The sequence below is a fragment of the Saccharopolyspora sp. NPDC002376 genome, from assembly GCF_053593195.1.
Map to the genome: position 1 here is coordinate 1 of NZ_JBSFBZ010000002.1, position 230686 is coordinate 230686.

Genomic DNA, 230686 nt, shown 5'->3' on the forward strand with positions numbered 1-230686 from the left:
GCCGCCGCCGCGGTGCACCCCGACAATGGAAATCAGACGTCTGATTTCCATTGAAATCGCGGAAGTAGTCCCCAACCCCGGCCAGTTGTCCACACCCGTCGGCATGTCGGGTCCCAACGCCCGTCGGCATGTCGGGTCCCGACACGCCGGTGGTCCACAGTTTCAATTGAAACTGTAAATCCCAGGCACGACGGATCACAGTTTCAATTGAAACTGTGGTTTCCCGCGCGCCAGGAGCCCGGTGGGCGGGAGCCGCGGGTCAGGGGCGTTTGGTTCGGCGGGTTGGGGTTGCTGCGGTGGGGTCTTCGGGCCAGGGGTGCTTGGGGTAGCGGCCTCGGAGTTCTGAGCGGACCTGGTGGTATCCGTTGGCCCAGAAGGACTTCAGGTCCGAGGTGACCGCTGTGGGCCGGCCCGCCGGGGACAGCAGATGCAGGACCAGCGGGATCCGGCCGTCGGCGATGCTGGGGGCCTCGGACCAGCCGAAGACCTCCTGCAACTTCACCGGGAGGGCCGGCTGATCGGTGTAGTCGACCTTGATCCGGGAGCCGGAGGGCACCTCGATGCGGTCCGGCGCCAGCTCGTCCAGCCGCCCGGCCACCGACCAGGGCACCAGGCGACGCAACGCCGTGCCCGCCGAGATCCGCAGATCCGCGCGGCGACGGGCATTGCTGAGCTCCGGTTCCAGCCAACTGTCCACTGCGGACAGGAGAGACTCATCGTCGGTCGCCGGCCAGGGATCGCCGAGCGCGGCGTGCAGGAAGCCGAGGCGCTGCCGCAGCCGCCGCGCGTCGTCGCTCCAGTCCAGCAGTTCCAGACCGTCCGCGTGAAGACCGTCCACCAGCGCACGGCGGACCTCGGCCCGGTCGGGGTCGCGGATTTGCCGCTGCCCCAACGTGATCGCACCGAGCCGCTCGACGCGGACCGCCCGCACGTCGCCGTCCACCCAACCGATCTCGTCAGCCGTGCTGACCAGCGCGGGCGCGGCTGTGCGGGCCAACTTCTCGTCCGCCGGAGCGGCCAACCGGATCATGCCGTGGGCGCTGCCAGGCGCCCGGTCCGCGACGGCGATGGCGAGCCATTCCGAACCGCGCACGCTCGAATTGGCCGGCAACTGCACCGCAGTCCCGGAAGCCATCAAGTACACGTTCGACTCGGCGCCGCGGCGCCGGGCCAAGCGTTCCGGCTGCGCGAGCGCGACGACCAGCGCCGCATCGCCGTCCCCGCTGCGCCCCTTCACCAACGACCGGAGTCTGCGGACCTCGCTGCGCCACCGATCGCTTCCCGGCCCGCCGCGCCGCAACGCGGCAAGGGCGGAGTTCACGTCGATCTCGTTGGTCAGCGCATCGTTGTCGAGCAGCGCGACCACTTCCGCCGTGATGTCGGCGCCCACCTGCTCAGACCCGTCGAGCAGCGCGCGGGCCAACCGGGGGTGCAGGCCTAGCTCTGCCATGCGGCGCCCGCGGTCGGTCACCGTGCCGGAGGCGTCCAGGGCTCCGAGACCTCGCAGGACTTCCCGGCCAGCGGCGAGCGCACCGGTCGGCGGCTCGTCCCACCAGGCCAGCGCCGATCCGTCCGGCGTGCCCCAGCAAGCCAGCTCCAGCGCCAGCCGGGTCAACTCCGCGGTGCGGATCTCCGGCTCCGGATAGGCCGGGAGCGTGCTGTGCTCGTGCTCCGGCCAGCAGCGGTAGACCACGCCCGGCCCCTGCCGCCCGGCACGACCGGCGCGCTGGTCGGCAACCGCCGCCGAAACCCGCACCGTGGCGAGGCCGGACAGACCGCGGCGGTTGTCCACGCGCGATACGCGGGCCAGCCCGGAGTCGACCACCGCGCGCACGCCCGGCACCGTCAAGCTCGACTCGGCGACCGCCGTCGCCAGCACCGCCCTGCGCCGCTTCCCCACCTTCAGCGCCGAATCCTGTTGCGCGCGCGGCAATCTGCCGTGCAGCGGCAGAACGTCCACATCGGACCCAGCCAGATGTCCGGCGACGCGGCGGATCTCGGCGGCACCGGGCAGGAAGGCCAGCACGTCGCCATCCTGCTCCGCGAACGCCGTGTGCACCGCCCGCGCCACGCAGGCCTCGATCCGCTCGCCGCGGTTCGGCGGCAGGTACGAGGTGCGCACCGGGTGCGTCCGCGCGTGCGCCTCCAGCACCGGAGCGTCCCCGAGCAGTTCGGCGATCCGCCCAGCGGCGACCGTCGCCGAAGTCGCCAGCAGTCGCAGGTCCGGGCGCAGGCCTTCACGGGCGTCGAGAAGCAGCGACAGCAGCAGATCGGCGTCCAGGTGGCGTTCGTGGCACTCGTCGAGCATCACCACGTCCACCCCGGGCAGCTCGGGATCGCCCTGCAACCGCCGCACCAGCAGACCCGAGGTCACCACCTCGACAACAGTGCGCGCACTCCGGCGTCGATCACCGCGCACGGAATAACCCACACGCTGCCCCACGTCATCACCGAGCAGAGCCGCCATGCGCTCCGCCGCAGCACGAGCAGCCAATCGGCGCGGTTCGGCGACAACGACCCTCAACCCCTGCTCGGCCAGCGCGAGCGGAACCAGCGTGGTCTTACCGGTACCCGGCGGAGCCACCAGCACCGCGGTGCCGCGCTCGGCCAACGCCCCGGCGACGTCATCGAGCACCGCCCGAACAGGGAGGTCAGGAAGTCCCCGGTCCATCAAAACCTGCCTCCGAACTCCTCCAAAACGCCTGCGCACGGCACCTGGGTCTGAATGACAGCGGCGCGAAGCGCCACCTTGGGGGTGGTGGTCGGGCGAAGGGCTGGCCCAATTTCACGAGAAATTGACCACCCTCCGCGCCAGCGCCTGGCCCGGGAGGGGACGCTCAGACGATTTCGTCGTCTTCGTGGACGCGGGTGTAGATCGTTTCGCCGCGGAGGACGGTGCGCAGGCAGCGCGGCATCGGGGCCTGCGGCGAGAGGTCCGGCAGGGCGGGCACCCCGGCGCGCGGGTCGGTCGACCAGCGCTGCACCCGCGAGTCCGGCGCGGCCACGACGAGCTCGCCAGCGTCCCACACCGCGTAAGTCGCAGGCGCGCCGGGCACGAGGGTGCCGGTCACGCCGTCGTCCACACCCGCCGCTCGCCAACCGCCACGCGTGTGCGCGGTGAACGCCGCACGCGGCGAGACGCCGAAGCCGTCGGTGCGGTGGTGCACAGCGGCCTTCACGGCCCGCCACGGGTCCATGGGCGTCACTGGGGCGTCCGAGCCGAACGCCAGCAGCGCGCCGCTGGCAGCCAGCTTCGAGAACGGGTTGAGCCGCGTGCCGCGCGGCACGCCGAGACGGCGCGCGTACATCGCAGCCGAGCCACCCCACGCTGCGTCGAACGCGGGCTGCACCGACGCCACCACGCCGTAGCGGCCGAGTTCGGCGGCCTGCTGCTCGTCCACCATCTCCAGGTGCTCGAGCCGGTGGCGCATGCTGGCCAGCGTCGGCACGCCGACGATCTCCGCCGCCTTGCGGAAGCCCGCGCAGACCTCGGCGACCCCGGCGTCACCGATGACGTGGAACCCGGCCTGCAGGCCAGCCCGGGTGCACTCCACCAGGTGCTCGGCCACCGCTCTCGCGTCGAGGTAGAGCACACCGGAGGTGTTCGGGTCGTCGACGTAGGGCTCGCGCAGCGCCGCAGTGCGCGAACCGACCGCACCGTCGACGAAGAGGTCACCGGCCAGGCCGCGAACGCCCAGCTCCGCCGCGCGATCGACAGCTCCGAGCTCACCCCAGTAGCCGATGACCTCCGGAACCCCGCCCTGCGCCGAGAGCGCGAGCAGGTCGACGAGGTCTTGCGCACCGGAGATGTCCGGCCCGCCGCACTCGTGCACGCAGGCCACGCCCTTCGAGGCGGCATGCCGCAGGAACGCCAGCTGGGCTTCCTTGCGCTGCCCGGAACCGAGGCACTCCCGCGCGGCCCGGCGCACGTGGTGGTGCGCGACGCGCGTCAGCGGGCCCGAGTCGCTCCAGCCCTCCGCACCCCGTGCCAGCGGCGCGCGGTCGACCAACGTGGTGGACACCAGCGCGGAGTGCACGTCGATCCGCGACAGGTACACCGGCGCACCTGCAGCAGCGGTGTCGATCTCCTCGCGCGTCGGCGGGCGGCGCTCCGGCCACCAGGTCTCATCCCAGCCGTGGCCCCACACCAGCGCGCCCGGGTATTCGGCCACGTGGTCGCGCAGCGCATGCAGGAACTCCGTCAGTGAGGCGCAGCCGGTCAGGTCCAGTCCGTTGAGCAGCAGGCCGGTGGAGGTCGCGTGCACGTGCGCGTCGACGAACGCGGGCGCGACGAACGCGCCTTCCAGGTCCACGATCTCGGCGTCGGGGTGCAGCACGCGGCCGACGTCGTCGGATCCGAGCCAGGAGATGGTGCCATCGGTCACGGCCATCGCCGTGGCGGCGGCATCGACGGGCGAGTGGATTCGTCCGCCGAGCAGCAACGTGGTCTCGGACATGTCCTTCGTGCTTCCCCGTCTCGGGTTTTCGCTGCGATCGCGACCGGCGCGCGACGCCGGTATGGGCTGGTTCGGGGGAGCTTACCCGCCTCCGCACGAGCCCCGACGGACCGTCGACCCGATCAGCTGCGCGGTTGCTCGTCCGACCGTTCTGCCTGCGCAGATCCCTGCGGCGGCAACAACTTCGGCCCGGCGTCCGCGGTGGGCTCGTCGTCCTCGGTGACCGAGATCACCTCTCCGTCGATCACATCGCTGCCCGCCGCGCCCCGCTCCCGACGCACCCGCTGGGTGTGCAACCACACCCGGTCCTGCATCTGCTTCGACCGCCGCTCGGCCGCGCGCAGCATCCGCTTGCGCAGCACCGCGCGGATCGGCGGGAAGAGCAGCAGCAAACCCGCGATGTCGCTGAGCAGGCCCGGAAGGAAGATCAGGAGACCGGAGGCGGCGATGAGCACGCCGTCGGAGATCTCCCGGTCCGGGGAGCGCCGCAGCCGCGCGGCCTCCCGGAACTCCGCCACCGTGCGGCGCCCCTCCCGGCGCAGCAGCCAGGTGCCCAGCACCGCCCCGGCCACCAGCAGCCCGAGGGTGGGCAGCACCCCGATCGCCTGGCCGAGCACCACCAGCACGGCGATCTCGGCCACCACTGCGACCAGGAGCACAACGAAGATCGGCACGGCAGGGCCCTCCTGTCGACTTGCAGTCACCGAGTACAACGAACCAGACCCGGCAAATGCTCCCGCACCGGCCAGAGGTGATGGAGATCCTCCCCCGCTGCCCCCATAGAATTCCTGCGATGCGGGCGCACAGAACGAAAACACTCCTCTTCGCGGCCGTCAGCGGGGTGCTGACGCTCGCGCTGCTGATCAGCGACCAATACCTGCCGGGACTTCCGCTGCAGCCCAAGCAGCTCCCGTCCGCCGTGGTCACCATGGGCGACAGCACGCTGTCCGGCGAGGGTGGCGGTGATTACGTCGCCGGCACCAACGGCGAGCGCGGGAACTGGTGCCACCGCTCGGCCGCCGCGCCGATCAACCAGCTGCAGCTGCCGGAGGACGTGACCCGCATCAACCTGGCCTGCTCGGGCGCGGGCGCGGAGATCGTCGGCGCCGACCCGGAGCCCGGCCACGCGGAGGGCTCGCAGTCCGCGCAACTGGCCGAGCTGGCCAAGCGCTACCGCATCACCGACATCGTGGTGCAGGTCGGCGCGAACGACGACGTGGGATTCACCGACGTGGTCAACCAGTGCGTCGAGGCCTGGATGCGCCGTGACGACGCGGGCTGCTCCGGGCCGTTGCGCACCGAGTTGCCGCAGCGCGTCGAGCGGATGAAGCCGAAGGTGCGCAGCGCGCTGGACGACGTCCGGGCCGCGATGGACAGCGCCGGGTACACGCCGAGCAGCTACTCGCTGATCGTGCAGTCCTACGCCTCTCCGGTCGGCCCCGGTGTCCGGCCTGAGCTGCAGAACCTGTCCGGCTGCCCGTTCCTGACCAGCGACCTGCAGTGGATCCGCGACACCGGCGTACCGCAGCTGTCGAGCGGGCTGCACGACGTCGCTCAGCAGGTCGGCGCCCGGTTCCTGGACCTCTCCCGCGCGAGCTCAGGCCACGAGGCTTGCACCGGGAATCCGAAGACGGGCGCTGGCGAGTGGTTCACGCGCCTGTCTGTGGACTGGGCGAGCCTCCAGGACGAGTCGCGCGCCGCGCACGCTATGCAGGAGTCCTACCACGCCAACGCCGCAGGCCACCGCCAGCTGGGCCGCTGCCTGAGCGAGTTCCTCACCAGCGAAGAGCCGGCAGCGGTCTGTCTACCGGACGACCACGGCAACCTCCACCCGGTCCCCGCCCACAACGCCGCCCTCCACCCCTGACGGACTTTTCGTCCAGGCTGTGGAGAACTTCCGCAACTTCAATGGAAATCAGACGTCTGGAAGTTGCGTCACTTCGGCGTGCCGGGGACGACATGCCGGTGCGTGTCGGGGGTGTTCCGCGATTTCCATTGAAATCGAAGACCTGATTTCAATGGAAATCGCGGAAGCCCGGGTCAGATCGCCGGAGGGCGGTTCTCGAACGGGGTGGACAGGACCACCGTCGTGCGGGTGGAGACCTTCGCCGCTTCGCGGATCTGGCGGAGCAGTTCCTCCAGACCCAGCGGGGAAGCCACCCGCACCTGCAGGATGTAGGACTCGTCGCCGGCCACCGAGTAGCACGACTCGATCTGCGGCAGGTGCTCCAGCCGCTGCGGGTAGTCGTCCGGTGCCGCCGGGTCGATCGGGGTCAGTGAGATGAACGCGGTCAGCGGCAACCCGATCTGGTCACCGTCCACTTTGGCCGTGTACCCCTGCAGCGCGCCGCGCTGCTCCAGCCGCCGAACTCGTTGGTGCACAGCGGAAACGCTCAACCCGACGCGCTCGGCCAGGTCGGTGAAACTGCACCGGCCGTCGCGGGCCAGCTCGCGGAGGATGGCCCGGTCGGTGGCTTCCAGCGCGGCCGGAGTTGCGGTTCGCTCGCTCACGCCGGCAGCACCACCAACTCGTGCGGCTGGTTGTTCACGCTCTCGACGCCGTCTTCGGTGACGATGACGATGTCCTCGATGCGCGCGCCCCAGCGGCCCGGCTGGTAGATGCCCGGCTCGATGCTGAAGGCCATACCCGCCTCCAGCTCGATGGCGTTTCCGCCCACGACGTAGGGCTCCTCGTGCACGTCGAGCCCGATGCCGTGTCCGGTGCGGTGCACGAAGAACTCGCCGAACCCGGCCGCGGCGATCGGCTCGCGGGCGGCGGCGTCGATGGACTCCGCGGTCGCGCCGGGGCGGACCGCTTCCACCGAGGCGCGCTGCGCGGCTTCCAGCACGGCGTAGGTCTCGCGGACGTCGGCCTGCGCCGGTTCGCCGATCGCGTAGGTGCGGGTGCAGTCGGAGTTGTAGCCCTCCGGGATCGGGCCGCCGATGTCGATCACGACCACGTCGCCACGCTCGATCACGCGGTCGGACAGGGCATGGTGCGGGCTGGCGCCGTTGGGACCGGAGCCCACGATGACGAAAGCGGCCTCGGTGTGGCCCTCTTCGATGATCGCGGCGGTGAGGTCGGCCCCGACCTCGGCCTCGGTGCGGCCGACCCTGAGGAACTCGGCCATCCGGTTGTGCACCCGGTCGATGGCCGCTCCAGCCTTGCGCAACGCCTCGATCTCGGCGGCGTCCTTGCGCATCCGCAGCTCGCGCAGCACACCACCGGCGAGCACCTGCTCGGCGTCGGGCAGCGCGGCACGCAGCGGCAGGACGTGCAGCGCGGGCATCACGTCGGCGACGGCCAGTCGGCTCGGCTTCCCGCCGCGGCGGGCCACGTCGGCCACCATGGCGTGCGGGTCCTGTCCGTCGACCCAGGTGACGACCTCGATGCCGAGTTCGGCCAGCGGGATGTCGGCGAAGCCGAGCTCCTCCAGCTTCGGCACCACCAGCGCGGGCGTGCCGTCGACGGGCAGCACCAGGCAGGTCAGCCGCTCGTGCGACTCCCCACCGGCGCCCAGGAGGTACCGCAGGTCGGAACCGGGCGAGATCAGCAGCGCGTCGAGGTCAGCCGCGGCTGCGGTTTCGACCGCCCGGTTCAGCCGGGCGGCGAGCACGGAATGATCCTGCTTGAACGAGTCGGTGGCCATAGCTCCCAAGCCTAATCCCGCGGTGAAGTCCCGACGTGCGGGCGGTCCGGGGGTCAAGCGCAACGGCTACGGCACCGGATCCGCCGCGCGGTCCAGGTCCCGCCACACCGGCAGCACCACCATCGCGAGCGTGACCAGCACGTAAACCGCACCGGCCGACCACAGCGCGGTGGGCAGACCAACGCCGTCCACCAGCGCTCCTCCGACGAGCGCGCCCAGCGGAGCGCCGCCCATCGCGACGGCACTCGTCAGGCCGAGGACTCGGCCGCGCATGTTCGGATCGACCCGCTCGTAGGCGATCACCGACAGCGTCGGGTTGATCGCGCCCGAGGTCAGGCCCGCGATGGCGATGGCGATCAGCACTGCTGGCGGCCCGGGTTCCAGGGCCATGACCGCGTATCGCGGAGCACCGGAGATCGCGATGGCCGTGACCAGCAAGAACCGTCTCGGTAGCCGTGGACCGAGCCAGCTGTAGGCGAGGTTGCCCAGCAGTGCCGTGGCGGCCAGGACTCCGCTCATCGTGCCGAGCGCGATGGGGCTGTGCAGCACTTCGGCCGCGTAGATCGGGTGGAAGACCCCGATCGCAGCCATGTCCAGCGTGTTCATCACCAGCAGGACCAGCACCATCACCACCAGCAGGCGGTCGCCGAGCAGGGCGTGGGCGCCAGCACGGAGGTCCGCCAGGTAGCCGTCGATCGAGCGCTCGGCGCGGATTCGCGGAATGCCGAGCGCGGTCAGTCCTGCAGCCAGTGCGAAGAGGGCTCCTACGCCGGCCAGCACGGTGGTTTCGGCGACCACAGCCAGTGCCGCGCCGCCCAGCGGAGCGCCGAGCATCCGCGCGGATCGGTTGGCCGCCTCGAGCCCTCCGGTGCCGCGCTCCAAGGGAATCCCGGCCTGCTCGACGAGGTCCGGGGCCACCGCCCGCCGCGCGGTCTGCCCAGGCGCTCGGCTCGCACCGAACAGCGCGGCGAGCACGAAAACCTGCCACATCGCCAGGCCGAACGTGTTGTGCAGCAACGGAATCGCGATGAGCACCGCGGCAGCCGCGAGGTCCGATCCGATGGCGCTGCGGCGCGCGCCGAGCCGGTCCACCAGCGGACCGCCCACCCCGGCCAACGCCACCAGCCCGGCCATCTCGACCGCGGCGACGGCTCCCACCAACGTCGCACTGCCGGTCAGCGACAGCACGAACCACGGGACCACCAGCAGCGCGACCGCCGTGGCGAACGCCGACACTCCGGTCGACGCCCACAGCAGGACGACCGGAGCCCTGCGGTTCATTGCTTCGAGCGCGATCCAGCGTCGATACCCCTGCCTGCGACGTCGCGCCCGCCGGACACTGCCCGCCCAAATTTAGGGAAATCCGGAAACCTGAAACCCAGCTTCCGACAGGCGGAATGATCAGCCCAACCGGACGAACACCAAGAATTCTGTCGCCACGCTGCGGCGCAGGCGCCGATCCACGAGGCCGACATCGCCGCAGTGGCCACGGCGAGCGCGGTCCACAACGCCGAAGAGCGCCTGGCGCACTCCGCTGCGGATCCCGTCGGCTCCGATCACCACGTCGTGGTCGGCGCGCAACGACATCGACACCGAAGCTCGCAGTCCCCGCGGGCAGGGCTTCAGCGAGCGTTCCGAGCAGGTTTGACGTGGACAGCTCCCGTGCTCCGCGGCGTCAGCTGATCGACCCGCCGTCCACACGACGAGGACGCCGGGCAGCCGATTGTCACCGGGGCGTGACAAGCTGGGGCGGTGACTGGTCCTCTGATGCTCGTCGACTCGGCCGGGTTGTGGTTCCGCTCGTTCTACGCCCTGCCCGACTCGCTGACCGCACCGGACGGCACTCCGGTGAACTCCGTGCGCGGCTTCTGCGACATGCTCGCCAAGCTGATCACCGACCGGCGCCCGGCCAGGTTGGTCGCCTGCCTGGACAACGACTGGCGGCCGCAGTTCCGGGTGGATGCGCTGCCGTCCTACAAGGCGCACCGCGTGGCCGAGGAGGACCCGGACGCCGAAGAGGTCCCGGACACCCTGTCCCCGCAGGTCCCGGTGATCCTCGAGGTGCTCGACGCGGCGGGGATCGCCACGGCCGAGGCCGAGGGTTACGAGGCCGACGACGTCATCGGCGCGCTGGCCGATCGCGAGGACCGTGATCCGGTGGAGGTCATCACCGGCGACCGGGACCTGTTCCAACTGGTGCGCACCGACCCCACCTCGGTGCGGGTGATCTACATCGGCGCCGGGTTGGCCAAGGCGCAGGACTTCGGGCCCGCCGAGCTCGCCGAGAAGTACGCGCTGTCCTCCGACCGGGCCGGTGACGACTACGCCGAGATGGCGGTGCTGCGCGGCGACCCGTCGGACGGCCTGCCCGGCGTGGCGGGCATCGGCGAGAAGACGGCCGCGAAGCTGATCACCCAGTTCGGCTCCCTGGATGCCCTGCTGGCCGCGGCCGAGAGCGGTGCCGCCAGCCTGACACCGCGCGTGCGCGGCAAGCTCGCCGACGCGGCCGACTACCTAGCCGCGGCACCGTCGGTGGTCCGCGTGGCGCGCGACGCACCGGTGGTCATCGACCGCCCGGACCCGATGCCGAAGTCCGAAGTGGACATCGACCGAATGCGCGAGCTGCAGAAGACCTGGGGCCTGGGCGCCAGCATCGACCGCCTCATCGCCGCGCTCGAACTCTGACGCCTCCAGCTCAGGAGCTGTAGCGATCCAGGTCAACCGGATCGTGCGCGCAGAACACCTCCACCTGGTCGCGGTGCGCGGTGGCCAGGTCCCGCAACCGGGCCTGGTTGCGCACCCGCAACGGGCCATCGACCTGCACCCGGTTCTGGAAGAAGCGCAGCGCGGGGGTGCAGTGCGGGCGGTCGGCCATCTCTCCGTGGTGGAAGAACGCATCGCCGGCGTGCAGCAGCCACTTGCCGTCGGACCGCCGCACCGCGACCGCGGTGTGGCCGCGGGTGTGACCGGGCAACGGCAGGAGCAGGATCTCCGGCGGTAACCCCGGTAGGTCGCGCACCGCCTCGAAGCCGAACCAGCGCTCCCCGTCGACACTTCCGTGAACAGTCCACTTAGGACCATGCTGGAACTGGTGCTGGAGATAGCGATCCCCGTCCAGCCCCCGCACCAGCGCTTGGTGTTCGACGTCGTGGACGTGCACCTGGGCGTGCGGGAAGTCCGGCAGCCCGCCCGCGTGGTCGAGGTCGAGGTGGGTCACCACGATGTGCCGCACGTCCTCAGCCCTGAAGCCGAGGCGCTCCACTTGGGACACAGCCGTTTCCGCGACGTCGAGCACCGGCCGAGCCATCCGCAGCCGCTGCTTCATCAGCTTCGCGTGCGTGGTGACGTCCGGAACGCCCATGCCGGTGTCGACGAGCACCAGCCCCTGCTCGGTCTCGATGAGCAGGCAGTGGCAGATCATGCGCGCCGCGCCGAACCGGCTTCCGCCCTCGTTGACCAGCCGACCGCCGAAGGGCCTCATGGTCCCGCAGTTGAGGTGGTGGATCCGCATCAGTTCCTCCCCGCCCGCGCGCTTTCCAGCAGCACGATCAGTTGCTCGCCCACCGTCCGTAGCGATGCGACGTCCCGTTGCACCTTGCTCAGCAGCAGCGCGCCCTCGAGCATCGACAACGCGACCACGGCGAGATTTCCGGCCTGTTCAGCGGGAATTCCCCAAGCACCGAACCCCTCGGCCAGTTGCTGCCGCCATCCCTCGTAGGCGCCGCCGCACGCGTTCCGCACGTCCGCGCTTTCCGCGCAGGCCTCCAGAGCGACCGTGGCCACCGGACATCCGCTGCGGTAGTCCGACCCGACCAGCACCCGTTCGAAGTGGTCCATGATCGCCGCGACCGCTTCGCGCGGCTCCGCCACTTCCGTCAGCACCAGCGCCAGCAGCTCGCCCACGTGCTGCCCGGAGGCAGCGACCGCCTCGGCGGCGAGTTGCTGCTTGCCCCCGGGGAAGTGGAAGTACAGCGATCCCCTCGGCGCCGAGGACTCCGCGAGCACCTGGTTGACCCCGGTGCCGTGGTATCCCTGCTGGTTGAACAGCTCCATCGCGGTCTCGAGCATCTGCTGCCGCGTCTGCGCACCCTTCTTCACGCACAAAAATATGACAGTCGGTCTACATATTTTCAACCCCTGCCCCAGCCGAACCACAAGGGTGGTGAGTGCGCAACAGTGTTCGAACACTGTTACGCACTCAACACCCGAGGTCAGCGCCGGATCAGAAGTTGGCGACGTTCAGGAGTGGTTCCTGGATGCCGTCCGGGTCTTGGGCCGGCCAGATCCAGTCCTTGGCGCCCGACTGCTGGAGCGCCTTCTTGACCTGGTCGGGACTGGCACCCGGGTTGGTCGCCTTGTACAGCGCCGCCGCGCCTGCCACGTGCGGGCTGGCCATCGACGTGCCCGAAATCGTGTTGTAGCCGCCGTCCTTCCAAGTCGACAGGATGCACACGCCCGGTGCGATCACGTCGACGTCCGGGCCGAAGTTGGAGAAGTCGGCGATCGTGTCGTCCTGGTCCGCCCGGCAGGTCGACTGCCCGAGACCACCTGGTTTGCCGTCGAAGTCGGCCAACGCGCTGGCGGTGATCACCTCGTCGTAGGCAGCGGGCGTCGATTTCGCCGCATCGGCGGCGTCGTTGCCCGCGGCCACCACGAAGGTCACGCCGGCCGCGACCGCGCGGCAGATCGCCTGGTGCTGGACGTCGCCGTCGGTCTTGCCGCAGTTGCCGTCGTCCGAACCGGCACCGCCGAGGCTCATGTTGGCGACGTCGATCTCGTTGGCGTGCGCGGCCACGTAGTCGATCCCGCAGACCACGTCCGACGTGCTGCCCATGCCGGCGTCGTTGAGCACCTTCACCGGCCAGATCCGGGCGCCCGGTGCCATGCCGACCACGCCCAGGTCGTTGTCCAGCGCGCCGATGGTTCCCGCGACGTGGCTTCCGTGGCCGTTGCGGTCGTCGGGGTTCAGCCCGAGCAGCGCGCAGTTCTTCGCGCCCGCCCGGTTGACGTTGAGGTCCGGGTGGTCGAGGTCGACTCCGGTGTCGATCACCGCCACGTCGACGTCGACGCGATCGTCCTTGCCGTCGATGGCCGCCGTCTTGCTGAGGTCGGCGTCGGCGCGGTCCACCCCGGTCGGCGTGGTCTGCTCGGTGGCTCGGACCTCCCGGTCCGGCTGGATCCAGGCCACCGACGGATCCCGCTCGAGCCGGTTCTTGGCGGACTCGGTCATGGTGGCCGAGTAGCCCGACACCGCCCAGCGGTAGACGTGGTCGACCGACACGCCGAGTTGGTCGGTGTGCAGCTGGGAGAGCAGGTTCGAATCCGTGCCGCCCTTGAGGACGACGATGTAGCGGCCCGTCGCGCCGCTGTCGAATTCCGCTTGCGCTGGGATGGCGGTCGCCCCGATCAGGGCGAACGCCGCGATCGCCGTACCCATGCTCCGTCTCATCGGACCTCCTGGCGAGCCGTCGCTCGACGACTCCGACCGGCGCGGCGGCCCCGCGCCGTGGTGCGGAGCAGTAAAACCAGGAGAACCGGGAAAAGGGAAAGCGCGAAGCGGAAGAACACTCGAATGTTCGTACCGGGAAAGGAATTCCTGCTCCGTCTGGAGCATCGCGGAACCAACCCGGAAGTCCACTGTGGATCACAGTGCGGACGATCAACCGATTGTCCAGCAATGATTTTCGGGCAGTCACTGCCACATCAAGCGCCGCAGCAGGGGTTTCTCCACGCGGCGACGCTCCACCTCGGGCAAAACGCCCACCGGCGGAACGTCGCCGTCAGGTCAGAATCCGGTTCCGCACCAGGGAGTTCCGAGCGTGGCGAACAACCGGTCGGCCGCGGCGACCGCCGCCGGGTCGCGCACCTCGATGCGTCCGCCCGCCGCGAGGGTCGACGGCAGTTGATCGCCCAGGTACAGTGCGCCGAGCGTCGCGACGTCGAGGCCGAGTTGCGGCGCCGCGGTGGACCGCTCGACCTCGTCCGGGCCAATGCGGTAACAACCCGCGTTGTCCGGCAAGAACTCGTCCCGCACCTCGACCACGACCGGCTCCGCAGCGCCGAAGGTCCGGGCCCGCAACGCTGCGAGCACGTCCACCAGGCGAACCCACAGGTCGTCCTCGACCTCGGTCACCGCGCACCGGCGGCGATCGGTCAACCACCACACCAACGGCTCGTCCAACGGCCGGACGTGGCCCACCACGCGATCGACCAAGTCCACGCCGAGCAGGAACCGCCACAGCTGCGCCGCCGCCGTCGCATCCGCGGTCTTCATGTCGTGGACGTCCAGCACGGATCCCTCGCCGCGCTTCGGCTCGTACACCGCGAACCCGTCGTCCACGCCGTCCTCACCGGTGTGCACCGCGATCAGGCAACCAGCACCGAGGTACTGCCGAATACCCGACCACCACGCCTTGTCCCGACCGATCTGCCCCGGCCGGTCGATCCCGCACCGCTGGTAGATCTCCGGCAGCAGCGGTTCGGCCGCCTCCCAGTCCAGGATCCGCACCTCGCCGCCCTGCGGCGCGTCATCGCGGAACACGACCCGCGCGCGCTCGAGTTCCACCTTCAGGTGCCGACTCGCCACGCCGTAGCCGAACCGCTCGTAGATCGTGGCCTCCGAGGCGTGCAGCATCGCCACCGGCTCACCGCGCTGGCGCACGTCCTCCAGCTGGGCCCGCATCAGTCCGCGCAACACGCCGCGCCGGGTCCGGTCCGCGCGCACACCGACTCCGGTCACCGCGCCCGCCGGCACCCGTCCGCCGGGCACCGCGAGCTCGTTGGTCGTGGCCATCGCCGTGCCGACTAGCTCGCCGCCGTCGAACGCCCCGTGAACCCGTCCGAGCTCGTAGCGGTCTCGGGCGCGCGGCCAGTCCTCGTCCTTCACCGGTCGGTGCAGCAACGCCCGCCGGAACAGGTCTTGGGCCGCCCGGAATTCCGACTCCGCGAGTGCGCGTACTTCGATCACACCGCGATTGTCGGCGATCACCCGCTTCCGGGGCGACCGATTTTTCACTTCGGGTGGCCGACCTCGTAAACGCCCTTGTCGGTCTTGACGGTGATGGTGACCGTCTTCGGCTCCGAGTCGATCTGCACCTGGCAGTCGAACCGGTTGCCCGCCTTCACCACCTGCCCGCCCGGGCAGGACACCGAACCGACCCCGGGCAGCCCGTAGGAGCTCTTCAGCGTCTGCTCGACACCCTTCTCGACGCTCGAAGCGTCGAACACCGACCGCACGAACCAACCCGGCGCGACGAAGCCCAGCACCAGCACCACGACGACCACGAGCAGCCCTGAGCCGCCGAGCACCCACGGCAGCGCGGAGCGCTTCTTGCGCTGCGGCGGAGCGCCGAAACCACCCTGCTGCGGGAACTGACCCTGCGGGAACTGACCTGGTTGCTGGTACGGCGGCGGGAACTGCTGCCCGTAGCCGTACTGCGGCGGCGGAGGCTGCTGCGGCGCCGGAGGCTGCGGGGCGAAGCCCGGCTGCGGGTAGCCCGCCCCACCCTGCGGCATCCCGGTGTTCGGGGGCTGCTGACCCCAGTGGGGGTAGCCCCCTGGCGGGCCGTAGGGGGACGACATCTGCACCTCCGGACGAAGTTCCTCGCGACGATCACGCCGTCGCGAGGAAATCCAACCACAACCACCCGACCGCCCGAATCGGCCGGGCAGGGCCAACGGGATCGATCAGACCGCGCCGGCCGCGACCACGCCCCGGCGGATCGCGCTGACCGCCTTCGCCGCGGCCGCGCCCACCGGCTCGGACACCCCGACCACCTCGCGGATCTGGTCCAGCAGGTCGATGACCTGGCGGCACCACCGCACGAAGTCGCCCGCCGACAGCTCGTGCCCGCTGGACTCGGCCGCCGTGAGCACCTTCTCCAGCGATTCACCGCGCGCCCAGCGGAACACCGGCCAGGCGAAGCCCGCGTCCGGCTCGCGCGTGCGGTTGAGCTTGTGCCGCCGCTCGTCGTCCTCCAGCTCCGCCCACAGCTGCCAGGTGGCCTCCAGTGCGTCAGTGACCGACCCGTGCGGCACCTGCGGGGTGAGCCCCTCGCGCCGCGACTCGTACACCAGCGACGACACCACCGCGGCCAGCTCGGCCGGGCCGAGCCCGCGCCAGGTGCCGACCCGCAAGCACTCCGCGGCCAGCAGGTCGGACTCGCTGTAGAGCCGGGACAACCGCCGCCCGTGCTGGGTGACCTGGCTGTCCTCCCCCGCCTCCGCGGGCAGGTAGTCGCGTTCGGTCAGCAGCGCGACGATCCGGTCGAAGGCGCGGGCCAGCGAGTGCGTGGTCGCGGAGACCTTGCGGCGCAGGTTCTCGTTCTCCCCGCGCAGCCGCTCGTAGCGCTCCGCCCAGCGCGCGTGGCTCTCCCGCTCGTCGCAGCCGTGGCAGGGGTGCGCCTTCATCGCGCGCCGCAGCGTCGCCAGCTCCGCATCGTCGGTGGCGTCCGAACGCCGCCTGCCGCGACCGCCGGAGGGCGACAGCCCCGTGTTACGCAGCGTCGAGGCCAGGTCGCGGCGGGACTTCGGGGACCGGGTGTCGACGTGCTTGGGCAGCTTGAGCTTGCCCAGCGGCTCCACCGGCGAGGTGAAGTCGGCGACCGACAACCGCCCCGACCAGCGGTCCTCGGTGACCACCAGCGGTCGCGGCTCGCCCATCGGCTCCAGGCCCGGATCGATGACCACCGCCAGCCCCTCCCGGCGACCGGCCGGAATCGCGATCACATCGCCCTTGCGCAGCTTCTCCAGCGACTTGGCCGCCTCCGCGCGCCGCGACTGCCGGTTCTGCCGGGCCAGGTGCTTCTCCCGCTCCGAGATCTGGCGGCGCAGCTGGAAGTACTCGTCGAAGTCGCCGAGGTGGCAGTGCATCGACTCGGAATAGCCGGCCAGCGCCTCGTTGTTGCGCTCCACCCGCCGCGACAGCCCCACCACCGACCGGTCGGCCTGGAACTGCGCGAAGGACTGCTCCAGCAGGTCCCGCGCCGCGTCCTGCCCGACGCGCTGCACCAGGTTGACGGCCATGTTGTAGCCGGGCCGGAACGAGGAGCGCAGCGGGTAGGTGCGGGTGGAGGCCAGACCGGCGACCTGCTTGGGGTCGACCCCGGGCTGCCAGACGACCACCGCGTGGCCCTCGATGTCGATGCCGCGCCGCCCCGCCCGGCCGGTGAGCTGCGTGTACTCGCCGGGGCTGAGGTCCACGTGCGACTCGCCGTTGAACTTCACCAGCCGCTCGAGCACCACCGTGCGGGCGGGCATGTTGATGCCCAGCGCCAGCGTCTCGGTGGCGAACACGGCCTTGACCAGGCCGCGCACGAACAGCTCCTCGACGGTCTCCTTGAACGCCGGGAGCAGGCCGGCGTGGTGCGCCGCGAGCCCGCGCTCCAGCGCCTCCCGCCACTCCCAGAAGCCCAGGACCGCCAGGTCGCTCTCCGGCAGGTTCGCGGTGTGCTGGTCGATCACCTCGCGGATCTCGTTGACCTCGGCGTCGCTGGTCAACCGCAGCCCGGCACGAACGCACTGGGAAACGGCCTGGTCGCAGCCGTTGCGGCTGAAGATGAACACGATCGCCGGCAGCAGCCCGGCGGCGTCCAGCCCGGTCAGCACCTCCACCCGCGACGGCGGGAAGAACCGGGGCGGGCGCGGGCCCTTGCGCTTGCCGTTGTTGGGGCCGCTGCGGCGACCGCCGTAGGGCAGGTGCACGCGGGCCAGCTGCTGGGTGTGGCGCAGCAGGTTCGGGTTTATCTGCAGCTCGCGGTCGGCGGTCTCCCCGCCGAACAGGTCGAACATCCGCGGCCCGACCAGCATGTGCTGCCACAGCGGCACCGGCCGGTGCTCGTCGACCACGATGGTGGTGTCGCCGCGCACCTCCTGCAGCCACTCGCCGAACTCCTCGGCGTTGCTCACAGTCGCCGACAGGCTCGCCACCTGCACGTGGTCCGGCAGGTGCAGGATCACTTCCTCCCACACCGCGCCGCGGAACCGGTCGGCGAGGTAATGCACCTCGTCCATCACCACGTAGCCCAGCTGCTCCAGGCTGCTGGAACCCGCGTAGAGCATGTTGCGCAGCACCTCGGTGGTCATCACGACCACCTGGGCGTCGCCGTTGATCGAGGTGTCGCCGGTCAGCAACCCGACCGCGTCGCTACCGTGCACCTCGCACAGGTCGGCGTACTTCTGGTTGGACAGCGCCTTGATCGGCGTGGTGTAGAAGCACTTGCGCCCCTCCTGCAACGCCAGGTGCACGGCGAACTCGCCGACGATGGTCTTGCCCGCCCCGGTCGGCGCGCACACCAGCACGCCGCGGCCGGCCTCCAACGCCTGGCACGCGGTGCGCTGGAAGGGATCGAGCTCGAAGGACTGCTGCCCGGCGAAGTCGGTCAACTTCGGGTGCACGCCCCGGTGAGAAGACCTGGCGAACGCCTCGGCCGGGGACAGCTCGGTTGGGTTGGAACGGCTTACGGCCACGACCCAAGGTTTTCACATCCCACCGACCACCGTCTCGACCGAGCCCGCACACCCGGTGCGCACCTCGTCACATCGGGCTTCCCGGCGCGGTCAGCGCTCCGCGAAGACGCGGTCGAGCTGCCGGTCCACCAGGTCCACGGCCTGCCAGACCAGGACTAACCCACGACCTTCAGCGCCCCGGGTACTGAGCGGATGGTCAACGGCAGGCGGGCTTGGGGTTCGCCGTCGGCGTAGGCCAGCCAGCCGTTCTCACCGCTGAGCCGGATCCGGCGGGCACGCAGCGTGGTGACCGCTGGGTGGTCCACGTGCCGCCCGGTGCGCAGGCTCGGCAGGATCCCCACGAAGTCGCGGCGGGACACCTCGCCGACCAGGGTCACGTCGAGCAGGCCGTCGGTCGAATCGGCGTCCGGGCAGACCGGGATGCCGCCGCCGTAGCAGGCGGTGTTGCCCACTGCGACCAGCGTCGCGTCCAGCTCGGTGACACCGGACTCGGTCTCCACCCGCAGCGGCATCGCGTGCAGCCCGATCAGCTCCCGCACCACCGCCAGGTCGTAGCGGCGCTGTCCGCGCGGCCAGCGCATCCGGTTGGCCCGCGCGTTGACGCGCGAGTCGAAGCCCGCGCACAGCACGGTCGCGAACCAGCCCGCGCCCGCAATCTTGCCGAGGTCGATGCTCCGCTTCTCGCCCGCCTTCAGCGCCCGCGCGACGGACCTGGCGGCGGCGACGGGATCGAGCGGAACCTCCAGCCCGCGCGCCAGGTCGTTGCCCGTGCCGGCCGGGATCAGGGCGAGCGCGGTGTCGGACTCGGCGCACGCCTGCACCGCCAAGTGCGCGATGCCGTCACCACCGACCACCGCGAGCACGTCGGCACCATCGGCCACCGCACGCTTGGCCGCGTCAGCGGCACCACCCGCGTCGGTGGCGATCACCGTCCGGACATCGCACACAGCGCGGAGATGACCGACGATTTCGCCGACGACCGACGCGGAGAGCCGACCACCGGCCGCAGGATTGATCAACAGCACACAGCGCACGAGGCAAGATCCTCACCCACCCGACCCCGCCTTGGCCAGTGACTGGGCAAAAAAGACGTGAGCGGCGATGGTCGCCCTTACGACCATCGCCGCTCACGGCATGGCAAACGTCAGGTGACGTCGTCAGTGTGCTTCGGCGCCTGCGACGGCTGCACGTCCAGGTCCGAGGCTCGGAAGTCGATCTGGGACGCCTCGTCCAGCCCGGCCTCGGTCAAGCCCTGGGCCGCGAGCTTCTTGGCCTTGCGCTTGTCGTTGGCCCGGCAGATCACCATCGCGAGGCCGAACAGCACGCACAGCGCCGCGGACAGCGCGAGCATCGAGAACGGGTCCTGGCCCGGCGTCGCGATCGCGGCGAACACGAACAGCGCGAACACGATGCCCCGCCACCAGCTCTTGAGCTTCTCGTAGCTGACGATCCCGGCGAGGTTGAGCATCACCATCACCAGCGGCAGCTCGAAGCTGACGCCGAAGATCACCAGCAGGATCAGCATGAAGCTGATGTACTTGCCGCCGCTGAGCGCGGTGAAGAACGCGTCCCCGCCGAAGCCGGACATGAACGACAGCGCCACCGGGAGGATGTAGTACGCCAGCACCGCACCGGCGACGAACAGCACCGTCGCGCAGCCGACGAACAGCCGGGCGAACTTGCGCTCCTTGGCGTACAGACCGGGCGTGATGAACGCCCACAGCTGGTACAGCCACACCGGGCTGAACAGCACCGCACCGACCGCGATGCCGACCTTCAGGGTCAGCATGAAGATCTCGAACGGCTCGGTCTGCAGCAGCTGGCACGTCCCGTTCGGGCTCAGCCGCTGAGTCACGGGGAGCTGGCAGTACGGCTCCAGCAGGAAATCGCTGAGCGTGGGCAACCCGAAGGCCGAGTTGGAGAACCACCAGATCCCGAAGATCGCGCCGACGACCACCGCCGCGATGGCAACGCCCAACCGGTACCGCAGCTCGTAGAGGTGATCGACGAGCGTCATGGTGCCGTCCGGGTTGTGCCTGCGGCCCCACCGACGGCGCCCCTTGCGGAACGGGTTCATGCGACGCAGTGGACTACCCACCGTGTGTTTCCGTCCTCAGTCAGTTCTTGTCGTTGCGCTGCTTCTCGTCGGCCGGGGACGGCGACGCAACCGGGGGCGTGCTGGATTCACCGGAGGTCAGCTCCGGCTTGGCCTTGTCCTCTTCGGACTTCTTCGCGGCCTCCTCGTCGGCCTTCATGCCGCGGGCCTCCGCCTTGAAAACACGCGCGGACTGGCCGAGCGAGCGGGCCATCTGCGGGAGCTTGGTCGCGCCGAAGAGCAGCACCACGACCAAGACGATGAGGATCAGCTCCCAGCCACCTGGCAAACCCATCCGAACACAACCTTTCTTGATGTCCCTGCTGGGCGAATCGTACGCGCGGCAGGGCAGGACGAATAGGGCCGTTGAGGTCAGCTCCGGCGACGTTCGGCGAACGCCACCTTGAGTCCGGCGACGCGTGCCTTCACCAGGCCGCTGCGGTCCGCGAGGTCGTGAGCGACCTGCCGCTGCACGGACTTGAACCGGTTCACTTCCCGGAGCGCCCGGACCAGCAGCACCACGAGCAGGATCAGACCTGCCCCCAGCAGCACAAAACTCCACACGTACGGCACCCGGTCACCGTATCGGGCTCAGGTGGACGGGAGGTGACGTGCCCGTGCCAACGCGTCTTCCGCACGTTGACGCACGTCACAGGCGAGATCGTCAGGGCTGAGCACCCGCACCTGACCGCCCAGCCCGAGCAGCAACCGGCTCATCCAACTGCGGTCGGAGTAGCGCATCCGCACCCGCGCCCGCCCGTGCGGCAGTTCGACGAGCTCGTCCACCTGGTAGTACTCGGCGACCCAGCGCGCGTCGGGCTCCAGCTCCAGCTCCGCCACCGACTGGTCGGGGGCAGGCCGGAACAGCCCGGCGGAGACGTCGGTGGGCTCGGCCTCCGAGGGCGGCTGCGCCGGTTCGTCGAGCACCTCGACCTCGTCGATCCGGTCCAGCCGGAACATCCGCACGCCCAGCGCGCTGCGGCACCAGGCCTCCAGGTAGCTGCGCCCGTCGATGAGCAGCAGCCGCATCGGGTCCACGGTCCGCTCGCTGATCTCGTCGCGGGAGGCCGTGTAGTAGCGGATCCGCAGCGCTCGGCGCCGCGTCGTCGCGTCCTGCACCGCACCGCGCACGCCCCGCCGGACCGCGCCCTCGCGGCCTTCCAAACCGACGACGACGCCAGATGGGCGGGCCTGCCCGACCGCGTTCTCCACCTTCGCCAGGGTCCGCTGGACCGCGTCGGTGTCGGTGATCCCCGGCGTCTCGGCGAGCGCCCGCAGCGCCACCAGCAGCGCGGTGGCTTCGGACGCGGTCAGCCGCAGCGGCCGCCGCATGCCCGCGTCGTAGGTGACGGTGATCGAGTCGCTCTCGAAGGACAGGTCGATCAGGTCACCAGGTCCGTAACCCGGCAGCCCGCACATCCACAGCAGCTCCAGGTCCTTGCGCAGCTGCTGCTGGGTGACGCCGAAATCGGCCGCGGCGTCGGCGATCGGGATGCCCGGCCGGCTCAGCAGGTAGGGCACCAGCGCCAGCAGGCGCGGCAGGCGTTCGGTCGCACTGGTCACGACTGCTCCCCCGCCTTGCCCTGGTCCACCACGTCCAAGTGGATCTCGTGGATCGTCTTGCGCAACGTGTCCGGCTCCAGCACCACCACGTCCGCCCCGTACCCGGCGAGCCAGCCAGCCGCCGACTCCGGATAGTGCAGGTCGAGCTCGAGCACGTCGCCCCAGTCGCCGTCGAGCTCCATGCGGTCGACGACCTTCGCCCGGCGCCGAGCACCCTGCGCGCGCCCGTCCGCGACCCACACGCGGGCCAGCGTGGTGGGCGGCGCTTCGCGCTGCTCGCCGGCGACGAAGCGCAGCAGGTCGAGGTCCGGTGGGCGCTGGACCTGCCCGGCCCGACCAACGGCCTTGGCCTTGCCCTGGATTCGGGACAATCGGAAGCACCGCGGCGCCTGCCGGTCGCGGTCGTGCCCGACGACGTACCACCGACCGCGCCAGGACACCACGCCCCACGGCTCGATGGTCCTCCGGTGCACGTCGGGACTGCTCGGACGCCGGTAGTCGAACTCCACGACCCGGCCGCTCTCCACCGCCGCCAGCAGCGGCGCGAACGCCGGCTCGGTCGTGCGCACCTTTGGCTCGACCGCGGCCGAGACGTGTTCGTCGACGTCCACCCCGGCCGCGCGCAGCTTCAGCAACGCGCCGCGGGCAGCCGCGGTGAGCTCCGGGGCGTCCCACAGCCGGACCGCCAGCGCCACGGCAGCGGCCTCGTCGGGTTCGAGTTCGATGTCGCCGAGCTCGTAGTCGCGACGCGCGATGCGGTAACCGTCAGTGGCGTCGAAGGCCGAGTTGCGACCGGTCTCCAGCGGGATGCCCAGATCCCTCAGTTCCGCCTTGTCCCGCTCGAAGGTGCGGAAGAAGGCCTCGTCAGTGGGCGCGCCGGCATAGCCCGGCACGATCGCCCGGATCCGCTCCGCGGTGAGGTACTGGCGCGTCGAGAGCAGACACAGCACCAGGTTCACCAAGCGTTCAGCACGCACAGTGGCCACCGGAAAACTCTATCCCGCCAGTATTCGATCATGTGTTTGGGTCGGTGCGCCAGATCACTCGCGGGGCAGATGTGCCGGATGGGGCGCCAATTTCGATCGACGCTGAAGCCGCAGGGAACGTGAAAAAGGTTTGCGATGATCATCGCCCGCCTACCCTGGGAACATGACCGATCGCGTCTTGATGATCACCGGGGCATCGCGGGGCATCGGTGCCGCGACCGCGCGAGCCGCCGCTGAAGCCGGATTCCGCCTCGTCCTGACCGCCCGCTCCACCGATGCACTGTCCGCGCTGGTCGACGAGCTGGGCGCGGACACCGCGCTGGCCCTCCCCTGCGACGTCACCGACTACGCGAACCTCACCGAGGCCGTCCAGCGCGCCGAAGACCACTTCGGCCGCCTCGACGCGGTCTTCGCCAACGCCGGCGTCAGCCTGCAGACCTCGTTCCTGGGCAACGACGGCGCCGACCCCGAGCAGTGGCGCGACATGGTCCTGACCAACGTCTACGGCGCCGCCATCACCGCCCGCGCCGCCCTACCAGCGCTCACCCGCGCCAAGGGCCACTTGCTCATGACCGGCTCCAACGCGGGCCGCAACCTCCGCCCCGGAGACCTCTACTCCGCAACGAAGTGGGCGGTCACCGGCATGGCCCAGAACATCCGCGCGGAGTGCGTGGGCACCGGAGTCCGCGTCACCCTCATCCAACCGGGCATGGTCGAAACCGAAATGACCGCGGGCACCCCGAACGTCCCCAAACTGCGCGCCGAAGACATCGCCAACGCAGCCCTCTACGCCCTCCAGCAACCCCCCACGGTCGACGTGAACGAGCTGATCATCCGCCCCACCGGCCAAGAACGCTGATCCTCACGGCGAAGGGCACCTCCAAGCGAGTCGGAGGTGCCCGTCACTCAGAACAGGCGGGTCACAAGGAGTTGATGAGGCGTTCCACGCGGTCGTCCACTGCGCGGAACGGGTCTTTGCACAGGACCGTGCGCTGGGCTTGGTCGTTGAGCTTGAGGTGCACCCAGTCGACCGTGAAGTCTCGGCCTGCGGCCTGCGCAGCAGCGATGAAGTCACCGCGCAGCTTCGCCCGGGTGCTCTGCGGCGGGGTGTCCTTGGCCGCTTCGATCTCGCCGTCCTCGGTGGCCCGGTCCACCAGATCTTTGCGCTGCAGCATGTCGAACAGCCCGCGCCCGCGGCGGATGTCGTGGTAGGCCAGGTCCAGCTGGGCGATCCGCGGACTGGACAGCTCCAGGCCGTGCTTGCCGCGGTAGCGCTCCAGCAGCCGGTGCTTGATCGCCCAGTCGATCTCCCGGTCGATCAGCGAGAAGTCCTGCTTCTCGATGGCTTCCAGCGCCCGGCCCCACAGTTCCAGGATCCGCTCGGTCATCGGGTCCGAACCGCGCCGCGCCACGTGGTCGACCGCTCGGCCGTAGTACTCCCGCTGGATGTCCAGCGCGGAGGCCTCCCGGCCGCCGGCCAACCGGACCGTGCGCCGCCCGGTCAGGTCGTGGCTGATCTCGCGGATCGCGCGGATCGGGTTGTCCAGGCTGAAGTCCCGGAACTGCACGCCCTGCTCGATCATCTCCAGCACCAGGTTCGCGGCACCGACCTTGAGCAGCGTGGTCACCTCGGACATGTTGGAGTCGCCGACGATGACGTGCAGCCGGCGGTAGCGCTCGGCGTCGGCGTGCGGCTCGTCGCGGGTGTTGATGATCGGCCGCGAGCGGGTCGTCGCGCTGGAGACGCCCTCCCAAATGTGCTCGGCGCGCTGCGACAGGCAGTACACCGCGCCGCGCGGGGTCTGCAGCACCTTGCCCGCACCGCAGATGAGCTGGCGGGTCACCAGGAACGGCAGCAGCACGTCGGCGATCCGGGAGAACTCCCCGGAACGGCCGACCAGGTAGTTCTCGTGGCAGCCGTAGGAGTTGCCCGCCGAGTCGGTGTTGTTCTTGAACAGGAAGATGTCGCCACCGATGCCCTCGTCGGCCAGCCGCCGCTCGGCGTCGATGAGCAGGTCCTCCAGGATCCGCTCGCCCGCCTTGTCGTGCGTGACGAGCTGGACGAGGTCGTCGCATTCGGCCGTGGCGTACTCCGGGTGGGAGCCCACGTCCAGGTAGAGCCTGGCCCCGTTGCGGAGGAAGACGTTGGACGACCGCCCCCACGACACGACCCGTCGGAACAGGTATCTGGCCACCTCGTCCGGGGACAGTCGACGCTGCCCGTGGAAGGTGCAGGTGACCCCGAACTCGGTTTCGATGCCGAAGATCCGCCGCTGCATGACTCCACACTAGGCGCAAACACGGCTTCGCGGCGGTCCGCCGTTCGGGCACCGGTGACGTGTTTTGGTCGCGAAAACGGTTGCACCGCGTCATCGACAGTTCCGGCCGGACCGCTGAGCAGCGCACACGGCGCGCAGGGACCGTGGCACCGGAGGGACCAGAACTCTCCGACGACCACAGCATGTTGTGACTTCTGGGGAAGTTGCGACCGAACAACGCTTGGCGGGCAGCCGTTCGGGGAAACCTGCGCGAGATGCACGAGTGCGGGGCACCGGCAATCGGTACCCCGCACTCGTGGAGCTCTACAGGAACGGCGGTTTCGCGCGAAACCGCCGAAGGTCCCTACTTTCCGGAGGACTCGCCGTCCTCGGTATCGGAGTCCTCCGACTCGTCCGAAGTCGACTCCTGCTCCGGGAGCAACGACTGCAACGCGGCGCCCTTGATGCGGCGGAAGGTCCGGTTCGGGCGGGCGCGGTCGAGGACCGCGACCTCCAGCTGGCCGACGCCCAGTTCCCGGCTGCTGTCGCCACCGGAGGACAGCGCCTCGATCGCCACCTTCGCCGCGTCGGCCAGTTCCAGCCCGTCGCTGAAGGAGTCCTTGAGCGCGCTGGTGATCGCGTCGGCCTGACCGCCCATCACCACGTACTGCGGTTCGTCCACGATGGACCCGTCGTAGGTCAACCGGTACAACTGGTCGGTTTCAGCGGTGAAACCGACCTCCGCCACGCAGATCTCCACCTCGAACGGCTTGATCTGCTCGGTGAAGATGGCACCCAGGTGCTGGGCGTAGGTGTTGGCCAACGAACGACCGGTGACGTCGCGGCGGTCGTAGGAGTACCCGCGCACATCAGCGATGCGCACCCCCGCCACCCGCAGCGCCTCGAACTCGCTGTAGCGGCCCACGGCCGCGAATCCGATGCGGTCGTAGATCTCGGCGACCTTGTGCAACGTCGGAGACGGGTTCTCGGCGACGAACAGCACGCCACCGGCGTACTTGAGCACCACCACGCTGCGCCCCCGAGCGATGCCCTTGCGGGCCAGTTCGGAACGCTCCCGCATCAACTGCTCAGGGGAGGTGTAGAACGGCATCGTCACGGCTGTGCACTCCTGGTTCGAATCTGCTCGCGAGTCGGATCGGGGCGGGCTCAGCCGCCGGGGTTCTCCAACCGGCCGTTGACGACCTCGGTGGCGACCGCGGAGGTCTGCTCCTCCGACAGCCGAACGGCACCGTCGGCGGCGGTGATGGTGATGACCGACGGGAAGATGCGCCGCGACAGGTCCGGGCCACCGGTGGCCGAGTCGTCGTCGGCGGCGTCGTAGAGCGCTTCGACCGCGGTGCGCACTGCGGTGTCCTGGTCGGCGTCCGGGTCGAAGCGCTTCTTCAGCGCGGACTTCGCGAACAGCGAACCCGAACCGACCGCGTGGAAACCGGCTGCCTCGTCGTAGCGACCGCCGACCACGTCGTAGGACACGATCCGCCCGGCGCGGTCCGGGTCCTCGGCTTCGGTGTCGTAACCGGCGAACAGCGGCACCACCGCGAGCCCCTGCATGGCGGCCTGGAGGTTGCCGCGCAGCATGTTGGCCAGCCGGTTCGCCTTGCCGTCCAAGGAAAGCGAAATGCCTTCGAGCTTCTCGTAGTGCTCCAGCTCGACCGCGTACAGCTTGACGAGCTCCTGCGCCACACCCGCGGTACCGGCGATGCCGACCGCCGAGTACGCGTCGGTGACGAACAGCTTCTCCATGTCCCGCTGGGCGATCAGGTTGCCCATGGTGGCGCGGCGGTCACCGGCCAGCAGCACGCCACCGCGGAAGGTCACCGCGACGATCGTGGTGCCGTGCGGGGCTTCCACCACGCCCTCGGCCAGCTTCCGACCGCCGGGCAGCAGTTCGGGCGTGGTCGTCCGGAGAAAGTCGGTGAACGACGACGACCCCGGGGTGAGGTAGGCGGCGGGCAATGCCTGACCCGGAAACTGGGTCGAGCTCGATTCCATCAGCGACATCGTCTCCCGATCGAAGGGCCTGCGACTGGTACGCACTCTAGTCAAGATCCGGCGCGCAGCGGACAGCGCCGGGCCGCGCGGGGCGACCCGGAGCCGAGTCCGGCTACTGCCCGCCCTTCTGGACGTAAGCGCGGACGAAGTCCTCGGCGTTCTCCTCCAGGACGTCGTCGATCTCATCCAGGATGGCGTCCACGTCCTCGCCGAGCTTTTCGCGGCGTTCCTGGCCGGCGGCCTCCGGACCCTGCTCTTCGTCGCCTTCGCCGCCGCCGTGCCGCTGAACCTTTTCCTGGGACATCTGCCCTCCCGGTGGTCGACCTCTCGGACCTCCCCCGCAGTGGGGACGTCCTGCTGTGAACACTACCCATCCGAACACCCGTTGGCCCACAGCCAGCCGGGGGTCTTTGCGATCTTCGCCCCCGCCTGACGTGCACGTAACGTGGTCGTCAGGCGGTCCGGTCAGCCCCTGGTCAGCGAGTCGACCAGTTCCTCGGCGCTCGCAGCGGCCTCCAGCAGGGCGCCGACGTGGGCCTTGGTGCCGCGCAGCGGTTCCAACGTCGGGATGCGCACGAGCGATTCCCGGCCGAGGTCGAAGATGACCGAGTCCCAGGACGCCGCGGCCACCTCCGCCGGGTAGCGCTCCAGGCAGCGGCCGCGGAAGTAGGCGCGGGTGTCCTCCGGCGGCGTGGTCACCGCGTCGCGGACCTCGTCCTCGCTGACCAGGCGCTTCATCGAGCCGCGCGCGACCAGCCGGTTGTAGAGGCCCTTGTCCAGGCGCACGTCGGAGTACTGCAGGTCGATCATGTGCAGCCGCGGCGAGGCCCAGCCCAGGTTGTCGCGGTTGCGGTAGCTCTCCATCAACCGCAGCTTGGCGGGCCAGTCCAGCCGGTCCGAGCAGCTCATCGGGTCGGTGCTGAGCATGTCCAGCACCTCGCCCCAGGTGGCCAGCACGTCGCGCGCGGCGCGCTCGCCGTCGTGCTCGTCGAGGAAGCGCGCGGCGCGCTCGTGGTAGGCGCGCTGCAGGTCCAATCCGGTGAACCGGCGGCCGTCGGCGAGCTCCACGGTCTGCTTCAGCGTCGGGTCGTGGCTGATCAGGTGCACGGCATGCACCGGGTCGGCCAGCTTCAGGTCGTCGAAGCGCAGACCGTTCTCGATCATGTCCAGCACCAGCGCCGCGGTGCCGAGCTTGAGGTAGGTGGAGGTCTCCGCGAGGTTGGCGTCACCGATGATGACGTGCAGGCGCCGGTACTTGTCGGCGTCTGCGTGCGGTTCGTCGCGGGTGTTGATGATGCCGCGCTTGAGGGTGGTCTCCAGGCCGACCTCGACCTCGATGTAGTCCGAGCGCTGGGAGAGCTGGAACCCGGCCTTCTCCCCCGCTTGCCCGACACCGACGCGACCCGATCCGCAGATCACCTGGCGGGACGCGAAGAACGGCGTCAGACCGCCGATCACCGCGGTGAACGGGGTGGCGCGCGACATCAGGTAGTTCTCGTGGGTGCCGTAGCTGGCGCCCTTGCCGTCGACGTTGTTCTTGTAGAGCTGGATGGGCGCGGTGCCGGGCACGCTGGCCGCCCGGATGGCCGCCTCCTCCATGACCCGCTCACCGGCCTTGTCCCAGATGACCGCGTCGCGCGGGTTGGTCACCTCCGGCGCGGAGTACTCCGGGTGCGCGTGGTCGACGTAGAGCCGCGCACCGTTGGTGAGGATGACGTTGGCCGCCCCGAGGTCGTCGCCGTCCGAACCGTTGGGCTGCTGCGCCGCCGCGCTCAGGTCGAAGCCGCGGGCGTCGCGAAGTGGCGATTCGACCTCGTAGTCCCAGCGCGCGCGCCTGGCCCGCGGGATGTCGGCCGCCGCCGCGTAGGCGAGCACGATGTGCGTGGAGGTCAGCACCGGGTTGGCGCTGGAATCGCCCGGCACGACAATGCCGTACTCCACCTCGGTTCCCATGATCCGCCGCATACCTCGCAGCGTACGGGGTATCACCGACCGTGCGGAGTGCTGCACGCCACAGGATGTCGAATCGTGGGAATCGCCGACACCACCGGTGTGTCGGATGTGCTGCGCCGGGCAGCTGCGACGATCGGGGCATGAAAGCTGGCGAGGAACAGGTAGCCGTGTACGACGCGGCCGGGCGTGTCGTGGGCAGCGCGACCCGGCAGCGGATGCGCGCGGAAGGGCTCTGGCACGCCACATCGGCAGTGTTCGTGCTCTCCCCCGACGGCGAGAACATCTACGTCCACCGCCGCACCGACACCAAGGACGTCTTTCCTGGACTGCACGACTGCACCGCAGGTGGCGTCATCGCAGCCGGCGAGGACCCGGACACCGCTGCGGAGCGAGAACTGGCCGAGGAGCTGGGCGTTCGCGGTGCACCGGTGCAATTCCTGTTCCGCTCCACCTTCGAGCAGGGCTCGGTGCGCTACCACGCTTTCGTCTACGAAGTCCGCTGGGACGGCCCGGTAGTCCATCAACCAGAAGAAGTAGCCGACGGCTGGTGGATGCCCGTCGCAGAACTCCGCGAACGCCTGAACGACGACCAGTTCCCGTTCGTCCCCGACGGCCGCCAGTTCACCCTCGAGTGGCTCGCCCGTCCGTGAACTCCCACCACACCGAGCAAACCCCGGCCAGTCGAGCCCCGGCCACTCCCCCAGCCAGTTGAACCACAGTTTCAATTGAAACTGTGATCACCACCCACGGGGTTTCACAGTTTCAATTGAAACTGCAGAACTCCTGCCCGGGACGGCTCAGCGCCAGGGCAGTTCGGCCCTTTCACCCCAGTAGGTCGCTGCGTCTCGGACGAGGGTTTCCAGGGCGTGGGTGTCGCGGTCGGTGAGTTCCACGCGGCAGGCCGCCAGATTCGTCTCCAGCTGTTCGACGCTGGCCGGGCCGAGCAGCACCACGTCCGCCCACGGCTGGCGCAGGACGTGCGCGATGGCCACCGCATCCGACGACACCCCGTGGCGGTCGGCGACTTCGGCCAGTTCACGGGGCGGATCGACCGCGAGACGGCCGTTGGCCAGGGTTTCCTTGACCAGCACCCGCCAACCGCCGGTGTGCACTTCGGCCAGCGCCCGCCCGGCGGAGGGCTCCATCGAGTTCCAGGTGGACTGCACGGCCGAGAACAGCTGCCGCCCGCCCACCTCGATCTCCCAGGCGCGCTCGATGGTCACGGCCTGCGCCGCGCCGCTGGTGGAAAAGCCCAGGTGCACGCCGGAGTCGCGGATGCGGGCGAGTTCGTGCTGCAGCGCCAGGTCGTCGAACAGCGGACTGTTCGCGGTCAGCGAATGCACCTGGTAGAGGTCGATCCGGTCGCCCAGCAGGGTGCGGGTCTCCGCCCACTGCGTGCGCAGGCGCTCCAGCGAGTGCTCCTTGACCTCGTGCACCTCGGTCTCGATCCGCCACTGCGCGACGTAGGCGTATCCCCACTTGCTGGACACCGCCACGTCGCCGTGACCCCGTTCGCGCAACCACTCGGCGAGGAACTGCTCAGCGCTGCCGTAGGAACGCGCGGTGTCCACCCACCGGATGCCGTTGGCGTAAGCGGCGTCGAGCACCCCGCGGGTGCGTTCCCGCATCGCCTGCGCGGTGCGCTGCTGAGGCAGCACGTCGGAACGGCCGACGTTGATGTAGGCGGGGCGCCCGAGCGCGGCCAGTCCGAGTCCGAGGCGCTCCACCGGTGTCTGCGCGGGGATCATGCCTGGAAACGTAACCGCTCCCGACGCCCGGCACAGCTCGGGGCCGCCACCCGAAGGATGGCGACCCCGAGTCCGGCACTTACAGGTACTGACCTGTGTTGGTTGCCGTGTCAATCGCCCTGCCGGATTCCTGGTTCTTCCCGCTGACCAGGGTGCGGATGTAGACGATCCGCTCGCCCTTCTTGCCGGAGATGCGGGCCCAGTCGTCCGGGTTGGTGGTGTTGGGCAGGTCCTCGTTCTCGGCGAACTCGTCGATGATGGCGTCCTGCAGGTGCTGCACCCGCAGGCCCGGCTGCTTGGTCTCCAGCACGGACTTGATCGCCGCCTTCTTCGCCCGGTCCACGATGTTCTGGATCATCGCGCCCGAGTTGAAGTCCTTGAAGTACAGGACCTCCTTGTCCCCGTTAGCGTAGGTGACCTCCAGGAACCGGTTCTCGTCAGTTTCGGCGTACATCCGCTCGACCGTGGTCTGGATCATCGCCTCCACGCACGCCGACTTGTCCCCGCCGAACTCCTTGAGGTCTTCCTCGTGGATCGGCAGTTGCCCGGTCAGGTACTTGGAGAAGATGTCCCTCGCGGACTCGGCGTCCGGACGCTCGATCTTGATCTTCACGTCCAACCGGCCCGGCCGCAGGATCGCCGGGTCGATCATGTCCTCGCGGTTGGAGGCGCCGATGACGATGACGTTCTCCAAGCCCTCGACACCGTCGATCTCGCTGAGCAGCTGCGGGACGATCGTGGTCTCCACGTCGGAGGACACACCGCTGCCGCGGGTCCGGAAGATCGAGTCCATCTCGTCGAAGAACACGATCACCGGGGTGCCCTCGGAGGCCTTCTCCCGCGCCCGCTGGAAGATCAGCCGGATGTGCCGCTCGGTCTCGCCGACGAACTTGTTGAGCAGCTCGGGGCCCTTGATGTTCAGGAAGTAGGACTTGGCCTGGCCATCGTCGTCCCCGCGCGCAGCGGCGACCTGCTTGGCCAGCGAGTTGGCCACGGCCTTGGCGATCAGCGTCTTGCCGCAGCCCGGCGGGCCGTAGAGCAGCACGCCCTTGGGGGGCCGGAGCTGGTACTCGATGTAGAGGTCGGAGTGCAGGAACGGCAGTTCCACGGCATCGCGGATCTGCTCGATCTGCCCGGACAGGCCACCGATGTCCTGGTAGCCGACGTCGGGCACCTCCTCGAGCACGAGGTCCTCGACCTCAGCCTTGGGCACCACGTCGTAGGCGTACCCGGCTTTGCTGTCGACCAGCACCGAGTCGCCCGCCTTGAGCCCGGAGGCCGCCAGCGGCTCGGTCACCCACACCACGCGTTCCTCGTCGGTGTGACCCAGCACCAGCGCGCGGGGGCTCTCCCCGGCACGGCTGGACAGGAGCTCCCGGAAGGTGCAGACCTCACCGGTTTGCTCGAACGCACCAGCCTCCACCACGGTCAGTGCCTCGTTGAGGCGCACTGACTGGCCCAGTCTCAGTTCCTCCGTCTCGACGTTGGGTGACACCGCCACCCGCATCTTGCGACCAGACGTGAACACGTCGACCGTTCCGTCCTCGAAGCAGTTGAGGAACACCCCGTACCCGCTGGGGGGTTGGGCGAGTCGGTCGACTTCTTCGCGCAGCGCCATCAACTGGCCCCGCGCTTCCTTCAGGGTCTCGGTGAGCTTGCCGTTCCGTTCGGTGAGCTGACTCACTCTCTCGGATGCCTCGGCCAGCCGCTTTTCCAGCAATCGGACCTGTTGGGGCGACTCGTTGAGCCTGCGGCGCAGCAGTGCAACCTCGTCCTCCAGGAGACGGATCTGGCTGCGGAGTTCTGCAGAGCCACCGCTGTACTGCTCGCCGCCCTCCCCTGGCCGGCTGCCGGGACGGTCGTGCTGCATGTCGGCACCCTCCTCCCGTGCTCGTACCACCACGGTACCGGCGATCACCGACGACGGCGGCGTCGTGAATGTCCGCCGGATCGCCCAGCGTGCCACAAAAATCCGCGAATACCCACGGAGTGCGCCAGGTTGGTACCAGTGGGTCGGTGGGGAGCCGATCGGGGCGGACACGGTGCGTTGACGATCATGGTCCGATCGATACGTTGCGCAGCGGGGCGCGCGGCACCCGAGGTCGCCGACCAGCACCGGATTTCCGTTACGCCGCACGGATCGCGGCCGCCGACCGGCATCCGGGTTAACGACTCCGGCAACCGGGTGGCGTTGCGCCGGGGCCGATCGGAACACCGTGAACTTCTCCCATCATTTAGAACAACCGGCATCTCCGGTCACCCGCGCACCGGTGCGGCGCCGTGACGATTCGGCGCCGAAAGTCCACTCCGTTCATCTCACGCCGCGCGCTCTGATCTACTTACTGCCGCCGCTCAGACGGCCAGCAGCACGACGCACACCTCCGGGGAGGAGCTCATGACCTATCCGCCGCAGCAGCCTGGACAGGGCGGGTGGGGCCAGCAGCAACCCGCGGGCAACGGGTTCCCGCCACCGGGACCCTCGGAAGCCCCGCAGCAGCAGCCCGCCTTCTACGGCAACCAGCACACCAGTTGGGGCCAGCAGGGGCCGGATCAGCAGCAGGCGCCCATGCCCCCGCAGTGGGGCAGCGAGTTCGGCCCCGGTTCCTGGCTCCAGGAGCCGAACGGTTTCGCCGCCGTCGAACCACCGCAGAAGAAGAAGTCGAAGCTGCCGCTGATCCTCGGCCTGGTCGGGGTGCTCGTCGTCCTCGCCGGCGCCGGTGTCGGCGCGTACTTCTGGCTGGCCAGCGGACCGGGCGAGGCCAAGCCGGTCGCCCAGGAGCTCGTGACCAAGGTCAACGCGCACGACTTCAAGAGCGTTCGCGGTCTGGTGTGCGAGTCCAACAAGGCCAAGCTCAACAAGGACCTGGACCAGCTCGAGCAGTGGAAGTTCAAGGTCGAGCTCGGCCAGGTCACGGAGCGTGGCGACTCGGCCACCGCGAAGCTCACCGGCACCTTCACCGCCGACGGGAAGGCCCACCCGGTCGACCAGACCATGAGCCTGGTGGTCGAAGACGGCGAGTGGAAGATCTGCCAGCTCGACCAGTGACCGAACAATTCCGACGAGGGGGAGAAACAGTGACGTACCCACCGCAGCAGCCCGGCCAGGGCGGCTGGGGCCAGCAGCCGGGCGGCCAGTACCCGCAGCAGCCGGGCTTCGGTGGCCAGCCGCAGCCCGGCGGTCAGTACCCGCCGAGCGGCCCGCAGCAGGGCTTCGGCCAGCAGCCGGGCGGCCAGTTCCCACCCAGCGGCCCCCAGCAGCAGGCGGGCTTCGGCGGCCAGCCGCCGTACCCGCCGACCTCGCCGTACGGCCAGCCGGGTTTCGGTGGCCCTCCGAAGAAGAAGTCCCCCCTCCCCTGGATCCTCGGCGGCGTGGGCGGCGTCCTGGTGATCGGCCTGATCATCGTCCTGGTCGTCGTCTTCACCGGTGGCCCCGGCGACCCGCGCAACACGGCACAGGCAGGTATCGACGCGATCAACGCGAAGGACTTCGCGACGCTCCAGACGATGGCTTGCCAGAAGGACAAGGAGCAGTTCCAGGAGATCATCGACACCATGGAGGGCAAGGGCGGCCAGCTCGGTGACCTCAAGGAGCTGGGCATGACCGACGCCGACGTCAAGAAGATGATCGACGGCCTGAAGTTCGAGATGACCCTGGGCGAGGTCAAGGAGAACGGCGACGACACCGCGACCGCCAAGGTCAACGGCAAGATGACCTTCAACATGGAGTTCATGGGCCGGCAGGTCAACGAGTCCCAGCCGATCGACGAAGAGTTCAAGATGGTCGTCGAGAACGGCGAGTGGAAGCTCTGCTGACCGTCACCCAACCAACCAAAAGGCCTGCCCGGAATTCCGGGCAGGCCTTTTGGTTGTTCACATGACACGATCAAGGAGATCCACTTAAGTCGCCCTACAACAACATCCTCGACTTCCGCAGGAAATTAAACAAAAAGGGCAGTGAATCCCCTCTCACCCGAAGAGCCGTTGACGTCCACCAGTAGAGCCGAAAGGATATTGGCGACCAAAAGGTCATTTCATCGCAAGAGGGGAAATATGCGAAAACTGGGGAAGCGAATCACCACCGTGGTCGCTACGGCGGCTGCGACTGCAGGTTTCGCCGTCGTCCTGGCCGCACCGGCCCAGGCACGGGCATCGCACTGCCAGGATTTTCTGTCGTCCAAGGGTTACGTGGTCGGCCCAGGCGCCATTAACGCCTGCGCTGAAGGCGAGCACGGCGGCCTTCCTGGGCAATTGTCCTGTCACGATCAGCTCAGGCGCATGGGCGTCGAATCGGGCGACGCTGGCGAAGCATGTCAGCGAGCCGCCAACTGGGATTGATCCCCAAAAGATCAGGAAAAACTTCCGATAGTCTGGGGTTCCCAAAAACGGCCCGCCCGGAATTCCGGACGGGCCGTTTTCGGTTTTTCAGCCCTTGCTGGGGCGGCGTTGGACTCGGGGTGGGGTCACGTCGTCCGCGAGGCGGCGGGTGACGAGGAGGAATGCCGTGTGGGCGACCATTCGGTGTTCCGGGCGGACCGCCATGCCGACCACGTGCCAGGGGCGCAGGAGGGTTTCCCAGGACTGCGGTTCGGTCCAGTTCTGCTGTTCGCGGATCGCTTCGGTGACGCGGGAGAGCTGGGTCGTGGTCGCCACGTACACCACCAGGACACCGCCCGGGACCAGCTTCTCGTGGACCTTGTCCAGGACCTCCCACGGCGCGAGCATGTCCAGCACCACGCGGTCGACCTGCTCGCCGTCGTAGTCCTTGAGGTCGCCCAGGGTCAGCGTCCAGTTGTCCGGCTTCTCGCCGAAGAAGCGCTTCACGTTGCGCTCGGCGTGCTCGAGGTGGTCCTCGCGGACCTCGTAGGAGGTCACGCTGCCCTCGGAGCCCACCGCGCGCAGCAGCGAGCAGCTCAGCGCGCCCGAGCCCGCTCCGGCCTCCAGCACCCGCGCGCCCGGGCGGATGTCGCCCCACATCAGGATCTGGGCGGCGTCCTTGGGGTAGATGACCTGGGCGCCGCGCGGCATGGACAGCACGTAGTCGGCCAGCAGCGGGCGCAGGGCCAGGAACGAGGTGCCGCCGGCCGAGGTCACCACCGAGCCCTCGGGCTTGCCGATCAGGTCGTCGTGCGCCAACGCGCCGCGGTGCGTGTGGTACTCCCCTCCCGGCTCCAGCACGACCGTGTACTTCCGCCCCTTGGGGTCGGTCAACTGCACCCGGTCTCCGGGCCGGAACTCACCGCTGACGGTGCTGCTCAAGTGCTGCCTACCTTCTCGACGCTGGTACAGCGCACCATCGTCGCAGAGGGCCGGACGAACCCGGGGATCGGCTTCCGGCGCCCCATTTCCGCTGGCCAGAGACCGTGAGTGTTTTGGGTTGCCATAGCGGCTCAAAGCGCTCACGGGCCGCTACCTGCGGAGATGCAGTGGCGCGCACCTCAGTTGCGGCGGGCGCGCAGCGCGGCGCGGAGGTCTTCGCGACGCAGGACGCCGCTGGGCCGGCCTTCCTCGTCGATCACCAGGAACTGCCAGGCCAGCACTGTCTGCACTCGCTCCAGGATCGCCTCCGGCGACTCGCTGTCGAGCAGGATCGTGTCCGGGTCGACCGGTTCCGCGGCGCGCTCGGCGGGCTCGTTCGGCGCGTGGGTGGCCAGCCGTTCAGCCGCGGTCTGGTCCAGCAGACCCACCGCGATGCCGTCCGCGCGCACCAGCACCACTCCCCGACCAGCTGCGGCCATCAGCGCATCGCCCACCGGGCTCTCCGCCGGGAGCTGCAGGACCGGGCGCACGAGGTCGTTCAGCATCAGCCCGGACGGCCAGCTCGTGCGCTGCTCCGCGGTGCGTTCGGCGTTGGCTCCCGCCACCACGAACCACGCCATCAGCACGCACACACCCAGCCGCAGCCACTCCTCCTGGGCATCCTGGATCAGCCCCATAAGCGCCCAGATGATCAGCGCCGCCGCCACCACGCCCGCGCCGATCACGCCGGCCTTGGTGCCGATGCTGCGCCTGCCGGTGATCCGCCAGGTCAGCGCGCGCAGCATCCGGCCGCCGTCCAGCGGCAGGCCGGGCAGCAGGTTGAACCCCGCGACCGCGAGGTTCGCCACGCAGGTCTGCACCACCAGCAGCCAGATCGCCCCGCCCGGCACCATCGCGAACCAGCCGATGCCGGTGGCCACCGCCAGCACCAGCGACACCGCTGGTCCAGCGGCCGCGATCAGTCCTTCCTGGGTGGGCTTGGGCGGTGTGCGGGAGATCTCGGTCAGGCCGCCGAGCAGGAACAACCGGACTCTGCGCACCGGCAGGCCGAGCTGCAGGGCCACCAGGCAGTGCCCCAGTTCGTGCAGCAGCACCGAGATCGCGAGGAACACCGTGAACACCGCGGCGAGCACCGCGCTCTCCCAGACGCCAGCGCCCGGCAGGATCCTGCCCACCAGCGGCGTGTAGAGCAGCACGATCAGCGCCGCGCCCAGCCACCAGGACGGGGACAGCAGCACGGGCACCCCGGCGACCCGGCACAGCAGCAGCCCACCGTCGTTGAGCTTGGGCCGGGCAGGCGGGGATGCGGTCGGTGGCATGCGCGCAGGGTAGTACCCCCGCTGTGAGGCGGTTGTCATCCGCACTTGCCTGATCGCGTGTCGGACGGCTCGATTAGGGTTCCTGCCCATGGCGGAACCGGTGGGAACAGCAGCAAGCGGCGCGGTCCAGGAGCGCGGGACCAGACGTCCGGCGCTGTCACCGTCGCGCGCCAGCGACTTCAAGCAGTGCCCGCTGCTGTACCGCTTCCGCGCGGTCGACCGGCTGCCGGAGACCCCGACCCGGGCGCAGGTGCGCGGCACCGTGGTGCACTCGGTTCTGGAGCGGCTGTTCGAGCTGCCGACCGACCAGCGCGATCCGGAGCAGGCGCACGCGCTGCTCGACCCGGCCTGGGCGGAGCTGCAGGAGCAACAGCCCGAACTGGCCGAGCTGTTCGACGGACCGGACGACCCCGAGCTGGTGCGCTGGCTCAAGTCGGCGACCTCGCTGCTGGACGCCTACTTCGAGCTGGAGGACCCGCAGCGGCTGGAGCCGGAGGCCTGCGAGCTGCGGGTGGAGACCGAGCTGGACTCCGGGGTGCTGCTGCGCGGGTTCATCGACCGGGTCGACGTCGCACCGACCGGTGAAATCCGGCTGGTCGACTACAAGACCGGCGCCGCGCCGCGGGAGATCGGCGAGGCCAAGGCGATGTTCCAGATGAAGTTCTACGCCTTGGTGCTGTGGCGCACCCGCGGTGAGATCCCGCGCCAGCTGCTGCTGATGTACCTGGCCAGCAAGCAACGCCTGGCCTACACGCCGGACGAGACCGAGCTGCGTCGCTTCGAGCGGACGCTGGAAGCGATCTGGCAAGCGATCCTGCGCGCGGGCAAGACCGGCGACTTCCGCCCGAACCCGAGCCGTCTGTGCGACTACTGCGACCACAAGCCGCTGTGCCCGGCCTTCGGCGGCACTCCCCCGCCCTACCCCGGCTGGCCGGAACCGAACCCGGGCGACGAATCCGTCCTCGACCGCACCGACTGATGTCGTCGTCCCGCAATTTCCATTGAAATCGCACGTCCGCACGTCCGATTTCAATGGAAATTGCGGAGCGTCGGTCAGTCCTCGTAGGGGTCGTAGTTGGACGCGGTGCCGTAGTCGCCGGCCTGGGTCTGGTCGATGACCGCGAAGCGGGCTCCCACTGCGGCGGAGTCTTGCCCGGTACCACGACGGCCATTCGACGCACCCCCACCGTCTCGTCCAAGATCGTTCGCCCGGGTTCATTATCCGCGTTCGACGTGCGGACTTGATCAGCGCCCGGATCGGAGAGGATTACGATCCGGCGGCACCATCGGGCGATCAGGACAAAACGTGCGGGCGCGGACTCCCGCCCGCGCCCGCACGTCCGGTGTCAGAGGCGGCAGGCTCGGATGTCGGAGGACAGGATCGCCTTGGCACCGACCGAGACCAGCCGGTCCATGATCGCCGGGGCCTCCTTGCGGGGGACCATGGCGCGCACCGCCACCCAGTTCTCGTCGGCCAGCGGCGCCATCGTGGGCGAGCCCAAGCCCGGCGTCATCTTGGTGACCTCGTCGAGCAGGTCGCGCGGGCAGTTGTAGTCCAGCATCACGTACTGCTGGGCGAACACCACGCCCTGCAGCCGCGCGATCAGCTGTTCCTTGACCGGATCGGCGTCCGAACCGCGGCGCTCGATCACCACGGCCTCGGACTTGCAGATCGGGTCACCGAAGGCCACCAGCCCGTGCTGACGCAGGGTGCGACCGGAGCCGACCACATCGGCGATGGCGTCGGCGACGCCGAGCTGGATGGAGATCTCCACCGCTCCGTCGAGCCGGATGACGTCGGCGGTCACGCCGTGCCGGGCCAGGTCGTCGGTGACCAGCTTCGGGTAGGAGGTGGCGATCCGCTTGTCCTGCAGGTCCGTCGCGGCCCACTCGTGCGGACCGGCCGGGGCGGCGTAGCGGAAGGTCGAGCCGCCGAAGCCCAGCGCCAGCCGCTCCTCAACGGCCGCACCGGAGTCCAGCGCCAGGTCGCGACCGGTCAGCCCCAGGTCCAGCTCGCCGGAGCCGACGTAGATGGCGATGTCCTTGGGGCGCAGGAAGAAGAACTCGACGTCGTTGGCGGCGTCGAGCACCGTCAGGTCCCGCTGCTCATGGCGCTGCCGGTACCCGGCTTCCGCGAGCATCTCGGATGCGGGACCGGCCAGCGTGCCCTTGTTGGGCACTGCAACGCGCAGCATGGGAGCAGTCTCCTTCTTTCTTGCGTTCTCAGGTGGAACCTGTGCGTTCACAGGTAGCGGTAGACGTCCTCGGGGGACAGGCCGCGCCCCAGCATGATGACCTGGAGGCGGTACAGCAGCTGCGAGATCTCCTCGGCCAGCTGCTCGTCGGACTCGTGCTCGGCGGCCAGCCACACCTCACCGGCCTCTTCGAGCACCTTCTTGCCCTGCGCGTGCACCCCGGCGTCGAGGGCGGCAACCGTCGACGAGCCCTCGGGGCGAGTGCTGGCGCGTTCCTGCAGTTCGGCGAACAATTCGTCGAAGGTCTTCACGGTTCACGATCCTCGCATCTCAGGTCAGCGGCCCGAACGGCGGACCCGCTGGTTCCACACTCTGGTACTGCGCTTTCACCGCAGGCCCGTGGTGGCTTCCAGCGCTGCGCCGATGGTGTCCTTGATCATCGCTCGCGCGGCGCCCCGCGGACTGGACCGCCCGCCGGAAACGGTGACCGATCCGGCGTCGCCGCAGTCGTAGCGCACCGCCTTCTCCGGACCGACCAGCGCGCCGAGCGGACTGCCGAAAGGTTCGGCTCGCACGGCCACGCGGACCAGACCGGGCTCGTCGCGATGGGCGCTGGCGACCTGCCGGAGCCGATGCCCGGCTTCGACGGCATGCGGTGCATCGATCGGCTCCGCGTCGACCCGCACGCCCGTCACGTCCCAGCCCCACAGCAGGCCGGCGATCAGGCGCATCTTGGTGGCGGCGTCGGCACCGGAGAGATCAGCCGTCGGATCGGCCTCAGCGATGCCGCGGCGCTGCGCCTCGGCAACGGCGGCATCCAGCGTCTTCCCTTCCGCGAGCTGATCGAGGACGAAGGTCGCGGTGCCGTTGAGGCAGCCGTGCACGGCGTCCACGTCGAACCCGCGCAGAACCGATCGCGCCATGTCACCAGCGGGCATCGCGGCCCCGGTGGCCCCGGAGATCCGGACCGAGCGCCCAGCCCCGCGGGCCGCCTCGTCGAGCCGGCTCCAGTGCGTGAGCAGGTGCGACTTGGTGGCGGTGACGACGTGCGTGCCCTGTCCGAGCGCCTGCAGCGCGTCCATGCCCGGTTGATCGCTGCCGTCGGAAGGAACGGCCTGCGCCAGCACCCGAGCTCCGGTGCGGGCGAGGAGTTCCGCGAGCGGCTCCGCCTCGGTCCACTGCTCGCGCGGCGGCACGACACCGTCGACCTCGGTCTGAGTGCTGCGGCCGCGGACGGCGACGACCCGCAGGTCGGCCCCGTGCTGGTCGCGCCACGGCGCGCGGTTCTGGTGGACGAGTTCGGCGTACTCCCGGCCGACCGGGCCGAATCCGGCCAGCACGATCGGGACGTCGATCATCACGCAGCTCGTGCGAACAACTCGCCGAGCGCGCCGAAGTCGACGTCCACCAAGGACTCGTGCAGCACCCGGTGCGGGCCGGGCTGCAGCGGCACCTCGCACGGGATGGCGATCACCAGGCAGCCAGCGGCTTCCGCGCTGGCCACACCGGTCGGCGAGTCCTCGATGGCGACACAGTCCGCCGCGTCCACGCCCAGCAGGCGAGCGGCCTTCAGGTACGGCTCGGGCTCGGGCTTGTTGTGCCCGTCGACCTCGTCGCCGCAGACGGTGAGGTCGAAGGTGTCGCGGCCCAGGGTCTCCAGCGCCATCTCGGTCAGCGAGCGGATCGTGGAGGTCACCAGCGCGACCGGCACGCCGAGCGCGCGGGCCTCGAGCAGGGCTTCCTGCGCGCCCGGCCGCCACGGCAGGCCCTGCTTGAACAGCTCCGCCATCCGGTCGACCACCCAGCTGGCGGCCGCGGCGATCTCGTCCTCGGTGGCCGGGACGCCGACGTCGGTGAGCAGCATCTTCATGCTGCGGGTCATGTTCGAGCCGACCATGGCTTCCCGGGTGACGTCGGTGAGCTCACCCCCGCGATGCGCGGCGTAGTCGTCCAGCGCGATCGTCCACAGCTTCTCGGAGTCGACGAGCGTCCCGTCCATGTCGAACAGGACGGCGGCGGGCGAGTTCGGACCGGCGTCGCGGGTCACGCGGAGATCTCCTCCTGGGATGGTTCGGACCAAGGTCAGCATCCAGTACAGCACCGCGGACCCCACCCACCCCAGCGAACGTGTCCAATCCCTCGTCCACACGGCCGGTGGGTTTCACGAGGTGAAGCGCAACTCAACCGATCAAGTCGCCGGATCAGATGATGGCCTTGCGTTGGAGGTAGCGGAACATGGCGATTCCGGGGAGGACCGGGAGCCAGTAGGTCAGGAGGCGGGAGAGCAGGACCGCCGTCACCGCCGCCGTTGCTGGGATGCCCAGCACGCCGAGCCCGGCGAGCAGGACCGCCTCCACCGCGCCCAGTCCGCCGGGCGAAGGCACCAGGTGGCCGAGGGTGTTGCCGATGATGAACACGACCGTCACCGCCACCCAGGAGAAATCCGGGTGCAGCGCTGCCAGCGACGCCGCCAGGCCCAGGCCCGACACCACGAGGTAGCCCAGCGCGCCGCCGAACAGCTGGAGCGCGCGGATCGGGTCGCGCAGGGTCTCCAGCAGCTCCCGGCCGACCTCCAGCGAGGGCGCTGCGATCCGCCGCCGCCCGAACGGCGAAGCGATCACGACGACGGCGACCACCAGCACCGCAGCCGCGCCCACCAGCACCGGCCAGCCGGTCGGGATGGACAAGTGGGTGAACGTCCGGGCCAGGCCGACGGCGAACACCCCGACCACGGCCACCACGAACGCCACCGCCCCGGTCCCGGCCTGGTTCAGCAGCGTCACCCCGACCGCGAGCGGTCGCCGCAGACCCAGCCGTTCCATGTAGACGACGTTGATCCCGAAGAACCCTGCGCCGCCGGGCGTCGTGCGACCGGTGAAGGCGGCGGCGACCTGCACCGCGAGGGTGCGCCAGAACGGCAGCGGGATCGAGCTGGAGCCCTGCACCGAGATCGAGGACAGCACGATCGCCAGGAAACCGGTCAGCACCGCCACCGCCAGCCAGCCCCAGTTGGCGTGGCGCGCGGCCCCGAGCACCTCGTTCATGCTCGACAGCTCCGGCAGCAGCAGGTACACCGCAGCACCGATGAGCAGCAGCCCGACCACGGTGGTGGGCCGGACCGGCGACCGGAACCCCGGGATCGGCTGCCCGAGTCCATCGGCCAGCGCCTCCCGAACCTCGGCCATCAGGAACCGTCCGTGCGGGGCCTGCGCGCGGATCCGCCTCGGCAGCGCCATCGGCAGCAGGTTGCGCAGCGCTCCTTCCAGCTGTTCAGCGGGCAGGGCACGGATCGCAGTGCGCACGGCACGCTCGACGCCCACCACCGACGCGATCGACACCAACGCTTCGGCCAGGTCCCGCTCGCAGCGCGCCGGGCCGGCACCGGCGAGGCTGAAGGTGAAGCTGAGCAGCCACGGCTGGTTCTGCGCGTCGACCAGGAAGTTCTTCGCCCGCAGGTCGTGGTGGGCGATGCGGGCCTCGGCCAACACGGCGAGCTGCGCCCAGATCTCCGCCAGCAGCTCGTCGTCGACCTCCTCCGCGCGCATCTGCGAGAGCCGCCGGCCCTCCACCTGACGCACCACCAGCAGCGCAGGCGCGTGCTCGACGTCGCACGCCAGCACGACCGGCGGGGTGCGCACGCCCGCGCGCTCGGCCAGCAGCGTCACGTAGGCCTCGTGCTCGACCTCGTGGTGCGGGGTCGACAACCGCGGCTCGCCCTGGACGTCCAGCAGCGCGAGCAGTCGCTTGATCTTGTACCAGGCACCGGCGCGGCGACTCATCCGCCGCACCACCTTGACCCGCAGCGTCGCCCCGTCCTCGGTCCGCACGGCGAACTCGCGCGGCTCCAGGAACCGGTGCCGCAGCGCGATGATCGACAGCGGCGCCAGCCCGGCCTGCTCCAGCTCGTCCCGGACGATCGCGTCGGAGACCCGCCGCCCCGGAGCGCCCCACACCACGTGGAACAGCGTCCCGACGCCCCAACCCAGCAGCGCCCCGCCCACCGCCGCCAGCGGCAGGTGCCCACCCAGGTGCACCACGGCGACGCCGACGAGCACCGCCAGCACCCACCCGGCGTAGCGGGCGGAGCCGCCCACGTAAGGCGCGACGATCACGGCCAACACCGTCACGATCGCCACTTCCTCGGCGGGGAACGGCAGACCGCCCGACGGCCCGGCCGGTGACAGCTGGCGCAACCCGAGCACCTCGTGCATGAACAGCGCCAACGCCCAGGTCACCGCACCCGACGCCGCGCACAGCAACGCCACCCGGATCCAGCCGGAATAAGCCGCCACCACGGTCACCGCGGCGATACCCGCCCACGAGCCGAGCCAGCTCAACACCACCCACAGCGGATCGGACACCGCCGGGATCCGGCCCAGCTGGTCGTAGATCGCCAGCTCCACCGGGTTCACCGGCACCAGCACGAGCAGCACGCTCAGCGCCAGCAAACCGCCGACCAGGCCGAGCTGCGCGAGATCCCGCGGCCGCCGTCCGATGGACAGCCGCAACCTGGATCGCGGGGAGATCCCCTGCTCGTTGTGGTCCACTTGCGCATCCGCTCCGCAGGCGCTCGAGCTCAAGGGTCTGGCCCTCCGCTGCGGCCGTCAAACCGACCTCGGATCACGATCCAGGCGCGCCCGGTACGTCCGGCGCTGGCGTCGGCCCGGCGTCGTAGGCTGGGTCAGTGACCGATCGCGACGCACACACCAACGAACACACGCGCGCCGAACCACCCGAGTTGACCGATCCGATCGTGATCTGCGGTTTCGAGGGTTGGAACGACGCCGGGGATGCCGCCAGTTCCGCGATCGAGCACCTGCAGCTCATCTGGGACGCCGAACCGCTGGGCGAGCTCGACCCGGACCCGTACTACGACTTCCAGGTCACCCGCCCCACGGTCAAGCTGGTCGACGGCATCACCCGCCAGGTGACCTGGCCGACCACGCGGCTGTCGGTCTGCCGCCCGCCGGGCTGCGCGCACGACGTGGTGCTGGTGCACGGCATCGAACCGAACATGCGGTGGCGCGCCTTCAGCGCCGAACTGGTCGAGCAGATCGAGCGGATCGGCGCCCGCACCGTGGTGACGCTGGGTGCGCTGCTCGCCGACGCCCCGCACACCCGCCCGGTGCCGGTCACCGGCGCCGCCTACGACGCCGAGTCGGCGGCCCGGTACGGCCTGGAGCGCTCACGCTACGAGGGCCCGACGGGCATCGTCGGGATTTTCCAGGACGCCTGCGTGCAGGCCGGGATCCCGGCGATCTCGTTCTGGGCAGCGGTCCCGCACTACATCTCGCAGCCGCCGTCGCCGAAGGCGACGCTGGCGCTGCTGCACCGGGTGGAGGACGCCCTCGACGTCGAGGTGCCGCTGGGCAACCTGCCGGAGCAGGCCGAGGAGTGGGAGCAGACGGTCAGCGAGATGGCCGAGGAGGACGAGGACGTCCGCAACTACGTCCGCGCGCTGGAGGAGCGCGGGGACGCCGAGGTCAAGCTGACCGAGACCAGCGGCGACGCCATCGCCGCGGAGTTCGAGCGCTACCTCCGCCGCCGCGGCCCGGGTGGCAAGGGCCCGCTCGGCCCCGGCCCAGGCTGACCACCTCCAATCTCCCAGGCGGGCCACAGTTTCAATTGAAACTGTGATCCGCCATGCCTGGGTTTTACAGTTTCAATTGAAACTGTGGCCTCCCGGCGTGTCCGGCGCCCGACATGCCGGAGGATGTGGACAGACCCCGGGCCAATGGAAATTGGACGTCCAATTTCCATTGAAATCGCGTCCTGAGCGGCGGCTGGGGACATGAGGGCCTGGCGAGTAATGGACTGGACCTTGACCTCGGCCAGTGGTCTAGTCCATTTTTGTGCTTCGACCCCGACGGATCGGAGCAGTCATGTCACGGATCCGCACCGCGCTCGTCGCCCTGGCCGGGCTCGTCCTCGCAGCCGCACCGGCCTCCGCCTCCCCCGAACCCGCCGACGTCCCCGAGCACGCCCTGGTCGGCTACCTGCACGCCAGCTTCGCCAACGGCTCCGGCTACGTGCGGATAGCCGACGTGCCCGCTGAGTGGGACGTCATCGACCTGGCCTTCGCCGAGCCGACCTCCCCGGCCTCCGGCCAGCTGGAGTTCAACCGCTGCCAGGCCGCCGAGTGCCCGAACGTGGAGAGCGACGAGGAGTTCATCGCCGGGATTCGCGCCAAGCAGGCCGAAGGCAAGAAAGTGCTGCTGTCGGTCGGCGGCGCCAACGGCCAAGTGCGACTGGAGACGACCGCCGCGCGCGACGCGTTCGTGGAGTCGGCGGCGGCGATCATCGACCGCTACGGCCTGGACGGCCTCGACGTCGATTTCGAGGGCCACTCCCTGGAACTCGCCCCGGGCGACACCGATCTGAAGCACCCGACCACCCCGGTGGTGGTCAACCTGATCGATGCGCTGCGCGCCCTGAACGACCGCTACGGCGCGGACTTCGTGCTGACCATGGCGCCGGAGACGTTCTTCGTGCAGGTCGGCTACCAGCACTACGGCGGCGGCACCGGCGCCGATCCGCGGGCGGGCTCGTACCTGCCGGTGATCGACGCGCTGCGCGACCAGCTGGACCTGCTGCACGTGCAGAACTACAACTCCGGCCCGGTCATGGGCCTGGACGACCAGTACCACACGATGGGCACTGCGGACTTCCACATCGCGATGATCGACATGCTGCTGACCGGCTTCCCGCTGGCGGGCAACCCGGACAACACCTTCGCCCCGCTGGCCCCCGAGCAGGTCGCGATCGGTCTGCCGGCGGCCAACCCGGCGGGCAACGGCTTCACCCCGGTCCCGGAGGTCCACAAGGCGCTCGACTGCCTGCGCGCCGGAACGAACTGCGGCTCCTACCAGCCGCACGGCACCCACCCGAACCTGCGCGGCCTGATGGCCTGGTCGATCAACTGGGACGTCTACCACGACAACGAGTTCGTCAAAGCCCACGACGCCTACTGACGTGCGAAGGGCGCCGCTGACCGGGTAGCTCGGCCAGCGGCGCGCCCTTCACGTTCGGATCGTCCACCAGGTTTGACCGCCGCGCCGGCGAGGAATCATCGCGGTCGGTTCACCCGAAGCTGCGGAGGTAGGCGTCCGCTCCTTCGGGGTCGAGGAACCAGGTCTGGAAGTCCGCTGGGTCGTCGAAGCCGTCAGCGAAGCGGTTGCGGATCTCCGGGTGCTTCGCCGCCGCGGCCATGATCCGCTGCACGTGCGGCTGGGCGGGGCGCAGCGAGGTGTTCGACCACGTCACCACGTGCTGCGCGTAATGCCAGAACTGGTCGAAGCTCTGCTGCATCCAGGAGCGGTCGAACGGCTGCTCGCCGCGCGCCACGATGCTGTCCAAATAGGACTCCGCGCACCGGTTCGCGACGTTGGCGCCCTGTCCGGTGATCGGATCGTTGGCCACCACCGCATCCCCCATTCCCAAAACCGCTGCACCGGAAGGGAGTTCGGCCACCGGCTTGCGCACGATCGGGGTCACCCCACCGGCCAGGGTCGCGCGCTCGTCGGTCAGCTCCGCGCTGGTGAACCGCGCGTGCTCCGACGGCAGGTGGTCGCGCATCAGGTCCAGCATCCGCGCCCACTGCTCGTCCGTGCCGGGACGATCCGACCAGCAGTCCATCGGACCGCCCGGAATGCCCTCGTACAGCAGGACATCGCACGCCCCGCCGAAGGTGCAGCCGGGGATGACGTAGATGTCGCCGATGCCGGCGATCGAGTTCGCCCGGAGCAGACCGTCGTCCGGTGCATCCGGAGACGGAGCGGCCCCGCGCACGTAGGCCACCGCCAACGCCCGCTGCGGTGAGGTGAAAGGCGAGTGCTGCGAATCGCGTTCGAAGATCCGGCCGAGCTCGCCCGCGCCTGTCGCGACGACCACCAGCTCGTAGCCCGGAGCCAGACCGTCCAATTCGGACGCGGTGATGTTGCGGTACTCGACATCACCGCCGCGCTCGGCGAAAAGGTCCAGCCAGCGCGCCATCTTCACCCGCTGGTCCACCGACTGCCCGGGCCTCGAGAACTCACCCCGCCAGTCCAGCAGACACCCCTCCCCCGGCTTCGCGACCGTCTTCCGCAACCCGGTGATCTGTGGTGCTTCGTCGTCCCAGAAGTTCAGGCCGCGGGCGCGTTCGTTGGCCAGTGCGGTACCAAACATGGCCTGCGTGGACATCACCCGTCCGCCGCGGATCTGCTCGGGCGTCCTCCCGGAGATCAAGGTCACCTCGTACTGCCGGGCCTGCAGCCCGAGCGACAGTTGCAGCCCGGCCTGCCCCGCCCCGACGATCAGGACCTTCCGCATCCCCGCGACCACCTTCCCCGTCCTATCAGTGTCACCAGCATTCTCGACACACCCCGGTGCGTCGTGCTGGGTGTCAGTTCTGCCCAAAACTGACCTCGTCACCCCGGACGCAGCAGGGGGCGTCAGTTTTAGGCAGAACTGACACCCCCTGCGACCGGGAGACTTCAGAGCTCGACGCCTAACAGGGCGTCGACGGCCGTGCGGATGAGCTGCGGCGCCTCCACGTCGGAGCCACCGATGGTCAGCGCCTCCTCCGCCCAGGCGTCGATGGCCCGCAGTGCCTGCTGGGTGTCGAGGTCGTCGGACAGCCGCTCGCGCAGCTCGGAGACCGCCGACTCCGCCGACGGCGCGGACTCCAGCTCGACCGCCTGACGCCAGCGCGCCAGGCGTGCCATGCCCGCGGTCAGCGCGTCAGCCGTCCAGGACCGGTCGGTGCGGTAGTGGCCGTCCAGCAGCGCCAGTCGGATGGCCATCGGGTCCACCCGGTCGCCGCGCAGCCGGGACACGAACACCAGGTTGCCCTTGGACTTGGACATCTTCTCGCCGTCCAGCCCGATCATCCCGGCGTGCACGTAGTGCTTGGCGAACGGGAACTCGCCGGTCAGCGACTCGGCGTGCGCCGCGCTGAACTCGTGGTGCGGGAAGATCAGGTCCGAGCCGCCGCCCTGCACGTCGAAGCCCAGGCCCAGCCGGTTCAGCGCGATGACCGAGCACTCCAGGTGCCAGCCCGGACGGCCCGGCCCCAGCTCGGACTCCCAGGACGGCTCGCCGTCGCGGGCGGCCTGCCACAGCAGCGCGTCCAGCGGGTGCTCCTTGCCCGCCCGGTCCGGGTCGCCGCCGCGCTCGGCGAAGAAGGCGATCATGGTCTCGTCGTCGTAGTTCGACTCGTAGCCGAAGTGCCCGCTGGACTGGTGGCGGAAGTAGACGTCCGGGTGCTCGTCGTCGATCCGGTAGGCCGCGCCGGAGGCCAGCAGCTTGCCGACCGCCTCGACGATCTCCGGGATGGACTCCACCGCGCCGACGAAGTCCGCTGGCGGCACGACCCGCAGCGCCTCCATGTCCTCGCGGAACAGCGCGGTCTCGCGCATCGCGAGCACCACCCAGTCCTCGTTGTCGCGCTCAGCGCGCTCCAGCAGCGGGTCGTCGATGTCGGTGACGTTCTGGACGTAGTGCACCTGGTGACCGTTGTCCAGCCACACCCGGTGGACCAGGTCGAACGCCAGGTAGGTGGCGGCGTGGCCGAGGTGGGTGGCGTCGTACGGCGTGATGCCGCACACGTACATCCGCGCGACGGAGCCGGGCTCGGTGGGCGTGATCTCACCCGCCGAGGTGTCGAACAGGCACAGCGGACGTGGCGTGCCGGGCACTCGAGGCACGGAAACCGATGACCAGGGTTGCATGCACTCGACCTTAAACGTCCCGCTCCGACCGACGCCGCCATCCGGGGGATAGCCCGTATCACATCGTGGGAGGCGGCGGCTCCGACGAACGTCGCAACTCATCGGAGATTATTTCTGGACCAATCGGATTTAGATCATTTAACCGCACCGGATTTGATCTTGTCGAAAAATGGCCGAAAACAGTCATAAGGACGCGATCAGCGTCGGATGATCCTTTTTCCCGATCGCTTCGCCACACTTCCACTGAAGTGGGATCCTTAGCTCTAAAAACAGCATATTCGCACGTCAGAGCTGGATATCAGCCCTGGCCAGACGTCCCGGTAGGCGCATCCAGAACATCTCGATCGAAATAAGATCTTCACCCGATCGGCTGGACACGACCTTTCCGAGACGTATGATCTTCGAACTACATCGAAAGGACTAGAACACGAATTCGGGCATCGTTATCGTCGGCTGGTCCGATGAATTCGCGCTGCCCCCGGTACGGGTGCGGACCACCGGTGCCGGCGATGCGGGTGGAGGCGATCGGTGACATCGGTACGAGTGGAACGGCTCTACAAGATCTTCGGGCCGCAGCCGACGGACCTGGTACGCCGCCTGGAGGCCGGAGCCGACCAGAACGAGATCAAAGCCGCCGGCGCCACTGCCGCGGTGGTGGACGCGTCGTTCGAGGTGGCCGAGGGCGAGACGTTCGTCGTCATGGGCCTGTCCGGCTCCGGCAAGTCGACCCTGATCCGAATGCTCAACGGGCTGCTCACGCCCACCTCCGGCCAGGTGCTCGTCGACGGTGAGGACATCACCGCGATGTCGAGCAAGGCCCTGCGCACCATGCGCCAGGAGAAGATGAGCATGGTCTTCCAGCACTTCGCGCTGTTCCCGCACCGAACGGTGCTGGACAACGCCGCGTACGGGCTGATGATCCGCGGCGCGAGCAAGAGCGACCTGGTGGAACGGGCCACCGAGGCGCTGAACCTGGTGGGCCTGGAGGGCTGGGGCGACCGGTACCCGCAGCAGCTCTCCGGCGGGATGCAGCAGCGCGTCGGCCTGGCACGCGCCCTGGCCGCGCAGACCGACGTCCTGCTGATGGACGAGGCGTTCAGCGCGCTGGACCCGCTGATCAAGCGGGAGATGCAGGACCAGCTGCTCAACCTCAACGCCAAGCTGGGCAAGACGATCATCTTCATCACCCACGACCTCAACGAGGCGATGCGCCTGGGCGACCGCATCGCGATGATGCGCGCCGGACGGATCGTCCAGATCGGCACCGCCGAGCAGATCCTGCGCGAACCGGCCGACGAGTACGTGGCCAAGTTCGTCCAGGACGTCGACCGCAGCCGGGTGCTCACCGCGGCAGCACTGGCGGATCCGCAGGTCACCGCGCCGGACGGCGCGGAACCGGTGCCCGCCGACACTCCGATGAAGGAGCTGTTCCTGCGGTTGGGCGATCATCCGGGCCCGGTACCGGTGGTCGACGACGAGCGGCGCGTGCTCGGCGCGGTGACGCCTGCTGCGGTCTTCGAGGCGTTGAGCCGCGAGGCCGAGGTGCCCGCGGCGGTCAAGGAGGCCTCCGATGCGTGAAGCACTCCCCTTCCCGACCCAGTACGAACTTCCGCGCATCCCGGTCGGCGCCTGGTTCGAGGCGATCGTCAACTGGCTGAACAACAACATCGGCCCGGTGTTCGACTTCATCAACCTGGTGCTGAGCTCAGCCGTCTCCGGACTGACCTTCGCGCTGAACTGGCTTCCCGTGCTGGCCATGGTGCTGATATTCGCCGCCCTCGGCTGGTGGCTGCGCAGCTGGAAATTCGGCCTGTTCAGCCTGATCGGCTTCGGCCTGATCGCCAGCATGCAGGAGTTCGGCCCGGCGATGCAGAGCCTGTCGCTGGTGCTGGTGGCCACCGTCATCGCGATCGCGATCGGCATCCCGCTGGGCGTCCTGATGGCGCGCAACAGCAAGGCGAGCACGATCCTGCGGCCGGTGCTGGATCTGATGCAGACCATGCCGGCGTTCGTCTACCTGGTCCCGGTCATCGTGTTCTTCAACATCGGTGAGGTACCGGGCGTGGTAGCTACCGTGATCTTCGCGCTGCCGCCGGGCGTGCGGCTCACCGAGCTGGGCATCCGGCAGGTGGACCGCGAGGTGGTCGAGGCGGGCGAGGCGTTCGGCTCGCCGAGCCGCAAGATCCTCACCGGCATCCAGCTGCCGCTGGCCATGCCGTCGATCATGGCCGGCGTCAACCAGGTGATCATGCTGGCCCTGTCGATGGTGGTCATCGCAGGCATGGTCGGCGCCCCCGGACTGGGTTCGAACATCTACGAAGCCGTCACCCGGGTCCGGCTCGCCCAAGGTTTCGAAGCCGGACTCGCGGTGGTGATCCTGGCGGTCTACCTGGACCGGATCACCGCCGTGCTCTCGGACCGCTCGCCAGTGGCGCGGGCGGAGCGCAAAGCGGCCAAGACCGGATGAGCCCCGGATCAGCAGCCGTCGCAGAAAGGCAGGTACGAATGTTGTCCAGCAGAAGATCACGGAGACTCTGCGCGCTCATCGCCGCGCTGGCCGCACTGGTCGTGGTCGCCGCCGGGTGCGGTGGTCGCAGCGCCCAGACCGGGCAAGAAGCCAAGACGATCAACATCGGCTACATCGCCTGGGACGAGGACATCGCGGTCACCTACCTCTACAAGGAGCTGCTGGAACGCAAGGGCTACACGGTCAACACCACCGAGCTGGAGGTCGGCCCGATCTACGCCGGGCTCGCCCAGGGCAACCCGGACCTCTTCCTGGACGGCTGGCTGCCGCAGACCCACGCCGACTACTGGAAGCAGTACGGCCCCAAGCTCGAGGACCTCGGCATCTGGTACGACCAGGGCACGCTGAACATCGCGGTGCCGAAGTACATGACCGACGTCAACTCGATCGAGGACCTCAAGGGCAAGAGCGCCGAGTTCGGCGGCGCGATCACCGGCATCGACCCGGGCGCCGGGCTGACCCGCACCACGAAGGACAGCATGATGCCGGCCTACGGTCTGGGCGGTGAGTACCAGCTGCAGACCTCCTCGACCACGGCGATGCTGGCGTCGCTGGACAAGGCGGTCCAGGATCAGAAGCCGATCGTGGTGACCCTGTGGCACCCGCACTGGGCCTACGCCCGCTACCCCCTGAAGGACCTGACGGACCCGAAGGGCGCGATGGGCAAGGCCGAAGAGCTGCACGCGATCGGCCGCGCCGGCTTCAGCAAGGACTTCCCCGAGGTCACCGACATGGTCAAGAAGTTCAAGCTGACCGACGAGCAGCTGTCCTCGCTTGAGAACGAAATCAACAACGCCGAGAAGGGCCAGGAGCAGCAGGCCGCCAAGAAGTGGGCCGACGCCCACCCCGAGGTGATCAGCACCTTCAACGGCTAGTGAGCACCGCATGAGAAGGGCCGGTGGGTGCGCCCCACCGGCCCTTTTCGCTACCTCCTCAAGCAGGCAGGTCGAACCGCCCGGCCTTCACCGCGGCGACGAACCCACCCCACCGAACCCCGCGGAACCAGAGCTCCGGCCCACCGGGATCCTTCGAATCCCGAGCCCCGACAACGCTCTCCGCCAAGGCAACCTCGACGCACTCACCGTTCCTGGCACTGCGGCTGGACTTCCGCCACTCGGTCTCGTTGGCGACCGCGTGCGCAACCTCAACGCACATCCCGTTGTTGGCGCTGTAACTCGACTTCTTCCAAATCAGGGCTGACATGGTGGCCCTCCGGCTACGTCTCCGACATCAGCGCTTTCACAAACGTCACCGATTCGGTTGGATCCAGCGCTACATGTTGCAAGTTTTCCGCAACCAGCGTATATGTCCGCACGTCATCTGGGTCCTGAACGTAGACAGCTCCATCGAGAAGCTCGGTGTACGCGATCGGCCGCGCCTCCTCGAAGTGGAGAACGAAGAACTGCCCAGCTCCAAGTGCATCGTGCGGACCGAGGTCCGGCCGCAGGACCTGGAGCGTGAAGTTGGGCAACGCGGCAAGCTCAAGGATGTGCCCGAACTGCGCTATGCGCGTCTCCGAATCCCCGACTGCCAGGCGAAGTGCATCCTCTCCGACCACGGCATGTACATGCAGCGGGTTCTCATCCCGCAAGCGCTGAGCCCGAGCCAACCGGAACGAGACGAAACGCTCGTTGTGGTTCTGTCGAACGAAGCCCGTCGAAGTGGTCAACGCCGCCGCGTAGTCCTCGGTCTGCATCAACCCAGGCAGAACTGACGGCTGATACACGAACTCGGACTCTGCAAGGCCTTCCAGCCCGACGAAGGTCTTCAGCCAATCCGGCACGACGTGCGCCCAAGGTGCCCACCACGACTTCGAGTCCGCCCGGCCGCTCAAGGACGCGAGCCGGTCAACTGCCCGCTCACCCGCACCGCAGGCCCGCAACACTGCCGCGATGTCGTCCTGATGTTGCTGGTAGCGGCCGCTTTCCATGTGCCCGAGCTTCGGCTTGGTGATGCCGGTTTCCGCAGCGAGCTCGGCCAGCGTCAGCCCGGCCTGCTTGCGGTACGCGGACAACTCGACGCCGATCAACCACCGCAGCGCAGATGGGTCGTTTCGTCCTGACACCAGCACACCTCCGAAAGCCGCCAACGGTCACACATGGTCCCAGTCGCGAACACAGACTGTCACACCAGCCGATCTAGCGATACCAACTGCGATACGTATCGCAGTACGTTCAACTGGTCATTGATCAGCCACCCAGGGAGGCGCTATGGCCGCGACCGATGCCGGCATCTGGACCCCGGAGCCCGAGGAGTACGCCTTGGTTCGGGACGAAATCCACTGCGCACCACAGCTTTTCGCGCTTTGCGAGCTGGACCGCGATGAAACCGAGTGGGAACTCACCGAAGGCAGGGTGATCGCCTGGGGGCTCGCCTTCGCCGACCGGGCGGAAGTCGTCAGCACCGATGGCCGGGGCAGCGGAACCTTCCGCTCCCCCGCCAACGCAGCGGAGCTCTTCGCCCACGCAGCCGAAGTCCGCCTCATCTATCCCTAGCGCAGGCCTGGTTGCGGGGCTGGGGTCGTGAGTGTTCCGGGGCCTCAGAGCACCCTCAAACACTCACGACCGCAGTATGGCGGCCGCGGCGGGTACTCTCGTCGAAGATCTCTACGAGCTGTGGAGTTGAAGCCTCTCCCGATGGCGAAGTCCAAGCGCGGAGGCGATCCGGACGGACCGCCACGCCCCCAGGTGAAGCCCGTCGTCTGGGCCACGGCCGTGCTTGGTGTTCTCGCGTTGTCGCTGACGGCCGTGGCCATCCCGGTCAACGCCGCGGTGCTCGGGATGCCGGTGGTGCTGGCGTTCCTGCTCAGCATCGCCCACACCGGATCGATCGGCATCGCGTTCTTCCGCCCTCGGACCGCGATCGCCCTCTCCAGCGCAGCCGTGTTCCTGCTTGCGTTGGCAGCCGGCAGCGACGATCCCGCGGCCATCTGGCCGGTCTCGGTGACGACGCTGGTCGGCCAAAGTCTGCTGATCAGCGCGCTAGGCGTGCGCTGGGGATGGCAGACCGGCCTGCGGTGCTGGTTCGGTGGCGCCGTGGCAGCAAACGGAGCTGCCGTGCTCGTACCGCATGCCGTGGCGGCGACCTCCGTGGCGGGAAACCTCTTCCTGTTCGGCACGGTCACCGGTGGTGCGCTCGGCGGCGCGCTGGTGGTGCGGCAGTGGCGCCAGATCTCCGCGCAGCTCGTGCAGGAGCGCAGGCTCACCTCCGACGAGCACGCCAAGCGCGTGATCGCCGAGGAGAAGACGCGGATCGCCCGCGAGCTGCACGACGTGGTCGCGCACAGCATGTCGCTCATCAGCGTGCAGGCGACCACCGCGCAGTACCGGCACCCGCACCTCGATCCAGCTCTCGTCGCGGAGTTCGACGAGATGGCGGCGGCGTCCCGGCAGGCGTTGCGCGAGATGCGCAGCGTGCTGGGGGTTCTGCGGGACGGCCAGAGCGGCGGCGAACTCCTCCCGCAACCGGGCTGGGCTCGCGTTCCGGAGCTGATCGACAGCTCTCGCCGCGCGGGGATGGACGTCTCCGCGCACGGCACGGAGTTGCTGGAAGACCGGACGGGCAGCGAAATCGCCGGCATCGCGGCGTTTCGCATCGTGCAGGAGGCGTTGAGCAACGTGACCAGACACGCCCCCGGCGCGCGCACCGAAGTGCATTTCACCCGCTCCGGCGGTGAGCTGACGATCATCGTGCGCAACGGTGCTCCGGAACGGGCGGTGTCGCCGGTGCCGGGCGGCGGGCACGGCCTCGTCGGCATGCAGGAGCGGGCCGCGGTCGTCGGCGGAAGTGTCCACTTCGGACATTTCGATGACGGCGGTTACGAAGTACGAGCGGTTCTCCCACTGCGCGTGGGCGACGATTCGCAGGAGCGGGAAGTCCATTGACCATCAAGGTTCTCGTCGTCGACGACCAAGCGATGGTGCGAGCCGGGTTCGCCGCCCTGCTCGGCGCCCAGCCCGACATGGAAGTGGTGGGCGAGGCGGACAACGGCGCGCGGGCGATCGAGATCTCCCACGCCCACCGCCCGGACGTCGTCGTGATGGACGTGCGGATGCCGGTGCTCAACGGGATCGACACGACGCGGCAGCTGATGAACCCGCCCGCAGCCGTCGAGCACGTGCCCCGCGTGCTGATGCTGACGACCTTCGACATCGACGACTACGTCTACGAAGCGATCCGGGCCGGGGCCAGCGGATTCCTGCTCAAGGACGCGCTGCCCGCCGATCTGGTCTCGGCCGTGCGCGTGGTCGCCGCCGGTGACGGGCTGCTGGCGCCGACGGTGACGCGCCGGATGATCGAGCACTTCGCCCGGTCCGCCCCGCCGCGCCCGGCCACCGCACCCCGGCTGGCCGCGCTCACCGAACGGGAGCGCGAGGTGCTGGTGCTCGTCGCGCAGGGGTTCACGAACAGCGAGATCGCCGACGCGCTGTTCATCGCCGAGCAGACCGTGAAGAGCCACGTCAGTCGCATCATCGGCAAGCTGGGGATCCGCGACCGGGTGCAGGCCGTCATCCTCGCCTACGAATGCGGTCTGGTCTCGGCCAACGGCTCCTGACGGCCCGTACCCGGGGTGGGTCATCCCCTACCGCGGTAGGGGTCTTGAATGCGCTCCCCAGACGGACGCGGTGAAGGCCGCTGAATTCATACGCTTTTCCAGTCCGGAATTCGTCCGGACTTCTTCACGGGGAGAAGCGAAAGTGGCCAATACGCGCACGTCTTCTGCACCGGCGCCGACCGCCGCTCCAGGAGCATCCCGCGACCGAGTTCTCGACCTGGTCAGAGCCGGTTGCCTGGTCGTCGTCATCGTCCTGCACGCCACGATGGCGGGCATCGAGATCGGCCCGTCGGGAACTCAGATCACGAATGCGCTGGAGAACCAGCGGTGGTTCACGCCGGTCTCCTGGGTCATCCAGGTAATGCCGTTGTTCTTCGTCGTCGGCGGATTCGCGGGCATCACGCAGTGGCGCCGGATGCGCAGTTCCGGTGCGACGCCGGCCGACTTCGTCCGGGTCCGCCTCACCCGGCTCGCCCGTCCCGCTCTCGTCGCCTTCGCGGTGATCGCCGGTGTGCTGGCGGTGGCGAGCGCGGCCGGTGTTTCGCCGGACCTGTTGGCACAGCTCGGTTTCCGGCTGAGCCAACCGATGTGGTTCATCGGCGTCTACCTGGGAACTTCCGCTCTGGTGCCGCTGTTGTCCCGGCAGCACGAGCGCGCGCCGCGGGCGACGCTGGCGCTGCTCGTCTCGGCCGCGATCGGTGTCGACCTGCTGTCGATCGCCACCGGTTCGCCGGGAATCGGGTTCGGCAACCTCGCCTTCGTCTGGCTGGCCGTCCAGCAGATCGGGTTCTGGTACGCCGACGGCTGGTTCCGGTTCCGGTCGAACGGCCAGTTGCTGGGTCTGGCGCTCGGCGCGTTCGCGCTGCTGCTGACCAGCACGACCGTCGGCCCCTACCCTGCCGACATGCTGGCCAACCTCAACCCGCCGACCATCAACCTGGTGCTGCTCGGCATCGTCCAGGTGTGCCTGTTGTCGCTGGTCAGCGCGCGTCTCTCGGTCCTCATGAGCCAGCCGCGGCTGCGCACCGCCGTCGACTTGATCGGCAAGCACTCGCTGACCGCCTACCTCTGGCACATGCCCGCCCTGGCACTGCTCGCCGCCGTACTGCTGGTGCTGCGATTCCCGTGGCCGGAGCCGCTCGGCACCGCGTGGTGGCTGACCCGACCCGTGTGGCTGGCCGGGATCGCGCTGTTCCTCATCCCGCTGGCCGCCTGGGTGGGCCGGTTCGAGCGCGGCCCCATCGGACCGCCGCCTCGCACGCCCGGACTCGCCGCAGCAGGTGTGGTCATCGCCATCGCGGCCGTCGTCGCGGTGCTCGCCGCCGGATTCACCACCGGCTCCGCGACGTGCGGTGCGCTCCTCCTGCTGGTAGCGCTGCGCCTGCAACGATCCGCGACGCCGGCGCTGCGTTCGAGCTGATCCCGTGGAGGGTGGCAGCGCTCGATCTGCTTGTCGTCGTGGGGCTGACGGTTGATGATGCGAGTGGGAGCAGGTCGATGTATTCCGCTGGGCCCGAGGATCTCGTTCGCGCGGCTCGACGCGCGGGTGTGAGCGACGAGCGCGTGCTCACCGCGTTGCGCGCAACACCGCGCGGGGCGTTCGCGCCGCTGGAAGACCGCCGCGCTGTCTATGCCGATGTGCCCCTGTTGATCGGTCATGACCAGGTCACCACGCAACCTTCGCTGTCGGCGCTGATGCTGGAAGGTCTCGCCCTCGCTGGCGATGAGCACGTTCTGGAGGTCGGCACCGGCGCGGGGTTCCAGACCGCGCTGCTCGCGGGGCTGGCCGGTGACGTGGTCAGCATCGAGTGGTGGGCGGATCTGTCCGAGCAGGCTGGGCGGGTTCTGGACGCTGAAGGCGTGGACAACGTCGATCTGGTCGTCGGCGACGGCTGCCGAGGAGTTCCGGAACGGGCTCCTTTCGACGCGGTCCTGGTCTCGGCCGCTGCGCTGGAGGTGCCCGCGGCGCTGATCGAGCAGCTGCGACCGGGCGGGCGTCTGGTGCAGCCCATCGGTTCGGGCGGCGATGAGCAGGTGATGCTGTTCGAGCGTGCGGGATCGGGACTTCGGCGCATCGCCGTGCTCGCGCTGGCGCGATTCGTGCCGATGCGGAGTCGCGGCAGGCGCGGGTTGCGAGGTGGGCCGTGAGTACTTTGGGTTGTTAGCGACCCAAAGCGCTCACGGCCCTGGTGCTCAGCTGGGGTTCCGGATGCCGTCGATCAGGCGGGTCCAGTTGTCACCGCCCTTGCCCGCGGCGATCGCGCGGTCGTAGTGGGCCTTGATCGCGCGGGGCAGTTCGAGGTCGATGCCCGCCGCTGCGCTGGCCGCCAGGATGTGGTCGGTCGTGGCGCCCATCATCTTGGCCGTGCTCAGGTGACCGGGGTGGTCGTCGTTGTCGATCTGCTCGGCGGCGGCTGGCAGGAAGTCGGCCGCCAGGTGGAGGACCTGCACCGCCCACGGCGCGAAGTCCTTCGCCGGGACCCCAGCCGAACCGAGCAGCGCCGAGCCGTGCACGAAGGCCGACAGGGCGGTCAGGAAGACGTCCAGGTTGGCCTGGTAGAACAGCTGCGCCAGGCCGGGATCGGTGCCCATGTGGTGCGGCTTTCCGATGACCTGCAACGTCTTCTCGTGCGCGTTGAACACGTCCTGCGGGCCGCTGTAGTACACGTAGGACACTTCGGTGCCGACCGCCGGGGCGGGCACCATCACGCCGCCGGTGATGAACCGGCCGCCGCGCTGCTCGGTCCACTCCGCGGCGCGGCGGGACTCCTCCGGGCTGTCCGAGCTGAGGTTGACGATCACCTTGCCGCTGAGGTCCTCGACCTGGCCGAGGATGTCGTACATCGCCGCGTAATCGGTCAGGCTCAGCAGCACCAGCTCGCTGGCCTGCACGGCCTCGGCCGGCGTCTCGGCGCGAACGGCACCGCGAGCGACCACGTCATCGGCGCGGCTCGCGGTCCGGTTCCACACCGTCACCGGGTGCCCGGCGTCGAGCAGGGAGTTGACCATCGCCTGCCCCATCGGGCCGAGACCGATCACGGTTACTGGCTGATTCATGTTGTGCTCCATGGCTTTTCGTTTGAAAACGGGTTTCATCGCTTGAGCAGTTCGATGACGCCGGTGAGGTCTTCGTCGCCGTGGCCGTCGGCGACGCGGCGCTGCATCAGCGCGTGCAGCGGCATGAGCAGTTCGGCGCTGATGCCCTGCTCCTCCGCCGCGATGAAGTGGTTGACGAACCCGGCTGCCTGCATGCCGAGGTTGGAGACCACGTCCTTGCCGTAGTCGCCGGTGTCGATCTGCTCGGCCGCCGACGCGGGCCAGACGCTCATGCCCCGCAGCCACCGGGTCAGCAGCGGGGCGAACTCCTGCGCCGAGCCTCCTGTCGAGCGGATCAGGGCGAAGGCGTGCAGGACGCCCATGATCATCCCGTACATGCCGGAGAGCAGCGCTAGATCCTGCAGCGCCGCCGAACCCGCGTCGTCGCCGACGTAGATGCTGTCGCCGAAGGCCTCCAGCACCGGCTGCCAGGCTTCGAACGCCCCGCTCGGACCGCTGTAGAGCACGAACGCCGCAGGCGTGGCGATCATCGGCGGGACCGCCATGATGCCGCCGTCCAGGTAGTCGGCGCCGTGGTCGGCCGCCCAGGCGGCCATCTCGCGGGCCTGGCCGGGCGTGCCGTTGGTCAGGTTGACCAGGGTGCGCCCGGCGAGCACGTCGGTGTGCGGGGCCAGCGTCTGGCTCACCGAGTCGTAGTCGAGCAGGCAGACCACCACGAGCCGGGAGGCCAAGATCGCCTCAGCGGCCGTGTCCGCGCTGGTCGCACCCTTGGCCACCAGCGGCTCAGCCTTGGCAGCCGTGCGGTTCCAGACCGTGACCTGATGGCCCGCCGCGAGCAGCGCGCTCGCCAGCGCTGATCCCATGTCGCCGAGCCCGAGAACGGACACCGTCTTCTGATTCATTGCAACTCCTTCCATCGGCCTCCACCCTGCTGGGGACCGCTCACGGCCCACGCACGATCGGCTGGGGTGTCAGGCGCGCTGGCTAGGGTGGGAGCGTGCGTTTCGGAGTGCTCGGCCCGTTGGGGGTGTGGACCGCCGGAGGCGAACCGGTCGTCGTGCCCGAGGTCAAGGTCCGCGTGCTGCTCGCCGCGCTGCTCGCGCACGACGGGCCGGTGTCGGTGGATCGCCTCGTCGACGACCTGTGGGGCGCCGAACCGCCCGGCAAACCGACGAACACGCTGCAAACGAAGGTCTCCCAGCTGCGCAAGGCCATCGGCCGTGAGCTGGTTACCTACCGCTCCGCCGGTTACGCGCTGGCCGTCGACCAGGACGCCGTCGACGCGCACCGCTTCCGCAGTCTCGTCTCGCACGCCCGCACGACGGCGTCCCCCGATGCGCGCCGGGCGCTGCTGGCCGATGCCCTGACGTTGTGGCGGGGACCTGCGTTCGCTGACTTCGCCGACGAGCCGTTCGTGCAGGCTGCCCGCCACCGCCTGACCGAAGAGCACCTCAACGCGCTGGAGGAGTTCGCCGAAACCCGCCTGGAGCTGGGCGAACACGCCGCGCTTATCGGTGAGCTCGGCGAGCTGGTGGCCGCGAACCCGCTGCGCGAACGGCTGCGGGCGCTGCAGGTGCGGGCGCTCTACCGCGCTGGGCGGCAGAGCGAGGCGCTGGCCAGCCTCGCGGACCTGCGGGAACGGCTGGCCGATGAGCTGGGCATCGACCCGAGCCCGGAGCTGGTCGAACTCCAGCAGGCCGTGCTGGCCCAGGACACCTCGCTCGCTCCCCCGTCGGCTGCCGCGCACAACTTGCCGACCCCACTGACCGATCTGGTCGGCCGGGACGGCGAGAGCGCCCGGGTGCTGGCGCTGCTGGGGTCGTCTCGGCTGGTCACGCTGACCGGGCCGGGAGGTGTGGGCAAGACGCGACTGGCGATCGAATCGGCTCGCAGCGCGGCGTTCCGGGACGGCGTGTGGCTGGTCGAGCTGGCCGGGATCCAGCCCGAGGCCGACGTCTGTCCTCTGGAGCACGCCGTGCTCGCCGCGCTGGACGTACAGGAGGCCGCGCTGTCGACGGCGGATCCACTGGTGGATGCGTTGCGCGCGAAGGAAATCCTGTTGGTGCTCGACAACTGCGAGCACGTGATCACCTCCGTCGCGACGATGGCCGCGCGGCTGCTGCGGAAGGTGCCGGGGCTGCGGATCCTCGCCACCAGCCGGGAGGCACTAGGCATCGCGGGCGAGACCCTGCTGCCGGTGTCTCCGCTGGCCGTGCCCGATCCGGGCGCCGACGTCAACTCCGTCCGCACCTCGGCTGCGGTGCAGCTGTTCACCGCCCGAGCTGCTGCCACCTCACCGGGTTTTGACGTCGATACCTCCAATTCCGCTTCGGTGGCAGCGATTTGCCGCCGTCTCGACGGGATTCCGCTGGCGCTGGAACTGGCCGCCACCCGAATCCGGGTTCTCGGCGCGAGAACGCTGGAGTCCAGATTGGACGATCGGTTCGCGCTGCTGAACTCCGGCCACCGCGACGCGCCGGAGCGCCAGCGGACGCTGCACGCGATGATCGACTGGAGCTGGCAGCTGCTGCCGGCAGCGGAGCGAATCGTGTTGCGCCGCTTGGCGATCCACCGCGATGGTTGCACGCTGGCCACCGCCGAATCCGTGTGTTCCGGCGACGGTGTCCGCCCGGCCGAGGTGCTGGACTTGCTGGCTCGACTGGTGGACCGCTCGCTGGTGGTCGCGACGGAGACCGCTACCGGCGAGTTCCGCTACCGACTGCTGGACAGCGTCGCCGCCTACTGCCTGCAGCAGCTGCGCGAAGCCGAGGAGCACGACATCGTGCGGCAGCGGCGCAACGAGCACTACGCGGCCCTCGCCGAGCAGGCCGAAGCTCAGCTGCGCGGCCCTGACCAGCGTCGATGGCTCGAACTGCTGGACGCCGAGGCGGCCAATCTGCGCGCTGCGCTCGACGACGCCTCGCCGGAACTGGCGTTGCAGCTGGTCACCTCGCTGTCCTGGTACTGGTTCCTGCGCGGCAGGCTCAGCGAGGCCCGGCAGTCGCTCGCGGCAGCGCTGACCGGCTCGGGTTCGGCTCGGACCGACGCAGCCGCGTGGTACACGGGGATCGCGTTGCTGACCGGTGAGCCGGTGGAACACATCGAGGCGTGGCGGGACATCGACGACCGTGCGCAGCGCGCCCGAGCCCGCTGGTTCCTCGCGCACGCGCAGTACACGATCGCGGACCTGGTGGCGTCCGAGGCGGCGATCGACGAACTGGTCGAGGAGTTCACCGCGCTGGAGGACCGCTGGGGCCTGGCGGCAGCGCTGGGTGACCGCTCATCGCACCTGATGGCCCGCGGTAACCTCGCCGCGGCTTCGCGCGATGCCGAGCGGAGCGCCGAGCTGTTCCGCGCCACCGGTGATCGCTGGGGCCTGGCCCAAGCGTCATACGCGCTGGGCACGATCGCCGGGATCACCGGCGATTACGCCAGCGCCGAGCGCCACCACACCGAAGCCCTGCGCGGCGCGGAGAGCATCGGCCTGTGGGCGGAGGTGGCCTACCAGACGTCCTGGCTCGGCCGGGTCGCGCTGCTCAGGCACGACTACCCGCGGGCGCACGAGCTGCATGGGCGGGCGATGCGCCTGGCGGCCGAGCGCGGGTTCACTCCCGCCGAGATGTACGCCGAAACCGGCCTGGCGTTGGGAGCGCGCCGCGAAGGTCGCTTCACCGAAGCCGAAAAGCACCTGCGCCGCGTGCTCGAATGGCACCGCCAGGTGGAGTTCGAACCGGGCAACACCTTGATCCTCGCCGAACTCGGCTTCCTCGCCGAACAACGCGGTGACGTCGACGAAGCCCGCGAACATCACCTCGCCGCCTACCGGATCGCGCACCGAGTCGCCGACCCCCGCGCAATCGCCCTCACCCTCGAAGGCCTGGCAGGCGCCTCAACCACTCCGGAACAAGCCGCCCGCCTGCTCGGCGCAGCGGCAGCAGCCCGCGCCTCGGCTGGCGCACCCCTTCCCCCGGCCGAATGCGACGACGTCGACCGAATCACCACCGAAGTACGGAAGCAGTTGTCCACCAATGACTTCGACGCTGCCTTCAACCAAGGATCCACCCATTTCCCGAACGGACTGGACACCCTGATCCCGCAATCTCCCTGACTCCCGCGCAGGACCAACCCTCAGTATTCCCAACACCTCTACACCTCCCGCAATCGCCCGAGGGTTCACTCACAACAGTCGGCAGAGGCCGAAACAGGCTATTATAGTCATGTTCTGTGTCAAGCGTCCACCTACTGCCCATCAAGACAGCAGCGCTCATCTTCCCGTTGCTCGCCCTCGTCCTGTTCCTGCCCGCCGCGGTGGTCACCTACCGACGACACGGCATCATGTCGAGCTGGCGCACGCTTTCGTTCTACAGCTTCCTGTTCTACGCGCTCACCACGTTCTTCATGACCCTGATCCCGCTGCCCTCGCAGGCGGTGGACGCGTGCGTGAAGTACCGGAAGATGGCGGAGCCGCAGCTGGTTCCCGGAAACACCTTCGGCGACATCTGGAAGGAAGCCGGCGGCGAGGTCAGCTTCAGCGCCCTCGTCCTGCACAACGCGGGTGTGTGGCAGGCGTTGCTGAACGTGGCGATGCTGGTACCGCTGGGCATGTACCTGCGCTACCACTTCAAGCGCGGTTTCGCGACCACCGCCGCGATCGGCCTGGCGGCGTCGCTGTTCTTCGAGTTCACCCAGTACACCGGCGTGTGGGGCCTCTACCCGTGCCCGTACCGCCTGACCGACATCGACGACCTGATCACCAACACCGGCGGCGCGATGCTGGGTTGGTGGATGGCCGGTCCGGTGACCCGCTGGCTGCCCGCTTTGGACTCCATCGATGACGAAGCCCTGGCCCGGCGCCCAGTTCCGCTGGGCCGACGCATGGTCGCCTTCCTGGTCGACCTGTCGATCCTGCCGTTCGCGATGCTGTTCTGCACCCTGGCGTCCGCGCTCCTCCTCGTGCCCAGCCTGTTCCCCAGCCTGCTGCTGACCCTGGTGGTGTACTACGTCCTGCTGCCCTGGGCCCTCGGAGGCACACCGGGCAAGAGGTTGCTGCTGCTGAAGCTCGTCGGCCCCGAAGACGAACGCCCCGCCCCGTGGCGCCTGCTGCTCCGCGCACTGCTGCTCGCCCTGCCGATGCTGCCGCTCGCGACGCTGATGCCAGCAGCCATGATGGCGGCCCTCAGCCTCCCGGGCGAGATTCTGCTCGGCGGCGCCCACGCCCTGATAGACGAGCCGAAGGAACTACTGAAGGCGATCGCCGGCGCATCGCAAACCCTGCTGATCGGTTTCCTGATCCTCGCAGCGATCGGCGTGCTGTTCGTGGTGTTCTGCGTGGCCCTCTACCGCCACCCGAAGCACTACGGCATCCACGAACTCCTCTCCGGCGTCCACAACAAGGCCCTCCCCCACAAACGAGCCCGCCACGCTCCGGAACCGGAACCGGAACCGACCATCGCCATCCCGACCGAGTGATCTAGGCGCGGTGAAGAGCACCTTCGAGCTTGAAGCCGCCCTTCACCACGACTCGTGGACCATCAGCTGAGGTTCTGGCCACCTTGGTCATCGGTCCCCCCGCATCACCGGTATTCATCTTTCCCGCCGGTTCGAACAGCAGGATCGCAGTCTCCTCGTCCGCCACGGGGCAGTGCTCGACCCCGCGGGGAACCACGAACAACTCGCCAGGTTCCAGCACCACGTCGGTGTCCCTGAGCTGGATGGTGAGCCACCCGCTGATGACCAGGAACAGTTCGTCGGTGTGCCAGACGAATTCCCCTCCAGCTTGGCCAACTTGACCTCGTAGTCGTTGATCGCAGCCACTTTCTTCTGCGACCACAACTCGCTGAACTGCGCCAGCTTGTCGGCGAGGTTCACAGGAACAGCAGACGTGGACATCCAGGGGTCCTTTCTCGAATCCGGTCACCCGGAGCGGCGCGACAGCCCCTCCGACCGGTTCACCAGCCTGCTGCACCGGGACGGCTCCGGTCTTGCACGTTCCTAGCGTGAGCGCAGACCGACCCCGCACGTCCGTCAGGGCTTGGAGGCCGTCGGTCCCCGGAATCGCCGATACGTCGCGGGTGGACCAAGACGGTACCGATTTCCCGAGATCGAGGGGCTAGCGGCGGCGCTTGGCGTGGAGGTAGTCGCCGACGACTGCGGCGCCCAGGCCGTCGGCGGAAGGGGCGAGGACTCGGCCGCCGCCGCGGCGGGCTAGCAGGTTGAGCCGTCAGGTCGACCAGCTTGCAGTGTCTGCGGCTAGCCAGCTCTCATCAATAACCACGTTCCGCGCGGGCTGCCAGCTTGGCCGCGTCCCGGTCGGAGTTGACCAGCACCAGCGCCGCCAGCCCGCCGATCAGCAAGGCGACGCCCAGGATCAGGAAGCCCTGCCCGTAGCCGTCGGCGGACTTCTCGCTGGCCCCGACCAGCTTGCCGATAACGACCGGGGCGATGATTCCGCCGAGACTGTAGAAGGCGGTGACGATGCCGAACACGGCGCCCCGCTGCCTGGCCGGTGCCACATCGGCCAGGCCAGCGAACGCGATGCCGTAGCCCGCCGGAGTCAGGCAGGAGGTGAGCACGATCAGGACCATCTGCAGGACGCCAGCCTCCAGCATGGAGAAGGCGATCGTGGTCAGGCCGCCCGTCAGCACCAGGGCGCCGGGCAGCACGCCGCGGGTGACCCGGTTTGAGAAGCCGCGCTTGGTCATCATGCGGGAGACGACGCCGGCCGCGACGATGGCGATGGCCGCGGCCAGGTACACCAGCGCGACCAGCTTGCCGGTCGCCTCGGCACCATAGCCCAGGCCCTGGCGCAGGTAGAGCGGCAGCCAAGTGGCCTTTACCGCGGTGGTGGCGTACGCGGAGAAGACCAGCAGCATCAGGCCGATGACCGTACCGGTGCCGAGCAGCCGGTACATCGGGACGCGGTCGGGCAGGACCGCCACGGGCATCGCCTCGCCGTGCCCGTGGCCGCCAGCGTCGGCTGTCAGGGGGCCCTCGCGGCCGATCAGCAACCACAGCGCCGCCACCAGCACGCCGACCACGACCAGCACGCCGAACGCCGCGTGCCAGGAGTGGGTTGCGATGACCCAGGTCAGCACCGGGGCGGCGATCACCGGGCCGAGGCCGGCGGCGGCAAAGAGCAGGGAGGTCGGGACCGCCCGCTTGTTGGCCGGGAACCAGGAGTGCGTCACGTACATGGCCAAGGCGGTGGTGGGCCCTTCGGCGAAGCCGAGCATCACGCGGCAGGCCACGATGAGGGTGAAGCTAACCTGTCCGATCATGGGGGCGAGGCTGATCGCCCACAGCACGGCGATGCCGCCGAGCAGCCAGCGGACCTTCAACTTGCCGACGAGCCAGCCGCCGACGATGCTGCCGATCGCGAAGAGCCAGAAGAAGCTGCTTTGGATGATGCCGAACTGCTCAGGGCTTAACGGCACCTCCTTCATCATGTCCACGCCGACGAGGCCCACGACGATCTTGTCGGCGTAGTTGACAAGCGTCAGGAGGAAGAGCACCGCAAGGATGCCCCAGCCCTTGCGTCTGAGGGCGGAACCGTCCACGACGTCGAGCTGATCAATGGTCATAGGGATCTCCAAAGTGCCGCGGCGCACAGGGCGGAGAAGTCGGCGACCGGGAACCACGGCGTGTGGGGCATGTGCAGAACTACCGAGTCGCCCTGCTGCGGCGTGGGCGACACCGGCGAGCACCGCGTCTTACCCGACCAGTGGGTAGTCCAGTGAGCGCGGCATGCCGGTCAGCCGGTCATCGGAGCGAATCCTCTTCGTGGAGTCGCGAGCATGGTGTTGGAGCCTCTGTGGAGGTGGGACTTCAACAGGCGGCGGATTCCCTGTCATGGGGTACCAGTTCTGGAAGGTGCCAGGTGCTGTCGAGAACCGAGGACGGGGCGCCGTAGACCCGCAGGCTGGTGTGGAACGGACCGTCGGGCGCGGGCAGCCAGTTGGCCGGCCCGGTCGGGGCCGGTGGGCTTCTCACTCTGGATGGTGGAGAGTCAGACCCCGTCGGGGTTGTCGACGAGCCGCCGTTCGGGAAGCCGGTAGAGGGTGACCGGCCAAAGAACCGCGCAGGGGCAGCTGTCTCGGTCCGAAGTGGATGGTGTAGTCGCGGTTGGCCGCGTGGGCCGAGTGCTACGGAGTGGCGATCGCGAAGGAACCTGGTGGGGTCTCCAGCAGGTCGTACAGCGTCGTCAGCGCGGTGATGTCTCCTTCCAGCTCCATGGTGGAGTCCCCGAAGGTGGTGTGTCGGGCCAGGACGCGGTTGAGCTCGGTGCGGGTGAGCCGGAGCGTCAGATGGGGGGCTTCCCCGCCCGGGGCGTCACCAAGCATGGGGGTGAGGACGCCGTTGGCCATGAGGAGTGTCCAGACCTCGCCGCTGTCGGTGAACTCCCAGCGCAGAAGCAGCCGGTGTGCCGCGGCGCGGGGGCCGTTGAGGCGGACAGCCATCGCCTGGAAGATCTGCTGGTTGGACAGGCCCACAAGCTGGTGGAGGTTCTCGCTCAGTCCCCATTTCTGCATGACGCTCTCACGAGCCATGGTGCGCAGTTCCTGGGCCCCGGTGAGGTAGAAGTTGCGCCAGGTGCCGTTTTCGGCGCCGTAGGCGAGCTTCTCGAAGGTGCGGGCCTGGAGTCTGCGGGCCTCGGCATGGTCGGGGTACGCGAAAACGACGTGGTTGAGGACCTCGGCGACCCAGCGGTAATCGCCGACGTCGAAGCAGGCATGGGCCTTCTCGACGGTGGTGTCCGCACCGCCCATGAACTCCACGTACCGCCTGCCCGCCTCCACAGGTGGGTGCGGCCACAGGTGAGCCGGGTTGCCGTCGAACCAGCCCATGTAGCGCTGGTACACGGCCTTGGTGTTGTGGCTGAGCGAGCCATAGTAGCCGCGCAGATGCCAGGCCCGGCCGAGGTCGCCGGGCAGCTCGGACAGCTCCTCGGCGATCTCGGCGGCCGTCAGGCCCTGATTCATCAACCGCACCGACTGATCATGGATATACGAGTACGCGTCGCGTTGCTCGGACAGCAGCCGCAACAGCTCCGCACGGCCCCAGGTGGGCCAGTTGTGAGAGCCGATCAGGGCTTCGGCGTTCTCGCCGAATAGCCGGATGGTCTCGGTGAGGTAGTTGGCCCAGGCGTGGGCGTCGCGCACCAGAGCGCCGCGCAGGGTGCCCAGGTTGTGCTGGGTGCGCACGACGTTGTCGGCGACCAGGAGAGCCCTGTGATCGGGGAAGTAGAAGTTCATCTCCGAGGGGGCTTCGGCGTCCGGCGTGAGCTGGAAGACGAACCGGACCCCATCAAAGACCATCTCCTGGCCGGTCTCCGTGACCGTGACAGTCGGCGGGATCAGCCCGACGGTACCGGTGGAGATGCCCTGGGCGACGCCGAAGCCGACCATGCCCTCCTGGCCCGCGGGAAGCGAACTCCCGTACATATACACGGCGCGGCACCTCATCGCAGGGCCGACGAAGGCGTTCTCCCCGACGTTCTCCATGAAACCGGAGGGGGCGATCACCGGCACCCGACCTGCGGCGACGTCCTCAGCGGTGGTCACCCCGGGGGCCCCGCCGAAGTGGTCGGCGTGGCTGTGGGTGTAGACCACGGCGGTGACCGGACGGTCGCCGCGGTTGCGGCGGTACAGAGCGAGCCCCGCTGCCGCGCACTCCATGCTGGTCAGCGGATCGATGACGATGACGCCGCGTTCGCCTTCCACGAGCGTCATGTTGGAGATGTCCAACCCGCGCACCTGGTAGATCCCCGGTACCACCTCGAACAGGCCTTGGAGAGCATTGAGGCGGCTCTGCCGCCACAGGCTGCGGTTAACGACCTCCGGGCAATCCTGCTCCAGGAAGCCCCATCGGTCGTTGTCCCAGACGACGCGGTCGGCCGCGTCGCGGATCACGCAGGGATCCAGCTTGTCGATGAGACCGCGGGTGGCGTTGGCGTGGTCGGAGGCGTCGGCCCAGTTCAGTTCCGGATGATCGGTCATTCGGTCCTCTTTCCCATGAGGCGGTTGGAAGGGGAGGGGCAGACCGTGGGGCGGCCGATGGACAAGGGCTGGCCGGAATCCCTGGCGGTGTGGTGCGGGAGGGCGTGGTCCCGTCCGTGCGAGCCCACATCCATGTGATCGGTGGTCTCCAGCAGTTGGGTCAGCAGCTGGTTGTGGGTGAGTGCCACGTGGAGCTGGATCAGGTGCGATAGAACAGAATCAGCGACTTAAGTCACATGTATGAGAGATTAAGACGTTAGCTTTAAACTGGCAAGGCATAAGGTTCAGAAAGAATGGGGCCGGCGACCGTACCGTCCCCGAGCGCAGGAGGGCGGAATCTCATGGGTGCGACGGCGGAGGACACCCGCGGGAGGCTTCTCCTCGCCGCCGAGCGGCTCTTCGCGGAGCGCGGGATTGGCGTGGTCTCCCTCCGCGAGATCGCCACTTCCGCCGGCGAGCGCAACAACTCCGCCGTCCTGTATCACTTCGGCAGCAAGAAGGGGCTGGTGATGGCGCTATTGGAGGACCGGATGGGCGGCATCAACGAGCGCCGGCTCCGCATGATCGCCGAGATGCAGACCCAGGGCCGTCCTGCGGACCTGCGCTGCCTTCTCGAGGAACTCGTCTTCCCGCTGGCCGTCGGCGTCTCCACCGGTATGACCCACTACGGGCGCTTCCTCGCCCAACTGGTCGCCGACCCCCAGTACAGCTCGTACGACTGGGAGTCCGCCGCCAGTTTCCGGCTGGTCCGGCAGGGCATCCGCCGCTGCCTCGCCGAGCTGCCCGAGCCGGTGCTGGAGCAGCGGCTCCGCATGCTCGGCCTGGTCCTGGTGCACACCGCGGCCGACCACGAGCGAAGCGGCGACACCTCCCCCGGCGAGGACCTCCCGTCCTGGGCGGTGCCCTTCGTCGACGCCGCCGAAGGGATGCTCACCGCACCCGTCTCCGCCGCTGGCGCCGCCGGCAGCCGCTAGTAACACCTCCGGGGCAAGACGTGACCGAGTGGTCAGCGGCGGCGCTTGGCGTGGAGGTAGTCGCCGACGACTGCGGCGCCCAGGCCGTCGGCGGAAGGGGCGAGGACTCGGCCGCCGCCGCGGCGGGCTAGCAGGTCCACGAAGGCTGCCAGGCGCGGGTCTTCGCCCAGCATGAACACGCTCAGCGTGGTGCCCAAGCGAGTTAGGGAGTCCACTTCGGACAGCGTGACCGCAAGGGTGTGCGGGTCCGGCGGGTATTGGAAAACCGCTTCGCCGTCGGGTTCCAGGTGGGCGGTGGGCTCGCCGTCGGTGACGACCAGGACCACTGGTTTGGCGTCCGGATTTCGGCGCAGGTGGCGACCCGCCAGCAGCAGTGCGTGGTGCAGGTTCGTGCCCTGCTCCCAAACGCCTTCCAGCGCGGCCAGCTCAGCGACGTCCACAGTGGATGCATAGCGGCCGAAGGTGACCAGCTGCAGCGCGTCGGAGCGGTATCTGGTGGACACCAGGTGGTGCAGCGCCAGGGCGGTGCGCTTCATCGGCACCCAGCGGCCGTCCTGCACCATCGACCACGACGTGTCCACGCACAGCACCACGGCCGCCCGCGAGCGCTGCTCGGTTTCGGCGACCTCCAGGTCCTCGATGGCCAGCCTCGGCGACTCCGGTCCTTCGGCCGCGCGGCGCAGCACCGCGTTGCGCACCGTCCGCGAGGCGTCCCACGGCTCGGAGTCGCCGTAGCTCCACGGCCGCGTGGTGCCGGTGAGCTCCCCCGCCGCACCCGCGCGGTCGGTGTCGCGCTCGCCGCGCCGCGAACGCAGCTGCGAGACCACCGAGCGCAGCGCGGTTTCGCCGAGCCGCCGCATCGCGCGCGGGCTCAGCCGCAGGCTGCCATCGGGTGCGCGCTGCAACATGCCCTGCTCGCGCAACTGCCGCTCGATCTCCGACAACCGCTGGGCATCCACCACGGCTTGCGGTCCGAGCTGCCGCTCCAGCGCCTCCAGGTCGATGTCGGCCAGGCTCGCGCCCGGGTACGACTGCCCCAGCTGCTCGGCCAGCCGGTCCATCTCGCCGAGCTCGGCCATTGCCGCCGTCGCCTCCGCCAGCCCCATCGGCTGATCGCCGCGGAACCGCGCCCGACCGCTCCAGTCCTCGCCCGGCCGCAGCTGCTGCAACTGCTGGTCCAGTCGCTGCAACGCCTGCGCGATGCGCGGATCGCCGAAAGCCTGCTGGGACAACGCCATCAGCTCGTCGCGCTGCTGCGCGTTCATCGAGTTCAGCAGGCGCTGGGCCGCGGCCGACCGCGCCGCGAGCGCGTCGATCAGCTCGTCGACGTTGCGCGGGTTCTCCGGGAAGAACTCGCCGTGCCGCGCCATGAACTCGTCGAACTTCTGCGGCACGTCGTCATCGCCGCGGGCGTGCGCGGCCAGCAGCGCCGACAGGTCGTCGAGCATCTCCCGCACCCGCTCGACGTCCTCGGGCGTGACCTGCTCCATCGCCTGCTTGACGCCCTGGAAGCGCTGTTCGAGGAACTCGGTGCCCAGCATCTGCTGGATCTCCTCGAAGGTCTCCCGCGCGTCCGAGGAGCGCCAGTCGTAGTTGGTCAGCTCCGCGACCTGACCGGCCACGTCCGGCGGCAACGCGTCGAGCTGGAGCTCGCGGAACCGCGCGTCCTCGCTGGTATCGGCCGCCAGCGCGAGCCGCTCCTGCTCCAGCGCCCGGTCCAGCAGCCGCCGCACCTCGGCCATCGTGCCGTCCAGGCGGTGACGTCGTTGCAGCTCGCTGCGCCGCTGCCACAGCCTCCGGGTCAGATCGTCGAGTCCGGAGGCGTCACGGGTGCCCGTGCGCAGCAGCTCCTCGAGCGCGGAGCGCGGCGAGGCGCCTTCCATGACGTCGCGGCCGATCTGGTCCAGCGCGGCGCGCAGGTCCACCGGCGGTTCCAGAGGATCGGCCCCGCCGTGCCAGGCGTTGTACCGGAACCGCCGGGACATCAGCTGTACACCGACCTGTCGTCCTCGGCGTCCTTGCCGAGTTTCTTGGCCAGGAACAGCGATTCCAGCGCCATTTCCACGGCGCTGGCGATGCGTCCGGGCGGATCACCGGCCCGCACCTCGAGCCGTTCGGCGACCTGGTGCAGCACCGGCAGCTCCGGCAGCGCGGTCAGCACGTCGTGCCCGGACACGCGCTCCCCGGTGGCCACCGGGTGGCCGTCGGCCACGGCCTGGGCCAGCGACTGGAGGTCCAGCCCGGCGAACAGACCGCGCGCGGTGTCGGCCACCGAACGGCGCAGCAGGTAGCCGAGCAGCTCGTCCTCGCGGCCCTCCTCACCGGCCTCGAACTCGATCTTGCCGCGCAGCACCGCGGGCACCGCGTCCAGATCGACCGGGCGCGCCACCGCCGGGTGCTCACCGGTGACCGCGGCGCGGTGCAGCGCGGCGGCGGAGACGGTCTCGGCGGCGGCGATGGCGAACCGGGCCGACACCCCGGAACGCTGGTCCACCGCGGTGGATTCGCGCAGGTGACCGACGAACCGGGCCAGCACCTCCAGCAGGTGATCGCCAACCTCGGCGGGCAGGTCCGCCTCCTGGCGCACCAGCGCCACCTCGTCGTCGACGTCCAGCGGGTAGTGGGTGCGGATCTCCGCGCCGAAGCGGTCCTTGAGCGGCGTGATGATCCGGCCCCGGTTGGTGTAGTCCTCCGGGTTGGCGGTGGCGACCAGCAGCACGTCCAGCGGCAGCCGCAGGCTGTAGCCGCGGACCTGGATGTCGCGCTCCTCCATCACGTTCAGCAGCGCGACCTGGATGCGCTCGGCCAGGTCCGGCAGCTCGTTGACGGTCACGATGCCGCGGTGCGCGCGGGGCACGAGTCCGAAGTGGATGGTCTCCGGGTCGCCCAGCGACCGGCCCTCGGCGACCTTGACCGGGTCGACGTCGCCGACCAGGTCGCCGACCGAGGTGTCCGGAGTGGCCAGTTTCTCCGCGTAGCGCTCGCTGCGGTGCCGCCAGGCCACCGGCAGCTCGTCACCGAGTTCGGCGGCCCGCCGCCGGGAGGCCGGGGTGATCGGCTGCAGCGGGTGCTCGCCGAGCTCCGAACCTTCGATGACCGGCGTCCACTCGTCCAGCAGTTCGGCGAGGCTGCGCAACAGTCGCGTCTTGCCCTGCCCGCGCTCGCCGAGCAGCACCACGTCGTGCCCGGCGATCAGGGCGCGCTCCAGCTGCGGCAGCACGGTCTGGTCGAAGCCGACGATGCCGGGCCACAGCGCGCGGCCGGAGCGCAGCGAGGTCAGCAGGTTCGCGCGCACCTCGGCCTTCACGCTGCGCGGAACGTGGCCGCTGGCCCGCAACTCCCCCGCCGTGCGGGGCAAACCAGGGGGTGGGGTCGGATTCGTCACCCTTCCGACGCTACCTGGCGGGGCCGACGCACGCGGGGATAGCGAAAATTTTTCGCATGCCGGACGACTCGAGGTCGTTCGCAACGTGTAGAAACACAACATAGGCCCGATGACCGTCGCAAGGAGGTCGCAGTGAGCGTGGAAATCGAGGTTGACCCCGGTGAAGTCGGCTTCGACGCGGCCCGGCTGCAGCGCATCGACCGGCACTTCGCGCAGTACGTCGACACCGGCAAGCTGCCCGGCTGGCTGGTCCTGGTCGCCCGTCACGGCAAGATCGCGCACCTGGGCACGCACGGCATGCGCGACGTCGAGACCAGCGCACCCGTGCTGCCGGACACCCTGTTCCGGATCTACTCGATGACCAAGCCGATCACCTCGACGGCGATCATGATGCTGCTCGAGGAAGGCGCCCTCCAGCTCACCGACCCGGTCAGCGACTTCATCCCGTCCTTCGCCGACCTGCGGGTCTACACCGGCGGCAGCGCCCGCGCGCCGCAGACCCGACCGGCCGGCGAGGAGATGCGGATCTGGCATCTGCTGACCCACACCTCCGGGCTCACCTACGCCTTCCACTACCTGCACCCGGTCGACGAGCTCTACCGGCGCTCCGGATTCGAGTACGGCATGGCCGACGACCTGGACCTGGCCGGCTGCTGCGACGAGTGGGCGTCGCTGCCGCTGCTGTTCGACCCCGGCACGGCCTGGAACTACTCGGTGGCCACCGACGTGCTCGGCCGGATCGTCGAGGTCGCCTCCGGGCTGACCCTCGACGAGTTCTTCCGCACCCGCATCTTCGAACCGCTGGGCATGACCGACACCGGGTTCGCGGTGGACCGCGCCGAGGCCGACCGGCTGGCGACCCTGTACGTGGCCGACCCGCAGGGCCGGGCCCGCCGCCACCCGCACCACGACGAGGCCCACGCGGCCGCCTTCGAGCCACCCAAGGCGCTCTCCGGAGGCGGCGGGCTGTTCTCCTCGGCGCGCGACTACCACCGGTTCACCCAGATGCTGCTGCGCAGGGGCGAGCTGGACGGCGCCCGCCTGCTGGGCAGCCGCACCGTGGACTACATGACCCGCAACCACCTTCCCCGCGGAGCGGACCTGGAGACGATGGCGCTCGGCTCGTTCTCCGAGTCGGCCAACGCGGGCAAGGGCTTCGGCCTGGGCTTCTCCGTGGTGGACGACCCGGTGGCGAGCAAGGTGCCCAGCTCAGCGGGCGAATTCGCCTGGGGCGGCCTGGCCAGCACGGCGTTCTGGGTGGACCCGGCGGAAGACCTCACGGTCCTCTTCCTCACCCAGCTGATGCCCTCCAGCACCCACCCGATCCGCCCCCAACTCCACCAACTCGTCTACCAAGCCCTCGTCGACTGAGCAGGGCCCACCGGGACGCAACGAACTTCGCCCCATGACCATCCTCGAACAGCGACACAGCAACCACACGCCGCTGCTTGGACAACGAACTACCGATACGCGAACTGCTCCCCCACGAGCTGGGGCTGGATTTCCAGTCCAACTACCGGGGAGCAGTTCACCACGCCCACGGGGATCATTCTTGAATGAGTCGACCGTTCTTGGTCAGAATGCCGCGATCACGGCGGGAGCCCGTTCCCTCCTGGACAGCGCGCGCAACACCGATGCGGTGCCGTGACGTCCAGTAGCGATGCTGGCCAACGAGCTGATCACTATCTCTGCGACATCGTCGGGAACGGCAGGCGTGGCCAAATCCAAACTCACTGCGAGGTCATCGAGATGGACGGCGAGCTCGATCAACCTGGTGAGCAAACACTGGTCGAGTGGCAGAACCCACCGATCAAAGACGAGCACCGGTTGTTCCGCCGGTAGAGCGGCAAGTCGTGGTGCCAATCGTGCACGGGCTGCGTCGAAGCGCTCAGCAAGGTCTGTTGGGCCAAGACCAGCTGCTTGCTCGCCACGGGCACGAATGCGCCGCTGTCCCGCATGGTCGACGTCGAACTCTGGCTCGCCTGCGACTGGCGGAGTCCCGTATTCAACTGTCGCGAATTCTCTGGCCGATAAGCGTGCTGCCGACACTGCGGCAGGACGTGCGGCGCTGGGAGTCATGGCAGCGCTCTCAGCTTGGTGCTTTCAACTGAAGTTTTGATCCCGCAGTCTCGACGATCTGCGGCCCACGGCACGGACCCGAGGTTTGGGACCAGACGTGCGGGTGACAAGGGGCTTGAGGAACATCGGAACTGTGATTCTTTGACCGGTGATCCGGCTGGGTCGGTGCCCTCGTCTTGTGCACCGGCAGGTGCGGGCCCTCGATACTTCACGCTCGGGGCGTGTGCCGGGGTGGGGTGTCGAGGGCGGCCAGGGGCTGCCGGGTGGTGGTGAGGTCGCGTTCGAGTTGGGCGATGCGGCAGGCGGCGGTGAGGATGGTCAGGTCGCTGTCGAGGAGTTCGCGCACGCGGGCGGCGAGGGTGAGTTCGGTGCGGCTGTAGCGGCGGTGCCCGCCGGTGGAGCGGTCGGGGGTCAGCAGCCCGGCGGCGTCCAGGCTGCGCAGGAAGTCGGGGGTGACGCCGAGCATGTCGGCGGCCCGGCCCATGGTGTAGGCGGGGTAGTCGGCGTCGTCGAACGCGGTGCGCGCACGCTCCGGTGAGCGGGAGTCGACCATGATCCGTGGGTGCCTTTCGTCGTGGGAAAACGCCGGGCCCGGACACACGCCTGGCGTGTGTCCGGGCCCGGGCCGGAAGATGTGGCGCCCGCTGGTCGTCATTCGGCCGGGGCGCCTTCGATGACCTTGCGGCCCCCGCCGTGGCCGACCTCGATACGGCGGGGCTTGGCCTGCTCGGCCACGGGCAGGGTCACGGTGAGCACCCCGTCGGTGTAGTCGGCGGTGATGTGGTCCAGATCCAGGCCATCGCCCAGCGACAGCTGCCGGGAGAAGGCGCCCCGCGGGCGTTCGGCCGCCAGGTAGCGGACCTCGGCGTCACCCTCGCCGCCAGTGCGGCCGGGGCGCTGGGCGCGCACGGTCAAGGTGTTGTTTTCCGCGTGGACCTCCAGCGACTGCGGGTCGATGCCCGGCAGGTCGAACTCGACGACGTAGTTCTCCCCGGACCGGTAGGCATCCATGGCCATGGTCTGCGGCATCCGGCTGCTGCCGAACACCTCGGTGGCCAACCGGTTGAGATCCCGGAAGAACGGATCCAACGACATCGTCATAACTGCCCACACTCCTTCGTTGTCGGTTCCCGCCCGACCGCACAAGTGGGCCGGGTCTTGTGGAAGGGCGGCGGCCCCGCCGCCACACCGGAGCCAGGAGGGAGAACTGACGATGCGCGGTCACCTCCTTTTCGCAGGTCAAGAGCTTCACAACCAACCACTGCACGTCCTATTCTGGAACCACCGAACCAACTTTTCAAGGCCAGTCATCATCACCTATCTGGGTTAACAGACCCGGTTACGAGAGTTTTACGGAAGGTGGTGAACGGTGATGGCGGTGTTGCACGCGGTCTACCGCAGCGACTGGGAGCCCCGGTGCCGGTGGCGGGGCTGGCTGCCCTCCCAGGGCATCGCTTTGGGAGCCGACACCTTGGGGCAGGCCCAGCGGCTGATGAGCGCTGCCGTCGCGCGCAACGGGCAACGCGAGCAGTGGGTCGAGCACACCGAGCACCCGGCCGGGGATGGCCTGTGGGTGCGCCAGGCCCTCGACGAGCGGGTGCTGGAACGGGAACACGCCACCCGGGTGCTCATGGAGGCATTGGACGATCGACGGCTGCGTGCCCGCCTGGCCTGCCTCCCGGACTGCCTGTTGGGCGGGGTGGTGGTGTGCGTCTGCGTGCCCGGCGACGCCCTAGGGTGGATCCTCGGCCAGTACGACGGCGAGGGCGCGCTGGTGGTGGCCGCCGCGGTGACCAACCACCAGGTGTGGTGGAACGCCCTGGTCAGCGCCACCGACACCGGCCGCGTCGACATTCCGGTCGCGGGCAGTCTCGCCGACCTGGACCTGGCCGATCCCGACATCACCGTGGACGAGTGGATGAGCGCTACCGAGTGCGGGCGCGTGGTCACCCTCACCCCGCGCCACGAACCCGCGGCACGAGGCCCTGCGCGTGGTCCGAGGTCGTGACGCAGGTTCTCCGACCCGCCGGTGCACTAATTGCCTGGTCAGGGGCATCGTGGTGCCGCCCGAATCCACTTGAATGCGGGCGGCACCACAGGCCGCTCCTAGTCGTTCTCGTCCTCGTCCGGGGTCACCGGGTTACGGGGCCAGGAACGAAATGGCGGTCGTGCACGTGACCTGGACGAAACCGGGGGCGATCCCCCTTGGCCGCGGCTCGCGATGCGGCGACCGAGTGATCGCGTAGATGCCTTCAGCGATGCCTTCAGCTCAGCTGTTCCCGAGGCGGTCGTGGTCCCCGGAGGCGTAGCTCTTCCAAGTGGATCCGGCCTCGGCGGCCAGAAGTTCGGTGGTGTTGGGGTGGTAGCCGAGCATTCCGGCGACGACGGGGGCGGGTGCTTGGAGGACAAGCTGGCGGATCGTGGTGGTGCGGCCGTCGCGGCTGGGGAGGCCTAGGTTGCGCAGCCGGAGGCGTAGCGAGGTGGTGTGCAGGGGTTGGCCGGGGCGGCGGCCGGGGAACAGGAACGGGTTGGTCGCGCCGCCGGCGGTGGTGAGGTTCAGCCGGTTGTCGAGGTAGCGGGTCAGCACCTCGGCGAACGGCGGCGGAACCGGCATGGGCGGGTCGCCGAGCCGCAGCAGCACTTGGTCGTCGTCGCGGATGATGTCATCGGTGGTCAGCTGCGCGATCCGGATCAGTGGTTGGGCGTAGAGCAGGATCAGCAGGGCGAGTACGCGATCGGCGTCAGGGATGGTCTCGTCGGTGAGCACCCGGCGGACCTGATCAAGACGGTGGCGCTGGCTCAATCGCGTGGCGGTCGAGCGCGGCGACATGGGCAGATGTAGGCGGGGAAGTTCGTGTCGCTGGAGCGCCCACCGTAGGAACTCGCGGGAGCACTTGGAATCCCGGTTTTCCGCGGTGAACCAGCAGTCGATGTCGGTTTGGGTGCATTCATCAAGTCGTCGTCCGTGTGCAGCGAGGTCGTCAAGGAACAGCGCGGCGACCCGGAGTAGACGACGGGCGTTGTTGGCTCGGTAGGAGTTGATGGGCTGCTCGCGGGCGGTTTGGCGTAGTCGGCGCAGCACGTGCCAGGTGGCGAACCGCTCCAGCAGCTTGCGGTGCGCAGGGTCGTTGATCGTCGCCAGCCAGTCGGGAAGCCATTGCTCGAACAGCAGCAGGAATCGGTCGACGGGTGGGAGAACACCGCAGTCGATGAGCAGGTCGCGCACGTAGATGACCGATCTCCGGGGGCGCAGTCTGCTCAGGCCCTCGTGGGTGAGCGGGACCTCGCTGCGGGCCAGAGCGGACAACACCGAGACTGGGGCTTCGCGGCGCAGCCAGGTCAGTCGACTGGCGGGCCAGCTCATGGCGTGAATCAGGTGAAACAGCGGTTCCAGCTCGGGGCGCACTGCGCCGCTGCCGTCGTCGAGCAGTTCGGTCAGCCGGTCCGCGAGCACGCATCGGGCGCAGGCGTCGGCGCGGTAGCCAGGTCCTTCCTGGCCGCAGCGACGGCAGGTGAAGTCACCAAGACCGCCGGCGCAGTCGGTGCAGATCGGGCTGCCGTCCGAGGTACGGCGGCCGGGAAGTAGCCGGTCGGTGGCGCAGTCCCCGCAGCGACCGTAGGTGTTGATCGCCTGTTCGTAGCAGGCGACGCAGACGGGTCCTTCCGGCCAGCCCCACCGGGCACGAAGCCGGTTATCGCCCTTGATTTTGGCGTAGTCACTGCACACGGGGCGCCCGCACCGCGCACAGACTCCGCTGGTGGGCAGGTGGTCCTGGTTCATTCAGCTGGGGTGATCCGGGCGCGTTTGGGACGTAGCTCAGCGACGTTCGGTGGCGCCGGGGCGTCGTCGGTGGCGGTCTTGCGGATGCCGATGTTGGCCGCATCGGTGCTGATCAGCTCGCCGGGTTCGGTGGCGAAGATGTCGCACAGCGCTGACAGCACCTTCAACGACAGACGCTCGGGCGTTCCGGTCACTAGCCGGTGCACCTGTGAGACCGACAGGTGGATACCGCGCTCGCGCAGCGGTTCCACGAGGTCGGTTGTGGCGTACATGCCATGCTCGGCCATGGTCTCCCGCAGCCGCCACGTGTAGCTGACCTCGCGCTTCTGCATCCTCATGCTCCTTTTCCTCCTGGCCCCAGTGCCTCGTCGATCGTCGCGTCCAGCGCCCGCCGCAGTGTGCGGGTGCGGTAGTCCGAGGACACGCAGGTGTAGATCGAGGTCGTGCTGGCGTGTTCGTGGCCGACCTGTTCCTGCACGAACCGCGCGTCGAATCCGTCCTCGATCAGGTGCGTCACGTAGGCCCGGCGCAGTGAGTGGAAGTCCAGCGCAGGATCCATTCCGAGCTCGTCGCGGTAGGCGGCCAGCCGCCGGTTGAGCTGTTTGTTGGCGATCCGCGGGGCGCGTTCGGAAGGCCACAGCGCCGGGTTGTGCTCTCTCCCGAGCAGTGGCCGCACCTCGGTTATCCACTGCTCAAGCACTTCGGCGACCCACTCCCACACGCACAGCACGCTGCGCCGTTTTGGCGGTGAGCCCTTCTTGGCTTTGCCGTGCCGGACGTAGCAAACGCCGTACTCGCCGAATTCCCGGCCGTGTGGATTGCAACCGAAGTCGACGACATCGAGCATCCGCGTCTCGTTGCGGCGCAGTCCGAACCCGTAGGCCGTCTTGAAGGTCGTCACGTCCCGGAACGCCGCCAGCCAGCCCTTGCGGCCGGCAGCGCGTTTGCGTGCGATCTCCTCGTCGGCGTGGTCGAACAGCGCCTGCAACTCCTCGCGGGTGAAGGCCCGTCGCTGAGGCTCGGCTTCGATATCGGCGACATGCGCGGCGGCGTTGACCTCGTTGATCACCTGCACTGGATGCGTGCCGAACCGCTGCTCACACTCTGCGGCCCATCCGTAGGCCGGGTCGGTGAGGAACGAGCAGAACGTCCGCAGCGCACCTTGGTAGCCGCGCACGGTGGACTTCGCGACGTGGTGCACCGCGCGCAGATCGGTGAACCATTCGTCGGCCAACTGCGGGCTCCATTGCCACGGGTATTCCCCGGCGTGCTCGAAGAAGCGCCGAACCTGGCGCTGCTGCGCCTCGACTGTCGAGCGCGCCAGGTTGCGCGCCAACTGCTGGTTACGCCAGCCCTCCAGCATCGCGGCGAACACCTGCTCCTCGGGGTGCAGCAGTGGCACCCCGTCGGCGAGATGCAGCCCAACCGAGCCCGGAAACCCGTCATTCTTGCGCACTGGACCCGCCTTCCACAGATCGCATCCAGCGCGAGTATGTCGCATCAGATGCGATCTACGGAAGGTGGCCCTGGTCAACAACCATGCGAGCCAAGCTGAACTTCAACGACCCCGTATGTTCCGCTACGGTCGAGCGTGCGCGAGCACATCATCATCCCAGCTTGGGGGTTTCGAGTGCACCGCTTCCGCGCCGTTCGCAAGGTGGCGCGAGTTCTCATCAGATGCGATACGTCCTGGTTACGCAAGAACTGCAAGAAGTACTGCACCGCGCTGATCGATTCCGTACCGTCAGGAACGGGGCTGTCGAGGAAACGTTCTACGTTGAACACCGCGTTGGCTAAATGACCGGCCAGGCCGCTGACGCGGAACTCTTGCAACGCGCTGGGCATCGTCCAGCGATCCGCGAGTTCGGGGGTGCGCAGCAGCGGCGAAGTGATAGCCGCGACGGCGAGGAACCCATCAGCAATCATGCTGAGCAGACTAGCTCCGTCGGAGCCACACGACGCGGATCTCCAAGCAAATGACGTCGAGTTGACTGGGGCACTCGCCCGCCGCCCCCAGACCCCGGCAGGTCTCCGACTGGATAACGGTGGCGCAACGAAAACCCAGTCGCTATGGCACCAGGAAGTGCTCACGGGGTCTTGGCGTCACCTGGTGGTGTGTTCAGGGCTGGAGGACGCGGGATTCGCCGACTGCGAGGTCCCAGAGCTGCTCCGGGTCTCGACCCGCTTCGCGCCAGGCCTTGCGGATCCGGGTCAACGGCTCCACGACCGGTTCGCGGGTCAGCACGAAGGTTCCCCAGTGCATCGTCGCCGCGTAGGTCGCTCCCAGGTCCGTCACCGCCTGGACTGCCTCCTCCGGATCCATGTGCACCGGCTTCATGAACCAGCGCGGGTCGTACGCACCGATCGGCACCATCGCCACGTCGATGCCCGGGTAGCGCTGCGCGATCTCGGCGAAATGCGGGCCGTATCCGGTGTCGCCGGCGTGATAGACGCGGTGGTCCGGCCCGGTGATCACCCAGCTGCCCCACAGGCTCCGGCAGGTGTCGCGGGGGCCTCGACGGCTCCAGTGCTGGGCCGGGGCGAAGTCGAAGGTCAGCCCGGCCACCTCCGCCGACTGCCACCAGTCCAGCTCGACGACCTCGGTGAACCCTCGCCGCCGGAACCAGCGGCCCAGCCCTGCGGGCACCAGCACCGGCGTCGAGCGCGGAAGGCGCTGGATCGTCGGAGCGTCCAGGTGGTCGTAGTGGTTGTGGCTGATCACCACCGCGTCGACCGGCGGCAGCTCGCTGAAGGCCACGCCCGGCGGGGTCAGCCGCCGCGGCACGCCGGGGATCCGGGACGACCACACCGGGTCGGTGAGCACCGTGACCCCGCCCATCCGGAGCACGTACGTGGCGTGCCCGACCCAGCTCAGCGCGGTGTCCTGCGCGGCGATCGGGGTCAGTCCGCTGCGCAGCACCGGGATCTGATCGGCGTCCTCCACCCTCCCCTGGAACCCGCCGGTCCACATCAACCGCATCACGTCCCGGAAGCTGGGCAACGGCGAATGCAGTCGGTCGGCGTAAGAGGCCTGGATCTTCAACGGCTGGTACTCGTTTCGCACCACCCCAGGTTGCCTTGCCCCCGCCGGACCCCGCAGCGCGCCCACCTCACAGTTTCAATTGAAACTGTGATCCGTCGTGCCTGGGATTTACAGTTTCAATTGAAACTGTGGAATCAGAACGCCGGCCAGGGGATCGCGGGCCACTCGTCGGAGGGTGCTGGGAAGACCCCGGACTCCAGCAGACGTTCGATGCGGGTGCTGACCGCCTGGACTTCCTTCGGCGTGATGTGCTCGGCCAGTTGAGCGGCCAGGTCGCCCTCCAGCAGGGCGCGCAGCTCACCGAGCCGGTCGACGGCGTCCTCCGGCAGCGGCTGGCCGATCCAGCCCCACAGCACGGTGCGCAGCTTGTCGTCGGTGTTCAGGCTGACGCCGTGGTCCACGCCCTGCACCCGGCCGTCCGACGCGTGCAGGACGTGCCCGCCCTTGCGGTCGGCGTTGTTGATCACCACGTCGAGCACCGCGAGGCGCCGCAGCTGCTCGTGGTCGGCGTGCGCCAGCACCACCGGATCACCGTGGTGGTCCTGGGCGCGCAGCACCGGCAGCCAGCCCTCCGGCACCTCGTCCGGGGCGACGATGTCGACCAGCTCGGAGTCCTGCTCGACGTCCACCCACAACTGCACCATGCCCGGCCCGAACGGGCCGTCGCGCAGCACCGTCAGCGGGATCAGGTCCCAGCCGATCGCCTCGGCCAGCAGGTAGGAGCCGACCTCGCGCCCGGCCAGCGTGCCGTCCGGGAAGTCCCACAGCGGACGTTCCCCGCGCACCGGCTTGTAGACGCACTCGGCGGTCACGCCGTCGCTCTCGATCCCGCAGAACAGCGTCGCGTTCGACGCCTCGACCAACCGCCCCTGGACGTCCAACTCGCCGTGCAGGAGCAGTTCGCGAACCGCTGGATCACCGGCGCGCACGCGCCTCAGACCTCTTCCGAGCGGCGGTAACCGTTCTGGCGCGGGCAGATGTGGCCGCTGGGGTCCAGAGGTTCGGAGCACAGCGGGCAAGGCTTGCGACCGGCGTTGATGACGCGCTCGGCGCGCTCGGCGAACGCCCGCGCGTGCGTGGGGCTGAGGAACACCCGCAGCGCGTCGGGGCCTTCCTCGGTGTCGTCGAGGACCACCGACTCGTCGATCTCCTCCTCGGTGACGGCCAGCAGTTCGACCACCACCGCCTCGGTCTCGGCGTCCCAGCCCAGCCCCATGGTCCCGACCCGGAACTCCTCGTCGACCGGGACCGCCAGCGGTTCGGTGTCGACGAGCTCGTCGGGGGTCTGGTTGGGCAGGTCGGCGTGGAAGCGCCGCTGCACTTCCTCCAGCAGCGCGCCGATGCGTTCAGCCAGCACCGACACCTGCTGCTTCTCGAGCTGCACGCTCACCGTGCGGACGTCCTCGGACGCCTGCAGGTAGAAGGTGCGCTCACCGGGTTCCCCGACCGTTCCGGCGACGAACCGGTCGGGTTGACGGAAGACGTGGATGACACGAGCCATGACTCCTCCGACACTAGGCCACCGAGCGCACGCGGTGCGCGACTGGCCCCCGTTTTGTTCGACACCGCCGCACCACGTGCCGGTCTACCCGCAGAATCCGCCCGTCGACCACCGATTTCGCCGGTGTTCGCCGTTGGCGAACTGCAGCGCGCCACGCCTGGTACCGATAATCTCTCACCGCCGGTTGTCAAGATCGCGGGATGGAGCACGCCGATGAGCATGCGCGAACTACGTCGCCCGCCGAGGTTGCGCACCGGTGACGCGGTGGCGGTCGTCGCCCCGGCAGGCCCGGTGCCCGAAGAGCTGCTCGAAGCCGGACTCGACCACCTGCGCGCCTGGGGTCTGGAGCCGCGCGTCGGCAAGCACGTCCTCGACCGCCACCCGCGATTGCCCCACCTGGCGGGCAACGACGCCGACCGGGCCACCGACCTGCAGGAGGCGTGGTGCGATCCGGACGTGACCGCCGTGCTCTGCGCGCGCGGCGGCTACGGCAGCATGCGGATCCTGGACCACCTGGACTGGACGGCGATGACCGCAGCCGGGCCGAAGGTGTTCACCGGCTCCAGCGACATCACCGCGCTGCACGACGCCGTCGCCACCCAACTCGGCCTGGTCACGGTGTTCGGGCCGATGGTCGCCACGCAGGCGTTCACGGAGGACCCCGCGGCGCGGGAGCACTTGCGCCGCACCCTGTTCCAGCCCGAGTCGGTCACCATCCTGACCCGCTCCACCGCGGACGCCCTGGTGCGCGGACGCGCCCGCGGCACGACGTACGGCGGCAACCTCAGCATCGTCGCGGGTTCGCTCGGCGCTCCTGACGCGCCGACCCCGCCGGAACGCGGCATCGCGATGCTGGAGGACATCACCGAGAAGCCGTACCAGTTGGACAGGTTCGTCACCCAGCTGCTGCGCGCGGGCTGGTTCGACCACGCCGCGGGCATCGCGCTCGGTTCGTGGACCGAATGCGGACCGTTGGAAGAAGTCCGCGCGGTGATGTCGGATCTGCTGGGCGGTCTGGGTGTGCCGATCCTGTGGGAACTCGGCTTCGGCCACTGCGTCGCGCAGCGCACCATCCCGCTCGGAGTCGCGGCCGAACTGGACACCGACGCCCAACGCCTCTCCATCCTCCAACCCGCCCTCCTCTGAACCCCCTGCCCCAGAAAGCAAGTTCCATGGAAATCGCGCGTCTGATTTCCATGGAAGTTGTGCTCGACCGGTCGCCCGACGGCGGAGCTCAGGATCCGGTTTTGCGGCGGGCGTAGTGCTGGCGGGCTTTGGCCCGGTTGCCGCATCTCGCCATCGAGCACCACTGGCGGTTGCGCGCCGGGGAGGTGTCCAGGAAGCGGAGTCCGCAGCGGTGGTACGCGCAGACCGCGACTCGCGGAAACGGTTCTGCCGCGAGCAATTCGATCGCGTCGACGGCCACCGCCGCCAGCGCTGCGCTTACCGGGTCCTGCGGGTCGGGGCGAAACGTCGTCACCGATCCGTCCAAACCCACGCGCAGTTGGATCGCAGGGCTCTCGCCGCGGGCGACCTCGTTGATCAGCTCCACATCGGATTCCGCGATGGCCGTGCCCTGCGCGCGAGCGTGCACGGCACGGTCGATCGCCTCGCGGAGTTCCCGCGCGGTCGACACGTGCTCGCCGGTGGGCGCTGACGTGTCGAGCCCGACTTCGTGCAGCCATTCAGCCAGCAAGTCCGGCGCCACCAACAGCTCCCGGCCTCCGCGGTAGCGGTCGCGCAGCGTGTTGACCAGGTCGAGGCAGAGCCGACCGCCGTCCCAGATCCAGTCGCTCACCCTTGCCCCTCCCATCGTCGTCGTCCTAACATCCTCATTCTAACCATCTAAGCCAGTTAGAGATGGAGTCGATCTATGCCGTCCGACGAAGTTGCCCTGGTCAACGGGCTGCGCGTGCACTACGCGAGAGCGGGCACCGGGCCAGGCCTGGTGCTGTTGCACGGCTGGCCGCAGACCAGCCACTGCTGGCGCAAGCTGATCCCGGAGCTGTCCCGCACGCACACGGTGATCGCACCTGACCTGCGCGGATACGGCCACACCGACAAGCCTCGCGACGGCTACGACAAGCGCACGATGGCTACCGACATGGCCGAGCTGGTGGCGGCGCTGGGCTTCGAGTCGGTCAGCGTCGTCGGCCACGATCGCGGCGCGCGGGTGGCGCACCGCTGGGGCCTGGACCGGCCTGATCAGGTCGACCGGTTGGCGGTGCTGGACATCGTGCCGACCCGCGAGATGTGGCGGCGGATGAACACCGAAGCGGCGACGGCGTACTGGCACTGGTTCTTCCACCTGCAGCCGGACCTGCCGGAACGCCTGGTCGGCGACGACGTCGCGGGCTACCTCGGGTACTTCTTCGAGCGCTGGACGGTCAACCGGCAGGGCCTGGAGTCCTCGGCGATCGACGAGTACGTGCGCGCGTTCTCCGCGCCGGGAGCGCTGCGCGCCGGGTTCGACGACTACCGCGCATCGTTCCCCCTCGACAGCGAGCACGACGACGCCGACGCCGAAGCGGGCCGCAAGCTGACCATGCCAGTGCTGGCGCTGTGGGGATCAGCGGGCCTGCCCGCGAAGCTGCCGATGCGCGAGATCTGGCGCGACTACGCGGAAAACCCGACCTGCGCCGAGATCGCCGACTGCGGGCACTTCCTGCCCGAGGAGCGCCCCGAGCAGGTCTTGACGCACCTGCGGGAATTCCTGGCAGCAGCTGCGTAGTTGATAGCGTCAGCGGCTGGATGAGAGGAGAGCACGTGCGAGTTCGACCTGTGACGCCCGAGCTGTTGGCGGCGGAAGTGGTCGACCGCATCGACGCGCTCCCCCGCCGCTGGGCGCGGATCGCGGTGGACGGCGCCCCTGCCGCCGGAACCTGCGACCTCGCCGACTCCCTGGTCGAGCCGCTGCGCACCCGGGGCCGCGAAGTGGTCCGCGTGCGCATGGCGGACTACCTCCGCCCGGCATCGCTGCGCCTGGAACACGGCCACCACGACCCGGACTCGTACTACGAGAGCTGGTACGACCTGCGCGGCCTGACCCGAGAAGTGCTGGATCCGTTGTCCGACAATGGAAACGGTCGAGTCCTCCCCGCTCTCTGGGACGCCGGGGCGGACCGCTCCCCACGCCTACCCCGCATCCAGCTCCCCAACCGAGCAGTGGCCATTGTGGACGGTCCACTTCTGCTCGGCGCGGGCCTGTCCTTCGACCTCACGATCCACCTCTGGCTCCCGGAAGCAGCCCTCCACCGCCGAACCCCGGAAGCGGACCACTGGACCCTCCCGGCCTTCCACCGCTACACCGAAGAAGTCACCCCGGAACACCTCGCGGACTACGTGGTCAAAGCCGACCGGCCAGGCCACCCCGCAGTGGTGGAAAGCCTCGACTGAACCACGAGGCTCCCAAATTTCCCTAAATTTGGAACCGCCTACGCCACGCGGCGGTCGACGGAAGGCACCGCCGCCAGGAGCGTCTTGGTGTAGTCGTGCTGGGGGTCCAGGAGGACCTGCTCGACCGGGCCGACTTCGACCAGTTCGCCCTGGTACATCACCGCCACCCGGTCCGCGATGTTCCACGCCAGGCCGAGGTCGTGGGTGATCACCAGCGTCGACAGGTCGCGCTCCACGCGCAGGCGCAGCAGCAACGACAGGATCTCACCGCGCACGGTCGCATCCAGCGAGGCCACCGGCTCGTCGGCGATCAGCACCTTCGGCTCCAGCACCAGCGCACCTGCGATCACCACGCGCTGCCGCTGACCACCCGAGAGCTCCTGCGGCAGACGGCCGAAGAACTTCTCCGCCGGACGCAACTCCGCAGCCTCCAAAGCCGCCGACACCCGACCGCGCTCGTCATCGGTGATCCCGTGGATGCGCAGGCCTTCCGCCACCGCCTCGTACACGGTGTGCCGCGGGTTGAGCGCCCCCGTCGGGTCCTGCAGCACCAGCTGCACCTGCCTGCGGTAGTCCCGCAGACCCGAGGTGCTGGTCGGCAGCGGCACCCCGTCGTAGCGGACCGCTCCCCTGGTCGGCTTCTGCAAGCCCAGCAGGGTCCGCGCGAGCGTCGTCTTGCCGGAACCGGACTGCCCGACCAGCGCGACGATCTCCTTCTCCTCCACCGCCAGGTCCACCCCGCGCACGGCGTGCACAACGCGTCCGGACCGGCCGGTGAAGTCAACCGCGACGCCCTCCGCCGCCAGCAGCGCAGACCCGCGGGACGCGCTCTCGATCAGCCGGAAGTCCGGATCCCCGACGGTCGGGAACGCATCGGCCAGCGCCTTGCTGTGCTCGTGCTGCGGCCGGGTCATCACCCGTCGGGACGGGCCGTGCTCCACCACGCGCCCCTCGTACATCACCGCGAGCTGAGAGCAGCTGGCCGACAGCACCGACAGGTCGTGGCTGATCATCACCAGTGCGATGCCGCGTTCGGCCACCAGGCGCCGCATCAGCTCCAGGATCTGCGCCTGCACGACGACGTCCAAAGCCGTAGTGGGCTCGTCGGCGATCACCAGCCGCGGCTCGCACGCCAGCGCCATGGCGATCATGACCCGCTGCTTCTGCCCACCGGAGAGCTCGTGCGGGTAAGCGTTCGCCCGCTCCGCAGGCAGCTCCACCTGCGCCAACAGCTCCGCGACCCGCGCCTGCGGGTCCTCCGCACTGCCGTGCAGCTTGATCGGCTCGGCGATCTGGTCGCCGATCGTGTGCACCGGGTTCAGCGCGTGCATCGCGCCCTGGAACACCACCGACGCGTCCGCCCAGCGCACCGCGCGCAGCTGCCCGAAGGACATCTCGCGCACGTCCTCGCCGTCCAGCAGGATCTGCCCCCCGACGCGCGCTGAGCTCGGCAGCAGCCGAAGCACCGACATCGCCAGGCTCGTCTTCCCGCAGCCGGATTCGCCTGCCAGACCGAGGGTTTCGCCTTCGCCGAGGCTCAGGCTCACGCCCCGCACGGCAGCTTCGCCCGCTCCCGGGTAGGTCACCGACACGTCGCGCAGTTGCAGAATCGGACTCACCGCCGCCCCCGCAGCCTCGGGTTGAACACCGTCTCCAACGCCCGCCCGCACAGGGTGAAGGCGAGCACCATCACCACGATCCCCACGCCGGGCGGCAGCAGGTACCACCAGGCGCCGCCGGTGACCGCGCCGGTGTCCATCGCCGACTTCAGCATCGAGCCCCACGACACCAGGCTCGGGTCGCCGAGCCCCAGGAACGACAGCGTGGACTCGGCGATGATCGAGCTGGCCACCGCCAGCGTGGTGTTGGCGAACACCAGCGGCAGCACGGCGGGCAGCACGTGCCGACCGATGATGTGCCCGTGCCCGGCGCCCAATGCCCGCGCCCGCTCGATGTACGGGCGGGTTTCGATCGTCAACGTCTGGGCCCGCACCATGCGCGCCGTGGGCGGCCAGGACGTCACCCCGATCGCCAGCACGATCGTCCACAACCCGCGCTCGAGCACCGTGGACAGCGCGATCGCCAGCACCAGCGCGGGCAGCACCAGGAAGAAGTCGGTGAACCGCAACAGGATTCGCGAGGTCCACCCGCCGAAGTGGGCCGCGAGCACCCCGACCAGCGCACCGATCAGCACCGACAGCAGCGCCGCCGCGAGCCCGACCACCAGCGACACCCGCGCGCCCCACCAGGTCAGCAGCAGCACGGAACGACCAGATTCATCGGTGCCGAGCCAGTAGTCACCGCTGGGAGCCTGCAACGGCTCACCGCTCGCCCGCGTGACGTCCAGCCCAGTTGCGTCGGTGAGCAGCGGCGCGAGCACCGCCATCAGCGAGACGACGACCAGCACCACGAGCCCGAACAACCCGGACCGGTCGGCGCGGAACACCCGCCACGCCTCACCCAGCCGCGCTCGGCGTCGGGCCCGGACGATCTGGTTGGCGGTGGCGGTCATGATTCCCGCACCCTCGGGTCCAGCACTCGGTAGAGCAGCTCGGCCAGCACGTTCATCACCACCACGCTCCCCGCCAGCACGATGAAGATCCCTTGCAGCAGCGGCAGATCCGGCACCCGCAACGCCTCGAAGGTCAGCAGCCCCAGACCTGGCCAGGAGAACACCGTCTCCACCGTGATCGCCCCGCCGACCACCAACCCCAGCCGCAGGAAGATCAGCGTGACCGTCGGTAGCATCGCGTTGGGCACGGCGTGCCGGCGACGCACCAGGTCCTCGCGAAGTCCCTTGGCGCGGGCGGTGGTCAGGTAGTCCTCGCCCATCTCCTCCAGCAGCGACGACCGCATCACCATCAGGTACTCGGCGTAGATCACCGCGACCATGGTCAGCGACGGCAGCACCAGGTGGTGCGCCACGTCGAGCAGCTGCGGCAGGAACTCGGGCGGGGTGTCCGGGGAGGAGATCCCGCCGACCGGGAACAGCCCCGGGATCGGACCGACCCCGACGCCGAAGGCCATCAGCACGATCAACCCGAGCCAGAACGTCGGCACCGACCACAGCGTCAGCGCCACCGAGGTCGAGGTCTTGTCGAACGCGCCCCCGTGCCGCCACGCCGCGCGGGAACCCATCCACAGCCCCAGCACCACCGCGAGCGCCGTCGCGGTGCCCACGAGCAGCACGGTCGGGCCGATCCGCTCGACGATCAGGTCCCCGACCGGACGGCTGTAGGTGTAGGAGGTGCCGAGGTCACCGCGCAGCAGGTTGCCGATGAAATCCAGGAACTGCTTCCACAGCGGCTGGTCCAGGCCGAACCGCTCGCGCAGCACCTGGATCTGCTGCTCGCTGACCGGTGCCCCGCGCGTCATGGTGCGCACCGGGTCGCCCGGGATCACCCGGAACAGGAAGAAACCCAGCACCGCCACCAGGAACAGGCTCACCAGACCGCCGCCGACCTTGCCGCCCAGGTAGCGGGCGAACCGACGGCGGCCGCCGCTGGGCGAGGCCTGTTCCGGAACGGTGGCAAGCAGATCGGACACGGTTCACTCCCTGGTGTCGGCGGTCGCCCGGCGGCGGACGATCACCAGCGCCACCACGACGCCGACCAGCACCACGGCCCCGCCGAGCACCCACGCGACGGCGCTGTAGTCGGTGCCCGAGGACCCGTTGATCGCCTCCTCGGTGGGCTCCGCGCCGAGGTAACCCCAGTAGCCCTGCTGCGCCACGATGACGCCGTTGTCCTTGGGTTGCAGGGTGAAACCGGTGTAGCGGTCGGTGCGGTACGCCTCCAACGAATTCTGGTAGAAGAGGATCAACCCGGCCGCCTGGTCGTAGAACCGGGCCTGCGCCTGGTTGACCAGGTCGACCCGCGCAGCCTTGTCGAACTCGCCGAGCTGCCGGTCGTAGAGCTCGTCGTACTGCTTGTCGCACAGGTAGGTGTCGACGTTCCCGCCACCATCAGGGCTGGGCCGCGCGCCGCAGGTCTGCAGCCGCAGCACGTAGTCCGGGTCGGGGTTGGCCGACCAGCCGCTGATCACCATGTCGAAGTCACCGGCGGTGGTGCGGTCGTTGAGCTGGTTGTCCGACACCGGCTGCAGCTCCACGCCGATGCCCAGATCTGCCAGCCACCGCTTGACGAACTCACCGACCTGGTTGTCCGCCGAAATGCTGCCGTGCAGCACGAAGTCGAAGTTCAGCGGTTCACCCTGCGGGGTGTGCCGGATGCCGTCCGCGCCGCGCTGGTAACCGGCCTCGTCGAGCATCCGGTTGGCCTCGGCGAGGTTGAATTCGCGCGGCTGCGGCGGATTCCAGTGGTAGTCGCTGAAGATCGGCGGCAGGTAGCCGCCACCGGCATCGGCGTAGCCGCCCATCACGCGGTCGACCAGCGCCTGCCGGTCGATCGCGTGGTCGAGGGCCTGCCGCACCCGCACGTCCTTCAACGCCGGGTGCCCGGTGCCGATCGGCTCGTTCTCGCTGTTGCTCGCGCCGGGGTTGAGGATCATCTCGAAGAAGCGCCGGCCCTGGCCCTTGACCTGCTTGATGTTGGACTCACCGGCCAGCGCGTCGAACTGCGCGGGGGTGAGCTTCTGCACCACGTCGACGTCGCCCTTGCGCAGCGCCTGCACTGCGGCGTCGCTGTTCTTGAACTGGATGAACTGCAGTTCGGCGACCTTCGGCGCGCCGCGCCAGAAGTCCGGGTTGGCGGTCAGCGTGACGTCCTGCTCCGGGCGGTAGCCGGTGAGCACGAACGGCCCGCTGCCGACCACCGGCATCTGGTCGTTGGTGAACTCCTCGACGTTGGTGACCTTGGACCACACGTGCTCGGGCACGATCGGCGCGTCGATGGCCAGCATCGTCGCCTGCGGCGTCTTGGTGCGGATCACCAACGTGCTGTCATCCGGTGCGGTGACGGTGTCGAAGTTCTCCACGAAGTTGCCGTTGGCGGTGCTGGCAGCCGGATCGGTCATCATCCGGTTGTAGGTGTAGGCGGCGTCGCGGGCGGTCACCGGTTGGCCGTCGGACCACTTGACGCCGGGCCGGATGTGGAAGGTCCAGGTGAGCTTGTCCGGCGAGGTCTCCCACTTCTCGGCGAGCTCGGGCTGCACGGAGAAGGCGTCGGCGCCGTAGGTGGTCAGCGTCGGGTAGATGGACCGGAAGATGTCGGTGGCGGCGAGCGTGTAGCCCAGGAACGGGTTGAGCGAATCGATCTGCTGCTGCAGCCCGATCCGCAGCGTGGCGCCCTGCGGCTTCGCGTCCTGCGCCGACGCGGGCACCGGCGCCAGCAAGCCCACCAGCAACACGGCCCAGAGCGCGACGAGTCGTCTACCCACTTGTGCCCCCCTCCTTCGCGGCGAGTGAGAGAAAGGAACCACCTTCGGACACTGTTCGTCAATGGTTAACCACGAGTTATTGCCGCCCGGCGTCACCGAGCGGAACCGAACCGTTACCCGATCGGCGCGCCACGCCCCGAAAGCCTGGACAACACGCCTAGATTGGCCGTCGTGCGGATCTTGCTCTCAGCTGACATGGAAGGCGTCACCGGAGTTACGTGGACCGATGACGTGGTGCCCGGAACCGAGCAGTGGCAGCGCTTCCGGAAGTTGTTCACCGGCGACGTCAACGCCTGCATCGAAGGACTGTACGCCGCAGGCGCGACGGACGTGCTGGTCAACGAAGCGCATTCCTCGCAGCGCAACCTGCTGCTGGAAGACCTCGACGAGCGTGCGGTGCTGCTGACCGGGCGGCACAAGCCGCTGTCGATGATGCAGGGCATCGAGTCCGATGTGGACGGTGCGGTGTTCCTCGGCTACCACGCGCGGGCGGGCGAGGAGGGTGTGCTGTCGCACACCTACCTGGAGAACTCGATCACCGGCGTCTGGCTGGACGGCCGCCCGGCTGGCGAAGGCGGGCTGAACGCGGCACTCGCCGCCGAGCACGGGGTGCCCGTCCTGCTGGTCACCGGCGACGACCGGGCCTGCGCCGAAGCCGCCGACTACGCGCCGTCAGCGCACCGCGTGGTGGTCAAGGAATGCGTCAGCCGCTACGCCGCGATCTGCCGACCACCGGCCCGCACCGCAGCCGACATCCGCAACGCAGCGACCGAAGGCATGCGCCTGGCCGGGCGCATCGACGGCGACGTGCGTCCGCACCGCATCGAGGTGGAGTTCGACGCCGCGCACTTGGCGGCCGCCGCCGCGGTGATCCCGACCGTGGAGCAGCTGGACGTGCGGCGGATCGGTTTCGACGCGCCGAACATGACCGAGGCGATGAAGGCGTTCAAGATCGTCACGACCATCGCCGCCCGAGCAGTCCAGGGGATCTACGGGTAAACAACTCAGCCTTGAAGGACCGAGCTTCTGGGCGGCTACGGTCCGCGGGGGCTTCGCTTGCGCTCCCGTCGCCACTGGCATTCCTGTGGGGAAACCACTTGTCGTTCTCGTCCTACTTCGCGGATTCCTGCGGCGGGACTCGCATTCCTCCTGCCCCCTGAAGGGGCAGTGTTTCCGGTGATTAGATCGCTGAGCTACAGGTCGCCCCAGCGCGCGGGCTGCCACTGCACGGCCTCCGGCTGCTGCCCAGTTCGAGTGAATTCGTCCAGTGCAGCGCGGAGTTCCCGGAACGGCAGCACCGCGTTGCGCGGGAACTTCAGCGTGCTTCCCGCGTCGAAGGGCAGCGCGGGAGCTTCCGGCGAAGGCGTCGGGTTGAGGGTGTGCCAGGACGTCATCTCGCCGTCCTCGGTCTCCTCGGTGAAGTTCAGGACGCCGACCTCGCCCTCGACGTCGGTGACGATCCGCACCTGCAGGTACGGGCCGGGCGCCTCGGCGTCCTGGTGCGGCCGGTCCCAGACGTAGAGGTGGCTCGCACCCGGCTGCTGCGGGCGCAGCACCTTGTCCACCAGCTCGGCCTTGTCGTCCTCGGTCTGCGCGTAGTGCCGCTCGCCGTCGACGACCGCGGTGGTGACGGTGACGCCCAGCTCGGTGTTGCGCGCCCCGACGGCTTCCGCGCGCAGCCCCTCCATGCAGATCCGCGCTTCCTTCAACGCCTTCATCGCCGCGCCCTGGTGGTACACCAGATCGCCCCAGTAGGGATGACCGAGCACCTTGTTCAGGTCGTTGTAGACCTCGTGGGTGGCCTCGATCAGCTTGTCCAGGTCGTCGACCGGGACGTCGGCAAGGCGAGCGAACACCACCGCTGGCGGTTCTTCTAGCGGGCCGGGCTCGACTTGTGCTGGATTGGACATGCGTTCCCTGCATCCACTTCGATCGTGGGCGACCCCCAGGACGCCCCTGCCCAGATCTCGTTCCCCAGCAGGCTACCGTGCGTCGTCGCACGGCCCCGAAGCGCCACCGGATCAGCCGGCGGCGTCCCGCAGCACCCCGATCGCCGGTCCGCCCTGCGGCGAACCGAGTGCCAATAACGCCCGCGCCACCACGTCGGCGTCGTCCAGGCCGAGCTCGGATACCAGGTCCTCGGGCAGGCTCAGCATCGACAGCGCCACACCGAGCATCCCGGCGTCGAGCAGCCCGGCGCCGCGTCGGCTGATCCGCCGCCCCACCGCGCTGTGCAGCTGCACCGCGGTGTCGACGTTGGCCGCGGTGATCGCGCTCAGCGCGGTGCGCACGTCGGGGTTTCGAACGGCTTCCAGGTGCAGCTCGAACAGCGCCAGGAACTGCGACCGCGCGCTGGTGGCCATCCGGCGCAGCATCGCCGCGTACAGCGCGGTGATGTCCTCGGAACTGACGTCAGCGGGAGTCTCGCTGCACAGCGCCTCGAGCGCGGCGGTGTGCTGGGCGGCCAGGTAGCGCGCGACGGCCAGGAACAGCGCGCTGCGCGTCGGGAAGTAGTTCTTCGTGGTGCCCTCGGGAACTTCCGCCTCGCGATCGATCGCGCGGTGGGTCAGCCCACGACCTCCCTCGCGCGCCAGCACCTCGATTGCGGCGTCGGCGAGCAGTTCTCTGCGGTTGCCTCGCTGCGGCATGCATCCCCTCGATCTCGGTCGCTGATCAACAGCGTACCCGCGCACCACACCAGTGGTGGAAGCGGTCCTTGACCACCACGTCACCAAATTGGTATAGACCTTATATCCGTTCCGCTCTCCCACAGGAGCCCCGAATGTCGGAAACCGCGCCCGGCCACGCCGAGCACATGCTGGAACACCTGCGGAAGATCGGCGCGCACAACGCCGAGAACCTGCGCACCGCAGCCGAACGGCTGCTCACCGCGATCCGCGCGGACGGCCTGGTGTGCACGGCCGGGGCGGGCCACTCGCTGGCCGGGGTGATGGAGACCTTCTACCGGGCGGGCGGCCTCTCCGCGGTCCGGCCGCTCTACCACCACGACCTGCTGCCGCTGCACGGTGCGGTGCCCAGCACCCGAACCGAGCGGCGCACCGGCCTGGCCGAGGAGATCCTCACCGAGGCCGAGTTCCAGGGCGGAGTGGACGCGCTGGTGGTGTTCTCCAACTCCGGGGTGAACCCCTACCCGGTGGAACTCGCCCGAACCGCCCGCGCGGCGGGATCGTCGGTCATCGCGATCACCTCGCCGACGGCGAGTGCTGAAGCCCCCAAGCGCGCCGGGACCACGCTGGCCGAAGAGGCCGAGATCGTGCTGGACACCCTGGTTCCGGGCGGCGACGCCAGCTACCCGACCGATGCCCCGGTGACGGCCCCGCTGTCGTCGATGGCCAACGCTTTGCTGTGGAACTTGCTGCTGGTCGAGCTGTTCGACCTGGCCGCGGCCGAGGGCGTCGACCTCCCGGTCTGGCGCAGCTCGAACACCGTCGGCGGCGACGAAGCCAACGCCGCTAACCTCGAGCACTACGGCAAGCGAGTCCCGGGCCTGCTCTGAGAAATCAGTCGGGCTGCGCGGTGATTTCCGTGATGCGGCGGAGTTGAGCGGCTCGCTCCGCCGCCAGCTGCTGTTCGGGGTCGACGGCTTCGTCAGCCTGCACCAGCAGCGCCAGCGTTTCGCGCACCGCACCGAGCGGCGGTTGTTCGACGGCTTCGGCCAATTCGTCGACCGCCGCGTCGAGCCGGTCCGGTTCGACCACCGAGTTGACCAGTCCGAGCCGCAGCGCCTCCTCGGCGCGCACCTCGCGCCCGGTCAGGCAGATCTCCACCGCCCGGGCGTATCCGACTGTTCTGACCAGCGGCAACGTGCCGCCCAGATCGGGCACGAGCCCCAGTCCGGTCTCGGCCATGCGGAAGCTGGCGTCGGCGGCGACCACTCTGAGGTCGCACGCCAACGCCAGCTGGAATCCAGCACCGATCGCGGGCCCCCGCACTGCCGCGATGGTGACCCGGTCGGGTTCGCGCAACCAGCTGAACCCCTGCTGGAAGCCGGCGATCTCGGCGTCGGCCTGTTCGGTGGGGCGCTGGGCCAGCGCGGCCAGCCCCGGCGCCCCGTCGACGTCGGCGGCGGTGAACAGCCGCCTGTCCAGCCCAGCCGAGAACGCCCGGCCGGCGCCGCGCAGCACCACGACCCGGACCTCCGCGTCCAGGCATCGACCGATCTCCCGGAGCGCCAGCCAGGTGTGCGGTGTCTGCGCGTTGAGCTCGTCCGGGCGGTTCAAGGTGATCGTGGCCCGCCGACCGCGGATCGTGAGCCCCACACCGCCACGATCCAACAGGTCAGCGTCCACCATCGACTCCGCCAAGCGGACCTCCTCGCTGAGAGCCTGTCGGCGAATGCCGTCCGCGCTTAGAGAAGCGGCGTCCGCCGCTTGGACCACCTATGCAGGGTGACCACCGGCGGGTTCTGAGAGGTTTCCTGGCGAGGACGGCCCCTCCGCCTGCATTCGGACGTACATCACGAAGGGCACCCGCAGTCCAGGGGGCCTCTCAGGTTCCGCTGAGCGACCACGCGGGCAAGGCAATCGCCAACAGGCTCTGCGGCCGGTGGCCGCCGGGCTCACTTCTTCTTGGAACGCGTCGCGCCCCCACGACCGCGCAGCTGCACACCTGATTCGCTCAGCACCCGGTGCACGAAGCCGTACGACCGGCCGGTCGCTTCCGCGAGCGCGCGGATGCTAGCCCCCTTCTCGTACTTCTTCCTCAGGTCACTGGCAAGCTTGTCCCGCGCACTCCCTGTGATGCGCGCACCCTTCTTCAGCTCAGCCACGGTGTCCCCGCCTTCCCTCTGAGCAGGTCGGGCCTCGCGACCCCTGTCAGCGCAATGATCGAACAGGAAAGGCGGGAACGCCAGGCGATCATGGAAAAAAGATCGGCCAACAGCCGAGATGACCGCCCGGCGATCACCGGAATGCACTAATCCATCCGTAGTAGTGCGACTCTGGTCGGCCGTGCCTGCTAGGCGAGCTGGACGAGGTCCAAGTAGTCCTCCGACCAGTGGTCTTCAGTTCCGTCGGGCAGCAGGATGACCCGTTCCGGTTCCAACGCCTGCACCGCGCCCGGGTCGTGCGTGACCAGAACGACCGCGCCGGTGAAGCTGCGCAGCGCGTCGAGCACCTGCTCGCGGCTTGCCGGGTCGAGGTTGTTGGTCGGCTCGTCCAGCAGCAGAACGTTGGCCGCGCTGGAGACCAGTCCGGCCAGCGCCAACCGCGTCTTCTCACCGCCAGAGAGGGTTCCGGCCGGCTGCTGCAGCTGCTCGCCCTGGAACAGGAACGCGCCCAGCAGGGTGCGCAGCTGCTGCTCCGGGGCGTCCGGGGCGGCGCTGCGGATGTTCTCCCAGACCGAGGCGTCGTGGTCCAGCGTCTCGTGCTCCTGCGCGAAGTAGCCGATGCGCAGCCCGTGACCTGGGACGACTCCGCCCGAGTCGGACGTTTCGACGCCGCCCAGCAGGCGCAGCAGGGTGGTCTTGCCGGCACCGTTGAGGCCGAGCACGACGACCCGCGAACCGCGGTCCACGGCGAGGTCGACGCCGCTGAAGATCTCCAGCGAGCCGTAGGACTTCGACAGGCCGTCGGCGGTCAGCGGGGTTCGCCCGCACGGCGCCGGATCCGGGAAGCGGATCTTGGCGACCTTCTCCTGGGCCTGCTCGGTCTCGGCTTCGGCCAGCAGCTTCTCGGCGCGGCGGGCCATGTTCTGCGCGGCGACCGCCTTGGTGGCCTTGGCCCGCATCTTGTCGGCCTGCGCCATCAGCGTGGAGGCCTTCTTCTCCGCGTTGGCGCGCTCGCGTCGGCGGCGCTTCTCGTCGGCCGCGCGGGCGTCCTGGTAGCGGACCCAGTCCATGTTGTAGACGTCGGCCTCGCCGCGGATCGCGTCCAGGAACCACACCTTGTTGACCACCGCGGCCAGCAGGTCGATGTCGTGGCTGATCACCACCAGCCCGCCGTCGTGGGCCTTGAGGAAGTCGCGCAGCCAGTTGATCGAGTCGGCGTCGAGGTGGTTGGTCGGCTCGTCGAGCAGCAGCGTGCTGGCCGAACGACCGCCCGGACCGGCCTCGGAGGCGGCGAACAGGATCCGGGCCAGCTCGACGCGACGGCGCTGACCGCCGGAAAGAGTGCTCAGCGGCTGCTCCAGCACCCGGTCGGGCAGGCCGAGGTTGCTGCAGATCCGCCCGGCCTCGCTCTCGGCGGCGTACCCGCCGCGCGCGGCGAAGCGCTCCTCCAGCCGGCCGTAGCGGGCGATCGCCTTGTCCCGCTGGCGCTCGTCGGCCAGCTCGGCCATCGCGGTCTGGGTCTTCTCCATGTCCCGCAGCAGCTGGTCCAGGCCGCGCGCGGACAGCACCCGGTCCTTGGCCGAGACGGTGAGGTCGCCTTCGCGCGGGTCCTGCGGCAGGTAGCCGAGCTCGCCGCGGCGGATCACCTCACCCGCGTAGGGCTCGCCCTCCCCCGCCAGCACTCGCAGGGTGGTCGTCTTGCCCGCGCCGTTGCGGCCGACGAGGCCGATCCGATCGCCGGGCTGGACGCGCAGCGTGGCGTCCGAGAGCAGGATGCGGGAACCGGCGCGCAGTTCCAGGCCGGTGGCAGAAATCAAGGGGAACTCCGGAAGTAGTGGTCGAGCGATTCCACGAACGCGCCCACCGGTGCAGACTGCGGTGGGCGGAGAGGCTGAGTGGCCCGGCTAATCGATGAGCGGGCGGATCAGCGACGGAGTGGCGCGGGGAACGCGGACCACGAAACGCTTGATGACCACGAAACCAGTGTAACGGGCGCTGTCCACCAAATTATTCGCGGATCACATCTCCTCGGTCACATGCAGTCGTGGACCTGGATCTCCACAGCAGCGGCGCGCTTGGCGGCTTCGTCGAGCACCGCGCGGCGCGGTTCGGGGACGTCCAGCACCCGGGACCCGGCAGAGGACAGCAGGTCAGCAAGCCGCCGGTCCTCCTTGAGCACGTCGAGCGCCTGCCAGTCACCGCCCAGCACGACGGCGTCGAGCTCGTCGCGCACCGGCAGCAGAACGCGGGCCACCGCGTCAGCGGCAGCCTCCAGCGACCGCCGCGACTGGCCTTCACGGCGTCGAGCGAAGCGCTGCTGCGACCAGCCGCCCGCCTTGTTCCGGCTGTGCACCAGGTGCCGACCGGTGGCGGACTGCTCGATCCGACCGCCGCGGGCGATGCCGACGCTGTGCGCGCCGAGCCGCACCAGCACCAGCCCGATCCGGCGCGGCTGCTTCAGGTGCTCGACCAGCGGCTGCACCACCAGCCCCGGCTGCTCGCCGTGCGGCGGGAGCAGCGGCCCGAACGGCACGTCGACGACCGCCCGCCCGCCGTCGCCCGCGCGCACCTCGATCCGCCGCGGATCCACGACGGTGCGCTCGACACCGCCGTGCGACACCGCGAAGCGGTCGAACCAGCCCGCCACTCGCTCCGGGACCACCTCGACGGCACGTCCGCCGCCGGGGAGCTCACGGGCTCTGTTCACAGCACGAACGTGTCGTTCCACAGCTGCGTGGTGCGGCCCGAGAGGGCCTCCAGCAGCGCGGCTGCCTGGTCGTCGGTCAGCGAGGCGACGAAGTCGATCACCGCTCGGCCGCGCGCCATCCGCTCCAGTCGCGCGGCGTCGAGCTCGGCCGGGTCCCCCGGTTGCACCAGCAGTTCCGGTGCGTCGCGGTGCAGCACGGCGAGCTCGGCGCGGGCCCGGTCGAACAGGTCGCGCAGCCGGTGCGGCAGCCGGGCGGCCTCGCTGCGGTCGATCAGCCAGTTGTCCAGCGCTTCCACCAGCTTGCTCAGCAGCCGGTCCTGGCCGCGCTGGTGCAGCGCGAGGTCCGGGCGCTGCAACACGAACCGGCGGTGCACGAACTTCAGCACCTGCACCTCGTGCCACTGCTCGACGGCCAGCGCGACGTGACCGGAGCGCGTCGGCGGCTCCTCGACGACCTGGATGCCCTCCACCAGCCGCTGCGTCCACTCCCCGGAGAACGCCGCGACGGCCTGCTCGGCCTGCTGCGAGCGGTCGAAGGGCACTTCCAGCAGCTTGGTGACGAGGTTCGCGACGACCTTCTTGACCGCGCTGACGAACGCCTCGTCGTCGGCGATCCACCCGTCCTTGGCGTGCAAGCGGCGGCGCAGCCGCTCCAGTGAGCAGCCGGGGCGCAGCTCGTCGCCGGCGAGGTCGGCGTCGGAGCGGCCGGCGAACTCCACCACGTGCCCCAGCCATTCGGTCAGCTCGTGGGAGACGCTGGTGTGCTGCAGGATCCCGACGCGGTGGAAGTCCTCCAGGTCGTGGATCGCGTAGGCGATGTCGTCGGCGGTGTCCATGATCGACGCCTCGACGGTCTGCTGCCAGTCCGCCAGCAGCCCGCGGAATGGCGACCGCGCGTCGACCATGTCGTCGAGTTCGGTGCGGTAGCAGGAGAACTTGGCCGACCCGGTGCCCGGCGCCTCTTCCGGTTCGGAAGCGCCGCGCGGAGGCACCGACATGTGCCGCGGGTGCGGCTGGGGCTCGGCGAGCCGCGTCCACGGGTACTTCAGCAGCGCCGCGCGCACCGCAGCGGTCAGGTCCAGACCGTCGCCGTCGGTGCCGCGAACGTCGATGCGGGTCACCACGCGGTAGCTCTGGGCGTTGCCCTCGAAGCCGTCGAGCAGCGCGAACCGCTGCCGGGCGAGCCGGTCCAGCACGCTCTCGCCGAGGTGCCCGAACGGCGGGTGGCCGAGGTCGTGACCGAGCCCGGCGGCTTCCACCACGTCGAGGTCGCAGCCGCCCAGCCGGTCCAGCTTGGCCAGGTCCGCGGGATCGGCCACTAGCCGTTCGGCGATGGCGCGAGCGACCTGGGCGACCTTCAGACTGTGCGTCAAGCGGTTGTGCAGCAGCAGGCCGGAACCGCTCGGGCTGACGACCTGGGTGACCCCGCCCAGCCGCGCGAAGAACGCCGAACTGGACACCCGGTCACGATCCGCGCGGAACGGGCTAGCGGCCAGGTCACGAGGGGCTCGACGAGGGCCGGAACGACCACTTCGCCGACCAGTCCGAAGCTGCGCATCCTGCATGGGCCACACGTTAGCTTGTAAAAGTCTCCGAACTCGTTTTGCGTGGCGGTGCAGGTAGCGCAACCTCAGCGCCCGCCTGGACTGCGGGTGTCCACCCTTATGTATGGCCAAAGACACGGCGGATGGGCCGTCCTCGCCAGATGAACGCTGAGAACCCGCGGCGGTGCAAGCACCGAGAGTGGGCTAAACGCCTCCGCCGTTTCAGAGACAAAGACCAGGTTTGAAAACGGGTACTTGGCCTGTCACCGAATTCGATCTGCGTGATGTTCGGCGGCGGAGGCGATGCCCTGGCGGCGGGGCCGATGCGGGGCGTGATCTGATTTCACCGTGGCAGATGTCGTGGTGGTCGGCGGCGGTCCGGCGGGGCGGGCCGCGGCTGCGGCTTGCAGCGACACCGGGCTCGAGGTCGTGCTGGTCGATCCGGCGCCGCGCCGCGTGTGGCCGCACACCTACGGCTCCTGGCGCGACGAACTGCCTGCGTCGATCCCCGACACCGCGCTGGCCTCGGTCGTGGACCGGATGGCACTGCACGGCACGCACCAGCACGAATGGACCCGGCAGTACGCCGTTCTGGACAACACCGCGCTGTGGAGGCACCTCTGGCGCCACGACGTCGCGGAGATCACCGGACGCGCGAAGGCCGCCGAGCACGGGCCCACCGGATCGACCGTGGTGCTCAAGGACGGCAGGCGGATCGCCGCAGCGATTGTCGTCGACGCGACCGGCGCGGCCCGGACGCTCTCCGGTGGCCGCCCGACGCACACGCCCGCGCAGCAGAGCGCGGTCGGCTGGGTGGTCAGCGCCGCGGCCGCCGAGCCGTTCTGCGGCCGCGACTCGGGCGTGTTCATGGACTGGCGCCCGGCCCCGCAGACGCGCGGTGGCTGGCCGACGTTCCTCTACGCCGTGCACGTCGGGCCGGACCGGGTGCTGCTGGAGGAGACCTCGCTGGCACGGCGTCCCGCCCTGCCGCTGGCTCAGCTGCGCAGGCGGCTGGCTGGACGGCTCGCGGCAGCCGGAGTGGACGAGTCGGAGCGAATCACCGAGGAGCGGGTGCGGTTCCCGGTCGACGACCCGCTCCCCCGGCCGGGACGGGTGATCCCGTTCGGCGCGGCCGCTGGCTTCGTGCACCCGGCGAGCGGGTTCAGCATCGCCGCGTCGCTGCAGCGCGCTCCGTGGTTGGCGGCAGCGATCAGCGCAGCCCTGCCGTCCGGCCCGGCAGTGGCGGCACGCACGGGTTGGTCGATCCTCTGGCCACCACGCGCTGTGACAGGCCACGTGCTGCGACACCGGGCACTTCAAGCACTGCTGTCATTTCCGCCCGAGCAGGTGCCGGAGTTCTTCGAGCTGTTCTTCGGGCTCGACGAGAGGCACCGAACGGCCTTCCTGACCCCCGACAACGATCCGACCGGCACGGCAGCGGCGATGTCCGCCCTGTTCGCGAGCGCGCCGTGGCGCGTCCGCCGCCAGCTGGCGCTAGGCGGCTTGTCGGTCGGCCACCGCCTCGCCCGCCACGGCCTCGGCGGCAGCTGACACCTGGGCTTTTCCGGCAGACCGGGCACGGAACGTGGCTGGTCTGCTGCGAATTGTTGTGTCAACCGCCACCCGCTGACGGCAACCCGTGTTCGGTGCTGGTCAAGCACGCTAAGTTGGTCGGCGGGGAGAGGCGGTCCTCCACCGAGGAGGAGGAACTGAGATGTCGGTGAACAGGTCGTGAACACCGTCGATGGAGCAGCATGAGTGCGGGCAACATCGACTCCGTGCTAGCGCTGGTTGACGAAGTGCGCTTCGCCTTCCAGCCGTTGATCAACATCAAGACCGGAGCCATCGTCGCAATCGAGGCGTTGGCCCGACCAGCTGGCAAGCACGTCCAAGAGCTGTTCCAGGAGGCTGCCCGGCAACGGCGGCTGACCGAGCTGGACGTGGCATTGGCGACTTCGGCGCTGACCGCTGCCGCCGAGCACGAATCGCTGCTGCCGCTGCACCTGAACATCTTCGGCGGCACGGTCATCCACGACCTCGAGCGGCTGGACCTGCTGCGCGATCGGCTGCGCGAGATCGGCCGCCGCGAGCAGGAGGTGACGCTGGAGATCGGCCCGCCGTTCGCCCGGCTGAACACCGATGACCTGCTGGCCGGGGTGGACAAGCTGCGCGCCGACGGGTTCCAGATCGCGCTGGACGGCGTCGGCGACGGCGATGTGCCGCTGACGCTGATCGCCGACATCGGCCCGGCCGTGGTCAAGCTGGACCGCGGGGTAGTCCAGCAGCTGCCGGACAGCCCGGCGCGGGTCGCGGTGGTCGAGTCGGTGCGGCACCTGTGCGAGTCCACCGAGAGCCAGCTGGTCGCCGAAGGCGTGGAGAACGAGCGCCAGCTGACCACCTTGCGCCGCAACGGCGTCCGCCTGGTGCAGGGCAACCTGCTCGCTCCCGCGGCACGGCGGCCACCGACGGCCAGCAGCGTGCCCGGGGTGGCGGCGGAGGTGACCGATCCGCACGGTCCGCCGATCAGCTCGCTGGCCAGCGGACCCCGGGTGACCGAGTTCCTGTCCCCCGCGACGATCCTGCCCACCGACGTCACCGCCGACAAGGTGCGCGGCGTGCTGGCCGACCACCCGGAGATCAGCGGCGTGGTGCTGGTCGACGACGAGAACCGGCCGCAGTGGACCATCGACCGCAACCGGTTCCTGCTCGCGGTGACCGGCCCGTACGGCCACGCGCTGCACGCCAAGCGCCCGGCGTCGCGGCTGGCCGACGAGCCTCGGGTGGTGACCACCGCGACCACGGCGATGGAAGCGCTGAGCCTGGTCACCCGCTCCGATCAGAACCGGATGTACGACGATGCGATCGTGGTCGACGAGCCCGGCCGGTGCCTAGGCGCGGTGCGCGCCGGTGACCTGATCCGCGGCATGGCAGAGCTGAAGGTGGAGGAGGCGGCGGCGCTGAACCCTCTGACCCGGCTGCCGGGCAGCGACGCGATCGCCCGCGACGTCACCCGCCGCATCGCCGCCGACGAGGTCTTCGCGGTGAGCTGGCTGGACATCGACGGGTTCAAGACGGTCAACGACACGGTCGGTTTCTCCGCCGGCGACGACCTGATCCGCGCCGTCGGCCGCAGCCTGACCGACGCGGCGACCGCGCTGAGCTCAGTGCAGGTCGGGCACGTCGGCGGCGACGACTTCCTGCTGGTGGCCGACCTCGACGACCTGGTGTCGCTGGCCGAGCTGGTGCTCGCCCCGGAGCGCTCGGCGGGCGGTGCGGCGGTGAGCCTGTCGCTGGCGACGCTGGTGTGCACTCCGAGCACCGTGTCGGGCTACGACGAGGTGTCCAGCCGCCTGGCGCCGCTAAAGAAGCACGCCAAGTCGTTGACCGGATCGAGCTGGGTCATGTCCCGCCCCGGCTCGGACCGCATCGAAGTGCTCCGCGGCGAACGCTCCGACACTCCGCAAGATTCGGATCGCTAGTCCAGGTCAGAGCCCTCTGACGAAGAGGATCACTCACACGGACGATTGTCGCGAACCGCCTTAATCGCCCTAGTCTGGTGGTCGAACGAAGTTTGACAACGTTGTCAAAGGCGTGGAGGGCTCGTGCCAGCACACCGCCATCGGCTCGCGACCACCGCAGCGCTGCTGTTGACCGCGCTGACCGCCACCCAACTGCCCGCCGCCGCGCAACCCACCGACCCGGTCCGCGCGGTGAACACCTTCATCGGCACCAAGGACGAGGGCAACACGTTCCCCGGCGCCGCCGCCCCGTTCGGCATGACGCAGGTCAGCCCGATCGGCACGCACTACGCGGGATGGCGCTACGACGACGCCCGGATCAAGGGCTTCGGCCACTTCTTCCTCTCCGGCGCGGGATGCTGGGAGCAAGGCGGACTGGTCTCGACTCTGCCCACCGCCGGCAGCATCGGCGCCGGCCCCGATCACGACTTCGACATCACCGCACCGTCCACATTCGACCAGGACCAGTACGCCTCGGCCTATACCCACGACGGCGAAGTCGGCGAGGCGGGCTACTACCGGACCCGGCTGACCGACCGCGGCGGCATCGACGTGGAAGCGACGGCCGACACGCGCGTCGGCGCCGAGCGCTACACGTTCGACGACGGTCCCGCGAACGTCTTCCTCAACGTCGGGCAGGCCAACGAACGCAACCCGGTCAAGGCCAGCGGCCTGGAGGCGGTCGACGACCACACGGTGCGAGGTTGGGTGCGCAGCAAGGGTTTCTGCGGCGGCAAGGATTACACGCTCTGGTTCACCACGCGCTTCGACAAGCCGGTGGAGTCCTTCGGCACGTGGCAGCCCGACGGCGGGCAGTTCGACCGCCGCTCGGTTTCCGGCGGTGAAGGCCTGCGCGGCGCGTGGCTGACCTTCGGCGATGACCAGGTCACCGCGACCACCTCGATATCCTATGTGGACGCTTTAGGCGCGGACGCGAACCTGGCCGCGGAGGGCTCGCGCGGCTTCGACCAGATCCGCCAGCAGACCCAGAACCGCTGGAGCCGCGAACTCGACCGGATCCGGGTGACGGGCGGAACTCCGGACGACTCAGCGGTTTTCTACACCTCGCTCTACCACGTCCTGCTGCAACCGTCGACCGCCACGGACGCCGACGGCCGGTACCGGGGTTTCGACGACGCGATCCACCGCGCCGAGGACTGGACCTACTACCAGTTCTTCTCGCTGTGGGACACCTATCGCACGCAGAACCAGCTGCTGGCGCTGCTGGCCCCGGACCGCGCGCGGGACATCGCGCGCAGCGTGCTGACGATCGACGAGCAGGGTGGCTGGCTGCCGCGCTGAGCGTACGCGAGCTTCGAGACGAACACCATGACGGGCGACCCGGTCACGCCGTTCCTGGTGGACCTGTGGCGCTTCGGCGCGCTGGACGGACGCGAGCAGCAGGCCTACGAAGCGTTGCGGCGCAACGCAAACGAGGTCCCACCAGCGGATTCGCAGCTCGAAGGCCGCGCTGGCAACGACTCGTACCTGTCGCAGGGTTTCGTGCAGTACGACCCGGACTTCCCGAAGAAGGGCCAGGACGTCGATCCGGCGCACGGCGGCTCAGCGACCATGGAATACGCGCTGGCCGACTGCTCGCTGTCCCAGATGGCCGGAGCGCTGGGACGCACTGAAGACGCAGCGCAGCTGGCGGAACGCGGGCGGAACTGGCGCAACACAAGGACCCGGCGCGCACGGCCCGCGAGGAGTGGGTGATCGACCCGTACGACTACTACGGCCAGTTCCGCTACAACCCGAACAACGAACCGGACCTGCACGCACCGTGGATGTACTCGCTGATCGGTCGACCGGCGAAGACCTCGGCGGTGGTCCGCGCCCAGCAGACGCTGTTCACCAACGCTCCCGACGGGGTGACCGGCAACGACGACCTGGGCACGATGTCGGCCTGGTACGTCTTCAGCGCCCTCGGCCTGTACCCCACGACACCGGGCACGGGCCAGTTCGTGCTGAACGCGCCGAGGTTCACCAAAGCAGTGGTGCGGATTCCTGGCGGAGCACCGTTGACCATCACCGCCGCGAACGCCGACGGGGCGAAACTCCAGTACGTGGACGAGGTTCGCGTGTCGAACGCCCCGCAGGAGCAGGTATGGGTCGACCTGGAACGCATCCGCGCAGGCGGCAAGATCGACTACCGCCTGTCCGGATCTCCCACCGACTGGGGCACGGGTCCCGGGGCCGCTCCCCCGTCCCCGTGCCGATCATGACGGGCCTTCCGAACCTGCCGGGTATTCCTGGAGGGGCACGAGATCCCTCGACCAGGCCGACAGGACAGAGGTGACGACCCGCCAGGCCTCCTCCGCTTCGTCGCCGCCCGTCGCTGAGGTGATTCGCAGAACGTGCCTGATCTCCGACGACGCGAGCACAACACCCCCGTCCGCGGACATCTTCGAGAGAACCAGGCTGTCCACCGTCAGATTCGAACCGCTGATCACCAGCGCACCGGGCGATTCCAGAACCGCGCCGTGGAACGTGACGTGCGGTACCACCAAGTTGACCAGACGAACCTCGCCTGAGCAGCTAAAACCCGCTCCCGCGTGAAGGCGACCTCGGATCGTCGTATCGGAGAGGTGCACTGTCGCGACGAGCAGATCGACCGACGACTTCCCCGCGTCACCACCGTCCGCGGGCTTGCAGCCACCTCCCGTCAACTCCAGGTCGGTGAGCGTCAAGTCGCCGGACACTTCGCTGGTCGTGATGCGCAAGGCTTCGCCGCCCGGGGAGATCAGCTTGCCGTTGCAGATCGACACGAAACCGCTGACCGTGCTGTTGGAAAGGTTGAAGGACGTGCCTTCGACACCATCGAGCATCACATCACCGATCAATTCGGTGGCGGGCTCACGGGATGTTCGGGGCTGGGCCGAGGGTGTTGAGGGCTGTGACGATCGTTTTCTCTTCGTAGGTGAAGTGGGCTTCGAGGTCCTGCGTCAGGGTCTCGAGGTAGTTCTTCAGCTTTGCTGGGTCGCTCTTGCCCGGTACGTACTCGTCTACGAGCTGGCGGATCTCCTCTTGCAGCTGGGATACGACCGTGTGCTCCTTGTCGAGCTTCTCCAGCACTGGAGTTAGTTCGGGGAACTGCTGTGCCAGCATGGGGAAGGCGCCCCGGTCTTCACCGGTGTGGTGTTGCTTCAGGGCAGTGCAGAACTCTGCGCAATGCGTTCGCAGCTGCTGGGCCAGGTTCGGCTTCGGGCGGTCGAGATCGGTTGAGGTCGTGTTGCCCTCGATGATCTCATCCAGTTGGCGGTGGAGTACTGCGAGTTCCTCGCGCAGCCAGTCGTGGGCTTCTACCAGGAAGTCGCCCAGGCCTCGGACTCTCTCCTCACCTGGGGAGTCCTGAGTGGACACCAGGTTTGGGTCGAGCCGGCGCAGGATGATCACCGGGAGGACTCTCGTCGTCTTCCTCTGGTACTCCCGCATGCCCTCGTCCTGCTCCGCAACCGCGGCGAAGAGTTCGTCGCGTTGCTCGCCGGTTGTGACGGTTGCGATCGCCTCGTAGGTTTCAGTACCGGTCTCGACCGTGACCTGCGGGTTCTTGCGGATGTTGTGGTACCAGGCGGGGTTCTTCGGACCGCCCATCACCGAGGCGACGACCAGTGGTTGGCCGTCGATCTCGAAGTAGCCAAGCGGGGTTTCCCGGCGTTCGCCGGTGCGGGCACCGGTCGTCGTCAGGACGCATACCGACCAGCCTTCCATCCAGCCGGTCAGCTTTCCTTCGTTCCTCCGGAACTCCGCTATCACCTGGCTGTTGAAGGCTTGGACGTCGAAGTTCTCGTTGGCCTTTTTCTCGAGCATGCAAACCTTTCCGGATCTTGATCGATCGGAGGGTTGGCATCGAGATGCAGACACACTGAAGCCCCGCTGGCCAGGGACGTGGAGGCAGGCGCGTTGGACCGCACGACTTTGCAGTCCGACGAAACCAGGTGCGGGACACTTTGTTTCGTGTCGCAGCTCGATGGTGGCTTTAGAAGCCGCTACCTCCATGTGTAGGCCCATCCGGGGCTCGCTTGGAGGTTAGCAGCGGTTTGGTTTGGGTTGCAAGGCTTTTGATCGTTCGCGGTGGCTGCCGTGGCGGCCGGGACCATTGACCGTTCCCTCGTTGGTGGGGCCATCCCCGTGATTGGTGGATCGTGGGACAGCCGGGCGGGATGGGACGAGACAGGGCGGAGCATGGGCGAGTGTGCTCTTTTTCGGGCTGGACGGGTTGTTGCTTGTGGCCGCTTTTGGTTGCGGATCATCGAATCTGGCTATTTGAAATGACTTTCAGATTTGACCTGCCTGGATCGCCATCCATGGGTAGCTTGACGCTCGCTGATCACCGGATCGTGCTACCTTTAAGTGGTCGAAATTGTGTTCGATTGTTGCGATAATTGAATCATGGAACCGATGACCACCTTCGCCACGACCCCCGGCCCGAGCGCCGGGGCAGTCGTGGCTGCGACTGCGCCCACGGATGTGTCCGTGCCTGGTGCTGCGGTCGTTGAGTCGTGGGTGGAGTCATCGCAGGTGGCGTCGTACTCCGATGTCGAGCTCACTTCCCGAATCGCGGAGATCGAGCGTTCCATACGGCAGGCGAGGATGGAACAGCTGGCACTCATCGCCGAAGCTGACCGCCGCCGCCTGTTCACCGAACAAGGCGCGCGGTCCACTCAAGCGTGGCTGCAAGGCTTGCTCCGCATCGATTCTCGCGAAGCCAAGAACCGCATCCAAGTCGCCACCGAGGTGACGACGTCCTCGGACGAGCACAACGAATCGTCGCCGGCTGAATTGCCCATCACGGCCGAGTCTTTGACCGAGGGAACGATGGGAGTCGAGCACGCGACGATCATCGCGCGCTGCATCCGAACCCTGCCTGACACCGCACAACACCGTACGCACGAAGTCGAGGCACTGCTGGTCGAGAACGCGCACCGAATGTGCCCGCGCGACCTGGCAAAGCTGGCCGAGCGGATCAAGTACGTCTTCGACCAGGACGGAGCGCTTCAGGACGAACGCGCCCAACACGAGGCGCGAGAACTGCACTACGCGACTGCTCGCGACGGCATGCTGGTTATCAAAGCGCGCCTTGACCGCGAGACCGGCGCGAAGTTCGTCGAGGCCCTCCGCCCCCTGGCCGCACCGCGCCCGGAGACCGATGGAGAGAAGAACGCCCGCTCAGTCGGCCAGCGCAACGCGGACGGATTCGCGGCAATGGTCGACCTGGTCCTCGACTCCGACCAGATGCCGCGCACCGGCGGCCAGCGCCCCCACCTCACGGTCACCATCGACTTCGACGACCTCAAGAACAACCTGACCAGTGAGTTCCCCGGCACCTTGACTGCGACCGAGCAGTCCATCACCGCCGAGAACATCCGCCGCATCGCCTGCGACGCCGAGGTACTGCCCATGGTTCTAGGCGGCGACAGCCTCCCCCTCAATGTGGGAACCACGCAGCGAACCGCGCCCACCCACATCCGCGCAGCGCTCCTGCAACGTGACGGCGTGTGCGCGTTCCCGGGCTGCGACCGACCGCCGGGCACTCCGCAGGCCCACCACATCAAGCACTGGGTCGACGGCGGCCCCACCGAGATCAACAACATGGTGATGCTCTGCCCGCACCACCACCGAAGGATCCACGACCAGCACTGGACGATCACCACGCATCAAGGACGCCCGATGTTCACCCCACCGTCCAACATGGACAACTCGAGAACTCCACGCCCCGGCGGCAAAGCCCTACCAGCCGCCTACCGGGACAACCTCCGGGGACTCATCCCCACCCCAAGAACCCCGGAGGTCACCCCATGACGCCCACGCCCGAAAGCCCGGGCGCAACCCCCACACGCCCAACAAGACCCAGCCCGACGAAACCAGCCACAACCACCCAGAAAGGCGACCCGATGGCTCACAACAGGCGGGGATGACCCCACCAACAACCGAACGGACACAAGTCCCAAGCACCTTGAAAACTCAACAGCGGACAAAGGAAAGGGGCACCGGGCAACAAAGCCCAGCACCCCTAATCCAAAGAGCGCAGAGATCCGGAGATCCGGAGATCACACAGTGAACCCGAGAGCCCGCAACTGCTCCCGGCCTTCCTCCGTGATCTTCTCCGGCCCCCACGGCGGCATCCAAACCCAGTTGATCCGGAAGTCGGTGACCAGACCGCCACCGGGCCCACCGGTCAGAGCAGCCCGAGCCTGGTCCTCGATGACATCGGTCAACGGGCAAGCCGCCGAGGTCAACGTCATGTCGACGGTAGCGGAGTTGTCCTGCTCAACCCGGATGTCGTAGACCAGGCCGAGGTCCACGACGTTGATGCCCAGCTCCGGGTCGACGACGTCGCGCATCGCCTCTTCCACGTCCTCCAGCGAGGCGAGCTCGGCGGAAGGAGCGGCCTGCTCCGGCAGCGCCTCAGCGCTGCGCACCACGTCGGTTTCCTGCTGCACCGGGGCTTGCTCGCTCATGAAGCCTCCTCGACAACTACGCGGGACACCGCGTCCTTGAAAGCCATCCAACCCAGCAGCGCGCACTTCACGCGCATCGGGTACTTCGCCACACCCGCGAACGCGATTCCGTCCTCGAGCACGTCCTCGTCCGGTTCCACCTTGCCGCGGCCGTGCATCAGCTCGCTGAAGGCCGCCTCAGTGGCCATCGCCTCCTTCAGCGGCTTGCCGACCACCAGGTCGGTCAGCACCGACACGGCGGCCTGGCTGATCGAACAGCCCTGCCCCGCATAGGACACGTCCTCCACGGTCGCGTCCTCGTCGGCACCGGTCAACCGCACCCGGAGGGTGACTTCGTCGCCGCATGTCGGATTCACCTGGAACGACTCGGCGTCGAAGGGTTCCCGCAGTCCGCGGTGGTGCGGGTTGCGGTAGTGGTCCAGGATGATCTCCTGGTACATCTGCTCCAGCTGCATGAAGGATTCCCCAGCAGGTCCGGTCAAGCCACCCCGAAGAAGCGCTGCGCCTCGCGCACCGCGTCCACCAACGCCTTGACCTCGTCCAGTTCGTTGTACAAGTAGAAGGACGCCCGCACGCTAGCCGGAATTCCCAACCTGCGGTGCAGCGGCCAGGCGCAGTGGTGTCCGACCCGGACTTCCACCCCGCGATCGTCCAGCACCTGACCGGCGTCGTGCGGGTGCACACCGTCGATCACGAACGACACCGTGCCGCCACGGTTCTCGGTGCTGGTGGGCCCGACGATGCGCACTCCGTCGATCGCCGACAGCTCGCGCAGCGCCAGCTCGGCGAGCTGCCGCTCGTGCGCCGCGATACGGTCCATGCCGATCGCGGTCAGGTAGTCCACCGCCGCCCCGAGGCCGATGGCCTGGGACGTCATCGGCACACCGGCCTCGAACCGCTGCGGCGGTGCGGCGAACGTGGAGCGCTCCATGTGCACCAGTTCGATCATCGAACCGCCGGTGATGAACGGCGGCATCCCCGCCAGCAGCTCGCGGCGGCCGTAGAGCACGCCGATGCCGGACGGGCCGAGCATCTTGTGCCCGGAGAACACCGCGAAGTCCACGCCGAGCGCCTTGAAGTCCACCGTCTTGTGCGGCACCGACTGGCAGGCGTCGAGCACGACCAGCGCACCAACCTGGTGGGCCCGCTCGACGATCTGCTCCGTCGGGTTCACCGTGCCCAGCACGTTGGACTGGTGGGTGAAGGCCACCAGCTTGGTCCGCTCGGTGATCACACCATCCACATCGGACAGGTCGAGCCGGCCCTCGTCGGTGATCCCGAACCAGCGCAGCGTGGCACCGGTGCGCTCGCACAACTGCTGCCACGGCACCAGGTTCGCGTGGTGCTCCATCTCGGTCACCACGATCTCGTCGCCAGGCCCGAGGCGGAAGCGCTCGGCCTCCGCCCCGGACGTGGCGGCGTTGCTCATGGCGTAGGCGACGAGGTTGACGCCCTCGGTGGCGTTCTTGGTGAACACCACCTCGTCGACGCCGACCCCGACCAGGCGAGCGATGCGCTCGCGGGCGCCCTCATACGCGTCCGTGGCCTCCTCGGCGAGCTGGTGCGCGCCGCGGTGCACCGCCGCATTGGAGTGCTCCAGGAAGGAGCGCTCCGCGTCGAGCACCTGGCGCGGCCGTTGCGAGGTCGCCCCGGAGTCCAGGTAAACCAGGCGTTGACCGTCGCGGACGGTGCGTCCCAGGATCGGGAAGTCCGCGCGGATCGCCGCCACATCCAACGGCGTGCTCGCACCCTCGGTGCGAGGAGGCTGAACGGTCATGACTGGGCTGCCGCCTCCTTCTTGCCGGTGAAGCGCACGTAGCCGTTGGCCTCCAGCTCGTCGGCCAGCTCGGCGCCGCCGGACTCCACGACCTTGCCCTCGGCGAAGACGTGCACGTAGTCCGGGGTGATGTGCTTCAGGATCCGGGTGTAGTGCGTGATCAGCAGAACGCCCTTACCACCCTTGCCGCAGTAGCGGTTGACGCCCTCGGACACCACGCGCAGCGCGTCGACGTCCAGGCCGGAGTCGGTCTCGTCCAGGATCGCGAACTTCGGGTCCAGCAGGTCCAGCTGCAGGATCTCGTGCCGCTTCTTCTCACCACCGGAGAAGCCCTCGTTGACGCTGCGCTCGGCGAACGACGGGTCGATGTCCAGGTCCGACATGGCCTGCTTGACTTCCTTGACCCACTTGCGGATCTGCGGCGCCTCGCCGCGGACCGCGGTCGCCGCGGTGCGCAGGAAGTTCGACATCGACACGCCCGGCACCTCGACCGGGTACTGCATGGCGAGGAACAGACCCGCGCGGGCCCGCTCGTCCACGCTCATCTCCAGCACGTCCTCGCCGTCCAGCAGCACCGAACCGGAGTCGATCTGGTACTTCGGGTGACCGGCGATGGCGTAGGCCAGCGTCGACTTGCCGGAACCGTTCGGGCCCATGATCGCGTGGATCTCGCCCGAGCGGATGGTCAGGTTGACGCCGTTGAGGATCGGCTTGGCGCCTTCCTCGGTGAGGACCGAGCCGTGCAGGTCCTTGATCTCCAGGGTGGCCATTTCTTCTTCGTTCTCCTGGTGTGTTCGAAAGCTTGCGGGTCAGGCGCCGACGACGGCGAGTTCGGCCTCGATGGCCGCTTCCAGCCGCTCCCGGACCTCGGGCACGGTGATCTTCTGCAGCAGCTCGCCGAAGAAACCGCGCACCACCAGGCGCCGGGCCTGGTCCTGCGGGATGCCCCGGGCCTGCAGGTAGAACAGCTGCTCGTCGTCGAAGCGGCCGGTGGCGCTGGCGTGGCCGGCGCCTTCGATCTCGCCGGTCTCGATCTCCAGGTTCGGCACCGAGTCGGCCCGCGCGCCCTCGGTCAGCACCAGGTTGCGGTTGAGCTCGTAGGTGTCCGTGCCCTCGGCCTCGGCCCGGATCAGCACGTCGCCGATCCACACCGAGTGCGCTGAGTCGCCCTGCAGCGCGCCCTTGTAGAGCACGTTGCTGCGGCAGTTGGGCGCCGAGTGGTCGACCAGCATCCGGTGCTCCAGGTGCTGGCCGGCGTCGGCGAAGTACAGGCCGATCAGCTCGGCGTCGCCGCCCTTGTCGCCGTAGTTGACGGTGGTGTTGACCCGCACCAGGTCACCGCCGAGGGTGACGGCCAGGTGCCGGAACACCGAGTCGCGGCCCAGCTTGGCGTGCTCGGAGCTGACCTGGGTGGCGTCGTCGGCCCAGTCGTGCACCGACACGATGCGCAGCTGCGCGCCGTCGCCGACGACGAACTCGACGTTGTCGCCGAGCGTGCCGGACCCGCGGTAGTCGATGACGACCACGGCTTCGGCGAACTGCTCGGCGCGAACCTGCAGGTGCCCGTACGCGACCTGGCCCTCGCCCGGTCCGTCGACCGTGATGGTGATCGGGCCTTCCGGCTTGGTGTCCTTGGCGACCGTGACGACGGTGGCCTCGGTGAACGAGCTCCACGCCTGCGCGGCGATCCGGTCGGCGGGGATGCCGCCCTCACCGATGCGCGCGTCGTCGCGGCCCACGGTCTCCACGGAGGCCCCGTCGCCGGTGACCTCCACCTTGATGTTGCCGGTGGCCGTCGCGGTGCCGTTGTGCAGACCCTTGACCCGCTTCAGCGGGGTGAACCGCCAGTCCTCCTCCCGGCCGCCGGGGACCTCGAAGGCCTCGACGTCGTAGGAGGTGAAGCGGGAGCCGCGGGACGACTGCGGGATACCAGTGCCGCCGCCGTGCGAGTGCTCTCCGAGGCCGTGCTGGGCGTCGGTCTTGGTGGTGCTCGTCATCTCAGCCGACGGCCCCTTCCATCTGCAGCTCGATCAGTCGGTTCAGTTCCAGTGCGTATTCCATCGGCAGCTCGCGGGCGATCGGCTCGACGAAACCGCGCACGATCACCGCCATCGCCTCGTCCTCGGTCAGACCGCGCTGCATCAGGTAGAACAGCTGGTCATCGCTGACCTTGGACACCGTTGCCTCGTGCCCCATGGACACGTCGTCGACGCGGACGTCGACGTACGGGTAGGTGTCGGACCGGCTGATGGTGTCGACCAGCAGCGCGTCGCACTTGACGTTCGACGAGGAGTGGTGGGCGCGCTTGGCGACCTTCACCAGACCCCGGTAGGAGGCGCGGCCACCACCGCGGGCGATCGACTTGGACACGATCGTCGAGGAGGTGTGCGGAGCCAGGTGCTCCATCTTGGCGCCCGCGTCCTGGTGCTGGCCCTCACCGGCGAACGCCACCGAGAGCACTTCGCCCTTGGCGTGCTCGCCCATCAGGAACACCGACGGGTACTTCATGGTCACCTTGGAGCCGAGGTTGCCGTCGACCCACTCCATGGTGGCGCCCTCTTCGGCCTTCGCGCGCTTGGTGACCAGGTTGTAGACGTTGGTCGACCAGTTCTGGATCGTCGTGTAGCGGCAGCGGCCGCCCTTCTTGACGACGATCTCCACGACGGCGGAGTGCAGCGAGTCGCTGGAGTAGATCGGCGCGGTGCAGCCCTCGACGTAGTGCACGTAGGCACCCTCGTCGACGATGATCAGGGTCCGCTCGAACTGGCCCATGTTCTCGGTGTTGATCCGGAAGTAGGCCTGCAGCGGGATGTCCACGTGCACGCCCGGCGGCACGTAGATGAACGAACCGCCCGACCACACCGCGGTGTTCAGCGCGGAGAACTTGTTGTCACCGGCCGGGATGACCGAGCCGAAGTACTCCTTGAACAGCTCCGGGTGTTCCTTCAGACCGGTGTCGGTGTCCAGGAAGATGACGCCCTGGTCCTCGAGGTCCTCGCGGATCTTGTGGTAGACGACCTCAGACTCGTACTGGGCGGCCACACCCGCGACGAGGCGCTGCTTCTCCGCCTCCGGGATGCCCAGCTTGTCGTAGGTGTTCTTGATGTCCTCGGGCAGGTCTTCCCAGGTCTGGGCCTGCTGCTCGGTGGAGCGGACGAAGTACTTGATGTTGTCGAAGTCGATGCCCGACAGGTCGGCGCCCCAGTTGGGCATCGGCTTGCGGTCGAACAGCCGCAGCGCCTTGAACCGGGCCTCCAGCATCCACTCCGGCTCGTCCTTCTTCGACGAGATGTCGCGGACGACGTCCTCGTTGAGGCCACGGCGGGCGCTGGCACCCGCGACGTCCGGGTCGGCCCAGCCGTACTCATAGCTGCCAACGCTGGCCAGGATCTCGTCCTGGCTCATCTGCTGGTCAGCCGTGGTGGGTGTGCGCTGCTCCGCAGCGGCAGTCATACGGACTCCCCTCCATCAGGAATCGGGGCGGTGTTCGGGTTGGGATCCGCGAACCGCGTGGTCGGCACGTGCGTGGTGCAGACCGAATCGCCGTTCGCGATGGTGGCCAACCGCTGCACGTGGGTGCCGAGTACTTCGGCGAAAGCCGCTGTCTCGGCCTCGCACAGCTGCGGGAAGTCCGCAGCGACGTGCGCCACCGGGCAGTGGTGTTGGCAGAGCTGCTCGCCGCTCGCGACGCTTCGCGTCGAGGCAGCGTAGCCCTCCCTGGTGAGCGCGTCGGCCAGGGCCTCCGCGCGATCAGCCGGGTCGTCGGCTGCGGCCAGCGCCTCGCGGTGGTTGGCCACCAGGGCGGCCATCCGTCGCTCGGCGAACTCGCGCACCGCCTGCTCACCATCGTGTTCGGCGATGAACCGCAGCGCCGCCACCGCCAAGTCGTCGTAGGCGTGTCCGAACCGCGCCCGCCCCACTTCGGTGAGCAGGAAGAGCTTGGCGGGTCGGCCACGACCGCGACGGCTCCGCGGGGAGGCTTCCCGGGTGTAGGCCTCGCCTTCGGCGACCAGCACGTCGAGGTGCCGGCGCACCGCGGTGGGGCTCAGCCCGAGTTCTTCGGCCACCGCCGCGGCGGTGATCGGTCCTCGTTCCAGCAGCAACCGCGCAACCGTGTGCCGGGTGCGTCCGTCGCCGTGCGCACCGTGCTGGGCGGCCTGGCCCGGCTCGGCCGCCGCAGCGGTGGACATCCCGACGTTTTTCACAACACGAATGTTACCTATTTCGACGCAGCACACCAGGATGCGGGGCATGCCCGTGAGCTGACTCACGCGATTACGCTTCGTCGTCGTGGCGGCAGGCGAAGCGACCAGCAGACGATCAGCGACCGAAGAGGCGGCGGAGCCGCTGGACCGGGGCGAGCGGCGACAGCTCGACGTGGTCCGCCGGTTCGGCACCACCGGCTCGCTGGTGCTGGCCATCGGCTCGATCGGCGCCGGGGCTGCCCCGGTGGACAACCCGTTGTCGGGCGCGCGGCTGATCGGCCTGCCGGTCCGGATGCCCACGGTGGCGATGGCCGCCTGCTGGCTGGGCATCCTGATGATCGTGATCGCCTGGCTGTGGCTGGGCCGGCTGTGCTGGCCAGGTCGCGGCCGGATGCTGTCGGTCACCCAGCTGGCCCGCACGCTGGCGATGTGGGCGCTGCCGCTGGCCCTGGCCCCGCCGCTGTTCAGCACCGACATGTACAGCTACCTGGCGCAGAGCGAGGTCGCCGCGCGCGGCTTCAACCCGTACGTGCTGGGTTCGGCCGCCGCGCTGGGCGTGGACCACCCGTTCACCGCGAACGTGCCCAACATCTGGCGCGACACCCCGTCCCCGTACGGGCCGCTGTTCCTGATGCTCGGCCAGGTCATCTCCCGCATCGTCGGCGACAATGTGGTGTTCGGGGTGCTGGTGTGGCGCGCGGTGATGCTGTGCGGCCTGGCGCTGGCGATCTGGGCGATCCCGCGGCTGGCACGGCGCTGCGGCGTGCACCCGGCCGCCGCGCTGTGGCTCGGCGCGGCCAACCCGATCGTGCTGTTCCACGTGGTCAGCGGAATGCACAACGAGGCGCTGATGGTCGGCATCATGCTGGCCGCGATCGAGCTGGGCCTGCGGTACCAGACAGTGCCGGGCATGATCGCCGCCGGCGTGCTGCTGAGCGTGGCCGGGGCGATCAAACCTCCGGGCTGGATCGCGCTCGGCTTCTTCGGCATCTACCTGGCGCTGCGCCGCGGCGGCCGGTTCCGCGATCTGCTGCAGGTGGCCGCGGTACTCACCGCCGTGTTCCTGGCGACCATGACGGTAATCACGGTCAGCAGCGGCTGGGGTCTGGGCTGGATCGACACCTTCGACGTGCCCAACCGGGTCAAGACGTTCATGGCGCCGCTGACCGCGTTCGGCATGACCGGCGGCGGGCTGAGCACCCTGCTGGGGCTGGGCAACCACACCGACGCGATGCTGGTCATCACCAAGATCGTCGGCTACCTGCTGGTCGCGGTGGTGTGCCTGTGGATGCTGTGGCAGTCCTTCCGCGGCCGCATCGAGCCGCTGGTCGGGCTGGGGATCACCTACCTGACGCTGGCGCTGGCCGTGCCGGTGCTGTGGCCCTGGTACCTGCTGTGGTCGGTGGTGCCGCTGGCGCTGGCGACCAACAACAACCGGTTCCGGACCACCGCCGCGGTGATCTGCGCCTTGGTGTCGCTGTTCGTGCCGCCGACCGGCGCCGGGTTCCCGCTGCGCGTCTACCAGATCCCGCTGGCCGTGACCGCCGCGGTGATCGCCTTCGCGATCACGCTGTGGCTGGTGCGGGGCAAGGTGCCGAGGCTGCTGCCGACCCGCGGCGGTGTTCGGCCGGTCACGCAATAGGCTTGGACTTCGTGAGCAACGCCGATGGTCCGGCCGTCCAGCTGCGCGGGCTGAAGAAGCGCTTCGGCGACACCGTCGCCGTGGCTGGCCTCGATCTGTGCCTGCCGCGCGGTAGCGTCCTGGCGCTGCTCGGGCCGAACGGCGCGGGCAAGACGACGACGGTGGAGATCTGCGAGGGCTTCCAGCGCCCCGACTCCGGTGAGGTCCGCGTGCTGGGCCTCGACCCGCACGCCCAGTCCGAGGCGCTGCGGCCGCGGATCGGCGTGATGCCGCAGGGCGGCGGCGCCTACCCCGGGGTGCGGGCCGACGAGATGCTGGACCTGGTCGCGGCCTGCGCCGCCGATCCGCTGGATCCGGCCTGGCTGCTGGACGTGCTCGGGCTGTCCAACGCCCGCCGCACGCCGTACAAGCGGCTCTCCGGCGGCCAGCAGCAGCGGCTCTCGCTGGCCTGCGCGCTGGTCGGACGCCCGGAGCTGGTGTTCCTCGACGAGCCCACCGCGGGCCTGGACCCGCAGGCGCGACGGCTGGTGTGGGACCTGGTCAGCGCGCTGCGCCGCGACGGGGTGAGCGTGCTGCTCACCACCCACCTGATGGACGAGGCCGAGGCGCTGGCCGACCGGGTGGTGATCGTGGATCACGGTCGCGCGGTCGCCGACGGCACCGCCGCGGAGCTGACCGAGCCCGAGGACGGCAAGCAGGAGCTGCGGTTCCGCTCCCAGACCGGGCTGGACCTGAACCTGCTGCTGGCCGCCCTGCCGGAGGACTGCCAGGCCAGCGAGCTGCGGCCGGGCGACTACGTGGTGCGCGGGCAGGTCGATCCGCAGGTGGTGTCCACGGTGACCGCCTGGTGCGCGCAGCACGGGGTGCTGGCGCAGGAGCTGCGGGTGAGCCGCCGCAGCCTGGAGGACGTCTTCCTGGAGCTGACCGGACGGGAGCTGCGATCGTGAACGCCGAGGCCAACACCGCGCCCCAGCTCGGCGCCCAGTTCCCGGCCGGGACCTTCGCCCCGGCGCCGGGCCGGGGCCGCCCGCTCCGGATGCTGCTGACGCAGACCCGGATCGAGGCGCTGCTGATCATCCGGCACGGCGAGCAGGCACTGCTGACGCTGATCATCCCGCTGGCGCTGCTGATCGGCCTGAGCACCTTGCACATCGGCGACCTGCCGGAGCCGCGGGTCAACTCGGTGATGCCGCGAATCCTGGCGTTGGCTGTGATGTCCACAGCGTTCACCGGGCAGGCCATCGCGCTCGGCTTCGACCGCCGCTACGGCGTGCTAAAGCGCCTGTCGGCGACCGCACTGCCGCGCTGGACCCTGATCTCCGGCCGAGTGCTCGCAACGCTGCTGGTCGTGGCGTTGCAGGCGGTGGTGCTCAGCGTTGCCGCGGCACTGCTGGGCTGGTCGCCGGAGCTCTCCGGCCTGCTGCCCGCCATCCCGCTGCTGGTGTTGGGCACGCTCGCCTTCGGCGCGGCCGGCGTGCTGGTCGGCGGCGCGTTGCGGGCCGAGATCGTGCTGGCGCTGGCCAACGCGATCTGGTTCGTCCTGCTGCTGGCCGGGGGCCTGGCGCTGCCCGCCACTGACCTGCCCGGACCGCTGAGCGCGCTGGCCGGGTTCCTGCCGTCCGGCGCGCTTTCCGAAGCGCTGGACGCCGTGCTGGTCAACGGCTCGTTGCCGGGCGTGCAGCCGGTTGTCGTGCTCCTGGCCTGGGTCGCGGTGTGCGGCGCGGCCGCGGTGCGCACCACTCGGCTGACTTGAGGGGCGGACTTTCCCTCATCGCGGCTCTAGGGTGAGGTCATGACGAAGATCGCCCGCCGGGCCAAGAGCGTCCTGGAAATCATCCACTCGATGATCTACTTCGCGCCGGAGGCCGCCGACGGCTTCGCCGGGCTCGGCCTGGGGCGGGGCCGGATGGCCTACTACGCGGGCCGTGCCGCCGCGATGGGTCCGGTCGGGCCCGGTCCCGTGGCGGCGACCTTCTACAACTTCAACCCCGAGTCGGTGGCCGAGTCCATCCCCCGCGCTTGGTCGATCGCGCCCCCGAGCGCGGTGCTCGACGCCCGTCTCCACGCCGCCGACACCGCGCTGCGCCGGATGCTCGGCGATGTCGGCGGCTCGGCGATCGTCGATGCCGCCGAGCTGGCCCGCGAAGCCAGCCGGGCGTGCACTCCGGAGGGCAAGCCGCTCTACGCCGCGCACGCCGACCTGGAGTGGCCGGACGAGCCGCACCTCCAGCTCTGGCACGCGGTCACCCTGCTGCGCGAGTTCCGCGGCGATGCGCACATCGCAGCGCTGCAGCGCGCCGAGCTCAGCGGGTTGCAGGCGCTGGTGCTGCACAGCTCGACCGGCGAGGGCTTCAAGCCGTCGGTGGCCCGGGAGCTGCGCGCGTGGAGCGAGTCGCAGTGGTCCCAGGCTGAGCAGGAACTGCGCGAACGCGGTCTGCTCAGCGATGACGGCGAGATCAGCGAGGCGGGCAACGCGCTGCGCGAGGACGTCGAGTCCGAGACCGACGCGATGTCGATGGCCCCGTGGCGCGCGCTGGGCGAAGCCAAGACCGAGGCGCTGATCGACAACGGCCGCCCGGTGGCCCGAACGCTGCTGAAGGCTGGTGCGGTGCCGCGCGACCTGTTCGGCAGCGACTGATACCTGCGAACGAGTGGTTCCGGGCCGCCGATACCATCGGATCGTGCCGCTTCCTTCTTGGATCTCCCGCCCGACCCCGCGCGTCGTACGAGGCCTGGCCCTCGCCGTGCTGGTGACGCAGGCGTTGATCTCGGTGACCGGTGTGATCGTCCGCGTGACCGGGTCCGGGCTCGGCTGCCCGACCTGGCCGCAGTGCTTCCCGGGCAGCATGGTGCCCATCAACCACCCCGAGGTGGCGGCGCTGCACCAGGCGATCGAGTTCGGCAACCGGCTGCTGACCGGCGTCATCGGCTTCATCGCGCTGGCCTGCTTCCTGGCCGCGCTGCGCTGCCAGCCGCGGCGCAAGCGGCTGGTGCGGCTGTCGCTGATCATGCCGCTGGGCGTGGTCGCGCAGGCCATCATCGGCGGCATCACGGTCCGGGTGAACCTGGCCTGGTGGAGCGTGTCGGTGCACTTCATGGCCTCGGCGGTGCTGATCTGGCTGGCCACGATCCTCTACAAGGCCACCAAGGAGGGCGACCGCGAGCCGGTCGGCGTGGTGCCAACCCCGATGCGCGGGCTGCTGGTCGCGCTGGTCGCGGTGACCGCGGCGGTGCTGGTCGCTGGCACGCTGGTGACCGCTGCGGGCCCGCACGCCGGTGACCCGGACACCCCGCGGCTCGACGTTCCGGTGCAGACCCTGGTCCAGGTGCACGGCACGCTGGTGATGGCCTACGTGCTGCTGCTCGCGGTGTTCGGCGTGTGGCTGCGCAGCGCCCGCCCGACCAAGGCGCTGCTGAAGACCTACGTCTCGGCTTGCGCGATGGTGCTGGTCCAGGGCGCGATCGGCTCGGCCCAGTACTACCTCGGCGTCCCGGAGGGGCTGGTCGTGCTGCACATGGCGGCGGCCACGCTGGTGATCATCATCACCGCGCTGCTGTGGGGCGAGTCCCGCTACCGCGGCGCGCTGCCCGAGCCGACCACCGAGTCCCAGAACGCCGAGCCCGCCGCGGTCTGAGCTCAGCCGAGGATGCCGCGGTCGTAACCGGCGGCGACGGCAGCGGCCCGGTCGTTGACACCCAGCTTGCCGTACAGGTGGGTGAGGTGGGTCTTGACCGTGGCCTCGCTGACGAACAGCTCGGCGGCGATCTCCCGGTTCGACCGCCCCTTGGCCACCAGGCGCAGCACTTCGCGCTCCCGAGCGCTCAGCGGCTGCTCCCCCGGAGACCGGACCCGCGACACCAGCCGCGAGGCCACCGCGGGCGAGAGCACCGTGCGACCCGCTGCCGCCGCCCGCACCGCGGCGAACAGCTCGTCGCGCATCGCGTCCTTGAGCAGGTAGCCGGTGGCACCGGCCTCGATCGCCGCGAGCGTGTCGGAGTCGGTGTCGTAGGTGGTGAGCACGAGGACCTGGCAGCGCTGGCCGCGGCGGACCAGCTCGGTGATCGCCGCGACGCCGTCGCCACCGGGCATCCGCAGGTCCATCAGCACCACGTCGGGATCCAGCGCGACGGCCTTCGCCACGGCCGACGGCCCGTCGCCCGCCTCGCCGAGCACCTCGATGTCGGCCGCCGCGTCGAACATGCCGCGCAGGCCGTCGCGCACGACGGGGTGGTCGTCGACGATCAGCAGCGTAATGGCGCGCTCAGACATGGCGCACCAGCGGCACCCGCGCGGAGACCGCAGTCCCGAGCCCGGGCTCGGACTCGATCTCGAAGGCACCCGCGACCCGCTCGGCCCGGGCGCGCATGCCGCCCAGCCCGAAACCGCTCGTCGAGCCGCCGGTGACGCGGCTCGGTTCGAAGCCCCGGCCGTCGTCGCGCACGTCCACGCTCACCTCTTCGTCCATGTAGGACAAGGTCACTCCCACTCTCGTCGCCTGTGCGTGGCGTCCCGCGTTGGTCAGCGATTCCTGCGCGATGCGCAGCAGGGTCGCCTCGATCTCCCCGTGCAGCGGCACCGCCTCCCCCGTCACCGCGAACTCCGCCCGCACACCTGCCCCCGCTTGCCACTCCTCGACGATCTTGCGCAGCGCCACCGGCAGCTCGTCGTGCTCCAGAGCGCTCGGCCCCAGGTCCTGCACCGACCGGCGTGCCTCGCCCAGCCCGTGCCGGGCCAGGTCCGCGGCCCGCTCGACGTGCCTGCGCCCCTCCGCCGGGTCCTCGCTGTCCACCGCCGCCTGCAGCTGGGTGACGATCCCGGCCAGGCTCTGCGCGATCGTGTCGTGGATCTCGGCGGCCAGCCGTCGCCGCTCGTCGCCGACCCCGGCCTCCCGCGCCTGCACCAGCAGTTGCGCCTGCAGGCCCGCGTTCTCCTCGTGGGCCTGCTTCAGCCGGGCGTTGGTCTGCTCCAGCTCGGCGATGGTGGCCGCTTTCACCCGTGCGTTCTCCTCCCGTTCCGCATCCAGCCGCACGAACAGGAGCACCAACCCGCCGTTGAGCAAGAACAGCGTGCCGAAAGCAGCCCACTGCATCGGACTGCTCAGCGGTAGCCCGCCCGACTGCGATCCCGCCATGGTGATCGCAGTGGCCAGCAGGCCGAGCTTGACCGCGCGCGGGCGCAGCCAAGCCCCGGCATCGAAGTAGCCGAGGATCGCGAAGATCGCGAAGAACGGGTTGAGGTATGTGAGCACGAAGGCCAGCACCGTCCGAAGGGCGAAGTAGGTCTGGCTGGCCGTACCTCGCTCGGACACGACTCGCCGGATCCTCGCCCAGCACAGCTGCAACACAAGCGCCAACAGGGCCAGTGCGACGAGGCGCTCCGGCCGACCGTTCGGCGCCACCTGCGCCTCCGTGAGCAGGGAGATCAGCGTCGCGAGGCCCAGCAACGCATACGGGCCCCAGCCGACGTACCAATCCTGCCGCTCAGGCACCGCTCTACTCCCATCGGAACCAGCGCACCGCGGCACCGGTCAGAACCGACGTCCAGAACACCACGATCACCAGGTTCCCCAAGCTCGGCCAGCCCCCTCCGGCCGCCTGGTCGAGGGCCGCCGACGCCGCCCCGAGCGGGGTGAACTCGACCGCGCGCTGCAGGAAATCCGGCATGACCTGCACCGGGATCCACACCCCGGCGGTGAACATCATCACGAGGAAGGCTATTGTCCCGATCACCCCAGCCGTCTTCGTGCTGCGCGGCACCGCGGACAGGGCCGCCCCCAGCGCGAGCACGCTGAGCACGGTGAGGACCAGCGTCAACGCGTAGCCGACGAGCCCGCTCGGCAGCTCGACGCCGAAGGCGACGCGGCCGACGGCCAGCGCCAGCACCACCGAGCACGCGACAGCTGCGCCGTGCAAGGCCGCCTGCGCGGCCAACATCGCACCTGGCCGCACCGGTGTGGTCGACATGCGACGGAGGATGCCGCGCTCGCGGTAACCGGCGAACACTGGCGGCATGGCCTGCACCCCGGCCATGATCATGGACATCAACAGCACCACCGGGACGTAGAGGTCGATCACCCGTCGACCGCCGAGGTCGGGGTTGACCTCCCGGAAGGCGGGGATCAGGCCGAGGATCACCAGCAGCACGGTCGGCGCGGCCACGATCCAGAACAGGTTGCCCGGTTCGCGCAGGAACAGGCGGGTTTCGGCCTTGAGGACGGCTCGGGTCGCTGATGCGTTCATCTCAGTGCTCCGCTCCGGTCAGGGCGAGGAAGGCTTCGTCCAAGGTCGCGTCGGTGACGCGCAGCTCGCGGGCGGTGATGCCGGCACGGGCCAGCAGCGAGAGCACCGACTCGACGGTTTCATCGGTTCCGCTGACGACGAGCCGATCGCCCTGCCAGGTCGCGGACGCCGCCCCGGGCAGCGCTGCCAGTTCCCCGGTGTCGAGCGCGCCCTGCGGCGTGAAGGACATGACGACCGATGCGGCCGACCGGTTGATGAGCCCGCTCGGCGCGTCGAGGGCCACCACCCGGCCGCGGTCGAGCACCGCGACCCGGTCGCACAGCCGCTGCGCTTCCTCCATGAAGTGGGTGACCAGCACGACGGTGACGCCGCTCGCCCGCACGTCCTCGATCAGCCGCCAGGTGTCCCGGCGGGCCCGCGGGGCCAGACCGGTGGTGAGCTCGTCGAGCACCACGACCTCGGGATTGCCGATCAGGGCCAGCGCGATGAACAGCCGCTGCTGCTGGCCGCCGGAGAGCGCAGCGAAGCGGGTGTCGAACCGCTCGGCGAGTCCGAGGCGTTCCGCCAACGCCCGCCAGTCCGCGGGGTTTTGGTAGCAGGCGGCGTGCAGCTCCAGCGCCTCGCGCACTGTGATCTTGGGTTGCAGCTGGGAGTCCTGCAGCTGCGCGCCGAGGATCCGGGTGAGCCGGTCCCGGTCGACGGCCGGGTCCAGCCCGGCCACCCGCACAGTGCCTGCGTCGGGTTCGCGGAGTCCTTCGACGCACTCCACCGTGGTGGTCTTGCCCGCACCGTTGGGGCCGAGGATCCCGAAGATCTCCCCCGCTTCGACGGCGAAGCTGACCCCGTCCACGACCGGTCTTCCGGCGTAGGACTTGCGCAGCCCGTCGACTTCGATGATCGCCATGCCTCGAAGTCTCGCGAGCCGAGGCACCACCGGACATCGGCCGGCTCGCTCGACCTGCCATCAGCCGATCGGCTGATGGGGGTGCTCAGAAGCGGAGCTTGGGCTTGCCCTCGCGCTCCCAGCGACGCCACAGCTCGGGCATCTCACCGGCCAGCCACTGGTAGAACTCGTGCACCGTGCGCAGGCGCCGGGCGCGTTCGCTCTGGCCGCTGAACATGCGCAGCCCGGCCTCTGTCAGCTCTTCCAGACCGGTGACCCGCTCCATCCGGTGGCGCACCAGCTCCGGCCAGCGGTCCTCCTCCACCCGGTACAGGGCGGCTTCCTTGCCCTGTCTGGTGGTCTTGGAGACCACGCCGAGCCGCATCAGCAGCCGCACGTTGGTGCTGATCGAGCCGGTGCTGGCGGCCAGCGCCAGGGACAGCTCGGCGGCAGTGCGCTCCGGCGGGTCGCAGACGAGCAGGAACGCCAGGACGCGCCCGGCGATCAGCGGCATGCCCTCGCTGGCTTCGAAGTGCGCCGCCATCTGCTCGATCCACTCCGACATGGCCGGTCGGTCGGTGCGCTGCACGTAGTCGGACACGACGGCTCCCCTTGATCGAGTTCAGTCCTCGCTGAAAAGGTAAACCACAGCGAAGCCTGCGGCCAGCCGCCGACCGGCGTGTCGGGCGGAGCGGATCAGCTGTTGCGCGCGCCCATCGTCCGGCGGTGCGCGGCGCCGACCTTCATCGCCCCGACGGTCTCGCCGTCCCACTCGTGAGCGGTGAGGCCCTCGACGGCCTCGACCAGCGCGTTTCCGGTGGCGACATCGGGGACCATGACGTCGCCGAAGCGGCCGTCCTCCCCTACCAGCACGACGCGGGCACCGGCCTGCCCGAGGTTCTCCACGACCGCGCGAGCGGAGTCGCCGTGCACACAAACGAACGCCTTGGCCGTCGCGATCGCCTTCGGCGCGGGAGCGGTGGTTTCTTCGCTAGCCGTCATGACTCGGATCCTAATCCGGAGCTGGGGAAGATCGAGAGGGCGTGACGAGTTGCACCAGATGAGGACGACAGCGAAGGAGTCAACATGCGTGCCATCCGGGTAGCGACGAACGGCGGGCCCGAGGTCATGGAGCTCACCGAGGTAGAGGCACCGGAACCGCAGCCCGGCCAACTGCTGGTCGACGTCGCGGCGATCGGCGTGAACTTCATCGACACCTACCAGCGCAGCGGCGCGTACTCGATGCCACTGCCGTTCACGCCCGGTTCCGAGGGCTCGGGCGTGGTCATCGCGGTGGGCGACGGCGTGACCGGGTTCGAGGTCGGCGACCGGGTCGCCTGGGCGATGACGCCGGGCAGCTACGCCGAGAAGGCGCTGGTGCCGGCGGAGAAGGCGGTCCGGGTACCGGAAGGCGTGGACGACCGCACGGCGGCCGCGGCACTGCTGCAGGGTCTGACCGCGCACTACCTGGTCACCTCGACCCACCAGGTGCGCACCGGTGAGACCGCGCTGGTGCACGCCGCCGCCGGCGGCATGGGTCTGCTGCTGACCCAGCTGATCAAGCACCGCGGTGGCAACGTGATCGGCACTGTGTCCACGGCCGAGAAGGAGGCGCTGGCCCGCGAGGCCGGGGCCGACGAGATCATCCGCTACACCGAGGTGGACGTGGCCGAGTCGGTCGCCGACCTCACCGACGGTCGCGGTGTGGACGTGGTCTACGACGGGGTCGGCAAGACCACCTTCGACGCGAGTCTGGCCAGCCTGCGCCCGCGCGGCACGCTCGCGCTGTTCGGCGCGGCGAGCGGCCCGGTGCCCCCGGTGGACCCGCAGCGGCTGAACTCGGCCGGTTCGGTGTTCCTGACGCGCCCCGGCCTGGCGCACCACATCCTGACCCGCGCCGAGCTGGACTGGCGGGCCGGCGAGCTCTTCGACTGGATCTCCACCGGAGTGCTCGACATCCGCATCGGCGGCACCTACCCGTTGGCGGACGCCCGCCGCGCCCACGAGGACCTGGAAGGCCGCCGCACCACGGCGAAGCTGATCCTGCTGCCCTGAATCCCGGTCAGAACGGCCAGCCGACGACCGGCAGGCTCATCGCGGAGTCCACGGCCAGGGCGACGAACACGATCATCAGATACGTGTTGGACATGTGGAACAGTTTCATCGGCTTGGTCTTCTCGCCGCGCTTGGTCGCGGCGTGCAGCCGGTGCGCCAGGAGCAAGAACCACGCGCCCGCCAGCACCGCGAACGCCGCGTAGAGCCAGCCGGTCGCCGGGACCAGCAGCAACGTCCAGAGCACCATCAGCCAGGTGTAGGCCACGATCTGCCGCGAGACGTAGGTCGGCTCGGCGACGACGGGCAGCATCGGCACCCCGGCGCGCTCGTAGTCGTCCTTGTACTTCATGGCCAGCGACCAGGTGTGCGGCGGCGTCCAGAAGAAGATCACGCCGAACATCACCAGCGCCGGCCAGTCCACCCGCCCGGTCACGCCTGCCCAGCCGATCACCACCGGCATGCAGCCGGCCGCACCGCCCCAGACGATGTTCTGCGCGGTGCGTCGCTTGAGCACCAGCGTGTAGACGAAGACGTAGAACAGGATCGTGCCGACGGCCAGCGCCGCGGCCAGCAGATTCGTCGTCGCCCACAGCCAGGCGAAGGAACCGACGCCCAGCACGATGCCGAAGACCAGCGCGTGCCGGTTGGACACGGTGTGCCGGACCAGCGGGCGCGCCCGGGTGCGTTTCATCACCTGGTCGATGTCGGCGTCGGCCACGCAGTTCAGCGCGTTCGCGCTGCCCGCGGCCATGGTGCCGCCGATCAGCGTGGCGATCACCAGCCACGGCGACGGGATGCCCCGCTCGGCCAGCAGCATCGCGGGGATGGTGGTCACCAGCAGCAGCTCGATGACCCGGGGCTTGATCAGCCCCACGTAGGCCTTCAGCAGCTCAGCGGGTCGCCGAGCGTGCTTCTCACGGGTGGCGTCGACGGCGGTGGTCACGACGCTGCGCTCGCCGACGGCATGGCACTCCTTGGGCACTTCGACTGATCAGCCGTCTACGAATAGTAGGCGCGCTACTGAAGCGGGCTGCGCGCGGGTGGCCGGGAACCTGCCAGTGGCCCTGGTCACGCGGTGTCACCGCTATCCTGATGGGGCCTCCCAACCGCAATTCAGACGGGTCGGCACGTGGCTGATCGGACACGACTAGGCTGCCCGTCGGACGAGGGATAACCGCGGTTCGAATCGGTCCAGCGACCGCATTCACCCGGTAAACGGGATACCGCCGATGGAAAAACTTGGAGCTGCGTCCGTGTCCGTCACCGACGACCTTGCCCGCTTGACCACCAAGCGACTGCCCGAAGACTGGAGCGAGCTGGACCAGCGCGCGGTGGACACCGCCCGCGTGCTGGCCGCCGATGCGGTGGAGAACTGCGGCAGCGGCCACCCCGGCACCGCGATGAGCCTGGCCCCGGCGGCCTACGCGCTGTTCCAGCGCGTCATGCGGCACGACCCGACCGACCCGGAGTGGATCGGCCGCGACCGGTTCGTGCTCTCCGCGGGCCACTCGAGCCTGACGCTGTACGTTCAGCTGTTCCTGTCCGGCTACGGCCTGGAGCTGGAGGACCTCAAGCAGCTGCGCAAGTGGGGTTCGAAGACTCCGGGCCACCCGGAGTACGGGCACACCGCCGGGGTCGAGACCACCACCGGCCCGCTGGGCCAGGGCCTGTCCACCGCGGTCGGCATGGCGATGGCCGCCCGCCGCGAGCGCGGCCTGTTCGATCCGGAGAGCGCTGCCGGTGAGAGCCCGTTCGACCACCACATCTACGTGATCGCCTCCGACGGTGACATCGAGGAGGGCGTGACCTCCGAGGCGTCGTCGCTGGCCGGCACCCAGCAGCTGGGCAACCTCACGGTGATCTACGACGCGAACGAGATCTCCATCGAGGACAACACCCGCATCGCGCTGACCGAGGACACCGCCAAGCGCTACGAGTCCTACGGCTGGCAGGTCCTCACCGTGCACGGCGGCGAGGACGTCAAGGGCCTGCTGGAGGCCGTCGAGACCGCCAAGGCCGAGACCTCCCGCCCGACCCTGATCGTGCTGCGCACGGTGATCGGTTACCCGGCGCCGACCAAGATGAACACCGGCAAGTCCCACGGCGCCGCGCTCGGCGCCGAGGAGGTCGCCGGGGTCAAGACGGCGCTGGGCCTGGACCCGGAGCAGTCCTTCCAGGTCGACGACGACGTGCTGGCGCACGCGCGCGAGGTCACCGCCCGCGGCAAGGCCGCGCACGCCGAGTGGCAGGTCGCCTTCGACAAGTGGGCCTCGGCCAACCCGGAGCGCAAGGCGCTGCTGGACCGGCTGGCCACCCGCGAGCTGCCGGCCGGCTGGCAGGAGAAGCTGCCGACCTGGGAGGCCGACGGCAAGTCCATCGCCACCCGCAAGGCCTCCGGTGAGGTCCTCAACGCGCTGGCCGACGTGCTGCCCGAGCTGTGGGGCGGTTCGGCCGACCTGGCGGAGAGCAACAACACCACGATGAAGGGCGTCGAGTCGTTCGGCCCCGAGTCGATCTCCACCGATGCCTGGACGGCCAGCCCGTACGGCCGCACGCTGCACTTCGGCATCCGCGAGCACGCGATGGGCGCGATCCTCAACGGCATCGCGCTGCACGGCGGCACCCGCCCCTACGGCGGCACCTTCCTGGTGTTCAGCGACTACATGCGCCCGGCGGTGCGGCTCGCCGCGCTGATGAAGGTCCCGTCGATCTTCGTCTGGACGCACGACTCCATCGGCCTGGGTGAGGACGGCCCGACGCACCAGCCGATCGAGCACGTGGCATCGCTGCGCGCCATCCCCGGCTTCTCGATGGTCCGCCCGGCGGACGCCAACGAGACCGCGGCGGCGTGGAAGACGATCCTGGAGAACCCGAGCGGCCCGGCCGGTCTGGCGCTGACCCGTCAGGGCGTGCCGACGCTGGAGGGCGTGACCGCCGAGGGCGTCGCCAAGGGCGGCTACGTGCTGGCCGAGGCCGGCAACGGCGAGCCCCAGCTGGTGCTGATCGCCACCGGTTCCGAGGTGCAGCTGGCCGTCGAAGCCAGGAAGATCCTGGAGGCCGACGGCGTTGCCACCCGCGTGGTCTCGATGCCGTGCGTCGAGTGGTTCGACGCACAGGACGAGGCCTACCGCGAGCAGGTGCTGCCGAAGGCGGTCAAGGCCCGCGTCTCGGTCGAGGCCGGCATCGCGCTGCCGTGGTACCGGTTCGTCAAGGACTCCGGCGAGTCGGTGTCCATCGAGCACTTCGGTGCCTCGGCGGACTACAAGACCCTTTACAACGAGTTCGGCATCACCGTCGACGCCGTTGTCGCGGCGGCCCGGCGCAGCCTGAGCAACGCCCAGCAGGCGTGAGCGGAGGAATTTCTGTGACCACCAACCCGAACCTCAAGGCTCTGAGCGAGGCCGGGGTTTCGATCTGGCTGGACGACCTGTCCCGTCAGCGGATCACCTCGGGCAACCTCGCCGAGCTGATCACAGACCAGGCGGTCGTCGGCGTCACGAGCAACCCGACAATCTTCGCCAACGCGCTGTCCAACGCGGCCGACTACACCGAGAAGGTGCGTGAGCTGGCCGCCCGCGGTGCCAGCGTGGACGACACCGTCCGCGAGCTGACCACCGCTGACGTGCGCGACGCGGCGGACATCTTCCGCAACGTCTCCGAGTCGACCGGTGGCGTCGACGGCCGGGTCTCCCTGGAGGTCGACCCGCGGCTGGCGCACGACACCGAGCGCACCGTCGCCGAGGCCGTGGACCTGTGGAAGGCCGTGGACCGGCCGAACCTGATGGTCAAGATCCCGGCGACCGTCGAGGGTCTGCCCGCGATCACCCGCGTGCTGGCCGAGGGCATCAGCGTCAACGTCACGCTGATCTTCTCGGTGCAGCGCTACAGCGACGTGATGGACGCCTTCATCGCCGGTCTGGAGCAGGCGAAGGCCAACGGCCACGACATCAGCCAGATCGCTTCGGTCGCGTCGTTCTTCGTGTCCCGCGTGGACACCGAGATCGACAAGCGGCTGGAGAAGATCTCCGGTGGTGAGGCGCTGCGCGGCAAGGCCGCGATCGCCAACGCCCGCCTGGCCTACGCGGCCTACGAGGAGGTCTTCTCCTCCGAGCGCTGGAAGGCCCTGGAGGCCGCTGGCGCCAAGGCGCAGCGTCCGCTGTGGGCGTCCACCGGCGTGAAGGACCCGGCCTACTCCGACACGCGCTACGTGGACGAGCTGGTCGCGCCGAACACGGTGAACACCATGCCGGAGGCGACGCTGAAGGCCACCGCAGACCACGCCGACCTGCGCGGCGACACGGTCAGCGGCACCGCCGCCGCCTCGCAGCAGGTCTTCGACGACCTGGCGAAGGCGGGCATCGACCTCGACGACGTGTTCGCGGTGCTGGAGCGCGAGGGCGTGGAGAAGTTCGAGAAGTCCTGGAGCGAACTGCTGGAGACGGTCGACCAGCAGCTCGAGCAGGCCAAGTGAGCAGTGGGGGCGGGGTCGGTCGAGGACCGGCCCCGCCCCCGCTCTTTCCGGGCTGTTCGGCCCCAACTAGATCGAGCGCTGTTAAGGAAATACATGGCAACCGAAATTTCCGTCGACATTCCCGATGTGGCGCTAGCGGCCGAGGCCCGACCGCTGGTCGAGCGGTTGGCCGCCGATGCGGTTGCCAGCAAGCTCGCCGCCCAGGACGCCACGCTGTGGGGCCCGGACGCCGAGCCCGAGGCATCCATCCGGCTGTCCTGGACGAGGCTGCACGAGAGCTCCCGCCCGCTGCTGGCCGAGATCGACGCGCTGCGCGCCGAACTGCACGCCGAGGGCTTGGACCGCGTGGTGCTGGCCGGGATGGGTGGCTCGTCGCTGGCCCCGGAGGTGATCACCGCGACCGCCGGGGTGCCGCTGGTCGTGCTGGACACCACCGATCCCGGGCAGGTCGCCGACGCGCTGGCCGGTGACCTGGAGCGCACCGTGCTGGTGGTCTCCTCCAAGTCCGGCACCACCGTCGAGACCGACTCGCACCGCCGAATCTTCGAGCGGGCTTTCAAGCAAAACGGAATCGATCCTGTGACCCGCATCATCGTGGTCACCGATCCCGGTTCCCCGATGGAGTCGGCCGCGCGCGAGGCGGGCTATCGCAAGGTGTTCACCGCCGATCCGCACGTGGGCGGCCGCTACTCGGCGCTGACCGCCTTCGGCCTGGTGCCGGCGGGTCTGGCCGGCGCTGACGTGTCCGCGCTGCTCGACGACGCAGCCGCTGCGTTCCCTCGGTTGAGCGCCGACGACGACAGCAACCCGGCCGTGCAGCTGGCCGCCGCTCTCGGTGCTGCGCACGCCGGCGGCGCGGAGAAGGTCGTCTTCGCCGACACCGGTTCCGGCATCAAGGGCTTCGGCGACTGGGTCGAGCAGCTGATCGCCGAGTCCACCGGCAAGAACGGCACCGGCCTGCTGCCGGTCGTCGTGGGGGGCACCGACGCGCCCGGTTTCGCCGACGCGGGCACCGACGCCACCACCGTGGCGGTCGGCCCGGCCGTCGCAGGCGCGAAGATCAGCACCGAGGGCCCGCTGGGCGGACAGTTCCTGCTGTGGGAGTTCGCCACCGCGCTGGCTGGTCGGCTGCTGGAAATCAACCCGTTCGACCAGCCGGACGTGGAGGCTGCCAAGAAGGCCGCGCGTGCGCTGCTGGACGGCCCGGCCGGTGGCCCGGCAGCGACGCCGACGCTGGTGGACGGTTCGATCGAGGTGCACGCCTCCGGTGACTGGCTCTCGGCTGGAGTGGGCACCGTGTCCGAAGCGCTGCGCGCGTTCCTGGCCACCGCCCCGAAGAACGGATACCTGGCGGTGCAGGCCTACCTGGACCGCCTCGACGACGCCTCGGCCGCGGTGCTGCGTCCGGAGCTGGCGCGCCGCACCGGCCTGCAGACCACCTTCGGCTGGGGTCCGCGGTTCCTGCACTCCACCGGCCAGTACCACAAGGGCGGCCACCAGAACGGCGTGTTCCTGCAGATCACCGGGGACGCCGAGCAGGACCTGGAGGTGCCGGAGCGGCCGTACACGCTGGCCGGTCTGCAGCGCGCCCAGGCGCTCGGCGACGGTCAGGTGCTCGCCGACCACGACCGGCCGGTGCTGCGGCTGCACCTCACCGATCGCGTGACCGGTCTGGTCGAGCTGGTCAAGGCCGTGCAGGACCTGGCGCAGGGAGGTGCGCGGTGACCCCGCCAAACCAGCAGTGGCAGAACCCGCTGCGGGATCCGCGGGACAAGCGGTTACCCCGGATCGCCGGACCGTGCGGTCTGACGATCTTCGGCGTGACCGGTGACCTGTCCCGCAAGAAGCTGATGCCAGCGATCTACGACCTGGCCAACCGCGGCCTGCTGCCGCCGGGCTTCGCGTTGACCGGCTTCGCCCGCCGCGACTGGGCCGACCAGGACTTCGGTCAGGTCGTCTACGACGCGGTCAAGGAGCACGCGCGGACCCCGTTCCACCAGAGCGTCTGGGACCGGCTGGCCGAGGGCATCCGGTTCGTGCCGGGTTCCTTCGACGACGACGAGGCGTTCGACCGGCTCGCCGACACCGTCAAGCACCTCGACGCCGAGCGCGGCACGGGCGGCAACCACGCGTTCTACCTGTCGGTGCCGCCGTCGGCGTTCCCGACGGTGCTCAAGCAGCTGTCCCGCTCCGGGCTGACCGACCACACCGACGACTCCTGGCGCCGGGTGGTCATCGAGAAGCCGTTCGGCCACGACTTGGACAGCGCGCAGCACCTCAACCACATCGTCAACGAGGTGTTCCCCGAGGACTCGGTGTTCCGCATCGACCACTACCTCGGTAAGGAGACGGTGCAGAACATCCTGGCGCTGCGTTTCGCCAACCAGCTGTTCGATCCGATCTGGAACTCGCACTACGTCGATCACGTGCAGATCACCATGGCCGAGGACATCGGTCTGGGTGGTCGCGCGGGCTACTACGACGGCATCGGCGCGGCCCGCGACGTCATCCAGAACCACCTGCTGCAGCTGATGGCGCTGACCGCCATGGAGGAGCCGGTCTCCTTCTCGCCGCAGGACCTGCGCGCGGAGAAGGTCAAGGTGCTCTCGGCGACCAAGCCGGTCGGCCCGTTCGACCAGACCACCGCGCGCGGTCAGTACACCGGTGGCTGGCAGGGCGGTTCGCTGGTGCCGGGGCTGCACGAGGAGGGCGGGTTCGCGTCCGACTCGATCACGGAGACCTACGCGGCGATCACCCTCGAGGTGGAGAGCCGCCGCTGGGCCGGGGTCCCGTTCTACCTGCGCAGCGGCAAGCGGCTGGGCCGCCGGGTCACCGAGATCGCGGTGGTCTTCAAGCGCGCCCCGCACCTGCCGTTCGACAGCACGATGACCGAGGATCTGGGGCAGAACGCCCTGGTGATCCGGGTGCAGCCGGACGAGGGCGTGACGATGCGCTTCGGCGCGAAGGTGCCGGGCACTTCGATGGAGGTGCGCGACGTGACCATGGACTTCGGTTACGGGCACGCCTTCACCGAGTCCTCGCCGGAGGCTTACGAGCGGCTGATCCTGGACGTGCTGCTGGGCGAGCCGTCGCTGTTCCCGGTCAACGAAGAAGTCGAACTGTCCTGGAAGATCCTCGACCCGGTGCTCAACCACTGGGCCGCCCGCGGCAAGCCCGAGCCCTACAAGGCGGGCACCTGGGGTCCGCCGTCGGCGGACGCCATGCTGGCCCGCACCGGACGCGTCTGGAGGCGACCGTGATCATCGATCTGCCGTCCACCACGACCTCGCAGGTCAACAAGAAGCTGGTGGAGCTGCGCGAGACCGGTGGCGCGGTCGCGTTGGGCCGGGTGTTGACGCTGGTGGTCGTCACCGGCGACGGCACCGAGGTGGAGAAGGCCATCCAGGCTGCCAACGACGCCAGCCGGGAGCACCCGTGCCGGGTGATCGTGGTGGCCAGCGGGGCGCGGCAGGCCGCACCGCGGCTGGACGCCCAGATCCGCATCGGCGGTGACGCGGGCGCGTCCGAGGTGGTCGTGCTGCGCCTGTACGGGCCGCTGGCCGACGAGGGCGCGGGCTCGGTGGTGCCGCTGCTGCTGCCGGACGCCCCGGTGGTGGCGTGGTGGCCGACCGACGCCCCGGACAACCCGGCGAAGGACCCGATCGGCGCGTTGTCGCACCGGCGCATCACCGACGCGGCCAACGAGGCGGACCCGATCGCGTCCCTGCAGAAGCGCCTGCACTCCTATGCGGACGGGGACACCGATCTGGCCTGGACCAGGCTGACCTCGTGGCGCGCGATGCTGACGGCGGCGATGGACCTGCCGCCGCACGAGGCCGTCGCGGCGGCCACGGTGACCGGCGCGGCGGATTCCCCGTCGACGGATCTGCTGGCGGCGTGGCTGGCCAGCTACCTGGAGATCCCGGTGCGCCGGTTGGAGCACCCGCGCGGGCCGGGCATCGTCTCGGCCGTGCTGGAGCGCCCGTCGGGCAACGTGGAGATCGTCCGCCCGGACGGCAAGGTGGGCACGCTGACCCAGCCGGGGCAGCCGGACCGCCGGGTGTCGTTGCACCGCCGCGAGGTCCGCGACTGCCTCACCGAGGAGCTGCGCCGCCTCGACCCGGACGAGATCTACGAGGCCACTCTCGAGGGCCTGGACAAGATCGTCCGCGACGAGGACGCACCGGCGCAGGCGGAGGACGAGTCATGACCCATCCCGATGTGGAGGTGCACGACTCGGGCGAGCTGCTGGCCGCTGCGGCGGCCGCGCGGTTGATCATCGCGCTGGTGGACGCCCAGGCCGCGCACGGGGTGGCTTCGGTGGTGCTCACCGGCGGCCGCACCGGCATCGGCGTGCTCGAGCAGGTCCGCTGCTCCCCCGCCCGCGACGCAGTGGATTGGTCCAATGTGGACTTCTACTGGGGCGACGAGCGGTTCCTGCCGGACGGCGACCCGGAGCGCAACGAGACCCAGGCCCGGCAGGCACTGCTGGACCACGTCGCGGTGAACCCGGAACGGGTGCACCCGATGGCCCCGTCGGACGGCAAGTTCGGCGCGGACGCCGATGCCGCCGCAGCGCACTACGCGGAGGTCCTGGCGACCACGGCGGCCCCGGTCACCGACATCGCGGTGCCCCGCTTCGACCTCCTGCTGCTGGGCGTCGGCGAGGAGGGTCACACGGCGTCGCTGTTCCCGGACACCCCGTACGTGCGGGAGACCGAGCGAACGGTGGTGGGCGTGCACGACTGCCCGAAGCCACCGCCGACCCGGATCTCCCTGACACTCCCGGCGATCCAGGCAGCCGCGCAGGTCTGGCTGATGACCACCGGAGCGGCCAAGGCCGAACCGGTGGTAGCGGCCCTGGGCGGAGCGAATCCGGTGGACATCCCAGCGGCAGGAGCCCGCGGCCGCGACCGCACGCTCTGGCTCCTCGACTCCGAGGCAGCGGCCCAGCTCCCGAGCTGACGCACCGGAAAGCGCCTCCTGGAAAGCGATTTCGCTGCCGGGAGGCGCTTTCCGCGCGTTCAGGCCAGGTGGCGCGGGAAATGCGAAGGGCATGAAGTCTGCCCACGCACTGCCTGTTCCCCCCTGGGCGGCCGGGCGGTCCAGGCGTTAAACCGGGATTCACGCTTCATCGCCCAGAGGAGCGAGATGCACGCACCGGAGGAACGACGCGAATCCAGACCGGCCATCGGCAGGACCCGAACGCCTTCGGCCCGCCCGGACCGGCGGGGAGCTGCGCGGTTTCCCGATCCGGACCGGCCGGCGGGACCGCCTTGCAGCAGCTGGCGGCTCCGCGCGGAAGTACACGTTGAAAAACCCGGTCAGCTGGTGGAGTACGACACGGTCCTCACCCAGCTCCTCGTCTACCTGCACCGCTGGGGCGTGGACGAGGCGGCATCGCTGCACGCGGAACCCTGCGCCTCGCAGCGGAAGCGCGACGCGAACAGCAGAACGCGCGATCGGCCTGAGGCAGGGGCCTTCTGGTCGCGGCAGCGCTCGTCAGGTGCCGAACTGCCATGAGGTGAGGTACTCGTTCTGGCGCGGGGTGAGCTGGTCGATGGTGATGTCGTAGGCCGCCAGCTTGGCCACCGCGACCTCGTTCTCGATCTCCTGCGGGATCGGGTGCACCGCCGGTTCCAGCTCGCCCGCGTTCTCCACCAGGTAACGGACCGCCAGCGCCTGGGTCGCGAACGTCATGTCCATGACCTCGGCCGGGTGGGCTTCGGCGGCGGCCTGGCCGAGCAGGCGTCCTTCGGCCAGCAGCAGGATCCGGTGTCCCTCGGGCAGGGTGTACTCCACGCAGTTCGGGCGCAGGTAGCGGCGGCTGGTCGCCGTGCTGGTGAGGTCGTCGACCGCGATCTCCAGGTCGAAGTGCCCGGAGTTGCCGATGACGGTGCCGTCCTTCATCGACCGCATGTGCTCGACGGTGACCACGTCCCGGTTGCCGGTGGTGGTGATGACCAGGTCGGCTTCGGCGGCGGCGCGGTGCATCGGCAGCACCCGGAGGCCGTCGAGCTTGGCTTCCAGCGCCCGCACCGGGTTCACCTCGGTGACGATCACCTCGGCGCCCATGCCGCGGGCCCGCGCCGCCACACCGCGCCCGCACCAGCCGTAACCGGCCACCACCACGGTCGCGCCGGCCAGCAGGATGTTGGTGGCGCGCAGGATTCCGTCGATGGTGTTCTGGCCGGTGCCGTAGCGGTTGTCGAACAGGTGCTTGGTCAGCGCGTCGTTGGTGGGCAGCACCGGGTAGCGCAGTGCCGCATCGGCGGCCATGTTGCGCATCCGGATCACACCGGTGGAGGTGATCTCGGTGCCGCCGATGATGGCGGGCAGCAGCTCCGGGCGCTGCTCGTGCACGGTGGCGGTCAGATCGGCGCCGTCGTCGACGATCAGCGTCGGCTCGATGCCGAGCGCGCCTTCGACCTGCTGGTAGTAGGTTTCGCGGTCGCAGCCGTAGAGCGCGAAGACCTCAGCGCCCAGGTCGCGTTGGATCGCCGCGGCGACATCGTCCTTCGTGGACAGCGGATTCGACGCGCACAGCGCCACTTCGGCGCCACCGGCGACCAGCGCTCGGCACAGGTTCGCCGTCTCGGTGGTGACGTGCAGACAGGCAGCGATGCGCGCGCCGCGCAGCGGCTTCTCCGCCGCCCAGCGCTCGGTCAGGCCGGCCAGGACGGGCATGCGGCGATGGGCGAACTCGACCTTGCGGGCACCGTCGTCGGCCAGCGCGGGGTCTCGCAGCAGCGGCATCGACTGCTTCCTTTCCTCAGCGGGAGCGGGACGAACCGAGTTCACCGCTACGGCGTCGCGCGAACCAGAGCACGAACCGGGCAACAACCCGGCACCTGCTGGAACGCGCTGGAGACGGGCGGATTCGGCGCGTAACGTCAGCCGGGTGGCACGCCAGTCCGACCTCGCGCAGAAGCGCCGCAGCCGCGGCCACACCCAGGAGACGCTGGCGCACCGGCTCGAGGTGGACGTCTCCACCGTGGCGCGGTGGGAACGCGGTGCCTCCACTCCCACTCCTCGGATGCGGGAGGCGCTGGCCCGCGAGCTGGGGCTCTCACTGGACCAACTCGCCGCACTGCTTCCCGGCGCACCCACCCCGGTCCCCGCACCCGTCCGGGAGCTCCCCGCGGTCGATCCCGTGGAGCTGATCAAGGACGTGTGGACCTCGGCGGAGCGCGACGGGCTCGTCTCCCGCCTCGCGGAGAACTCCCCCGCACCCGCGCTGACCGGCGATCGCGCGGTGCGGGTGGCCCACCAGTGGCTGATCACCCCACCGCCGCCCGCGGTGGCCTGGACGAGCGAGACCGGTCGGCGAGTCGGGCTCGGCACGCTCGGTCGGATCCAGGCCCGGTTGCGGTACCTGCACCACGCCGACGACGTCGTCGCTGGTGGGGACCTGCACACCACCATCCGCGGCGAAGTCGCTCGCACGGCGTCCCTGCTGCGCACCGCGAGCTATCCGGAGGAGGTCGGTCGCGGTCTGCTGCGGGCCGTCGCGGAGCTGTGCCAGCTGGCGGGCTGGTCGACGGCCGACGGCGGGCACATCGCGACCGCCGAGCACTACTACCTCAGCGGCATCCAGGCCGCGCACGCCGCCGACGATCCGGTGCTGGCCGCGCAGGTGGTGTCGGCGCTGGCCGGTCACCTGACCGAGTTCGGCCGAGCGCACGACGCGGTTCTGCTGGCCCGGTCGGCGCTGGCGCGCATCGGCGGCCTCGACCGCAGCGCCGCCACCCCCACCGTGCGGGCGCTGCTGCACGCGCGGGCTTCGTGGGCTCACGTGGAGGCGGGCGAGTTCAGCCAGGCCGCCACAGCAATCCAGCGTGCGCAGGACGAGTACGGCGACCGCCGCGACGACGACCCGGACCCGGCTTGGATCTACTGGCTGACCCCCGAAGAGATGGACATCATCGTCGGTCGGGTCGACACCGCGCTGGGGCAGCACCAGCGAGCCCGGCAGCGGTTGACCTCCGCGATCGGCAGCTGCGACCACCGCCGTGTCCGCGAGACCGCGCTCTACACGACCTGGCTCGCGCACGCGCACCTGCGCGCGCAGGACGTCGACCGCGCCACGGCGCTGGCCGACCGGGCCCGGCAGCTCAGCGAGACGATCCCCTCCGCCTACAGCGAGCGCGCCGTGCAGCACCTGACCCGGCGACTCGCAACCGCGCGGTGACCCAGCGGATCAGGTGGTAATTCCTCGCCATTGCGGCGAAAAGTACGCCGCGACCCGTAACCTGTGCCGCGCGGTGACGACGAGCGGCGGAGGCGAGCTGAATGACTCGTGCACAGGGGTTGCGCCGGATCCGGACCAGCGCACTGGTCCTGGCGCTGGGGATGGTGGCGGTCCTGCTGGGGCTGTTCAGCGCCACCGGCGCGGCGGCCAAGGGGCCGAGCACGGCGATGCGCGGGATGTGGATCGCGTCGGTGACCAACATCGACTGGCCGAGCAAGCCCGGCCTGTCCGCCGAGCAGCAGCAGGCCGAGTACCGCGAGCTGCTCGACCAGGCCGTGAGCAACAAGCTCAACGCGGTGTTCGTGCAGGTCCGGCCGACCGCGGACGCGTTCTGGCCATCGCCGCACGAGCCGTGGTCGCACTGGCTGACCGGTGCACAGGGCGCGGACCCCGGTTACGACCCGATGCGGTTCCTGGTCGACGAGGCGCACCAGCGCGGTCTGCAGTTCCACGCCTGGTTCAACCCCTACCGGGTCAGCATGCAGGACGACCCGCAGAAGCTGGTGCCCGAACACCCCGCGCGCAAGCACCCGGACTGGACCTTCGCCTACGACGGCAAGCTGTACTACAACCCCGGTGTTCCCGAGGCTCGCGAGTTCGTCACCGAGGCGATCATGGACGCGGTGCGCAACTACGACGTCGACGGCGTGCACCTGGACGACTACTTCTACCCCTACCCCGCCGACGGCCAGCAGATCCCGGACCAGAAGACCTTCGCCGAGCACGGAAAGGACTTCGCCAACATCGAGGACTGGCGGCGGCACAACGTCGACCAGCTGGTGTCCGATCTGGACACGCGGGTGCACGAGGCCAAGCCGGACGCGAAGTTCGGCGTCAGCCCGTTCGGCATCTGGCGCAACGCTTCCAGCGACCCGGCCGGTTCGGACACCAGCGGCCTGGAGTCGTACTCGGCGATCTACGCCGACACCCGCAAGTGGGTGCAGGAGGGCTGGGTCGACTACATCGCCCCGCAGGTCTACTGGCCGATCGGCCACTCCGCAGCCGACTACGCGAAGCTGGTCCCCTGGTGGTCCAAAACGGTGGCCGGCACCGGCGTGGACCTCTACATCGGACAGGCGGCATACCGGGTCGGCCAGGACGGCTGGACCGACCCCGGCGAGCTGTCGAAGCACCTGACGCTCAACGCCGAGCAGTCCGACGTCAAGGGCGACATCTTCTTCAGCGCCAAGTCCCTGACCACCAACGCCGCCGAAGCCATGGCCCGGGTCGTCGCCGAGCACTACGCGGGCTGATCAGGTCAGCTCGGCGAAGCGTTCCACCTGTTCGCTGCTGCCCGCGACGACCAGGATGTCACCGTCCTGCACCACTGTCTCGGTCGTCGCGTAGGTGAAGGCCTGCCCCGGCCGCTTGATGGCCACGACGGTCACGCCGTACTTCGAGCGCACGCGCGTGTCGCCGAGCGGGCGGCCCAACACCTCGGCGGGCGCGAGGGTCTTGGCCAGCGCGTAGTGCTCCTCCTCCAGCTCGATGTAGTCGAGCATCCGGCCGATCACCAGGTGCGCCGTCTCCTTGCCCATCTCGTGCTCCGGCAGCACGACGTGGTGCGCGCCCACCCGCTCCAGGATCCGGCCGTGCTGGCGGCTGGTGGCCTTGGCCCAGATGTTGGGGATGCCGAAGTCCGCCAGCAGCGAGGTGGTCAGGATGCTGGCCTCCAGCTCGGTGCCGATGGCTACCACCGCCCGGTTGAACTGGTGCACGCCGAGCTGGCGCAGGCTCTCCGGGTCGGTGGTGTCGGCGACCGCGGTGTGCGTCAGCTCGTCGGCGAACCGCTGCACCACGGTCGGCCGCGAGTCGATGGCCAGCACCTCCGAACCGTGGCGCACCAGTTCGCTGGCCAGTGAGCTGCCGAACCGGCCCAGGCCGATCACCACGATCTGGTTCGCTGCGTCGTTCCTAGCCAACGATGGGTCTCTCCTCGGGTAGTTCGTAACGGCGGGTCCGCTCGCGCAGGGCAAGCGCCGAAGCGAGAGTGACCGGGCCGAGCCGGCCGATGAACATCAGGACCACCAGCAGCAGTTGCCCCACTTCTGGCAGGTCTGCGGTGATGCCGGTCGAGAGGCCGACGGTACCGAAGGCCGATACCGCCTCGAACAGCACCTGGTCCAAGCTGAACGGCGTGATCACCAGCAACGCCAGCACGACCGCCATGATCACTCCGACGGCGATCAGCACGATGGTCAGCGCCTGCCGCTGCACGCCGGCGGGGAGCCGACGGCCCATCACGTGCACGGTCGGCTCGCCGCGGATCTCGGCCAGGATCACGAACGCCAGCAGCGCGAAGGTGGTGACCTTGATGCCGCCGGCGGTGCCCGCGCTGCCGCCGCCGATGAACATCAGGATGTCCTGCACCAGCAGCGTGCCCGAGTGCATCTCACCTACGTCGACGCTGTTGAAACCGGCAGTGCGGGCCACCACGGAGGCGAAGAACCCGGCCAGCAGCTTGCCCGGCCAGGACAGCGGTCCCAGCGTGCCGGGGTTGGCCCACTCGGCAGCGGTGATCACCACGGTTCCACCGACCACCAGCACCGCCGTGGCCAGCAGCGTGATCTTGACGTGCAGCTTCCAGCGCCGCGGCTGGCGAAACCGGCGGAACAGCTCGATCCACACCGGGAACCCGAGCCCGCCGGCGATCACCGCGGCCGCGATCGGCAGGCAGATCCAGGGGTCGGTGACGAAACCCATCAGGTTGTCGGTGTAGAGCGCGAACCCGGCGTTGTTGAACGCCGAGACCGCGTGGAACACGCCTTCGTAAACGGCCCGGCCGAATCCGAGGTGGTAGCCGATGGCCAGCCGAGCCGTCAGCAGCACTGCGACGACCAGTTCGAAGGCCAGGCTCAGCAGCAACACGTTGCCCACCAGACGGCGAACGTCACCGAGCCCGATCGCCTTGGTCTCCGCCTGCGCGGTCAACCGCATGCGCAGCCCGAACCGGCGGAACACCAGCAGGCTCAGCAGCGAGGCCAGGGTCATGATGCCCAGGCCGCCGATCTGGATCAGCGCCAGGATGATCACTTCTCCGGCGGTGGACCAGTGGGTCGCGGTGTCGACGACGACCAACCCGGTCACGCACACCGCGGAGGTCGCGGTGAACAGCGCGGCGACGAACCCGGTGGACTCGCCGGATTCGGCGGCGAAGGGCATCGTGAGCAGCACGGTGCCGAGCAGGATGATCACGGCGAAACCGAGCACGACCGGCACGGCCGGACGGGTGCGCACCGCAGGGAGCTGCGGAAACCAGCAAAGAAGAGCTAGCACGGGTGCCCACAGTACTTCCGCTGTGCCCGCTGCCGACGCACGGCGCTGGCTACGGTGCGGTGATCACCACGACGCCGTCGTGGTCGGCGACCACGTACTCCCCGGGCACGAACTGGACGCCGCCGAGCTCGATCACCTCGTCGGCGACGCCTTCGCCGGTCTTGGTGCTCTTGCGCGGGTTGGTGCCCAGCGCCTTGACGCCGAAGTCCATCTCGGCCAGCACCGCGGAGTCGCGAACCGCGCCGTTGATGATCGCGCCGCTCCACCCGTTGGACCGGCCGAGCTCGGCGATCAGGTCGCCCATCAGCGCGGTGTGCAGCGAGCCCTGACCGTCGATCACCAGCACCTGACCGTCGCCCGGTGTGGAGAGGATCTCCTTGAGCAGGGCGTTGTCCTGGAAGCACTTGACGGTGCGGATGCGGCCTTCGAACGCCGCGCGCCCACCGATGTCGCGGAACTGCACGTCGCAGCTGCGCACCTCCGGGCCTTCCCGGTCCGCGAGGTCAGCCGTCGCCAGAGTCATGCATCCTCCCAGCTCGCGCTACGTGGACCGAGAGCGTACCCACCGGTAGCCACCAGCCGCCCGGCAGCGCGATCAACACCACACCGGCCGATCAGCCGCAGGTTTCGGCGCGTTGCAGGAGGAGGTCTCGCTCCTGAGTGTTGGCCGTCAGCTCGGCGGCGCGTTCGAACTCGGCTCGGGCTTCGGCCGGCCGGTCGAGCTTGACCAGCAGGTCGCCGCGGACGCTGGGCAGCAGGTGGTAGTCGTGCAGGGAGCCTTCGGCCACCAGCTGGTCGACGAGGTGCAGGCCGTGCTCGGGACCGAACGCCATCGACACCGCCACCGCGCGGTTGAGCTCCACCACCGGCGAGGGCGTGACTTCCGAGAGCTGCTCGTAGATCCGGGCGATCCGCGCCCAGTCGGTCTCCTCCACCGTGCGCGCCCGCGCGTGGCAGGCCGCGATCGCCGCCTGCAGCTGGTACGGGCCGGGCGGTGCGTCGATCTGCTCCGCCCGCTCGAGCGCGACGAGCCCGCGGTGGATCAGCAGCTGGTCCCAGCGGGCGCGGTCCTGCTCCAGCAACAGCACCGGCTCCCCCCGTCGGCCCGGTGCGCGCGGCGGAGCGGGAGGCCTGAATCTCCAGCAGTGCCACCAAACCGTGCACCTCGGGTTCGCCGGGCACCAGACCGGCCAGGATCCGGCCGAGCCGCAGCGCGTCGTCGCACAGCTCGGTGCGCATCCAGTCCGCGCCGGAAGTGGCCGTGTAACCCTCGTTGAAGATGAGGTAGACGACTTCCAGGACCGCGGGCAACCGCGTCGGGAGCTCGTCACCGCTCGGCGCCTCGAACGGAATCTGCTTGCGCGCCAACGCCTTCTTCGCCCGCACGATGCGCTGGGCGATGGTCGGCTCGGGCACCAGGAACGCGCGGGCGATCTCCTTGGTCGTCAACGCGCACAGCACTCGCAGCGCCAGCGCCACCCGCGCCTCGGCGGACAGCACCGGGTGGCAGGCGGTGAACACCAGGCGCAGCAGGTCATCGCCGAAGTCCGGACCGAAGTCCACCTCGCTCTCGGTGTGCTGCTGGTGCTCCAGGTCCCGGCCGATCTCCTGCTGCTTGCGCACCAACCGCTCGTTGCGGCGCAGCTGGTCGATCGCCCGGTGCTTGGCGGTGGACGTCAACCACGCGCCGGGGTTGGGCGGAACACCGGTCTCCGGCCACTTCTCCAGCGCGATGACCAGCGCGTCCTGCGCCAACTCCTCGGCGAGGCCGACGTCCCGCACCATCCGGGCCAGTCCGGCGATGACGCGGGGCGCTTCGATCCGCCAGACCGCCTCGATGGCGCGGTGGGTGTCGGAAACCGTCACCATGCCATCTCAGCACAACGACCTCGCCCGCTCAGGCGATTCCGCCCGCTTTGCGCACTTCCTCGCGCAGCTTCGCCTCGCGCTCGGCTTCCTCCGCGGACATCTCGAAGTCCGCGGCTTCGAAGACCCGCCGCACCTCGACCGGCTCCGGGCACCGCTTGGCCCACTCCAGGACCTCCTCGCGGGACCGGACCTGGAGCAGCCAGAACCCGGCGATCAGCTCCTTGCTCTCGGTGAACGGTCCGTCCACCACGGATCGCCCACCACCGGTGGCGATTTCGGTGCGGAAACCCTCCGAGCTGGGGTGCAGGCCTTCACCCGCGAGCAGCACACCGGACTTGACCAGCTGTTCGTTGTAGTCGCCCATCTCCTTGAGCAACTCCTCGCTCGGCATCTCGCCGGCTTCGGTCTCGGCGGTGGCCTTCACGATCATCATGTAGCGCATCGGGGGCACTTCCTGGTCTCTCCCGGCCGGCGTTCCCGGCCCCTCACCAACGCATCGAACGGGCAGCACCGAAATCGACACCTCTCCCACATTTTTTATCAGGCCAGATGCCGCCGGATGAGGTCGTTGGCGCGCCGCGGGTCCTCCATGTCCGTCATGTGCCCGCAACCGCCGAACTCGACCAGTTCCGCGTTCGGCATCCGCCGCGCCGCTTCGCCGGCCATCCGGTGCAGGTCGCTGGATTCCAGCTCACCGACCACCAGCACGGTCGGCGCGGTGATGTGCTCCAACCGACCGCGCACGTCTATTTCCAGCAGAGCGCCGGTCGCGGTGTGGTGGTTCATGACCGTCGTCATCGCCATCTCCCGGCACCTATGCCGGATCTCCGTGTCGACCTGGTCGGGCTGGCGGCGCGGACCGTCCACCGCGAGGCGCAGGAGGGCTTCGACGTACCCGTCGGCGTCCATCGCCTCCTTCGCGGCTTCCTGCTCGCGGTAGCCGTCGAGGATGAACGGATCGTGGAACTCCACCGGCGGGACGCCCGGACCGAACAGCACCATCCGCCGCACCCGGTCCGGGTGCTCGAGCGCGAACGTCAACGAGGTCGCTCCACCCATCGAATTCCCCACCAGGGAAGCCTTTTCGAGCTGGAAGTGGTCCAGCACGGCCAGCAGGTCCTGGTACGGGTGGTGGTCGCGCATCGCCGTGCTGGAGCGCCCTTGCGAACGCGCCTCGTAGCGGATCAGCTGGTGGTCCTCGGCGAGTTCGAGCTGCTCATCCCACATCCCCACGCCGAGGTAACCAGCGTGCAGCAGCACGATCGGCGGACCTGAGCCCACCACCTCGGCGTAGAGCTCGCCGTCGGGAACCGGGATCTTCATGGATTCGATAGCGTTCATGACAACCAAAGTGCCATAATGACACCGTGGTTGACAACTCTTCGCTCTCGCCGGAACAGCTCGGACCGCGACTGGCCGAGGTCTACGCCGTCCTCGGCCCCCTGTACCGCCGGGTGGCGCGGCTGGTCGAGCACGACAGCCCGCGCAACGGCCTGCCCATCGGCGTCCGCGCGGTCCTCGAACGACTCGAGCTGACCGGCGCCGTCGAAACGGTCCCCCAGATCGCGCGAGCCTTGGAGCTGAGCCGGCAGTTCGTGCAGCGCATGGTCAACGACGCGCTGGAACAGGACTTCGTCGCGCTGAAACCGAACCCCGCGCACCGCCGCTCATCACTGGTGGAACTCACCGAAGAGGGCCGCGCCGCGATCAACGCGCTGCAGCAGCGCGAGCACGAAACGATGGGGCGAGTCGGGGGCGACCTCACCGACGCGGAGATCGAGACGACGCTGCGCGTCCTGCGGCACATGCTCGCCGCCGTCCCCGAAACCGAAGGGGAAAGTTCCTGTTGACGCAGAAAACCGGGTCAGGTGATCGCTCACCTGACCCGGTTCTGCTGAGCTCAGCGTCCCTTGCGCGCGCGGAGCTTGGTCAGCGCCTCTTCCAGGATGGCCATGCCGTCCTCGTCGCTGCGCCGCTCCTTGACGTACGCCAGGTGGCTCTTGTACGGCTCGTTGCGCCGCGCCGAAGGCGGGTTCTCCTGGTCCAGGCCCGCTGGCAATCCGCAGCGCGGGCAGTCCCATTCCTCCGGGGCATCAGCGTCCATCGCGAACGACTGCCGACTGTGGTGCCCGTTGCTGCACCAGTAGTCGACGCGCTTGCGCGGCGCGGCTTCCCCCCGTTCCGCCTCGCTCACCGCCGGGCCGGAGCCCACGCGCGTGCCGCGGATGGCGTTACCACCAGTCATCCAATCCTCACCCACCAAGCGGCCATGGGTCGTCGACCGGCTGGGTGCCGACCGATCAACCGATCTTGATCAACAGGCCGATCCCGATGATGGAGATCACCCACAGCGCAATGACGAACAACGTCATCCGGTCGAGGTTCTTCTCCGCCACGCTGGAACCGGCCAGGTTGGACTGCATACCGCCGCCGAACAGCGAGGAGAGGCCACCACCCTTGGCCCGGTGCAGCAGCACCAGCAGCACCAGCAGCACACTCGTCACGATCAACATGATCTGCAGGAAAAGAGTCATCACGTCCTCGTTCGCACAGCGGTTCGCCACCCAGCGTACCGGGCCGCCAACAGCGAGTTGACCACTGTCCACGGTTTGCCACGGAGACGCTCTCACACTGCTCCACCGGAGGCATCCCCGAGGGTGGGAAAACTGCGCGAGGGGCACCTTTCACCAGTTTTACCCGGTTGAAGGGCGCCCCTCGTGCTTCACCAGTCCCGGGTCACGGAAGCGGGCCGCCGGCCGCCATGGCGGAGAGCTTGGCGAACTCGTCACCGTTGAGGCTCGCACCGCCGACCAGGGCGCCGTCCACGTCCGACTGCCCGACCAGGTCGCCGATGTTGCTCGACTTCACCGAGCCGCCGTAGAGCACTCGCACCTCGTCGGCGATCTCCTTGCCGTACTTCTCGGCCAGGGCCGCGCGGATCGCGCCGCAGACTTCCTGCGCGTCCTGAGCGGTGGCCACCTTGCCGGTGCCGATCGCCCAAACCGGCTCGTAGGCCACGACGACCTTGCTGATCTGCTCGGTCTTGAGGCCCTTGAGCGCGTTGATCAGCTGCGTCGTGCAGTGCTCGACGTGGTTGCCGGCCTCGCGGACGTCCAGCTGCTCGCCAACGCACAGGATCGGCGACATGTCGTTCTTCAGGACCGCGCGGACCTTCTTGTTGACCAGCTCGTCGGTCTCGGCGTGGTACTCGCGGCGCTCCGAGTGGCCAACCACCACGTAGGTGCAGCCCAGCTTGGCCAGCATCGGGCCGGACACCTCACCGGTGTAGGCACCCGACTCGTGCACGGAGATGTCCTGCGCGCCGTACTTGAGTAGCAGCCTGTCCCCGTCGACGAGGGTCTGCACGCTGCGGATGTCGGTGAACGGCGGCAGCACCGCCACCTCCACCTTGGCGAAGTACTTCTCGGGCAGCGAGAAGGCGAGCTTCTGCACCAGGGCGATGGCCTCGAGGTGGTTGAGGTTCATCTTCCAGTTGCCCGCGATCAGCGGCGTCCTGGCCATGTTCAGCGCTCACCTTCCAGGACGGCCACACCGGGCAGGTCCTTGCCTTCCAAGTACTCCAACGAGGCCCCACCACCGGTGGAGATGTGCGAGAAGCCGTCCTCCGGCAGACCCAGGGTCCGCACCGCGGCGGCCGAGTCACCGCCACCGACGACGCTGAACGAGTCGGAGTCGACGATGGCCTGCGCGACACCACGGGTGCCCTCGGCGAACGCCGGGAACTCGAACACGCCGGCCGGGCCGTTCCAGAACACCGTGCCGGACGTGCTCAGGATGTCGGCGAACTGCTCGACGCTGCGCGGACCGATGTCCAGGCCCATCCAGCCGGCCGGGATCGCGTCGGCGGCCACGACCTGGGTTTCGGCGTCGGCGGCGAAGCGGTCGGCGACCACCACGTCCACCGGCAGCACCAGCTTGTCGCCGTGCTCGGCCAGCAGCTGCTTGGTGGACTCGATCTGGTCCTCCTGCAGCAGCGAGGCGCCGACCTCGTGGCCCTGCGCGGCCAGGAAGGTATAGGCCATGCCGCCGCCGATGAGCAGCTTGTCGACCTTGGGCAGCAACGCCTTGATGACGCCGAGCTTGTCGGAGACCTTCGAGCCGCCCAGCACCACCGCGTAGGGGTGCTTCGGGTCGCCGGTCAGGGTGCGCAGCACCTCGACCTCGGCGAGCACCAGCCCACCGGCGTAGGGCGAGAGCCGCTTGGCGATGTCGTAGACCGAAGCCTGCTTGCGGTGCACGACGCCGAAACCGTCGGAGACGAAGGCCGCCTCCGAGCCCACCAGCGCGGCCAGCTCGTCGGCCAGCGCGCCGCGCTCGGCGTCGTCCTTGCTGGTCTCGCGGGCGTCGAAGCGCACGTTCTCCAGCAGCGCCACCGAGCCGTCGGTCAGCCCGGCCACCACGGACTTCGCCGAGTCGCCGACCAGGTCAGCGGCCAGCGGGACGTCGGTGCCGAGCAGCTCGCCGAGGCGGCGGGCCACCGGGGCCAGGGAGAACTTCGGGTCCGGCTCGCCCTTCGGGCGACCGAGGTGCGCGGTGAGCACCACCTGGGCACCGGCCTCGGTCAGCTTCTGGATGGTCGGCAGGGAGGCGCGCACCCGGCCGTCATCGGTGATCTTCTCGCCGTCCAGCGGCACGTTGAGGTCGGCACGCACCAGAACACGCCGACCCCGAACACCCTCGGACAGCAGATCGTCGAGGTTCTTCACGCTCTGCTCCTCAATTACGGGAAAACCCGCACGAGCCGAGGCTCTGCCAACGGCTCATGCGGGTCTCCGGATCAGATGTCAGGCCAGCTTCTTGCCGACCAGGTCGACCAGGTCGGCCAGGCGGTTGGAGTAGCCCCACTCGTTGTCGTACCAGCCGACGATCTTGACCTGGTTGCCGATGACCTTGGTCAGCGGCGCGTCGAAGATCGTCGAGTGCGGGTCGGTGACGATGTCGCTGGAGACGATCGGGTCCTCGTTGTACTTGAGGATGCCCTTGAACCGGCCCTCGGCAGCGGCGGCCTTGAAGGCCTCGTTGACCGACTCGACGGTCGCGCCCTCGCGGACGGTCGCGGTCAGGTCGGTGGTGGAGCCGGTCGGCACCGGGACGCGCAGCGCGTAGCCGTCCAGCTTGCCGTTGAGCTCCGGCAGCACCAGGCCGATGGCCTTGGCCGCACCGGTGCCGGTCGGCACCACGTTGACCGCGGCGGCGCGGGCGCGGCGCAGGTCCTTGTGCGGGCCGTCCTGCAGGTTCTGGTCCGCGGTGTAGGCGTGGATGGTGGTCATCAGGCCCTGCTCGATGCCGAAGGTGTCATCGAGGACCTTGACCATCGGCGCCAGGCAGTTCGTGGTGCAAGAGGCGTTGGAGATGATGGTCTGCGAGCCGTCGTACTTGTCGTCATTGACGCCCAGCACGACGGTCAGGTCCTCGCCCTTGGCCGGGGCGGAGATGATGACCTTCTTCGCGCCACCCTCGTCCACGTGCTTGCGGGCGTCCGCGGCGTTGGTGAAGAAGCCGGTGGACTCCACGACGACGTCGACGCCCAGGTCGCCCCACGGCAGCTTGCCCGGGTCGCGCTCGGCGAGGATCTTGATGAGCTTGCCGCCCACCTCGATGCCCTCACCGGTGACCTTGACCTCCTGGTCAAGGCGACCGAGGATGCTGTCGTACTTCAGCAGGTGGGCCATGGTCGCGACATCGCCCAGGTCGTTAGCGGCCACGATCTCGATGTCGTGATCGCTGGCGGTGGCGGCCCGCCAGAAGTTCCGCCCGATCCGACCGAAGCCGTTGATGCCTACGCGAACGGTCACGCCGATCTCTCCTCGTGACTGACCCGGCCGACGACGCGGCGGGTGAGGTTGATGGTCTCGACTTCACCCTATCTGCCATCGGGGCCACCGCACACGGACGGGCGAGGCGGCTCACCCCGGGAATCGGCAACGACCACCACCGGACGCGCACGACTCACCGAACACCCGCATCACCGCTGGTCATCGGCACCTTTTCCGGCCGGCGCGGCGCTCCGGATCCGTGATCGGAATCTCTGCACCGGTTCTGGCCGCCCCGGGAAATCCACAGTTCCAATTGAAACTGTGGATTTCCCCGCGAGCTGATCGCAGTTCCCGTTGAATCCGCGATCGAGAAGTCGGATCAGGCGTCGGCTTCGAGCATCTCCGCGGTGACCGCGGATTCGGTGTCCGGAAGGCCCAATTCCCGGGCGCGCTTGTCGGCCATCGCCAGCAGGCGGCGGATCCGGCCGGCCACCGCGTCCTTGGTCATCGGCGGGTCGGCCAGCTGACCGAGTTCCTCCAGCGAGGCCTGCCGGTGCGCCAACCGCAGTCGACCTGCGACCAGCAGGTGGTCCGGCGCCGTCGGGCCGAGCAGTTCCAGCGCCCGCTCCACCCGGGCCGCGGCCGCGACCGCGGCGCGCGCCGAGCGGCGCAGGTTCGCGTCGTCGAAGTTGGCCAGCCGGTTCGCGGTCGCCCGGACTTCGCGGCGCATCCGCCGCTCCTCCCAGGACAGCACGCTGGAGTGCGCGCCGAGCCGGGTCAGCAGCGCGCCGATCGCGTCGCCGTCGCGGACCACCACCCGGTCCGCGCCGCGCACCTCGCGGGACTTGGCCGCCACGCCGATCCGCCGCGCCGCGCCGACCAGCGCCAACGCCGCCTCCGGGCCGGGGCAGGTGACCTCCATCGACGAGGAGCGCCCCGGTTCGGTCAGCGATCCGTGCGCCAGGAACGCGCCGCGCCAGGCCGCTTCCGAATCGCAGGCGCCGCCCGAGACGACGTGCGCGGGCAGGCCTCGCACCGGACGTCCGCGCGGGTCCAACAGGCCGGTCTGCCGGGCCAGGCCCTCGCCGTCGCGCACCACGCGCACCACGTAGCGGGTGCCCTTGCGCAGCCCGCCGGAGGTGATCACGTGCACGTCGGAGTGGTGCCCGAACAGCTCGTGGATCTCCTTGCGCAGCCTGCGCGCCGTGGAGCCGCTGTCCAGTTCGGCCTCGACCACCACCCGGCCGGCAACGATGTGCAGGCCACCGGCGAAGCGCAGCAACGAGGAAACCTCAGCCCGTCGGCAGCACGTCTTGGTCACCGACAACCGGCTCAACTCGTCCTTGACCGCCGCGGTCATCGCCACCGGTCCGTCCTCCTCTCCAGTGCGACCCGCAGGCATGCTGCGAGCGCCTGCGGGTCGTGCCGTCCCGGCACGGCGGGTGCGGCGATCTCGTCCAGCAGAGTCCGCGCACCCAGTTCGGTCGCCGCTGCGCGCAGCCGGTCCGGTGTGGGAACCGAGTTCGCGTCGGCCAGCACTGCGTCGACTCGCAGCCGCGGTGCGTGCTGCGAGAGTACGTCGAGGTGCTGTTCGGGCGAGAAACCCGCCGTCTCCCCGGGCTGCGGAACCAGGTTTAGCACCACGAACCGGCGCGCCGACGTGCGCACCAAGGCTTCGTGCAGCTCCGGGACCAACAGGTGGGGCAGCACGCTGGTGAACCACGAACCCGGTCCGAGCAGCACCAAGTGCGCCGACAGCACTGCTTCGACCGCCTCCGGACAGGCTGCCGGGCGGGCCCCGCCATTCGCTTGCAAGCTGACCTGTTTCACCCGACCAGGCGTACTGGCGATGGCAACCTGGCCGCGGATGGTCCGCACCGCGTTCGGGTCGGCGTCCAGGCCGACGACGTCGGCGGACATGTCCAGCGGCTCGGTGGACATCGGCAGCACCCGGCCCTGCACGCCGAGCAAGCGGCAAGCCTGGTCGAGCACCTGCACCGGGTCGTCCAGCACCTCCAGCAGCCCGGCCAGCACGAGGTTGCCCACCGCGTGCCCGGCCAGCGCGCCGCTGCCGCCGAAGCGGTGCTCGAACACCGTCGACCACAGCTGCCCGTCGGGGTCGCTGTCGGACAGCGCGGCCAGCGCCTTGCGCAGGTCACCGGGCGGCAGCATGCCGAGTTCGCGGCGCAGCCGACCGGACGAACCGCCGTCGTCGGCCACCGTCACCACGGCTGTGACGTCCGAGGTGATCTGGCGCAGCGCTGACAGCGTCGCCTGCAGACCGTGCCCGCCGCCGAGGGCGACCGCGCGCAGCTCCCCGCTCACTCGCGCCCCAGGTCCCGGTGCACCGTCTTGGCCATCATCCCGTCGTCCTCGGCCAGGCGGCGGGCCAGTTCCTCGGTCAGCGCGACGCTGCGGTGCTTGCCGCCGGTGCAGCCCAGCGCCAGCGTCAGATACCGCTTGCCCTCGCGGTGGTAGCCGGCGCCGACCAGCCGCAGCAGCTGCTGGTAGCTCTGCAGGAACTCCTCGGCACCCTCTTGCCCGAGCACGTAGTTGCGGACCTCGTCGTCGAGGCCGTTGAACTCGCGCAGCTCGGGGATCCAGAACGGGTTGGGCAGGAACCGGCAGTCCATCACCAGGTCGGCGTCCATCGGCAGGCCGTACTTGTAGCCGAAGGACAGCACGGTGACGCGGGTGCGGGTGCTGGCCTCGGTGCCGAAAGCGTCCTCGATCTTGGACCGCAGCTGGTGCACCGACAGGTTCGAGGTGTCCAGCACCAGATCGGCCTCGGAGCGCAGCCGGGACAGCAGCGAGCGCTCCGCGGCGATGCCGTCGGCCAGTCGTCCCTCGCCCTGCAGCGGGTGGCTGCGCCGCACCCCCTCGAAGCGGCGGATCAGCACCTCGTCGGTGGCCTCTAGGAACACCACCTTCGGCTTGTAGCCGCGGGCGTCCAGGTCCCTGATCACCGCGCCCAGGTCTTCGGTGAACGCGCGGCTGCGCACGTCCATCACCACCGCGACGCGGGTGACCGCGCCGCTGGAGCGCGCCCCCAACTCCACCATGGTGGCGATCAGCTCGGGCGGCAGGTTGTCCACCACGAACCAGCCCAGGTCCTCCAGGCACTTGGCCGCGGTGCTGCGGCCCGCCCCGGACAGGCCGCTGACCACCGCGACCTCGATGCCCGACTCCTCAGTCACTGCTCTCCCCTTCAGTGTTCTTCGTCGCCGGGCCAGACCCGGCTCCCCCGTCTGCCGCCAGCGCCGAATGCACGGTCTCGGCGGTGCGGCGGCCGATCCCGGGAACCTCGGCGATCTCGTCCACCCCGGCCTGGCGCAGCTTGCGCACCGAACCGAAGTGCTTGAGCAGCGCCGTGCGGCGGGTTTCGCCCAGTCCCGGAATCGCGTCCAATGTGGAGCTTGTCATGCGCTTGCCGCGCTTCTTGCGGTGGTAGCTGATGGCGAAGCGGTGCGCCTCGTCACGGACCCGTTGCAGCAGGTAGAGCGCTTCGCTGGTGCGTGGCAGGATCACCGGGTCCGGGTCGGCGGGCAGCCAGACCTCCTCCAGCCGCTTGGCCAGGCCGATCACCGCGACGTCGGTGATGCCCATTTCGGTGAGCGCATCGGCGGCGGCGTTGGCCTGCGGGGCGCCGCCGTCGATGACCAGTAGGTTCGGCGGGTAGGCGAACTTGCGCGGACGGCCGGTCTCCGGGTCGACGCCCGCCCCGACCTGCGGCTCTTCGGGTTTCTCGGTCTCGGTCTCGCCGACCTCGCTGAGGTAGCGGTGGAAGCGGCGGCGCACCACCTCGTCGATGGACCCCACGTCGCCGCCCTCGGCGCCTTCGCGGACCTCGAAGCGGCGGTACTCGGACTTGCGCGGCACGCCGTCCTCGAACACCACCAGCGAGGCGACCACGTCGCTGCCCTGCACGTGGCTGACGTCGATGCACTCGATCCGCAGCGGCGCCGTGTCCAGCGCCAGCGCCTCCTGCAGCTCCTGCAGCGCCGCGGAGCGCGCGGTCAGGTCACCGGCGCGGCGGAGCTTGTACTGCTGGAAGGATTCCTTGGCGTTGCGCTCGACAGTTTCCATCAGCGCCCGCTTGTCGCCGCGCTGCGGCACCCGCAGGCTCACCCGGCTGCCGCGCAGCTCGCCGAGCCAGCCGGCGATCGTCTCGGCGTCCTCGGGCAGCTGCGGCACCAGCACCTCGCGCGGCACCGGGCTCCCGCCGGCGTCGGCCTGGTCGGCCAGCGACGCCTGCTCGCCGTAGAACTGGGTGAGGAACTGGGAGGTGAGTTCTGAGGTGTCCATCTCTGCGCCATCAGCCTTGGCGACCTTGTCGATCACCCAGCCGCGCTGACCGCGGACTCGACCGCCGCGGATGTGGAAGACCTGCACGGCGGCGGCCAGCTCGTCCTCGGCGAAGGCGACCACGTCGGCGTCGGTGCCGTCGCCGAGCACCACGGCCTGCTTCTCCATCGCGCGCCGCAGCGCCTCCAGGTCGTCGCGCAGCCGGGCGGCGCGCTCGAACTCCAGCTCAGCGGAGGCGGCCTGCATCTCCTTGTCGAGCTTGCGCATCAGCTGGTCTGTGTGCCCGGCCAGGAAGTCGCAGAAGTCCTCGACGATGCTGCGGTGCTCGTCGGCGTCGACCCGGCCGACGCACGGCGCCGAGCACTTGCCGATGTAGCCGAGCAGGCAGGGGCGGCCGATCTGGGAGTGCCGCTTGAACACCCCGCCGGAGCAGGTGCGCGCTGGGAAGACCCGCAGCAGCAGGTCGAGCGTCTCGCGGATGGCCCACGCGTGCGCGTAGGGACCGAAGTAGCGCACGCCCTTGCGCCGCGGTCCGCGGTAGACGGACAGCCGCGGGTACTCCTCGTGCAGCGTCACCGCCAGCACCGGGTAGGACTTGTCGTCGCGGTAGCGGACGTTGAACCTCGGGTCGTACTCCTTGATCCAGGAGTACTCCAGCTGCAGCGCCTCGACCTCGGTGCCGACGACGGTCCACTGCACTCCGGTGGCGGTGGTGACCATCTGGCGGGTGCGCGGATGCAGCCCGGCCAGGTCGGCGAAGTACGACGACAGCCTGCTGCGCAGGCTCTTCGCCTTGCCGACGTAGATCACGCGGCCACCGGCGTCGTGGAACCGGTAAACGCCGGGGGCGTCCGGAATCGTGCCGGGTGCGGGTCGGTAGGTGGACGGATCGGCCACACCACCACCCTACGTGCGAAGTCCGACTGCCCGGATCTCGGTGCGCGGCGCTCCACCCGCCAGTGCGGCGGGGCACACTGGTGATCCACGACGATGATCGGCTCGGGAAGCCGCGCGCTTCCCGCAGCAGCTGGGAGGTCAGCCGTGAAAACCGACCCCGATCGCGCAACGCTGTCCGAGGTCGCCCCCGGAGTGCACGCCTGGGTCCAACCGGACGGCAGCTGGTGGATCAACAACGCCGGAGCGGTGTTCGGCGACGACGCAGCAGTCCTGATCGACACCTGCGCGACGGCACAACGCACGCAGCGCTTCCTCGATGCCGTGCGCACTGCCAGCGCAGACGCGCCGATCCGGTTCGCGGTGAACACCCACATGCACGGCGATCACACGCACGGCAACGCCCTGCTCCCGGAGTCCACCGTCCTGATTGGACACCCAGCGACCCGGGACGGCATCCTCAACGACACGATGCTTCAGAACCCGCCTCCGGTCTGGAACCCACCGCCACGGTGGGGCATCACCGAACACCGCGCCCCAACGGTGACGCTGGAGGATTCGCTCACCCTGCACGCAGGCAGCCGCCGGATCGAGCTGCACCACCCCGGCCATCCCGCGCACACCCGCGGCGACGTCGTGGCATGGGTCCCGGACGCGGAGGTCCTGTTCACCGGTGACCTGATCTTCCACGGCGTAACCCCGCTGGTGTTCATGGGATCTCTGGAAGGCGCCCTGAAATCCCTCGACTGGCTAGCAGGGTTCCGCGCGAAAACCGTGGTCCCGGGCCACGGCCCGGTCTTCCCCGGCCTGTCCCTCCCCCGCATCCTCGAAAACCATGCCCGCTACTACAGGTTCGTCCTCGGCACAGCCCGCCAAGCCCGCACAGACGGCCTAACCCCACTAGAAGCGGCAAACCGCTGCGACCTCGGCGAATTCGCCACCTGGCCGGACCCCGAACGAATCGTCCTCAACCTCCACCGCGCCTACGCCGAAGCCGACAACACAGACCTCGACCTGGCCGCCGCTTTCACCGACGCGGTCACCTACAACGGAGGCCCCCTCCGCTGCGCCGTCTGAGCGATTTTTCGATCCGGGGTTACAGGGGGCGCGGGATGCGCTCTTCGACCGGGGCGAGGGTGATCGGGAGTGCTGGGAGGGTTTGGTACCAGTAGGCGACCGAGGAGACGTCGTCGGAGCGCTTGTTGGCGTGGCCGTGCTCGATGCTGACCCTGATGGACTTGTCGAACACCACCGGATCCTCGACGTGGAACCGGTAGTAGGAGACCTGGCCGCTCCAGTTCTCCCTGCCCGGCATGGTCAGGCCGTGGTAGGGCGCGTGGTAGGTCTGGGCCGGACACCACGCGGTGTTGAAGTAGTCCTCGGTGCCGGTGCCGTGCAAGCGCGGCGGCCACGGTTCGCCGTCGATGAAGAACATGTCGTCGCCCTCGCCGTACCAGTTCCAATCGCTGGTGCGGCGGAGGTTGTGCACGTTGAGCACGGTTCCGACGTAATGCCCGCGCCCCTCGGCCTCGAGGATCAGGTAGTTGCCCTCGCCGCCGATGTTGGTGCCGCCGAAGAGGAACTCCTCGTTGGTCTGGTTGCCCTGCTCGACGCCGTCGGTCGGGTTCTGCCGCCGCCACTGCGCGTGGAAGTAGCCCAGCTCCGGGTCGGCCTCGGTGTAGGTCTCGTAGTCGATGTAGAAGTAGAACGTCACCGGTTTGACGCTCAGCTCGCTGATCAGCTCAACGCGGGCGCGCCCGGCAAAGGGCATCGCGAACCAGCAGTTGAAGCCCTTGCCGTCCTGCGGACTCATCTGCAGCGGCGCGGACACGAAGTTGGCGCTGCGCCCGTGGCCCATGCCGAAGAAGTCGCCCAGCGGCACCAGCACGGCCGGCTGCGACTGGTCGTCCCAGGTGATCTTGAGAACCAGTCGCCGCAGGTAGTCGCCCTCCAGCTCGGCGGGCTTGCCCACGTGGTCCAGCGCCACCGTGCACCAGATGTGCGTGATCACACCGGGGCCGCGGATGTCGGCCAGCTCACGGGTCTGCCCCGGCTCGACGCGGACGTTGTCGGTGTTGCCCCCGGTGCGGTCCCAACTCGACACCCGGCCGCGCCGCGTCGCCCGCAACCGGGGCAGATCCCGCAGACTGCTGCCGTGATCGCCGTAACCAGCCAAAGCTTCCTCCCCAGAAGTGATTTGTGTCCCTGATCACTTCTTACCACGGGGGCGGCAGCCGTCGCCGTTTTCCCAGCTGGGAGGGCTGATCAGCGGGCCGGCGGCTGGTAGTTCTCGATGCGGCGCAGCACGTTCCGGATGCGCGCGCCGTAGAACGGCGACAGCGCGTAGCCCGGGTAGCTGGCGAACCAGCTGGCGCTGCCGAGGCTCACCGCGTCGGCGCCCGCCCAGAAGTACTCGCGGCAGTCGTCGAAGCTGCGGATGCCGCCGGTGGCGATGATCGGCAGGCTCACGCCCGAGTCGCGCAGCTCCTTGACCACCCGCAAACCGATCGGCTTGATCGCGCGCCCGGACAGGCCGCCGAAGCCGTTCTTCAGCAGCGGCTGCCCGGTGTTCGGGTCCAGCCGCAGGCCCTTGACGGTGTTGATCGCGGTCAGCGCGGACACCCCGTGCTTGGCCGCCAGCTTGGCGTGGGCCACGTAGCCGTAGTCCGGCGAGAGCTTCAGGATCACCGGGTGGTTGCTGCGCGGGACCGCTTCGGCCAGCACCGACTCGATGATCTGGTCGAAGTCGAAGTTGACGTTGTGGCAGGAGACGTTGAACTCGACCGCGGCGATATCGCCGGCCGGTACTGCGGCGTTGACCTTGTCGACCAGGGTCACGAACTCCTTGGCGGAGAACCCGCCGACGGAGATGATGGTGTTCTGCTCGCGGGTGCGCGGATAGTAGTCGCGCAGGTAGGCGTCGATGCCGACGTTGCACCAGCCGAAGGCGTTGAGCCAGCCGCCATCGACCTGCCGCAGCGCCTGCCCGTAGCGCTTGAGCAACGCGGGCAGCTCGTTCAGCGCCCAGTCGTCCTTGGTGGTGAAGTGCCCCTCGCGGGGTTCGACGGTGACGGTGCGGGTTGTGATCGCACCGAACCGCTCCAGCGGGACGAAGTGCGAGATCGGGCTCATGCCGTAGGCCATCACCTTGGCGTTGGCCACGCCGTAGCCGAGAAGGCTGGACGAGGTCACCAGGCGGTTGCGCAGTCTGATGTCGCCGAGCCGAACGCCGGCTTCGGCCGGAACGTCTCGCACCAATCGAAGGTTGCGCTCCTGGGCCACGCTCACGATCTTCCTCCTACGGCGTCGACGACCTGCTCGTCACAGCGTCGACGTCCATTGTCCCCCATTCACCACCACCCACCCCAGCGGGCTCGATCACATGCACTGTTCGTTCTATTGCACTTCGCACATGATTGCTGTTCGATCGAAACCGTGGAGAGTTCGGAACGCACATCAACCATCGTCGAACGGCTGCGGCTGGCCGAGCACGTCACGGTCGCTGAGCTGGCCGAGGCGACCGGCTGCTCGGAGATGACCATCCGCCGCGACCTCGACCAGCTCGCCGAGCAGGGCGTTCTGCGCCGGGTGCGCGGCGGTGCGGTGAGCTTCCTGCGCGGCCACTCGGCGCCGTTCCCGCTGCGCGAGCGCGACGAGCTGGCGACCAAGCAGCGGTTGGCCGCCGCGGTCGACGAGCTGATCACCGACTGCGAATCGGTGATCCTCGACTCCGGCACCACGACGCTCGAGGTCGCCAAGCGGCTCGCGCGCCGCCGCCTCACCGCGATCCCGCTGGACATGCACGCGGCGAACGCGCTGAGCAACGTGCCGCAGGTGGACCTGCTGCTGCCGGGCGGACGCGCGAAGCCGGGTGAGTTGTCGTTCACCGGCCACCTCGCGGAGGCCTCGCTGCGCGCGCTGCGGGTGGACACCACGATCCTCGGCGTGTGCGGGCTGTCCGCCAAGCACGGCTTGACCGCGCACGACCTGGAGGAAGTGCCGGTGAAACAGGCTGCGGTGGAGGCCGCCCAGCGCGTCGTCGCCGTCTGCCACGGGGCGAAGTTCGCCCGCACCGGCCTCGGACTCGTCTGCCCGGTCACGGATCTCGACGTGGTCGTCACCGACGCCTCCGCACCGGAGGAAGTGCGCACCGAACTGGCGGCGGCCGGAGTGGAGGTCCGCGTTGTCTGAGGCGATCGTGGTCCCGCAGCGGGCGCGTTGGGCCGTCACTGCCTACTTCACGATCACCGGCGCGGCGTTGGGAACCTGGACCGCGCGGATCCCGGCGATCAAGCAGGACCTCGGCCTGGACGACTGGCAGGTGACGCTGGCGCTGTTCGCGGTCGCGGCCGGTTCGGTGCTGGCGATGCAGGCCGTCGGGCACCTCGCCGACCGGTTCGGCAGTGCCCGGGTGTTGGGCCCGGCAGGGCTGGCGATGTCGGCGAGCCTGCTGCTGCCGGGTTTCGCCACCGACCTGCCGTTCCTGCTGATCGGCCTGCTGGCGTTCGGCGCCAGTCACGGCACCGTCGACGTCGCTATGAACACCCACGCGCTGCAGGTGCAGCGCAGCTACGGGCAACCGATCGTGAGCACCTTCCACGCGATGTTCAGCGTCGGCGGCCTGCTCGGCGCCGGGGTCGGCGCACTGGCCGCCCACGCTTCGGTCGGCGTGGGCACGCATTTCGCACTCGTCGCAGCAGCACTCGCCGTGGTGTCACTACTGGCTCGACACGAGTTGCTCCCCCGTGAAACCCCTGTGCAGAGCGGTTCTTCGCCACAGCGGCGCGGGATCTCGCCCGGAATCCTGTTCCTCGGCGTGCTGGCGTTCTTCTGCTCGGTCGGCGAGGGCTCGATGGCCGACTGGTCGCCCCTGTACCTGCACGACGTCCTGGAGACCACCCCGGCGATCGCAGCGATCGGTTACGCGGTGTTCTCCGCGATGATGGCCATTTTCCGATTCCTGGGCGATTTCCTGGTCGCCCGGCTCGGCCCAGTGGTGCTGGTCCGCTGCTGCGGCGCGATCGCTGGAACCGGCCTGGGGATCGGCCTGCTGCTGCACCACCCGGTGGCGGCGATCATCGGATTCGCGCTGTTCGGCATCGGACTCTCGTGCATCATCCCGCAGGTCTTCAACGCGGCGGGCAACCGCGACCCCAGCCGCAGCGGCCGAGACCTGGCGCAGGTCAGCACCCTCGGCTACGGCGGACTGCTGGCTGGCCCGGTGGTGATCGGCCTGATCTCCAGCTGGACCGACCTCAGCATCGGCCTCGCCGTCCCAGCCGCCCTCGCCCTCCTGGTAGCCCTCTCCGCCCCAGCAGTCCGCCCCCGCTGAGCTGGTCGTGAGTGCGTAACAGTGTTCGAACACTGTTACGCACTCACGACCTCATGCCACCAGCAACCCGACGCCGAGCGTCACCACGCCACCGGCCAGCGACAGCGCCCCCAGCCAGACCAGTGCGATCAGCCGGTTCGGCCGGTGCACGTCCCGCCCCAGCGAGGACAGGAAGAACCCGGCCGACATCAGCACCGCCGCAGCCGGCACCCCGAGCCGGGCCAACCACCCGAGCGCACCGGTCAGCGCGGTGGCGTCGACGAGCACCAGGCAGACCAGCCCGAGCGTGACGAGCACTCCGGCGTGCGCATGCCCAGCGCGGGCGAAGTTGCGCTGGAACTCGGTCATCGGCACCCGACCTTGAACAACCTTGGTCAGGAACCAACCACCGAACTCGATCGTGACGATCGTCAGCAGCACGACGCCCGCGACGTACTGACTTGCCGCGCTCAACGAGAACTCCGGCATGCAACCCCCTCAGATTCCGTAACGATGTTATGAAACACCGTTATGGAACCCGAGTCAAGAACCCCCACCACCCGAACCGCAGCCCTGCTCAGGCCCGGAAGCACCTACTGAGCTGTGGACACTGCTTCCGCGCAGTAGTCGTGCGCTTCGCCGACCGCTTCGCCGCGGCGGAGCAGTTCATTGCGCGACTCAAGCGCTCGTTCGGGCTCGCGTTCACCGACGCCGACGTCACCGCGCGCGGAAAGCGCGCTACCTCGACGAAGAACTGCCGGAGCTGCCGGGCAGTGCAGCCAACGCCACGTGGAAGTAACCCCAAACCGTCCGGTCGCGACCGGACGACCCGGCCCCACGCGCGTACGCGCGCAGCACGAGAGGTACCCCCGATGGCACTGCCCGCCCTGCACGGCGTCGCCCGCTTGACCGCCGATCCCGAGCTGCGGTTCAGCGCGTCCGACACCGCGGTCGTTCAAAACGCTGCCCGCAAGAATGCTTGAGTGACAAAACGGACAGCATTATCCATAATCGGCACTATTGCTATCTTGGGGGCTGCGATATTTCCGGCGGCCTCCGCTTCGCCGCTTGAAGAGAAGGCTGAGGGCTCACCATCTCAGACCGTCGAACGCTAAGTGAGCTCTCAGGAGCTAAGGAGCGCAAGCGAGTACTGGACCCCGGAACGCCAAGCCAAGGCGATTCCCGCAACCCCACCGGCGCAGCATGCACAGAGCACGATCCCACTGGAGACACAATCTGCTGAGCCAACCCGACGACTCGCCGAACCGGCGCCTCCCTCCGTACCAAGCATGATGCCCTATCGATCAAATGTTGTTGGGAAGGTATCTTTCACAACCGAAAATGGCGCGGACATGGTTTGTTCTGGTTCCGCTGTCAATAGCCCTGCCCGCAATATGGTCTTCACAGTCGGCCACTGCGTTCAACAATAATTACTCGCCGTACTTCGAGGACGCGCGAGAAGGGGCGCTGTACAGGGAGAATATGGACGGGTAGCTTTGCTGACAAAGAACAAAATCTGGAAACAAGACGAGGGCGGCGACATGAGTCTTGCCACGCGAATCGGCCTGATTGCCGGAGGGGCCGTCTTGGGCGCTGTTGTAGCTCTTACAGCCGTTGCCGTGTCATCCAGCCGTACCGCCGAACCTGCCAGAAACGTCGCAGAACCGGTATCGCCCACAGTCTCCTCCATGCCTTCTACCGCGGAGACGGGGTACTGGACAGACGAACGAATGCGCAACGCCATCCCGGCAGGACCAAACACCAGCCAGAGCTACACAGCGATGGTGGCAGCATCCGGGGCGGCACTCGGCGGGATAGCCGCGACCCTCGCCACTGTAATGACCAAAAAGCGCCGTCAGCGATCAACGAACTAAACCCCTCCACCCCTGCTGCCGTAGCAACCCACGCACACGCCCTGCGTTCCTGCACCAGCCGTCCATGCCGTGGTGTCTGCTCGGCTACGTACGATGGAATCGCGCTGCTCACCATCGGGCAGCGCCTGGCGCTCAACGAGACGATGGGGCAATATGATCCAGCTTGATGGTGACTCGCTCGTATGTCCGCGCTGCTCGGAAACGATGGGCACGCACCTAGAACATTTCGCTGATCTTTAGCTGCGAAAACTGCGGAGACTTCGCCGTCGTTTTCACACAGCACAAAGGCGAAACGCTCGTCGAGGCAATCCCCCACGAGACGGCCACCCCATGACCCGCCTACCGATCCGTTACCGCGACGGCCGCGCCCTGGTCGACCGTACGACCTTGGCGCGGCTGTCCGGCCGCTCCCGGTTGTCGACCGAACGCACCGGTGTCACCTCGGCCGCGGTGCCGCACAGGAACATCTCGTCGGCGACGTAGAGATCGGAGCGCAGCAGGTTTTCGCGCCGCACGGTGATCCCCAGGTCCGCGGCCAACGCCCCGACCGTGTCTTGCGTGATGCCTTCCAGCGCACCGGCGCTGGACGGTGGGGTGTAGAGCACGTCGCCGCGCCGGATGAAGATGTTCTCGCCGGAGCACTCGCTCACGTACCCGTCGGTGTTCAGCAGCACCGCTTCGTCGAACCCGGCCTCGCGAGCTTCGAGCTTGGCCAGCGCGGAGTTCAGATAAGGACCGGTGGCTTTGGCCGCCGTCGGCACCACGGTCGGATCGTTTCGGCGCCAAGAGCTCGTCATCAGCCGGACGCCCTGCTCCGCGGCGTCGCCGAGGTAGGCGCCCCACTCCCAGCTGCTGATCGACATCTGCACTTCAGCACCGGTGGGGTCGACGCCCATCGCGCCGTAGCCGAGGTGCGCGAGGTGCCGCACGTAGCAGGAGCGATGACCGTTGGTGCGCACCAGTTCCAGCGTCGCCGCGCGCAGTTCCGCCTTGTCGCGCGGCAACTTCATGCGCTGCATCTTGGCACTGCGGAACAGCCGGTCCAGGTGCTCGTCGAGCCGGAACAGCGCCGGTCCGTCCGATGTGGAGTACGCGCGGACTCCTTCGAACACGCCGGTGCCGTAGTGCAGTCCGTGGCTGAGCACGTGGATCCGGGCGTTCTGCCACGGAACCAGCTCGCCGTCCATCCAGATGTAGTCCGCCTCGGTCAGCGCCATCGCTGCTCCCTCCACGAAGTGGCCCATCTCGCGATCCGGAACTCCTCGACCAGGCCGTCCACGCCCTGACCCGCGCCTGGACTGACCGCCCCTGACCGTCACCGCAGTGCGCGAGCAGGTAGCAGCACGAGCCCGCAGCAGCGATCGCGCATCGGCGGGCGCGTGTGCTCCGCATCGGATCGTCCGGGAGAATTCCCCAGCAGCGCTGGACGCAACACGAATCGAGGAGAACGCACGTGAACATCGAGAAGCCGAAGATCGCGAAGCCCACCGGCGAGCCCCCGGCCGAGCTGGTGATCAACGACATCACCGTCGGCGACGGCCAGGAGGCCACCGCGGGCACCGCGGTCGCCGTCCACTACGTGGGCGTCTCGCACAGCACCGGCAAGGAGTTCGACGCCAGCTGGAACCGCGGCGAGCCGCTGCGGATCACGCTCGGGGCCGGCCAGGTCATCGCCGGTTGGGACCAGGGCCTGCAGGGCATGCGGGTCGGCGGCCGTCGCCAGCTCGTCATCCCGCCGGGGATGGCCTACGGCGAGCGCGGCGCGGGCGGGGTCATCGCCCCCAACGAGACCCTGGTCTTCGTCTGCGACCTCGTGGACGCCCGCTGAGCGGATGCCCGCTGAGCAGCAACGAGGCCCGCGACCACATTGGTCGCGGGCCTCGTGCCAGTTTTAGAACCTGTTTTTGGACTCGTTCTGCGTGGCGGTGCGGGTAGCGGAACCTCAGCGCCCGCCTGGACTGCGGGTGCCCAGACTCATGTATGCCACGCCGTATCAGGCGTCCTGGGCCTGACGGCGGAGTTCGCGCAGGTCGCGCATCGCCTTGATGGCCTGCTCGCCGTCGGAGGCCTGGATGGCCATGATCGGCACGTACTCGTCCTCGGGCAGCTCCAGGCGGGCCCACGCGGAACCGTCCGGGAAGGTCACCGCCTGCACGATCGGCCACGAGTAGCGGTGGGTGCCGATGATGTTGCGGACCTCCAGCCCGTCGGCGTCGGCGCGCAGCCGCGGCCGCGTCAGCAGCATCACCCCGGCCGCCAGCAGCACGCCCAGCAGACCCATCGAGATCTGGTCGGACACCGAGAAGTACGCCCCGGTCGGCGTGTCCCCCAGTAGCAGCCCGACGATCACGAATACGACGATCAGCACCACCGCGATCGGGATCGCCACCCGCCGAACCTTGCGCGGTCGGACCTCCACGCTCACAAGAACCCCCGCTCGCCGTCCCAGCCCCGCAGCTCCCGCAGCACCAGCGCGGTCTCCAGAGCCGCCGCGGTGGCCTCGAAGCCCTTGTCCTCCACCGAGTCCTCGAACCCGGCTCGCGCCTCGACCTGCTCCATGGTGTCGCAGGTCAGCACGCCGTTGCCGATCGCCGTGGACTCGTCCAGCGCCACCCGGGTCAGGCCCTGGGTGACCGAGTCGCAGACGTACTCGAAGTGCGGGGTGCCGCCGCGGACGACCACGCCGAGCGCCACCACCGCGTCGTGCTGGTGCGCCAGCTGCTGGCAGACCACCGGCAGCTCGACGGAACCGGGCACTCGCACCACGGTCGGCTCGGCGATGCCCGCCTGCTCGGCCGCCGCCAACGCGCGTGAGAGCATCTGCTCCACGAACCGCTCGTGCCAGCGGATGGCCGCGATGCCCAGCCGGAGCTCGCCGGCTTTCGGCACGCTGACGCGCGGCCGCCCCTCGCCACTCATGCCGTCACTCCAGTCTCGCCGTTGATCGAGGAATCCTCGCCGTCGTCGAGATTGTCCAGCACGTGGCCCATGCGGTCGCGCTTGGTCCGCAGGTAGCGGATGTTCTCCGGGTTGGGGCGGATCGGCAGCGGCACCCGGTCCACGATCTTCAGCCCGTAGCCCTCCAGGCCGACCCGCTTGGCCGGGTTGTTGGTGAGCAGCCGCATCGACTTCACGCCCAGGTCGCACAGGATCTGCGCACCCTGCCCGTAGTCGCGGCTGTCCACCGGCATGCCCAGCTCGACGTTGGCGTCCACGGTGTCGGCGCCGTCGTCCTGCAGCTGGTAGGCCTGCAGCTTGTGGATCAGGCCGATGCCCCGGCCCTCGTGCCCGCGCATGTAGAGCACGACGCCGCGACCGGCCTCGGCGACCTTCTCCATGGCCGCGTCCAGCTGCGGGCCGCAGTCGCAGCGCAGCGAGCCGAGCACGTCACCGGTCAGGCACTCGGAGTGCACCCGCACCAGGATGTCCTCGCCGTCGCCGATCTCGCCGTAGACCAGGGCCAAGTGCTCGATGCCGTCGAGGGTGCTGTCGTAGCCGACGGTGCGGAAGTTGCCGTGCGCGGTGGGGATCCGGGCCTCGGCGACCCGCACGACCTGCTTCTCGAAGCGCCGGCGGTAGGAGATCAGGTCGGCGATGGTGATCAGCGCCAGGTCGTGCTCCTCGGCGAAGACCTCCAGCTCGTCGCGGCGGGCCATGTCGCCCTCGGACTTCTGGCTGACGATCTCGCACAGCGCACCGGCCGGACGCAGACCGGCCAGGCGGGAGAGGTCGACCGCGGCCTCGGTGTGGCCGGGGCGACGCAGCACGCCGCCGTCGCGGGCGCGCAGCGGAACCACGTGGCCGGGACGGGTGAGGTCCTTGGCCGTGGACTCCTCACCGGCCAGCACCTGCAGCGTCTTGGCGCGGTCGGAGGCCGAGATGCCGGTGGTCACGCCGTCGGCGGCGTCCACGGTGACCGTGTACGCGGTGCCCTTGCGGTCCTGGTTCCAGTAGTACATCGGCGGCAGGTCGAGGCGGTCGCAGTCCTCACCGGGCATGCCGACGCAGATGTAGCCGGAGGTGTAGCGGACCATGAACGCCACCAGCTCGGGCGTCGCCTTCTCCGCGGCGAAGATCAGATCGCCTTCGTTCTCGCGGTCCTCGTCATCGACCACCACCACCGGACGTCCGGCCGCGATGTCGGCCAACGCGCGTTCGATGCTGTCGAACTTGTTAGTGCTCACCGTGCCGCCAACCTCGGGGTTCATCACTGCGCCTCCCTGACGCCGCCATTGTCCCCCGAAGGGGCCTGCGCACCGCGGGCCTGGTGGGCCAGCTGCACCTCCGCGAGCCGTTCGAGGTGCTTGGCCAGCACATCCACCTCGATGTTCACTTCGTCACCCGGTGCGCGAAGGCCGAGCGTGGTCAGCTCCTTGGTGGTGGGGATGAGCGCGACGCTGAACGTCGACTCCCCCGCTTCGACCACGGTCAGCGAGACGCCGTCGACGGTGATCGAGCCCTTCTCCACCAGGTAGTGCGACAGCCGCTGCGGCAGATCGAAGCTGGTCAGACCGTCGGCCGAGGTGCCGCGCAGGACGGCGGTGCCGTCGACGTGGCCCTGCACGATGTGCCCGCCGAGCCGTTCCCCGAGCGCCATGGCGCGCTCCAGGTTGACCCGGTCACCGGTGGCGATGCCCTTGAGCGAGGAGCGGCGCAGCGTCTCCGCCACCACGTCGACCGTGAAGCGCCCGTCCTCGACGGTCACCACGGTCAGGCACACACCGTTGACCGCGATCGAGTCGCCGTGCTTTGCATCCGCGGTCACCACGGGACCTCGGATGGTGAGCCGACAGCCGTCGGCCAGCGGCTCGACCGCCTCGATGGTGCCGAGTTCCTCGACGATCCCGGTGAACACTGCTGCCTCCCTGCACACTGCCGGACCTGCTCAGCGCTCCTGCGGAACTGCGCTGATGCGGACGTCCGGGCCACTCATCGTCGTCTCTTCGATCTGCAATCGCCATGCCTGCGAGATGCTCGCCACTCCGGCATCGCCCAGGGCCGCTGGCCCGGCACCGAGCAGCGCCGGGGCGACATAGGCCAGCACCCGGTCCACGCAGCCGGCCTGCAAGAACGCCCCGGCCAGCCGCGGCCCACCTTCCAGCAGCACGTCGACCACGCCGCGTTCAGCCAACGAGGCGAGCGCGGCTCGGGGATCGCCGCCGGGCAGCTGGATCGTTTCGGCCGCGTCGTCGAGCACCTTCGCCGTGGGCGGGATCTCGCTGTCTCCGACCACGACCCGCAGCGGCTGCCGGTCCAGCAGCGCGCCGTCGGGAGCGCGGGCGGTCAGGTGCGGGTCGTCGGCGCGGACCGTGCCGGTGCCCGCGATGATCGCGTCCATCCGGGCGCGGATCCGGTGCACCTCGGCACGGGACTCGGCGGAACTGATCCACTTGCTGGTGCCGTCCGCAGCCGCCGAACGTCCGTCCAAAGTGGCCGCGTACTTCCAGGTCACGTGCGGCCGTCCGGTGCGGGCGAAGTGCAGCCAGGCGCGCAACGGCCCAGCTTCCACCTCGTCCTCCAACAGTCCACCGAGGACTTCAACACCCGCCGCGCGCAAGATTTCCGCGCCACCGCTGGCCAGCGGGTTAGGGTCGGAAGCGGCATGCACGACGCGCGCGACACCGGCTGCGAGCAGCGCATCGGTGCACGGCGGCGTGCGTCCGGTGTGCGAGCAGGGTTCGAGCGTGACCACGGCGGTGCTGCCCTTGGCCCGCTCCCCCGCCGCGCGCAGCGCGACGACTTCCGCGTGGGGACCGCCCGGGGGCCGGGTCGCGCCGACGCCGACGACCTCGCCGCCGACACCGAGGATCACGCAGCCGACAGGAGGGTTCGGGCTGGTGGTGCCGCGAACCTGCTCGCTGGCCGCGATCGCGGCTCGCATCGCCTGCTCTTCGCCACGAACGACCATCGACGTCCTCCCATCGGGCCTCGTGAGCGTTTCGGGTTGCTGCAGCGCCCCAAAACGCTCACGAGCCTTGGTCACTGCCGAGCGTGGGCGAAGTTCGGGGCCGCCTTGGCACGCAGCGCCTCGATCGCCTGGGCCGGGTCGTCGGCGTTGTAGACCGCCGAACCCGCCACGAAGCAGTCCACGCCGGCCTCGGCCGCCTGCTCGATGGTGTCGGCGTTGATGCCGCCGTCGATCTCCACCAGGAGCTTGAGGTGACCGGTGTCGACCAGCTTGCGCGCCTTGCGGGCCTTGTCCAGCACGTCGGCCATGAACTTCTGGCCGCCGAAGCCCGGTTCCACCGACATCACCAGCAGCGTGTCGTAGTGCTTGAGCACGTCGAGGTAGGGCTCGAGCGGGGTGCCCGGCTTGATCGACAGGCCTGCCTTGGCGCCTGCGGCGCGCAGGTTCTTGGCGATGGCGATCGGGTCCTTGGCGGCTTCGACGTGCACCGTGACGTTGTGGGAGCCGGCCTCGGCGTAGCCGATGGCCCAGCGGTCCGGGTCCTCGATCATCAGGTGGCAGTCGATCGGGATATCGGTGGCCTTCAGGATCGACTCGACCACCGGCAGCCCCAGGGTCAGGTTGGGCACGAAGTGCGCGTCCATCACGTCGACGTGGAGCCAGTCGGCACGCTTGCCGGGCTCGCCGTTCACGGCGGCGATCTCATCGGCGAGGCGGGCGAAGTCGGCGGAGAGGATGGAGGGCGCGATCATCGGCTGGTTCGACACATGCGCGAGTGTAAATCCCGCGCATTCCCCAGCTCAGATCGCCCTCACCACCCGATCGGGCGAGCGGTTCGGGATGGGCGATTTCGCAGGATTCCCCCGCGAGATCGCCCTCCGACGACTACTGCGCGCTCTCGACCTCGGGCTCGCTCCGAGCCGGTTTGCGGCGGTTGACGATGTAGTAGGCGACGCACAGGACGACGACGAACGGGACGCCGGCCTTCCAGGCGGTGTTGAACTGCTCGGTGAACGGCGTGGTCAGCAGGACCGCCGCGACGAACAGCATCGCCAGCACCGTCGTCACCGGGGCACCCGGCAGCCGGACCGGGGAGGGCGGCAGGCCCTCCTTCGCGCGGCGGCGGCGGAAGGCCAGCTGGCTGGCGAAGATCATCAACCAGGTCACCAGAGCCCCGAACAGCGCCAAGCCCAGCAGCATCGCGAACGCGCTGTCCTCGGCGAACACCGCCAGCGCCGCGGCCAGGCCCAGCCCCGCCGCGGAGAGCACCAGGGCCCGGCGCGGCACGCCGCTGCTGCCGACCTCGGCGAACCACTTCGGCGCGTAGCCGTCCATCGCCAGCGAGTGGGTCATCCGCGAGGTGATGTAGAGGTTGGTGTTCATCGCCGACAGCGCCGCGGTGAGCACCACGAAGTTCATGATCCCGGCCGCTGCGGGGATGCCCACCATGCTGAACAACCGCACGAACGGGCTCTCCGTGACCTCACCGGAGGACGACACCTCGTCCCACGGCAGGATCGAGACCACCACGAGCATGCCGAGCACGTAGAACAGCGCCAGCCGCAGCACCATGCCGCGCGCGGCGCGCGGGACGTCCCGGCCGGGGTTGCGGGACTCGGCGGCGGTCATCGACACCGCCTCGGTGCCCAGGTAGGAGAACGTGACCACGGTCAGCGCCAGCCACACCGCGCCGATGCCGTTGGGCAGGAACCCGCCGTGATCGGTCAGCGCCCCGACGCCGGCCGGCTGCTGGCCGGGCAGGCCGAAGAAGATGTAGAACACGCCCAGGCCGATGAACACCACGATGGTGACGACCTTGATCATGGCGAACCAGTACTCGAACTCGCCGAAGAACCGCACGGCCGCGAAGTTCACCGCCAGCATCATCAGCGAGAACGCCACCACCGGCATCCACAGCGGCAGCTGCGGGTACCAGAACTGCACGTAGAGCCCGGCCGCGATGACTTCGCTGCCGATGTTGACCACCTGCGCGGCCCAGTAGATCCAGCGGGACACGAACCCGGGCAGTCCGCCGAGGTAGCGCTGCACGACCGCGCCGAACCCGCCGGCCTCCGGATGCACCACGATCATCTCGGCCAGCGCGTAGGCCAGCGCCAGCGCGGCGAACGCGGCCACCGCGTAGGCGATGATCACGGCCGGTCCGGCGATGGAGATCGCCAGTCCCGAGCCGAGGAACAACCCGGTTCCGATCGCACCACCGATGGCGATCATGCCGACCTGGCGGCCGGACAGATCCCGGCGCAATCCGGACTGCCGTGCCGGTGCGGTCTCCTCTGCCACTGCGCCTCCCACTCGTCGCGCACCACTCGGTGCGCGACGAGCACCTTACGACGCCACCACCACCTCCGACGGCCACGGTTGCGCACTCGTTGCACAGCCCACCTGGCTCCGTGGGGGGTGGTCAATTTTGCGAGAAATTGACGTTCACCCGGGTGACGGTCAATTTCGCGCGAAATTGACACCACTCCGGGTGACGTTGCTGGTCGAACGGGGGTGGGTGCTGGGGTCAGTTGGGGAGGGTGAGGTCGATCGGGGTACCTTCCTCCACCGATCGGCTGACGGTGCAGTATTTGGTGATGGCGCGCTCGACGGCTTCGAGCAGCTTGGTGCGGTCGCCGTCGTCCTCGATCGCGCTGAGGTCCACGTCCAAGCCGATCTGGATGCGAGCGAACTTGTGCTTGTCCTCGGGCACCTTGGTGCGGTCGGCGTGCACGGTCAGCTCCGCGTCGTCGCCCAGCCGCCGGACCAGCAGGTTTTCGCTGGTCACCGCGGAGCACGCGGCGATCGCGGCGAGCAACAGCTCGCCGGGGGTGAACGCGTCGGGGGCGTCCTCCCGTCCGATCGCGACCTGGCCGCCGCGCGGGTTGGTCGCGAGGAAGGCGTGCTGGCCGGTCCGGGTCACTTCGACCGGAGTGGAAGACATTCGTACCACCTGACGTTCGTTGGAGTTGCCGGTCCAGCCTCGGCTGCGAGGCTTTCGCGGTCAACCATTTCGGGGACCGCGTTGTTCCAACCTGGGATCGAGGACATGACCACTACCGCGGAAGGTCTGCAGCGCCGGCTGACGCTGCGCGACCTGATCGTCTCCGGGCTGCTGTTCATCGGCCCGCTCGCCCCCGTCGGCGTCTTCGGCGTGCTGGACGCGCGCAGCGGCGGCGCGGTGGCTCTGGTGTACGTCGTGGCGACCGTCGCGATGGGGTTCACCGCGTGGTCCTACGCGCGGATGTCGGCCGCAGTGCCCCTGGCTGGGTCGGTGTTCGCCTACGCCTCCGCCGGGCTGGGACGCGCGCCGGGTTTCATCGCCGGCTGGATGATCATGCTGGACTACCTGTTCATCCCGAGCGTCGCATCGCTGTTCGTCGGCATCGCGACCAACTCGCTGGTGCCGCAGATCCCGGTGTGGCTGGCCACCGGCGTCGCGATCGCGGTGGTCACCGCGCTGAACCTGACCGGGGTCAAGGTCGCGGCGATCGTCGGCACGGTGGTGCTGGCCGTGGAGATCGTGCTGCTCCTGGTGTTCGTGGTCGCCGCGCTCGTGGTGCTGGCCGGTGAGGGCCCGGCCCGGCCGTGGCTGTCCCCGCTGACCGGGCTCGGCGAGTTCGCCCCGCTGGCGGTGCTGGGCGCGGTGTCGGTGGCGGTGCTGTCGTTCCTGGGCTTCGACGCGATCGCGTCGTTCGCCGAGGAGAACACCGGTTCGTCGCGCCAGGTCGGCCGAGCGCTGCTGTTCTGCCTGGCGTTGAGCGGGGTCCTGTTCTTCGTCCAGACCTACCTGGCGTCGCTGCTGAACCCGCTGACCCCGCAGGAGTTGGCGGCGGACCCGAGCGCGCAGGACTCGGCGTTCTACGACATGCTCCGGGCCGCGTTGGGCGGCTGGCTGGCGGTGGCCGTCACGTCGGTGAAGGCGATCGCCCCGGCGTTCTCGGCGATGATCGCGCAGGCGGCGGTGAGCCGACTCCTGTTCGGCATGGCCCGCGACGGCCAACTGCCCGCAGCACTCGCCCGGATCGACCGCCGGAGCCACGTCCCGCGCAACGCGACCCTGCTGGCGGCAGTGGTAACGCTGCTGGTGTCGGTGTGGGCGGCCTCAGCCGAGAACGGCCTGGAGGTCCTGTCGTCGATGGTGACGGTCGGCGCGCTGACCGCGTTCGTCCTGCTGCACGCCTCTGTGATCGGCTACTTCGCCGTCCCCGGCCGGGAACGGCGAGCGTCCACAGTGGTCATCCCGGTGATCGGCGGTCTGATCTCGATGGTCGTACTGGTCACAGCCAGCCACCTAGCGCTGGTGGTAGCGGCGACCTGGCTGGTGATCGGCCTGCTGGTCTACTTCCTCCGCCGCCGAACCACGACCCCGGCCAACGACTGACCGGCAGTCCTAGCCCGGCCGATCTGGGCGGTACGGGACAGACCTTTCGGCGTCAGTCCGCGTCTTCGCCGATGTCCTCGTACCAGAGCTCGGGGTGTGCCGAGATGAAGTCGGCCATCATCCGGGTGCAGTCCGGGTCGTCGAGGAGCACGACCTCGACGCCGTGCTCGGCGAGCCAGTCGTGGCCCCCGTGGAAGTTCCGCGCCTCTCCGATCACGACGCGGCTGATACCGAACTGCCGCACCAATCCGCTGCAGTACCAACACGGCGAAAGCGTGGTCACCATCGTGGTCCCGGCGTAGGAGCGCTGCCGCCCGGCGTTCCGGAAGGCCGCGGTTTCACCGTGCACCGAAGGATCGTCGTCCTGCACACGTCGGTTGTGCCCCTTGCCGAGCACCTCTCCGTCGCGACCGATCAACGCCGCACCGATGGGAATCCCGCCCTCGGCCAACCCGGCCTCGGCTTCGCCCACCGCAACGGCCAACCACTGCTGGAAGTCCACTTCAGACACTGCGCACCTCTCAAGCCCGAAACCCGGCGCGCGCAGAGCCGCCCGCGCGGCCACCGGGACCACAGTTTCAATTGAAACTGTAATCTCCACCCACGGAGAATCACAGTTTCAATTGAAACTGTGATTCCAGCCGACGCACGTCCCCGGCACTGCGCACCCGACACCACGCCGGGACCGGATCCGGGGTGACCGGCGCCCGTCGGCGTGTCGGAGTCCCGACACACCGACGGATGTGGACAACTCCCCCGGGCTGTGGAGTTCTTCCACACTTTCAACGGAAATCAGACGTCCAATTTCCATTGAGCCCTTTTCATCCTGTCCGGCTGGTGACCGCGAAGCACGACCGACACCGCGCGACGAAGGTCGCATGCGCCGCAGGCGCATAGCCCACCCCCGCAACCGGCACCACCGCGGGTTCTCAGACGCCGCCTGGCGAGGACAGCCCGTTCGCCGTGTATTGGCATACACAAAAACGGGATCCCGCAGCCAGGCGGCGTCTGAGGTTCCGCCACCCGCACCGCCACGCAAAACGAGCCTGGAAAAACCTCATTGAAAGTGCGTGGAGCCCGGGACGGAGGCGTCTTATCAGGCCGGAACCTGGAGGAGGGCGCAGAACATGGCGTCGGTGCCGTGGCGGTGGGGCCAGAGCTGGACCGACGGGCCTTCGCCCAGGTCCGGGACGTCCGGGAAGTACGGGCGGGCGTCGAGCTGGGTCACACCGGTGCGGCGGATCGCGTCGGCGACCACTCCCTCGGTTTCCGGCAGGTGCGGCGAGCACACCACGTAGGCCACCAGACCGCCGGGACGGGTCAGGCTGATCGCCGAGAGCAGCAGTTCCCGCTGCAACTTCGTCAGGTCGCCGACGTCCGAGGGCTTGCGCCGCCAGCGCGCCTCGGGACGTCGCCGCAGTGCGCCCAACCCGGTGCACGGCGCGTCGACCAGCACGCGGTCGAAGCCCGGCTCCAGGCCCGAGTCGCGGCCGTCGCCGACGTGCACGTTCACCGACAGCCCCTCGGTCGCCTGCCGGATCAGGTCCGCGCGGTGCGGGGCCTGTTCGACCGCGTCGAGCGTGCCGCCGTCCATGGTGATCAGGGAACCGAGCAGGTTCGCCTTGCCGCCCGGGCCTGCGCACAGGTCGAGCCAGCGCAGGTCAGGGCCGGTCAGCTCCGGCCGGGTCAGCGCGAGCGCGACCAGCTGGCTGCCCTCGTCCTGCACCGCCGCGAAGCCTTCACGCACCGGTTCCAGGTCGCCCGGATCGCCCGCGCCCGCCTCGAGCCGCACTCCGTACGGCGAGTACGGCGCCGGGTCGCCGCCGGTGATCGCGGCGAGCTCGTCGGCGCTGATCTCGCCCGGTCGAGCGGTGAGATGCACCGCCGGTCGGGCGTCGTCGGCGGCCAGCGCCGCTTCCAGCTCGTCGACACCGAGCGCATCGGCGAAGGCCTGCGCGATCCACTTCGGGTGCGCGTAACGCATCGCGAGGTAGCCGACTGGGTCTTCGGAGCGCGCCGGGGCCAACTTGTCGACCCAGCCCTGCTCGTCCAGCTCAGTAGCACTGCGCAGCACCGCATTGGCGAAACCAGCCAGCTTCGAACCGGATTCGTACCTCACGATGTCCACAGTGGACGCCACGGCGGCGTGTGCCGGGATGCGGGTGCGCAGCAGCTGGTAGACGCCGACGCGCAGCGCATCGAGCAGCTTCGGGTCCATTTCGGACAGCGGCCGGTTGCTGCAGTCGTCGATCACTGCGTCCAGCAGGCCCTGCGCCCGGCACGCCCCGTAGGTCAGCTCGGTGGCGAGCGCGGCGTCGCGGCCGGTGATCCGGCGCTGCTTGAGCAGTGGCGGCAGCGCAAGGTTGGCGTAGGCGTCGCGTTCCCGGACCGCCCGCAGCGTTTCGACCGCGGCCAGGCGCACCGGGTCGACCTCCACCGGTCGCGGCGGGCCGGACTTGCGTCGCGGCGGGTGGGCCTTTGCCGGCCGGGACGGCCGACGGCGGCGTTCGTTCACTTGAGCCGTTCTCCTTGCTCGATGCGTGTTCCGCGGGCCCAGTCGGTGGCCGCCATCCGCTTCTTGCCCGCCGCCTGCACCTCGCCCAGCGCGACGGCCGAGGTTCCGGTGCCGACCAGCACGCGGCGCTTCTCCACCCGGATCTCGCCCGGCGGTAGTTCTTGATCGTCCACGATGGACACCGGGCCGAGCTTGAACCGCTCGTCGCCCAGCAGCGCCCAAGCCCCGGGATCGGGCGTGACCGCCCGGACCAGCCGGTCCACTGCGGTCGCGGGCGCGGTGAAGTCCACCTTCGCGTCCTCGACGTTGACCTTCGGCGCGTAGCTGAGACCGTCGGCGGGCTGTTCCTCCGCCCGCAGCGTGCCGTCCTCGACGCCGTCGAGGGTCGCCGCCAGCAGTCCGGCGCCGGACACCGCCAACCGGTCCAGCAGTTCACCGGAGGTGTCGATCGGGCGCACCTGCTCGGTCACCACGCCGAAGACGGGTCCGGCGTCCAGCTCCCGAACGATGCGGAAGGTGCTGGCGCCGGTGATCTCGTCGCCGTGCCGGATCGCGGCCTGCACCGGAGCGGCGCCGCGCCACGCGGGCAGCAGCGAGAAGTGCAGGTTGATCCACCCGAACTTCGGGATGGCCAGCGCCTCCTCCTTCAGCAGCGCGCCGTAGGCCACAACCGGGCAGCAGTCGGGTTCGAGTTCCCGCAGTCGCGCCAGGAAGTCCGGCTCCGATGCGCGAGCGGGCGTGAGCACTTCGATGCCGTGCTCGTCGGCGAGCGCACCGACAGGCGACCGCACCAGCTTGCGACCGCGCCCGGCGGGCGCGTCCGGGCGGGTGACCACGGCGACGACCTCGTGCCGGTCGGATTCCAGCAAGGCGTGCAGCGCCGGGACGGCGGGCGCGGGGGTTCCAGCGAAGACCACTCGCATCAGCGGCCTCCGAACAGGGGGTGCGGGCTTTCCTTGATCATCGGGACGTCGCCGTTGAACCACTCCGCGCGGCGGATCTCGCGCAGCGCTTCCTTGCGGGTCTGCTCGTCGAGCCGGTCGACGAACAGCACGCCGTCCAGGTGATCGGATTCGTGCTGGATGCAGCGCGCCAGCAGGTCGGTGCCCTCCACCTCGACCGGCTCGCCATGCATGTTCCAGCCGCGCGCCACCACGTGCTTGGCGCGCACGCACTCCCAGAACATCTCGGGGATGGACAGGCACCCCTCCGGACCGAACTGCTCGTCGCCACCGACCGCCGTCCAGGTGGGGTTGATCAGGTGCCCGGCGAAGCCGTCGCAGTGGTAGGTGAACACCCGCAGACCGACACCCAGCTGCGGCGCCGCCAGTCCGGCACCGCCCTGCGACTCCATGGTGTCCCACAGGTCCTGCACGAGGGTGCGCAGCTCCTTGTCGAAGTCGACCACCTCGTCGGCCCTGGTGCGCAGCACTGGGTCGCCGAAGAGTCTGATCGGCTGGACGGTCACATGGGCCCCCTGGGAGATCGGCGGTGGTGGTTGGCGACCCGACGAGTCTAGTCGTCGGCCGTGCTGGGCCGCGTGGTGGCAGTTGTGCCGAATCGGCCGATTCGGCTCACCCGACGGACGCGATTCACTGGGGGTCCCGAGTCACGGAGTGGCCATGTCGAGCACCGAACAGCTGCAAGCACTGACCCCCGCCGACTACCCGGGCTTGTTCCAGGCGGCAGACGCCGCCGCAGCCCGTCAACGGCACACCTACCTCCGAGCCGCGCGATCCCGGTTGGCACTGATCGTGGCGGCGGCCGCGTTCGCCACGATGACCTTGCCCCTCGGCGACACCGACCTGTTCGCGGTGGGCGCAGCGCTGGCGTTCATCGGAGTGCTGGTGGTGGAGCTGGCCGTGGTCAGCACTCGCCCGGACCGGCTCTGGGCGGAGAGCCGCACCCTCGCGACGTCGGCCAAGACGCTGGCCTGGCGCTACGCCGTGGGCGCGGCACCGTTCCCGACCGGCTCCGCGGGAGCCGACGAGCAGTTCGCCGAACGCCTGCGCGCCCTGCAGCAGGAACTCCCCGACGTTCCGCTGTCGCAGCACACCGCCGAAACGATCACCGAGCGGATGCGGGCGCTGCGCTCCGCGTCGCTGGCCGAGCGCAAGGAGGCGTACCTGATCGGCCGGATGCTCGACCAGCAGGACTGGTACGAGACCCGCGCGCTGCACCATCAGCAGCAAGCCCGGTTCTTTCGCACCGCGATGCTGGTGGTGGAGGTGCTGGGCATGGCCGGAGCGATGAGCGAGGCCCTCGGCATCACCGGGCTGACCAAGGCCGGAGCCGCGGCGGCAGCAGTGGCGGCGGCCACGGTCGCCGCGCTCGCGGCGTGGGGCGCGACCCGCCGGCACGCAGCGAAGGCCGCGGCCTACCGCCGGGTCACCCGCGAACTGGGCGCGATCCGGGACAGCCTGGACACCGACCTCGACGAACAGCGGTGGTCGGCAGCGGTCACCGACGCGGAAGCGGCGATCACCCGAGAGCACGCCACCTGGCAAGCCACCCGAACGACCTGACCCCTATCAGGGTTCCGCCTGTGTGCGGGCGGGTGCCAATTTCGCGCGAAATTGACACATGCGGGGGTGACACTCGCCGTAGCGCCGCGTAATCACGGCGCCGCGTTTTCGCAGGTGGCGCCAATTTCGCGCGAAATTGACCATCACCCGGGTGAACGTCAATTTCTCGCGAAATTGACCGCCCCCAGGGTGACGCGCAACGACGGAGGGCTCCGTTCGCCGTGGTGGCGAGCGGAGCCCTCCGGTGTTTGAGTCAGCGGGTTGGGATCACGACCGCTGCCGAGCCGCCACCTCGGCGTTCGCGCTCGGCCGCGGCGATCCAGCGGCCGTCCGGTAGGCGCTCCACTCCGGTCGCCGCACCGATCTCGGCGACCTGCTTGAACTCGTGGCCGATGGCCTTCAGCTTCTCCGCCTCCGGCTGCGCGAGGAAGGCCGGTTCCGCCTCGGTCTGCTTGCCGTTGCGCTCGGACGCGCGGGGTTCGGCGATGGCGTCGACCAGGGACATGCCGCGGTCCAGGCGCCCGGTGAGGCTCTGCAGCACGGTGGTGATGATCGTCGCGCCGCCGGGGCTGCCGACCGCCAGGTACGGCTGGCCGTCCTTGAGCACGATCGTCGGGCTCATCGAGCTGCGCGGCCGCTTGCTCGGACCCGGCAGGTTCGGGTCCGGCTCACCCGGCGTGACCGGGGTGAAGCTGAAGTCGGTCAGCTCGTTGTTGAGCAGGAAACCGCGCCCCGGCACCACGATGCCGCTGCCGCCGGTCTGCTCGATGGTGAGCGTGTAGGAGACGACGTTGCCCTCCGCGTCGGCGACCGTCAGGTGCGTGGTGTTCGGGCCCTCGTACGGCTCGACGCCGTCTGTGGTGCGGGCCTGGCAGTCCTGCGGCTGGTTCGGGTCGGCCGCCTTCACCGGAGTCGGCAGCACCGCGTCGTCGCTGATCAGGCAGGCGCGGGAGTCCGCGAACTCCTGGTCGAGCAGCGCCTCGGTGGGCACCTCGCTGAACTTCGGGTCGCCGACCCAGCGGTTGCGGTCCGCGAAGCCGATCTTGCTGGCTTCCAGGTACCGGTGCAGGTACTCGGTCTTGTCGGCCGCGGAGAGGTCGCTGCTCTCGAGGATGTTGAGCGCCTCGCCGACGGTCGTGCCGCCCGAGCTGCCCGGCGCCATGCTGTACACGTCGAGGCCGCGGTAGGACACGTGCGTCGGGTCCTGCTCGATCGTGCCGTAGGCGCTCAGGTCCTCGGCGGTCATGTCGCCGGAGCGGACCTTGAGGTTCGCGGCCGGGTCGACCGGCGGCTGGTTGACGGTCCGGACCACGTCCGCGCCGATCTCACCGTTGTAGAGCACGTCCGCGCCGCGCTTGCCCAGCTCGCGGTAGGTCTTGGCGAGGTCGGGGTTGCGCAGCACGCTGCCGACCTCGGGCACCTTCCCGCCCGGCATGAACAGGTCGCGGGTGGCCGGGAACGCGCGGAAGCGCTCCTCGTTGTCCGCGGTCTGCTTGCGGAAGGTCTCGTCGACGACGAAGCCCTTGTCGGCCAGCTGCTCGGCCGGACGCAGCACTTCGGCGAGGTCCTTGCGACCCCACTTCTCGAGCGCGTTCTGCCAGGTCATCGGGGTGCCGGGCACGCCAACGCCGAGGCCGCTGGTGACCGCCTGGCTGAACGGGATCGGCTTGCCGTCCTCCAGGAACAGGTTCTCGTCGGCGCTGGCCGGCGCAGTCTCGCGGCCGTCGATCGTCTCGACCTCGCCGGTCTTGGCGTCGTAGTGCACGAAGTACCCGCCGCCACCGAATCCCGCGGAGTACGGCTCGGTGACGCCGAGTGCAGCAGCGACGGCAACAGCGGCGTCGGCGGCGTTGCCACCGCGGCGGAGCACGTCGATGCCTGCCTGGGTCGCGTTCGGGTCGACGCTGGACACAGCGCCGCCGTAGCCGACCGCTTCAGCCTGTTTCGGTGGTTCCGGCGGACCGCCGGGGGCCGCTTGCGCCATCGGTGCGATCAGAGCACCGGACGCGAGCACAGCGAGGGTGAGCCGGGCAGGCCTCGCGGGCATTGCAACCTCCAAGATCGATAACCCGCTAACAATGCACATCGAACCCCTCGGATGACAACACCGATTCTTCTCGCCAGCAGCGAACGCTCAACGTGGTGCCACCAAAGCTTCTCCGTGGTATCGGCAGTTGGGCGCCCAGAGCAGGAACGAGGTCATGCCGTTGTCGCGGGCGGCGTTGATCTGCGCGCCCACCTCCGCCGGCCCGTAGCTCACGCCGAGGCTGAAGTCCTGCAGCCACGGGATGATCTGCACATCCGTTCCCTCGACCGCTTTGGCGAACTTGGCCAGCGAGCGCACCACGATGTCGTAGGGCTGGGCGTTGGGGTTGGCCACGTCGAACTCTCCGGCCGCCCAGTGCGACGGGTAGACCATCGGCGAGATGTAGTCGACGTACTGGGAGATCTGGCGGATGTCCTGGGCGATCTCGGTCGGGCGGTTCACCGAGATGCCGAACACCGAAGCGCCGAGCAGCGCCCCGCGCGAGCGGACCTCGAGTTGGGTCTGGCGCAGGAAGTCCGCGATCGCCGCTTCCGGCGTGGTGCTCAGCCCCGGGATGCGCATCTGGTCGAAGTGACCGTCGGGTCGGCGCACGTAGTCGTAGAGGATGTCGTCGAAGCCCAGACCAGCGGCTTCGGCGGCGATGTCGATGTTGTAGCGGACCACGGTCGGATCGGCGAAGTTGGTGAACGCGTAGCCGCCGTAACCACCGCTCCAGGGCTGGCCACCGGCGGTTTGCACGACCCGCTCCGGGTGCCCGCCGTTCCAGGACGCCGCGCCCAGCACCGGGTCCTTGAACGCGACCAGCCGGCCGACCACCCGCACACCCATGCCGTGCAGCTGGTCGAGCACCTGGCGGGCGTTGTAGTAGCCCTTGACCGCGCCGATCTGCTGCGCCATCGGGACCGCGGAGTCGTAGACCACTTCCCCGCTCTCGTCCTTGATGTCGAGCTCGATGGTGTCGATCTGCCCCCGTCGTACCAGGTCCAGGACCGGTTCGCGCAGCGAGTCGCTGGTCCAGGCCAGCCCGGTCAGGTGCACCGCACGCATCCCTGGGTGTCTGATGTGGACGGTCAGGGCCCGCTCGGTGCGGTTGCCCGCGGCGTCGGTGGCCACGACCGGCACCTCGCGGTCCGGCCGCTCGACGACCGCGCTGAACCCTCCTTGCGGGCCTGGTACCACGGGTTTTCCGGCGACCAGGACTTCGGCGGCGCCTTGCGCGGTTCCCGCGACGGTGACCGGCGTGTTCGGCTCGTCGGCTCGCAGCGAGTCCTCGACCTGGAGCGCAGGCGGCGTGTTGTCCACTGTGAACTCGCGGCTGGTGGTGGACGACCCGATCCAGCCTGGCACCTCCACGCGCAGTTCGTGGTTCCCATCGGCCAGCGCGACCTTCGACACCTGGTAGACGCCTTCCGCGCGGCTCGCGGGCACCTCGCGGCCGTCCAGCAGCACTCGCACGTCGTCGGCATCCGAGCGGATCTGAATCGCGCCCACGGCGTTAGACGTGATCGGGCTATCAGGTAACCCGCCGATTTCAACGTCCTCTGTGGACATCATTCGAGCGAACAGCACGCCGATCAGCAGGACCAGCGCGGCGCCCACTCCGACCACGACAAATCTGGGAATCTCGGCCAGCATCGCCCGCGCGCGGGCGGTTGCGGCATCCGTCATCGCTTTCGCCTCCCCGACTAGGCGAACTCGCGCGGCTGCACGAAACTCGTGCTCGTTCAAGCGGAATTCCTTCCACCACCCTCCCAGCCGGGGCGCGGCAGATCAATTAACCACTTGGAGTATCCCCAAGCCGCGACACCGGAACCTACGGTTGATGACGTGCTGCCAGCTGTGCGCGCCGGACGCGCCGTCGCCGCGGTGACGGCGGTGCTACTCGCGGCCTCGAGCGGCTGCAGCACCCCTCCACCACCGCCGCCGCTCCAGATGGCCGAGCTCCCGCCACCTCCGCCACCTCCGCCCCCGCCGACGCCGGAGTCGGTGGGCGCCAACGAGCTGGGCGACGTCCCAGTGCTGATGTACCACCGGATCACCACCACTCCGACCAGCGTTTACGACCGGACGCCGGAGGACTTCCGGGCAGAGCTGGAACGGCTGGCGGCCGAGAACTACGTCCCGGTGACCGCCACCGAGCACGCCACCGGGCAGTTCGACATCCCGGCCGGCACGCATCCGGTGGTGCTCACCTTCGACGACGGATCGGCCAGTCAGTTCACATTGGACGGCTCGGGCGAGCCGGCTCCGGGCACGGCGATCCGCATCCTGCTCGACGTGGCGGCCGCGCATCCGGGATTCCGCGCGGTGGCGACCTGCTACGTCTTCAACCCGCCGTTCGAGGAACCCACCGGTCGGCGCAGCCTCACCTGGTTGCACCAGCACGGTTTCGAGATCGGCAACCACACCCTCGACCACCCGAACCTCGGCCGGATCTCAAGTACCGAAGCTCAGCGGCAGATCGCCGGCATGCAGCGGATCATCACCGACGCCGTGCCGGACGTGCAGGTCCGGTCGATCGCGCTGCCGCTGGGCGTGCACCCGGACGACGAGCGGCTGGCGGCCGACGGTTCGGCGGACGGGACGACCTACCACCACGACAGCGTCCTGCTGGTTGGTTCCAACCCGGCGCATTCGCCCTGGTCAGCGGACTTCGACCCGGCCAACGTGCCGCGCATCCGCTCCCAAGCGGCGAACGGCGAGGACGCTCAGTTCGGCTCCACGGCCTGGCTGGACAAGCTGGCCGCCGACCCGGCCCGCCGCTACACCTCCGACGGCGACCCGAACCGGATCTCGGCCCCTGCCAGCTACCACGCGCAGCCCGCGGCAGCGGTGGCCGAACGCGTCTACCGGTACTGAGCCAGCCACTCGTCGCGAGTCATCTCGTATTCGACGTCGCCGTGCTCGGACCCGTCGATCGGTGGGCCCGGCCAATCCTTGAAGAACGTCCGCACGTACCGCATCCCGGCTTTCTTCATCACCCCCCGCGAACCATGGTTGATGGTCATCGCCTGCGCGAAGATCCGTCGCAATCCGAAGTCGCTGAACCCCTTGCGGAGCAACGCGATCGAGCCCTCGGTGGCGTACCCCTTGCCCCAGGAGAACTGGTGGAACCGGTACCCGAGCTCGGCCTCGTCGCGCGGCCCGTCGTCCTCCGGATGGAGCATGAACACCCCGACGAACCGACCGGTTTCCCGCTCCATCACGGCCCATTTGCCGAGCCCGCCGAACTTCTCGTAGTAGGAGAGGTACCTGGGCAGCAACTCCTCGGCGACCTCGGTCGGTGTCGGTGCCGGGCCGCCGAAGATGTACCGCATCACGCTCGGATCGCCGTTGAGCTCCACGAGCAGGTCGACGTCGTCAGGGCCGAACTTCCGCAGGACCAGCCGGTCGGTCTCCAAGAAAGCGTCCACCTGCCCGATTCCACCAGCGCACCGGGCTGGCGGGCAACTGATTTTGGCTTTCCTGTTCTCGGGGTGTTGCGGTGGTACAGCGCGGGTGCGCGTGTGGAGGTGGGTGCTGGATCGCGCCGGTGTGTCTGGCTAGAGCATTTCCAGGGGGTCGAGGCGTACTTGGAGTTCTGCTGCCTTGCGGGCTGCTCTGATGGCTTGGGCTGCGTGGAGGGAGCTCGCCAGGGCTCGGCCTTCGGTTCGGTCTACTCGGACGATCAGGCGTTCTCGCTCGGAGTTGCCGTCCTCGTCCACCTCGCCGAGCGGTACCGGGCCGAGGATTTCCGCCGTGCTCGGCAGGTCCGCCGAGTCGAGGAGCGCTTCGATGGCGTCCGGGGTTCCGTCGACGGCCGCGACCCGCCGCGCCGGGGGGAAGCCGAGTTCGGTGCGCTCGGCGAGTTCCAGCGAAGCGAACCAGGACGGGTCCCAGCGCACCAGGGCCTGGACCGGTTGCAGCGACGAGTCGGCCATGACGACCACCCGGCCGCCGTCCCTGGCCGGGCGCACCAGCGCGGCCGCGTCGAACCACAAGCGCAGCGTCGTCTCAGCCGCGCGCAGCTCCGGCCGGGCCAGCAGCGTCCGGCCGTCCAGCAGCAGCGCCGCGCCGTAGCCGCCTTCGGCCACTGGCTCGGCCCCGGGCGTGCACACGACCAACGCGGGCTTGGCCGGGACCGTCGCGAGCACCTCGCCCGCCCCGGAGGTCCGCACCGTCACGTTGCTGAACGCGCGCCCCATCTCCTCCGCGGTCCGACCAGCACCGACGGCGATCGCGCGCAGCCGCCGCGAGCCGCAGTTCGCGCACTTGAACGCCGCTTCCGCGGCTCCGCACCAGCTGCACGCCGCGGGCTTCGGCACGCCGCCTTCGCTGCCTCCCGGCAGCGCCAGCGGCCCGGCGCAGCGCCGGCACCGCGCCCGCTCGCGGCAGTCGCCGCACGCGAGCGCCGGCACGTAGCCGCGCCGCGGCACTTGCACCAGCACCGGCGCTCCCGCGCCTAGCGCGGCTCGCGCCGCTTCGAAGGCCACTGACGGCAGTCGCGCTGCGCGCGCCGCCGGGTCGCGGGCCAGCTGGGTGTCGTCCTCGCCGATGGCGGTCACTCGCGGCGCTGCCGCTCGCACTTCGGTGCGGTGCGCGACGAGTTCGTGCGCCCAGCCGGATTCGGTGAGCAGTGCGGCTTCCGCGGTGCGGGCGAAGCCGCCGACCATCAGCGCCGCGCCTGCCGCGTGCGCGCGTTGGGTGAGCACGTCCCGGGTGTGCGGGTAGGGCGTTTGGGGGTAGCTGTGCAGGTCATCGCCGTCGTCCCACACCGCGGCGAAGCCCAGGTCGTGCACCGGCGCGAACATCGCCGCGCGCGTTCCCACCACCACTCGCGCCGCGCCGCGCAGAACCGACAGCCAGCGCCGGTAGCGCTCGGCGGGGGCGATTTCGGCGGCGAGAGCGACGACGTCGTCGCCGAGCAGGGCGGTGCAGGCGTCTTGCACTCGCTGCAGGTCGCGGTGGTCCGGGACGACGATCAGCGCACCGCGTCCGGCGGATGCGGCGGTCGCGGCGGCTTCGGCGAGGCGGGCGGGCCAGTCCTCCCCGGGCAGCGCCTGCCAGACCGCTCGGGCCGAACGGCCAGCATGCACAGCGTCCAAAAAGGACTGTCCGTGCTGGTAACGAGCCCAGCTCCCGGCCTCCGGGCGCGGCGGAGTCGGGCCGGGTTCGCTCGGGGCCTTCTTCTCCGCTCCGGCGTGCCGCGGTGGGATGGCCAGGCGCACCACGTCGGTGAGCATGCCTCCGTAGCGGGTGGCCACGGCTCGAGCCATCTCCAGCAGTTCCGGGGTCAGCACCGGCTCGGCCGAGGACACCCGCTCGACCCAGGACAGGGTGCCCTTGAAGTCGGTGGTCTCGTTGCGCTCCAGCAGGTAGCCGTCGACCAGCTTGCCGCGGAAGCGCACCCGCACCCGGCAGCCGGGCACCGCGTCGGCGTCGAGCCGGTCGGGCACCTGGTAGTCGAACGGCCGGTCCAGGTGCACGGGCAGCGGGACGTCGACCAGCACGCGGGCCACCGGTCGGTGTTCCGCAGCGGTCCGCTCCTCCGTCGCCCCCTTCCGCTTCCGGGGTGTTGCACCTGCCATGCCTCTTCTCTACCAGAAGCCCCGGACCAGGCCGTCAACAGCACATCAGGGCATGCGGGCGGCATGTCAGGACACCCACCCGGCCATCCCCACCTGGGCAAATCCAGTGACCGTGGAGCCTGGTCGTGAGGGGTTGGGGCGTAATAACCTGAGCGGCGGTTCGAAGGTGAGGAGATGCGATGGCGGGACCGATCCGGCCGACGATCGCCGACGTCGCGCGGGCGGCCGGGGTGTCGCGCACGACGGTGTCGCACGCGCTCAACGGGATCGGCAAGGTCGATCCGCGGACGCGGGAGCGGGTGGCCCGGGCCGCCGCCGAGCTCGGCTACCGCCCGAGCTTGCGCGCGCAGCGATTGCGCAGCGGCCAGTCGCGGACCATCGGCCTGGTGTCGTCGATGCCGGTCGCGGTGGGCGGCGGCCCGTCCAAGCTCGGCTTCTTCATGGAGGTCGCCGCCGCGGCGGCCGAGACCGCGCTGCTGCACGGGTTCGCGCTGGTGGTGGTGCCGCCACTGGACTCCTCCGACCCGCCGCTGGACTCGCTGGACATCGACGGCGCGATCGTGATCGAGCCGGACCAGGACGACCCGACGACCAAGCGCCTGCAGTCCCGCGGGGTGCCGATCGTGACCATGGGTCCGCAGCAGGGCATGGACCTGCCGCACGTCGACCTGCGCGCACCGCAGGTCGGCCGCCTGCTGCTGGACCACCTGCGCGAGCAGGGCGCGGACCGGATCGCCCTGCTCATGGGCAGCGGGCACCGCAGCTGGTACGTGGACCTGGCGGAGGTCTACGCGGAATTCGCCCGGGAGCACGACATGCCTTCGCTGGTCGTCGAGGCCGACGAGTCGGGCGGCGAGGACGCCGGGCAGGCCGCGTGCGAGGAGCTGCTGGCGCAGCACCCCGATGTCGACGCGATCTGCGCGGCGGTGGACGCCTTCGCCATCGGCGCAGTGCGCGCAGCGGCGGTGCGCGGGCTCAACATCCCAGGTGACGTGCAGGTAGCCACCCGCTACGACGGCGTCCGAGCCCGCACCAGCACCCCGACCTTGACCGCGGTGGACCTGCACCTGGCTCAAGCGGCGGCGAGCGCGGTCGAGCTCCTGCTGGCGAACCTGAAGGGCACGGAGGTCCCCCAGGTCGTGAGCAACCCCGACCCGTGCCTGGTCCCCCGCGACTCCACCCGCACCCGCTGACCCGTGAGCACTTTGTGTTGCTGTAGGACTCTGTTGCGTAATTTTGGGCCTGGTCAGTAGGGTGTTGATCTTCTTCTGGGTGGTGGAGAAGGGGTTGGGCGGTGTCGGTGCAGCCGCGTGGGTGGCCGGAGGTTCCTGAGCAGACCGGGCTGGTGGCCCGGGCGGCGTTTCCGAAGGGGACGTTGGCGATTCGGGTCCGTGATGAGCTGCCGGGTTTGTTCGTTGATACCGAGTTTGTTTCGGCGTTTGGGGTACGGGGCAAACCCGGGATCTCTCCGGGGCAGTTGGCGCTGGTCACGGTGTTGCAGTTCGCGGAGAACCTGACCGATCGGCAGGCCGCTGAAGCGGTGCGGGCGCGGATCGACTGGAAATACGCGCTCGGCCTGGAGTTGACCGATCCGGGATTCGACCACACCGTGTTGACCGGGTTCCGGCAGCGGTTGATCGACCATGGGCTGGAAGAGAAGGTCCTGGATCTGCTGCTGGCCCGGTGCTCGGAGTTGGGGCTGGTCAAGGCCAAGGGGCGGCAGCGTACCGATTCCACCCATGTGCTCGCGGCGGTGCGATCAGTCAACCGGTTGGAGTTCTTGGTTGAGACGCTGCGAGCGGCGCTGGAGGCGCTGGCCGCGGCGGCCCCGGACTGGCTGGCCACCCACATTGACGCCGACTGGGTCGCCCGCTACGGCGCCCGAGCCGATTCGTATCGGCTACCCGCGGGCCAGGACAAACGTGTGGCGATGGCTACGCGGGTCGGCCTCGACGGATTCGCCCTGCTGGAGGCCGCCTGCGCCCAAACCGCACCGGTGTGGCTGGCCGAGATCCCCACGATCACCGTCCTGCGGAGGGTGTGGATCCAGCAGTACCACCGCACGATCACCGGCGACGGGCAGGAGGTGGCATGGCGGGAGGCCGAAGACCTCCCGCCGGGCAGAGACCGGATCTGCTCCCCGTATGACACCGACGCCCGGTATGCCACCAAACGCGGCCAGGGCTGGGAAGGCTACAAACTTCACCTCACCGAAACCTGCGACGAGGCCACCGAAACCGGCCTGCCGCATCTGGTCACAGGCGTGGCCACCACCGACGCGACCGTCACCGACGTCGAAATGACCGGCGGCATTCACGCCGGTCTCGGCCGCCGCGATCTGCTTCCCGGCGAGCACATCGTGGATGCCGGTTACACCTCCGCCGAGTTACTCCTGGACTCCGCACGCGATTTCGGGATCACCCTGTTCGGGCCGCTGCGCGAGGACACCTCCCCGCAGGCCCGCGCGGGCGGCGGTTTCGACCGCAGCGCGTTCACCATCGACTGGGACAACCACCAGGTCACCTGCCCACAAGGGGTGACCACCACGAGCTGGTCGCCCTGCACCGAACGCGGCCGGGAATCGATCGTGTTGCGTTTCCCTGCCACAGCCTGTAAGTCCTGCCCTGTCCGTCCACAGTGCACACGCTCCACCCGCGTCGGCCGGCAGCTGATGCTGCGGCCCCGCGAGATCCACGACACCATCGAGCACGCCCGCGCCGAGCAGACCACCGATGAGTGGAAACAACGCTACGCGGTCCGGGCCGGCGTCGAGGGCACGATCCACCAAGCGGTCGCGGCCACCGGCATCCGCCGCACCCGCTACCGCGGCCTGCCCAAAACACACCTCGCGCACGTCTTCAGCGCGGTCGCGATCAACCTCATCCGCCTGGACGCCTGGTGGATAGGCGTCCAGCCCGGCACAACACGAACCAGCCACCTCGCCAGGCTCGACCTCGCCCTCGCCGCATAACGATCAATAAGACAACAGAGTCCTGTAGCCCCACAAAGTGCCCACGACCCCTTGCTGGCGGCCGCCACGCGTCGACCGGCAACAACAGTTGATCTCGCCGCACCAACGGTTTTCCGCCCCGGAGTGCCGCCGGGCGCACCGGTGTGAAACGATTTCGGGTGTTTCACGTCGTCTTCTACCACCCGGAAATCCCCGGCAACGCGGGCAACGCGATCCGCATGGCGGCCGGCTCCGGATGCGCCCTGCACCTGATCGAACCGCTCGGGTTCTCCGTGGAAGATGCGAAGCTGCGCAGAGCCGGTCTCGACTACCACGACCAGGCCGCCCTGCACGTCCACCCGGACCTCGACTCGGCGTGGCGGGCGCTGCAGCCGGAGCGGATCTTCGCCTTCAGCTCGAAAGCCAAGCGCTCCTACGAAACGGTCGACTACCAGCCAGGCGACGTCCTGCTGTTCGGCCCGGAATCCACCGGTCTGCCCGACGAGGTCCTCGACGACGTGACGATGCAGGTGCGTATCCCCATGCTGCCCGGCATCCGCTCGATGAACCTCGCCAACTCCGCCGCAGTCGCGGTCTACGAAGCCTGGCGCCAGCAGGGCTTCGCCATGGGCGCCTAAGCACGCACGGATCGGGTCCACGGCCAGGTCAGCAGTGCCCAGGCAACCATCCCGACGACCGCCGCCACGGCCAGGTACCAGGGCCAACCGCCCATCAGGTCGAGCAACGACGGGTTGTTCGGCTTCCGGCTGACGAAGCCGTAGTTGGTGCCCGCCCACGCGTTGAAGGCCAGCATCACCACCGCCCACCCCAGGGTCACCACCACCGCGAACCAGTAGCCTCGCCAGTTCGGACGCACCCCGACTGCCCAGGTCAGGAACGCCGCAGACCAGATCACCAGCAGGTGCTGCCCCCAGAACTCGATGAACTCCAGCGACGGGAAGTCCGGCGCGTCCAGGGCCGGCGTGATCATCGCTTGCGGCGTCAGCGTCAACCCCCAGTAGTAGAGGAGCGCGCACGCCAGCGGCTGCCGCGACCACAGCGCGAAGGCGCTGACCATCCACGCGAGGCCGCACAGGTGCAGCGGCAGGGAATCACCGATGGCCCACCGCGAGGGCAGCATCCTGTAGATCATCAGCGGCAGGTCGAACGCCACGACCACCACGGCGAAGACCCGCGCGAACAGCACGATCGTCCCCGCCTCGCGACACCGACGTCCGAGCACGACGAGCGCAACGGCCCCGACCACGATCAGCGCCATGAGCACCAAGTGAGACGGGCCGTAAGGAACGAATCGATCCCCACCAGGCCCCACTCCCCCACCCTAAGCGCACCCCATCGCGCCCAACGGGTCCCGCAATTTCAATGGAAATCAGACGTCTGATGTCCATTGAAATTGCGGAAGTTCTCCACAGGACCCGGAACCTGTCCACACCCTCCGGCGTGTCGGGCGCCGGACACGTCGTGGGTCCACAGTTTCAATTGAAACTGTAAATCCCAGGCACGACGGATCACAGTTTCAATTGAAACTGTGATCCTCCACCACCCGAAGGGGACTCGCAACGCGAAGGGCCCTCCGACCAGTTCCGGTCGGAGGGCCCTTCGGGGTGAGACGTCAGGCGTTGGCTGCGGCCTTGAGGGCGTCGGCCCGGTCCGTGCGCTCCCAGGGGAGGTCGAGGTCCGGGCGGCCGAAGTGACCGTACGCCGCGGTCTGGGCGTAGATCGGACGCAGCAGGTCCAGGTCGCGGATGATCGCCGCCGGGCGCAGGTCGAAGACCTCGTTGATCGCCGACTGGATGCGGGCCGGGTCGACGTTCTCGGTACCGAAGGTCTCCACGAACAGACCCACCGGAGCCGCCTTGCCGATCGCGTAAGCGACCTGCACCTCGATGCGACCGGCCAGACCAGCGGCAACGGCGTTCTTCGCAACCCAACGAGTCGCGTAAGCAGCCGAGCGGTCCACCTTCGACGGGTCCTTGCCCGAGAACGCACCGCCACCGTGACGGGCCATGCCGCCGTAGGTGTCGACGATGATCTTCCGGCCGGTCAGACCGGCGTCACCCATCGGACCGCCGACGACGAACCGGCCGGTCGGGTTGACCAGCAGTCGCGTGTCGGAGGTGTCGAGGTCGAGCTGCTCGATCTCCGGGCCGACCACCTGGTCCTTGACGTCGATGGCGAGCATGCCCTCGAGGTCGATGTCGGCCGCGTGCTGCGTCGACAGCACCACGGTGTCCAGCCGAACGGCCTGGTCACCGGCGTACTCGATGGTCACCTGGGTCTTGCCGTCGGGACGCAGGTACGGCAGCACGCCGTCCTTGCGAACCTTGGTCAGCCGACGCGACAGGCGGTGCGCCAGCGCGATCGGCAGCGGCATGAACTCCGGCGTGTCGTCGCAGGCGTAGCCGAACATCAGGCCCTGGTCACCGGCGCCCTGCTTGGCGATCTCGTCGAGCACGCCCTCGACCCGCGACTCGTGCGCGGTGTCCACGCCCTGCGCGATGTCCGGGGACTGCGACCCGATGGCCACGTTCACGCCGCAGGAGTTGCCGTCGAACCCCTTGGCCGAGGAGTCGTAGCCGATTTCGAGGATCTTGTCCCGCACGATGGTCGGGATGTCGGCGTAGGCGTCAGTGGTGACCTCACCAGCGACGTGCACCTGGCCGGTGGTCACCAGGGTTTCCACCGCGACGCGCGAACGCGGGTCCTGGCCCAGCAACGCGTCCAGGATCGAGTCGCTGATCGCATCGCAGATCTTGTCCGGGTGGCCTTCGGTCACGGACTCACTGGTGAACAACCTGCGACCGGTGCGCAGGTCAGACTGCTGACTCACGACTCTCCCTGAAGTGCTTGCAAAACCCACCGCATGGTGGTTGACGTGCGCAGCCACCCTACTTGCGGCGCAGCTGCCCGGTCACAGCATCCCACAACGTGGACGCCAGCCTGGATTTCGCGCCGAACGGGATGGGCTGCTCGGTGCCGTCGCTGGCCAGCAGCCAACCGGCGTTGTCCTCGACCTCGAAGGCCTTGCCGTCCCCGACGGCGTTGACCACGAGCAGGTCGCAGCCCTTGCGGGCCAACTTGGCGCGGCCGTGGTCGAGGACCGAGGTGGTCGTATCGCCGGTCTCGGCGGCGAACCCCGCGATCAGCGACGCGGACAGCTTGCCCGCGGCGCGCGCTTCGACCAGCTCGGCGAGGACGTCCGGGTTCTGGGTCAGAGCCAGCGGCTCCGGATCCTGACCGGACTTCTTGATCTTGTGCTCGACGAGCTTCGCCGGGCGGAAGTCGGCCACGGCGGCGGCCATCACCACGGCGTCCGCGCCGTCGGCCTCGGCAAGCATCACCGACCGCAGTTCCTCCGCGGTGCCCACCTTGATCACCCGGACCCCGGCGGGATCCACCAAGTCAGCGGTGTGCGCGGCGACCAGCGTCACGTCCGCACCGCGGTGCGCGGCCACGCGGGCCAGCGCGTACCCCTGTCGGCCGGACGAGCGGTTACCCAGGTAGCGCACCGGGTCCAACGGCTCGCGGGTGCCACCGGCGGAGATCACCACGCGGTGGCCTTCGAGATCGCGCGGCAGCGCTACGGGCTCGGCGAGCAGCAGGCGGGCCAGGTCGACGATCTCGGCCGGGTCGGGCAGTCGGCCCTTGCCGGTGTCCTTGCCGGTCAACCGGCCGCTGTCCGGCTCCGCGACGACCACGCCGCGGCTGCGCAGCAGCGCCACGTTGTGCTGGGTGGCCGGGTGCTCCCACATCTCGGTGTGCATCGCCGGGACCATCAGCACCGGGCACCGGGCGGTCAGCAGCGTCGAGGTGAGCAGGTCGTCGGCCTGCCCGTGCGCGGCGCGGGCCAGCAGGTCAGCGGTGGCGGGGGCGACTACGACCAGGTCGGCTTCCTGCCCAAGGCGCACGTGCTGGACCTCGTGGACGTCGCTGAACACACCGGTGCGCACCGGCTGCCCGGACAGCGCCTCGAAGGTCGCCGCGCCGACGAAGTTCAGCGCGGCCTCGGTCGGGACCACTCGGACGCTGTGCCCGGACTCGGTCAACCGCCGCAGCACCTCGCACGCCTTGTAGGCGGCGATGCCACCGCTGACGCCGAGGACCACCCGCGGGCGATCCTCGGCGCGGTGTTGGGTCACTCGCCTTCGGTGTGCTCGAGCACGCCGGCGTGGATCTCGCGGAGCGCGATCGACAGCGGCTTCTCGCGCGGGCCCGGCTCGACCAGCGGACCGACGTACTCCAGCAGGCCCTCGCCGAGCTGGGCGTAGTAGTCGTTGATCTGCCGCGCGCGCTTCGCGGAGTAGATCGCCAGCGCGTACTTCGAGCTGACCTGCTCGAGCAGGTCGTCGATCGGCGGGTAGGTGATGCCTTCTGCGGTGTTGGTGGACGGGCTGCTGTTGAGCGCAGCCAGCGCGCTAGGGGTGCTCACGTAAGTGGCTCCTGCTCCTCGTGTACGGCGGCGTTGTGCCGTTGCCTTGGGGCGGCGATGCGGACCGCGGGGTGCCGGACTTCGGTCGACCGAACTCCGGTGCTGCTCACCGCTGGCTCGTCACAGTTCGCGGCCAAGTATTAATCGTAGCAATTCGCTGGTCGCGGCCTGCACGTCGGCGTTGACCACGCTGGCGTCGAACTCCGATTCGGCGGCCAGTTCCTCGCGCGCGGTCGTCAACCGGTGCTCGACGACCTCAGCTGGTTCGGTGCCGCGACCGGTGAGCCGGTCCACCAGCACCTCCCAGGACGGGGGCAGCAGCATGACCAGCTGCGCCTCCGGCATTGCCTGGCGGACCTGGCGGGCACCCTGTAGTTCGATCTCCAGCACCGCCGGCCGCCCGGCCGCGAGGGCTTCCTCGACGGGCTTGCGCGGGGTGCCGTAGAAGTTGCCCGCGTAGCGGGCGTGCTCGAGCATCTCGCCGTCGGCGATCATCCGCTCGAACTCGGCGGTGTCGACGAAGTGGTAGTGCTCGCCGTCGACCTCCCCGGCGCGGGGCGCGCGGGTGGTGGCGGAAACGCTGAAGTAGATCTCCGGCGCCCGCCTGCGAACCTCGCTGAGGACGCTGGACTTGCCGACGCCGGAAGGGCCGGAAACGACGGTGAGCCGAGGCTCGCCCTGACGGACGGTCCTCGGCTCAGCGCCGGTTTTTGCGTCGATCACTCGGCGCTGAACTCGGAGAGCAGCGCCTTGCGCTGCCGCTCACCCAGTCCGCGCAGACGACGGCTGTTGGCGATCTCCAGCCGCTCCATGATCTGCTGGGCGCGGACCTTGCCAACGCCGGGAAGAGCCTCGAGCAGGGCGGAGACCTTCATCTTGCCCAGGACCTCGTTGTTGTCGGCGGCGTCCAGGACCTCCGCCAGCGTGGTTCCGCCTCGCTTGAGGCGCTCCTTGAGCTCCGCTCGGGCGCGACGGGCGGCAGCCGCCTTTTCCAGAGCTGCTGCCCGCTGCTCCTCGGTCAGCTGGGGAAGGGCCACCATGTCCTCCGTGATGTGGGGTTTCTCTTGATCGGTGCGGCGAACGGTACCGAGTCGGCTCGACCGGGTTCCACTTGGGTCCGGTTTTCGTGAACCTGATTCAGCTAGGCCCGCCACCAGGCCTGCTCGTACGAGGCGTGCACGAGCAGGGCGCCGCTGCAAGTACTACCAACAAAGCCGCTGAAGTGCACTAATCTCGGCAAAATTCATCAAATCTGTCCGATTTCCGGGCAGTTGAGCCATGCCGGTGCCGTCCTCGCAGGTCAAGCCGGGGTGAAATGCCCCTCGTCCGCAAAGTGATCAAGGCCTCTGCAACCTCCGCGAAGTTTCCGCAACGCGGAAGTTCCGCCTCGATCCAGCCTCCACCGCCCGACCACCGCGACACCGGTCCCGAAACCCGGCGCACGAAACTCCCGCCCCACCAACATCAAGAGCCGGGACCGCACGGCTGAGGCTCGGGACACGGGCTCGTCGTCGGGCTGAGGCAGGCATGGAAGGGCTCCCAAATTTAGGGAAATTTGGGAGCTCCTCGGCGGGCCGGGGTTAGAGGGTCTTCATGAGGTCTTGGACTCGGGAGGCCATTCGTTGTTTGTCGATCGGGGCGACCGTGGTCCAGGGTTCCGCGCCTCGGTTGTTGGTTTCAATCATGTACCAGCCCTTGGGGGTGGCGAAGAAGTTCGTCACCATCGGGGCTCGGTGGCGCTTGCCCTGGCCGTCGATCATCGATGCGCCGAACTGGGCCCACGCGGTTCGCTCGCCGCCGGCCATCTCGACGAGCTGGCGGGCGTCGTCTCGCTTGACGCCTTGGCGGGCGAGGCCGTCCGCCATCGCGCGGTCGGAGTTTCCTGCGTTCTTGGCCGCTTCCGCCATCGCTGCGCTGCGCAGCGATACTCCGCGTCCCTGTCCGGCTTTCAGGTCGTTCGGGAGGACGCTGAGGAGGGCTCGGACCATGGAGTCCGCGGGAAGTGCTTGCAAGCGAACGGATTCCTCGTTCAGGACGGCGAGCGTGGCGTTGTTGCGGACGTTGGCGACCATTCCGGTCGTCTTGCGCTCGCCGTCGGAGGTGCGCTCGCCGAAGGTGATGTCGAAGGCTCGCTCGTAGCGCTGCAGCGGCAGGAAAACGCCGCAGATGTCGTCTTCGCGCATCTCGTTGCCGAATCCGAGCCGGTGCAGCTCGTCCCAGGCCCGGCGCACGACTTCGCGGCGCTCGGACTCCAGGATCCCCTCCGGCAGGACGTTGAGCACGATCGGCTTGGTCCCCAGGTTGAAGTGCTTCCACGCCTCGTGGAAGGCCTGCTTCGACAGTTCGAACTTCACGGAATTCTCCCCAGACCGCTGCGTGGGCGGCACCGAGCGATGCCGCCCACGCGATCGACTGCTTCGTTGCGGACTACTTACTGCTGCGAGTTCCAGTCCCCGAACACCGGGGGCGCGACCTTCGGCAGGTCGTCGTCGAAGAACCCGTGGTCACCCTTGAGGTAGTCAGGAGTCTCGTGCTCCTGGTCCTCCTCGCCCTGCTTGCCCTGCGGACGCCCACCAGCGGCACCACCGGCACCGCCAACACCACCGCGGCCACCCGCAGCACCGGAACCAGAGCCGGAGCCGGAACCGGAACCAGTTCCGGAGCCACCAGGCCCACCGATGCCGGCACGACCCCCAGCGCCAGGACCAGACCCGGCGCCACGGCCACTGGCGCCACCTGCGCCGAGCCCACCGCGGCCAGAGCCACCGGCTCCGCCAGCACCCGTGCCCCGGCCACCAGCGCCAGAGCCGCTTCCGCCGCCACCAGGACCGCCGATCATCCCGGGACCACCGACGCCCGGAAAAGGCACGCGCCCGCCACCCGGACCGCCCGACTGACCAGGCCCACCGGTCTGGCCGGGACCGCCCGAACCAGGCTGCTGCCACACCGGATTCGTGCTGTTGAAGCCGCCGCCACCAGGACCGCCAGAGCCAGGACCACCGGTGCCACCAGTGCCGCCGTAACCGGCCGGACCGGTCGAGCTGTACCCACCGCCGTAACCGCCAGTGCCACCGCCGCCAGCCCACTGGCTGTTCGTCCCCGACGGATTCCCGGAAACCTGCGGCACACCACCAACATTGGTGTGCTGCGAACCAGCAACAGCGACGTTCATACCGTTGTCAGGAGGCGGCGTGAACTGGGCATTCCCAGCGACAGTGCTCTGTGATGTGTTGTCGTAGGCCTGAAAGGCTTGGACGGCGTCCTGCCTCAGCTTCTCGTTGTGCTCCTTGGCAGCCTCGGCATCGGTCTGGCCGTTCACCAGGCTGTCCCACTGGTCTTTGAACCAGTTGCTGTCCGGGGCTTGCTGCTCTTCACCCTTGCCCGGAATCGAAGACTGCACCTTCGCAAAGGCTTCGCCCTGCTGGTACATCAGTTCCGACTGTGCAAGCGCGTTGTCAGCAGCCACTTCAGTCCAAAGAGCAACGGGCACGGCCTGATTCTGCATGGCCTCGCCAGACTCGGACTGCATGAAGGCCCCAGCTTCCTTCAGCTTGTCCTCGATGCGAGTCTTCAGCTCCCGGAGGTACCGGTCTTCGCCTTGCCAAACCTGCGAGGTGTCGTAGAGGCCGTTCGCGTTACCGCCCTCGACCCAACCGCGCATATCCTCGAGGCTCGCGCCTTCGAAATCAGAAGGTTCGATATGTCTGACGTCGGTCATCCCCTGCCCCCTCACGCACCAGGAAGATTCTGCAGAGCGGCTTCAGCGAACCGCTTGGAAAGTTCGCACGGGTTTGGATCACCAGACGAGACCAGCCCGTTCACGAACAACGAACCCTTATCAGCAACATCCAAAGAAAGTGTGCAGTTCGTCTTATTCGTACCGAGCTGCGCAGTGGGGTAACCAGAGATGTCAGTCATCTCCACGCTCGACTTACGAGCATCCGCAAACTGCTGCATCGTCTTAGACTTGTCGACACCGACGAAGACCATGAATCCTCCGCCGGAGGCACCCATATTGTACCGACACCCAGGGATCCCGTTGGACTCAACGGCACGTGGCTCCTGATCAGCACCAAGCTGCTTGGCCTGATCGCCAGCGATGATCGCGCACTGGTCCGCCAGATCAAGCGACTTCGCAGGAGACGTGCGTCCAGACTGAGACGATGCTGACGTCTCAGGCGCCGCAGTCTGCTCCTCGGTGGGGCGCGTCTCATCCGCGCCTCCTCCGCAACCCGCCAAGAACAAACTCGCCAGAACTGCGCCCAACGCGAGTCCCTTACGCAAGATTTCCTCCCCGCATGCCATCGGCCGCATTCTGATCATCAATCCGGTTCTGCTGCGCGCCCTTCTGGAGCCTCGACGCAACATCGTCAAACAGATCGGCAAGCTTCAGGTAGTTGTCCAGATACGCCTCCGGATTCCCGGAGGCAACCGATCCGTATTTTTCTGCAGCTTGAGTGCTGACAGGATCCGAACCTGGCGGCTCCACGGAAGCAAGCACGTAGTTCTCCGACTGACGTGCGCGAAGCTCCTCCGCCTCACCCTTGAAGAACTGGGCGAGCTTGTCCACCTGGTCCGGGTCGACGAGCATCGAACCGCCCGCAGCCTGCGCCGAAGCCAGCGCCGCATTGTCCGCAGCCCGCGTCATGATGTTCACCATGCCGCCGAGAGCCCCAGCCGGGCCGGGCATCGCCCGCATTGCGTCGACCTGGCGCTGGTCGACAGACTGGTACGTGCCGCCATCCCCCTCGGACACAGTCGAACTCCCCTCGTTCGCCAGCCGTCGCGGGGTCCAGCGACGGCCTTCAGGTTGCCACCGGGGCAAACTTTAACGCCCGTAGAGTCATTTCGAGGTGGGGTTGACCAAAGAACATTGCGACATCCGAGTGATTTTGACCTCGGTAGACGACGCAAGGGTTTCGGAGTCTACGCAGGTCAGCTATGGGATACAACCATCCAGCTTGCTTCCGCTAAGTCGAAAACACCACGTCAGAAGCCCCGGTCAGCCAGAGAAAACGGGCACTCATATCCGCCGAAGCTGGCAAGTAGACCGGCCCACTTGCCAGCGTTCAAGGTTGATCAATCAACAAAAAGCGGCATCCGGGCAGGACCGCCCGGATGCCGTTTCCCGTATCGATCGCCTACCCGTCGAACCGTCCGAGCCGGAGGCCTTCAAGGAAGGAAGCCCAGGTCGCCGCACCTAACACCAGCTGGCCACCATCAGGATCCTTGGAATCACGCGCCGCGACAGCTGATCCGCTGAACGCGACCTCGACGCAGTTGCCGTAGTTGCTGCTTCGACTGCTCTTGCGCCAGCGAAGCGCCGAGAGATCCAGTGAGGTCACTGCGCTGCTCCTTGCCGGTCTTCACACCAACCGATCGGCGATGCTGTTGATGAGGTCGACTGAATCCTTGACCGACAGCGCCATGTTCTGCAAGGCCTCAAGCGCTTCCTTCGCAGCAGCCACGTGCTCAGGTTCTTCGAGAAATGCGCTGCTACCCCGGTTCTCGAGGTAGACCAGGCTGGGGTGCTTCTCGAAGTCGAGGATGACGAACGGTCCTGCCATCCCTGGATGTACACCGAGCTCGGCGGGCAGCACGCGAAGCGTCACGTTGTCCTGACTCGTCGCGCTGACCAAGTGGCGGAGTTGGCGGAACATCACTCCCGAACCCCCAGCCGGGCGCTCCAGGATGCTCTGCTCGATGAGCACTTCAAGCATGGGCGCTGTCGGCCGGTTCAACAGCGTCTGCCGACCCATGCGAGCGGTGACCAGCGTGTCGACCTCTGCGAGGTTCAGGTCCGGGTCAGTACCCTGAACGATTGCAGTTGCGTACTCCGATGTCTGCAACAAGCCAGGGATGAGCATAGTTTCGTAGTTGTAGAGCGCTACAGCCTCTTTCTCGAAGCGGATCACGTCCTCCCACATCGCTGGCAAGCGGCCGTCCTGGACTTGCCACCAGTTCGGACTGGACGCTGTGCGTACGAGCGTCAGCAGCGTTTCGCGGCGCTCAGTCGGTACGCGATACAGGCCGAGCAGCGCGGCCACGTCGTCCGCGTACAACCCGCGCTGGCCGTTCTCGATCCGGCTGAGCTTGCTCATCGAAAAGCCGAGTGCGCCGGCTACTTCTTCTGCGGCTAGGCCGCTTCGGAGTCTCAGCTCGCGCAGTTCGCTTGACACCCTCCGCACCCGGACCGGGACTCCTGCTCGTCCGTTCATGCGTTCTCCCCGTTTCGGAATCGATCTGAGCTCCCCCCGATCACCATCACTGGTTGCCAGCTGGTCAAGTAACCCCAGTCACCCGAAAGAATCGTTGCGTGCCCGCTCGGGAACTCCGGATAGTCCTTCTAGCAAGCGAACATCCGATGTGGAGGGACGAAACATGTGCGCTCGCTGGCACATTCCCGGCGACGAACGACGGGACGAAGTCGTCGTCGCACTGCTGGTCCGCGACGAGGTCGCGATCAGACAAGGTGACACGGGGGTCGTGGTGAGCCGCGCCCAGCTGACCGACCTCGCCGACAAGCTCTACTTCCTCGACCTCGCCTTCAACGCCGACGCCCGCGACGTCGTCGAAGCCCTCTGCGGCCAGGAATGAACGAGGACGGCTGAAAGATGAAACGAATCCTGCTCGCCGCCTGCGTGCTCGCGGTGACCGCTATCGCTTGCGCGTCACCAACTACGCCGAGCCGTGTGCGGCCCGTCGAAACTCGGCCTGCCTTCGACGGATCGGTCACTCCGGCCAACATCGACCAGGTCGATCCGAACGCCTTGTTCTGGGAGATGTTCCACCGGCAAGCCCAACAGCCGGTCCTGCACACCAGGCGAGAATATTTCGACTCTCCGGACCTGGCTGCCCAACGACGCATGGTCAAGGTGCAAGACGAGATCTACGACTTCCGCACCCGGCGCTACGTCGGCGCCTCCATCGAGCACTGGCGAGGGAGGAGCACGTTGTGGGGCAAGTGCATCGATGGCGTTGAGCACGACTACAGCCCTTCACGGCAGACCTGGAGTCCGGGGAGCAGTCCGCTGTGCCGACCATACCGACCGTTCCTGGGTGACGGGATCATCCCTGCAGGGCTCACCGCCGATCAGGCCGCTGCGATGATCAGCCAGCTGAACAAGGAGTCCTGGCGCTTCCTCGTCGCCGAAAGGCCAAGCCTGGTCGAGGTCAACGGGGCGACCCACCTCCGGCTACCGGTGCGCGCGCGGGCACTGCCGGACGACGAGGGACGTCGTTGGGACATGCAGCATTTGATCTGGGCGTTCCAGAAAGTCGGCCCGAACGTGATGGAGCACCCATTCCCGACGGCGGACAACACCAGTGCAGGTGCGGACATCGTCTACTACCTCGATCCGGAAAGCCTGCTGCCCGCATACATGTTCCGGCAGGCGTTCCGCCCGAGCGACGGTGGTCCGAAACCCGACGCCGTGACGCGCGTCGAGTACGTCCGCCCGCCTGAGCTCCCCGCTGATCCCCTGGCCGACACCACGCCGTGGGCCCTGTCCTGGGCTCCCGACGTACGCTGAAGTACTTACGCCGAAGGAAGGGTTTTCAGGGCTTCTTCTGCGACTTTGGTTGCTGCGTCGCAGCTGCTGCCGACTTCGATCGGGGCTCCGTGGCGGACCAGGGCCGTTACCCGGAGGGAGCCGGTGTCCGCTGCGTCCAGCACCAGGGTGCAGCCCGTTGCGTTGTTGACCGACCGGGAACGTTCCCGTTCAGTTGTCCTCGTTGCCGTTGTTGTTGCCGCGGTTCTCCTGGACCTTCTGCCACTCCTTGCGGTTCTCCTTCCAGTACTGGCGGAGTTCCTGCAGCTTCCTGGCCCGCTCATCGAACCGCTCCTGGCGCTGCTCGACGCGGTCCTCCTCCACCACCGGCGGCTCGGGGACGACCGGCGGATCCGGGGTCACCGTCACGGTGACGGGAGCCGGCGGTTCCGGCAGCGGCATGGTGCGGACGTCCTCGGCGACCCGCTCGGTCGCGGCGAGCAGCGTGCGGGCGGCTTCCGTGGCGAGTTCGCCGCGCGCCTGGGCTTCGGCGATCGCCCGGTGCAACTCGCCGAGCGCCGCCTCCGCGGCAGACCGATCTTGGCTCTCCGCAGCGGTTTTCACGTCGTCGACGCGTCCGAGCAGCTGCTCGCGGATCTGCGCGCCCATCCCCTCAGGCGCACTGCTGCAACCGGTGAGCGCCAGCAGCAAGACTGGCAGCAGAAGCCGTTTCATTCCCGGATCAGTCCCTCCAGGTTCGCGAGGTCTTCCGGCAGCCGCTCCACGCCGGGCGGGCCGGACACCGGCGGCAGGGCTGGCGGATCCGGGGCTGGGGGCAGGGCGAGGTACACGATCAACGCCGCCAGCAGCACCAAGAATCCGGCGCCGCTGATCAGCCATGGCTTCAGGTTTCGGCGCGGCTTCGGCAGCACCTCGGTCTGCGGCGCCTCGGTCTGCGGCACCTCGGTCTGCGGCACCTCGGCTTGGACGCGCGGGATGACCTCGGCCGACCGCCCCGCCAGCAGGTCCGCGCACTCCCCTGCGCTCGGACGCTTGGCCGGATCGGTCGCGGTCATCGCCAACAGGGCACGGTGCAGGCCGCTGGGCAGCTCCAGCGGGACCTCCGGGGCCCGGACCAGCCGCGCCACCGCGCTCTCCGCACCAGAACCGGGGTATTCGACCTTGCCGGTCGCGCTCTCCAGCAGCACCAGGCCCAGCGCGTAGACGTCCGCGGGGAAACCGACCTCGTCGCCGCTGACCTGCTCCGGGGACATGTAGGTGGCGGTGCCGATGAGCACGCCGGAGCCGGTGATGCGCCCGGCCGCGGCGGCCAGCCGCGAGATGCCGAAGTCGGCCAGGTAGACGCTGTCGTCGCCGACGATCAGCACGTTGGAGGGTTTGACGTCGCGGTGCAGGATGCCGTTGCCGTGCACGTGGGCGAGCACGTCGGCCAGCCGGGAGCCGATCTCGGCGACGCGCTGCGGCGGGAGCGCAGCGGTGCGGATCTCGTCGGCGAGGGTGCGGCCCTCGACCAGTTCCATGATCAGGAAGAGCTCGTCGGGGTCGGAGCTGAAGTCGTGCACCGTGACCAGGCCCGGGTGGCTGAGCCCGGCGAGAGTCCGCGCCTCCTCGGCGAAACGCTCCCGACCTGCGGCGTCAGCACCGGAGCGGAACACCTTCGCGGCCACGACCCGCTGCAACCGGGTGTCCATCGCCCGGTGCACGTCGGCCATCCCGCCACTGCCGATGCGGGCACCGAGCCGGTACCGCCCACCCAGCAGAGGTGCCTCACCCATCAGCCCCTCCGGTCCCTTGCGCTCCCGGAACCGACATTAGCCGAACCGGCCTACGGGCCTGCGAGACGACCAGGTGACAGCGCCTACTGCGTGAGCAGGTTGACGGCCGTGGTGGGCGCGGGTCTGGATACCAGGCAAATGCGGTAGGCCTGCTCCCCCAGTCGGCCGATTCCTCGGCGGTTGAAGATCGCGTTGCCCGCCGCCACCACGGACTCCGCCGCAACCTTGTTCTCCATGCGGATCAGCACCGAAGCGCCGTCTCCGCAGCGGGTCGGTCCTTGTTCTGCGCCGCGGACTTCACCGCGTCCACGTGCGCGAGCAGCTGCTCGCGCATCTGCGCGTCGATCGACTGGGGCGCGCTGCCGCAGCCTGGCACAACCGCTGATTCGGATCCGGCAGGAATCGACATCATCCGGTGTCGCAGCGAAAAAATCTGACGGCTGGGCGTTTGGCCACCCTGTGTACCGGAAAGCCCAGATACGGGTCCAAAACTCTTGTCCGACAAGCGTTATCCGGGGGGTTGGGCCCTTCACGATGAGAAATCACGACACACGAGGAGATGGCATGGTTTTCACAGGACTTGCACCGGCTTGGGGTGGGTTCGGCGGCTTCAGCGGCCGTTGCTTCAGCAAGCGCTTCTGCAGTCGCCGGTTCTTCAGCGGCTGTAACGGGTTCTGGTAACAACTAGATCGTTCGGCGGCGGCAGCTGCCGCATCTCGCGACAGCTGCCGCCGCTGAATGCCCAGAGCTATGACTAACATCAACTTCTTCTCCAGAATCCGCTACCTGTTCGGGGTCGGCACGAGCGACCCCGGAGAAGCGCCGGAAGCGGCGCCTCCGGTCAGCGTCCGCGAGATCTTCCGCCGCTTCTGGCCGTACGTGCGCCCCTACCGCGGATGGCTGTGGGTGGTGGTGGCGCTGATCCTGATCGCGCCGATCCTGGACACCGTCACGATCTGGTTCTTCAAGATCCTCGTCGACAAGGTCCTGGTTCCGCGCGATTTCAGCGTCTTCATCGGGCTCGCTGCCGCCTACGTCGGCGTCACGCTGTTCTCGGGGCTCGTCTCGTTCAGCGACCGGTACCTGTCCACCTGGTTGGCCGAGCGGTTCCTGCTGGATCTGCGCACCGACCTGTTCCGGCACCTCCACGAGCTCTCCGTGGAATTCCTGGAACGACGAAAGGTCGGCGACACCCTGTCCCGGATCACCGGCGACCTCGCCGCGATCGAGAACCTGGTGCTGTCCGGGCTCACCCAGACGCTGTCCTACGCGTTCAAGATCGTGCTGTTCACCGGGGCGCTGTTCGTGCTGAGCTGGCAGCTGGCCGTCGTGTCCCTGGTGACCATTCCGGCGTTCTGGCTGGCCGCGCGGTACTTCTCGCGCCGGATCAAAGCGGCGTCGCGCGAAAAGCGGCAGCGCACCGGGTCGATCAGCTCAGTCGCGGAAGAGAGCCTGAACAACGCCGCGCTGGTGAAGGCGTACGGGCGGGAGAACTCCGAAACCGACCGCTTGCACCGCGAGAACCTCGGCAGCTTCGCCGCGGAACTGGTCGCCACCAGACTTCGTGCGCTGTTCTCGCCACTGGTCCAACTGCTGGAGCTGGGCGGCGTGCTGATCATCGTGGGGCTGGGCACCTGGCAGCTGATCCAGAACTCGATCTCCCTGGGCGGCCTGCTGGTGTTCCTCGGCTTCCTCAGCCAGCTCTACGGACCGGTGCGCGGATTCGGCCAGCTCAGCAACACCATCTTCGCGGCCGCTGCGAGCGCCGAACGCGTCATCGAGCTGCTCGACCAGCAGCCGACCGTGCGCGACCCCGTCCGGCCGCGCCAGCTGAACCGCGCTCGCGGCGTGGTCACCTTCGACGACGTCACCTTCCGGTACCCGAACGCGGAGCGCGACGCGGTGCACGGCATCAGCTTCACCGCCGCGCCCGGTCAGACGATCGCCCTGGTCGGAGGCAGCGGATCGGGCAAGTCCACGGCCGGAAAGCTCCTGCTGCGCTTCTACGACCCGGACTCCGGCGCGATCACCCTCGACGGCGCGGATCTCCGCTCGATGCAGCAGAAATCGGTGCGCCACAACGTCGCGGTGGTGCTCCAAGACGTCCTCGCGCTCGACACGAGCGTCCGGAACAACATCCTCTGGGGGAAGCCGGACGCCACCGACGACGAGATCGTGCGCGCGGCCCGCGACGCCGACGCGCACGATTTCATCACCGCGCTGCCCGACGGTTACGAGACCAGGGTCGGCCCCCACGGGCGGCTGCTCTCCGGCGGGCAGCGGCAGCGGATCGCCATTGCCCGCGCGATGATCCGCGACGCCCCGATCCTGCTGCTCGACGAACCGACGGTCGGCCTCGACGCGGCTGCGACCGAACGCGTGCTCGCGCCGCTGCGCCGGCTGATGGCGGGCCGCACCACGATCGTCGTGTCCCACAACCTGATCACCGTCCGGGACGCGGACCAGATCCTGCTGCTCGATCAAGGCCGGATCGCCGAAGCCGGCACGCACTCCGAGCTGGTGGACCGCAACGGCGGCTACGCCGAGCTCTACCGGCTGCACGAACGCAATCACACCACTCCAGTTACCGAACGGGAGACAGCATGACCGCACTCAGCACCGCGCCCGTGGCCGCGCCCGCGCCGACGGATTCCGCACCGGAACCGCATCCGCCGGGCCACGAAATCGCACCAGGTTACCGGGTCATCCAGCACATGCGCCGGGGACGGGAACTCGACACGTACGACGCGTGGAGCGAGGAGCGGTACTGCCGGTGCTTCATCAAAACCGTGCGCCCGGACCGGGCCCATCACGAGGGCGTCCGGAACAGCTTGGAGTTCGAGGGCCGCCTGCTGCTGTCGTTCTCCCACCCGCACATCGTCCGGGCGTACGACGTCGTCGCCGGGGAGCACGGTCCGGTGCTGGTGATGGAAACCCTGCCCGGGATGACGCTTTCGGGCCTGCTCGACACGCGGAGCCGTCGGCTCACCGCCCGCGAACTGGCCCACCTGGGCCTGCACCTGTGCTCCGCGATGCTGTACATGCACGACCGCGGTTACCTGCACCTCGACCTGAACCCGGGCAACATCATCGCGGACGCCGGCCGGGCGCGCGTCATCGATCTCAACCTCTCGCGCAAGCCCGGTCCCAGCAGCACCAGAGCCGGAACGCCATGCGCTATGGCACCCGAGCAGATCCGCGGCGGAACGCTGGGTCCGGAAACCGACGTCTGGGGAGTCGGCCTGGTCCTCTACGGGGCGGCAGCCGGATCCCATCCGTTCGATTCCGGAGCCTTCAGCACCGCGGGGTACTTCGAGTCGTGGTCGTCATTTGCGAAGCGGTGCCCGCAGCTCACCCACCCGGCACCCCCGATCCGAACCCACCGACGGCTGCCCCGCGCGATGGCGACCGCGATCGACGAGTGCCTGCGCCAAGATCCGCAACAGCGCCCGACGCTCGCCGAACTCGGCGAAGCACTGTCCACAGTGGCCGATCCGGTGCCGACCGAAACACCGTGAGTCCTCCGGGGCGTCCTCAGCTCGGCGTCAACGGAGGTTCAGGTAGACGGTTTCGACCAGATCCGGGGCGTTGATCAGGCGGAACTCCAGGGTCGAGTTGTCCCCGAACTGGATCGCGAAGAACTCCACGGGTTCGATCCCCCTGCCACGCTCAGCCGAGGTGAATCGGCCGACTTGCCCGATCGGTATTTCCCACCAGGTTTCGATCGGGCCGGCCGGGGCGGGCGGCTGCCGCTGGCCGCTGTCCTTCGACGCCTTGGCCTTGCCGAACAAGCCGCCCAGCATCCCGGAAGATTCCACCGCCGGTTTCTGCTGTTCGGCGGCCTTCTGAACGGCCTCGACGCGCGCATCCGACTCCACGACCACCGCCAGCCGGCGGTTGCTGCAGGCCAGCCAGGAGAAGTGCTTCCCGCGGCTCAGCGCGTCGCCGCATTGCGCGGCTGCCCGCATCGGGCTGTCGGTGTGGAACCAGCCCCAAACGGCCGGGTCGTGCACCCATTCGTCCGCCATGAGCTCACCCGCCGAAAGGCGGGGGTTCACCAACGGCCACGGCGGCTGCAGACCGTCGTCCTGCTGCGGAAGGTACGGAACCTGCCGGGTGTTCCCGAGCGTCGCGCCGAACCAGCCCGGCTTGTGCTCGCCACCCACGAGGAAGATGAGCTGCTCGCCGGGAGCGCACCAGCCGTCGGTGAGCAGGCGCTGAAAGATCATCGAACCTCACCGACACCGCGCCAGCACTATGCGATGCTTGCATCCAGCAGATGCCCTCCCACCTCGGGACCATTGTTTCTGTCGCAAGAACAATCATCCCAGGCCAGAGGGCATCTGCCCCACCACGACACGACCCCCACCGGCACAAACCCCAACACAACACCGGTGGATCCGGAGTAAGTCGGTCAAAGGTGCCCTTCACCCGGGTGGATCAGCCTCGGAAGAGGTCGGCTACGTCGTCGCGGACCCGGTGGGCCGCCGTGCGCAGGGAGTCGACCGTCGGGCCGTGGCGGAGGACGTCGCGGGACGTCGCCGGCAGGACGTTCGGCAGGGCCTCGCCGAAGACCTCGCGCAGGGTCTGCACCGTGGCGCCCTGGGCACCCAGGCCGGGCGCCAGGATCGGGCCGTTGAGCCGGGAGAAGTCCAGCTCACCGGGGTGGATCGTGGCGCCCGCGACGACCCCGACGTGGCCCATCGGGTCCGCGTCGCGGTTGGTCTCCGCCGCCGAGTCCACGACGTACTGGGCGACCGAGTCGCCGCTGCCGTGGATCGACTGCTGGAGTCCCGCGCCCTCCGGGTTGGAGGTGCGGGCCAGCACGAACACGCCGCGACCGGTCTGCTCGGCCAGGCCGATGGCCGGGGCCAGCGAGCCGTAGCCGAGGTACGGCGAGACCGTGATCGCGTCCGCCGCCAGCGGGGAGTGCTCGTCCAGGTAGGCCATCGAGTAGGCCGTCATGGTGGAGCCGATGTCACCGCGCTTGACGTCCAGCAGCACCAGCGCACCGGCCTGCTGCGACTCGCGGATCACCTTCTCCAGCACAGCGATCCCGGCCGAACCGTAGACCTCGAAGAACGCCGACTGCGGCTTGAGCAGCGCGACCTCACCGGCCAGCGCCTCCACCGCGGTCATCGCGAACCGCTCCAGCGACTGGGGCGACTCGTCGAGGTCCCAGGCCATCAGCAGCGACGGGTGCGGGTCGATGCCCACGCACAGCGGACCGCGCGCCCGCACCGAGTCGGCCAGCCGTCGGCCGAAGCTCGCCCGCAGCTGGCCGGTCATCGCTGTTCACCGTCCTGCCGCAGCGCCGCCTGCAGCGCCTGCAGCGGCCGGACCCCGATGTTGCCCTGGATACCGGCTTCGATGCCCTGCACCGCGGCTGCCGCGCCCTGCACCGTGGTGATGCACGGGATGTCGCGGGAGACCGCCGCGGTGCGGATCTCGTAGCCGTCAACGCGCGGGCCCGGGTTGCCGTACGGGGTGTTGATCACCATGTCGACCTCGCCGGCCTTGATCAGCTCGACGATGTCGCGCTCCGCGTCCGACTTCTCGGTGTGCTTCGGGACCACTGTGGACGGAATCCCGTTGCGCCGCAGCACCTCCGAAGTGCCGGTCGTCGCCAGGATCTCGAAGCCCAGGTCCGCCAGGCGCTTGACCGGGAACACCAGGGACCGCTTGTCCTTGTTGGCCACCGAGACGAACACCTTGCCGGAGGTCGGCAGCGAACCGTAGGCACCGGCCTGGGACTTGGCGAAGGCCGTCCCGAACGAGACGTCGATGCCCATGACCTCGCCGGTCGACTTCATCTCCGGCCCGAGCAACGAGTCCACGCCGACGCCCTCGCGGGTGCGGAACCGGTGGAACGGCAGCACGGCTTCCTTGACCGCCACCGGCGCGTCGATCGGCAGTTCCGCGCCGTCACCCTCGGCGGGGAGCAGGCCCTCCGCGCGCAGGTCCGCGATCTTGGCGCCGAGCATGATCCGCGCGGCGGCCTTGGCCAGCGGTGCAGCCGTCGCCTTCGACACGAACGGCACGGTCCGCGAGGCGCGCGGGTTGGCCTCAAGGACGTAGAGCACGTCGTCCTTGAGCGCGTACTGCACGTTCAGCAGGCCGTGCACACCGATGCCGCGCGCAATGGCCTCAGTGGACTGTCGCACCATCTCGATGTCCTGACGCCCCAACGTGATTGGGGGCAGGGCGCACGCCGAGTCGCCGGAGTGGATGCCGGCCTCCTCGATGTGCTCCATCACGCCGCCGAGGTAGACGTCGGTGCCGTCGCACAGCGCGTCCACGTCGATCTCGATGGCGTCGTCGAGGAAGTTGTCCACCAGCACCGGGTGTTCCGGGGTGACCTCGGTGGCGCGGGCGATGTAGTTCTCCAGCGACGCCTCGTCGTAGACGATCTCCATGCCTCGACCACCGAGCACATAGGACGGTCGCACCAGCACCGGGTAGCCGATCTCGTCGGCGATCCGCTTGGCCCCCTGGAACGACGTCGCGGTGCCGTAGCGCGGCGCGGGCAGGCCCGCCCCGGCCAGCACGTCGCCGAACGCGCCGCGGTCCTCGGCGAGGTGAATCGCCTCCGGCGGCGTGCCCACGATCGGCACCCCGGCCTCAGCCAGCCGCTTCGCCAGGCCCAGCGGGGTCTGCCCGCCGAGCTGCACGATCACGCCCGCCACGGTGCCGGACTGCTGCTCGGAGTGCACGACCTCCAGGACGTCCTCGAAGGTCAGCGGCTCGAAGTACAGCCGGTCCGAGGTGTCGTAGTCGGTGGAGACGGTCTCCGGGTTGCAGTTGACCATCACGGTCTCGTACCCGGCCTCCCGCAGCGCCATCGCGGCATGCACGCAGGAGTAGTCGAACTCGATGCCCTGGCCGATGCGGTTCGGACCCGAGCCGAGGATGATCACCTTCGGCTTCTCGCGCTGCTCGGCGACCTCCGACTCGGCCGCCGGGTCGGACTCGTAGGCCGAGTAGTGGTACGGCGTCCGGGCGGCGAACTCGGCCGCGCAGGTGTCCACCGTCTTGTACACCGGTCGCACGCCCAGCCGGTGCCGCAGCGCGCGAACCCCGTCCTCACCGGCCAGTTCCGGCCGCAGCGCAGCGATCTGGGCGTCCGACAGCCCGGCGCGCTTGGCCCGGCGCAGCAGCGCCGCGTCCAGCACCGGGGCCTTGACCAGCTCGGCGCGCAGCTCGACCCACGCCAGGATCTGGTCGACGAACCACGGGTCGATGCCCGAGGCCTCGCACACCTGCTCCACCGAAGCGCCCAGTCGCAGCGCACGCTCGACCGTGTAGAGGCGGCCGTCGTGCGGGATGCGCAGTTGCTCCACAGTGGACTCGAGGGTTGCGTCCGCGGGGTCGGCCTTGGTCCAGAACCCGACCGCCTTGGTCTCCATGGCACGCAGGGCCTTGCCCAGCGCTTCGGAGAAGCTGCGGCCCACGGCCATCGCCTCGCCGACGCTCTTCATGGTGGTGGTCAGTTCCTGGTCTGCACCCGGGAACTTCTCGAAGGCGAACCGCGGCACCTTCACCACGACGTAGTCCAGCGTCGGCTCGAAGCTCGCCGGGGTCTCGCCGGTGATGTCGTTGCGGATCTCGTCGAGCGTGTAGCCCACCGCCAGCTTCGCGGCGATCTTGGCGATCGGGAAACCGGTCGCCTTCGACGCCAGCGCCGAGGACCGCGACACCCGCGGATTCATCTCGATGACGACCATCCGGCCGGTCTCCGGGTGGATGGCGAACTGGATGTTGCAGCCACCGGTGTCGACCCCGACCTCGCGCAGCACCGCGATGCCCACGTCGCGCATGTGCTGGTACTCGCGGTCGGTCAGCGTCATCGACGGCGCCACCGTGACCGAGTCACCGGTGTGCACGCCCATCGCGTCGATGTTCTCGATCGAGCAGATGACAACCACGTTGTCCGCGTGGTCGCGCATCAGCTCGAGCTCGTACTCCTTCCAACCGAGGACGCTCTCCTCGATCAGCACCTCGTGCACCGGCGACTCGGACAGCCCGAGGGAGGCCATCCGCTCCAGCTCCTCCTCGGTGTGCGCCATGCCCGAACCCAGGCCGCCCATGGTGAAGCTGGGCCGGATGACCACCGGCAGGCCGCGCTCGGCGACGAACGCCCGCACGTCCTCCATCGAGTTGCACACCGCGGACTCGGGAACCTCGCCGCCGATCGTGCGCACGATGTCCTTGAACCGCTGCCGGTCCTCACCGCGCTGGATCGCCTCGATGTCCGCGCCGATCAGCTCCACTCCGTACTTCTCCAGCACGCCGAGCTCGTCCAGGGCCATCGCGGTGTTCAGCGCAGTCTGCCCGCCCAGCGTGGCCAGGATCGCGTCCGGCCGCTCGGCGGCGATCACCTTCTCCACGAACTCCGGGGTGATCGGCTCGATGTAGGTCGCGTCGGCGAACTCCGGGTCGGTCATGATCGTCGCCGGGTTGGAGTTCACCAGCGAAACGCGGATGCCCTCCTCGCGCAGCACCCGGCAGGCCTGGGTACCGGAGTAGTCGAACTCGCACGCCTGGCCGATCACGATCGGCCCGGAACCGATGACGAGCACGTGCTTAATGTCGGTCCTCTTGGGCATCAGCGAGTCTCCGTCATCAGATCAACGAACTTGTCGAACAGCGGCGCGGCGTCGTGCGGGCCCGCCGCCGCTTCGGGGTGGTACTGGACGCTGAACGCCGGGCCGTCGAGCAGCCGCAGGCCCTCGACCGCACCGTCGTTGGCGCAGTGGTGGCTGACCATCGCGCGGCCGAAGTCGGTGTCGAACCGCTCCCCCGGCTCGCCCTCGACGGCGAAACCGTGGTTCTGCGCGGTGATCGCGACCTTGCCGGTCTCCGCGTCGATGACCGGGATGTTGATGCCCCGGTGGCCGTACTGCAGCTTGTAGGTGCCGCGGCCCAGCGCGCGACCGAGGATCTGGTTGCCGAAGCAGATGCCGAACAGCGGCAGCTTGCGGTCCAGCGCCTGGCGGGTCAGCTCGACCTGCGCGTCGGTGGTGGCCGGGTCGCCCGGGCCGTTGGACAGGAACAGTCCGTCCGGGCTGACCGACAGCACCTCGTCCAAAGTGGACGTCAGCGGCAGCACGTGCACCTCGATGCCGCGCTCGGCCATCATCCGCGGGGTGTTGGACTTGATGCCCAGGTCCAGCGCGGCCACCGTGAACCGCTTGTCGCCGATCGCCGGCACGACGTACGGCTCGGCGGTGGTGACGTCACCGGCCAGCGAAGCGCCGACCATCTCGGCGCTGGCCTTGACCGCGGCGATCATCTCGTCGTCGGTGCCCAGCTCGGAGCCGGAGAAGATGCCGCCGCGCATCGCGCCCAACTCGCGGACGTGCCGGGTCAGGGTGCGGGTGTCGATGCCGGCGATGCCGACGATGTCCTGGCGCTCCAGCTCCTCGTCCAGGGAGCGGCGCGAGCGCCAGTTCGACGGCCGCCGCGCGGGGTCGCGCACGGCGTAACCGGCGACCCAGATCTGCGCGGACTCGTCGTCCTCGTCGTTCCACCCGGTGTTGCCGATCTGCGGCGCGGTCTGCACCACGATCTGCCGGTGGTACGAGGGGTCGGTCAGGGTCTCCTGGTAGCCGGTCATGCCGGTGGTGAACACGACCTCACCGAGGGTGCGGCCCACCTTGCCGTAGGCCTCCCCGCGGAAGATCCGGCCGTCCTCCAGCACCAGCGCGGCCGGGACGTGGTCGCTCATTTTTCCTCCTGCCACGACTCGGAGAAGTCGCGGATGATCCTGCGTGGGTTGTGGTGCGGCGAAACCGCCGCTCGCCTGACGTCGGTCGCGGTCATTTCGCGCCCGATCCGGTCGTCTCGTCGCGGGGCTCCTCGTCGGCGGGCGCCAGGCCGCGGATCGCCTCGACCCAGTCGGTCTGCGCGTCCTTGTCGTCACCGCGGAAGCCGGTGTCCAGCAGCACCTCGCCGAGGCGCCAGGTCACCACGATCAGGCCCGCGCCGGGCACCACCTTGTTGGCCAGCTTGTGGTCCAGGCGGCAGTCCACCACGGAGTCCGCCGGGATCCACAGGTCGCTGGCGCCTTCGCGGCTCAGCAGCAGACCCGCGGCGTGGAGGTGCGCGGCGCCGTTCGCGCGGTGGCCGATGTCGCCGACCGCGATCCGGTCCTGCCAGTCGGTGGCCTTCGTGGTGCCGACGTACATGCCGGTGGCGGCGGGCCGCAGCTCCTCGCCCGGTTCGCTCGGCGGCGTCGGGAAGTCCGGCAGCTCAGCGGCCTGGCGGCGGGCCCGGCCGCGCCAGCCGCGCCACATCCCGAAGAACACCAGGCCGATCATCACGGCAATACCGAGCACCCAGAGGAAGCGTTCCATCAGCGCCTCACCTTGCCCTCGTGCGCGGTGAGCCGTCCGCGCAGCATCGTCGCGACCACCCGGCTGGGCAGCTGCATGCCGTCGAACGGCGAGTTCTCCCCGAGGCTGGCCAGTTCCGCACCGTGCACGGTCCACTCGGCATCGGGGTCGACCAGCACCAGGTTGGCCGGCTCACCAACCTCGACCGGACGACCCTGATCGGCCAGTCCACCGATCTCGGCGGGCCGCTCGCTCATCACCCGCGCGACCCCGCGCCAGTCCAGCAGCCCCGAGCGCACCATCGTCTGCACGACGATGCCGAGCGCGGTCTGCAGGCCGAGCATGCCGGGCTTGGCGGCGGACCACTCGCAGTCCTTGTCCTGCGCGGCGTGCGGGGCGTGGTCGGTGGCCACGCAGTCCACGGTGCCGTCGGCCAGGGCCTGGCGCAGCGCCAGCACATCGGCGTCGGTGCGCAGCGGCGGGTTGACCTTGTTGACCGGGTCGTAGGTCTCGAGCCGGTCGTCGGTCAGCAGCAGGTGGTGTGGCGTGACCTCGGCCGACACCTGGCCGGCGGTCTCGCGGGTCTTCCACCAGCGCAGGATGTCCGCGGTGCCCGAGGTGGAGACGTGGCAGACGTGCAGCGTGCCGCCGGTGTGCCCGGCGAGCAGGCAGTCCCGCGCGACGATCGCTTCCTCGGCCGGGGCGGGCCAGCCGGCCAGACCCAGCCGCGCGGCGTTCGCGCCCTCGTGCGCCTGCGCACCCGCAGTCAGGCGCGGCTCCTCGGCGTGCTGCGCGACGACACCGCCGAAGGACTTCGTGTACTCCAGCGCGCGCCGCATGATCAGCGGGTCGTGCACGCAGTGGCCGTCGTCGGAGAAGACCCGGACCTCGGCGACCGAACGCCGCATGGTGCCCAGCTCGGCGAGCTTCTCGCCCTTGAGCCCGACCGTCACCGCACCCACCGGGTGCACGTCGACCAGGCCGACCTCCCGACCGCGCCGCCACACGTGCTCGACGATCACCGCGTTGTCGGCGACCGGATCGGTGTTGGCCATCGCGAAGACCGCGGTGTAGCCGCCCAGCGCCGCAGCGCTCGAACCGGTCTCGACGGTCTCGGCGTCCTCGCGGCCCGGCTCCCGCAGGTGGGTGTGCAGGTCAACGAAGCCCGGCAGCAGTACCGCACCACCGGCCTGCACGATCTCGTCGGCGTCGACCTCCAGGTTCGCGCCGATCTCGGCGATGACCTCGCCGTCGACCAGCACGTCCACCGGTTCGCCCTCGCCGTAGGGGCGGACGTCCTTCAACAACAACCGGCTCATGCGCCGATCTCCTCTCCGGCCAGCAGGTGGTAGAGCACCGCCATGCGCACGTGCACGCCATTGCTGACCTGCTGGGTGATGGCAGCGCGCGGGGAATCGGCGACGGCCGGAGCGATCTCCATGCCGCGCAGCATCGGACCGGGGTGCAGCACGACCGCGTGCTCCGGCAGCTTGTCCATCCGCGCCTGGTTGAGCCCGTACGCGATGGAGTACTCGCGCGCCGACGGGAAGAACCCGCCGTGCATCCGCTCGGCCTGGACGCGCAGCATCATCACCGCGTCCAGCTTCGGCAGCTCCGGGTCGAGCTCGTGGTGCACCTCCGCGCCCCAGTGCTCGACACCGGCGGGCACCAGCGTCGGCGGCGCGACCAGCACCACCTCGGCGCCCAGGGTGCGCAGCAGGTGCACGTTGGAGCGTGCGACCCGGCTGTGCAGCAGGTCGCCGACGATCGCGATGCGGCGGCCGTTGAGCTCGCCCAGCCGCTCGCGCAGCGTCGCGGCGTCCAGCAGCGCCTGCGTCGGGTGCTCGTGCATGCCATCGCCGGCGTTGACGACCTGCGTGCCGACCTCGTCGAGCCAGCCCGCCAGCCGGTGCGCCGCACCGGAGGCCGGGTGCCGCATGATCACGCAGTCAGCGCCCGCGGCGGCCAGCGTCAGCGCGGTGTCGCGCAGCGACTCGCCCTTGTTGACCGACGAGCTGCTGGCCGAGACGTTGATCACGTCGGCGCTCATCCACTTGCCGGCGACCTCGAAGGAAACCCGGGTGCGTGTGGAGTTCTCGTAGAACAGAGACACCACCGTGCGCCCGCGCAACGTCGGCAGCTTCTTCACCTCGCGCCCCAACAGCGTCCGCTTGAGCGTGTCGGCGGTGTCGAGGACGCTGGTCGCGGTCGCCGCGTCCAAGCCCTCGGTGGACAGCAGGTGGCGCATCACTCGTTCTCCTCATCGCGCCGAAGCACCACGCAGTCCGAGCCGTCGGTCTCCGCCAGGTGCACGGCGACGCCCTCGGAGCGCGAGGTGGGGATGTTCTTGCCGACGTAGTCGGCGCGGATGGGCAGTTCGCGGTGGCCGCGGTCGACCAGCACGGCCAACTGCACGGCACGGGGACGGCCCTGGTCGCGCAGGGCGTCGAGCGCGGCTCGCACGGTGCGGCCGGAGAACAGTACGTCGTCGACGAGGACGACCAGCGCGCCGTCGATGCCATCAGCGGGCAGATTGGTGGGCTCCAGCGGGCGGTTCGGGCGCTTGCGCAAGTCGTCCCGGTAGAGCGTGATGTCCAGGGTTCCGGTGGGAACGGTCACCCCGCTGAACTCGCTGATCTTCGCGGCCAGCCGCCGCGCCAGCGAAGTCCCCCTGGTCGGGATCCCCAGCAGCACGACATCGCTGCTGCCGGTGTCCAGCGCGGTCTTCTCGATGACCTGGTGAGCGATCCGGGCAATCGTGCGCGCAACGTCACCGGTCGAAAGCAGCTCCCGCTGCCCGACCGGGTCCGTCGCGTCCGCCGGTGGGCGTGACGCCACGGTGCGACCTCCTTCTCCGCCTCTCTGGACGGATCCTTAAAGGATGGTGTGTGACCTGCCCCGCAGTCACCGTCGCGCGAACTCGGGTGAACCGCTGGGCTTACTCGTACGCTATCAAGGTTGAGCGGTCAATCGTCCGGGTGGTGTGGCAGGACTCGCCCCAATGCCAACAAAGACCAACTTGACCTGGTGACGCTGGCGAGCGAACATTACTCTCCGTATCGATCTGAGCTTTGCTCCCCGGTCGGCACTATCGGCTGACGGGGCGAACGAACGGAGAAACGCCACATGGGCGACTACGCCAAGGCGCTGGGCAGCAAGCTCCGCGCTATCCGCCAGCAGCAGGGTTTGTCGCTGCACGGCGTCGAGCAGAAGTCTGGCGGGCGGTGGAAGGCCGTGGTCGTCGGGTCCTATGAGCGCGGCGACCGTGCGGTGACCGTGCAGAAGCTGGCCGAACTGGCCGACTTCTACGGGGTTCCGGTCGCAGAACTGCTTCCGGAGGGTCGGGTGCCGTCCGGCGCCGAGCCCGCCACCAAAGTCGTGATCAACCTGGAACGGCTGCAGCAGCTACCCGCAGAGAAGGTGGGCCCGCTGGCCCGCTACGCGGCCACCATCCAGAGCCAGCGCGGTGACTACAACGGCAAGGTGCTGTCCATTCGCACCGAGGACCTGCGATCCCTGGCCATCATCTACGACATGACGCCAGGTGAGCTCACCGAGCAGCTCATCGATTGGGGCGTGCTTCCCCCGGAGGCCCGCCCGGCCCGCGAGGAGTGAGAACTTCCGCATAACCAGAAGGGCGTCCCGACCCCGTCGGAAGGCGCCCTTCTTCCGTCCGTTAGCGGCGAACCGCGGTAAAGGGCCCCTGCCAAGAGGTGCCCTTCACCGCCTCACCCTTACGGGGGAACGGAACAAGTGAAGGGCACCTGCCGTCGACTTGGTCGGTGGAAGGTGCCCTTCACTCATGTATCGATCGTGTGAATCACATGCACGAGGGGCACCTCTGGACCGATTCGTTCGGTCCGGAGGTGCCCCTCGTTTCGTTGTGCCTGTACGCAAGTTCCATTGAAATTGGACGTCCAATTTCAATGGAACTTGCGTCAGTCGCTGCTCAGACGGTCTTGCGCAGCTTGTTGCTGATGCCCGCGATGCGGCCCAGGACACCGTTGACGAACCGGGGCGAGTCGTCGGTGGACAGGGCCTTGACCAGCTCCACCGCTTCGTCGATCGCCACCGCCGGGGGAACGTCGTCGCTCCGCCACAGCAGTTCGAAGAGGCCCAGCCGCAGCACCGAGCGGTCCACCGCGGGCATCCGGTCCAGGGACCAGCCCTCGGCGTGCTGGGTGAGCAGCTCGTCGATCCGCTCGCGGTTTTCGGTGACGCCTTCCACCAAGGTGACCGTGTAGTCGGCGACCGGCGGGACCTCCGGCGATCCGACCCGGTCGGACAGCAGCGTCACCGCGTCGACTCCGCGCTGATCGGCTTCGTAGAGGAAGTCCACCGCGCGCTTGCGCGCCTTGCTCCGAGAACCCACCTCACACCATCTTCCCGGCCGCAGCGGCCGACGGGCAGGCGCTCATTTGGTGTTGACGCGGCTGAGGTACCGGCCGTCGCGCGGGTCGACCTTCACCTTGTCACCGGTGTTGAGGAACAGCGGCACCTGGATCTCGGCACCGGTCTCCAGGGTGGCCGGCTTGGTGCCACCGGTGGAGCGGTCGCCCTGCAGGCCCGGGTCGGTGTGCTGGACGACCAGCTCGACCGAGGCGGGCAGCTCGACGTACAGCGGGTTGTCGTCGTGGCGGGCGATGACCACCTGACTGTTCTCCAGCATGTAGTTCGCCGCGTCGCCGACCACGTCGGACGAAACGTTGACCTGGTCGTAGGTGTCCGGGTCCATGAACACGTAGTCGGCGCCGTCGTTGTAGAGATAGGTCATCTCGCGGCGGTCGACGTTCGCGGTTTCCACCTTCACGCCGGCGTTGAAGGTCTTGTCCAGGGACCTGCCGGTCAGCACGTTCTTCAGCGTGGTGCGCACGAAGGCCCCGCCCTTGCCGGGCTTGACGTGCTGGAAGTTCACGACGGACCAGAGCTGGCCGTCGATGCTGAGCACCATTCCGTTCTTCAGGTCGTTCGTGGTGGCCACGTGGGGATCTTCTCCTGTGGTGATGGCTTCGGGCGTGTTCCGCCGGATCGCAATTCCGGCGATGTCGGCGCACCTGGAGTGCGTCAGACTGCGACGAGCTCCTTCGTCGTCAAGGTGAGGAGCTCCGGTGTGCTGGGACGCACGACCAGCGTGTCCTCGATGCGGACCCCGCCCCGCCCCGCCAGATAAACGCCAGGCTCGACGGTGACCGCCATCCCAGCGCTGATTCTACCGTCTCCCCGCTGCGACAAAGTCGGTGCCTCGTGGATCTCCAGCCCGACGCCGTGTCCGAGGCCGTGCAGGAACTGCTCGCCATACCCGGCGTCCTCGATCACCTTGCGCGCCGCGGTGTCCACCTCGCGCACCTCGGTGCCGACCCGCACCGCGGCCCGCCCGGCGGCCTGCGAGGTGCGCACCAGCTCGTAGATCTCGCGCTGCCAGTCGGCCGGTTTGCCCAGCACCACGGTGCGCGTCATGTCCGAGTGGTAGCCGTCGACCAGGGCGCCGAAGTCCATCTTCACGAAGTCGCCGGCGGCCAGCACCGCGTCGGTCGGGCGATGGTGCGGGACCGCGGAGTTCGCCCCGGCGGCCACGATCGTCTCGAACGACGGCCCGGCGGCGCCGTGGTCGAGCATCCGCCCGTCGAGTTCGCGGGCGACCTCCAGTTCGGTGCGGCCGGGGCGCAGCCCGCCGTGCTCGAACAGGTCGGCCAGCGCCCGGTCGGCGGCGGCGCAGGCCATCCGCAGCGCCTCGATCTCGATCTCGTCCTTGACCAGCCGCAACTCCTCGACATGCCCCGGCGCGCGCACCAGCTCAGCCTTCCCGGCGGCGTCGACGAGCACGTCGCGGCGGTCGACGGTGACGTGCTGGCTCTCGAACCCGACGCGGCGGTACTCGGCGGCCGCCGAACCGATCCGCTCGGCCAACGTCAGATCGCTGGCCCGGTCGATCACCCGGTCCAGGTCCGGGACCTGCTCGGCGGCCTGCGTCAGGTAGCGGCCGTCGGTGCAGAACACCGTCCGCGACTCGGCACCCTGCTCGTCGGCGGCGTGCACCACCAGCGCGGCGTTGGACCCGGTGAAGCCGGTGAGGTAGCGGATGTTGAGCAGATCGGTCACCAGCAGCGCGTCCAGCTCCTGCTCGCGCAGGCGGTCGCGGAGGGCTTGCCGTCGGTGGGAGTGCGCTTCGGACATGTCGGGAGCCTAACCCGCGAACCGGTGAACGGACCTGGTCAGAACGAGGTCGGCGGGAAGCCGCCACGAGCTTGTGCGCAGGCGTTGTCGGTGCAGGGCGCTAGGGTTCTGACATGTCGCTGTCGTGGAGCGTGGTGGCGAGCCCGGTCGGCGAGCTGACCGTGGTGGCCGGTGCGTCCGGGGTTCGCCAGGTGGCCTTCGCCGGACCGGACGCGGTGCTCGGCGAGTACGACGAGGAGCTGAGCTGGGACACCGGAGTGGCGGTCGAGGCCGCTCGGCAGCTCGACGAGTACTTCGCGCGGCGCCGCCGGGAGTTCGACGTGCCGATCGAGTGGGAGCCGCTGCAGGGCTTACGGCTGCACGTGCTGCGCACCCTGTTCGAGCTGGTGCCGTTCGGGGAGACGGTGAGCTACAAGCAGCTGGCGGAGCTGTCCGGGCGGCCGGAGGCTTCGCGCGCGGTCGGGACGATCATGGGCAGCAACCCGTTTCCGGTGATCGTGCCGTGCCACCGGGTGCTGGCCAGCGGCGGCGGGCTCGGCGGATTCGGGCCAGGCCTGGAGGCCAAGCGCCGGCTGCTCGTGCTGGAGGAGATCCTGGAACCGAGCCTGCTGGAGCTCGACCTCCTGTAGCTACCGGACGGACAGGAACAGGTGGTAGGTCGTCTCGTGCTGGCCGAGCAGCACCGGGATCGCCAGTTCCTCGCAGTTGCCGAAAACCTCGTGCAGCGCGGCCCGCAACTCCGGTGAGGTGTCGGCCGACCAGATCGCCAGCGTGCCACCGGCGACCAGCTTTTCCTTGCCACGCGTGAGGAATTCACTGCGGTAGATCGCGGAGTTGGCGTCGTAGACGAGGAAATCGGGACCGTTGTCCACATCGAGCAGCACGATGTCGAAGCTTTCCGACGGCTGCGCGGCGATCACCTCGGCCACGTCGCCGGCGTGGCAGCGCACCCGGTCGTCGCGGATCGCCGCGGTGGTTTCCGGCACGAGGCCGTCGCGGTGCCAGGTGACCAGATCCGGTTCGATCTCGACGACGTGCGCCTCGCGCACCCGCGGATCGGCCAGCACCTCCCGCAGCGTGAACCCCAGGCCGAGCCCACCGATCAGCACCCGCAGATCTGCCCCGTCCACCACGCGCAGCGTGGCGGTGGCGAGTTCCCGTTCGGTTTCGGTGTGCGCGGTGTCCATGACGAACACGCCGTTGACCCGGAGCTCCAGCGAATCGCCCCGGCGCAACAACGCGAGTTCGCCACGCTCCGTTTTCCCGCGCGCAACAAATTCAGCCATCAAGGCAACGTTAACCAACCCCTCAACCCCACCCCGAACCCCCTCACACCCACCCGAGCTACCCTCCCTGGGTTGACGCCGACGGCTGGGCTGGGGGCCGTGGGAGCAGGCGCTGCTGGCGGGATTTCCGCGGGGTTCGGGAAATGCGGGAATCGGCGTAGGGTTATCCCCCGGTTCATCCGAAACGCCGGAAGCTCGGCGTTGTCCGGAAATGACTCGCCGGCTGGGCTGGTTCGGGCAGTGCGCGGCGGCGGTTCGGACTATTCACGGCCGATGTGGACGCTCCCAGAATTGGGCCGCTCCGAACCCGATGAACCGAAGGTGATGCACCGTGCTCAGCAGACGATCCTTCCTCGGCGGTGTCTCCGCCGCCGCCCTCGCCGTTCCCGTCCTCGGCGGCTTGGCCTCCTCCCCCGCGTTCGCCGGTCGCCGCGCCCCGGACGTTCCCCTGCCGTTGACGATCGTCAACCAGAGCGGGCAGTTCGACAACGCCTCGATTCACGTCTACGTCGTCGGCACGAACCTCGACACCGGCGAGCAGTCCCGGGTCACGCCGGACGGCGAGCTGGTACCGGTCTCGGAGTCCGACAACGGTTCCGACGGTTTCGCCGACTACGCGATCCCGTTGCAGGGCAACGGCGACACGACGTTGAACCTGCCGAGCATGTCCGGGCGCATCTACTTCGCGCTCGGTGACAAGCTGAAGTTCAAGGTGGTCACCGGCGGCGACGGGAAGCCCGCGCTGCAGTACCCGGCGGGCTGGGTGGACAACGACCCGAACTACGGGATCCTGCACGACACGGTCGAGTTCACGCTCAAGGCCGATGGAATGTACTGCAACACCACGATGGTCGACATGTTCAGCGTGCCGCTGTCGATCCACCTGCAGGGCGCCGAGGACCAGACCACGGGCACGGTGCCCGCCGGCGGCCGGGAGCGGATCCTCAACGGCGTCGCCGAGCACTCCGACTTCGCCGCGCTGCGCCAGGACGACCTCCGGGTGATCGCACCGGGCCACGGCCTGGACCTCGGCAAGTTCCCGGACACCTACTTCGACTCCTACATCGACGAGGTCTGGTCGAAGTACCAGGGCACCCAGCTGCGGGTCGACACCGACAACGGCAAGGTCTTCACCGGCCAGATCTCCGGTGACAGCTTCCAGTTCGACGGCGGCGTGCAGCCCATCGGCAGACCGTCCACAAGGGACGTGCTGTTCTGCGACGGCGCGCTGGCCGCCCCGAACGACGGCATCACCGGCCCGGTCGCGGCGATCCTCGGGGCCGGTTTCAACCGCTCGATACTGCTGGACTCCGCCGACCAGCCGGGCACCGACCCGGGCGGCTTCTACCAGCACGACATCACCAACCACTACTCGAAGGTGATGCATGAGAACACCGAGGACGGCAAGGCCTACGGCTTCGCCTTCGACGACGTGGCCGGGTTCGCCTCCTACGTCCAGGACGGCGCGCCGACGTCGATCATCGTGACACTGACCCCGTGGTGACCGGTTCCGGCACCCGGCGCCGGATCGACACCGAGAAGGCCGTCGCCAGCAGGCACAGCAGACCGGCGCCGCACCAGGCCGCGGCGTAGTCGCCGAACTGGTCGCGCACCACGCCCGCGATACTCGCGATAGCGGCCGCGCCGATCTGGTGGGAGGCGAAGACCCAGCCGAACACCACCGACGCGCGCGGCCCGAAGTGCTCCCGGCACAGCGCCATCGTCGGGGGCACGGTGGCCACCCAGTCCAGGCCGTAGAACACCACGAACAGCACCATGTTCGCCTCCACCGAGGGCGCGAACAGCTGCGGCAGCACGAACAGCGAGATCCCGCGCAGCGTGTAGTAGGCGGCCAGCAGCAGCCGCGGGTTGACCTTGTCGGTGAGCCAGCCGGACAGCACAGTGCCCAGCACGTCAAAGACGCCGATCACGGCCAGCAGTCCGGCAGCCACGGTCGTCGGCATGCCGTGATCGTGCGCGGCGGGCACGAAATGCGTGTTGACCAAACCGTTCGTGCTCGCCCCGCAGATCGCGAAACCACCTGCCAGCAACCAGAAAGCGGGCGTCCGGGCCGCGTCGCGCAGCGACCGCAGAGCCGTGACCGCCGGATTTCCCCGCTCTCGCACTTCCCAGCACCGGCCCGGAGCACCTGGCCGCGCCGGACACGCTGATCATCCCCGGCACCTACCTCGAAGGGCCGCGCACCGACGGCAGCCTGGACCCGGATGTGCTGTTCGTGGACGACGGCGACGTGCTGTCCTCGGCGGGCGTGGCGACTGGGATCGACCTGTGCCTGCACGTGATCCGCCGCGACCACGGCAGCGAGGTGGCCAACCGCGCCGCCCGTTCCAGCGTGGTGCCGCCGTGGCGCGAAGGCGGCCAAGTCCAGTACATCGAGCGGCCGCTGCCGGAACCGGACGGCAACGACACCTCGGCCACCCGCGCCTGGCTGCTGGAACACCTCGCCGAGCCGATCGCGGCGCACGCGGGGATGAGCGTGCGGACCTTCACCCGGCGCTTCCGGGACGAGACCGGCACCAGCCCCCTGGACTGGCTCCTCCAGCAACGCCTGGACCACGCCCGCCACCTGCTGGAATCCACCGACCTCCCGATCGACGCGGTAGCCGGACAAGCCGGCCTGAGCACAGCGGCCTCGCTCCGCAAGCACATCCGCCACCGCCTGGGCACCAGCCCAGCCACCTACCGCCGAACCTTCCGGTCATGACGAGGGCCGCCTGACATGGAAGTCAGACGGCCCCGCAATGCGAACCCGGAGACGGGCTCACTACGCAACGCCCGCCTGGACGGTCTGGACGGTGAGCTGGTGGTGGTCGTTGGCCATGTTCGGGTTGGCGCAGCCGTTCTGCCCGTACTCGAACGGGATGAACATCGACGCGGTGTCGTGCGGCGGGTAGATCCGCAGGCCCTTGGCCGGTTCCGGCCGGCACTCGCCGGAGTCGTAGTTCTCCACGTTGGTGAACTTGATCATCGCGGAGGCCTTGCTGCCGGGCGCGAGGCTGATCACCTCGCCCTTCTTGCCGTCGCGGAACGCGGGAGCGCCGATCTGGTGGCCGTCCTCGCCACCGACGTAGGACACACCCGGGAAGCCCTGCATGACGCAGGTGCGGCCGCTGGAGTTGGTGAAGATCAGCGGCCGGTAGACGCTCCCGGCGGCGCCGTCGCTCTCGCCGAACGACAGCTGGAGGTCGCGGGCCTTGCACTCGTTGTTTGCCGCAGAGGTGTCCTGTCGGGCGTCCTCCTGGCCGCTCGGCTTCTCCTGCTGGGCCGCAGAGCTCGCCGTCGCCACGCCGCTCTGGCTTCCGGACGACAATTCCGCCGTGTCGGAGGCGGCGTCATGGACGATCGGCTGGGCGTTGTTCTGCGTGCTCTGCTCGTTGGAGCCGCCGGGGCTGCACGCGGTCAGCCCGACCACCAGCGCCGCAGCCGTGATCGCGAGGAACTTCGCCCGAATCATCGTGTTCTCACCCTTCCTTGCCGCATCTTCTGATCAGTAGACGCCCGGTACTCGGAAGGGTTGCTCGGGCTCTCAACCTTTTCTCGGCGAGGCCGACCGAACCCGGTAGGACTCCGGTGGCCGCACGATCGCATCGAGATCGCCGACGTACTCAACGTCCACACCGTACTGTTCCCGCGCTGCGGCGATGCTGATGTACCCGTTGACCACGTCGTCGAGCACCCGCTCGACCGGGCGCGAGAGGGGATCATCGTGCAGGCCACCCCGACCTCCGCGTCGCCGACCTCATCAAGCCCCCTTCCACCGGCGTGTCAGATCACGACACACCGTGACCTGTGGACAACTCCCGCGATTTCAATGGAAATTGGACGTCTGATTTCCATTGAAATCGCATCCTCCACCACGGAGCGATCAGTGGCAGGGCCCCTGGGACGTCTACAGTTTCAATTGAAACTGTGATCCACCGTGGGGAGAGATTACAGTTTCAATTGAAACTGTAATGAACGGACGCCCGCGGGCACGAGCAACGGGATCAGCGGCGGAGATCTCCACCTCGAGGACGTGAGTCCCACTCGGACTGCGCGACATCGGTGACCGGCGAGTCGTTGGCCGCCGCCACTTCCGCCGGAACTGTCCACAGTCGACCTCGATCGTCCAGCAGCGCGACGTCTCCGTTCGGGGCGCGCAGCGCCTTCGCACCGGTCTCGATGGTTCCGACCACGGGAATCTTGTCCACTGTGGTGATTCGGCGGTCCAGAACCTTGATCACCAGGAGCTCCGCCACGGATCGTCGCTCGATGCGGACCTTTCCGCCATCGTGCAGCACGTCCACGGTGCGCGAGGGCGACGGTACGGCGAAGCCGTTGAGAACCGATGCTGCCTGGTCAGGCGTAGCGCAGCCGTCGAAGCCGGTGACGTCGATGCCGAAGTGGCGAATGTCGGTCGGCGAGGGTCGCGATGCCGTGGCCCGCAGGACGTCCAGCGAAACCGTGCCACATGGGTCCGATGTGGACACCGGAGCCGTTCCATCGGGGCCGCGGACCAGACCCGGTCCCTCCTGCCACGGCCCGGGGATCAGCACCGCGGGATACGGGTGTCCGGTGAAATCACGGTCCCAGAAGGTGATCGTCGTACCGTCCGCCGTCTGGTGGGCGATCGCGAACGCGTCCAGCGCCGGCACCCACATCCAGTCGGCGCTGAAGGCGTCCACCACCGAACGCGACCGAGCCCCGCCCGCAGGACGGAAACCGTCCCCGGTCAACGCCTCGACCTGCTCGCTGAACTCTGGATCACGCGCCCGGACGATGAACTGCCCGGCACCGTTCCAACCCGCCCCAGCGGCCGTGGTGTCGGTGAACATCAGGTAGAACCAGCCGTCCAGGTGCAGCACGGACGGCTGCCCTGCGCCATAAGTGTTGTCCCGCCGCACATCGCCGGCCGGAGTGATGATCGGCGCTCCCCCGGCCTCGCGCTGCCAGGCGAGCCCGTCCGGGCTGCTGGCCACCCCGATCGAATTGCCGTGCGCGTGGTCGTCGCCCGCCGCACCGGTGTAGTACAGGTAGTAGCGACCGTCCACTTTCAACACCGACGGGTCGCAGGTGTGCATTCCGTCGAAACCGCCTGGCCGACTGGAGAAAACCGGGACCGCTGGCGCTCCGGAAGCGGAGTACGGTCCGTCGATGCCGCTCGACGCGGCTTGCAGGATGTCGTCGCCGGGCGGACCGACTCCCGGTAACTGGCTGCACCACCACACCCGGTGCTGACCGCCGTCGAACAGCACCGTCGGCCCGTAGTTGTACGGCGCCGGCAAGCCACCCGAGACCACCACGCCGCCACTGCTGCGATCAGCGCCAACGTGCAGGTCGACGGGCAATCGTTCCGGCTGGGCCCCGGATTCGATGTGCGGAGGCGGACCGAGTGTGCCCGACACCTGCGTGCAACCGGCCAACAGCACGACGCCGACCAGTCCGGCCGCCCTGCGCACCAACCTCCGCAACCCGAGCCCTCTCCCTGGAACCGGGCGCGCTTACGCGCTCGCGTGCTCGGCCAGCCAGCGGATCGCCAGCGGGTAGCCCGCCACGCCGAGACCGGCCACCACCGCGGTCGAGATGTCCGACAGATAGCTGGTGTGCCGGAACTCCTCGCGCTTGTGCACGTTGGAGATGTGGATCTCGATCAGCTCGGACTCGAGCTGCGCCGCCGCGTCGCGCACCGCGATCGAGTAGTGCGTCCAGGCACCGGCGTTGAGCACGACGGGCCACCGCTGGTCAGCGGCCTCGTGCAGCCACTGGACCATCTCGCCCTCGTGGTCGGTCTGGCGCACCTCGACCTCGACGCCGAGCTCCTCGCCCGCCGCCTCGCACATCCCGACCAGGTCGGCGTAGGTGGTGCTGCCGTAGACCGAAGGTTCGCGCTTGCCCAGCCGACCGAGGTTCGGCCCGTTGAGCACCAGCACCTTCACAGCAACACTCCCGTGGACTTGGCCTCGCCACCGGTCAGCGCGGAGTAGGCGGCGGCGATCAGCGACGGGTCCGGACCTTCCAGCCGCCCCGGCTTGGCCAGCCCGTCGAGCACGACGAACCGCAGCACCCCGGCGCGGTTCTTCTTGTCGACCTTCATCCCCTCGAGCAACTGGCCGAGCGCGTCCGGGTCGTAGCTGGTGGGCAGACCCAGCATGTCCAGAACCTTCTTGTGCCGGTCAGCGGTCTCGTCGTCCAGCCGTCCGGCCAGCCGCGCCAGCTCGGCGGCGAAGACCAGACCCACGCTGACCGCGGCACCGTGGCGCCACCGGTAGCGCTCGCGACGCTCGATGGCGTGCGCCAGGGTGTGCCCGTAGTTGAGCACCTCCCGCAGGTGCGACTCCTTCAGGTCCGCGGCGACCACGTCGACCTTGACCTGGATCGACCGGCGCACCAGCTCACCCAGCACCTCGCCGGACGGGTCGAGGGCGGCCTCCGGGTCGGCCTCGATCAGCCGCAGGATCACCGGGTCCGCGATGAACCCGGCCTTGACGATCTCGGCCATGCCCGCGACCAGCTCGTTGCGCGGCAGGCCCTCCAGCGTCGCCAGGTCGGCGAGCACCAGGCTCGGCTCGTGGAACAGCCCCACCAGGTTCTTGCCGGAGTCGGTGTTGATGCCGGTCTTGCCGCCGACGGCGGCGTCCACCATGCCCAGCAGCGTGGTCGGCACGTGCACCACGCGCACTCCGCGCATCCAGGTGCCGGCGACGAACCCGGCGACGTCGGTCACCGCACCGCCGCCGAAGGACACCACGACCCCGCTGCGGTCCATGCCGACCTTGCCCAGCACGTCCCAGCAGAACCCGGCGACCTGCAGGCTCTTGCCGTCCTCGGCGTCGGGGATCTCCACCCGGTGGGCGTCCACCCCGGCCTCGGTCAGCTCCTCGCGCACCGCCTCGACGGTCGCGGTGATGGTGGGCTGGTGCACCAGCGCCACCACCGATGCGTCGCGCAGGAAATCGACGAGCTCGCCGAGCAACCCCCGGCCGACCACCACGTCGTAGGGCTGCTGGCTGGCAACCCCGATCCGCACCGGCTCGGTCATCATCGTCCCTTCGGTGAAGACGGTTCTGGATTCAAAGCGTACGCAAAACGGCCTGGCCGCCGATGCGAATACCGGCGGTCTCCATCAGCTGGACGCGGTGCTGCGCGCGGCCAGCGCGGCCACGACCTGCGCCACGACCTCGTCCGGTCCGGCGTGGTCGGTGGCGATCTCCACCGCGGCCACCGAGCGGTAGATCGGCATCCGGGCGTCCAGCAGCGCCTTGAAGGTGGCGCGCGGGTTCACCCCGGCCAGCAGCGGACGCGCGGTGGAGAGCCCGGTTCGCCGAGCGCCTTCGGCGAGCCCGACCGACAGGTACACCACCGGGTGCCCGGCCAGGAGCTCGCGGGTGCGCTCGGAGAGCACCGCGCCGCCGCCCAGCGCCAGCACGCCGTCGTGCTCCCGCAACGCGGTCGCGACGGCTTCTTCCTCCATCGCGCGGAACGCCGGTTCGCCGTCCTTGGCGAAGATGTCGGCGATGTCGCGGCCGCTGGTGCGCACCACGTCCTCGTCGGTGTCGCGGAAGGCGACCTCGAGGCGCTGCGCCAGCAAGCAGCCGATCGTCGTCTTGCCCGCGCCCGGCGGGCCGATCACCACTGCGAGCGGCGACATCAGTGCGCCTGCCGCTTCTCGGCGCGCTCCCGCAGACCGGCCAGGTAGCCCTCGACGTTGCGCCGGGTCTCCGGCAGCGAGTCGCCGCCGAACTTCTCCAGCACGGCCTCGGCCAGCACCAGCGCGACCATCGTCTCGGCGACCACCGCCGCGCGCGGCACCGCGGTGATGTCCGAGCGCTGGTGCATCGCCTGCGCCGGCTCACCGGTGGTCATGTCCACAGTGGCCAGTGCGCGCGGCAGGCTGGAGATCGGCTTCTTGGCGGCGCGCACGATCAGCGGCTCGCCGTTGGTGATGCCGCCCTCCAGGCCCCCGGCCCGGTTGCTGCTGCGGCGGACCCACTTCGCACCCTCGTCGGGGTAGATCTCGTCGTGCGCGGCGCTACCTCGGCGGTGCGCGTTGGCGAAGCCCTCACCGATCTCCACGCCCTTGATCGCCTGGATGCTCATCAGCGCACCGGCCA

214 protein-coding genes and 4 pseudogenes (1 of these 218 cut by a window edge) are annotated in these 230686 nt (G+C 69.1%); 65 read left to right on the plus strand and 153 right to left on the minus strand.

Features of this window, described 5'->3' with window-relative positions; all coding sequences use genetic code 11:
- Positions 1-259: 259 nt before the first annotated feature.
- From hrpB to ACWCO2_RS01760, 3 genes are all read right to left on the minus strand, one after another.
- On the minus strand, positions 260-2671 hold the full coding sequence (gene hrpB / locus ACWCO2_RS01750) for an ATP-dependent helicase HrpB (protein WP_450125782.1): 2412 nt from the start codon (positions 2669-2671) through the stop codon (positions 260-262).
- Between the two features lie 166 nt (positions 2672-2837).
- Positions 2838-4457, minus strand: coding sequence for an amidohydrolase (locus ACWCO2_RS01755; RefSeq protein ID WP_450125783.1), 1620 nt, complete (start codon positions 4455-4457; stop codon positions 2838-2840).
- A 122-nt stretch (positions 4458-4579) separates the two neighbouring features.
- Complete coding sequence (locus ACWCO2_RS01760; protein ID WP_450125784.1) at positions 4580-5131, minus strand: FxsA family protein; 552 nt, start codon at positions 5129-5131, stop codon at positions 4580-4582.
- Between the two features lie 119 nt (positions 5132-5250).
- Here ACWCO2_RS01760 and ACWCO2_RS01765 point away from each other — a divergent pair, with 119 nt between their 5' ends.
- The gene (locus tag ACWCO2_RS01765) at positions 5251-6324 is read left to right on the plus strand and encodes an SGNH/GDSL hydrolase family protein (RefSeq protein ID WP_450125785.1); all 1074 of its coding nucleotides are present in this window, start codon (positions 5251-5253) and stop codon (positions 6322-6324) included.
- A gap of 173 nt (positions 6325-6497) precedes the next feature.
- Here the strand turns inward: ACWCO2_RS01765 and ACWCO2_RS01770 are convergent, their stop codons facing one another.
- From ACWCO2_RS01770 to ACWCO2_RS01785, 4 genes are all read right to left on the minus strand, one after another.
- Positions 6498-6938 (minus strand): Lrp/AsnC family transcriptional regulator, encoded by a 441-nt coding sequence (locus ACWCO2_RS01770; protein WP_093155725.1) that lies wholly within the window; start codon positions 6936-6938, stop codon positions 6498-6500.
- Positions 6939-6964: 26 nt separating this feature from the next.
- Positions 6965-8107 (minus strand): M24 family metallopeptidase, encoded by a 1143-nt coding sequence (locus ACWCO2_RS01775; protein ID WP_450125786.1) that lies wholly within the window; start codon positions 8105-8107, stop codon positions 6965-6967.
- 66 nt (positions 8108-8173) lie between these two features.
- Positions 8174-9388, minus strand: coding sequence for an MFS transporter (locus ACWCO2_RS01780; protein WP_450125787.1), 1215 nt, complete (start codon positions 9386-9388; stop codon positions 8174-8176).
- Between the two features lie 120 nt (positions 9389-9508).
- A complete protein-coding gene (locus tag ACWCO2_RS01785; RefSeq protein ID WP_450125788.1) occupies positions 9509-9694 on the minus strand; it encodes a hypothetical protein in 186 nt (61 codons plus the stop codon).
- A 180-nt stretch (positions 9695-9874) separates the two neighbouring features.
- Here ACWCO2_RS01785 and ACWCO2_RS01790 point away from each other — a divergent pair, with 180 nt between their 5' ends.
- Positions 9875-10792: a 5'-3' exonuclease gene (locus ACWCO2_RS01790; protein ID WP_450126006.1), complete on the plus strand. Its 918-nt coding sequence runs from the start codon at positions 9875-9877 to the stop codon at positions 10790-10792.
- Positions 10793-10802: 10 nt separating this feature from the next.
- Here the strand turns inward: ACWCO2_RS01790 and ACWCO2_RS01795 are convergent, their stop codons facing one another.
- The 12 genes from ACWCO2_RS01795 to ACWCO2_RS01850 all read right to left on the minus strand — a co-directional run bounded on the left by ACWCO2_RS01795 (position 10803) and on the right by ACWCO2_RS01850 (position 23218).
- Positions 10803-11618, minus strand: coding sequence for an MBL fold metallo-hydrolase (locus ACWCO2_RS01795; RefSeq protein WP_450125789.1), 816 nt, complete (start codon positions 11616-11618; stop codon positions 10803-10805).
- The gene (locus tag ACWCO2_RS01800) at positions 11618-12205 is read right to left on the minus strand and encodes a TetR/AcrR family transcriptional regulator (RefSeq protein ID WP_450125790.1); all 588 of its coding nucleotides are present in this window, start codon (positions 12203-12205) and stop codon (positions 11618-11620) included. Before ACWCO2_RS01800 ends, ACWCO2_RS01795 begins: the two co-directional genes overlap by 1 nt.
- Positions 12206-12329: 124 nt before the next feature.
- Positions 12330-13556 (minus strand): S8 family serine peptidase, encoded by a 1227-nt coding sequence (locus ACWCO2_RS01805; protein ID WP_450125791.1) that lies wholly within the window; start codon positions 13554-13556, stop codon positions 12330-12332.
- 336 nt (positions 13557-13892) lie between these two features.
- Positions 13893-15074, minus strand: a complete 1182-nt coding sequence (locus ACWCO2_RS01810; RefSeq protein ID WP_450125792.1) for a GNAT family N-acetyltransferase — start codon at positions 15072-15074, stop codon at positions 13893-13895.
- Positions 15075-15118: 44 nt separating this feature from the next.
- The gene (locus ACWCO2_RS01815; protein WP_450125793.1) at positions 15119-15688 is read right to left on the minus strand and encodes a DUF4333 domain-containing protein; all 570 of its coding nucleotides are present in this window, start codon (positions 15686-15688) and stop codon (positions 15119-15121) included.
- 105 nt (positions 15689-15793) lie between these two features.
- Positions 15794-18574, minus strand: a complete 2781-nt coding sequence (locus tag ACWCO2_RS01820; protein ID WP_450125794.1) for a DEAD/DEAH box helicase — start codon at positions 18572-18574, stop codon at positions 15794-15796.
- A 155-nt stretch (positions 18575-18729) separates the two neighbouring features.
- Positions 18730-19599, minus strand: a complete 870-nt coding sequence (locus tag ACWCO2_RS01825) for a diacylglycerol/lipid kinase family protein (RefSeq protein ID WP_450126007.1) — start codon at positions 19597-19599, stop codon at positions 18730-18732.
- A 119-nt stretch (positions 19600-19718) separates the two neighbouring features.
- Positions 19719-20651: a twin-arginine translocase subunit TatC gene (tatC, locus tag ACWCO2_RS01830; RefSeq protein WP_450125795.1), complete on the minus strand. Its 933-nt coding sequence runs from the start codon at positions 20649-20651 to the stop codon at positions 19719-19721.
- A 40-nt stretch (positions 20652-20691) separates the two neighbouring features.
- Positions 20692-20964: a Sec-independent protein translocase subunit TatA gene (tatA, locus tag ACWCO2_RS01835; RefSeq protein ID WP_450125796.1), complete on the minus strand. Its 273-nt coding sequence runs from the start codon at positions 20962-20964 to the stop codon at positions 20692-20694.
- A 77-nt stretch (positions 20965-21041) separates the two neighbouring features.
- Positions 21042-21233, minus strand: coding sequence for a bacteriophage holin (locus tag ACWCO2_RS01840; protein WP_450125797.1), 192 nt, complete (start codon positions 21231-21233; stop codon positions 21042-21044).
- A gap of 27 nt (positions 21234-21260) precedes the next feature.
- On the minus strand, positions 21261-22232 hold the full coding sequence (locus ACWCO2_RS01845) for a helix-turn-helix transcriptional regulator (RefSeq protein ID WP_450125798.1): 972 nt from the start codon (positions 22230-22232) through the stop codon (positions 21261-21263).
- The gene (locus tag ACWCO2_RS01850) at positions 22229-23218 is read right to left on the minus strand and encodes a helix-turn-helix transcriptional regulator (protein ID WP_450125799.1); all 990 of its coding nucleotides are present in this window, start codon (positions 23216-23218) and stop codon (positions 22229-22231) included. Before ACWCO2_RS01850 ends, ACWCO2_RS01845 begins: the two co-directional genes overlap by 4 nt.
- 163 nt (positions 23219-23381) lie before the next feature.
- Between ACWCO2_RS01850 and ACWCO2_RS01855 the strand changes: the two genes are divergently transcribed.
- Positions 23382-24077, plus strand: a complete 696-nt coding sequence (locus ACWCO2_RS01855; protein ID WP_450125800.1) for an SDR family oxidoreductase — start codon at positions 23382-23384, stop codon at positions 24075-24077.
- Positions 24078-24138: 61 nt separating this feature from the next.
- Here ACWCO2_RS01855 and pafA read toward each other — a convergent pair whose 3' ends face one another.
- The 5 genes from pafA to dop form a co-directional block, all read right to left on the minus strand.
- The gene (pafA, locus tag ACWCO2_RS01860; protein ID WP_450125801.1) at positions 24139-25497 is read right to left on the minus strand and encodes a Pup--protein ligase; all 1359 of its coding nucleotides are present in this window, start codon (positions 25495-25497) and stop codon (positions 24139-24141) included.
- A gap of 343 nt (positions 25498-25840) precedes the next feature.
- Positions 25841-26593 (minus strand): proteasome subunit alpha, encoded by a 753-nt coding sequence (gene prcA / locus ACWCO2_RS01865; RefSeq protein ID WP_450125802.1) that lies wholly within the window; start codon positions 26591-26593, stop codon positions 25841-25843.
- Between the two features lie 50 nt (positions 26594-26643).
- Positions 26644-27489: a proteasome subunit beta gene (gene prcB, locus ACWCO2_RS01870; protein WP_450125803.1), complete on the minus strand. Its 846-nt coding sequence runs from the start codon at positions 27487-27489 to the stop codon at positions 26644-26646.
- A gap of 112 nt (positions 27490-27601) precedes the next feature.
- Complete coding sequence (locus ACWCO2_RS01875; RefSeq protein ID WP_010310552.1) at positions 27602-27793, minus strand: ubiquitin-like protein Pup; 192 nt, start codon at positions 27791-27793, stop codon at positions 27602-27604.
- Between the two features lie 161 nt (positions 27794-27954).
- The gene (dop, locus tag ACWCO2_RS01880; protein ID WP_450125804.1) at positions 27955-29454 is read right to left on the minus strand and encodes a depupylase/deamidase Dop; all 1500 of its coding nucleotides are present in this window, start codon (positions 29452-29454) and stop codon (positions 27955-27957) included.
- A gap of 128 nt (positions 29455-29582) precedes the next feature.
- On the opposite strand from dop, the gene ACWCO2_RS01885 reads away from it, so the two are divergent.
- Positions 29583-30092, plus strand: coding sequence for an NUDIX hydrolase (locus tag ACWCO2_RS01885; RefSeq protein ID WP_450125805.1), 510 nt, complete (start codon positions 29583-29585; stop codon positions 30090-30092).
- Positions 30093-30239: 147 nt separating this feature from the next.
- On the opposite strand, the gene ACWCO2_RS01890 is transcribed toward ACWCO2_RS01885, so the two are convergent.
- Both ACWCO2_RS01890 and arc read right to left on the minus strand, forming a co-directional pair.
- Positions 30240-31190 (minus strand): aldo/keto reductase, encoded by a 951-nt coding sequence (locus ACWCO2_RS01890; protein WP_450125806.1) that lies wholly within the window; start codon positions 31188-31190, stop codon positions 30240-30242.
- 79 nt (positions 31191-31269) lie between these two features.
- Positions 31270-33060 (minus strand): proteasome ATPase, encoded by a 1791-nt coding sequence (gene arc, locus ACWCO2_RS01895; protein ID WP_450125807.1) that lies wholly within the window; start codon positions 33058-33060, stop codon positions 31270-31272.
- A gap of 525 nt (positions 33061-33585) precedes the next feature.
- Here arc and ACWCO2_RS01900 point away from each other — a divergent pair.
- Positions 33586-34236 carry an Rv0361 family membrane protein gene (locus ACWCO2_RS01900; RefSeq protein WP_450125808.1) on the plus strand — a complete coding sequence of 217 codons (651 nt, stop codon included), beginning with the start codon at positions 33586-33588 and terminating at the stop codon, positions 34234-34236.
- Between the two features lie 29 nt (positions 34237-34265).
- The gene (locus ACWCO2_RS01905) at positions 34266-35003 is read left to right on the plus strand and encodes an Rv0361 family membrane protein (protein WP_450125809.1); all 738 of its coding nucleotides are present in this window, start codon (positions 34266-34268) and stop codon (positions 35001-35003) included.
- 609 nt (positions 35004-35612) lie between these two features.
- Here the strand turns inward: ACWCO2_RS01905 and ACWCO2_RS01910 are convergent.
- The gene (locus ACWCO2_RS01910; protein WP_450125810.1) at positions 35613-36446 is read right to left on the minus strand and encodes a tRNA (adenine-N1)-methyltransferase; all 834 of its coding nucleotides are present in this window, start codon (positions 36444-36446) and stop codon (positions 35613-35615) included.
- A 179-nt stretch (positions 36447-36625) separates the two neighbouring features.
- Positions 36626-37765 (minus strand): site-2 protease family protein, encoded by a 1140-nt coding sequence (locus ACWCO2_RS01915; RefSeq protein ID WP_450125811.1) that lies wholly within the window; start codon positions 37763-37765, stop codon positions 36626-36628.
- Positions 37766-37853: 88 nt separating this feature from the next.
- Here ACWCO2_RS01915 and ACWCO2_RS01920 point away from each other — a divergent pair, with 88 nt between their 5' ends.
- Positions 37854-38744 (plus strand): RecB family exonuclease, encoded by an 891-nt coding sequence (locus tag ACWCO2_RS01920; RefSeq protein WP_450125812.1) that lies wholly within the window; start codon positions 37854-37856, stop codon positions 38742-38744.
- 367 nt (positions 38745-39111) lie between these two features.
- On the opposite strand, the gene hisG is transcribed toward ACWCO2_RS01920, so the two are convergent.
- The 5 genes from hisG to ACWCO2_RS01945 form a co-directional block, all read right to left on the minus strand.
- A complete protein-coding gene (hisG, locus tag ACWCO2_RS01925) occupies positions 39112-39960 on the minus strand; it encodes an ATP phosphoribosyltransferase (protein WP_450125813.1) in 849 nt (282 codons plus the stop codon).
- Positions 39961-40007: 47 nt separating this feature from the next.
- On the minus strand, positions 40008-40271 hold the full coding sequence (locus ACWCO2_RS01930; RefSeq protein ID WP_450125814.1) for a phosphoribosyl-ATP diphosphatase: 264 nt from the start codon (positions 40269-40271) through the stop codon (positions 40008-40010).
- Between the two features lie 75 nt (positions 40272-40346).
- Positions 40347-41318, minus strand: a complete 972-nt coding sequence (locus ACWCO2_RS01935; protein WP_450125815.1) for a homoserine dehydrogenase — start codon at positions 41316-41318, stop codon at positions 40347-40349.
- Positions 41318-42007: an HAD family hydrolase gene (locus ACWCO2_RS01940; RefSeq protein ID WP_450125816.1), complete on the minus strand. Its 690-nt coding sequence runs from the start codon at positions 42005-42007 to the stop codon at positions 41318-41320. Before ACWCO2_RS01940 ends, ACWCO2_RS01935 begins: the two co-directional genes overlap by 1 nt.
- 154 nt (positions 42008-42161) lie before the next feature.
- Positions 42162-44507 carry a lysylphosphatidylglycerol synthase domain-containing protein gene (locus ACWCO2_RS01945; RefSeq protein ID WP_450125817.1) on the minus strand — a complete coding sequence of 782 codons (2346 nt, stop codon included), beginning with the start codon at positions 44505-44507 and terminating at the stop codon, positions 42162-42164.
- 137 nt (positions 44508-44644) lie between these two features.
- Between ACWCO2_RS01945 and ACWCO2_RS01950 the strand changes: the two genes are divergently transcribed.
- The gene (locus ACWCO2_RS01950) at positions 44645-45550 is read left to right on the plus strand and encodes a PAC2 family protein (protein ID WP_450125818.1); all 906 of its coding nucleotides are present in this window, start codon (positions 44645-44647) and stop codon (positions 45548-45550) included.
- 292 nt (positions 45551-45842) lie between these two features.
- Positions 45843-46931, plus strand: coding sequence for a chitinase (locus ACWCO2_RS01955; protein ID WP_450125819.1), 1089 nt, complete (start codon positions 45843-45845; stop codon positions 46929-46931).
- Positions 46932-47040: 109 nt separating this feature from the next.
- Here ACWCO2_RS01955 and ACWCO2_RS01960 read toward each other — a convergent pair whose 3' ends face one another.
- Complete coding sequence (locus ACWCO2_RS01960; protein ID WP_450125820.1) at positions 47041-48270, minus strand: styrene monooxygenase/indole monooxygenase family protein; 1230 nt, start codon at positions 48268-48270, stop codon at positions 47041-47043.
- 164 nt (positions 48271-48434) lie between these two features.
- Positions 48435-49670: a cysteine--1-D-myo-inosityl 2-amino-2-deoxy-alpha-D-glucopyranoside ligase gene (gene mshC / locus ACWCO2_RS01965; protein WP_450125821.1), complete on the minus strand. Its 1236-nt coding sequence runs from the start codon at positions 49668-49670 to the stop codon at positions 48435-48437.
- Between the two features lie 543 nt (positions 49671-50213).
- Between mshC and ACWCO2_RS01970 the strand changes: the two genes are divergently transcribed.
- From ACWCO2_RS01970 to ACWCO2_RS01980, 3 genes are read left to right on the plus strand one after another with little or no spacing between them, the layout of a single operon-like run.
- Positions 50214-51248 carry a quaternary amine ABC transporter ATP-binding protein gene (locus ACWCO2_RS01970; protein WP_450126008.1) on the plus strand — a complete coding sequence of 345 codons (1035 nt, stop codon included), beginning with the start codon at positions 50214-50216 and terminating at the stop codon, positions 51246-51248.
- Positions 51241-52137, plus strand: coding sequence for an ABC transporter permease (locus ACWCO2_RS01975; RefSeq protein WP_450125822.1), 897 nt, complete (start codon positions 51241-51243; stop codon positions 52135-52137). Before ACWCO2_RS01970 ends, ACWCO2_RS01975 begins: the two co-directional genes overlap by 8 nt.
- 38 nt (positions 52138-52175) lie before the next feature.
- Positions 52176-53072, plus strand: a complete 897-nt coding sequence (locus ACWCO2_RS01980) for a glycine betaine ABC transporter substrate-binding protein (protein ID WP_450125823.1) — start codon at positions 52176-52178, stop codon at positions 53070-53072.
- A 58-nt stretch (positions 53073-53130) separates the two neighbouring features.
- On the opposite strand, the gene ACWCO2_RS01985 is transcribed toward ACWCO2_RS01980, so the two are convergent.
- Both ACWCO2_RS01985 and ACWCO2_RS01990 read right to left on the minus strand, forming a co-directional pair.
- Positions 53131-53400 (minus strand): DUF397 domain-containing protein, encoded by a 270-nt coding sequence (locus ACWCO2_RS01985; RefSeq protein WP_450125824.1) that lies wholly within the window; start codon positions 53398-53400, stop codon positions 53131-53133.
- Between the two features lie 13 nt (positions 53401-53413).
- A complete protein-coding gene (locus ACWCO2_RS01990) occupies positions 53414-54226 on the minus strand; it encodes a helix-turn-helix domain-containing protein (RefSeq protein ID WP_450125825.1) in 813 nt (270 codons plus the stop codon).
- Positions 54227-54407: 181 nt separating this feature from the next.
- Between ACWCO2_RS01990 and ACWCO2_RS01995 the strand changes: the two genes are divergently transcribed.
- The 5 genes from ACWCO2_RS01995 to pcm all read left to right on the plus strand — a co-directional run bounded on the left by ACWCO2_RS01995 (position 54408) and on the right by pcm (position 58900).
- Positions 54408-54692, plus strand: coding sequence for a hypothetical protein (locus ACWCO2_RS01995; RefSeq protein ID WP_450125826.1), 285 nt, complete (start codon positions 54408-54410; stop codon positions 54690-54692).
- Positions 54693-54833: 141 nt separating this feature from the next.
- Positions 54834-56081 carry a sensor histidine kinase gene (locus ACWCO2_RS02000; protein WP_450125827.1) on the plus strand — a complete coding sequence of 416 codons (1248 nt, stop codon included), beginning with the start codon at positions 54834-54836 and terminating at the stop codon, positions 56079-56081.
- Complete coding sequence (locus ACWCO2_RS02005; RefSeq protein ID WP_450125828.1) at positions 56078-56752, plus strand: response regulator; 675 nt, start codon at positions 56078-56080, stop codon at positions 56750-56752. Before ACWCO2_RS02000 ends, ACWCO2_RS02005 begins: the two co-directional genes overlap by 4 nt.
- Positions 56753-56894: 142 nt before the next feature.
- On the plus strand, positions 56895-58172 hold the full coding sequence (locus ACWCO2_RS02010) for an acyltransferase family protein (protein WP_450125829.1): 1278 nt from the start codon (positions 56895-56897) through the stop codon (positions 58170-58172).
- Between the two features lie 77 nt (positions 58173-58249).
- Positions 58250-58900: a protein-L-isoaspartate O-methyltransferase gene (gene pcm / locus ACWCO2_RS02015; RefSeq protein ID WP_450125830.1), complete on the plus strand. Its 651-nt coding sequence runs from the start codon at positions 58250-58252 to the stop codon at positions 58898-58900.
- A gap of 45 nt (positions 58901-58945) precedes the next feature.
- Here pcm and ACWCO2_RS02020 read toward each other — a convergent pair whose 3' ends face one another.
- The gene (locus ACWCO2_RS02020) at positions 58946-59809 is read right to left on the minus strand and encodes an NAD(P)-dependent oxidoreductase (protein WP_450125831.1); all 864 of its coding nucleotides are present in this window, start codon (positions 59807-59809) and stop codon (positions 58946-58948) included.
- A gap of 35 nt (positions 59810-59844) precedes the next feature.
- Positions 59845-60726 carry an NAD(P)-dependent oxidoreductase gene (locus tag ACWCO2_RS02025; RefSeq protein WP_450125832.1) on the minus strand — a complete coding sequence of 294 codons (882 nt, stop codon included), beginning with the start codon at positions 60724-60726 and terminating at the stop codon, positions 59845-59847.
- An 80-nt stretch (positions 60727-60806) separates the two neighbouring features.
- On the opposite strand from ACWCO2_RS02025, the gene ACWCO2_RS02030 reads away from it, so the two are divergent.
- Positions 60807-63917, plus strand: a complete 3111-nt coding sequence (locus tag ACWCO2_RS02030) for a BTAD domain-containing putative transcriptional regulator (protein ID WP_450125833.1) — start codon at positions 60807-60809, stop codon at positions 63915-63917.
- Positions 63918-64033: 116 nt separating this feature from the next.
- Positions 64034-65278 carry a VanZ family protein gene (locus tag ACWCO2_RS02035; RefSeq protein WP_450125834.1) on the plus strand — a complete coding sequence of 415 codons (1245 nt, stop codon included), beginning with the start codon at positions 64034-64036 and terminating at the stop codon, positions 65276-65278.
- A gap of 1 nt (position 65279) precedes the next feature.
- On the opposite strand, the gene ACWCO2_RS02040 is transcribed toward ACWCO2_RS02035, so the two are convergent.
- The 3 genes from ACWCO2_RS02040 to ACWCO2_RS02050 form a co-directional block, all read right to left on the minus strand.
- On the minus strand, positions 65280-65774 hold the full coding sequence (locus ACWCO2_RS02040) for a cupin domain-containing protein (protein WP_450125835.1): 495 nt from the start codon (positions 65772-65774) through the stop codon (positions 65280-65282).
- Positions 65775-66072: 298 nt separating this feature from the next.
- Positions 66073-67389: an MFS transporter gene (locus ACWCO2_RS02045; protein ID WP_450125836.1), complete on the minus strand. Its 1317-nt coding sequence runs from the start codon at positions 67387-67389 to the stop codon at positions 66073-66075.
- A gap of 561 nt (positions 67390-67950) precedes the next feature.
- The gene (locus ACWCO2_RS02050; RefSeq protein WP_450125837.1) at positions 67951-69804 is read right to left on the minus strand and encodes an alkyl/aryl-sulfatase; all 1854 of its coding nucleotides are present in this window, start codon (positions 69802-69804) and stop codon (positions 67951-67953) included.
- 341 nt (positions 69805-70145) lie between these two features.
- On the opposite strand from ACWCO2_RS02050, the gene ACWCO2_RS02055 reads away from it, so the two are divergent.
- Complete coding sequence (locus tag ACWCO2_RS02055; protein WP_450125838.1) at positions 70146-70778, plus strand: TetR/AcrR family transcriptional regulator; 633 nt, start codon at positions 70146-70148, stop codon at positions 70776-70778.
- Positions 70779-70810: 32 nt separating this feature from the next.
- On the opposite strand, the gene ACWCO2_RS02060 is transcribed toward ACWCO2_RS02055, so the two are convergent.
- Together ACWCO2_RS02060 and ACWCO2_RS02065 are read right to left on the minus strand one after the other, a co-directional pair.
- Complete coding sequence (locus tag ACWCO2_RS02060; protein WP_450125839.1) at positions 70811-72763, minus strand: vWA domain-containing protein; 1953 nt, start codon at positions 72761-72763, stop codon at positions 70811-70813.
- Positions 72763-74163, minus strand: a complete 1401-nt coding sequence (locus ACWCO2_RS02065) for a sigma 54-interacting transcriptional regulator (RefSeq protein WP_450125840.1) — start codon at positions 74161-74163, stop codon at positions 72763-72765. The genes ACWCO2_RS02060 and ACWCO2_RS02065 overlap by 1 nt, the downstream gene beginning before the upstream one ends.
- Positions 74164-74295: 132 nt before the next feature.
- On the opposite strand from ACWCO2_RS02065, the gene ACWCO2_RS02070 reads away from it, so the two are divergent.
- On the plus strand, positions 74296-75534 hold the full coding sequence (locus tag ACWCO2_RS02070; protein ID WP_450125841.1) for a serine hydrolase domain-containing protein: 1239 nt from the start codon (positions 74296-74298) through the stop codon (positions 75532-75534).
- A 204-nt stretch (positions 75535-75738) separates the two neighbouring features.
- On the opposite strand, the gene ACWCO2_RS02075 is transcribed toward ACWCO2_RS02070, so the two are convergent.
- The 3 genes from ACWCO2_RS02075 to ACWCO2_RS02085 all read right to left on the minus strand — a co-directional run bounded on the left by ACWCO2_RS02075 (position 75739) and on the right by ACWCO2_RS02085 (position 77343).
- Positions 75739-76242, minus strand: a complete 504-nt coding sequence (locus ACWCO2_RS02075) for a maleylpyruvate isomerase N-terminal domain-containing protein (RefSeq protein WP_450125842.1) — start codon at positions 76240-76242, stop codon at positions 75739-75741.
- 208 nt (positions 76243-76450) lie between these two features.
- A complete protein-coding gene (locus ACWCO2_RS02080; protein ID WP_450125843.1) occupies positions 76451-76795 on the minus strand; it encodes a helix-turn-helix domain-containing protein in 345 nt (114 codons plus the stop codon).
- A 98-nt stretch (positions 76796-76893) separates the two neighbouring features.
- Positions 76894-77343 carry an Hsp20/alpha crystallin family protein gene (locus ACWCO2_RS02085; RefSeq protein ID WP_450125844.1) on the minus strand — a complete coding sequence of 150 codons (450 nt, stop codon included), beginning with the start codon at positions 77341-77343 and terminating at the stop codon, positions 76894-76896.
- A gap of 271 nt (positions 77344-77614) precedes the next feature.
- Here ACWCO2_RS02085 and ACWCO2_RS02090 point away from each other — a divergent pair, with 271 nt between their 5' ends.
- Positions 77615-78250, plus strand: coding sequence for a hypothetical protein (locus ACWCO2_RS02090; RefSeq protein WP_450125845.1), 636 nt, complete (start codon positions 77615-77617; stop codon positions 78248-78250).
- Positions 78251-78511: 261 nt separating this feature from the next.
- Here the strand turns inward: ACWCO2_RS02090 and ACWCO2_RS02095 are convergent, their stop codons facing one another.
- From ACWCO2_RS02095 to ACWCO2_RS02125, 7 genes are all read right to left on the minus strand, one after another.
- Positions 78512-79969, minus strand: a complete 1458-nt coding sequence (locus ACWCO2_RS02095) for a hypothetical protein (protein ID WP_450125846.1) — start codon at positions 79967-79969, stop codon at positions 78512-78514.
- A gap of 50 nt (positions 79970-80019) precedes the next feature.
- Positions 80020-80361: a helix-turn-helix domain-containing protein gene (locus ACWCO2_RS02100; protein WP_450125847.1), complete on the minus strand. Its 342-nt coding sequence runs from the start codon at positions 80359-80361 to the stop codon at positions 80020-80022.
- A complete protein-coding gene (locus tag ACWCO2_RS02105) occupies positions 80358-81479 on the minus strand; it encodes a tyrosine-type recombinase/integrase (RefSeq protein WP_450125848.1) in 1122 nt (373 codons plus the stop codon). Before ACWCO2_RS02105 ends, ACWCO2_RS02100 begins: the two co-directional genes overlap by 4 nt.
- A gap of 74 nt (positions 81480-81553) precedes the next feature.
- Entirely contained in the window at positions 81554-81949 is a 396-nt protein-coding gene (locus ACWCO2_RS02110; RefSeq protein ID WP_450125849.1) for a hypothetical protein, read from the minus strand.
- A gap of 193 nt (positions 81950-82142) precedes the next feature.
- A complete protein-coding gene (locus ACWCO2_RS02115; protein WP_450125850.1) occupies positions 82143-83087 on the minus strand; it encodes an MBL fold metallo-hydrolase in 945 nt (314 codons plus the stop codon).
- Between the two features lie 113 nt (positions 83088-83200).
- Positions 83201-83995 carry an SCO1664 family protein gene (locus ACWCO2_RS02120; RefSeq protein ID WP_450125851.1) on the minus strand — a complete coding sequence of 265 codons (795 nt, stop codon included), beginning with the start codon at positions 83993-83995 and terminating at the stop codon, positions 83201-83203.
- Between the two features lie 5 nt (positions 83996-84000).
- Positions 84001-84567, minus strand: a complete 567-nt coding sequence (locus ACWCO2_RS02125; RefSeq protein WP_450125852.1) for a DUF3090 domain-containing protein — start codon at positions 84565-84567, stop codon at positions 84001-84003.
- Positions 84568-84780: 213 nt separating this feature from the next.
- Between ACWCO2_RS02125 and ACWCO2_RS02130 the strand changes: the two genes are divergently transcribed.
- Entirely contained in the window at positions 84781-85713 is a 933-nt protein-coding gene (locus tag ACWCO2_RS02130) for a S66 peptidase family protein (protein WP_450125853.1), read from the plus strand.
- 88 nt (positions 85714-85801) lie between these two features.
- Here the strand turns inward: ACWCO2_RS02130 and ACWCO2_RS02135 are convergent, their stop codons facing one another.
- Entirely contained in the window at positions 85802-86365 is a 564-nt protein-coding gene (locus ACWCO2_RS02135) for a CGNR zinc finger domain-containing protein (RefSeq protein ID WP_450125854.1), read from the minus strand.
- A 75-nt stretch (positions 86366-86440) separates the two neighbouring features.
- On the opposite strand from ACWCO2_RS02135, the gene ACWCO2_RS02140 reads away from it, so the two are divergent.
- Complete coding sequence (locus ACWCO2_RS02140) at positions 86441-87298, plus strand: alpha/beta fold hydrolase (protein ID WP_450125855.1); 858 nt, start codon at positions 86441-86443, stop codon at positions 87296-87298.
- Positions 87299-87333: 35 nt separating this feature from the next.
- Positions 87334-87963, plus strand: a complete 630-nt coding sequence (locus ACWCO2_RS02145; protein ID WP_450125856.1) for a uridine kinase — start codon at positions 87334-87336, stop codon at positions 87961-87963.
- A 38-nt stretch (positions 87964-88001) separates the two neighbouring features.
- Here the strand turns inward: ACWCO2_RS02145 and ACWCO2_RS02150 are convergent, their stop codons facing one another.
- The 4 genes from ACWCO2_RS02150 to ACWCO2_RS02165 are packed head-to-tail and all read right to left on the minus strand — an operon-like array spanning position 88002 to position 93300.
- Positions 88002-89582, minus strand: a complete 1581-nt coding sequence (locus ACWCO2_RS02150; RefSeq protein WP_450125857.1) for a dipeptide ABC transporter ATP-binding protein — start codon at positions 89580-89582, stop codon at positions 88002-88004.
- On the minus strand, positions 89579-90475 hold the full coding sequence (locus ACWCO2_RS02155; protein WP_450125858.1) for an ABC transporter permease: 897 nt from the start codon (positions 90473-90475) through the stop codon (positions 89579-89581). Before ACWCO2_RS02155 ends, ACWCO2_RS02150 begins: the two co-directional genes overlap by 4 nt.
- Complete coding sequence (locus ACWCO2_RS02160) at positions 90472-91509, minus strand: ABC transporter permease (protein WP_450125859.1); 1038 nt, start codon at positions 91507-91509, stop codon at positions 90472-90474. Before ACWCO2_RS02160 ends, ACWCO2_RS02155 begins: the two co-directional genes overlap by 4 nt.
- A 3-nt stretch (positions 91510-91512) precedes the next feature.
- The gene (locus ACWCO2_RS02165; RefSeq protein WP_450125860.1) at positions 91513-93300 is read right to left on the minus strand and encodes an ABC transporter substrate-binding protein; all 1788 of its coding nucleotides are present in this window, start codon (positions 93298-93300) and stop codon (positions 91513-91515) included.
- A gap of 171 nt (positions 93301-93471) precedes the next feature.
- Between ACWCO2_RS02165 and ACWCO2_RS02170 the strand changes: the two genes are divergently transcribed.
- A complete protein-coding gene (locus tag ACWCO2_RS02170) occupies positions 93472-94299 on the plus strand; it encodes a M55 family metallopeptidase (protein ID WP_450125861.1) in 828 nt (275 codons plus the stop codon).
- Positions 94300-94493: 194 nt separating this feature from the next.
- Here ACWCO2_RS02170 and ACWCO2_RS02175 read toward each other — a convergent pair whose 3' ends face one another.
- Positions 94494-95210, minus strand: coding sequence for an Imm1 family immunity protein (locus ACWCO2_RS02175; RefSeq protein WP_450125862.1), 717 nt, complete (start codon positions 95208-95210; stop codon positions 94494-94496).
- 111 nt (positions 95211-95321) lie between these two features.
- Positions 95322-95948, minus strand: a complete 627-nt coding sequence (locus ACWCO2_RS02180) for a TetR/AcrR family transcriptional regulator (RefSeq protein WP_450125863.1) — start codon at positions 95946-95948, stop codon at positions 95322-95324.
- Between the two features lie 167 nt (positions 95949-96115).
- Between ACWCO2_RS02180 and ACWCO2_RS02185 the strand changes: the two genes are divergently transcribed.
- On the plus strand, positions 96116-96817 hold the full coding sequence (locus ACWCO2_RS02185; protein WP_450126009.1) for a sugar isomerase domain-containing protein: 702 nt from the start codon (positions 96116-96118) through the stop codon (positions 96815-96817).
- Between the two features lie 4 nt (positions 96818-96821).
- Here ACWCO2_RS02185 and ACWCO2_RS02190 read toward each other — a convergent pair whose 3' ends face one another.
- The 5 genes from ACWCO2_RS02190 to ACWCO2_RS02210 form a co-directional block, all read right to left on the minus strand.
- The gene (locus ACWCO2_RS02190; protein ID WP_450125864.1) at positions 96822-97625 is read right to left on the minus strand and encodes an enoyl-CoA hydratase/isomerase family protein; all 804 of its coding nucleotides are present in this window, start codon (positions 97623-97625) and stop codon (positions 96822-96824) included.
- A 254-nt stretch (positions 97626-97879) separates the two neighbouring features.
- A complete protein-coding gene (locus tag ACWCO2_RS02195; RefSeq protein WP_010310662.1) occupies positions 97880-98089 on the minus strand; it encodes a helix-turn-helix domain-containing protein in 210 nt (69 codons plus the stop codon).
- A 188-nt stretch (positions 98090-98277) separates the two neighbouring features.
- Complete coding sequence (locus ACWCO2_RS02200; protein WP_450125865.1) at positions 98278-99906, minus strand: ABC-F family ATP-binding cassette domain-containing protein; 1629 nt, start codon at positions 99904-99906, stop codon at positions 98278-98280.
- Between the two features lie 215 nt (positions 99907-100121).
- Positions 100122-100796 carry an acVLRF1 family peptidyl-tRNA hydrolase gene (locus ACWCO2_RS02205; protein WP_450125866.1) on the minus strand — a complete coding sequence of 225 codons (675 nt, stop codon included), beginning with the start codon at positions 100794-100796 and terminating at the stop codon, positions 100122-100124.
- The gene (locus tag ACWCO2_RS02210; RefSeq protein WP_450125867.1) at positions 100793-102361 is read right to left on the minus strand and encodes a deoxyguanosinetriphosphate triphosphohydrolase family protein; all 1569 of its coding nucleotides are present in this window, start codon (positions 102359-102361) and stop codon (positions 100793-100795) included. Before ACWCO2_RS02210 ends, ACWCO2_RS02205 begins: the two co-directional genes overlap by 4 nt.
- A gap of 327 nt (positions 102362-102688) precedes the next feature.
- On the opposite strand from ACWCO2_RS02210, the gene ACWCO2_RS02215 reads away from it, so the two are divergent.
- From ACWCO2_RS02215 to ACWCO2_RS02225, 3 genes and pseudogenes are all read left to right on the plus strand, one after another.
- Positions 102689-103891, plus strand: a complete 1203-nt coding sequence (locus ACWCO2_RS02215; protein ID WP_450125868.1) for a lycopene cyclase family protein — start codon at positions 102689-102691, stop codon at positions 103889-103891.
- 203 nt (positions 103892-104094) lie between these two features.
- Entirely contained in the window at positions 104095-105819 is a 1725-nt protein-coding gene (locus ACWCO2_RS02220; RefSeq protein WP_450125869.1) for an EAL domain-containing protein, read from the plus strand.
- 123 nt (positions 105820-105942) lie between these two features.
- Positions 105943-108083 (plus strand): annotated as a pseudogene (locus ACWCO2_RS02225) (GH92 family glycosyl hydrolase).
- Here ACWCO2_RS02225 and ACWCO2_RS02230 read toward each other — a convergent pair.
- The gene (locus ACWCO2_RS02230) at positions 108078-108686 is read right to left on the minus strand and encodes a hypothetical protein (RefSeq protein ID WP_450125870.1); all 609 of its coding nucleotides are present in this window, start codon (positions 108684-108686) and stop codon (positions 108078-108080) included. The pseudogene ACWCO2_RS02225 and the gene ACWCO2_RS02230 sit on opposite strands and share 6 nt — an antisense overlap.
- Positions 108687-108714: 28 nt before the next feature.
- Positions 108715-109668: a nitroreductase/quinone reductase family protein gene (locus tag ACWCO2_RS02235; protein ID WP_450125871.1), complete on the minus strand. Its 954-nt coding sequence runs from the start codon at positions 109666-109668 to the stop codon at positions 108715-108717.
- A gap of 582 nt (positions 109669-110250) precedes the next feature.
- Here ACWCO2_RS02235 and ACWCO2_RS02240 point away from each other — a divergent pair.
- Entirely contained in the window at positions 110251-111660 is a 1410-nt protein-coding gene (locus tag ACWCO2_RS02240) for a DUF222 domain-containing protein (RefSeq protein WP_450125872.1), read from the plus strand.
- Positions 111661-111908: 248 nt separating this feature from the next.
- Here the strand turns inward: ACWCO2_RS02240 and ACWCO2_RS02245 are convergent, their stop codons facing one another.
- Genes ACWCO2_RS02245 through ACWCO2_RS02275 form a run of 7 tightly spaced genes read right to left on the minus strand, consistent with a single transcriptional unit; the run spans position 111909 to position 118286 of the window.
- Positions 111909-112319 carry a metal-sulfur cluster assembly factor gene (locus ACWCO2_RS02245; RefSeq protein ID WP_450125873.1) on the minus strand — a complete coding sequence of 137 codons (411 nt, stop codon included), beginning with the start codon at positions 112317-112319 and terminating at the stop codon, positions 111909-111911.
- The gene (gene sufU, locus ACWCO2_RS02250; protein ID WP_450125874.1) at positions 112316-112774 is read right to left on the minus strand and encodes a Fe-S cluster assembly sulfur transfer protein SufU; all 459 of its coding nucleotides are present in this window, start codon (positions 112772-112774) and stop codon (positions 112316-112318) included. Before sufU ends, ACWCO2_RS02245 begins: the two co-directional genes overlap by 4 nt.
- Positions 112775-112797: 23 nt before the next feature.
- Positions 112798-114096, minus strand: coding sequence for a cysteine desulfurase (locus ACWCO2_RS02255; protein WP_450125875.1), 1299 nt, complete (start codon positions 114094-114096; stop codon positions 112798-112800).
- Positions 114093-114866: a Fe-S cluster assembly ATPase SufC gene (gene sufC, locus ACWCO2_RS02260; RefSeq protein WP_450125876.1), complete on the minus strand. Its 774-nt coding sequence runs from the start codon at positions 114864-114866 to the stop codon at positions 114093-114095. The genes ACWCO2_RS02255 and sufC overlap by 4 nt, the downstream gene beginning before the upstream one ends.
- Positions 114867-114905: 39 nt before the next feature.
- Complete coding sequence (gene sufD / locus ACWCO2_RS02265) at positions 114906-116093, minus strand: Fe-S cluster assembly protein SufD (RefSeq protein ID WP_450125877.1); 1188 nt, start codon at positions 116091-116093, stop codon at positions 114906-114908.
- Between the two features lies 1 nt (position 116094).
- Complete coding sequence (gene sufB, locus ACWCO2_RS02270) at positions 116095-117549, minus strand: Fe-S cluster assembly protein SufB (RefSeq protein ID WP_450125878.1); 1455 nt, start codon at positions 117547-117549, stop codon at positions 116095-116097.
- Complete coding sequence (locus tag ACWCO2_RS02275; RefSeq protein ID WP_450126010.1) at positions 117546-118286, minus strand: helix-turn-helix transcriptional regulator; 741 nt, start codon at positions 118284-118286, stop codon at positions 117546-117548. The genes sufB and ACWCO2_RS02275 overlap by 4 nt, the downstream gene beginning before the upstream one ends.
- 100 nt (positions 118287-118386) lie before the next feature.
- Here ACWCO2_RS02275 and mptB point away from each other — a divergent pair, with 100 nt between their 5' ends.
- The 5 genes from mptB to ACWCO2_RS02300 all read left to right on the plus strand — a co-directional run bounded on the left by mptB (position 118387) and on the right by ACWCO2_RS02300 (position 123578).
- On the plus strand, positions 118387-119943 hold the full coding sequence (mptB, locus tag ACWCO2_RS02280) for a polyprenol phosphomannose-dependent alpha 1,6 mannosyltransferase MptB (protein WP_450125879.1): 1557 nt from the start codon (positions 118387-118389) through the stop codon (positions 119941-119943).
- A gap of 11 nt (positions 119944-119954) precedes the next feature.
- Positions 119955-120890, plus strand: a complete 936-nt coding sequence (locus ACWCO2_RS02285) for an ABC transporter ATP-binding protein (protein ID WP_450125880.1) — start codon at positions 119955-119957, stop codon at positions 120888-120890.
- 89 nt (positions 120891-120979) lie between these two features.
- The gene (locus tag ACWCO2_RS02290; protein ID WP_450126011.1) at positions 120980-121696 is read left to right on the plus strand and encodes an ABC transporter permease; all 717 of its coding nucleotides are present in this window, start codon (positions 120980-120982) and stop codon (positions 121694-121696) included.
- Between the two features lie 39 nt (positions 121697-121735).
- On the plus strand, positions 121736-122581 hold the full coding sequence (locus ACWCO2_RS02295; protein ID WP_450125881.1) for an SCO6745 family protein: 846 nt from the start codon (positions 121736-121738) through the stop codon (positions 122579-122581).
- Positions 122582-122624: 43 nt separating this feature from the next.
- A complete protein-coding gene (locus ACWCO2_RS02300) occupies positions 122625-123578 on the plus strand; it encodes a COX15/CtaA family protein (RefSeq protein ID WP_450125882.1) in 954 nt (317 codons plus the stop codon).
- Positions 123579-123580: 2 nt separating this feature from the next.
- On the opposite strand, the gene ACWCO2_RS02305 is transcribed toward ACWCO2_RS02300, so the two are convergent.
- From ACWCO2_RS02305 to ACWCO2_RS02330, 6 genes are all read right to left on the minus strand, one after another.
- A complete protein-coding gene (locus ACWCO2_RS02305; RefSeq protein ID WP_450125883.1) occupies positions 123581-124213 on the minus strand; it encodes a response regulator in 633 nt (210 codons plus the stop codon).
- On the minus strand, positions 124206-125432 hold the full coding sequence (locus tag ACWCO2_RS02310; RefSeq protein ID WP_450125884.1) for a sensor histidine kinase: 1227 nt from the start codon (positions 125430-125432) through the stop codon (positions 124206-124208). Before ACWCO2_RS02310 ends, ACWCO2_RS02305 begins: the two co-directional genes overlap by 8 nt.
- A 4-nt stretch (positions 125433-125436) precedes the next feature.
- Positions 125437-126183, minus strand: a complete 747-nt coding sequence (locus tag ACWCO2_RS02315) for an ABC transporter permease (protein ID WP_450125885.1) — start codon at positions 126181-126183, stop codon at positions 125437-125439.
- A 1-nt stretch (position 126184) separates the two neighbouring features.
- Positions 126185-127087 (minus strand): ABC transporter ATP-binding protein, encoded by a 903-nt coding sequence (locus ACWCO2_RS02320; RefSeq protein ID WP_450125886.1) that lies wholly within the window; start codon positions 127085-127087, stop codon positions 126185-126187.
- An 85-nt stretch (positions 127088-127172) separates the two neighbouring features.
- Positions 127173-127667 (minus strand): GbsR/MarR family transcriptional regulator, encoded by a 495-nt coding sequence (locus ACWCO2_RS02325; protein ID WP_450125887.1) that lies wholly within the window; start codon positions 127665-127667, stop codon positions 127173-127175.
- A 95-nt stretch (positions 127668-127762) separates the two neighbouring features.
- Complete coding sequence (locus ACWCO2_RS02330; protein WP_450125888.1) at positions 127763-128068, minus strand: hypothetical protein; 306 nt, start codon at positions 128066-128068, stop codon at positions 127763-127765.
- A gap of 84 nt (positions 128069-128152) precedes the next feature.
- Here ACWCO2_RS02330 and ACWCO2_RS02335 point away from each other — a divergent pair, with 84 nt between their 5' ends.
- Complete coding sequence (locus ACWCO2_RS02335) at positions 128153-129121, plus strand: quinone oxidoreductase family protein (protein ID WP_450125889.1); 969 nt, start codon at positions 128153-128155, stop codon at positions 129119-129121.
- A gap of 7 nt (positions 129122-129128) precedes the next feature.
- Here the strand turns inward: ACWCO2_RS02335 and ACWCO2_RS02340 are convergent, their stop codons facing one another.
- Positions 129129-130103, minus strand: a complete 975-nt coding sequence (locus ACWCO2_RS02340) for a heme o synthase (protein ID WP_450125890.1) — start codon at positions 130101-130103, stop codon at positions 129129-129131.
- A 247-nt stretch (positions 130104-130350) separates the two neighbouring features.
- Here ACWCO2_RS02340 and tkt point away from each other — a divergent pair, with 247 nt between their 5' ends.
- The 7 genes from tkt to ACWCO2_RS02375 all read left to right on the plus strand — a co-directional run bounded on the left by tkt (position 130351) and on the right by ACWCO2_RS02375 (position 139115).
- Positions 130351-132471, plus strand: coding sequence for a transketolase (gene tkt / locus ACWCO2_RS02345; protein WP_450125891.1), 2121 nt, complete (start codon positions 130351-130353; stop codon positions 132469-132471).
- A 14-nt stretch (positions 132472-132485) separates the two neighbouring features.
- Complete coding sequence (gene tal, locus ACWCO2_RS02350) at positions 132486-133592, plus strand: transaldolase (protein ID WP_450125892.1); 1107 nt, start codon at positions 132486-132488, stop codon at positions 133590-133592.
- A 93-nt stretch (positions 133593-133685) separates the two neighbouring features.
- Positions 133686-135317 carry a glucose-6-phosphate isomerase gene (locus ACWCO2_RS02355; protein ID WP_450125893.1) on the plus strand — a complete coding sequence of 544 codons (1632 nt, stop codon included), beginning with the start codon at positions 133686-133688 and terminating at the stop codon, positions 135315-135317.
- Positions 135314-136852, plus strand: coding sequence for a glucose-6-phosphate dehydrogenase (gene zwf / locus ACWCO2_RS02360; protein ID WP_450125894.1), 1539 nt, complete (start codon positions 135314-135316; stop codon positions 136850-136852). The genes ACWCO2_RS02355 and zwf overlap by 4 nt, the downstream gene beginning before the upstream one ends.
- Positions 136849-137802 carry a glucose-6-phosphate dehydrogenase assembly protein OpcA gene (opcA, locus tag ACWCO2_RS02365; protein ID WP_450125895.1) on the plus strand — a complete coding sequence of 318 codons (954 nt, stop codon included), beginning with the start codon at positions 136849-136851 and terminating at the stop codon, positions 137800-137802. The genes zwf and opcA overlap by 4 nt, the downstream gene beginning before the upstream one ends.
- A complete protein-coding gene (gene pgl, locus ACWCO2_RS02370; RefSeq protein ID WP_450125896.1) occupies positions 137799-138557 on the plus strand; it encodes a 6-phosphogluconolactonase in 759 nt (252 codons plus the stop codon). The genes opcA and pgl overlap by 4 nt, the downstream gene beginning before the upstream one ends.
- A gap of 366 nt (positions 138558-138923) precedes the next feature.
- Positions 138924-139115, plus strand: a complete 192-nt coding sequence (locus tag ACWCO2_RS02375; RefSeq protein WP_450125897.1) for a hypothetical protein — start codon at positions 138924-138926, stop codon at positions 139113-139115.
- On the opposite strand, the gene ACWCO2_RS02380 is transcribed toward ACWCO2_RS02375, so the two are convergent.
- Complete coding sequence (locus ACWCO2_RS02380) at positions 139095-140348, minus strand: adenosylhomocysteinase (protein WP_450125898.1); 1254 nt, start codon at positions 140346-140348, stop codon at positions 139095-139097. The two genes, ACWCO2_RS02375 and ACWCO2_RS02380, sit on opposite strands and share 21 nt — an antisense overlap.
- Before the next feature lie 145 nt (positions 140349-140493).
- Here ACWCO2_RS02380 and ACWCO2_RS02385 point away from each other — a divergent pair, with 145 nt between their 5' ends.
- Together ACWCO2_RS02385 and ACWCO2_RS02390 are read left to right on the plus strand one after the other, a co-directional pair.
- A complete protein-coding gene (locus ACWCO2_RS02385) occupies positions 140494-141783 on the plus strand; it encodes a helix-turn-helix domain-containing protein (protein WP_450125899.1) in 1290 nt (429 codons plus the stop codon).
- Positions 141784-141884: 101 nt separating this feature from the next.
- Positions 141885-143096, plus strand: coding sequence for a glycoside hydrolase family 10 protein (locus ACWCO2_RS02390; RefSeq protein ID WP_450125900.1), 1212 nt, complete (start codon positions 141885-141887; stop codon positions 143094-143096).
- On the opposite strand, the gene ACWCO2_RS02395 is transcribed toward ACWCO2_RS02390, so the two are convergent.
- From ACWCO2_RS02395 to ACWCO2_RS02420, 6 genes and pseudogenes are all read right to left on the minus strand, one after another.
- Positions 143097-143765 carry a potassium channel family protein gene (locus ACWCO2_RS02395; protein ID WP_450125901.1) on the minus strand — a complete coding sequence of 223 codons (669 nt, stop codon included), beginning with the start codon at positions 143763-143765 and terminating at the stop codon, positions 143097-143099. It abuts the gene before it with no gap.
- Positions 143758-145080 (minus strand): TrkH family potassium uptake protein, encoded by a 1323-nt coding sequence (locus ACWCO2_RS02400; protein ID WP_450125902.1) that lies wholly within the window; start codon positions 145078-145080, stop codon positions 143758-143760. Before ACWCO2_RS02400 ends, ACWCO2_RS02395 begins: the two co-directional genes overlap by 8 nt.
- An 88-nt stretch (positions 145081-145168) precedes the next feature.
- On the minus strand, positions 145169-145642 hold the full coding sequence (gene rraA / locus ACWCO2_RS02405; RefSeq protein ID WP_450125903.1) for a ribonuclease E activity regulator RraA: 474 nt from the start codon (positions 145640-145642) through the stop codon (positions 145169-145171).
- A 91-nt stretch (positions 145643-145733) separates the two neighbouring features.
- A pseudogene (locus ACWCO2_RS02410) lies at positions 145734-146988 on the minus strand (RNA polymerase sigma factor).
- A gap of 28 nt (positions 146989-147016) precedes the next feature.
- Positions 147017-147430 carry a YciI family protein gene (locus ACWCO2_RS02415; RefSeq protein ID WP_450125904.1) on the minus strand — a complete coding sequence of 138 codons (414 nt, stop codon included), beginning with the start codon at positions 147428-147430 and terminating at the stop codon, positions 147017-147019.
- Between the two features lie 98 nt (positions 147431-147528).
- Positions 147529-148329 carry an alpha/beta fold hydrolase gene (locus ACWCO2_RS02420; RefSeq protein ID WP_450125905.1) on the minus strand — a complete coding sequence of 267 codons (801 nt, stop codon included), beginning with the start codon at positions 148327-148329 and terminating at the stop codon, positions 147529-147531.
- Between the two features lie 26 nt (positions 148330-148355).
- Between ACWCO2_RS02420 and ACWCO2_RS02425 the strand changes: the two genes are divergently transcribed.
- A complete protein-coding gene (locus ACWCO2_RS02425; protein ID WP_450125906.1) occupies positions 148356-148838 on the plus strand; it encodes a MarR family winged helix-turn-helix transcriptional regulator in 483 nt (160 codons plus the stop codon).
- A 50-nt stretch (positions 148839-148888) separates the two neighbouring features.
- Here ACWCO2_RS02425 and ACWCO2_RS02430 read toward each other — a convergent pair whose 3' ends face one another.
- The 9 genes from ACWCO2_RS02430 to uvrC all read right to left on the minus strand — a co-directional run bounded on the left by ACWCO2_RS02430 (position 148889) and on the right by uvrC (position 157967).
- Positions 148889-149233 carry an RNA polymerase-binding protein RbpA gene (locus ACWCO2_RS02430; protein ID WP_450125907.1) on the minus strand — a complete coding sequence of 115 codons (345 nt, stop codon included), beginning with the start codon at positions 149231-149233 and terminating at the stop codon, positions 148889-148891.
- A 55-nt stretch (positions 149234-149288) separates the two neighbouring features.
- A complete protein-coding gene (secG, locus tag ACWCO2_RS02435; protein WP_184722446.1) occupies positions 149289-149522 on the minus strand; it encodes a preprotein translocase subunit SecG in 234 nt (77 codons plus the stop codon).
- 202 nt (positions 149523-149724) lie between these two features.
- Positions 149725-150510, minus strand: a complete 786-nt coding sequence (gene tpiA, locus ACWCO2_RS02440) for a triose-phosphate isomerase (RefSeq protein WP_450125908.1) — start codon at positions 150508-150510, stop codon at positions 149725-149727.
- 2 nt (positions 150511-150512) lie between these two features.
- Positions 150513-151715: a phosphoglycerate kinase gene (locus ACWCO2_RS02445; RefSeq protein WP_450125909.1), complete on the minus strand. Its 1203-nt coding sequence runs from the start codon at positions 151713-151715 to the stop codon at positions 150513-150515.
- Between the two features lie 78 nt (positions 151716-151793).
- Complete coding sequence (gap, locus tag ACWCO2_RS02450) at positions 151794-152804, minus strand: type I glyceraldehyde-3-phosphate dehydrogenase (RefSeq protein ID WP_450125910.1); 1011 nt, start codon at positions 152802-152804, stop codon at positions 151794-151796.
- 340 nt (positions 152805-153144) lie between these two features.
- Positions 153145-154131, minus strand: a complete 987-nt coding sequence (gene whiA / locus ACWCO2_RS02455) for a DNA-binding protein WhiA (protein ID WP_270950169.1) — start codon at positions 154129-154131, stop codon at positions 153145-153147.
- Positions 154122-155090 (minus strand): gluconeogenesis factor YvcK family protein, encoded by a 969-nt coding sequence (locus ACWCO2_RS02460; protein ID WP_450125911.1) that lies wholly within the window; start codon positions 155088-155090, stop codon positions 154122-154124. The genes whiA and ACWCO2_RS02460 overlap by 10 nt, the downstream gene beginning before the upstream one ends.
- Positions 155087-155962 carry an RNase adapter RapZ gene (gene rapZ / locus ACWCO2_RS02465; RefSeq protein ID WP_450125912.1) on the minus strand — a complete coding sequence of 292 codons (876 nt, stop codon included), beginning with the start codon at positions 155960-155962 and terminating at the stop codon, positions 155087-155089. The genes ACWCO2_RS02460 and rapZ overlap by 4 nt, the downstream gene beginning before the upstream one ends.
- Positions 155955-157967, minus strand: a complete 2013-nt coding sequence (gene uvrC / locus ACWCO2_RS02470; RefSeq protein WP_450125913.1) for an excinuclease ABC subunit UvrC — start codon at positions 157965-157967, stop codon at positions 155955-155957. Before uvrC ends, rapZ begins: the two co-directional genes overlap by 8 nt.
- A gap of 144 nt (positions 157968-158111) precedes the next feature.
- On the opposite strand from uvrC, the gene ACWCO2_RS02475 reads away from it, so the two are divergent.
- Positions 158112-159041: an MBL fold metallo-hydrolase gene (locus tag ACWCO2_RS02475; RefSeq protein ID WP_450125914.1), complete on the plus strand. Its 930-nt coding sequence runs from the start codon at positions 158112-158114 to the stop codon at positions 159039-159041.
- A gap of 19 nt (positions 159042-159060) precedes the next feature.
- Here the strand turns inward: ACWCO2_RS02475 and ACWCO2_RS02480 are convergent, their stop codons facing one another.
- Together ACWCO2_RS02480 and ACWCO2_RS02485 are read right to left on the minus strand one after the other, a co-directional pair.
- On the minus strand, positions 159061-160140 hold the full coding sequence (locus ACWCO2_RS02480) for a glycoside hydrolase family 172 protein (protein ID WP_450125915.1): 1080 nt from the start codon (positions 160138-160140) through the stop codon (positions 159061-159063).
- A gap of 89 nt (positions 160141-160229) precedes the next feature.
- Positions 160230-161252, minus strand: a complete 1023-nt coding sequence (locus ACWCO2_RS02485; RefSeq protein ID WP_450125916.1) for a dihydroorotate dehydrogenase — start codon at positions 161250-161252, stop codon at positions 160230-160232.
- A 147-nt stretch (positions 161253-161399) separates the two neighbouring features.
- Here ACWCO2_RS02485 and ACWCO2_RS02490 point away from each other — a divergent pair, with 147 nt between their 5' ends.
- Complete coding sequence (locus tag ACWCO2_RS02490) at positions 161400-162155, plus strand: DeoR/GlpR family DNA-binding transcription regulator (RefSeq protein ID WP_450125917.1); 756 nt, start codon at positions 161400-161402, stop codon at positions 162153-162155.
- The gene (locus tag ACWCO2_RS02495) at positions 162148-163296 is read left to right on the plus strand and encodes an MFS transporter (RefSeq protein WP_450125918.1); all 1149 of its coding nucleotides are present in this window, start codon (positions 162148-162150) and stop codon (positions 163294-163296) included. Before ACWCO2_RS02490 ends, ACWCO2_RS02495 begins: the two co-directional genes overlap by 8 nt.
- A 51-nt stretch (positions 163297-163347) precedes the next feature.
- On the opposite strand, the gene ACWCO2_RS02500 is transcribed toward ACWCO2_RS02495, so the two are convergent.
- Both ACWCO2_RS02500 and ACWCO2_RS02505 read right to left on the minus strand, forming a co-directional pair.
- Positions 163348-163764, minus strand: coding sequence for a hypothetical protein (locus ACWCO2_RS02500; protein WP_450125919.1), 417 nt, complete (start codon positions 163762-163764; stop codon positions 163348-163350).
- A 1735-nt stretch (positions 163765-165499) separates the two neighbouring features.
- Positions 165500-166393: a branched-chain amino acid transaminase gene (locus ACWCO2_RS02505; protein ID WP_450125920.1), complete on the minus strand. Its 894-nt coding sequence runs from the start codon at positions 166391-166393 to the stop codon at positions 165500-165502.
- 209 nt (positions 166394-166602) lie between these two features.
- Between ACWCO2_RS02505 and ACWCO2_RS02510 the strand changes: the two genes are divergently transcribed.
- Entirely contained in the window at positions 166603-166977 is a 375-nt protein-coding gene (locus ACWCO2_RS02510) for an FKBP-type peptidyl-prolyl cis-trans isomerase (RefSeq protein WP_450125921.1), read from the plus strand.
- Between the two features lie 165 nt (positions 166978-167142).
- Here the strand turns inward: ACWCO2_RS02510 and ACWCO2_RS02515 are convergent, their stop codons facing one another.
- From ACWCO2_RS02515 to ACWCO2_RS02550, 8 genes are all read right to left on the minus strand, one after another.
- Positions 167143-167538: a PH domain-containing protein gene (locus ACWCO2_RS02515; protein ID WP_450125922.1), complete on the minus strand. Its 396-nt coding sequence runs from the start codon at positions 167536-167538 to the stop codon at positions 167143-167145.
- Between the two features lie 32 nt (positions 167539-167570).
- Positions 167571-168068 carry a 6,7-dimethyl-8-ribityllumazine synthase gene (gene ribH, locus ACWCO2_RS02520; protein ID WP_450125923.1) on the minus strand — a complete coding sequence of 166 codons (498 nt, stop codon included), beginning with the start codon at positions 168066-168068 and terminating at the stop codon, positions 167571-167573.
- Complete coding sequence (locus tag ACWCO2_RS02525) at positions 168065-169357, minus strand: bifunctional 3,4-dihydroxy-2-butanone-4-phosphate synthase/GTP cyclohydrolase II (RefSeq protein ID WP_450125924.1); 1293 nt, start codon at positions 169355-169357, stop codon at positions 168065-168067. Before ACWCO2_RS02525 ends, ribH begins: the two co-directional genes overlap by 4 nt.
- On the minus strand, positions 169357-170004 hold the full coding sequence (locus ACWCO2_RS02530; RefSeq protein ID WP_450125925.1) for a riboflavin synthase: 648 nt from the start codon (positions 170002-170004) through the stop codon (positions 169357-169359). Before ACWCO2_RS02530 ends, ACWCO2_RS02525 begins: the two co-directional genes overlap by 1 nt.
- A 30-nt stretch (positions 170005-170034) precedes the next feature.
- Positions 170035-171057 carry a bifunctional diaminohydroxyphosphoribosylaminopyrimidine deaminase/5-amino-6-(5-phosphoribosylamino)uracil reductase RibD gene (gene ribD, locus ACWCO2_RS02535; protein WP_450125926.1) on the minus strand — a complete coding sequence of 341 codons (1023 nt, stop codon included), beginning with the start codon at positions 171055-171057 and terminating at the stop codon, positions 170035-170037.
- Between the two features lie 71 nt (positions 171058-171128).
- Positions 171129-171809, minus strand: a complete 681-nt coding sequence (gene rpe, locus ACWCO2_RS02540; RefSeq protein ID WP_450126012.1) for a ribulose-phosphate 3-epimerase — start codon at positions 171807-171809, stop codon at positions 171129-171131.
- A 133-nt stretch (positions 171810-171942) separates the two neighbouring features.
- Positions 171943-173358, minus strand: a complete 1416-nt coding sequence (locus ACWCO2_RS02545) for an amino acid permease (RefSeq protein WP_450125927.1) — start codon at positions 173356-173358, stop codon at positions 171943-171945.
- 226 nt (positions 173359-173584) lie between these two features.
- Positions 173585-174001 carry an OsmC family protein gene (locus ACWCO2_RS02550; protein WP_450125928.1) on the minus strand — a complete coding sequence of 139 codons (417 nt, stop codon included), beginning with the start codon at positions 173999-174001 and terminating at the stop codon, positions 173585-173587.
- Between the two features lie 105 nt (positions 174002-174106).
- Between ACWCO2_RS02550 and ACWCO2_RS02555 the strand changes: the two genes are divergently transcribed.
- Complete coding sequence (locus tag ACWCO2_RS02555) at positions 174107-175441, plus strand: APC family permease (RefSeq protein WP_450125929.1); 1335 nt, start codon at positions 174107-174109, stop codon at positions 175439-175441.
- A gap of 52 nt (positions 175442-175493) precedes the next feature.
- On the opposite strand, the gene ACWCO2_RS02560 is transcribed toward ACWCO2_RS02555, so the two are convergent.
- From ACWCO2_RS02560 to def, 4 genes are all read right to left on the minus strand, one after another.
- The gene (locus tag ACWCO2_RS02560) at positions 175494-175952 is read right to left on the minus strand and encodes a nucleoside deaminase (protein WP_450125930.1); all 459 of its coding nucleotides are present in this window, start codon (positions 175950-175952) and stop codon (positions 175494-175496) included.
- 585 nt (positions 175953-176537) lie between these two features.
- Complete coding sequence (locus ACWCO2_RS02565; RefSeq protein ID WP_450125931.1) at positions 176538-177956, minus strand: RsmB/NOP family class I SAM-dependent RNA methyltransferase; 1419 nt, start codon at positions 177954-177956, stop codon at positions 176538-176540.
- A complete protein-coding gene (gene fmt / locus ACWCO2_RS02570) occupies positions 177953-178879 on the minus strand; it encodes a methionyl-tRNA formyltransferase (protein WP_450125932.1) in 927 nt (308 codons plus the stop codon). The genes ACWCO2_RS02565 and fmt overlap by 4 nt, the downstream gene beginning before the upstream one ends.
- Positions 178879-179424, minus strand: coding sequence for a peptide deformylase (def, locus tag ACWCO2_RS02575; RefSeq protein ID WP_450125933.1), 546 nt, complete (start codon positions 179422-179424; stop codon positions 178879-178881). The genes fmt and def overlap by 1 nt, the downstream gene beginning before the upstream one ends.
- A 154-nt stretch (positions 179425-179578) precedes the next feature.
- On the opposite strand from def, the gene ACWCO2_RS02580 reads away from it, so the two are divergent.
- Complete coding sequence (locus tag ACWCO2_RS02580; RefSeq protein WP_450125934.1) at positions 179579-180481, plus strand: DUF4231 domain-containing protein; 903 nt, start codon at positions 179579-179581, stop codon at positions 180479-180481.
- 253 nt (positions 180482-180734) lie between these two features.
- Here the strand turns inward: ACWCO2_RS02580 and ggt are convergent, their stop codons facing one another.
- Positions 180735-182528: a gamma-glutamyltransferase gene (gene ggt, locus ACWCO2_RS02585; protein WP_450125935.1), complete on the minus strand. Its 1794-nt coding sequence runs from the start codon at positions 182526-182528 to the stop codon at positions 180735-180737.
- An 87-nt stretch (positions 182529-182615) separates the two neighbouring features.
- Positions 182616-184196: a putative glycoside hydrolase gene (locus ACWCO2_RS02590; protein ID WP_450125936.1), complete on the minus strand. Its 1581-nt coding sequence runs from the start codon at positions 184194-184196 to the stop codon at positions 182616-182618.
- A gap of 162 nt (positions 184197-184358) precedes the next feature.
- Between ACWCO2_RS02590 and ACWCO2_RS02595 the strand changes: the two genes are divergently transcribed.
- Positions 184359-185387, plus strand: coding sequence for a polysaccharide deacetylase family protein (locus ACWCO2_RS02595; protein WP_450126013.1), 1029 nt, complete (start codon positions 184359-184361; stop codon positions 185385-185387).
- On the opposite strand, the gene ACWCO2_RS02600 is transcribed toward ACWCO2_RS02595, so the two are convergent.
- Positions 185375-185941: a GNAT family N-acetyltransferase gene (locus tag ACWCO2_RS02600; RefSeq protein WP_450125937.1), complete on the minus strand. Its 567-nt coding sequence runs from the start codon at positions 185939-185941 to the stop codon at positions 185375-185377. The two genes, ACWCO2_RS02595 and ACWCO2_RS02600, sit on opposite strands and share 13 nt — an antisense overlap.
- A gap of 129 nt (positions 185942-186070) precedes the next feature.
- Positions 186071-188095 carry a primosomal protein N' gene (locus ACWCO2_RS02605; protein WP_450125938.1) on the minus strand — a complete coding sequence of 675 codons (2025 nt, stop codon included), beginning with the start codon at positions 188093-188095 and terminating at the stop codon, positions 186071-186073.
- A 179-nt stretch (positions 188096-188274) separates the two neighbouring features.
- On the opposite strand from ACWCO2_RS02605, the gene ACWCO2_RS02610 reads away from it, so the two are divergent.
- The 3 genes from ACWCO2_RS02610 (at position 188275) to ACWCO2_RS02620 (ending at position 191683) form a co-directional block, all read left to right on the plus strand.
- Positions 188275-189288 (plus strand): LacI family DNA-binding transcriptional regulator, encoded by a 1014-nt coding sequence (locus tag ACWCO2_RS02610; protein WP_450125939.1) that lies wholly within the window; start codon positions 188275-188277, stop codon positions 189286-189288.
- A 101-nt stretch (positions 189289-189389) separates the two neighbouring features.
- Entirely contained in the window at positions 189390-191066 is a 1677-nt protein-coding gene (locus ACWCO2_RS02615) for an IS1182 family transposase (protein ID WP_450125940.1), read from the plus strand.
- A 158-nt stretch (positions 191067-191224) separates the two neighbouring features.
- The gene (locus ACWCO2_RS02620) at positions 191225-191683 is read left to right on the plus strand and encodes a tRNA (cytidine(34)-2'-O)-methyltransferase (protein WP_450125941.1); all 459 of its coding nucleotides are present in this window, start codon (positions 191225-191227) and stop codon (positions 191681-191683) included.
- Here the strand turns inward: ACWCO2_RS02620 and ACWCO2_RS02625 are convergent.
- The 12 genes from ACWCO2_RS02625 to ACWCO2_RS02680 form a co-directional block, all read right to left on the minus strand.
- Positions 191680-192378, minus strand: coding sequence for a YwaF family protein (locus tag ACWCO2_RS02625; protein WP_450125942.1), 699 nt, complete (start codon positions 192376-192378; stop codon positions 191680-191682). The two genes, ACWCO2_RS02620 and ACWCO2_RS02625, sit on opposite strands and share 4 nt — an antisense overlap.
- Positions 192379-192678: 300 nt before the next feature.
- On the minus strand, positions 192679-193860 hold the full coding sequence (gene metK / locus ACWCO2_RS02630) for a methionine adenosyltransferase (RefSeq protein WP_450126014.1): 1182 nt from the start codon (positions 193858-193860) through the stop codon (positions 192679-192681).
- A 94-nt stretch (positions 193861-193954) separates the two neighbouring features.
- Positions 193955-195205, minus strand: a complete 1251-nt coding sequence (gene coaBC / locus ACWCO2_RS02635; protein ID WP_450125943.1) for a bifunctional phosphopantothenoylcysteine decarboxylase/phosphopantothenate--cysteine ligase CoaBC — start codon at positions 195203-195205, stop codon at positions 193955-193957.
- A complete protein-coding gene (gene rpoZ, locus ACWCO2_RS02640) occupies positions 195202-195495 on the minus strand; it encodes a DNA-directed RNA polymerase subunit omega (protein WP_450125944.1) in 294 nt (97 codons plus the stop codon). Before rpoZ ends, coaBC begins: the two co-directional genes overlap by 4 nt.
- Positions 195496-195615: 120 nt before the next feature.
- A complete protein-coding gene (gmk, locus tag ACWCO2_RS02645; protein ID WP_450125945.1) occupies positions 195616-196218 on the minus strand; it encodes a guanylate kinase in 603 nt (200 codons plus the stop codon).
- Positions 196215-196532, minus strand: a complete 318-nt coding sequence (gene mihF, locus ACWCO2_RS02650) for an integration host factor, actinobacterial type (protein ID WP_450126015.1) — start codon at positions 196530-196532, stop codon at positions 196215-196217. Before mihF ends, gmk begins: the two co-directional genes overlap by 4 nt.
- Positions 196533-197075: 543 nt before the next feature.
- Positions 197076-197849, minus strand: coding sequence for an ESX secretion-associated protein EspG (locus tag ACWCO2_RS02655; protein ID WP_450125946.1), 774 nt, complete (start codon positions 197847-197849; stop codon positions 197076-197078).
- 77 nt (positions 197850-197926) lie between these two features.
- Positions 197927-199156 (minus strand): hypothetical protein, encoded by a 1230-nt coding sequence (locus ACWCO2_RS02660; RefSeq protein ID WP_450125947.1) that lies wholly within the window; start codon positions 199154-199156, stop codon positions 197927-197929.
- A gap of 68 nt (positions 199157-199224) precedes the next feature.
- Positions 199225-199863 (minus strand): DUF3558 domain-containing protein, encoded by a 639-nt coding sequence (locus tag ACWCO2_RS02665; protein WP_450125948.1) that lies wholly within the window; start codon positions 199861-199863, stop codon positions 199225-199227.
- Positions 199772-200251 carry a hypothetical protein gene (locus tag ACWCO2_RS02670; RefSeq protein ID WP_450125949.1) on the minus strand — a complete coding sequence of 160 codons (480 nt, stop codon included), beginning with the start codon at positions 200249-200251 and terminating at the stop codon, positions 199772-199774. The genes ACWCO2_RS02665 and ACWCO2_RS02670 overlap by 92 nt, the downstream gene beginning before the upstream one ends.
- A gap of 385 nt (positions 200252-200636) precedes the next feature.
- Complete coding sequence (locus tag ACWCO2_RS02675) at positions 200637-200840, minus strand: DUF397 domain-containing protein (RefSeq protein ID WP_450125950.1); 204 nt, start codon at positions 200838-200840, stop codon at positions 200637-200639.
- A gap of 21 nt (positions 200841-200861) precedes the next feature.
- Positions 200862-201674: a helix-turn-helix domain-containing protein gene (locus ACWCO2_RS02680; RefSeq protein ID WP_450125951.1), complete on the minus strand. Its 813-nt coding sequence runs from the start codon at positions 201672-201674 to the stop codon at positions 200862-200864.
- A 202-nt stretch (positions 201675-201876) separates the two neighbouring features.
- Between ACWCO2_RS02680 and ACWCO2_RS02685 the strand changes: the two genes are divergently transcribed.
- Complete coding sequence (locus tag ACWCO2_RS02685; protein WP_450125952.1) at positions 201877-202092, plus strand: hypothetical protein; 216 nt, start codon at positions 201877-201879, stop codon at positions 202090-202092.
- Between the two features lie 17 nt (positions 202093-202109).
- On the plus strand, positions 202110-203027 hold the full coding sequence (locus tag ACWCO2_RS02690; RefSeq protein ID WP_450125953.1) for a hypothetical protein: 918 nt from the start codon (positions 202110-202112) through the stop codon (positions 203025-203027).
- Positions 203028-203216: 189 nt separating this feature from the next.
- On the opposite strand, the gene ACWCO2_RS02695 is transcribed toward ACWCO2_RS02690, so the two are convergent.
- From ACWCO2_RS02695 to ACWCO2_RS02705, 3 genes are all read right to left on the minus strand, one after another.
- Positions 203217-203720: a hypothetical protein gene (locus tag ACWCO2_RS02695; protein WP_450125954.1), complete on the minus strand. Its 504-nt coding sequence runs from the start codon at positions 203718-203720 to the stop codon at positions 203217-203219.
- Positions 203717-204781, minus strand: coding sequence for a serine/threonine-protein kinase (locus tag ACWCO2_RS02700; protein WP_450125955.1), 1065 nt, complete (start codon positions 204779-204781; stop codon positions 203717-203719). The genes ACWCO2_RS02695 and ACWCO2_RS02700 overlap by 4 nt, the downstream gene beginning before the upstream one ends.
- Before the next feature lie 83 nt (positions 204782-204864).
- Positions 204865-205017, minus strand: coding sequence for a hypothetical protein (locus tag ACWCO2_RS02705; protein WP_450125956.1), 153 nt, complete (start codon positions 205015-205017; stop codon positions 204865-204867).
- Positions 205018-205531: 514 nt separating this feature from the next.
- Here ACWCO2_RS02705 and ACWCO2_RS02710 point away from each other — a divergent pair.
- Positions 205532-207388 (plus strand): ABC transporter ATP-binding protein, encoded by a 1857-nt coding sequence (locus ACWCO2_RS02710; RefSeq protein WP_450125957.1) that lies wholly within the window; start codon positions 205532-205534, stop codon positions 207386-207388.
- Positions 207385-208299, plus strand: a complete 915-nt coding sequence (locus ACWCO2_RS02715) for a serine/threonine-protein kinase (protein WP_450125958.1) — start codon at positions 207385-207387, stop codon at positions 208297-208299. Before ACWCO2_RS02710 ends, ACWCO2_RS02715 begins: the two co-directional genes overlap by 4 nt.
- A 27-nt stretch (positions 208300-208326) precedes the next feature.
- Here the strand turns inward: ACWCO2_RS02715 and ACWCO2_RS02720 are convergent, their stop codons facing one another.
- The 8 genes from ACWCO2_RS02720 to pyrR form a co-directional block, all read right to left on the minus strand.
- Positions 208327-209010, minus strand: a complete 684-nt coding sequence (locus ACWCO2_RS02720) for a hypothetical protein (RefSeq protein ID WP_450125959.1) — start codon at positions 209008-209010, stop codon at positions 208327-208329.
- A 211-nt stretch (positions 209011-209221) separates the two neighbouring features.
- Positions 209222-210070: an orotidine-5'-phosphate decarboxylase gene (gene pyrF / locus ACWCO2_RS02725; RefSeq protein ID WP_450125960.1), complete on the minus strand. Its 849-nt coding sequence runs from the start codon at positions 210068-210070 to the stop codon at positions 209222-209224.
- Positions 210067-213387, minus strand: a complete 3321-nt coding sequence (gene carB / locus ACWCO2_RS02730; protein WP_450125961.1) for a carbamoyl-phosphate synthase large subunit — start codon at positions 213385-213387, stop codon at positions 210067-210069. The genes pyrF and carB overlap by 4 nt, the downstream gene beginning before the upstream one ends.
- Positions 213387-214508, minus strand: a complete 1122-nt coding sequence (gene carA, locus ACWCO2_RS02735; protein WP_450125962.1) for a glutamine-hydrolyzing carbamoyl-phosphate synthase small subunit — start codon at positions 214506-214508, stop codon at positions 213387-213389. Before carA ends, carB begins: the two co-directional genes overlap by 1 nt.
- A 91-nt stretch (positions 214509-214599) precedes the next feature.
- Positions 214600-215136, minus strand: coding sequence for a PH-like domain-containing protein (locus ACWCO2_RS02740; protein WP_450125963.1), 537 nt, complete (start codon positions 215134-215136; stop codon positions 214600-214602).
- Positions 215136-216434, minus strand: a complete 1299-nt coding sequence (locus tag ACWCO2_RS02745) for a dihydroorotase (protein ID WP_450125964.1) — start codon at positions 216432-216434, stop codon at positions 215136-215138. Before ACWCO2_RS02745 ends, ACWCO2_RS02740 begins: the two co-directional genes overlap by 1 nt.
- Positions 216431-217363, minus strand: a complete 933-nt coding sequence (locus tag ACWCO2_RS02750) for an aspartate carbamoyltransferase catalytic subunit (protein WP_450126016.1) — start codon at positions 217361-217363, stop codon at positions 216431-216433. The genes ACWCO2_RS02745 and ACWCO2_RS02750 overlap by 4 nt, the downstream gene beginning before the upstream one ends.
- A complete protein-coding gene (gene pyrR, locus ACWCO2_RS02755) occupies positions 217363-217953 on the minus strand; it encodes a bifunctional pyr operon transcriptional regulator/uracil phosphoribosyltransferase PyrR (RefSeq protein WP_450125965.1) in 591 nt (196 codons plus the stop codon). The genes ACWCO2_RS02750 and pyrR overlap by 1 nt, the downstream gene beginning before the upstream one ends.
- Positions 217954-218241: 288 nt before the next feature.
- On the opposite strand from pyrR, the gene bldD reads away from it, so the two are divergent.
- Complete coding sequence (gene bldD, locus ACWCO2_RS02760; protein WP_010311046.1) at positions 218242-218730, plus strand: transcriptional regulator BldD; 489 nt, start codon at positions 218242-218244, stop codon at positions 218728-218730.
- A gap of 334 nt (positions 218731-219064) precedes the next feature.
- Here the strand turns inward: bldD and nusB are convergent, their stop codons facing one another.
- From nusB to ACWCO2_RS02775, 3 genes are all read right to left on the minus strand, one after another.
- Positions 219065-219487 (minus strand): transcription antitermination factor NusB, encoded by a 423-nt coding sequence (gene nusB / locus ACWCO2_RS02765; RefSeq protein WP_450125966.1) that lies wholly within the window; start codon positions 219485-219487, stop codon positions 219065-219067.
- A gap of 42 nt (positions 219488-219529) precedes the next feature.
- Entirely contained in the window at positions 219530-220096 is a 567-nt protein-coding gene (gene efp, locus ACWCO2_RS02770; protein ID WP_450125967.1) for an elongation factor P, read from the minus strand.
- A gap of 83 nt (positions 220097-220179) precedes the next feature.
- Complete coding sequence (locus ACWCO2_RS02775; protein ID WP_450125968.1) at positions 220180-221289, minus strand: M24 family metallopeptidase; 1110 nt, start codon at positions 221287-221289, stop codon at positions 220180-220182.
- 113 nt (positions 221290-221402) lie between these two features.
- Between ACWCO2_RS02775 and ACWCO2_RS02780 the strand changes: the two genes are divergently transcribed.
- Entirely contained in the window at positions 221403-221918 is a 516-nt protein-coding gene (locus ACWCO2_RS02780) for a methylated-DNA--[protein]-cysteine S-methyltransferase (protein ID WP_450125969.1), read from the plus strand.
- Here ACWCO2_RS02780 and ACWCO2_RS02785 read toward each other — a convergent pair whose 3' ends face one another.
- The gene (locus tag ACWCO2_RS02785; RefSeq protein ID WP_450125970.1) at positions 221919-222575 is read right to left on the minus strand and encodes a spermidine synthase; all 657 of its coding nucleotides are present in this window, start codon (positions 222573-222575) and stop codon (positions 221919-221921) included.
- A 331-nt stretch (positions 222576-222906) separates the two neighbouring features.
- Between ACWCO2_RS02785 and ACWCO2_RS02790 the strand changes: the two genes are divergently transcribed.
- Positions 222907-224079 (plus strand): beta-1,3-glucanase family protein, encoded by a 1173-nt coding sequence (locus ACWCO2_RS02790; RefSeq protein ID WP_450125971.1) that lies wholly within the window; start codon positions 222907-222909, stop codon positions 224077-224079.
- Here the strand turns inward: ACWCO2_RS02790 and ACWCO2_RS02795 are convergent.
- Positions 224054-224689, minus strand: a pseudogene (locus ACWCO2_RS02795) (MFS transporter); the annotation flags it as partial. The gene ACWCO2_RS02790 and the pseudogene ACWCO2_RS02795 sit on opposite strands and share 26 nt — an antisense overlap.
- A gap of 11 nt (positions 224690-224700) precedes the next feature.
- On the opposite strand from ACWCO2_RS02795, the pseudogene ACWCO2_RS02800 reads away from it, so the two are divergent.
- Positions 224701-225300: pseudogene (locus ACWCO2_RS02800) on the plus strand (GlxA family transcriptional regulator); the annotation flags it as partial.
- A gap of 60 nt (positions 225301-225360) precedes the next feature.
- On the opposite strand, the gene ACWCO2_RS02805 reads toward ACWCO2_RS02800, so the two are convergent.
- The 7 genes from ACWCO2_RS02805 to aroC all read right to left on the minus strand — a co-directional run.
- Positions 225361-226050 (minus strand): DUF4232 domain-containing protein, encoded by a 690-nt coding sequence (locus tag ACWCO2_RS02805; RefSeq protein WP_450125972.1) that lies wholly within the window; start codon positions 226048-226050, stop codon positions 225361-225363.
- A gap of 72 nt (positions 226051-226122) precedes the next feature.
- Complete coding sequence (locus tag ACWCO2_RS02810) at positions 226123-226272, minus strand: hypothetical protein (protein ID WP_450125973.1); 150 nt, start codon at positions 226270-226272, stop codon at positions 226123-226125.
- A gap of 310 nt (positions 226273-226582) precedes the next feature.
- The gene (locus tag ACWCO2_RS02815) at positions 226583-228034 is read right to left on the minus strand and encodes a beta-xylosidase (protein ID WP_450125974.1); all 1452 of its coding nucleotides are present in this window, start codon (positions 228032-228034) and stop codon (positions 226583-226585) included.
- Positions 228035-228076: 42 nt separating this feature from the next.
- Entirely contained in the window at positions 228077-228511 is a 435-nt protein-coding gene (gene aroQ / locus ACWCO2_RS02820; RefSeq protein WP_450125975.1) for a type II 3-dehydroquinate dehydratase, read from the minus strand.
- Positions 228508-229614, minus strand: a complete 1107-nt coding sequence (aroB, locus tag ACWCO2_RS02825; RefSeq protein WP_450126017.1) for a 3-dehydroquinate synthase — start codon at positions 229612-229614, stop codon at positions 228508-228510. Before aroB ends, aroQ begins: the two co-directional genes overlap by 4 nt.
- Before the next feature lie 84 nt (positions 229615-229698).
- A complete protein-coding gene (locus ACWCO2_RS02830) occupies positions 229699-230223 on the minus strand; it encodes a shikimate kinase (RefSeq protein ID WP_450125976.1) in 525 nt (174 codons plus the stop codon).
- Positions 230223-230686, minus strand: the 3' portion of a protein-coding gene (gene aroC / locus ACWCO2_RS02835; RefSeq protein WP_450125977.1) for a chorismate synthase. Its footprint extends 742 nt past the window's final position; 464 of the gene's 1206 nt are visible here — the last part of the coding sequence; the start codon falls outside the window, past its right edge; it ends in the stop codon at positions 230223-230225. The genes ACWCO2_RS02830 and aroC overlap by 1 nt, the downstream gene beginning before the upstream one ends.

Bases quoted from the DNA above. Each gene is read 5' to 3' on its own strand.
- hrpB (WP_450125782.1), bottom strand. From the start codon at position 2,671: ATGGACCGGGGACTTCCTGACCTCCCTGTTCGGGCGGTGCTCGATGAC.
- ACWCO2_RS01755 (WP_450125783.1), bottom strand. From the start codon at position 4,457: ATGTCCGAGACCACGTTGCTGCTCGGCGGACGAATCCACTCGCCCGTC.
- ACWCO2_RS01765 (WP_450125785.1), top strand. From the start codon at position 5,251: ATGCGGGCGCACAGAACGAAAACACTCCTCTTCGCGGCCGTCAGCGGG.
- ACWCO2_RS01775 (WP_450125786.1), bottom strand. From the start codon at position 8,107: ATGGCCACCGACTCGTTCAAGCAGGATCATTCCGTGCTCGCCGCCCGG.
- ACWCO2_RS01780 (WP_450125787.1), bottom strand. From the start codon at position 9,388: ATGAACCGCAGGGCTCCGGTCGTCCTGCTGTGGGCGTCGACCGGAGTG.
- ACWCO2_RS01785 (WP_450125788.1), bottom strand. From the start codon at position 9,694: ATGTCGTTGCGCGCCGACCACGACGTGGTGATCGGAGCCGACGGGATC.
- ACWCO2_RS01790 (WP_450126006.1), top strand. From the start codon at position 9,875: ATGCTCGTCGACTCGGCCGGGTTGTGGTTCCGCTCGTTCTACGCCCTG.
- ACWCO2_RS01795 (WP_450125789.1), bottom strand. From the start codon at position 11,618: ATGCGGATCCACCACCTCAACTGCGGGACCATGAGGCCCTTCGGCGGT.
- ACWCO2_RS01805 (WP_450125791.1), bottom strand. From the start codon at position 13,556: ATGAGACGGAGCATGGGTACGGCGATCGCGGCGTTCGCCCTGATCGGG.
- ACWCO2_RS01815 (WP_450125793.1), bottom strand. From the start codon at position 15,688: ATGTCGTCCCCCTACGGCCCGCCAGGGGGCTACCCCCACTGGGGTCAG.
- tatC (WP_450125795.1), bottom strand. From the start codon at position 20,651: ATGAACCCGTTCCGCAAGGGGCGCCGTCGGTGGGGCCGCAGGCACAAC.
- tatA (WP_450125796.1), bottom strand. From the start codon at position 20,964: ATGGGTTTGCCAGGTGGCTGGGAGCTGATCCTCATCGTCTTGGTCGTG.
- ACWCO2_RS01855 (WP_450125800.1), top strand. From the start codon at position 23,382: ATGACCGATCGCGTCTTGATGATCACCGGGGCATCGCGGGGCATCGGT.
- pafA (WP_450125801.1), bottom strand. From the start codon at position 25,497: ATGCAGCGGCGGATCTTCGGCATCGAAACCGAGTTCGGGGTCACCTGC.
- prcB (WP_450125803.1), bottom strand. From the start codon at position 27,489: ATGGAATCGAGCTCGACCCAGTTTCCGGGTCAGGCATTGCCCGCCGCC.
- ACWCO2_RS01875 (WP_010310552.1), bottom strand. From the start codon at position 27,793: ATGTCCCAGGAAAAGGTTCAGCGGCACGGCGGCGGCGAAGGCGACGAA.
- dop (WP_450125804.1), bottom strand. From the start codon at position 29,454: ATGCGGCGGATCATGGGAACCGAGGTGGAGTACGGCATTGTCGTGCCG.
- ACWCO2_RS01885 (WP_450125805.1), top strand. From the start codon at position 29,583: ATGAAAGCTGGCGAGGAACAGGTAGCCGTGTACGACGCGGCCGGGCGT.
- ACWCO2_RS01890 (WP_450125806.1), bottom strand. From the start codon at position 31,190: ATGATCCCCGCGCAGACACCGGTGGAGCGCCTCGGACTCGGACTGGCC.
- arc (WP_450125807.1), bottom strand. From the start codon at position 33,060: ATGCAGCACGACCGTCCCGGCAGCCGGCCAGGGGAGGGCGGCGAGCAG.
- ACWCO2_RS01900 (WP_450125808.1), top strand. From the start codon at position 33,586: ATGACCTATCCGCCGCAGCAGCCTGGACAGGGCGGGTGGGGCCAGCAG.
- ACWCO2_RS01915 (WP_450125811.1), bottom strand. From the start codon at position 37,765: ATGCCACCGACCGCATCCCCGCCTGCCCGGCCCAAGCTCAACGACGGT.
- ACWCO2_RS01920 (WP_450125812.1), top strand. From the start codon at position 37,854: ATGGCGGAACCGGTGGGAACAGCAGCAAGCGGCGCGGTCCAGGAGCGC.
- hisG (WP_450125813.1), bottom strand. From the start codon at position 39,960: ATGCTGCGCGTTGCAGTGCCCAACAAGGGCACGCTGGCCGGTCCCGCA.
- ACWCO2_RS01935 (WP_450125815.1), bottom strand. From the start codon at position 41,318: ATGATCGACGTCCCGATCGTGCTGGCCGGATTCGGCCCGGTCGGCCGG.
- ACWCO2_RS01955 (WP_450125819.1), top strand. From the start codon at position 45,843: ATGTCACGGATCCGCACCGCGCTCGTCGCCCTGGCCGGGCTCGTCCTC.
- ACWCO2_RS01960 (WP_450125820.1), bottom strand. From the start codon at position 48,270: ATGCGGAAGGTCCTGATCGTCGGGGCGGGGCAGGCCGGGCTGCAACTG.
- mshC (WP_450125821.1), bottom strand. From the start codon at position 49,670: ATGCAACCCTGGTCATCGGTTTCCGTGCCTCGAGTGCCCGGCACGCCA.
- ACWCO2_RS01975 (WP_450125822.1), top strand. From the start codon at position 51,241: ATGCGTGAAGCACTCCCCTTCCCGACCCAGTACGAACTTCCGCGCATC.
- ACWCO2_RS01980 (WP_450125823.1), top strand. From the start codon at position 52,176: ATGTTGTCCAGCAGAAGATCACGGAGACTCTGCGCGCTCATCGCCGCG.
- ACWCO2_RS01985 (WP_450125824.1), bottom strand. From the start codon at position 53,400: ATGTCAGCCCTGATTTGGAAGAAGTCGAGTTACAGCGCCAACAACGGG.
- ACWCO2_RS01995 (WP_450125826.1), top strand. From the start codon at position 54,408: ATGGCCGCGACCGATGCCGGCATCTGGACCCCGGAGCCCGAGGAGTAC.
- ACWCO2_RS02000 (WP_450125827.1), top strand. From the start codon at position 54,834: ATGGCGAAGTCCAAGCGCGGAGGCGATCCGGACGGACCGCCACGCCCC.
- pcm (WP_450125830.1), top strand. From the start codon at position 58,250: ATGTATTCCGCTGGGCCCGAGGATCTCGTTCGCGCGGCTCGACGCGCG.
- ACWCO2_RS02020 (WP_450125831.1), bottom strand. From the start codon at position 59,809: ATGAATCAGCCAGTAACCGTGATCGGTCTCGGCCCGATGGGGCAGGCG.
- ACWCO2_RS02025 (WP_450125832.1), bottom strand. From the start codon at position 60,726: ATGGAAGGAGTTGCAATGAATCAGAAGACGGTGTCCGTTCTCGGGCTC.
- ACWCO2_RS02045 (WP_450125836.1), bottom strand. From the start codon at position 67,389: ATGACCATTGATCAGCTCGACGTCGTGGACGGTTCCGCCCTCAGACGC.
- ACWCO2_RS02050 (WP_450125837.1), bottom strand. From the start codon at position 69,804: ATGACCGATCATCCGGAACTGAACTGGGCCGACGCCTCCGACCACGCC.
- ACWCO2_RS02055 (WP_450125838.1), top strand. From the start codon at position 70,146: ATGGGTGCGACGGCGGAGGACACCCGCGGGAGGCTTCTCCTCGCCGCC.
- ACWCO2_RS02060 (WP_450125839.1), bottom strand. From the start codon at position 72,763: ATGTCCCGGCGGTTCCGGTACAACGCCTGGCACGGCGGGGCCGATCCT.
- ACWCO2_RS02075 (WP_450125842.1), bottom strand. From the start codon at position 76,242: ATGACTCCCAGCGCCGCACGTCCTGCCGCAGTGTCGGCAGCACGCTTA.
- ACWCO2_RS02080 (WP_450125843.1), bottom strand. From the start codon at position 76,795: ATGGTCGACTCCCGCTCACCGGAGCGTGCGCGCACCGCGTTCGACGAC.
- ACWCO2_RS02085 (WP_450125844.1), bottom strand. From the start codon at position 77,343: ATGACGATGTCGTTGGATCCGTTCTTCCGGGATCTCAACCGGTTGGCC.
- ACWCO2_RS02090 (WP_450125845.1), top strand. From the start codon at position 77,615: ATGGCGGTGTTGCACGCGGTCTACCGCAGCGACTGGGAGCCCCGGTGC.
- ACWCO2_RS02100 (WP_450125847.1), bottom strand. From the start codon at position 80,361: ATGAGGATGCAGAAGCGCGAGGTCAGCTACACGTGGCGGCTGCGGGAG.
- ACWCO2_RS02110 (WP_450125849.1), bottom strand. From the start codon at position 81,949: ATGATTGCTGATGGGTTCCTCGCCGTCGCGGCTATCACTTCGCCGCTG.
- ACWCO2_RS02125 (WP_450125852.1), bottom strand. From the start codon at position 84,567: ATGGCTCGTGTCATCCACGTCTTCCGTCAACCCGACCGGTTCGTCGCC.
- ACWCO2_RS02130 (WP_450125853.1), top strand. From the start codon at position 84,781: ATGAGCATGCGCGAACTACGTCGCCCGCCGAGGTTGCGCACCGGTGAC.
- ACWCO2_RS02140 (WP_450125855.1), top strand. From the start codon at position 86,441: ATGCCGTCCGACGAAGTTGCCCTGGTCAACGGGCTGCGCGTGCACTAC.
- ACWCO2_RS02155 (WP_450125858.1), bottom strand. From the start codon at position 90,475: ATGACCGCCACCGCCAACCAGATCGTCCGGGCCCGACGCCGAGCGCGG.
- ACWCO2_RS02175 (WP_450125862.1), bottom strand. From the start codon at position 95,210: ATGTCCAATCCAGCACAAGTCGAGCCCGGCCCGCTAGAAGAACCGCCA.
- ACWCO2_RS02180 (WP_450125863.1), bottom strand. From the start codon at position 95,948: ATGCCGCAGCGAGGCAACCGCAGAGAACTGCTCGCCGACGCCGCAATC.
- ACWCO2_RS02185 (WP_450126009.1), top strand. From the start codon at position 96,116: ATGCTGGAACACCTGCGGAAGATCGGCGCGCACAACGCCGAGAACCTG.
- ACWCO2_RS02210 (WP_450125867.1), bottom strand. From the start codon at position 102,361: ATGCAGGATGCGCAGCTTCGGACTGGTCGGCGAAGTGGTCGTTCCGGC.
- ACWCO2_RS02220 (WP_450125869.1), top strand. From the start codon at position 104,095: ATGAGTGCGGGCAACATCGACTCCGTGCTAGCGCTGGTTGACGAAGTG.
- ACWCO2_RS02230 (WP_450125870.1), bottom strand. From the start codon at position 108,686: ATGCTCGATGGTGTCGAAGGCACGTCCTTCAACCTTTCCAACAGCACG.
- ACWCO2_RS02235 (WP_450125871.1), bottom strand. From the start codon at position 109,668: ATGCTCGAGAAAAAGGCCAACGAGAACTTCGACGTCCAAGCCTTCAAC.
- ACWCO2_RS02240 (WP_450125872.1), top strand. From the start codon at position 110,251: ATGGAACCGATGACCACCTTCGCCACGACCCCCGGCCCGAGCGCCGGG.
- ACWCO2_RS02245 (WP_450125873.1), bottom strand. From the start codon at position 112,319: ATGAGCGAGCAAGCCCCGGTGCAGCAGGAAACCGACGTGGTGCGCAGC.
- sufU (WP_450125874.1), bottom strand. From the start codon at position 112,774: ATGCAGCTGGAGCAGATGTACCAGGAGATCATCCTGGACCACTACCGC.
- ACWCO2_RS02255 (WP_450125875.1), bottom strand. From the start codon at position 114,096: ATGACCGTTCAGCCTCCTCGCACCGAGGGTGCGAGCACGCCGTTGGAT.
- sufC (WP_450125876.1), bottom strand. From the start codon at position 114,866: ATGGCCACCCTGGAGATCAAGGACCTGCACGGCTCGGTCCTCACCGAG.
- sufD (WP_450125877.1), bottom strand. From the start codon at position 116,093: ATGACGAGCACCACCAAGACCGACGCCCAGCACGGCCTCGGAGAGCAC.
- sufB (WP_450125878.1), bottom strand. From the start codon at position 117,549: ATGACTGCCGCTGCGGAGCAGCGCACACCCACCACGGCTGACCAGCAG.
- ACWCO2_RS02275 (WP_450126010.1), bottom strand. From the start codon at position 118,286: ATGTCCACCGCTGCGGCGGCCGAGCCGGGCCAGGCCGCCCAGCACGGT.
- ACWCO2_RS02290 (WP_450126011.1), top strand. From the start codon at position 120,980: ATGCTGCTGACGCAGACCCGGATCGAGGCGCTGCTGATCATCCGGCAC.
- ACWCO2_RS02295 (WP_450125881.1), top strand. From the start codon at position 121,736: ATGACGAAGATCGCCCGCCGGGCCAAGAGCGTCCTGGAAATCATCCAC.
- ACWCO2_RS02305 (WP_450125883.1), bottom strand. From the start codon at position 124,213: ATGTCTGAGCGCGCCATTACGCTGCTGATCGTCGACGACCACCCCGTC.
- ACWCO2_RS02315 (WP_450125885.1), bottom strand. From the start codon at position 126,183: ATGAACGCATCAGCGACCCGAGCCGTCCTCAAGGCCGAAACCCGCCTG.
- ACWCO2_RS02320 (WP_450125886.1), bottom strand. From the start codon at position 127,087: ATGGCGATCATCGAAGTCGACGGGCTGCGCAAGTCCTACGCCGGAAGA.
- ACWCO2_RS02330 (WP_450125888.1), bottom strand. From the start codon at position 128,068: ATGACGGCTAGCGAAGAAACCACCGCTCCCGCGCCGAAGGCGATCGCG.
- ACWCO2_RS02335 (WP_450125889.1), top strand. From the start codon at position 128,153: ATGCGTGCCATCCGGGTAGCGACGAACGGCGGGCCCGAGGTCATGGAG.
- tkt (WP_450125891.1), top strand. From the start codon at position 130,351: ATGGAAAAACTTGGAGCTGCGTCCGTGTCCGTCACCGACGACCTTGCC.
- ACWCO2_RS02355 (WP_450125893.1), top strand. From the start codon at position 133,686: ATGGCAACCGAAATTTCCGTCGACATTCCCGATGTGGCGCTAGCGGCC.
- pgl (WP_450125896.1), top strand. From the start codon at position 137,799: ATGACCCATCCCGATGTGGAGGTGCACGACTCGGGCGAGCTGCTGGCC.
- ACWCO2_RS02380 (WP_450125898.1), bottom strand. From the start codon at position 140,348: ATGCCGCTGCTGCGAGACCCCGCGCTGGCCGACGACGGTGCCCGCAAG.
- ACWCO2_RS02390 (WP_450125900.1), top strand. From the start codon at position 141,885: ATGACTCGTGCACAGGGGTTGCGCCGGATCCGGACCAGCGCACTGGTC.
- rraA (WP_450125903.1), bottom strand. From the start codon at position 145,642: ATGACTCTGGCGACGGCTGACCTCGCGGACCGGGAAGGCCCGGAGGTG.
- ACWCO2_RS02415 (WP_450125904.1), bottom strand. From the start codon at position 147,430: ATGCGCTACATGATGATCGTGAAGGCCACCGCCGAGACCGAAGCCGGC.
- ACWCO2_RS02420 (WP_450125905.1), bottom strand. From the start codon at position 148,329: ATGAACGCTATCGAATCCATGAAGATCCCGGTTCCCGACGGCGAGCTC.
- ACWCO2_RS02430 (WP_450125907.1), bottom strand. From the start codon at position 149,233: ATGACTGGTGGTAACGCCATCCGCGGCACGCGCGTGGGCTCCGGCCCG.
- secG (WP_184722446.1), bottom strand. From the start codon at position 149,522: ATGACTCTTTTCCTGCAGATCATGTTGATCGTGACGAGTGTGCTGCTG.
- tpiA (WP_450125908.1), bottom strand. From the start codon at position 150,510: ATGGCCAGGACGCCGCTGATCGCGGGCAACTGGAAGATGAACCTCAAC.
- ACWCO2_RS02500 (WP_450125919.1), bottom strand. From the start codon at position 163,764: ATGCCGGAGTTCTCGTTGAGCGCGGCAAGTCAGTACGTCGCGGGCGTC.
- ACWCO2_RS02505 (WP_450125920.1), bottom strand. From the start codon at position 166,393: ATGGGCCACTTCGTGGAGGGAGCAGCGATGGCGCTGACCGAGGCGGAC.
- ribH (WP_450125923.1), bottom strand. From the start codon at position 168,068: ATGAGTGGCGAGGGGCGGCCGCGCGTCAGCGTGCCGAAAGCCGGCGAG.
- ACWCO2_RS02525 (WP_450125924.1), bottom strand. From the start codon at position 169,357: ATGAACCCCGAGGTTGGCGGCACGGTGAGCACTAACAAGTTCGACAGC.
- ribD (WP_450125926.1), bottom strand. From the start codon at position 171,057: ATGGTCGTTCGTGGCGAAGAGCAGGCGATGCGAGCCGCGATCGCGGCC.
- rpe (WP_450126012.1), bottom strand. From the start codon at position 171,809: ATGATCGCGCCCTCCATCCTCTCCGCCGACTTCGCCCGCCTCGCCGAT.
- ACWCO2_RS02550 (WP_450125928.1), bottom strand. From the start codon at position 174,001: ATGTCTTCCACTCCGGTCGAAGTGACCCGGACCGGCCAGCACGCCTTC.
- ACWCO2_RS02555 (WP_450125929.1), top strand. From the start codon at position 174,107: ATGACCACTACCGCGGAAGGTCTGCAGCGCCGGCTGACGCTGCGCGAC.
- fmt (WP_450125932.1), bottom strand. From the start codon at position 178,879: ATGCGAGTGGTCTTCGCTGGAACCCCCGCGCCCGCCGTCCCGGCGCTG.
- ACWCO2_RS02580 (WP_450125934.1), top strand. From the start codon at position 179,579: ATGTCGAGCACCGAACAGCTGCAAGCACTGACCCCCGCCGACTACCCG.
- ggt (WP_450125935.1), bottom strand. From the start codon at position 182,528: ATGCCCGCGAGGCCTGCCCGGCTCACCCTCGCTGTGCTCGCGTCCGGT.
- ACWCO2_RS02590 (WP_450125936.1), bottom strand. From the start codon at position 184,196: ATGACGGATGCCGCAACCGCCCGCGCGCGGGCGATGCTGGCCGAGATT.
- ACWCO2_RS02605 (WP_450125938.1), bottom strand. From the start codon at position 188,095: ATGGCAGGTGCAACACCCCGGAAGCGGAAGGGGGCGACGGAGGAGCGG.
- ACWCO2_RS02610 (WP_450125939.1), top strand. From the start codon at position 188,275: ATGGCGGGACCGATCCGGCCGACGATCGCCGACGTCGCGCGGGCGGCC.
- ACWCO2_RS02660 (WP_450125947.1), bottom strand. From the start codon at position 199,156: ATGCGCGGTTGGGTCGAGGGCGGTAACGCGAACGGCCTCTACGACACC.
- ACWCO2_RS02665 (WP_450125948.1), bottom strand. From the start codon at position 199,863: ATGTTGCGTCGAGGCTCCAGAAGGGCGCGCAGCAGAACCGGATTGATG.
- ACWCO2_RS02685 (WP_450125952.1), top strand. From the start codon at position 201,877: ATGTGCGCTCGCTGGCACATTCCCGGCGACGAACGACGGGACGAAGTC.
- ACWCO2_RS02690 (WP_450125953.1), top strand. From the start codon at position 202,110: ATGAAACGAATCCTGCTCGCCGCCTGCGTGCTCGCGGTGACCGCTATC.
- ACWCO2_RS02695 (WP_450125954.1), bottom strand. From the start codon at position 203,720: ATGAAACGGCTTCTGCTGCCAGTCTTGCTGCTGGCGCTCACCGGTTGC.
- ACWCO2_RS02700 (WP_450125955.1), bottom strand. From the start codon at position 204,781: ATGGGTGAGGCACCTCTGCTGGGTGGGCGGTACCGGCTCGGTGCCCGC.
- ACWCO2_RS02705 (WP_450125956.1), bottom strand. From the start codon at position 205,017: ATGGAGAACAAGGTTGCGGCGGAGTCCGTGGTGGCGGCGGGCAACGCG.
- ACWCO2_RS02710 (WP_450125957.1), top strand. From the start codon at position 205,532: ATGACTAACATCAACTTCTTCTCCAGAATCCGCTACCTGTTCGGGGTC.
- ACWCO2_RS02715 (WP_450125958.1), top strand. From the start codon at position 207,385: ATGACCGCACTCAGCACCGCGCCCGTGGCCGCGCCCGCGCCGACGGAT.
- ACWCO2_RS02720 (WP_450125959.1), bottom strand. From the start codon at position 209,010: ATGATCTTTCAGCGCCTGCTCACCGACGGCTGGTGCGCTCCCGGCGAG.
- pyrF (WP_450125960.1), bottom strand. From the start codon at position 210,070: ATGACCGGCCAGCTGCGGGCGAGCTTCGGCCGACGGCTGGCCGACTCG.
- carB (WP_450125961.1), bottom strand. From the start codon at position 213,387: ATGCCCAAGAGGACCGACATTAAGCACGTGCTCGTCATCGGTTCCGGG.
- carA (WP_450125962.1), bottom strand. From the start codon at position 214,508: ATGAGCGACCACGTCCCGGCCGCGCTGGTGCTGGAGGACGGCCGGATC.
- ACWCO2_RS02740 (WP_450125963.1), bottom strand. From the start codon at position 215,136: ATGGAACGCTTCCTCTGGGTGCTCGGTATTGCCGTGATGATCGGCCTG.
- ACWCO2_RS02745 (WP_450125964.1), bottom strand. From the start codon at position 216,434: ATGAGCCGGTTGTTGTTGAAGGACGTCCGCCCCTACGGCGAGGGCGAA.
- ACWCO2_RS02750 (WP_450126016.1), bottom strand. From the start codon at position 217,363: ATGCGCCACCTGCTGTCCACCGAGGGCTTGGACGCGGCGACCGCGACC.
- bldD (WP_010311046.1), top strand. From the start codon at position 218,242: ATGGGCGACTACGCCAAGGCGCTGGGCAGCAAGCTCCGCGCTATCCGC.
- ACWCO2_RS02775 (WP_450125968.1), bottom strand. From the start codon at position 221,289: ATGTCCGAAGCGCACTCCCACCGACGGCAAGCCCTCCGCGACCGCCTG.
- ACWCO2_RS02780 (WP_450125969.1), top strand. From the start codon at position 221,403: ATGTCGCTGTCGTGGAGCGTGGTGGCGAGCCCGGTCGGCGAGCTGACC.
- ACWCO2_RS02785 (WP_450125970.1), bottom strand. From the start codon at position 222,575: ATGGCTGAATTTGTTGCGCGCGGGAAAACGGAGCGTGGCGAACTCGCG.
- ACWCO2_RS02805 (WP_450125972.1), bottom strand. From the start codon at position 226,050: ATGATTCGGGCGAAGTTCCTCGCGATCACGGCTGCGGCGCTGGTGGTC.
- aroB (WP_450126017.1), bottom strand. From the start codon at position 229,614: ATGACCGAGCCGGTGCGGATCGGGGTTGCCAGCCAGCAGCCCTACGAC.
- ACWCO2_RS02830 (WP_450125976.1), bottom strand. From the start codon at position 230,223: ATGTCGCCGCTCGCAGTGGTGATCGGCCCGCCGGGCGCGGGCAAGACG.